Genomic DNA, 198,823 nt, shown 5'->3' on the forward strand with positions numbered 1-198,823 from the left:
GCTGTTCAAGGCGATCGGCGACAGCGGCGGGGTCTGCTCGATCAACATGGTCGGCGGCTTCGTCGATCCCTCGAACCCGGATATCGTGACGACCGACATCCTGTTCGAGCACATCGACCACATCGTCAGCCTGGTCGGTGTCGACCATGTCGGCTTCGGCTCTGACTGGATCCCGGACATCACGCAGACGGCCGTTTCGGGCATGAGCCCACTGGGCGACCTGCTGTTCCCCGATGGCGGCGTTCTGCGGGCGATGTCGGCCAAGGGCGTGCCAACGCCAGCGCCCTACCAGATCGTTGCCGCGCTGGTCGACAAGCTACTCGAGAACGGCTGGTCCGACGCGGATTGCGGCAAGTTCCTGGGCGGTAACCTCTATCGCGTGGCATCCGAGGTCTGGACATGATCCCGACGTATCAGGCGGTTGCTCAGTAAGTATAGGGTGGGCAACGCCCCCAGCCGGAAGGTTGAGACAGTGGCGAAAGCAGAGAAAGTTCTGCGACCAATCGTTTGAGCTGGTGCCTTGAAAACCGCATTCACCAAACGGCGTTTGGCGATTTTGCGTGCATCATTGTCCTTGTGGACCACGATAGCAGACCTTCGCCGCGCGTAGGGTGAAGTCTGCTAAGGGCCGTATCCGGACGTAGCTTTAATGGGCGGAAAGTGTGAATTCGCCGCTTCGCAGCATGAATCTTCGCGGAGCTTCGAAGCAGACATTGCTGGGCGTCAAGTACGACATAGAATTCACATGTCTGGCGCTGCCGTACTTCACGCTCTAGAGTTTAGGTCTCCAAAAATTCTCAACCGCACACTTTGGCGTTCGCGTCGAGTGTGATCGAGCGTATAAGCCACGCGAACAGTATTCGGTAGCGTTGGCGGGAGCTAAGATGAGATGGATTTCAGCACTTGAGCTTGAACGTTGGGCTCGAACCAAAAATTCTGAGGTTGACCTTCCAGGAGTGGTTTCAGATCTGATACGTGCTTCTGTAAACGATATTTCGGACATACGCTTTCCAAGTGGGGACAAAGGGCAGGTCCGAGGATTTGACGGAGTATTGGTTTGCCAGACGGGTAAGGGCATCGTTCCTAAAGGAAAATCGATATGGGAATTCGGCACAAACCAAGACTACAAAACAAAAGCAAGTGGTGATTTTGAAAAACGATCTTGCGAAGTGCCCCCAGAGGTCCAGCGTGAAACCACTTATGTCTTTGTTTCTCCATGGACCTGGGACAGCAGCAAAAAAGACAACAAGCTTGAAGACTTCGTGGATGCACAAAAGGCAGCCCACGACTGGTTGGATGTAATCTACATAGACGGAAGCAAGCTTCAAACTTGGTTTGAGAGTTGTCCTGCGGTTGCTGCTTGGCACGCCCGGAATACGATGCAACTTGCGCCGAAGGTTGGCGTTCGATGCATTGATGAGTTTTGGGAGGATTTTGTTGGTAGATACGACCCAAAGCTTGTTGAAAGCGTATTGCTGGCTGGTCGCAAAGCGAATGCTGAAAGTCTAGTAGAGAAGTTGATGGGTAGACCTGGGCCGATTAAGTTATCTGCGGATTCTGTTGATGAAGTTGTGGCATTCGCCATAGCAGCTATTAGGGCGGCGAAGCCCGAAGTGAGACTTTTCTTGGAATCTCGAGCGATCGTGGTTGAAACTTTTGCAGCTGGTAGAGACCTCATTGCCAAAGATAACCTTATTTTTCTGCTGAATGGTGAGACCACAAAATCACCTGGTCAGTTTTATAGTGTTGCTCCCACGCTGGTCCCTTTAGGCCGGCGCCAAAAGAGTGGCCAATCTGAAACATTGAATCGCCCGACGGGCTATGATCTGGGGAAAGCTCTGGAAGAGCTTGGTATGTCTGAACCAGAAGCCAGGACACTTGCTCGAGGCTGTGGGCGAAGCCTTTCTGCCCTACAGAGAGTGAGACCTAGCGGGAGTTACAATGAACCCGATTGGTTTTCTGATCCAGAAATTTTCCCGGCAATATTGGCAGGAGCGTGGGACGGGAGCAATGATGCTGACATTGAAATAATTCGCAAGCTCACGGGAAATGCTGATTACGATAAGCTAACTGAACGCCTACGAGCTCTGTCGCGAGAAGATGATCCTCCGTTTGTTTTGACAGGAGGCATTTGGACGGTAAATGCTCCTATCGACGCCTTCATTCACACCGCTGGGAAAATGGCACCGAAGTCATTTGAACTGCTCGAAGCATCGCTTGTTTCGGCCTTCTCTTCCGTAAAGCAAAAATCGCAAGAAGAGGATCCTATTTTTGGGAACACCGCGAAGTACCAGTCGCCACACAGCGATTGGCTTCGAGAGGGATTATCCAACACTCTCCTCATGATTTCAGTTCTAGGCAAGCAGGCTGGCGTTGAGATTGGTGTCGACAGTGGCAAGGCCTTCGTTGATGGAATTGTTTCTCGGTTGCCAGGCCTCAAAGGCAACTTCGAGCTTCTCGCCTGCATGAGAGATGAACTGCCGTTGCTAGCGGAGGCATCCCCAGGCCCTTTTCTCCAAGCCCTCGAGCAATTGCTGGAGGGCGACGCTGACTCGCTTCGCGCCTTACTAACTGAGGACGAAGGAGTGTTTTCGCCAACGGCATATCATACTGGACTACTCTGGGCCTTGGAGGCCTTGGTGTGGGGACAAGAAACGTTTGCGCGGTCAATTCTCATTCTTGCGCGGCTTGTCGAAATCGACCCTGGCGGTGGTCTAGTAAATCGACCAATCAACAGCTTAAAGGAGATTTTTCTTCCTTGGTTTCCCAACACATGTGCGACAGTCGAACAGAGAAATTCAATGTTGACCTATCTGGCAAAGAAGACGCCTGATGTTGCTTGGTCATTGCTCATTGACTTACTCCCAGATCGAATAACTAGTTCAAGCGGAACTCAGCGCCCACAGCTGCGGGACGCCGGAGAAAATGGGCGGGATAGACTTACACAGAAAGAGTATCTGGATGCTGTCTTAAAAGTCATTGAGTTGGTCATCGAGCTGGCAGGAAACGAACCATCCCGTTGGATCGAAATAATGCATGATATCACGGCGTTTCCCGAGAAAGAAATGACCCATGCTGTCGCCCGCCTAAGATCGACGTTTGAGACTCTTTCTGAAGCTGACCGGTTCCCGGTATGGGCGGCCTTGAGAGATCGCATCAACGATCATAGACGCTTCCCAGATGCACCTTGGACGTTGAGTGAAGAAAAGTTGGCTCCCTTCGATGCACTGATTAAAGATTTCGAACCGGAAAGCCCTGTTTCCAGCATAATTTGGATGTTCGATTCTTGGGACTTTCCAACTGAAGATGACAAGAGCATCGAAGATGTCCGGACCGAGGCAGTCAAAGGATTACTGGATAAGTCTGGGGTGGACGCTTTGGTTGAGCTGGGACACACAGCAAAGCAACCCTACCATGTGGTAGAAGCCATCGAGCAATCTAAACTTGACTTCTCGCTTTTGGCCAAGGTTCTAGAGAAGTCTGTTGAAAACCCAAATGCTATGCAGTTTTCGGTTGGCATCTCTGGCCTACTGCGTTCTGTCGGCGGGGCTGCGAAATCAGAAACTTGGTTTGAGTCATTCAATGAGCGTCTAGAACTTGACGACCTTACAGCCGCCAAGCTCTTGCTATCTTGGCCGATGACGACCAGAACTTGGTTTCTCGCTAAGCGACTAGGAACGGCAGTCTTCGAGGGTTATTGGTCCTTTTGCAATGGTTATAGCTTGCGAGGGCGAGGAGACGGCCGATCATTTTTTAGAGGCTTACTGAACTTATTGAACGCTCGCCGTGGGTCTGCATTTCTGGAAGCTACCAACAAGAACTTGGGAGATGTTCCGACTCGCTTAATTTTGAGGGCCTTGGAGGTTCTCAATGCCGAACTGCGAGACGACAAAACTAGCGCTGACACGATGGTATCTTATTACCTAGAAAAGGTTTTTGCCGAACTGGATCTCCGCGAAGATATAGAGGCACAAGCGATAGTTGGGCAAGAATTGGCTTTCTTCCCAATCTTAGACAAGAAGAAGAGAAAATTGGTGTTGTTTGATACAATGGCCACGGATCCAGAGTTGTTCAACCAAGCCATTCAACTTGTGTTTAAGTCGTCGAAGGAGACAGAAAATGCTCAATCGACAACTGATGGCAAATCTTCCGGAAGACTAGCCTATTCTGTCTTGTCGGGTTTTAGGAAATTGCCGGGACACACGGAACAAGACGTTGATGCAGAAAAACTGTCCCTATGGGTTGATGCAGCTCGAAGACTGGGAGAAGAGTCGGGCCATTCAGTTATTACCGACATTTATGTTGGGCATCTCTTCGCCCATGCACCCGTGGATGAGGACGGTGGGTGGCCGCATCGTGTTGTACGCGACGAAATCGAACGTATAGGCTCTGACGATCTTCAGCGTGGCATTTATACCGAACGTCGGAACATGCGAGGTGTGACAACTCGGGGAGTCTACGACGGTGGCGATCAAGAAAGAGAACTTTCCGCAAAATATGAATTTTGGCAATCTAAGGCATCGTTGTGGCCTAGGACTTCGGCTTTGCTGGGCGCACTAGCTGAAAGCTGGAAAAGAGACGCAGAGGACCAGGACGTTGATGCGGAGCAGCGAAAACTCAAAAGCTAGAGGCTTGGCGGCTGGGCGTCTGGCTCCAATGACCGCTCTTGTGACGCTGCATCGCAGCGCTTACTTACGTTGGCAACGGCAGGTTAGGGCCGTTAGTCAGCTTTGGCGACCGCCCATTTCTCGGGTCATTCGCTCGAAAGCGATGAGGTTCTGGTAGCCGAGCGCCGACTCGACTAACTGGGCTCGAGCGTTCCAATCCAAACAACTCGCCCGAGGATGTTCAACTGCTCGCGGCTTGCCCTAAGTAAAACGCGTGGCTGGTCACCGGGACGGTCAGGCATCACGACGAGTGGGCCGCCTTCGTCCCAGAACAATGTCCCCGCTACAATTTTTTCATCTTCCACCCAGCACCAACGCGCCGGCCCTCCGAGTTTATTTGCGGCGGAATCGACAAGTGCCACGGTCCGGTTCTCCTCTTCCCCAAGGTCCTCGCAGAGACCTGCAAGCCGAAGACCCCGGGGATCGATACCCAGACTGATGAGCCAGTCGATGCTAAATGCTAACGGCGGCTTGCCCGCCTTCGTATTTTGCTGATGCCAGGGGACCGGCAGATAGCCATCCATCAAACTCGATGTGACTTCAGGTACAGACGTAGGTGAGTTCATCTGGTCCACCAGATCGGCAATGAACCCTTGCGTTGATCTTTCGCTGGTATCTGCGGCGCCCCAACTCAGCTCATGGCCTGTCGCACTAATCAGCTCTTGCAACTTCGACAACTGAGGATCGCGCCCGTCTAACACACTCCTGATCGCACCAATGCCGACGCCTAGATTTCGGGCATATCCGCGTAATCCGTGGGTTCTTACCCCGTCGGAAATCAGTGCTCTCAATGCGTCGATATCGAATCGTGTCACGGATCGCACAAATCATGAATCTGCATGCTTGACTAGATGTGCTGTATATTACACAGTGTGCAAAATACAGCACACCAACGGGATGCGCATGCCGAAATCAACCCAAGACCCTGCCCTCAAGCCCCTTGAGAGTTTGACGCGTCGCCTGGCAAAGGCGACGGGGCGGAGCGAGCGAACTGTGGTCCGGTGGTCGACAGGCAGCGGTGATACGCTGGACCGCCTTCGGCGTGGTCACACGATAACGACCGCGCGCGTACTCCAGATCATCATCTGGTTCTCGGAAAACTGGCCCGTAGAAGCGGATTGGCCAGATTTCGTCGAGCGCCCCGCGCTTCCCGATACGCAGGACGCCTCTCGATGACACTAGACCAATTCGAGCGCCAAATCCTGGCGATTGAGCCTTCCCAACGCTTGAACTTGGCCTGCGCCCTACTGCTCAGTTTCGCCGATCCACGCGAGAGCAGCTTCCTGTCGAGGTTGTTGGCGCGGTGGATCGCCTTCCAGATTGGCGTGCTCCATCGCGCCGGGGACGCTAGGCCGCATCGTGCCCGCCACCTCTACCCGGCGCGCCTCGGTGCAGCCTGGATCAAAGCCTGACAGATGCACGCCGCGCCTCTCACCTCACCGCGCCTTCAGAGGGTGCTGGCGGTCCTGAAGGACGGTCGGCGCCACACGACAAGGGCGATCGTTCGGAAGGCGTCCGTCTGCGCCGTGAACGCTTGCGTAGCCGAGCTGCGCGCGCATGGCGCGGAGATCAACTGTTTCAGGGAACGCGTCGGCGACGATTGGCGCTGGTTCTACCAGATGAAGAGAGCGCCCCAGGATGCGTGACGCGAAGCTTATCGAGCTCCCCCCGATTGACGTCAAGGTTCGCAAGGACCGGGTGACCCCGCTGAACGATCAGGCCGTGGCCGTAATCCGACAGTCGGTGGCCGAGACAGGAGAAATCCGCGACCCGATCCACGTCAGGGAGATGCGCAACGGCTACGAGTTGATCGACGGTCGGCACCGGCTTGAGGTCGCGCGCATCCTCGAACTTCCAACCGTCACCGCGAGGGTATGGCAGTGCACGCTGGAAGAGGCGAGGCTGATGGAAGCGGACGCCAACGTCACTTTCACGCACATGTCGCCAATCGATCTGGCGGTAAGCCTCGCTGGACGCAAATCGGCCTACGAAAGGCTACATCCAGAGACCCGCGCCGGTGCCGCATCGACCCAGGCGAGGATGCACAAACGGACAGAAATGTCCTTTTGTAACTTCGTGGCGGAGATAATTGGCGTCACGCCTCGACAGATCCGGCGAGTGATTGCCGCCGGCGAGGCGTTGCGCGCCGACGATGTGTTGAACCTGCGTGCCGCGCCCGGACGGGTCGCCATGAACGACCTGTACCAGATCGCCAAGATCGGCGACGAGGCAGAGCACCGCTTTGTGATCGACGCCATCACAGCGGGTCGGGACAGGAATGCCGCTGCCGCGCGCCGCCGTTTCAAGACCGGACAGTTGGGCATTGAACCGCCCGTTAAGACGGCCGTTGACAAGGCACATGACCGGCTTCTGGACGCGTGGACCCGTGCCAGTGCGACGGCACGCCAGCGTTTCGTCAGGGACTGCCGCGCCGAACTCGAGGACGTCCTCGCCGAGGTGCCCGAGTGACCGTTTCCCCCGACAAGGTCTGGTGGACTGCAGCCGAGATTGCCGATGCCGGGTTGCCGGACATGCCGGGTAGCCGGCAGGGCGTCGAGAAGATCGTGAAGACCGAGGGCTGGCGCTCGCAGGTGACCGCCGCCCGACGTCGGCAGGGCCGTGGGGGCGGCTGGGAGTATCATTGGCAGCTCTTTCCACGCTCCGCCAAACGGAAGCTGCTGGCCACGTCAGCTGGCGCCGCAGCCGAGCAGGCCGAGCGCGGCGAACAATGGGCCTATTTCGACGGGCTGCCGGAGAAGGCAAAGGCAACGGCGCGAGCGCGGTTGGGTGCCATTCACATGGTCGAGGCCCTCGAAGCTACCGGAACCGGTCGTGCGGTGGCCGTCGGCGAGGTCGCGCGTGTCATTGGCAAGACCGGGCGGACGCTCTGGGCATGGCTGCAGGCTGTTGAAGGTGTCCGTTCCGACGATCGCCTCGCCGCCCTCGCACCCAGACATCGGCCTACAGCCAAGGTCGAACCGACCGAGGTGCGCGCCGATCCCCGTTTCTGGGATCTCCTGAAGGCAGATTACCTTCGGTTGGAGCGCCCCACGTTCAGCGCCTGCTACCGGCGCGCCTGCACCGTCGCCCGAGAGCGCGGCTGGCCCGTGATACCTGAACGAACCGCCCGACGGCATCTCGACCAGACCGTCCCGCGTGTTGTCCAGGTGTTTGCCCGCCAGGGCGTGTCCGGACTTGAGGAGTGCTTCCCGCCACAGGTGCGGGATCGCAGCACGCTGGCGGCACTGGAGGCGGTCAATGCCGACTGCCACCGTGGCGACCTGTTCGTTCGTTGGGAGGATGGCACCGTCGCCCGACCGCAGATCGTCGCATTCCAGGACATCTACTCCGGCAAGATCCTCAGCTGGCGCGTCGACCACACGCCGAACAAGGTCGCCGTCATGGCGGCCTTCGGGGACATGGTCGAGGAGTTCGGAATTCCGCGCCGCTGCCTATTCGACAACGGCCGCGAGTTTGCCAACAAGTGGATGACCGGCGGCACGCCGACGCGCTTCCGCTTCAAGGTCCGGGAAGACGATCCGTTGGGCGTACTGCCCCAGCTGGGGATCGAGGTGAATTGGGCGCGGCCCTATTCCGGCCGGTCCAAGCCCATCGAACGGGCGTTCCGCGACTGGTGCGATACGATTTTCAAGGATCCGCGGTTCTCCGGCGCATGGACGGGCAACCGGCCGGACGCGAAGCCGGAAAACTACGCCAGCACGGCAGTGCCGATCACCGAGTTCCTGCGTGTCATGGAGTTGGGCGTCGTTGAGCACAACGCCCGCACCGGTCGCCGCTCGGAGACCGCTCAGGGCCGGAGTTTCGACCAGACCTTTGCGGAGAGCTACGCATCCGCTCCGATCCGCAAGGTCACCGAGGAGCAGCGTCGGCTCTGGCTGATGGGTCAGGAAACGAAGACGCTGCATCGCACCCACGGGCGCCTGACGTTGCACCAGAACGTCTACTGGTCCGACTGGATGGCCGAGGAGGCGGGCCGCAAGGTCATCGCACGGTTCGACCCGGAGGATCTGCACGCGGGCATCTACGTGTACGCGCTCGATGGGTCGTATCTGGGCTACGCCGCCTGCCAGCAGAAGACCGGTTTTACCGATGCAGCCGCAGCGCAGGAAGAAGCACGCCAGAAGGCGGCGTTCAAGCGCGCACACCGGCGGCTACTGGATCTGCACCGGCCCGACACGGCGGCGGAAGTTGCTGCCGCCCTGGACGCGCTGCCGACCCCCGAGACGGCGCCGCCCGACGCCAAGGTCGTGCGGCCCGCATTCGGGGCCAATCGGCCATTGGTGGAGCGTCCGGACTTCGAGCGCCGGGCGGATCCGGCTGCGGAACAACAGCACGAGACCTTCATCGCGCAATTCACCTCGCCGGCTCGTCAGAACAGCTCGGCCGAGGACGAGTACGACCGCTTCAAGCGGGCTTTGCAACTGGAACAGCTGGCTGAAGCGAACCAGCCGCTGGGGAAGGCGGAGGCAGAGTGGCTCGCCGTTTATCGGACGCAGCCCGAGTACCGCCAGATGCGCCTCCTCTACGACGACTACGGGGAGGCGATGTTCGCGAACTGAGCAAAACCTCCCGCAGGCCGAAATGGGGGCCAGACGGGGGGCGTCATGAAAAAGGAGGGCGAAGAATGGCGGAAGAGCAGATGGTCTATAACAGTGTGGCACCGCTACGAAACGTGGCGGCACTGGCCGGACTGGTGGACCGGGTCAAGAACCGCAGTTTGGGCTTGCCAGGCATGGCTTGTTACTACGGTCCATCGGGTTTCGGGAAATCCACGGCCGGGATCTGGACCACCAACAAATATCGGGCGGTCCTGGTGCAGGTGCAATCGGTCTGGACGCCGAAGTTGCTTTGCGAGGCTATCGCGCTGGAGGCGGGCGTACAGCTCCGGCGAGGCGATACGACCGGGCATCTGGTCAAGAACATTGCCGAGGCGCTGGCCATCACGGATCAGCCGTTGCTGATCGACGAGGCGGACCACCTCATCAGGCGCAAGTGCATCGAGGTGATCAGGGACATCCACGAGAGCTCCGGCGCGCCGATCATCCTGATCGGCGAAGAGGGGCTGCCTCAGAAGCTCAAGGAATGGGAGCGGGTCCACGGCCGGATGTTGGACTGGGTCGCAGCCCAGCCGGGCGACCTCTCGGACGTGAAGCATCTCGCGCCGATCTATGCCAGGGGCATCGAGATCGACGCTGACTTGCAGAGCGCAATCCTGCGCGCTTCCCACGGGTCGATCCGGCGGATATGCGTCAACCTCGACCGCGTCGCCGAGTTCGCCCGGACCCGTGGCATCACAAAGATGACGCTGGCCTTATGGCAGGGCGATCTCTTCACCGGCGAGGCTCCGACTGCGCGGAAATCGGTCGCATGAACTTCGCGCAGGAAAGCGGCGAGGCGCGCCGCGAACGCGCCATGAGGCATGCGCTCGGGCTGGACGAGTTCACGTTCTACAGCCTCCGCGACGGCGCCAGGATTTCCCTGCAGATGGCGCAGGAACTGGCGCGGTCGTGGGAGAAGGACGGGCTGGCGATAGTGGTCCGCACGGGCGAGCGCCGTCGCAAGGTCTTCAGTATGACGCCGCTCGCGCGGCGCCTCGCCAAACAGCAGCCGAAACAGCCCATCGCCGAACACGAGGCAACGCCGGCCGGTAACATGTGGCTGGTCATGCGGAAAATGGGCCTCTTCTCGCGGGTCGACGTCGCTGCGCATGCCACCACCGACACGGTCCAGGTCTCCGAGCAGGAGGCGGGCGACTATTGCCGGCTGCTGGCGCGCGGCGGCTATCTGCGGATCGCGGCGAAAGAGGTCCGGGGCAAGCGCGAAGCCATGTATCGCCTGATCCGGGACACCGGCCCGAAACCGCCCGCCGAGAAGCGGGTGACCGCGATCTTCGACCCGAATGTCAGCCGTTTGACCTACATCGCGGGGATGCCCGGATGAGCCCGCAGAAGGCCATAGCACTCGAAGCCTGGGGCGATGAGCCTCCGGACTGGATCCTCGCTCTGGCCGATGCCTGTGCAGCCAGTTCCCAGAACAAGGTTGCGAAAAGGCTCGGCATGTCGGCGACCGTGATCAGCCAGACACTGCGCCGGAAATATCCGGGCGACCTTTCTAACCTCGAGCAGCTGGTCCAGGCGCGCCTGATGGGCGCCGTCGTCGACTGCCCGGCCCTCGGCGAGCTGCCTCTCGCGGACTGCCAGGCGTGGCGCGAAAAAGCGAAGGACTTCCTCGGCACCAACAGCCTGCGGGTGCGGATGTACCGCGCATGCACGCGGTGCCCACTGAACCCGAAGGAGGACGAGAAGTGACAGTGCCGCTCGACCGTCAGACCGCCAGCAGCGCGGCCTACCGGGACGCCGTAAGGCTGGCCAAGCTCGGTCATCCGCCGGCAAAGATCGAAGCTATTACCGGGACATCTAGGACCACAATCTACAGCTATCTCTCTTATGCTCGAGCGCGCGGTGAAGCGATCCCGTTGTTCAGCACGACCGGCAACCACTCTGGTCGGCCGCGCGTCGTTCTAACGGATGCCCAGTGTGAGCAGCTGGGGCCACATGCCGACCGCCGCTCCATGGGCATTCGTGAACTGGCCAGCCTTCTGCTTTTGACAGCAGTCGAATGTGATCTGGTTGACGCAATCCTCGACGATGGAGATGCCAGTGACTGATCCCCTGGCACCCCGCCGCTTCGAACGCCTTGAGCTCCTCACCCTTGCTGCCCGTGGGCTCGGAAAGATCGAGTTCCAGGGCGGCCGGGGCGCGACGCTGGTCACCGCCGACGAGATCGAGGCGATGGCCTGCATCCTCACTCTCCTCGGCTTTCCGCCAATACGCCCCGGCCACGAGCCGGCCGACCTGGCAGCCTACTTCCGGGAGGCATTCGCAATCAGGGAGACCGGCAATGAGCAATGACCTGCAGTTCGGTCGCGGCATCGCGGCAATCGTGCTCGCGGTGTTCATCGGCCGCACGATCTACAGCCGCTTCGGCGGCAGAAAGGACAACCAGAAATGACCGACTTCACACCCGCCCCGATCCCCAGCGGTCGCCAGACGTTGAACGGAACAGACTTCATGACCGATGCGAAGGGAAGCCTGACGCCGGTGGAGCTGATCCGGCCGCAGGACGTTCTGCAGGATGAGACGGTTCGGAAGATCCTCGGCTTCGCCCAGGCGCTGAGCGAACAGGTCGCGCGGTTCAAGGAACACACCTTCGAGGACATTGGCGACTTCGAGGCGCTGCTCGCCCAAGAGTACGACGAGACCATCGGTGGCGTGAAGGGCAACAAGACCCTGATGAGCTACGACGGTCTCTTCAAGGTGGCCGTCCAGGTCGCGGACCACATCGACTTCGGGCCGGAGCTGCAGATCGCGAAGGGCCTGATCGACGAATGTCTCAACGAATGGGCTGCTGACAGCCGGCCGGAGATCCGCGCCATCGTCACCCGCGCCTTCAACACCGACAAGGTCGGTCAGATCAACCGCTCCGAGGTCTTCATGCTGCTGCGGCTCGACATCAACGACGAGCGCTGGCGGCGGGCCATGCAGGCGATCCGCGACGCCATGCGCATCGTCGGATCGAAGACCTATGTGCGCTGCTACCGCCGCGAGACTAACGACGGCGCCTGGCAGCCGATCACCATCGACCTGGCGAAGGCATAGGAGGGATCTGTGCGCACTAATCTCTTGCGCCATGCGAAGTACCACCTTCGAAACGCGAAGGCGGTAAACTTCAGAAGCGCCTTTGCAACTTCTGCGGGATTAGTGCAATCCTCGGCCACGGGTGTGACGTGTTAGAGGATCTCGACGCGTTCGCCATGAGTGACGGACTTCCGGAAATCAACAACCGGGCAAATGCCCGATTTAGAGCGCTTTGCCTGCTTCCGCGGGCAACCGCAGCCTGTTTGGTCAGGTTGATGCCATGACCGACCGGCGGTTGCAAAAGCTCATCTTTGCGGGTTGCCGCGAGCTCGGCATCGACAACGATACCCGTCGCGATCTTCAGCTGGTCACCACCGGCAAGGATAGCCTCGGCGACATGACCGAGGCAGAACAGCGAGCCGTGGTCGCGGCGCTGAAGGAGAAGGGGTTTCGGCCGGGGGGTCACGATGGCCGGAGGCCGAAGGCTGACCGGTCGGACGTGCGGTTCGCTCACGTGCTGTGGCGGCTTCTTGCGGATCACGGTGAGGTGCAGATGCGCGGCGCGGCCGGGCTCAACGCATTCATCCGCCGCCGCTTTGCCGATGCCTGGGGATCGACACCCATCGACATCGACCGGATGCAGGACGCCGCCCAGATCCGCGATGTGATCGAAGCGCTGAAGTCTTGGTGCCGTCGCTCCGGGATCGAGCTGGAGACGGGAAAGTGAAGAAGCCTCGCTTTCCCGTCACCGATCACGCTGTGCTGCGATACCTGGAGCACGCGATGGGCGTCGATGTTGAAGGGATCCGTCGTCAGATTGGGCACAAGGTCGTCATCTTGAACGACCACCCAGGAGCGAGCGGCATCCTTGTCGACGGGCTCCGCCTAAAGGTTGCCCGGGGCTGCATAGTGACGGTGCAGGAGGCAAGCCGGCCCGATCGGCACACCGGACGGCAAAGGAGGAACCGGCCGGAATGAGTGTGCCGGTCCCGGCAAACCTGCGTCCGTTCGTTCGGATCCTTGGCACCGATGGCGCCATCGACTTCCTGTTGAGCTTTGGCGGCTCGGAGGTCTATTTCGCTGTCTCGCCGAAAGGAAAGTCTCGCGTCGAACAGATGGTCGGCTATGACAAGGCGGCTGCCCTGTGCCAGGCACACCTGCCGTCGCGCATTCCAACCGGCAAGCCGTGGATCGCGGCCGTGTGGCATGCAAGAGGCTTGCCGAAGGCTGAAATCGCCCGCAGACTGCATGTTGCCGACAAGACGGTTCGCAGCTGGCTGAATAGGCCGACGCCTCCTGCCAGACCGCCGGACGATCCCCGACAGCCTCGGTTCCTCTAGCCCGCACCCGCACACCCGTGCGGGTGTTTTGCTTTTGGCCACACCGCCACTCTGTCCGTGAAACGGCATGGAGGCGGGTCATGCAAACCAGCGACGCAGGCGTTGCGGCGATCGAACTTGAAGAAGGGGTGGTTCTGAAGGCCTACCTCTGCCCGGCGGGTCATTTGACCATCGGGGCGGGGCTGACGGCGAGTTCCGGCGTTATCGTGCCGAAGCCGGGTATGACAATCACCCGGAAGGAAGCCTCCCGGCTCTTAAAGCAGGCTTTAAGCCGCAATTACGAGCCGGCCGTTGCCAAGGTGATGCCGGGTGCCAGGCAGCACGAATTCGACGGCGGCACCTCATTTCATTTCAACACCGGGGCCATCAGCCGGGCGAGCTGGGTGCAAGCCTGGCGTGCCAGGGACTGGAGCGCCGTCGCCGACAAGATCGGCCTCTGGGTTAAGGGCGGCGGCAAGGTGTTGCCCGGCCTGCAGCGCCGTCGCCAGCGTGAACTGGCTATGATCCGGGATGCCGTCTACCCGACCGCAGTCCCGGCCCGCAGCGGCCCAGGCGTCGCTCGGTTCGCCCTGAAGCTGGACGAGGCCGAGATCCGGAAGATCCGGGAGACGTTCCGGGCGCTCGGCTACGAGCCTGGTCCGTCTCCGATAGGCGTTGCGGAGATCGCCGTCCGCAACTTCCAGCGCGAGCATGACCTGACCGTCGATGGGATCCTCGGTCGCGCCACGCTGTCCACTCTCGAACGTCGCCGGGCGGCGCGGGCCAAGACCCGCGCCGCCGGCGCAGCAGGTGTTGGTGGGGGTGCTGTGACACAGGCCGACACGATTGCAACGCCCGCCGCCGACCCCCAGCCCGCCCTGGAGCCCGCACTCTCCTGGGCGGGCTGGGTTGCCCTGGCACTGGTCATCATCTGGCTGGCCGTCCTGGCCTGGCGCTATCGCGACGTGCTGGCTGTGAAACTGCAGACCCCCCTACCACGGGTGGCTGCCTGGCTGAGGAGCTTCTGACATGTCCGCCGCCCTGATCTCACTTGCCGCGTCGATCGGCGCCCCGCTGATCGAGAAGATCCTGTCCCGGAAGATCGGCGCCGACAACGCTGAGCTTGTGACCGTCGTGGGTCGCAAGGTCGCAGAAGAGCTTGGCGTCAGCCCGGATCAGCTGGACACGGTCGCGCGCGATCGGCCGGAGGAAGCCGCCGAAGCAATCCAGGCGGTCGAGCCGCAGGTGCCTGAACTGATCGACCTCTATTCCAAGGGCCTGGAATACCAGCTCGCGGTGCTGCAGGCCGAAGGGGACGGGCCAGCATGGACGTGGAAGTGGCGGCCGCTGATGATGTACCTGATCGGCTTCCTCTGGTTCTGGCACTTCATCGGCGCCTACGTCGTCACGGTTGTGTCGGGCGCGGCGCTTCCGCCGGGCGACCCGGTGCTCCTGTTCAAGCTGACGGGCATCTACATGGGCCTCTACATGGGCGGCCACACGCTCAAGGACGTGGTCGGCAAATGGGCCGGGAGGGGCAGCTGATGGCGCGGGGTTTCACCATCTTCGCCGGCTTCGTCGCGCTCCCGCTGCTGTCAACGGCCACGCTCGGGATCGTGTTCGGCCGATCGCCCGAGGCGCAGGGAGCGGCCGCTCAGGCGACAGGTTGCGATCTCCACGACGACATCGCTGCCACGCTGTCCGGCCAGTTCGGCGAGGCAGTGCGGTTCAGTGGTCGGGGTGAGCAGACAGGGCGCCTTGAGCTCTGGCTTAGCGACGCCGGCACCTGGTCGGTCTCGGTGTCCGGTTCCGACGGTATCACCTGCATGCTGGCCGCCGGCATTGACGGCTCGCTCATGCCGGCTCCGGGCAAGGCGGGGTGGCGCAAATGACCGTTGGCGAGATCAACCAATACGTCGGCCTCCTCAGCTTTCTGATCTCGACGGGCGTTGGCATCTTCGCCTTCTTCGCCACCCGCCGGAAGGACGTCGACCGCCGGTTCGACGAGGGATCGAAGCGGATGGACCGTCACGACCTGCGCATCCAGTCGCTGGAAGACAAGCAGAAGAACGCTCCGGGCCAGCTGGAGCTCCATTCCCTTCAGCTCGAGTTGGCCAAGATGACTGGGTCTATCGGGAAGATCGAGGCGATTATCGAGGGCAATGCGAAGATCATGACGCGGCTGGAGCAGATCGTGACGAGACACGAAGACCATCTCCTCGGAGGTAGCAAGTGAGTGCCTACGCCGAAACCGTCCGCGAACATGCCCGGCTCGCGATCCTCCGCTTTCTCGAGGACGCGCCGCAGTACACCTCGAACGTGTCGATGCTCGCAACGCAGCTTCCCTCGCTCGGGATCGCCTTCACCCGCGACCAAGTCGTGGCCGAGTGCGCCTGGCTCCAGGAGCAAGGGCTGGCCAACACCGAGGACCACAGCGGGTTTGTCGTGGTAACCGCGACGGTGCGCGGTGCCGAAGTCGCACGGGGCATTGCCAGGCATCCAGGCGTGCACCGGCGTGGGCCGGGCGCTTGACATGCCGTCGCCCAGAAAACTGGATCTGATACCGGTCGAGCTTCGGCAATGGCTGGCCGAGGAGCTCACGGCACGCGGCTTTGCCGATATTGTCGAGGTGACCGAGGCTCTGAACGCCCGGCTGCAGGACGAAGGGTTGGAGCTGCAGGTCGGCAAGTCCGCCGTCGGCAGCTTCTCCAAGCTCCTGAAGAACCAGCGCGAAGCCTTCGCCATGGCCGAGACGCTGCTCGAGGACATGGACATCGAGCGCGAGAGCGACATGCACCGCGTGCTGATGCAGATGATCGCGACCGCCGCCGTCCAGCTGATGCGAACCGTCAGCGAAGAAAACGGCCATCTCGACGCAAAGGATCTCATGTCCCTCGGCCGCATGCTAAAGGATCTGATGCACTCCGCCGGGATCCGCGAGAAGCTCCGCGAGGACGAGCGGAGCCGTATAGCCAGGGAAGTGCGCGAGGCTGCCGCCGAGACGGCCAGCCAGGCTGCTCACTCCGCCGGCATGACCGAGGCGACGGTCGAAAGCATCAAGGCGGCCATTCTCGGGGTTTCGAAGTGAGCGCGCCGATTACCAGGTCGCAGTGGGAGAAACTGCGCCGCGAAGCGACCGAGGCCATGCCGTTGCTCGAAGCGGAACTTGGCCTTCCGAAGGTGCTGCTGCCTTACCAGGCAAAAGCCGTCAGCCTCCTCGATAGCGTCGCCACGCGGGTGCTGTTCATCGAGAAATCCCGACGGATAGGCCTAACCTGGGGGCTGGCCGCATATGCGGTGCTGCGCGCTGGCCGCCAGAGGTCCGCGGGCGGGATGGACGTCATGTACATCTCCTATTCGCAGGAGATGACACGCGAGTTCATCGATGCCGCCGCGATGTGGGCGCGCGCCTTCAGCACCGCTGTTGTCGAGCAGGGTGAGTTTCTGTTTGCGGACGCGGATGAGGACGGTGACAAGTCCATTCAGGCCTTTCGCATTCGGTTTGCATCCGGCTTCGAAATCATTGCTCTGAGCTCTGCTCCGCGCTCCCTTCGCGGCAAGCAGGGCTGTGTGATCGTCGATGAAGCGGCTTTCGTCGACAACCTTGCGGAACTGCTAAAGGCGGCCCTGGCTTTCCTGATGTGGGGCGGTCAGGTCGTCGTCTGTTCGACCCATGACGGGACCGAGAACGTCTTCAACCAGTACATCCAGGACATCCTCGGCGGCCGCTCGAAATACCAGCATCTCCACATCGACTTTGACCAGGCGCTGCAGGACGGGCTCTATCAAAGGATCTGCCTCGTTACCGGCACGGAATGGTCGCCGGAAGCAGAAGCCGAATGGCGCCAGGAGATCATCGATTTCTACGGCGAGGGTGCAGACGAGGAATTGTTCTGCATTCCGTCCATGGGCTCGGGATCGTGGCTCGCCGGCCCGCTGATCGAGGCGCGCATGACGGAGGCGGACCGGCAGGTCCTGCGCCTGGAACTGCCTGCTGACTTCCTTCACCGACAGCAAAGCGATCGCGCGTCGCTGATGGAGCCCTTCATGGAGGAGCTCGAGGCGGAGCTCGACGATCTGGATCTCGATCCGCAATACGCGCTTGGCTTCGATTTTGGCCGGGTTTCCGATCTCTCGACAGTCAGCGTACTGGCCATCGAAGAGCGCCTCCGACGGTCCGAGCGGCTCTCAATCGAGATGCGCAATGTCCCTGGCGACGAGCAGAAGATGATCGTCAGGCGGATCCTGTCGCAGCTCAGAGAGCGCCTTGTTGGCGCTGCCTTCGATGCAACGGGCATGGGGTGGATCGTAGCGGAAGACATGGGCAGGGAATTCGGTGTGCGGGAGGCCGAGGATGGACCTGGCATCGTCTGGGCGGTGAAATTCTCCGAGAACTGGTACCGCGAGCACATGCCGCCGCTGAAGGTGGCTTTCGAGGATGATGCCCTGTCCCTGATCCGTGACGCGGAACACGTGTCGGATGCGCGTTCGGTCAAGCTGATCCGGGGCATTCCGAGAGTGCCGCCGATACGCGAGGGCGAGAAGGGCAAGAAGCGTCACGGCGACTGGATCATTGCCTTGGCATTGGCGCACTTCGCCAGCCGTATGCGCTGGGTCGAGTACGGATATCGCTCCGTCCAGCCCGAACGGCAGCCGGTCCCGGGTCGAATGACCGACCGGCCGCCGGAGGACAGGGATCGTCCCCGTCGCGGATGGTGGTCGGGACCTCTGGGCGCCCGGATTAGAGGGGGAATACTATGACCGTCGCCGCAGCAGCGGGGGCCAGGAGCTGCGCCAACAGCTCCCGACACGGGGCCACTTCGAGCGCGCCCCGCCGACCAGACGCTACTCATGGCCGCCCCGCCGGCCACCTGAGAGTGATTCGCTATCCAATGCCAACCCAACATCAGAACACAGCAAAGCCCGTCGCACCCTACCTCGGCGGAAAGAAGGTTCTCGCCGGCCGTCTCTGCCGAATTATCGACGCGCACGACCATCGCACCTATGCCGAGCCTTTCGTAGGCATGGGAGGTGTGTTCCTGCGGCGGCGCCACCGCGCCAGGGCCGAGATGATCAACGACCGTTCCCGCGAAGTCTACAATCTGTTTCGCATCCTCCAGGAGCACTACGTCGCCTTTCTCGACCTGCTCCGGTTTCAGATCACCACGCAGGCCGGCTTCGAGCGTCTGCTCTCCGTTGACCCTACCACGTTGACCGACCTGCAGCGCGCAGCCCGGTTCCTCTACCTGCAACGGGTCAGCTTTGGCGGCAAGGTGACCGGCAGGACGTTTGGCCTTGCGACGGATCGGCCCGCCCGGTTCAACCTGACTACGCTCGAGCCGGATCTGGAGGCTCTGCATGAGCGCCTGGCCGGCGTCACGGTGACTTGCATGGACTTTGCCGAGTTCATCAGCCGGGTCGACCGGCCGTCGGTCCTGTTCTACCTCGACCCGCCGTACTTCGGTCACGAGGCCGACTACGGGCACGGCGTATTTGAGAGGGCAGACTTCGAGCGACTAGCCGAGTTGCTGCAGGCGCTGAAGGGAAACTTCCTGCTTTCAATCAATGATGCGCCAGAGATCCGCGCGGCGTTTTCCTGGGCATCAATCCAAGAAGTCGAAACGACGTACTCTGCCGCAGCCAGATCCGTGAAGGCCGTCAATGAGCTCCTGATTAGCAACTTCGACTTTGAGGTCGGTGGAAGCAACACCAAGCAAGGGAGCCCCTTGAATGGCAGGTAAACCCACGCTTTACGACCGCTGGGGCAATCCTCTCCGCCGGGCTGAGCTGACTAGGGAGGTCGCTGCGCCGACCATCGGCGGTGTCCGCTCCCCCATCTCGGGACGGCCGGCCGATGGCCTGGATCCGGTTCGCCTGGCCAGCATCTTGCGGTCGGCCGATAAAGGCGATCCGGTTCGGTACCTCGAACTGGCCGAAGTCCTCGAAGAACGGGATCTGCACTACCTAGGTGTCCTCGCCACCCGGAAGCGCTCGGTAAGCCAGATTGACATCACCGTCGTTCCTGGTGGCGATGATAAGCGGTCGGCTGAGATAGCCACAGCTGTCGAGGACTGGCTGGATCGCGACGAACTTGCCTTCGAGCTCTTCGATATCCTGGATGCCATCGGCAAGGGATATTCCTTCACCGAGATCGTCTGGGACACGTCCATGGGCCAGTGGCAGCCGCAGGAGCTGGTCCGGCGGGATCAGCGCTGGTTCCGGTTCGACCGAGCCGACCTCACAACGCCTGTCCTCCTGGACGAGACCGGGCAAGAGCAGCCACTGCCGGCGTTCAAGTTCATCGACGCGCGGATCGCCGCGAAGTCCGGCCTGCCGTTGCGGTCCGGTCTGGCCCGCGTCGCCGCTTGGGCATGGATGTTCAAAGCCTATACGCAGCGGGACTGGGCGATTTTCACGCAGACTTATGGGCAACCGCTCCGGGTGGGAAAATACGGACCGGGCGCCAGCGAAACCGACCGGGACACCCTGTTCACAGCAGTTGCAAACATCGCCGGCGATTGTGCCGCGATCATCCCGGAGAGCATGTCGATCGACTTTGTGGAAGCGGCCAATGTCGCGTCGTCTAGCGACCTCTACGAGAAGCGCGCGGACTGGCTCGACAAGCAGATGTCGAAAGCCGTGCTGGGACAGACTGCCACGACGGACGCGGAAACCGGCGGTCTCGGCTCCGGCAAGGAACATCGTGAAGTTCAGGAGGATATCGAACGCGCAGATGCCAAGGCACTGTCGGCGATCCTGAACCGGGACCTGGTCCGGCCGTGGGTCCAGCTGGAGTGGGGTCCGCAGCCGGCCTATCCCCGGATCGTCATTGCCCGACCCGAGCAGGAAGACCTCCAGCTCCTGGCTGACAGCGTCGACAAACTCGTGGCACGCGGCTTGAAGGTCGGCCAGGATGAAATCCGGGGGAAATTCGGGCTCTCGAAGCCCGGTCCGGACGAGGAAATCCTCTCTGTAGGCCCTTCCGGCGGCGCCGAAGGGGACGGTACGGACCGGAATTCGTCTATTAAACACTTTTCCGGCGTTTTTAAACGGGTCAGGGGGGTTCCACGCCCGGAGACACTGCTCAGCACCCAGCGCCGCTCTACGGCCGTTTTTGAGGGGTCTTTTGATCCGGCCGAACAGGCGGATTTGATCACATCCATCGCCACGCCCGTCGTGGCGGCCATGATCGCGCATCTGGAGGAGATGATGGAGGCGGCCGGGTCGATGGAGGAGCTGCGCGAGATGTGGCTCTCGTCCTATCCCGATCTAGACGACAGCGCACTTGTCGAAACCCTGGCCGAAGCCTTCGCCGCCGCAACGCTGGGAGGCATCGCAGAGGTGGCAGAGGAGGACGGATGATGGGCAAGGACACCGCCGCCCTCGATAAGGCGATTGCGGCACTGGATCTGAACGATCGGAAAGCTCCACCGGGATCGCTCTGGCGGCACCTGAAGTCCGGCGGGCGCTACATGGTTCACGGACACGTCATTCTGGAGGCGACACTGGAGCCGGCTGTCATCTATTCGTCGTCGCTGGCCGGCACGCCCTGGTGCCGCTCGGCCGAGGAGTTCTTCGACGGCCGGTTCGAGTGCATCGACGATCGGCATGGCTGAGCCGCTCGCAAACGTCTTCCGCAAACCTTTCCCCGAGCAGATCGCGGCGCTGCGCCTGCGGCTGGGCAATCTCGTGCCGACCGCCCGCTGGACGGATCTATGGCAGGCGTCACATGATCGCGCATTCACGGTCGCCGGTGCGATGAAGGCGGATCTCCTGAAGGATCTCGCGGACGCGGTCGAGGGGGCCATATCGGAGGGCAAGGGGCTCGAGGCTTTCCGGGCCGAGTTCCGGGAGATCGTCGAACGCAACGGCTGGCATGGATGGACGGGCGAGGGGACGAAGGCCGGCGAAGCCTGGCGCACCCGCGTCATCTATCGAACCAACGCCCGGACTTCCTTCATGGCGGGCCGCTACTCCCAGCTGCGGGAGGCGGGATATCGGTACTGGGTCTATCGGCATGGCGGAAGCCTCGAGCCTCGGCTGCAGCACCTCGCCTGGGACGGGCTGATCCTGCCGGCGGACCATCCATTCTGGGCTACTCACTTCCCTCCCAATGGCTGGGGCTGTTCGTGCCGGGTTCGCGGCGCCCGCTCGATGGCGGCGGCGCGCCGTCTCGGCGGCGATCCCGACGTCGAGCTGGGCGAAGGCTGGGACAAGGCTCTTCCGAAGACCGGAGCGCCGGCGGGGATCGACAAAGGCTGGGCCTATGCGCCTGGCGCGAGCGTAACCGACGCCCTGATCGCCTTCGTCACCGGGAAGAAGGAAAACCTGCCGCCGGAGCTGGCCGAAGTCTTGGAACGTGCTGTCCGGAAGGAACTGGAGCGAGCCGATGGCTGAGATCCGAAGCAACGGGTTTCCGGCATGATCCGCGTCGAAGTCACAGATGAGGAGGTTGCCGCCGCCCTGAGCCGGATCGCGGCCAGGCTGACCGATCTAACCCCCCTGATGCAGGATCTCGGCGAGGCCCTGGTGAACAGCACCGAGGATCGGTTTCCGGAGGGCAGGGCGCCCGACGGAACGCCTTGGGCGCCGAAATCCCAAGCAACCATCGACGCCTACCGCCGCAGAGAAGGGAAGACCGCGAACGCACGCGTGGATTTCCGGCCCCTGTTCGGTCCCTCCGGCCGTCTGAGCTCCGAGATCCACTGGCAGGCCGGGCCAAACTCAGTCGAGATTGGCTCTAGCCTGATCTATGCGGCCGTGGATCAGTTCGGCGCTGCCAAGGGACAGTTCGGCACGACGTCGAAGGGGTCGCCCATTCCCTGGGGTGATATCCCGGCCCGTCCTTTCCTCGGGATCTCCGAAGGGGATCGCAGCGCCCTTACCTTGATCATCGAAGGCTATCTGAGCGGAGCCAACGGCGGGGATTGACCGAACCGGTCGATCACGTCAGCCTGAGACGCAGCTAGAGCACCCGACACACCCGCACACCCGTGCGGGTGTTTTCGTATCTGATGCCCGGCGATTGTCTCCTCATGGCAAGAGCCCTTCATATGTCAGCCGCACTGGCGGTGCAGACCCTGCCCAAGCAGCAGGGCGCTCCCGATTGGATCCAGCTGCTTCCGGCAGGACCGCAGGTGCAGACAGTCACCGGAGACAGCCGTGGCCCGTTTGAACTGATCGATCCCGCGGCGGTGATCGCGGCTTCCTTCGCACGTCTCGACCAGATCCCCGTCGACGAGAACCACGCCCTGGTAACGGCAGCCGAGGATGGGCGGCCTTCCCCGGCACGCGGCTGGATCACGGCCATGGAAGCGCGGTCGGACGGCATCTGGGGGAAAGTGGACTGGACCGAGGTCGGCCGCGAGCTGGTCGAAGGTCGAGCCTACCGCAAGCTGTCCCCGGTCGTCGGCCTCACTGCCGAAAAGAACGGCCGCATTACCCACATCTCGAGCGTCGCGCTCACCAACACCCCCGCGCTGGCCGAGATGGCTGGCCTATTCATGGAGAACCGGAACATGGGCCTGATGGAGAAACTGGCCAAGCTGACTGGCATGGAAGCCGCAGCTGGCGAAGAGGCTGTTCTGGCCAGGATCGAGAACCTGATCGAGGCTGGCCAGTCGATGGGCGAGGACAAGACAGAAGCCATGTCCGCCCAGATCACCGAGATCGCCGAGGCGCTGGGCGTCAAGGGCAGCGATCACCAGGCGATCCTGTCTGCGGCCAAGGCCGTTGCAGCGGGCGATCAGATAGAGGTCGTCGTTGCTCTCCGCGCCCAGGTCACCGAGCTCGCGACCCAGCTCAATACGCTGACCGAGAGCACCGGCCGCACTGCGGCCGAGGCTTACGTCGACGCTGAGATCAAACGCGGCCGCGTCGGGGTCAAGCCGCTGCGCGACCACTACATCGAGCGCTTTATGAAAGCGCCCGACGAGGTGAAGACCGAGCTCGAAGCGCTGCCGATCCTTGGAGGCGGCGGTCACATCATCACGCAGGCCAAGCCGGACAAGAACGGAAAGGCAGCTCTGTCGGCCGAGCATCGTCAGGCGGCCCGAATGCTTGGCCATACCGAGGAAGCCTACGCAGCAACGCTCTCCGCTGAGCGTGCAGCCCAAGAGGAGGCGCTCTGATGACCGCACTCACCAAAAATCGCAACACGCTCCAGGCCATCGGTGATAATCGCGTCGGCCTGGTCGCGGCCTCCACCCTGATCTATGCCGGCGCGTTTCTGATGCGCAACGCCGCAGGCTACCTGGTTGAGGGTCAGACAGCCACGGGCCTCGTCGGCGTCGGCCGCGCGGAGGAGCAAGTCGACAACTCCGATGGTTCGGCCGGCGACCTGAGTGCTTCGTACCGGGTCGGCATCTTCCGCTTCGCCAACTCGACCTCGACCGACGAGATCACCCAGGCCGATATCGGTGCCCTCTGCTACGCGGTTGACGATCAGACCGTCGCCAAGACCGACGGCACCGCGACACGCTCAGCCGCCGGCGTCGTTCACGACGTTGACGAAGCTGGTGTCTGGGTCCGCTTCGACGAAGCACTCACCGCCGCCGCCGTCGCCGCTGTGGCGTAATCGGTCCCTACGGAGAACTGACTGATGGAACTCACAACCCCCAACCTTGACGCCCTCCGGCTCGGTTTCAAGACCAGCTTCCAAGGCGCCTTCGACAAGGTGCCGACCATGCGCGACAAGGTCGCCGAGGTCGTGCCTTCCACCACAAGCGAAAACCTCTATGGCTGGCTCGGCGAGTTGCCAGGAATGCGGGAGTGGCTCGGCGAACGCGTCGTGCGGAACCTGGAGGAACACGACTACCGGGTCAAAAACCGCGACTGGGAAGAAACCCTCGGCGTCAACCGCAACCACATCAAGGACGATACCGTCGGTCAGTATTCCAAACGGTTCGAACTGATGGGGCGAAGCGCCGCGCGTCATCCCGAGCTGCTGGTCTGGGAAGCGCTGAAGGCCGGCTTCACGGACGAGTGCTACGACGGGCAGCCGTTCTTCGACACCGACCACCCCGTTCTGGACGAGGATGGTGAGGAAACGACCGTCGCGAACACTGACGGAGGTGCCGGCAACCCCTGGTTCCTGCTCTGCACGAACGAGGTCGTGATGCCGATCCTGTTGCAGGTGCGGGAGGCAGCGCAGTTTGTCGCGCTGGACCAGCCAACCGACCGGGACGTCTTCCTGAACAAGCTGTTCCTCTACGGGTCCGAGTGGCGCGGAGCTGTGGCCTATGCGTTCTGGCAGATGGCCTGGGGATCCAAGCAGGATCTCGATGCCGACACCTACAAGCTCGCGCGTCAGTCCCTGACCAGCATGAGGTCCGACTATGGTCATCCGATGGGTTTGATGCCGAACCTCCTGGTCGTCGGGCCGTCAAACGAGGCGGCGGGCCGCGAGTTGCTCAATTCCGAGCGCAACGCGGCCGGCGCCACCAACGTCTGGAAGGACACGGCCGAACTGCTCGTCTGTCCCTGGCTCGACTGACGGAGGCTGTTGTGACCGACAAGTCCAAAGAGCGGCAGGATCTCGAGGCGCGCGCCGAGGCGGTGGAGCTGGAGTTCCCCTGGAACCTCGGCGACGCCAAGCTCCGCGAGCGCGTCGAGGCGGCCGAGGCCGAACGGCAGACCGCCGATCAGCCGCCGGCCGACGGCACGGGCGCCGAGCTTGCCCCCGCAGGCGCGCCGGAGGCGTCCACCGAGACCGCCCCGACGTCGGTCCCCGATACGGAGGCGCCAAAAGAACCGCAGCCGGCGGAAGTAACGCCGCCGACCCCCAGCGATGCCCCCCCGACCAGCGAGGACGGGGATCCGCAATCCGGCGGATCCCCACTCCCGCCCTCCGGTCTCGTAGTGCGGGTCATTGGTCCGAAAAAGGGCCGCTGGCGCGCTGGCCGGCACTTCACCCGTGAGGCCGTCGATATCCCGCTCGAGGAGCTGAGCGAGGACGAAAAGCGGATGCTGATCGGCGACCCGAAACTCACGGTGGAGACCGTCGAGGCGGAGGCCGATTGATGCAGACGCTGGGCGAGTATCGGGTCGGCACGGGCTTCAATCCGACGGGCGATGAGCTCGTCGACCGGATCAAGGCCAAGGCCGCCGCGCTGATCGACCTGATCGGGGAGATCCCGGCGGGCGACAAGCCGCCCCATCCGCCGGCTGGAGAGATCGCACGTCTGAAGGCGCTGGCGATGACGGCGGCGGAAGAGGCGGCGGTGTGGGCCGTCAAGGCGGCGACGAAACCGGGACCGGGCAACGAGACCGGGCAGTGAGAAGCGGCCGTTAAAGGGCCGTTCAAGCACCCCGTAAAGGGGAGCCCCGTGCCGGGGCGTAACGCCCCCATGCCCCGGCACACTCAGAACCTCCCCGGCGGGATGCCGGCGGCGCGGCTCCCACTAACACCGAAGGCGCGAACATGTCCTACGCAACCCTCGACCAACTGAAGGATCGCTTTGGCGACCGCCTGCTGATCACCCTGACCGACCGGGCTACGACCGCGACGGGCGAGATCGACGAGGACGTGGTGACGCGCGCCCTGGCCGACACGGACGCGATGATCGACGGCTATCTGGCCAGCCGGTACGCGCTGCCGCTGGCGGAGACCCCGAACCTGGTCGTGGATCTCGCCCAGGCGATCGCGATCTACAAGCTGCACACGAACAGCGCGTCCGAGAAGATCGAGAAGGACTACAACGACGCGATCTCGACCCTGAAGGACATCGCCAAGGGCATCGTCAAGCTCGACGTGGCCGGCGTCGAGCCGGGCCTGTCCGGCAGCTCGGGAGCGCGGATCACCGATCGCGAGCGGCCGTTTACGGAAGCCAACCTCAAGGGCTTCATCTGATGATCGACGCGGTCGTGGCCCGGATCGAGGCCCAGGTGGCGGCGCTGAACGGCCGGACGCAACCTGTCGCGGCGTTCGCCGAGTTGCAGCGGAATAACGCGTTGCCGCAGGTGACGCCGGCGGCGCATGTCGTGCCGCTGGGGTTTCGCGGCGGCGCGGCCGAGGCGGCCACGGGCTTCTACATGCAAGCCTACGACAACGTCGTCGGGGTGCTGCTTTACGTCCGGGCGCATGACCAGACCGGCGGCCGGCATCTCGGCGATATCGAGACGCTGATCAACGCCGTGATCGGCGCGATCTGCGGCTGGGCGCCGGCCGACGAGGTTGGCGTCTTCACGCTCCTGCGGGGTGCCATGATCAACGTCGCAAGCGGTCTGATGGTCTTTCAGATCGACTTCGCAATCACCGACCAGCTGAGGATTGCCTCATGACCCAGAAACTTCCCGGCGCGGGCGGCAGCTACACCCGCGACACCAAGAGCGGAAAGCTCACCCAGGTTGCGGCGACGAAGCCGGCGCAGAGCCGCGCCGAGCGGAAGTCGGCGGAGGCCAAAGCCGCCGCCGACAGGGCCGCCGCCGCAAAGAAGAAGGAGGGCTGATCCATGGCCGAACCGCTAAAGTGGCGCTCGAAGGTCCTGCTCGCGAAGATCGAGAGCGAGTATGGGACTGATTCCACACCCACCGGCGCCGCGAATGCCATACTGGCCACGCAGGTCGAGCTGTCGCCAATGCTCGGCAACGACATCGATCGGGATCTCGAGACGCCTTTTCTCGGGCCAAGCGCGATGATCCCATCGGAGCTGCATCGCCAGCTCAAGTTCCGGGTCGAGCTGCAGACCGCCGGCACAGCGGGGGTCGCACCGGCCTGGGGACCGCTCCTGCGAGCCTGCGCCTGCGCCGAGACGATCGTCGCCGACACGTCCGTGACCTATAATCCGATTTCGGACGGCCACGAGAGTGTAGTGATCTACATCTGGGTCTCCGCCACGCGCTACCGGATGCTCGGCACCCGAGGCAACGCGATCATGATGATCGATGCCCAGGGCATTCCCTATATCGAGTTTACGTTCACTGGTCTCTACAGCCCGGCGACCGAGGTCGCGCAGGCCACGCCGGATCTGACGGCCTTCCAGAAGCCAAGTGTGGCGACCAATTCGAACACGCCGAGCTTCACCATCGACGCGACCGAACACGTGCTGCGCTCGTTCCAGCTCGATCTCGCCAACCAGGTAGAGAACCGGTTCCTGATCGGCGATGAGAGCATCATCATCACCGACAAGAAGGACATGATCCGGGCCACGATCCAGGCGGTGCCGGTGACCACGCTCGATCCCTACTCGCTCGCCGAGGCACAGACCGAGGTCGCGGTGGAGATCGTGCACGGAACGGTGGCTGGGAAGATCGCGACACTGAACGCGCCCACCTGCCAGGTCATGCGGCAGGAGGGGCTGGAGAACCGCCAGAACCTGGTCGAGTGGCCGCTGAGGTTTTCGGCGCTGCCGGCCTCCGGCAACGACCAGTGGACCCTCGCCCTCACCTGACACCCTAACGCCCTCCGGAGCAGCCAATGACCTTCAAGATCGTCACCCGTCCCGAGTTCACCCGTCCGGTCGAGGTCACCATGCCCGACGAGACCGTCCAGGTTCTGCAGACCACCTTTCGCGGCATGCCCGAGGACGAGGCGGTCGAGAAGCTCAGCGGCACCCGGCACGATATCGAGGCCCAGAAACGGTGGCTGCGCGAGGTCGTGGCGTGTTTCAGCGACGTCGAGGACCCGGAGACGGGGACGGGTGTTCCCGAGGTTGGTCCAGACGACCCGCTCTTTGAGCTGATCATCTCGCAGGCCTGCGTCCGCATCGCCGTGATGCGCGTCTATGGCGAAGGCATGGCCGGTGTGAAGGGTGTACGCCGGGGAAACTGAGATGGGCCGGTCGCGCCTGGGCAACGGGCGCGTTCGCGGCCCGGCGTGAGGACGATGGAGCCGCCTCCGATGCAAAACTCTGGGGCATCGAGCTCGACGAGAGCTGGCTTGTGCCCGTGGCTGATGATGGCCTCTGGGAGCAGCACCTGCCGGCATTTCAGGCCTTCCTGGCCGTCTGTTCGCAATGGAACGTTGTCGGGGTCGGCATGGGCGGCGTGATCTACATCGGGCTCGACTACAGCGCGGCATCGGTCTCGCTCGACCGCGCCGGCATCGAGACGAGCCCGAGTATCTGGCGCGACCTCCAGGACATCGAGCAGGGCGCACTCGAGGGACTTAACCGGAGGCACTCATGACCTTCAGTGTCAGCATGCTGCTCCAGGCTGTGGGCGGCCAGGCGGCGCGCGCAGACGTCGACAAGACATCGGCGACGGTTCGCGGCCTCGGCCGGGCGGGCGACGAGGCAACGCGCAGCCAGGGCCGGTTCTCGAATGCCCTGGCCCGCACGCGCACGGGACTGACCGGCATGGCTACCTCGGCCCGCGCCTGGGCGGCCGGAATGCGCGAGGGCACCACGCAGACCACGCTGGCGGCAGGTGGCGTCGCGAACCTGACAGCGCAGTTCAATGACGTCGGCGTGATGCTGGCGGCCGGCCAGAACCCGCTGCAGCTCGCCCTGCAGCAGGGCAGCCAGATCACCCAGGTCCTCGGCCCCCTGGGCGCGGGTGGCGCGGTGAGGGCGCTGGGGAGCGCCTTCCTGTCGCTCCTGTCGCCCATCAACCTGATCACCATCGGCTCCATCGCCGCCGGCGCCGCGATGTTCCAGTGGCTCACCTCGGCCGGAGAGGAGGCGAAGACGCTCGAGGACATCCTCGACGATCTCGACGACGCGATCGACAATGTCCGTAGCCGGGCGACGCTGTCCGCCGCCGAGATCCGGGAGGAGTTCGGCTCGATCTCGCCGGAGATCGCGCGGTTGCTGCGGGATCTGCGGGATATCGGGTTCGACGAGCTGGTCGGGCGCGCCAATGCGGCCTCGGAGCGGCTGGTGTCCACGCTGGACCTGCGGCAGCTCGCGGCCTTCACCGGCGAGACCGGGACGCGGCGGTGGTCCCGCACAGGCCGCGCGCCGGTGGCCGAAGGGCTGCTCGGAGATCTGCAGTCCGTCGGGGACGCCGAGGATCTCGACGGCCAGATCCAGGCGCTGGAGGCGTTCCAGACCAATCTCCTGGCGGCGGCCGAGGCAACCGGCGGTCTCACCACCGAGCAGCGCGAGCTATACGATCAGACCGTGCTGGTCGAGGACCGGCTGCGCCGGGCGCAGGGTGCGGCCGGTGCCACGGGTGCCGCCCTCCTCGAGCTTGGCAAGGATATCGCGAAATCGGTCAGCGACGTGGTCAGCGCCCGGGTTGAGGAACTGGTCGCCGCCGACGACATGCTGACCAACATGCGCGAGCAGAACGAGATCGCGCAGGCCATCCTCAAATACGGCGCCGACAGTGCCGAGGTCGCCGAGCTCCGCGCCGATGCAGTACTCCGTGCCAAGCTGGAAGAGATCGAGGCACTTCCGATTGCGAGGCAACATAAGGAGGAAATGCGTGAGGCGGCCGAGGAGACACACCGTCTGGCCGTGGAAGACATCGCCTCGGGCATTGGCGCTGCGGCCGACCGGGCACGCCTCCTGGCGGAGAACCTCGGAATCTCTCTCGCCACCGCGCAACGGATCGCCGCGCTGGGGCCACAGGGGACGGAGGGCGAGACGTTGACACCGGGCCGGGGCGGGGATCCCCGGTCGTTCGGCGGCACTTTCTACGACTGGAACAACCAGGAGGGCACCGCCTTCCTCGACGCCTGGAAGGAGGACAAATCCGGCGCGCGGCAGGCGGCGGCCGAACGCGAGGCCGTCGAGGACCTGATCGAAAGCCTCACCACCGAGCTCGACATTCTCCGCGAGATCGATCCGGTCCAGAAGGAGATGCTGCGCAACCGCGAGACGCTGAAGGCAGCCACGACGGCTGAGCGCGACCAGATCGAGGATCTGATCCGCACGCGCATCGACGAGGAGGATGCGCTCTCGGCCGCCACCGAGAAGGCGGAGCTTTTCTCCCGGACACTCTATGACGGTCTGCACGGCCTGACCTTCGAGGGCGAGACGCTGATCGACGTCCTGGACCAGGTGGCGCTGTCCATCGCGGATGCGGCTTTCGAGGCCGCCCTGCTGGGTTCGGGGTCGCTGGCCGGTGCGTTCGGCACCGAAGACAGTGGCGGGCTTCTGGGCATGATCTTCGGCGTCCCCGGTCAGGCCGCCGGCGGCCCGGTCTTCGGCCCAGGCACCGGGACGTCCGACGAGGTGCCGCGCATGCTGTCGAACGGCGAGTTCGTCGTGAATGCCCACGCGGCAGCGCGCCACCGGGACCTGCTCGAGCTGATCAATTCGGGGCAGGAGATCCGGGGTCTGGCGTCCGGTGGCTTCGCGGTACCGCCCCCTCCTTCATCCGCCGGCGCGGGGGCTTCCGGCGGCGTGCTGTTCCGGCCGCAGTTCTACATCGACAACCAGGGGTCCACGCCGATACAGGGCGACGTCCAGGACCTTGGCGAGAGAGACGGGCAACGGGCCTTCCGGCTTGTCTTCGCCGATCAGGTCGGCCGCGCACTGGCCGAGCGCGGTGCCGGCGGTCGTCAGACACTGCAGAACACGTTCGGTGTGCGCCAGCGCGGGACGCGGCGATGACAGTGGCGTCCTGGCCTTCCATGCTTCCCCGCCCGATGCGGAGCGGCCATCAGGCACAGCTGCAGGACGGCCGGCAGGGCCGCTCCGCCGAGACCGGACCGCCGGGCTTCAGGAAACGCTACTCCAGCGTGGCCCGCTTCGTGCAGATGACGATCGACATCAGCCGGTCCGAGAAGGCTTACTTCGACGTCTTTTTCGAGGAGACAATCAAGAAAGGAACGCTTCCCTTCACGATCCCCGATCCGACCACGGACGGCTGGCCGATCGGGACCGCCGACGGGACGCCTATTGTGACCGCCGACGGAACGCCCATCGTTCTCTCCACTACCTGGCTCTGCCTCTTTGCCGACATGCCCGCCGAGACGATCCCCGGCGGCAACCGCTTCCGCTACGCCTTCACGCTGGCGGTCATGCCATGAGAGTGCTCTCGCTCAATGCCAGGGCCGCGCGGGACGCGCAGAGCACCGACGAGGTCGAGGTGATGCTGTTCTCCTTCGACCATGACAATCTCGACGCACCTCTGCGCGTCTCGACCGATCCGACCGAGCGGATCAGCACCGAGCCCCTGCTCTACGGCACCCGTTCGAGCTGGCTCGGGGCCGATCCCGAGACCGAACCGTATCTCTTCACCGTCGCATCGGCCGGCCTGCCAGACGACACGGAGGAGGGTGGCGGCACGATCGAGCTGATCCTGTCGAACCTGTCGGTGGAGATCGCCAAAACCCTCCGCAGCTTCACCGACCGCGCGACGGTGGACATCGCCGTCGTGCTGGCTTCGTCGCCCGACGAGATCGAGGACGAACTGCGGGGGCTGAAGCTCATCGAAAGCTCCGGCGACGCCTCTGACTACCGCCTCGTGATCACCCGCGATCCGGTCGAAGAAGAGAGCGTCCCGACGGACAGTTTCAGCAAGGCGCGGTTTCCTGGAATGTACGCATGAACTGGTCCGCCCGATATCTGGGCCTGCCCCGGTCCGAGCTGCATTGTTGGGGACTGGTTTGCCGCGTCTACCAGGCCGAGCTGGGTATCGGGCTGCCGCACTACGACGGCTCGGGCGCCAGCGAGGAAGAGCGGGCCGAGGTCGAGGCGCTGGTCCGGCATGAGGAAACCGGCGGGGTGTGGGAACCGATCGCCGGGGCGTCGGAGGTCCGGCCGTTCGATGTGCTCGTGTTCCGGCGCGGCCGGTCCCGCAGTCATATCGGCCTCGCAGTGGATCCCCGGCACATGCTGCACATGGACGGCCAGGCGCAGATTGCCCGGCTGACGGACCCGTCCTGGAAGCACCGTTTGAAGGGTGTTTACCGCCATGTTGAATGCGCGGGAGCGGACCGGTGACCGGCGCGCTGATCCCCGTCACCGGTGCTCCGGTCTTCGACCCCGGCGCTGCCCGGAGAACCGCGACCATTACCGAAGAGACCACCCTGGCGGAGGCGGTCCGGCTGGTGTTCCCGTTCCTGCCCGAAGACCACTGGGACGAGGTGCGAGTGGCGCTGGTCACGTCGAAAGGCGTCATGCCCATCGATCGCAGGCTCTGGCACCGCGTCCGCCCGAATGCCGGCGTTCATGTGGTGATCCGCCTCCGGCCCGGAGATCCCGGCACCCTGACGGCGCTCCTTTCCGTCTTCGCCCAGGCGGCCAGCACCCTTGCCCAGACCTGGGCGGCGGCCATCGTGCCCACGGCCGGCGCCCTGCAAGGTGTGGTCGCCGGCCTGATCACGGCGGGCCTGACCCTCGCGGTCAGTCTGCTGATCAGCTCCCTGATCGGGCGGCCATCGCCCGATGAGGCCGAGGAGAGGCGGCGACCGACCTACCAGATCAGCGGCTGGCGCAATGAGCTCCGCCCTGGCCGGCCGGTGCCTCTCGTGTTCGGGCGGCATCGCTATGCGCCGCCCTTTGCCGCGCCGTCCTATACCGAGATCGTCGGCAACGATCAGTACATCCGGGCCTTGTTCACCTGCGGCTATGGCCGGCTCGACATCTCCGACATCCGGATCGGCGATACGCCGATTACCGATTTCGACGAGGTCGAGGTGGAGATCCGCGAGGGCCGGAGCAGCGACGATCCGGTGACCCTCTATCCGCACCAGGTGATCGAGCGGCCCGAGAACGTCGAGCTCGTCCGTCCGTACCCACGCGACGACGCCGGCAATGCACAGACGGAAGAGGCGACGATCGCAACACCGGTGATCCGCTGGTCGGCTTCGGATGCCCAACGCGCGTCCATCATCTTCTCGTTTCCGCAGGGGCTCTACTCTGTCAGTGACGACGGCGATGTTGAAAGCTCAAACGTTAGCGTGCGCATCCGCCAGCGGGCCGAGGGGGCCTCGACCTGGACCACCGTCAAGACGCTGAACTTCAGGAACCGCAAGCGCGAGCAGCACTACCGGCAATACACCTGGACGCTTCCGTCCCGTGGCCGCTGGGAAATCGAGATCACACGGATGACCGACGAGGAGCTGTCGACGCGGGTCAGCAACCGGGTGTTCTTTGCGGCGCTGCAGTCGCACCGTCCCGAGTATCCGCTGAACATCGACAAGCCGCTGGCCCTCATCGCGCTGCGTATCAAGGCGACCTACCAGCTCTCTGGCACCCTTGAGACCGTGAACTGCGTCGCGCAGCGCTACGGCCCGGTCTGGGACGGAGACAGCTGGTCCACGGGCCTGACCCGCAATCCCGCAAGTGCCTACCGCACTGCGCTTCAGTCGGACGCCAACCCCTTCTCGGAAGCCAACAGCGCCCTCGACCTCGACGAGATCGCGGACTGGTACGAGTTCTGCGACGACAAGGGCCTGAAATACGACCGGGTCCACGACTACGATGAGACCCTGGGCGAGATGCTGCCTCGGATCTGCTCGGCCGGCCGCGCGTCGCGCCGGCATGACGGCCTGAAATGGGGTGTGATCATTGACCGGCCGCAGTCGCTGGTCGTGGATCATATCAGCCCGCGCAACTCCTCGGGCGTCACCTGGCGGCGACCGTATTTCGATCCGCCGCATGCCTTCCGCGTGGCATTTGCCGACGAGACCAACGATTACGAGCCGGCGGAGCGCCTCGTGCGCTGGCCGGGCTATGACGGCGACATCACCGTGACCGAGGCGCTGGACCTCCCCGGCAAGACCGATCCGGACGAGGTCTGGACCGAGGCGCGCCGCCGCCAACTCGAGATCCTGCTACGGCCCGACGACTTCACCGCGAGCCAGGACGGGCGCGCGCTGGTGGCGACCCGTGGCGACCTCCTGATGGCGTCGATCGATCTTTTGTCGGATGTGCAGAAGGCCGGCCGGGTCCTGAAGGTTACCGGCACCCTCGTCGAGATCGACGAAGAGGTCGAGATGGAGGCCGGCACCGATTACGCGATCCGGTTCCGGGTGTTCGCCGACGCGGAGGACACAATCGGAACTTCGGAGGTGCGGCAGGTCGAGACAGTGGCCGGGACAACGACCCTGCTCAATGTCCTGGTCGACGGCACGCTGCCGGCGGTGGGCGACCTGATCCAGTTCGGGCTGCTCAGCTCCGACAGTCTGGCGGTGACCGTCACCGGAACCGAAAGCGGTGACGGCGGCAACACGATCCTACGGATGAAGGCCGCCGCGCCCGAGATCGACGATCTGATCGATGCGGAGGTGCCGCCGGTCTGGTCCAGCCGCGTCGGCTCGGAAGCGGATGTGCCGGACCTGCTGCCGGGCGTGCCGAAACTGACGGGCGTCCTTCACGGCCTCTCCGGTACCGGGGATCCCGACGGGCTCGAGATCCTGTTCGCCGCAACGAAGGGCGACGCGCCGACGACCGATATTCGGGTGGAGCATCGCCTCGAGGGAGCCGGTGCCTATACCACGTTCGACGTCCCGGCGGCGGACGGCGGGGCGGCGCTCGACGGCTACAACGCCGGCGATAGCGTCCAGATCCGGCTGGTCGGCCTGAGTGCCATCGCGCTCGAGAGCGATCCGTCGACGGCCGTGACGGTCGAGATCGGCGCCGATGACCCGGACACGCCCGGTGCTCTCAATGAGCGCTCTATCATCGTCACCGGCGGGCTCGGGCGTGCGTCGATCACCTTCGCGACCGGATCGGACGAGGCGCTGGACCGGGTGCAGATCTATCGCGTGCCCACGGGCGAAACCCTCGACAAGGAAGAGCACGCGGTCGGCAGCCCGGTCACCGTCACGACGGGCACGACGCTGACTTACGTCGACGGCGACGGCACGCGGTCCAACCTGCTGGGAAATGGCGCATTCGACGACGCGTCCGTCTGGTCTGCGGATGCGAACTGGACACTCGCTGCCGGTGAGGCGAGCCACACACCGGGCGCAGCCGACACGATCCTGCAACCGCTGAGCCTGGCGGAGAGCACCGTCTATCGCGGCCAGGTGACCGTGTCCGGTCTGACCGCCGGCGATCTCACCCCGACCCTGTTCGGCGGCACCGACCAGAGCGGCGATCCGATCTCGGCCGACGGCACCATAGGGATCGAGCTCGGCGCCGTCAGCGGCAACACGGACTTCGGGTTCGCGGCGAGCAGTGACTGCGACGCCTCCATCGACGACGTGATCCTGTTCCAGGTGACGCCATCCTGCGTCCCGGCGGGCGAGTACACCTACTACCTCGAACCTCAGAACAGCCTGGGCGCAGCCGGGCCGACAACCAGCGGCGACACCGCGACAGTGATCTAGGAGAAACATCATGGCCGGCGGCTCAATTCCCAGCTTACTTCTGCCCCTGAAGACCACCCTGGACGAGATCATCGGTAACGCCGACGATGACGCGGCCCGGCAGTCATTCGACAATCACGCGGCTCAGCTCGCGGCCACCGGGGCCATCAAGGACACCCTGGACGCCTACGGGGTGACAATCGACGACGCCCTCGCTGCCTTCGAAGAGACAGTCGCGAATTCGACCGCCTACGGCGTGATCCTGAAGGCGACCTGGAGCGATCTGTTGGCCCTCTCGGGCACCCTGGATGGTCAGCAGGCCGAGGTCGATGCGGGCGACACGGGCACGCATTCGGCTGCGACCGCAAGCGGGTACAATGGCGACAGCGTGAGCAATGCCGGGCAGTATTCGTGGAACGCATCCTGGTCGCGCTGGGAGCGGATCGGGTCTTCGGTGCGCAGCCAGGTCGCAGACGCCCTTGCCAACATCTTCTACGCACTGAGCGAGCCGACGGCGCCAGGCATCTTGTGGGCGGAAGTCGATGCCGTCGGGAAACTCCTGAATGCCCTGTTCAGCGACGGCACCTGGCAGCATCGGCATCGGGCCGGGTCGATCAAATCCACCGAACTCCTGGATGGTGCCGGCGTGCCGCAAGCCGGTGTAATGTCTACTGCCTCTCTCGTTGCCGCCTGGCTCGACGCGCAGGGAAAGCGCCTTCTGGGCGTCAGCCAGCAAGGCAAGGTCTTCGGCCCGGCCGTCACGCCCCTCGCGGACGAGGCCTTTGCCCGGCGCCGGAGCGCTCCCGATTATGCGCGCGGCGAGCTGCTTCGCTTCAAAACAGTCACGGTATCCACGGCCGAGACCGGCGAAAACGAATACGCGTCCGGATATGACGGGGATGCCGACGCGGTTGAGGGCTGTTTCCAGCGGATGCCCGATCTTCCCGTCGCCCATTTCAGCTTCACCAATCCATTGGCGGAGACGGTGGAGTTTCGTCGCGCCCTGCTCGACTTCGACGGAAACAACTACCAGGGCGAATGGGATCCCAGCGGCGGGGATGTTGACGTGCCTGGCGAAGCTTACCGGATCAAGGTCGGCTGGTGGTGGCAGGTATCGGTCGCAGATGGAGACTTCGCCGAGGGCGACCGGGTCGTGTTCGTGGGGGCCAGCTGTTCCTCGACCGCTTTCGATACAGCCGATCAGTGCTTCATCTTCCCCGATGGAACGGTCGTCGGCAATGATCGGGGCACGGTGGTATTCCGTGTCGTGCCAGCCGCCGGATCCCGGTTCTACCGTGGCGAATGGGATCCGGCGAGCGCCGCCTATCCGGCCGATGACAACCTGGCCGAAGGCGACAGCTACATCGTCAGTGCCGCCGGCACCTATGACAGTGTGACCTACGCCTATGGCGATTACCTCGTGAAGACTGAGGACGGCTGGGAACAACAGGCACAGCGCCCGATCATCGAAGTGGCGGCCGCCGGCACCTCCGAGTTCACCTGCCGCTCCGGCTCCCTGCGGGAATGGGAGCTCCGCAAGCAGACCAATTCCAATATTGCCGACTACCTTGACCTCGATGCGGACTGGATGGAGCCCCTGACGGCCCGCGTTCACGAGGTCGACGGGAAGCGCAATATCTGGCTGCATCGCGCGGATGGGTCGGTCGACAAGCTGTCGGCCGTCAACGAGGGCAACAGCTATGCGCCTTATTTCGAGGGGCCGGTGTTGCACTTCAAATCCGACCGCGACGGTGCGGATCGGTCCTATCAGGTCGCGACCGAGCGCGTTCCCGGCAAGTTCGGCATTCCCGGCATCGTCCATCCCGAGCGTTCCGACAAGCTCATGGTGATGGGCGACAGCTATGGCCTGCGCTGGGGACCTCCGTTCATCGACCAGGTCGAGTACGACGATCTGATCAACAACCGGGTGGTGAACCGGGAGGGGATCGTCGTCGCGCACGGCTCGTTGGACGAGCACTACCAGGCCAGCATGGCGACCATGCACGGCGAAGGTGCCAACAGCGGATATCTGTCCGGCATTCTCTGCTACGTGCTGGACTGGGCAAACGGGCGGGCAGAAGAGCGGGCCGCGATCCTGCGCGTTCTGGGCGCCATCCAGTCCAGAACGCCGCGTCTTCTGGTGGTGGGGAACACGACCAGCCGCAACGTGTCCTGGACCGGCTCGGCGATGGAGCTGACGGTAGCGTCCCAGTTCCTCAACGATGCGGATCGCGTGGCCGAGGAAATCGCCCTGGAAGAGATGCTAGGCGGCGATTTCTTCGAAGGCGGCACCTATGCCAACATGCGGAAGTGGTACAACTCGACCCGAAGCCCTCGGTTCGATCCGACCGACTGGGATCCCGTGCTTCAAATGAGCATCGGCGATCTTTCCGAAACCTATGGCACCTGGGGGCTCTGGACCATCGTCGGCTATGACGCGGACAACTATGCGGACCTTCGCGCGAACATCAACGAGGCCAACTTCCAGGGCTACGTGGATGACGCGGCCGATCGGGTCAGCACGACGGACTGGCACTATTATGTCGGAACGGGGGATGGCGACCTCACGGAAGCCACGACCTACTACTACAAGGACGGCGTCTACAACAGCATCGCCAATGGCGACGGCGTGCATATGCCCTACGCGGACGGCGTCGTCGTGACCGGCCCCGATGACGACACCGCCGATATGAACAACCTCATGGCCTATGACGTGGTGACAGAGCTCTCTGCACGCGGCTGGCTGGACCTCTGAAGGAGACCCCCGATGACAGTTCAACTAACCTATACAAACGTGTCCCTGCCTGACGGTGTCGGGCAAACGTTCCACGCGGCGGACGGAGCATTGGCGGAAGGGTCGATGTTCCTGGTCGACTTTTCGAACCCGAATTGTCTGCCCGAAGGCTCCCTGTCCGTTGTCGGTGCCGTCAACATGGCAGCGGATCTCCTGGTGGCGCTCGTGGGGGATGATAACGCAACACTCGAGTTCATCGGTGACCCCGATCTGACTGCCCTGAGCGCAGGCATGGGGACCTACAAGACGTCATCCGATGGAAGTACCGACCGACACCGGGTGGATTTTAGCGACGAGACCAAGGCGTACATCACAGCGAGTGAACCGGATATGGTGCTGACGCTCTGGGTCAGATACGACCCCGACGTTGCTGTCTCCCATCAACTATTTTCCTTTGGAGATGCAGATACAAATCCCGCACCCTTCCGGTTCGGCTGGGATGCTGACGGGCATCCGTATTACGGTCCTTCGGAGCCTCTGCCAGTCGGAATATTCACGGAAGACGCCACAGGTCTGGCGCAGATCGGCATGAGCCGGAATGAGGTGTTCTTCAACGGCCGAAAGCTCTGCAACACGACGACTGACTACCGCCAGCACTATGACGATTTTGTTGCCAACCTTGATGACGGCGGCGGTATCGGCACCTTCATTACCTATTTCTTCTCTGGTGCAGTGGCTGCGGACAGCATGATCTTCTACCGGATGATGCTTGAAAACTACACCGCGTCGGGAAGAACGGCCCTCGACGCTGTGCAGGCCGACTATACCTATGTGATGGAGAATGCGGGGTTCGTGGAGACGGCCTGACCACCCCGTTCAACCGCCGTTTAAGGCCCGCTAAAACGAAAATCGTTTGCTGAAACTTTAAATGGCAAACACTGAAAAAATCGTTGGCGAGCTACAACAGTAGCCGGGGATAGCCCACAACTTATTGCAGTTATCCACCAAATAGTGCTTTACAGTGCGAATCGCCTGCCCTTACCATATCTCGTATGGACGGTGACCGCAGAACGCCGTTCCTAGAGCAGGCACCTAGTTCTGGGGCACTCGCACGATCCCAGAACGACAATCAGAGAGGCCGGGGCATGTCACTTGCAGAGCAATTTCACACGGAAGAACTACACCCGATCGACATCGTGGAGCACATCGCCGAGCACCACGACTGGGATTTCGACCGTGTCGCCGACGACCAGATCGCGATGGCTGTCGAGGGGCAGTGGCGCACCTACTCGATCACCCTCGCATGGTCGGCCTTCGACGAGACCCTGCGGCTCATCTGCACCTTCGAGATGGAGCCGCCGGAAGACAAACTGCCGGGAATCTACGACGTCCTGAACCGCGCCAACGACATGTGCTGGTCCGGGGCGTTCACCTACTGGAACGAACAGCGGCTGATGGTCTACCGCTACGGACTGGTGCTGGCCGGCGGCCAGATGGCCGGTCCGGAGCAGATCGACCGGCTGATCGCCGCCGCCGTCACCTCGGCGGAACGGTTCTACCCTGCATTCCAGCTGGTCGCCTGGGGCGACCAGTCGGCCGAAGAGTCGATGCAGGTCGCAATGGCAGAAGCATACGGGCGCGCCTGAACCGGGGCGAATACCGGTTTAACATCTATCGAACAGGCTCTAGTGTCGGCCCCCGTGTAACCACGGGGGCCTTCTCATGTTCGACGACATTTCCGCGCGCGGTCTGGTGCTTCTGGGCTGCGGCAAGATGGGCTCGGCGATGCTGGCCGGCTGGCTGGAACGCGGGCTGGCGCCCGATGCTGTCTGGGTGATCGACCCGAAGCCGTCGGACTGGCTGAAGGCGCGGGGCGTGCACCTGAACGAGACGCCTCCGGAGAGCCCGGCGGTGATCCTGATAGCAGTTAAGCCGCAGATGATGGGCGAGGCGCTGCCGGATATCGCGGATTACGGCAACGGCTCGACGCTGTTCGTGTCGATCGCGGCGGGGACGACGATAGACTTCTTCGAAGACATGCTGGGCGCGGCCTCGCCGATCGTGCGGGCGATGCCGAACACGCCGGCGGCGGTGGGCCGGGGGATCACCGCGATCGTGGGCAATGGACGCGTGGCGCCGGCGCAGCTGGACCAGGCGGAGGCGCTGCTGGCCGCAGTGGGCCAGGTGCTGCGGGTGGAGGACGAGGCGCAGATGGATGCGGTGACGGCGGTGTCCGGTTCGGGACCGGCCTATGTGTTCCACCTGATCGAGACGATGGCGGCGGCGGGCGTGGCCGAGGGGCTGCCGGAGGATCTGGCGATGCGGCTGGCCAAGGCGACCGTCGCCGGGGCCGGGGCGCTGGCGGAGGCGGCGGAGGAGGATCCGGCGCAGCTGCGGGTAAATGTGACCTCGCCGGGCGGGACGACGGCGGCGGCGCTGGGCGTTCTGATGGAGGAAGAGACTGGGTTTCCGGGGCTTCTGAAGCGGGCGGTGAAGGCGGCGGCGGACCGGTCGCGGGAGCTGGCGGAATAGGCGTCCGCATGCGGACGCTTGGCAAGGCATTGGAATGGCGGCAATAAACTGTAAATGCCGCAGTAAGGATCGGGGACGGGCATGGCTGAGATCGGTTTCGACGACTTCCTGAAGGTGGACGTGCGCGTGGGCGTCGTGGTGCGGGCGGAGCCGTTTCCGGAGGCGCGCAAGCCCGCCATCAAGCTCTGGGTCGATTACGGGCCGGAGATCGGCGAGAAGAAATCCTCGGCGCAGATCACCGTGCATTACGAGCCCGAAGAACTGATCGGCCGCCGCGTGCTGGGCGTGGTGAACTTCCCGCCGCGCCAGATCGGGCCGTTCATGTCCGAGGCGCTTGTTCTGGGCGTTCCGGACGAGGACGGCGCGGTTGTGCTGATCAAGCCGGACCTCGACGTGCCGGTCGGCGGGCGGTGGTTCTGAGGCGCGCTTCCGCGCAAGCTTGTTGTCCCTTGTGGTGACGCGACGCGCCGAAAGAACGCCAGCAGGTCAGGCTGATGCATCCCCCATCGCCTTTCGCCAGTGGCGGCGGCACAGGGAGACATAGGTTTCGTTGCCGCCGATCTGCACCTGAGCGCCATCGCGCAGCGCCTTGCCGTCGGGGCCGTTGCGCACCACCATCGTCGCCTTCTTGCCGCAGTGGCAGATCGTGCGCACCTCGCGCATCTCGTCGGCCAGCGCCAGCAGCGCGGCGGAGCCTGGGAACAGCTCGCCGCGGAAATCGACGCGCAGCCCGTAGCACATGACCGGCACCTTCAGGTCGTCGACGGCGCGGGCCAGCTGCCAGACCTGGTTCTTGGACAGGAACTGCGCCTCGTCCACGAAGACGCAGGCGATGGCATCTGCCACAAGTCGCTGTTCGATCTTCGCGTAGAGGTCGTCGCTTTCGTCGAAGGTGTCCGCCTCTTCGCCGATGCCGATGCGGCTGGCGATGCGGCCCTCTCCGGCACGGCGGTCGAAGCGGGCGGTCAGCAGGTAGGTCCGCATGCCGCGTTCGCGGTAGTTGTGCGACGCTTGCAGCAGGATCGTCGATTTGCCCGCGTTCATCGTCGAATAGTGGAAGTAAAGCTTGGCCATGCCCGGCTTTTGCCCCGTGGACCCAGGGGGATCAAGCGCGGTTGTACCTGCGGCGCGATCGCGGTTTGATGCGGGCATGGTGCGGGAGGAGGAACCGGCATGATCGCGGGCGGCATCGAGTATATCGAGGCGGGCGAGGGGCCTGCCGTACTGTTCCTTCACGGGATCGGCGGCGAGGCGGAGGCCTATGCGCATCTGCTCGGTGAATTTTCAGGGTATCGCGGCGTGGCCTGGAACATGCCCGGTTACGGAGAGAGCGAACGGGGTGCGTGGCCGCCGAGTTTCGCCTCTCTCTCGCTGTCGCTCGCCGGGTTCGTTGGTGCAATGGGAGAAGAGCGCGTGCACCTCGTGGGGCATTCGGTCGGCGGCATGCTGGCGCTGGAGCACGCGGTGCGGCGACCGGAGCAGGTGGCGTCTCTGACCCTGATCGGGACCGCGCCGGCCTTTGGTGGTAAGGATGACAGCTTCAAGCGCGCCTTCCTTGAGGTGATGCTGGCGCCGCTGGAAACCGGGGGCGGCATGGTCGGCCTGGGCGAGATGACGGCGCCGGGGATGTGCGCGGAAACCGCCGATCCGGCGGTGGTGGCCGAGGTCGCAAAGGCGATCTCGCGCGTGCCGGAGGACAGCTGGCGGGGCATCCTCGACTGTCTCGTCACCTTCGACCGGCGCGGGGATCTGGAGGGGCTGGACCTGCCGGTCTGTGTGATCTCGGGCTCGGAGGACCGCAATGCGCCGGCACGGACGATGGAGCGCATGGCCGGGAAAATCCCGCGCGCCGAATATCACGCGCTGGAGGGCGTCGGCCACATGATCGCGCAAGAGGCGCCGGCGCAGGTGACGGAGATCTTGCAGGCGTTCCTGACACGGCAGATCAGATGATGCGCTCGACGAACCAGAAGGCGCCGACGGCCGCGATGACCAGCGAGGCAGGCACGGCGATGCGCGCGCGGTACCAGGGTTTCCTGCCGAACCAGTAGCCGACCGTCAGCCAGGCTACCGCGATGACGGTAAGCTGGCCGATCTCTACCCCGATATTGAAGCCGATCAGGCGGGCGAGGAAATGGCTCTGCCCGCCGCCGAGCGCGCCGAGTACGCTGGCGAAGCCGAGGCCGTGGAGCAGGCCGAAGGTGAAGACCACGGCGGAGCGGAGCGCGCCGAGCTGCGGGCGCAGCACGTTTTCCAGCGCCACGAAGACGATGGAGGCGGCGATCAGCGGTTCGACGACGCTGGCGGGGATGCTGACGATGCCAAGCGCGGCGAGGGCCAGCGTGACGGTATGGGCGACCGTGAAGGCGGTGATCTGGACCAGCAGCGGGCGCATGTGGAGCGAGAAGAAGAACAGGCCGAGGACAAAGAGGATGTGATCGAGGCCCTTGGGGATGATGTGCTGGAAGCCCTGAACGATGAAGCGGCTGAAAACCTGCAGGGCGGTTTCTGTGGCGGTGCCGGTGCGCGGCAGCGGGATCGAGACATCGCCGTTTTCCAGCAGCGCGGAATAGGCATCCGGTCCGCCCTCTCTCTGGCGGACGACAAGCGGGCCGTTCTGCGCCTCCCAGCCGACCGTGACAGGCGTATCGTCGGGCGGCAGGTCGGCGGCGATCAGCAGGCGGCTGTCGCGCGGCAGGCCGAGGTCGCCGGGTTCGGGGATTTCGAGGCGCCGGATCTCTGGTGTCAGGGGCGTGTCGCCGGCTTGAAGCAGGAAGGTCTCGCGGATCTCGGGCCAGGCGGTGCGGAAGGCCTCGTCGAGGGCCGGCGCATCGAGTGCGCGGAGGGTGTCATAGCTTTCGGCCTCGGGCGCATTGTCGGTGTTGTCCAGACCCTGCAGGTCGATGCCGGCGATCAGGGGTTCCAGGGTGAGGACGAGAAATACCTGCAGGCGGTCTTGTTCCACCAGCACATCGGAGATGGCGGGGCGGATTTCATGTGCCCGCCCGGCCTGAGCAAAGAGGCAGAGCACGGTTGACAGGAGCACGCAAAGCGCCAGCTTGAAACGCGGTTTCCGATGGGTCTGTTGCATGCGTCTCTTCACTGTCCTGCTTATCTGTCTTTGTCCGGCGCTGCCTGTCGCGGCGCATGAGTTCTGGATCTCTCCGGAAGAATACACGCTGGCGCCGGGCGAAAGTTTCAAAGCAGAGATCCGGGTCGGGCAGGATTTCAAGGGGCCGGGCTATCCCTATATTCCACAGAACTTCGCGCGCTTCGAGCTGTGGACGCAGGACGGCGTGGTGCCGGTGGAGGGACGGCTGGGCGATATGCCGGCGCTGCAGATGGCCGCGCCGGGCGAGGGGCTGGTGACCGTGGCGCACCAGACGAAGGACTACCTGCTGACCTATCAGGACTGGGAGACCTTCGAGGAATTCGTCACCGACAAGGATCTTGGGCCGGTTTTGGTGCGGCACCTGGAGCGTGGGTTTAGCCGGGACCTGGTACGGGAACGGTACAGCCGGTACGGAAAAAGCCTCGTCGCCGTGGGGAACGGAGCGGGCGAGGACCGCGAGGTCGGGCTGCTGACCGAGATCGTGGCGCTGGCCAATCCATATACGGACGACCTGTCGGGCGGGATGCCTGTGCGGGTGCTGTACGACGGTGCGCCGCGCGCGGATGTGCAGGTGGAGCTATTCGCGAAGACCGTGGACGGCACGGTCACGGAGACGAAGCACAGGACGGATGCAGAGGGTGTCGCCGTGCTGCCGGTTGCGCCGGGGGTCGAATACCTGGTGAACGCGGTGGTGATGCGCGAAGTCGTCCCGGAGGGTGAAGACGGGCCGCCATGGGAATCGCTCTGGGCATCGCTCACGTTCCGGGTGCCGGTGGAATAGAGGCATCAGGCCGGCCGGTACGTGCGGTTGGGTACGGTGCCGGCATGTTTGGCCCGACCGACGGAAATGAATCTTGCATCTGCCCGGTGAAGCGGGCGCCCCGGTACAGGGCGCCCGCCGCTGGATCAGTTCAGATATTGGTCGAAATGCGCCAGTGTCCGCTCCCAGGCGAGAGTTGCCGCCTCTTCGTCGTGGCGGGGCGTCGTGTCGTTGTGGAAGCCGTGGTTCACGTCTTCGTAGATATGGGCCGTATACGTCTTGCCATGTTCCTGCAGCGCGGCCTCGAATTCGGGCCAGCCGGCGTTGATGCGTTCGTCGAGTTCTGCGTAGTGGAGCAGTAGCGCCGCCTGGATCATCGGCACGTCGGCAATGTCGGGCTGACGGCCGTAGAACGGGACAGAGCAGGCCATGTCGGCATAGGCGACGGCCAGCGCGTTGCAGACGCCGCCGCCGTAGCAGAAGCCGACCGCGCCGACCTTGCCGGTGCTCAGCTCGTGGCCCTGCAGGTACTCGAACCCGGCGAAGAAATCGGCCATCAGCTTGGCGCCGTCGATCTGGCTTTGCATTTCGCGGCCTTCTTCATCCGTGCCGGGATAGCCGCCGAGGGGCGACAGGCCGTCGGGGCCTAGTGCGAGGTATCCGGCCTTGGCGACGCGGCGGACGACATCTTCGATATAGGGGTTCAGGCCGCGATTCTCGTGGACCACCAGCACGGCGCCAACAGGTTCTGTCGTGCCGGCGGGCATGGCGAGCAGGCCGCTGATCTCTCCGTTGCCGTTTGGGCTGTTGTAGGTGATGCGCTGCGTTTCGATGTCCGGGTCATCCGGCGCGACCTGCTGCGCCCAGGCGTAATTCGGCTGCAGGCTTTCGAGGATTGCGGCGGCCGTCACGCCGGCGGCCGCGTATTTGGTGGCATGGGCGAGGAAGTCGCGTTTGGACATCGCGCCGTGGACGTAACCGTCGAACAGCTCGAGCAGGCGCGGATCGAAATCGGAGGCACTCTTGCGGGCACTGGTATCGGGCATCTCTCACTCCCTGTGGGTTGATTGTCGCAGCCGAAGGGTACGGTTGCGGTGGAGATGCGCCAAAGATTCTCGACCGGTGCAGGTTTCTGGTCCTGCCTGTTGGCTGGGGAATATCCGCTCTGAGTCAAACGGTTAGGCCTGCGCGATGCCAGTTTCACTTGTGCGTTATGCCGCCGTGAAGAGCGTGGGCCGCGCGAGAAGACGCGTCATGCTTCGCTGCGCCGCAGCAAAACTGCCTTGCAATTGCGCCGAATCTGGCGCCTTCCTAAGCGTCAGGAGGTGCGGAATGGCTGGACATGTTCTGACCGTGGCGCAGCAGAAGGGAGGGTCGGGCAAGACCACGCTTGCGATCCACCTGGCGGTGCGCTTTGCAGAGACTGGCAAGAGCGTTGCGATCCTCGACACAGATCCACAGGGCAGTCTGGGGCGCTGGTTCATGGCGCGGCGCGAACGGACCGACGGGGCGCCGGGGCTGGAGTTCGGCACCGCCAGCGCCTGGGGCGTGTCCTACGAGTGTGAGAAGCTGTCGCGCGAGCATGATCTTGTGATCATCGACACACCACCAAAGATCGACGCCGACCTGCGTCCGGCGCTGCGCGAGGCGGATCTTGTGCTGATTCCGGTCGCCACCAGCCAGATGGACCTGTGGGCGACAGAAAGCGTGCAGGAACTTGCCCGGCGCGAAGGACGGCCCTGTCTGGTGGTGATGAACCGGGTGCCGCCACGGGCGCGGCTGACCGGTACGATCATCGCGGATATCGAGGCGGCAGGGATGGAGCGCGCCGGATCGGTGCTGGGCAACCGGGTCGCCTATGCCGAAGCACTTGGGCGGGGGCAGGCGGCCGGAGAGCTGAAGCGCACGGGCCCTGCGGCGCAGGAGGTCGCGGCGCTGGCGGACGAGATCGCGGCGCTGCTCGACTGACGGCGGATCAGAGAGCGGTGTTAACCGTTCCAGACCTCACGGCCGAAAACCTGCTTGTCGAGATAGTTCATTCCGTCGCGCACCTCGCCGGCGATCGCCTTGGTGACCGGATCGAGTTGCATCACGAAGGCCGTCGCTTGTTCCAGGATATTGCCTTCCTGCATCTGGCTAAGCCGGGCGTTGTACCCGCCGGGTCCGATCTGGGCTACGACGGCGATGCGGATGATGACTGCGAGATAGACGAAGAAGATCAGATGCCAGGTCGGCATCCAGCGGCGGTTGGAGCGGACTCGCGCAACCTCCATACCGTCGTGATTGAAGCTGACAACCACCGTCGAACCGGGAACGCTTCCGGCGACCCGGTGCCTGAGCCCCGCAATACCATTCCAAATCCGCCGCATACACGCCTCCGCGAATGTGTCCGAACATTGCTGAGTGTAGGGGGTTTTATGGCATCAGTAAGGCGCTTGCGCAGGGAAAACTTGGCCGTTGGATCAAATGCTTGCCCAGTCAGTGAACCGGAACTTGACCGGAATCGGGCGCGGTCTTTGGGTCGGTTTTTTCGTGGCCGGGGCGCGGCGTGACATCGAATGGCTCCTCTCGTTCAACAGTCTTGGGGTGTGAACGGGGATAGCGCCGGTCTGGTTCAATAATTTCCGAAACTTCTTGCGTCAGGGGCCGAAATGATGCCGCGCGACAACAGGTGTGCCGTCCGGGGCACGGGTGACGATGAAAAGATCTCCGTAGTCGAGAGGGGCCGGATCGGGCGCGCCCAGATCTTGCCAGATTGACGCAAGATTGCCTTTATTCCCGACCCAGACGATGGCCCTGCCGGCGCCGGCGGACATCAATACAGGGGCCGGACGCTCGCCCGGAATGCGCTGGACGGTCAGGTTGCGGGCGGCGGCGAGGGGGGCCGCGGTGTCGAGGTTGCGCCGAATCCCCGGAGCGTAGATCGCGTCTATCGGTATGGCATCGAGCGCGGCAACCAGAGCTTCGGCGCGCGCCTGTCCGCGAGCATTGAGGTGGTCGCCGGTGCGGTCGGCATGGCGCAGGATGATAAGTGTGGTGCCGGGCGGCATCGCGACCGGGGCGTCCGCGCGGACCGGGAGCGCCGCGAAGGCTGCGCACAGCGTCAGAAAGCGGCGGCGGTCGATCATCTGGCAGGTCCCCCGGCAAGCCGGTGGAGCTTAGCCATCGCGGGAACCCCGGTCCAGCACGCCATGCGGGCGATCGGCCGGTATGGCGTGCCGGGAAATCAGATCATTGCCCAGTCGGGGAAATGAACCGGTTTCGGGCGCGGCCTTGGCGAAGGCTTCGGGCCGGGCTGGTTTGGTTGTCGGGGCACGATTCGTGGTCCTGTCACTGCTCCCCGCTCTGCGGCGGGCGCGCGCATTTAGGACCGGATATCGGAGCCGTCAATCGGCTGTTTTTCACAGCTGCGCGACAGGGCGCCGAGGGGCGGCCCGGCAGGGCCGCCCGGTTCGTTCACTAGCCGGATCAGGCCAGGGCGATGTTGGTCGCGCTCTGGCGGCCGTCACGGCCGGATTCGAGGTCGTAGGTGACCTTCTGGTTGTCTGCGAGGCCGGTCAGGCCGGCGCGCTCGACGGCGGAGATGTGGACGAAGACGTCCTTGCCGCCCGTGTCGGGCGCGATGAAGCCGAAGCCTTTGGTCGTGTTGAACCACTTCACGGTGCCGGTAGCCATGTGAGTGTCTCCTGTTTTTTGCGTTGCTGCCCGCGGAATGCGGCAGCCTGGCGGGTCGATCCGATCGATAGAACTGACAGCCGGGTAACGGAGACAGTGGTCGATAAAGAATAACGGTCGCGGGCGGGCGTATGTCTGAAAAACGGGCATTTTGCAAGAAAATTCGGGTAAGTTTTCCCGTTGCACGAGTCCTGGGCAGTGCCGTGGCGTCATATTCGAATTTATGGGGATTCATGGCGGAGTGCCCAAAAAACGCCTGATTTGAACGGAATCAAGACCGTGTATTCCTGGGAAACAATGGGGTGACGACGCTATGACTGATTGGTTTCACGAACCGGATCCGAAAGATCCGCACAATCACTGGAAGTCCTGGAAGCTCGAGCGCGACAGCAAGAAAATCCACGTAAACAACTACTTGTCGGCTCTGGTCCTCGCACTTGCCGCGGTGGTTGTGGTGATGCACCAAGGGGTGATCTGAGGCTTCCGCGCTCTCGCGACGGTACGAGCCTGACGGGCGGGTCCTGCGACCCGCCTTTTCTTTTTCTCTGGACGCGATTCGATTCGTGGCGGGTGGAAGGCCGGGGTCGAATCGTGGCGAAACCGCGGCATGGGCCCTGGAGAGCGCCGGTACGAGCGTTTGCAGTACGAGCGCGCGCGGAAGACGCCCCGCCCGAATTTCTTTCCGATGTAACGAAGCCCGGATATCTTCCGGCCCGTGCGGGTGCGATCCGCGGGGGCTGGGCTCCTGCGCCACAGGGAAGGAACCCGAAGGACATGAGCCATTTCGTCAGGATAAGCGAGGAATCGGCGGCGCCGGAGGACAGCGCGCCGGCGCCGGAGAAGGTGATCGCGGGCGATCCGCGGCACCGGACATGGAACATTGAGGAGCGCGGCGGGCTTTACGCCGGGATCTGGGAATCGACGCCGGGGACCTGGGCGATCTCCTACGACGAATGGGAATATTGCCGGATTCTCTCGGGCCGATCCGTCATCACCGAGGAGGGCGGCGCGGCGGAAGAGGTCGGGGCGGGCGACAGCTTCATCCTCCGGCCCGGGTTCCGCGGGACCTGGGAAGTCGTGGAGACGACGCGGAAGGAATACGTGATCCTGCTATGAATGACCGTCATGGTTGCGTGACGGACGAATGGCGGGCAGACTTCCTACCCAAAGCCGATCCAATGCCGACCGGGGGGAGCGGACATCATGAGGCGCCTCGCACTACTTCTTTGCTTCGCTCTGACGGCCTGCGGTCATGTCGATTATGACGCGCTGGAGGTGGGGCGGTTCAAGGGGACGCTGTTCGTCATGTGGGTCGGCGAGGGCAGCGATGCGGCCGGGGACGGCCGGTTCGTCTTTGTGCCGCTGCCCAACGATCCGCTGACCTTCGAGCGCAATGCGCCGGGTGCCAGCGTGCAAACGATACGGCCGCAGATCATGTACACCGATGGCGGGTCGGTTCCGCGTATCGCGCAGCCGCTGAAGGGGCTGTCGCCCTGGGGCTATGCGCCCGGCTACATGGTGCATGACTGGCTGTTCGTGGCCAAGCACTGCAACACTGACGGCATCGCGAACGCGGCGGAGCGCGAGGTCGCGCGGATGACGTTCCAGGAAAGCGCCGAAGTGCTGGGCGAGGCGATCAAGACGCTGATCGCGGAGCGTCGCGTGGATGCCAACGATGTCGCGCCGATGTCGATCTCGAACGCGGTGGCGGGCCCGATCTCCCGCTCGCTCTGGGTTCGCGAGGGCGCATGCCGCGATCCGCGCGTGTCAGAGGCGCATATGCGGCAGATCCGCAATGCGCTGGGGCAGTACAACAGCAGCCCGGCAGCCGGGCTGCGCTCGCTCGCCGCGCCGCCGACCGGGGCGGTCGCCGGGATCGTCAGCGTGGTGCGGTTCGACTAGGGGCCGGCCCGCCGGAGCGGTGCCGTTCGCCGAAACCGTTTCAATCCCCCGATTTGCGCTCTAGCCTGCCCGAAACGAGGGGAGGGACGCGGAATGCACGTAATTATGACGGGGATCGTGATGGGTCTGGCCGGGACGGCGGCGATGGACCTGTGGGCGATCCTGCTGGCGCGGGTCGCCGGGCAGCCAAAGCCGAACTGGGCGATGCCGGGCCGCTGGCTGGGCCATGTGTTCCGCGGAAAGCTGTTCCACGACGATATCGCCACCGCCGAGCCGGTGGCCGGAGAGCTGCGGCTGGGCTGGGCGCTGCATTACGGGGTGGGCGTGCTCTATGGCTTGGTCTTCGCCGTGGCGGCGGGCCCGGACTGGCTCGCCGCACCGAGTTTTCTGCCGGTCTGGCTCTACTCGCTGGCGACCATCGCGGCGGGCTGGTTCCTGCTGCAGCCGGGGATGGGTCTGGGCTGGGCCGCCGCGAAGACGCCGAACCCCTGGAAGGTGCGCGGCATGGGGCTGGTGGCGCATACGGTGTTCGGGCTGGGGATGTGGGTGGGGGCGGTTTTGGTGGGATAAAGTAGGTTTGGTCGATTCCGGTTGCTCTCTCGAGGCAAAGATACCTACTCCATGGCTAAGAATGGGGAAGGCAAAAGGAGGAATCGAACAGTCAGCAGGCTCGACGAGGAGATGGAAAAAGGGTAAAGACAGGGCCATCGTTTTATTGTTGTTGCGTCACTTTTTGCAATCTCCTCCGCTTCTCAAAATTCTATTATGGGAGGCTTGTCCGATCCGTTGAATTTCCACTAAGATCGAGCATTACTATCTTCGACCTCAATGCTCTTCCCGTCTTGCTTAATCCTACCCAAAACGTACCCTGAGATTCCACCGATCAAAGCAGCCAAGGCTTCATTTTGTATTTTATTTGCCAGCCCAAGAATAAGAATTGTTACTGTCAAAACAAAAACTGTAACTAACTCTAAGAATATTGGATACGATCTAGATTTATTTAGATACTCGTTTTCATCTTTTGCGGAGGATAATCTTATTATGGAGTACATGACAGAAGTCAATATTACAGCAAACACTAATAGAGTTGCAATAATCGTGTAAACCATTTCCCGGGGAATAGTCTCGCGGGCGCTAATCTGCGCCTGTAAAATTGCGTCATCTCTGCGTTTTCGCACTTCGGTGAGATCAGATTGCATCCGTGCACTGTCGGTTTCCAATTCCTTCGATAATGTGTCAAGATCCGCGATTGCTGCATTGAGAAATGCCAATTCTTCCTCAGCAGTTTCATTTCCCTCAGCCCATGAGATAAGCGCGGCAACTTCTTCTTTACATTCAGATATCAAATCAGAAGGAAATTCAAATAAATTTCTGGATAGATCCAAGCAAAAACTGGAGCGACTTGGGCCAATCTCAAATGTTAAGTCCTGATAATCGTAAAAAGATGGGTATCCATTTGAAATTTTATTGTAAAGATCGGGATCTTGTATGTAAAGATTCTCAAACTCTGAACCGAGATTATATATAGAAACGCTGTATCTATTTCTTCCAACTGTTCGAAGAAAGTCGTTAAAGGGAGCTAGCTGCTCTCTTGTTCTAATTGCATCCAAAGAGAAAGATTTTGCCATTTCAAGATCAAAATCTTTATCAAAAATGTATTCTGTTGCTTCTTGCAAGTCCTCCTTGGCCCTACGGATCAATCGATCTACAAGAATCTTTTTTGCCGAGATGTCAGCGGAGCGCGCTCTCAATGCGGTGGCTTGTTCGTCGAGTATCTCAATCGCTCCTGAAACGGTGAGGCCAACAAACGAAGAGGCTTCACTTTCTTCGGATGTCTGTGCATTTAAATTAGTTGCAAAAATACAAAGGCTTAGAAGCGCGAAACATACCGATCGAGACACCGTAATTTACTCCGGGATTTTGATAAAAGCGTTTCACGTAGTATTTTAAATGAAAGTAATATATGGTTACGAATCAAAAGTCTAGATAATATTTTAACCCTGAACGCATAGACATTCTGAGAATTCAATTAAGATTAGAAAAGAATTTCCTAATCTCACCTCTTAAACTTCTTATACTTGATCCGCTTCGGCTCCACCGCATCCGGGCCCAGACGGCGCTTCTTGTCTTCCTCGTAATCCTCGAAGTTGCCCTCGAACCATTCGACGTGGGCCTCGCCCTCGAAGGCGAGGATGTGGGTGCAGATGCGATCGAGGAAGAAGCGGTCGTGCGAGATGACGACGGCGCAGCCGGCGAAATCCACCAGCGCGTCTTCCAGGGCCCGGAGCGTCTCTACGTCCAAATCGTTGGTCGGTTCGTCGAGCAGCAGCACGTTGCCGCCGGATTTCAGCAGGCGCGCCATGTGGACACGGTTGCGTTCACCGCCCGACAGCAGGCCGACCTTCTTCTGCTGGTCGCCACCCTTGAAGTTGAAGGCGCCGCAATAGGCGCGGGAGTTCACCTCGGCGTCGCCCAAAGCGATGATATCCTGCCCGTCGGAGATCGCCTGCCACACGGTGTCATCGGGGTTCAGCGCGTCGCGGGACTGGTCGACATAGGACAGCTTGACCGTGTCGCCGAAGTCGATGCTGCCCGCGTCGGGTTGTTCCTGGCCGGTGAGCATGCGGAACAGCGTGGTCTTGCCGGCGCCGTTGGGGCCGATTACGCCGACGATGCCGCCGGGGGGCAGCGAGAAGTCGAGGTCCTCGACGAGGAGCTTGTCGCCCATTGCCTTTTTCAGCCCTTCGACCTCGATCACCTTGGCGCCGAGGCGGGGGCCCGAGGGGATGACGATCTGGGCGCGGGTGATCTTCTCGCGCTCTGACTCGCTGGCCATCTCGTTGTAGCGGTCGATCCGCGCCTTCTGCTTGGACTGGCGGGCCTTGGCGCCCTGGCGGATCCATTCGAGTTCGCGGGTCAGCGTTTTCTGCTTGGCCTTGTCCTCGCGTGCTTCCTGTTCGAGGCGCTTGGCCTTCTGTTCCAGCCAGGCGGAATAGTTGCCCTCGTAGGGAATGCCGCGGCCGCGGTCCAACTCGAGGATCCAGCCGGTGATGTCGTCAAGGAAGTAGCGGTCGTGGGTGACGATCAGGCAGGTGCCCTTGTAGTCGATCAGGTGCTGCTGCAGCCAGGCGATGGTTTCGGCGTCGAGGTGGTTGGTCGGTTCGTCGAGGAGCAGCATGTCGGGCGCCTCAAGCAACAGCTTGCACAGCGCGACGCGGCGCTTTTCGCCGCCCGAGAGGCTGTCGACGGAGGCGTCGTCGGGCGGACAGCGCAGAGCTTCCATGGCGATGTCGATCTGGGCGTCGAGATCCCAGAGGTTCTGGCTGTCGATCTCGTCCTGAAGCTGCGCCATCTCGTCGGCGGTCTCGTCGGAATAGTTCATCGCCAGCTCGTTGAAGCGGTCAAGCTTGGCCTTTTTCGCGGCGACGCCCTCCATCACGTTGCCGCGCACGTCGAGAGCGGGATCAAGCTCCGGCTCCTGCGGCAGGTAGCCGACCTTGGCGCCTTCGGCGGCCCAGGCCTCGCCCGAGAAATCCTTGTCGAGGCCAGCCATGATCTTGAGCAGCGTCGACTTACCGGCGCCGTTGACGCCCACGACGCCGATCTTGACGCCCGGCAGGAAGGAAAGGCGGATGTTCTCGAAGGTCTTCTTGCCGCCCGGATAGGTCTTGGAGACACCATCCATGTGATAGACGTACTGGTAGCTGGCCATGCGATTCCTCGTCCTTTCCGTGTGTGCCCCCATCTAGGTGAGGCAAACGGAAAGGGCAATCGGGGGCGCGGTCAGCGGGCGCGGGGCGGCCAGCGGATGGGGTCGTATTCAGCGTTGGGTTCAAAGGGCGCGTGGATTTCGCCTTTGGCGTCGACCGTCCACCAGCCGATCACTGCGGCCATAGGATAGTTGGTAGGGTCCGCGCCCTGACCGAGGCGATAGATATAACCGCCGGGGAACCTGGCGGCCTCCTTCAGCTCTCCCTCAGTCGGGTGAGACGGCAGGGCCGGCGGCCCGGGGCGGCGGCGGACGGTGTCGAGCAGGCGTTTCATCGGCGGGCCTCGGGCGCTTCGTTTCGTGAGTCCTAGTCGGTCGAAGTTAAGGCCGGGTTCAAGTGAAATCGCTGTGAGCAGCCGTAGGATGGGCGGAAAAGTGCTGTGGCGTTTCCGGCCCGGCGTTCAGGTGCCGCTGGCGCGTGACATGGCTGTTGCAGGGGCCGGCATGGCCGCAATGCGCATAAAGCGGCCAGGCGGCATGCCGACATGGCGGCTGAAGGCGGTGCTGAAGGTGCTGGCAGAGCCGTAGCCGACCCGCCGCGCGACATCGTCCAGCGCGATGCTTCCGGCGCGCAGCAGGTCCTTCGCCACGGCCATCCGCCATGTCAGCAGGTATTCCATTGGCCTGAGGCCGACCGTGCGCAAAAACCGGTCGAAGAAGGCAGAGCGCGACATACCCGCCTCGCGCGCGAGGCTCTCGACCGTCCAGGACCGTTCCGTGTCGGCGTGTACTTGGCGCAGGGCGACCGCAATCCGTGGATCGGCGAGGCCGCGCAGCAAACCCTGTTCTGCCGCCTTGCCGGGAACCGAGCGGAGTGCCTCGATCAGCAGGATCTCGACCAGGCGCGCCAGGATCAGATCGCGCCCCACGTTTTCGGCGGCGGCTTCCTCCCCCACCATGCGCACCAGCCGGGTCAGGCGCGCCACGCCGCGGATATGGATCATCCGGGGCAGAAGCGACACGAGCAGGTCTGCGTCGGGCGACTCGAACAGGAAGTAGCCGCCGAACTGGCGGAGGTCGGGCGGACCGTCGCGGCGGCCGTAGCGGACCTCTTCATTCGTGGCCGACGCAACCGCGGAATCGATGAGTTGCGGTTGCGCCGGCTCGAAACCGGACATGGTGAAAGCGGGTGTCGCCGGCAGCAGGACGAAATCGCCGGCCTCAAGCACGACCGGTGCCTCGCCATCGACCGCGAGTCGGCAGCTTCCCTCGGTCACCGCGCAGAACCCCGGCTGGCCGAACTCGGTATAGCGCACCGCCCAACGGCCTGCGCCGCTGATGCCCTTGGAGAACACCGCGCGCGGACGCAGGAGCTGGATGACCTGTGACAGGGGGTCGGGTAATCTGGACTGTTGCAAACTAATTCCGGACTTCGCGTTGATGATAGTCCTGATACTGGCAGGTATCTCTGTGGCGTCAACATCGAACGCAGGAGACAGAGATGAACACCGTCATGATCACCGGAAGCTCTTCCGGCTACGGGCTGGAGACGGCCTGCTACTTCCACGCGCAGGGCTGGACCGTCATCGCCACAATGCGGGATCCGCGGGCGAGCAGCCTACCGGTGTCCGAGCGGATCCAGGTGCTGCCGCTGGACGTCACCGACGCCAACAGCATCGCCGCGGCGGTCGAGGCGGCGGGGCCGATCGACGCGCTGGTCAACAATGCCGGGATCGGGCTGATCGGCGCCGTCGAGGCGACGCCGATGCCGCTGATCCGGCAGATCTTCGACACCAATACCTTCGGCACCATCGCCATGTGTCAGGCCGTGATCCCGCAGATGCGGGAGCGGCAGTCGGGCACGATAATCAATGTCACCTCCAGCGCCACGCTGACGCCGATGCCCTTGGCCGCGCTTTACACCGCCAGCAAGCAGGCCATCGAGGGGTTCACCGGCTCTCTGGCGCATGAGCTGGGCTATTTCGGGGTGCGGGCACGGCTGGTCGAGCCAGGCTATGGCCCGACGACCCGCTTTGCCGCAAACAGCCAGTTCCGCATCGCGGATCTGATCCCCGACGCCTATGCCGGGTTCGCCGGACCGATCTTCGAGGCTTTCGCAGGGGCAGAGGTGACGACGCGGGAAAGCGACGTGGCCGAGGCGGTCTGGCTGGCGGCCCAGGACCGGACCGATCGGCTGCGATATGCGGCGGGCGCCGACGCGGTCGCGCTGGCGTTGGCCGGGTGAGGGCGCGGCACGCGTCATTGCTGTACCGGCGGCGCGGGACGGCGCCCTGTCTGCTGCCGGTCGAGCCGCCTGCGCGGATGGCTCCCATTGCTACCGCCCAGGCTTTTCCGCGGCGTAGCCGCTACAGTAGGAAGTCGTCGGCGGTCAGATCGATAAGGCCCTTGAGACGAAACATCCCTTCGTGCGCAGCGTCGCCGTCATTGTCCAGGTAGACGACTGTAAGGTCATTGGCGGTGCCCGGCCGGTTCAAGTGTTCAAACCAGACCTCGCCATCGCCGTCGCCGTTGTCCGCGCCGCTCATGCCCTCGAATTCGAACGCGTTGTTTCCGGCCAGAAACTTGCTGGCATCGATGGGCCGCAGGTTCAGCCTGTCCGTGCCATGTTTGAAGTCGAGGATGATGTCGCTTTGCGAAAGCGAATTGGCCGTCTGACTGACTTTGTTGAAGACGAAGGTGTCCGACCCGCCAGCGCCCGCCATGAGGTCCTTGCCGTTTCCCCCGACAACCACATCGTTTCCGTTACCGCCTTTCACGACGTCATTGCCATCGCCGCCGTAGACCCGGTCATTTCCGCTTCCGCCGAAGACCTTATCGCTTCCATCGTCGCCGCGAACGGTGTCGTTCGCCTTGTCGCCCGACAGATAGTCGCTGCCGGACTGCCCGCGGATATTGTCGTGGCCCTTGTTGCCGTAGACCGTGTCGTTACCGGAACCGCCGCGCATTTCATCGGCGCCGCTGCCACCTTCCAACGTGTCCGTGCCACTGCCACCGTACATCTTGTCGTTTCCGTCGTTTCCGGAGAGATAATCGGCGCCGTTGCCGCCTTTCTCCACGTCCCGGCCGCCGCCGCCACCGATCACGTCGGCGCCGTCGCCGCCGGTGATCGTGTCGGCCCCGAGCCGCCCGCGCAATTCATCGGCAAGATCGGTTCCGGTGATCTTGTCCGCGGAGTTCGAGCCGAAAACCGGTCCGGCGTAAGAAGCGAAGTTTGTCTGTTCCGGCCGATAGTCCGCCGCGTCGATCGGGTTTCCGCGCCAGATCGAGGACTGCATCTCTCCCTGTTCCTGCCAGGCGAACAGGATGCGCCCGTCGGCGCTGACGCCGACATCGGTGTCCGAGGCACTGCCCTCGGCAAAGTCGAACACGGCCCCGTCCGGCGTTGCATCGGCAAGATATGCCCGCGCCCGTAGGCCAAAGCTTTCGTCGTCCCAGGCTACTACGAATCCACCGTCAGGCAGCGCCTGCACGTCGGGCTCATTTTCGGACGAGGCGGTACCCGCGATGGTGAATGTCGTCTGGACCACGTTCCCCGCCGGATCGTAGATACGGCCCAGGATGTCGCCGTTGTTCGAGTTGGTTTGGTTCCAGACCAGCACGAAATTGCCGTTGGCGAGCCCGGTAACGCGCGGTGTGGTGTTGGTTCCGGGTGCGAAGTTCTCAACGAGGCGTATCAAGGTGCCGTCCGGCTGAAAGATAGTGATATCTATCCCCGCCGTGGCGTCGAACTCCCGGTTGACACCGACATAATTGCCGTCCGACAGGATCGCGACATCGCCCATATCGTCTATGTCGCTGCTGTTCTGGGCGGCCGAGAACTCAGTGCTCTGGTCGTAGGTCGTTCCTGCGGCATTGGTGAACTCAACCGAAACCGCATTGATGTCCGTGTTGCCACCGGCCAGGTCGGTAAAGGTGACGACAAAGCTGTTGTCGGTCAGGTTCAGCGCGATCTGCGGGTTGCTGAGATCGTCCGCGGCAACGTTTTCGTCTGCAACGACACTGCCGCTAACCGGGAAGCCGTCGGAATCGAACCGTTCCCAGATTATTGTCGTATGGTTGGGACTGGATATGTCGTTATCGACATAGGTAACCACGAAGCCGCCGTCATTGGTGGCGGCGATGTCGAAGTCCCCCTCGTTGTCGATGGCGCGAAGCGCGTTGATCTGAAAGCTGTCGCGAACAACGTTGCCCTGATCATCGAAGATCTTGCCGACCAAGTCGCTGCCAGCGCTGCCGCCGACGCCTTCGCTCAATTCATCCCAGGCGACGAGAATGTTGCCGTTCGATAAGCCTATGATTTGTGGCTGATTTTGAGTGCCGGTCGCTGCCGTGCCGGTATTGACCTGAAACTCAGATAGGAACTCTGCTGGTATTGTCATCGGTACCCCCTCTCTTTCTGCTAATCAGATGGCAGATCCCGGGCACGCGGATGAATACAGTTCGCGGTGCACCTGATGTCTGCCGCCACCAAGTGGCCGGGCTCAAGCGATAGAGTATAATTGCGCACCGAGGGCCAAGATAGCAAAGGGAAAATTCTTTTCTGCCGCGGTAAGTCGTTGGCGAGCGCCCGCAATTCGGTGAGGTGCTTTCCTCATCGTCGGGACCGAGGGGCCGACACACCCAGATGGGCTGCGGCAGGCGGTCGCACTTTTTTCTTGCCCGAACGTTGCCGGCTGGGCTAAAGGAAGCGCACTGAAACCACCGCGCCGCGGTGAGAAAGGAGACGCAGATGAAGATGATCCGTACCGCATACCTTTGCTGGGTAGCCCCCTAGCACGCGGCCGGCGTACATCTGATCTGTACCGGAAGGCCGCCCCGTGACGCGGCCTTTTTTCTTGTCCTGAGAACCGGAGTCATTGGGCGGCTTTCCATGAAAATGGAGAGCGTTATGACTGTTGTAAGAAATGACATAGTTTATCTGCCTTTGCAGCGCCGGACCCGCCTGGTCCGGGCCTTCGCCGCGCTGGTGCGCGCCCTGCCTGACCGGCCGGGCAACACCCGCCTGGTCTACGATCTGAACGATCACCTGCGGCAGGATCTGGGCATGCCGCGCCTGCCTGCCGGCCACGGCGCGTTGTGGCCGCCGCCTGGTGCGATCGGGAAGACGCTGATGTAGGGCATGGCCCCGTTCCCGCGGATCGCGGGGGCGGGGCCTTTCGCATCGGGGCGTATCTTCGCCTGATCAGAGACGTTTCTCGAAGAAGAAATCAGGATAGGGATCGTCGTTGAAACGGTCGATCTCGGTCCAGCCGGTCTTGCGATACAGCGCGATGGCCTCGGGTAGCGCACGGTTGGTGTCGAGCCGGAGAACCCCTATGCCGAGGTTGCGGGCGGCGTCCTCGGCAGCCGTCATAAGGCGTCGGGCGAGGCCGAGGCCACGGGCGAAAGGGGCGATCCATAGCCGCTTGATCTCGGCATAGTCTTCGCCGCCTTTCAGGCCGACGCAGCCGATCGGCAGACCATCGGACATTGCCAGAAGGAAGCTGCCATGCGGCGGCTGCATCAGCGCGGCGTCGGGGTCGCGTGACAGCGAGACGTCGAAGCCTTCCTCGAAGCGGCGGGCGAGTTCGGCGTAATACTCGCCAAGGCAATAGCGGGCGTCGTCGCCGCGCGGGTCGGCTTCGACAATCGCGATGCGGTGCTGACCCAGGGCGCTGGCGACAAGATCCATCGCCGCAAGCAGCGCCTCGGATTTCGGATGCGCGGCGAGGAGGCGCTCGGCGCAGTCGTCGGACAGCTCTTCGTAGCGCGCGTATTCGGCGGCGCCTCTCACGGTGTGGCGGGCAATACGCTTGCGGCCGTCCTGCGGATCCGGCGCGAGGGTGACGAGACCTTCCTCCTCCAGCCCCTTCAGCAGGCGTGACAACAGGCCCTTGTCGAGGTTCAGGTAGTCGCGGATCGCCGCAACGTCCGTTCCGTCGGGACCGATGGCGTTCAGAACCCGGGCGGCACCGAGCGGACGGCCGCGGCCGAGGAAGGACGCGTCGAGCACACCGATTTCGGTTGTGACGGCGCGGTTGAAGCGGCGGATGCGGGAGATCGGCGAAGGTGCTGTCATGGTCGTTGACATATGTCAACGAAATCACCCCTGTCAATCGATGCTACCGGTAACGCAGGTGTTTGCGGGCGGCGGGCGCGCCGTTATGGTGCCCCGGCCCGATCTGATCTATCAGACCGGCAAGGAATGGAGTGGCGGCACGCGTGCTGGCGGAACGAAATCAACGGATTGCACGGCAAGGGCCGGGGACGCGCTAAGCGGATGGCGGGCGGAACGGGTGCGGCCCCGATGCGATGCGAGCTGCCGGTAGCCGCAGCTGGGCAGACGGTGGGGCTTCTGGGCGGATCCTTCGACCCGCCGCACGAGGGCCACGTGCGGATCACCCGCGAGGCGCTGCGGCGGTTCGGGCTGGACCGGATCTGGTGGCTGGTGTCTCCCGGCAACCCGCTGAAGTCGCAGGGCCCGGCGCCGATGGACCGGCGGATGGGAGCGGCGCAGGAGATGATGCGGCATCCGCGGGTGACGGTGACGGATATCGAGGCGCGGATCGGCACCCGCTATACCGCGCAGACCATCGCGAAACTGCAACACCTTTACCCCGGCGTGCGCTTCGTCTGGCTGATGGGCGCGGACAATCTGGCCACATTCCACCACTGGGACCGGTGGCAGGAAATCTTCGAGACGGTGCCCATCGGGGTGCTGGCGCGGCCGGGCGGACATGTCTCCGCCCGTTGCTCGGTTGCCGCAGAGCGCTATGGTAAGTTCCTGCTAAGAGGTCGTAAGGGAAGACTTTTGCCGCGGAAAAAGGCACCATGCTGGTGTTTTCTTAACGTGCCCATGGTAAATCTCTCTTCGACCGAGATCCGGGCACGCGGCGACTGGGTGCGCTGATGGGTGTGTAGATTTGAGAAGGTCATAGACGTGGGCAACGGCAGAGTCCCGGTACAATTGACGCGCCGCCTGGTGCTTGGCGGCATAATGGGCAGCGCGGCAGGCGCCGCGCTGGCAGGCGCGCCGGAACGGTCGCTGGTGCCGCTGCCGCGCGATCCGGACCTTGCCCGCGCGGCGCGGGCGCCGGTGGAGCGGCTGATCAACGCCTCGGGCGTGACCGGGCGCATCGGCTTCATGGTGGCGGATGCAAAGACAGGCGCGGTGCTGGAGGCGAAGAGCCCGCTGCTGGGCCTGCCGCCGGCGAGCGTGACGAAGGCGATCACGGCGAGCTATGCGCTGGACGCGCTGGGGGCGGACTACCGGTTCACCACGCGGCTGATCGCGACCGGTCCGGTGCAGGACGGCACGGTAAAGGGCGACCTTGTACTAGTGGGCGGCGGCGATCCCGGTCTGGACACCGACGCGCTGGCCGAGATGGCGGCGCAACTCAAGACGGCCGGCATTCACGCGGTGGAGGGCGATTTCAAGGTCTGCTCGGCGACGCTGCCGACGATCCCCGCGATCGACCCGGAACAGCCGGAGCATGTGGGGTACAACCCGGCGGTTTCCGGCCTCAACCTGAACTACAACCGGGTGCATTTCGAATGGAAGCGGGAGGGCGGCAGCTATTCCGTGGCCATGGACGCGCGTGCGCGGAAATACAGCCCACGGGTGCAAATCGCACGGATGCAGGTCGTGGACCGCAAGGGCCCGATCTATACCTATCTCGACGCCGGCGGCGCCGATGAATGGACTGTTGCCAGGCCGGCGCTGGGCACGGGCGGCAGCCGCTGGCTGCCGGTCCGCAAGCCCGAGGCCTATGCGGCAGAGGTGTTTCAGACGCTGGCCCGGAGTCACGGCATCGTGCTGTCGGCGCCGGTCTTCCTGGGCGCGGTGCCGGAGGGCACGACCCTGGTGGCGCGCGAAAGCGAGCCGCTGAAGGAAATCCTGCGCGAAATGCTGAAATACTCCACCAACCTGACGGCGGAGGTCGCGGGGCTGACCGCTTCGGAAGCGCGCGGCGTCCATCCCGAGACGCTGATGGAAAGCGCCGGGGAGATGAGCCTGTGGGCGCGGCGTGCATTGGGTGCGCGGCACGCGGCGCTGGTCGACCATTCGGGGCTTGGCGACGCGTCCCGCCTGTCGGCGCGCGACATGGTGCAGGCGCTGCTGGCGGCGCGCAGGAACGGTGTGCTGCCGGGACTGATGAAGGAAATTCCGCTGCGCAACGACAACGGTGATGTGGTCGCGAACCATCCGGTGAAGGTGCGCGCCAAGACCGGAACGCTGAATTTCGTAAGCGCGCTGGCGGGGTACATATCTACCTCGAGCGGGCGCGAACTGGTCTTCGCCTATTTCAGCGCGGATCTGGAACAGCGAGCCGACGCGCCGGACGAGGAGGAGATCCCGGAAGGCGCGCGCCCATGGAAGAACCGCTCGCGCAACCTGCAGCAGGCGCTGATCGAGCGCTGGGGGAACGAGTTCGCGGTGTAGGGCCGCGATACTGCAACCGGGTCACCAACGCGGACCGGATGGCTCGGCTGCGTCAGATCTGCAGGTGACGGGCCCGGGCGCCGCGTTCAATGGCGGCGGCGTGCAGTCGGTCGATGCGCAGCTCGTAACGAATCTCGGCCAGGAACTGTAGCTCGCTTTCGCCAAGCAGCCCGTCGGACGCGGCAACGTCGCAGGCCAGTGCATAGGCCGTTTCCCACAGCTTGTCGGGCAGGTTTTCCCGGACGAGGCCGAACAGGGCGTCCAGCCCGTCTTCTTCGCTGAACAGGTCGAATACGGTTTCCGACACGTTCTTCAGCCGGTCCTTGTCGTATTCGGCGAAGACCGGCAGGTGGTCGAGAATCGATTCGATCGACACCAGCTCCGCTGTGCGGATGTTCTGATCCGACGCGGAGATCGCAATCATCACGGCGACGAGGCAGTCCTGGGGCGACAGGGTATGTTCGGACTCGGACACTGGATAAGCCTTTTGCTGCAGTGCGGATGGCCGTGTAAATATTGACCTAGGCAGGGCGGGGCAATAGGGAGTGACGTCCCGGGGACAGAGGGTTTGCCCCGACTTCAGATGAGAGAATGACATGTCCGATCTGCGCGAAGCCGCAATGACGTCCAAGGCCTGGCCCTTCGAAGAAGCGCGCCGGGTGTTGAAACGTTATGAAAAGGCGCCGCCGGAGAAGGGACATGTGCTGTTCGAGACCGGATACGGGCCGTCTGGCCTGCCGCATATCGGGACATTCGGCGAGGTCCTGCGCACCACGATGATCCGGCGCGCGTTCGAGGTGATCTCGGACATTCCGACGCGGCTGATCTGCTTTTCCGACGATCTCGACGGGATGCGGAAGGTGCCGGGCAACGTGCCGAACCAGGACATGCTGCGCGAGCATCTGCAGAAGCCGCTGACCTCGGTGCCGGATCCGTTCGAAGAATTCCCCAGCTTCGGCGACCACAACAACGCTATGCTGCGCCGGTTCCTCGACACTTTCGGCTTCGAGTACGAGTTCTACTCGGCGACCGAGTTCTACAGGTCCGGCCAGTTCGACGAGGTGCTGCTGCGCGCCTGCGAACGCTATGACGCCATCATGAAAGTGATGCTGAAGTCGTTGCGCGAGGAGCGGCAGCAGACCTATTCGATCTTCCTGCCGATCCACCCGGAGACGGGGCGCGTGCTGTATGTTCCGCTGAAGAACGTGGACGCGGTGCGGGGCGAGATCACCTTTGACGACGAGACGGGCCGCGAATGGACGCTGCCGGTCACCGGCGGTCAGGTAAAGCTGCAATGGAAGCCGGATTTCGGCGCGCGCTGGGCGGCGCTGGGCGTTGATTTCGAGATGTACGGCAAGGATCATTCGACCAACACGCCGATCTACGACTCGATCTGCGAGATCCTGGGCCAGAAAGCGCCGGAGCACTTCACGTATGAGCTGTTCCTCGACGACAAGGGGCAGAAGATCTCCAAATCCTCGGGCAACGGCATCTCGATCGACGAGTGGCTGACCTATGCCGCGACCGAGTCGCTGGCCTACTTCATGTATCAGAAGCCGAAGACGGCGAAGCGGCTCTATTTCGACGTGATCCCGAAGGCGGTGGACGAATACCACCAGCAGCTGCGCGCCTATGCCGATCAGGATGCGGCCCAGAAGCTGGCGAACCCGGTCTACCACATCCACGGCCACAACGTTCCCGCCTCGACCATGATCGTGCCCTTCGCGATGCTCCTGAACCTCGCCTCGGTCAGCCATGCCGAGGACAAAGAGACGCTGTGGGGCTTCATCATGCGTTACGCGCCCGAGGCCACGCCCGAAACGCATCCGGATCTGGACGCGGCGGCGGGGTTCGCGGTGCGCTATTACAACGACTTCGTGAAGCCGACGAAGGTGTTCCGCGAGCCCGACGCGAAGGAGCGCGCCGCGCTGGAGGACCTGAAGGCGCGGCTGGTGGCCTGGGACGGAGGGCTGGACCCGGAAGAGCTGCAGTCGATGGTCTTCGCCGTCGGCAAGGAGCACGGGTTCGAACCGCTGCGCGACTGGTTCAAGGCGCTCTACGAGGTGCTGCTGGGCGCCAGCCAGGGGCCGCGCTTCGGAGGGTTCATCGCGCTTTACGGCGTCGACGAGACCATCGCGCTGATCGGCGCCGGTCTGGAAGGCAAACTCGCCGCCTGAGCTATTGCCGGAGCCGCCACCACGCGGCCCAGCGTTTTGACAGAGCCTTCGGCTTTTCGGCGTAAAGATGCGCGCCGAGGCCGAGGGCCTTCTTCTCCAGCATCTCCATCTGTTCGGCGGCCGGTCCGGCCAGCGCGTGGCGCGACTGGCCCGGCAGGGACGGGTCCTGCAGCAGTACCTGAAACACGGCGTAGTTGTGGTGGGTGCCAAGCAGGTCGCCCAGGTCGCCGGCGGCCTTGATGTGTGGCTTCGTCTTGCGCGGCCACGCCCTGCGCAGCAAACGGGCGTGATGGCCGTGATCCTTCACCCGCTTGCGCCATTCGTGCATGTCCTCTGCATGACCGGTCTCGCGCGCGTGTTTCATCGCGTCGCGGCCACGGCGATAGTAATCCTCAAACCCCGCGCGCAGGACGTCGAAGCTGTCCTCCTCAAGCTCCCACCCAAGCGCACGGTCCCGGCATGCGGCGATTTCCCTGCGGAAATCGGCGAGGCGGTCGGTCAGATCCGGGTCGTGTTCCGCGCGGTGGCGACGGTCGAGCAGCGCCTCGCGCAGCGGCTCCAGAGCGTGGCGGTCCAGACCGGGGCCGATCGCGTCGGCAAGATGGTCGCAGGTATCCAGCGCCGAGGTCTTGTCGCGGAAGTCCGACAGCAGGCGCGCAGCATCGCGGATCGCGGCGTTCTCCTCGGCATAGGCGGGGAAGCTGGGGCGCACCAGCCGGATCAGCCCGCGCAGCTGCTTGCCGCGCTTGCGCATGTCGTGCACGCGCACGTGGATATCGCCGTCATGGTCGTCGGCATCCCTCAGCGCGCGGTCGAACTGGTCGACGGCGATCCGGCGCAGCCCGTGCTGGATGGACGACTCGGACGGTTTGAAGTGGTAGGTCATGCCGTCTTCTAACACTCCGGGAGGGGCGGGCGTTCCAACGCAAAGTGAAACCTTTCGCCGCAGGGCTACGTGTCTATCGCAGCGGCATACGGAGGTTGGAATGACACGGATACTGCTGGCGATGGTTCTGGCGTTTGGGCTGGCGGGGCCGGTGATGGCGCAGTCGGACGAAATACAGGGGGTGATCGGCGCGCAGCTTGAGGCGTTCCTGGCGGATGATTTCGCGACCGCCTTCACCTATGCCTCGCCGACGATCCGGCAGATCTTTCGCACGCCCGAGAATTTCGGGTCGATGGTGCGGCAGGGATATCCGATGGTCTGGCGGCCGGCGGAGGTAGATTACCTCGGCCTGGAGGAACGCGACGGGCGCGTGCTGCAGCGGGTCGAGATCGCCGACGGAAACGGCACGCTGCACGTGCTGGAATACGAAATGGTCGAGACGGCGGAGGGCTGGCAGATCAACGGGGTGCGGATCCTGCCGGCGCCGGAGATCGGGGTCTAGGGAATGCCCATACCAGCCGATACCCTGCCGCGCGGCAGGCTCGGGACGTTCGCGGCGAAACTTGCGTCGGGTATCCGGTAAGACGCGGTGGGCTGCCCGTTGTGCCGAAAGATGGCGCCACGGACAGCCGGCTGATAGAGATACGCCGATCGGGTCGGATGCTTACTTTTTGCCGCAATCAGACAATGCGGCGTGGTGCGTGTTTCCGCCCAAGTTGTGAGCTCCTTTGTACCAAACAGCGACACCCGCGTTTTCTATTCCGCTATAACCGCTAGAGTCTGGGTTCCGCTGGTAGTGTTTTCCCCAAGATGTTTCGGATTGCAATCGGCATCCTTCCTTCCAGGGAATTTCCCACACCGCCGCAGTACTTACATCGTTAACGCTGGCATTTGCAGAAAGGTCCGTGTTATTATGTTTCTTTATGGTCAAGTCATCACAGAAAAGTATAAGTTGGACCTTTTCGATGGGGGAATCATAATCGGTGTTCACGAGCCAAAAATCTACAATTTCGTAACCCGTTTTGTCGTCCAGAGCGTCGCTGACGCTTGTATCTCTGTATTCTATGTAGCCGTCGACGTCGTCGTCGCCGTCGTTGCATTTAAAATCCTTGCCATGCCAATCGTCAGCCAAAGCCGGCGCAACGGCGGTGGCGATTGCCGGAATCGCCAGAGCGGCGATCCGGAGTGCTTTCCTCGGGTCGATCATTGTCATTCTCCTTTACGCGGGTAGGGGCGCAGGCATCTGCCACGACACTCTCCTATCGCTGCCCGGCAGCCAAAGCTGGGAGGTCTCCGGTAGAAAGTCTGGATTTTCGTGGAGTTCCCGGTTCAGTCATTCGCAACCGTCGGTTGGGGAAATTCCGGTAATCGTTCTCTACCGCCACGGGCGGCATAAGGCAGTCGGATTGGGAAATGGTCGTGACGAGTTGGGGGAAACCTGGATCGTAAGTGTCCTTTCCGCACATAGCACGCCTGGCACATTGGCGGTCGGACAGGCGTCAGGTTTCTTACGAAACGCCGTCGCGAGGGCCGAGATCCCCGGGCGTCAGCCGGTATGCCTTGCCGAAGCCGCCGTTGAGCAGGGCGGCAACCGGGCGCAGGCGAACGAGGACGAAATCGCCGAAATCAATGTAGAGCGTCGCCTTGGGCTGCTGCTGCAGGTAGAGCGCGCGCAGGGCGTCGTGATCGGCGCCGGGGCGCGGCACGAATTGGGCGGCACATTGCAGGGTCAGGCGCGGATGAGTCAGGGGATCGCCCTTGTCGCCCGGTTCGCCCACCATCAGCGAACAGGCGGTGTTCGCCTGCAGGGCGGTGGTGTGCTGGGACAGTGACGAGATCAGCGTCATCGGATCCCCGGTTTCATCGCGGGCGATGGCGACGCGGGTCACCATCGGGGCACCGGTAGCCGGGTCGATCACCCCGAGCGCGCCAAAGCTGGCCCCGTCGATCAGGTCACGGCCAAGGCGGCGGGCCTCGTCGTCGGTGGGGCGGATCGGGTTGATCTTGTCGTTCATGGATCGAAGTAAGCGCGGCAGCAGGGGGCGTGCAACAGGTTGACGATTTTACGTGACCTGAATCAAGGTGTGTAACCCGCTAACCGCATAGACTGTCTGCGGGAAGGGAGATCGGAGGACCTGATGTACAAGCACATACTCATCCCTGTCGCACTGGATCACGAGCACACGCCGGAAGAAGCCGTAGGCGTTGCCAAGAGCCTGCTGAGCGAGGGCGGAAAGATCACCGCCCTGCACGTGATGGAACCCTTGCCGGGCTATGCGGCGCAATACCTGCCGGCCGAAAGTCACGACACCCGCGTCGCCAATCAGCGCAAGCGGATGCAGGAGGCGTTCGGCGAGGGAACCGAGGTAGAGATGGCGGTGCTGTCCGGGCAGCCCGGGCGGTCCATCGTGGAATATGCGGCCGAAAAGGGCGTGGACCTGATCGTCATCGCCTCGCACCGTCCGGGTCTGCAGGATTATTTCCTGGGCTCGACCGCGGGCCGCGTGGTGCGCCATGCGCAATGCTGCGTTCATGTGCTAAGGTAGCCCCGACCAGCCAGCCGGTTCCGACCGGCGCAGCCAGACAGGGAGGCCAGGCGCGATGGTGACGATTGCGAAAGGGCAGGATCTTCAGACGGTTCTGACGACATTCGACGTGCATCCGGGAACCTGCCAGGACCTGCTCGACGCACTGACAGAGGCATATGAGAGCTTCATCTCTAAACAGCCCGGCTTTATCTCGGCCGGGCTGCACGTGAACGACGCACAGACCCGGATCGCGAATTACAGCCAGTGGGAACGGCGCGAGGATTTCAAGGCGATGCTGCGCAGCGAAGAAATGCGCGAGCGGAACCGGGTCTTCGGCGAGATGGCCAAAAGCTTCGAACCGGTGATGTACGAGGTCGCGGCGAGTTTCGGCACCTAGAACTCCAGCCACGTGCCGAGTTTCATTCCGACATCGCGCTCGCCGGAAATACCGATCTGCACGCCGACTTCCACGTGCCGGCCAGGCGCGAGTTCCACCACCAGCGACGGAACGGCGCGCAGGTAGGGGTCGCTGTCGGGGTATTTTCCGGCCTGCAGCTGCAGCAGAAGCTTGCGCCCCTCCTGCGCGGTGATGCCAAAGGTCACGTCGGCCTTGGTGACGATATCCTGCGAGGAAACGCGGTAATAGGCGTAGAGATCGGCGGCGATCCAGCCCGGGCCGAGCGGCGTCTCCATCCCCCGCCCGAAGGAGGCGCCGAGATAGGCGATGGGCTCGCTGACATCGCCGTAGCGGGTGCTGCCGGCGCCGGCGTGGAACGCGTAGCGGTTCCGCGCGTCCTGCGGGCCGATGGCGTAGCTGCCGAAGAGCACCGCCTTGTAATCGCCGCTGTCGCCATAGCCGGCGTCGAGGCCGAAGGTCAGTCGCGGCGTCCAGCCGCGTTCGACCAGCAACGTCAGGTACCCGGCCGGGTCGAATTCCGGCGTGCGCAATGTCTGCGGATCGCCGGTGCCAGCGTAACTGAGTGCTACGAAGGTATTCCCCTCGCCACGCGGCCACGTGCCAGCCGCCGCCTGCCCGGCGGTAAGGCACAGAACCAGGAACAGCCTGACGATACCCATCGCACCTCCTTGGTTAATTCTGCCGAAACCGTGGTTAAGGAACCGTGAATGCCATCGCCGGGTCTTGGCGCTCCGGTAACCGGGTATTAGGTCAGGGGCTGGGGCAAACTGGCAGGACCACCGGAATGGACAGCTACGACCTGATGCAGCGCGACGGGCTGCCGGAGGCTTTGCGCGTCCTGCGCGACGCCTATCCGCGCGAGGTCTGGGAAGGGCACGAGAACTTCGGCCAGCTTGTCCGGTTCTGGATGGAGCGGCACATGATGTTCCGCGAGCTGATCGGCAAGATGGGCGAGGAAGCCGAGGCGTTCCTCGACCGGAAGATGCCGGTGGAGACCTATGCCCCCCACCTGTCGCGCTATGGCGGGTTCTTCCTGCAGCAGCTGCACGGTCATCACCAGATCGAGGACATGCACTACTTCCCACAGCTCGTCGGGCTGGACAGCCGCATCGACGGCGGGTTCGAGATGCTGGAGGCCGACCACCAGCCGATCGACGGCCTCCTGCGGCGCTTCGCCGAGGGCGCGAACGGCGTCTTGGGCAAGGCGGAGGATGAAGCAGCGGCCTATGAGGCGGCCGGGGCCTTCCGGGAGGAACTGAACTCGATGGGCCAGCTGCTGGAGCGGCACCTGACCGACGAGGAAGACCTCGTCGTGCCGGTAATCCTCAAGTCGGGTTTCGACGGGTAGGTCATAGGCGCGCGCCCCGCCCTGTGGTACGATGGGGCATTGGATGGGCCCGCCGATAGCGGTTCGGCGCGTCTGGACGGGCAGTTCCAGACGGGAGGGTCTTACTCATGCACATCAAAGAAATACTCCATCGCAAGGGCCACGAGATCACCAGTGTCGGGCCGGATGAGCCGCTCGAACATTGCGCGGCGCACATGAAGCTGAAGCGCATCGGCGCGCTGGTGGTCTGCGGGCCCGACAAGCGGCTGAAGGGCGTGATTTCCGAACGGAACATCGTGAATGCGCTGGTGGATTACGGCCCGCGCGCGCTGCAGATGAAGGCGATGCAGGCGATGGATACTGATCCGGTCACCTGCAAGCCCGGCGACACCGTCGCGGCGGTGGCACGGCGGATGACCTCGGCGCGGGTGCGGCACGTGCCGGTCTGCGAGGGCAACGACCTCGTCGGCCTGATCTCCATAGGCGATATCGTCAAGGAGCGGCTGGAAGAGGTGGAGCTGGAACGCGACACGCTCCGCGACCTCGCGGGTGCGCATCTGTCGGCGGTCTGATCACCGCTTTGGCGACCTGAACGCTTTACTCTGCCGCCACCTCGCGCGGCTCCGCCAGTTCGACGATGTCGAACATGATGCGGGTCAGCTCGAAATCCTTGGGCGTATAGACCTTAGCCACGCCCATGGCGCGCAGGCGCTGCGCATCCTCGTCGGGTATGATGCCGCCGACGATGACCGGGATGTGGGCAAGCCCGTCCTCGCAAAGGTGATCCAGCAGTGCGCCGATCAGCGGCAGGTGGCTGCCCGACAGGATCGACAGGCCGATGACATGCGGCTCCTGTTCCCGCGCGGCAGCGGCGATTTCGGCAGGCGTCAGGCGGATGCCGTCATAGGTGATCTCCATCCCGCAGTCGCGGGCACGGGCGGCGATCTGCTCGGCGCCGTTGGAATGGCCGTCGAGGCCGGGCTTGGCGACAAGAAAGCTCAGGCGACGGCCAAGGCGGGCGGAAACCGCGTCGACGGCGCTGCGGATCTCGTCCAGCCCTTCGGTGCGGTTCGACGGCGCTTGGGATACGCCGGTTGGCGCGCGGTACTGGCCGAACACGGCGCGCACGGCATCCCCCCATTCGCCGGTGGTGGCGCCGGCCTTCGCGGCGGCGATAGAGGGCGGCATCAGGTTGCGGCCCTCGCGCGCGGCGTCGCTCAGGTCCGCCAGTGCAGCCTTCACGGCGCGGGCATCACGAGTCGCGCGCCAGGCGTCGAGCCGCGCGATCTGATCGGATTCGGCCTGCGGGTCGGCCACCATGATCGCCTCGGGTCCGGAGGTGAGCGGAGAGGGTTCGCCCGTCTGATAGCGGTTCACGCCGATAACGGTGGTTTCGCCACCCTCGATCCGGGCGATGCGCGCGGCGTTGGCCTCGACAAGCTGGCGTTTCATGTGCGCGATGGCCTCGACCGCGCCACCCATGGCGTCGATCTGCACCAGTTCGGCCCGCGCGCCATCCTTCAGCGCCTCGACCTTGGCGGTGACGGCGGGGTTGCCGTCGAACAGATCGCCGTATTCCAGCAGGTCGGTCTCGAATGCCAGGATCTGCTGCATCCGCAGCGACCATTGCTGATCCCATGGGCGCGGCAGTCCCAGCGCCTCGTTCCAGGCAGGCAGTTGGACGGCGCGGGCGCGGGCGTTCTTCGACAGCGTGACGGCCAGCATTTCCAGCAGGATGCGATAGACGTTGTTTTCCGGCTGCTGCTCGGTCAAGCCAAGCGAATTGACCTGCACGCCATAACGGAAGCGGCGGTATTTCGGGTCCTCGACGCCGTAGCGTTCCAGTGTGACCTCGTCCCACAGCTCGACGAAAGCGCGCATCTTGCACATCTCGGTGACGAACCGGATGCCGGCGTTCACGAAGAAGGAAATCCGACCGACCATCGCCGGGAAATCTTCCTCGGACACCTTGCCCTTAAGATCGTCCAGCACCGCGACGGCGGTGGCGAGCGCGAAGGCCAGTTCCTGTTCCGGCGTCGCGCCGGCCTCCTGCAAATGGTAGGAACAGACGTTCATCGGGTTCCATTTCGGCAGGTGCGCCTGCGTATAGGCGGCGACGTCTGTGATCATGCGCAGTGACGGCGCGGGCGGGCAGATATAGGTGCCGCGCGACAGGTACTCCTTGATGATGTCGTTCTGAACGGTGCCCTGAAGCTGCGCGATGTCCGCGCCCTGTTCCTCCGCCACCGCGATGTACAGCGCCAGAAGCCACGGGGCCGTGGCGTTGATCGTCATCGAGGTGTTCATGCGGTCGAGGGGAATATCGTCGAACAGCGTGCGCATGTCGCCGAGATGCGAAACCGGGACGCCGACCTTGCCGACCTCACCGCGGGCAAGCTCATGGTCGGAATCGTAACCGGTCTGCGTCGGCAGGTCGAAGGCGACCGACAGACCGGTCTGTCCCTTTTCAAGATTAGAACGGTAAAGCGCGTTGGAGGCCGCGGCGGTGGAATGGCCCGCATAGGTACGGAACAGCCAGGGGCGGTCTTTCTGATCGGCGGTCATGGAGCGGCCTCGCGAATCCGGTGCGCAACTTTATTTCGTCGCGATACGGATACGCGGAACAATCATGCCCTGTCAATCCGCCGCGCTGCGGCGAAGGCAATGGGCCGCCAGATCAGTTCAGAGTAGGCAACTCGATGCCGGCAGAACCCTCGAACGGGTCGGGCTCCTGACCCGCGACTTCGCCGGCCGGTTCGGCGGGCGGAAGGATGTCCGTTTCGGCGACCAGTTCTTCGGCGGGTTGCACGCTGCCATTTTCGTCGAGATTCATCGGGCTGAGCGGCTCGGAGACAAGGCCGGCCGACACGATTTCCGTATCTTCGGAAGTCTGCGGGACGAGGGCCACGGATTCGAGCGTGACCGAAATGACCTCCTCGCCCGGCTGCACCTCCTGCGCCAGCGCAGGCGCGGCGATCAGGGCGGCAGACAGGGCGGACAGCAAGCGGGCAGCAGACATGAATCGATTCCTTTTTCGTAAAACAGGATTCATCCTGTCATATCCGGCACTTTCCGCAAAGCTGTCCGAAAGTTTGACCGGCGCGTGCTTTCCTGCCAATTCAAAGCATGTTTCGTACCGTCGAGTTACCGCTCTGGCTTCTTGTTCTGATCCTGCTGTTCGCGGCGGTCACTTTCCTGAGCCATTTCCTGTTCCCCTCGGTGCGCTGGTTCTTCCGGCGGCGGATGGAGCGTGCGGTGGCGGAACTGAACAAGCGGCTGCAGCGGCCCATCGAACCGTTCAAGCTGGCGCGGCGGCACGACACGATTCAGCGCATCGTCTATGATCGCAGCGTCCTGGAAGCGGTGACCGAGCACGCGCGGGAAGAGGGCGTGCCCGAGACTGTGGCGCTGGAACGGGCGCGGCGCTATGCGCGGGAAATCGTGCCGTCATTCTCGGCGATGCTGTATTTCAGCTTTGCGACGCGGGCCGCGCGGTGGCTGAGCGAGAAGCTTTACACCGTGCGCGTGGACGAGGAGAGCGGGCAGGCGATCCGGGAGATCGACCCGGAAGCAACGGTGATCTTCGTCATGAACCACCGCTCGAATATGGATTACGTGCTGGTGACCTACCTGACGGCGGAACGTTCGGCGCTCAGCTACGCGGTGGGCGAATGGGCGCGGGTCTGGCCGCTGTCGTGGCTGATCCGTTCCATCGGCGGCTACTTCATCCGGCGCAAATCGCGCAACGCGCTCTATCGCCGGGTGCTGGCGCGCTACGTGCAGATGGCGACGGATGGCGGCGTGACGCAGGGCATGTTCCCCGAGGGCGGGCTGTCGCTGGACGGGCGCATGGCGCAACCCAAGCTCGGCCTGCTGAGCTACATCCTGGCGGAGTTCAATCCGGAAGAGGGGCGCGACGTGGTCTTCGTGCCGGTGGCGCTGAACTACGACAGGGTGATCGAGGATCGGGTACTGACCGAAGCAGCGGCAAGCGGCGAACGGCGGTTCCGCGCCTCGGTCCTGCAGTCGATCTGGTTCCCGATCCGCTATGCCTGGCGGCGCTGGCGGAAAAAGGCGGTGCGATTCGGCCAGGCCGGTGTGCGTTTCGGCGAGCCGATGTCGCTGCGCGCCTATTCCGAGGATCACGTCCATGTGGAGGTGAAGGGCGTCGCGCGGGAGCTTCTGGCGCGGGTGCAGGCGGCAATCCCCGTGCTTCCCGTGCCACTGATCGCGTGGCTGGTACTGCGGGCCGGCGGCGCGGTCTCCCGCGCGGAACTGGAGCGGCAGGTGGCCGGCATCCAGCAGCACCGCCAATCCTCGCTGATGGGGCAGGACGCGGCGGCCATTGTCGACACCGGTATCGCCGGCCTGACCACGCGCCGCGTGCTGGTCGAGGGGCCGGAGGGCGTGTCGCTGGCACCCGGACAGGACGCGCTGGCGGCCTATTACGCCAACTCGGTTGCCCACCATTTCAAGGCAGAGCCCCCTGAAATCCCAGCGAAAGAAAATTTCGCTACGACATAAAATTACAAAAAACTTAAATTCAGCATTGCAAAGTTGCGCAGCCAATTTTATCTCATGGGCTGCCCGCCTCGCGATTCTGCGGCGCGGCACCACGTGAGGAGATCGCATGATGGCCCTGGACCAGAGCCCGGCAACCGCCGGCTACAGCGCGCCCGAGAAGGACCTCTACGAGATCGGGGAAATCCCGCCGATGGGATACGTGCCGCCGAAGATGTACGCCTGGGCGATCCGCCGCGAGCGGCATGGAGAGCCCGACAAGTCGATGCAGGTCGAGGTGGTGGACACGCCGGTGCTCGACAGCCACGAGGTGCTGGTCCTGGTGATGGCCGCGGGCGTCAACTACAACGGCGTCTGGGCCGGCCTCGGCGTTCCGATCTCCCCCTTCGACGTCCACAGGGCCGAGTATCACATCGCCGGATCCGACGCGTCCGGCATCGTCTGGGCCGTCGGCGACAAGGTGAAGCGGTGGAAGGTCGGCGACGAAGTCGTCATCCACTGCAACCAGGATGACGGCGACGACGAGGAGTGCAACGGCGGCGACCCGATGTTCTCGCCCTCACAGCGGATCTGGGGCTACGAGACCCCCGACGGCTCCTTCGCGCAGTTCACCCGCGTGCAGGCGCAGCAGCTCATGCCGCGCCCGAAGCACCTGACGTGGGAGGAGTCGGCCTGTTACACGCTGACCCTCGCCACCGCCTACCGGATGCTCTTCGGCCACCATCCGCACGAGCTGAAGCCTGGTCAGAACGTCCTTGTCTGGGGCGCGTCCGGGGGGCTCGGCAGCTTCGCCATCCAGCTGATCAACACCGCGGGCGGCAACGCCATCGGCGTGATCAGCGAAGAGGACAAGCGCGACTTCGTCATGTCGCTGGGCGCCAAGGGCGTCATCAACCGCAAGGATTTCAGTTGCTGGGGGCAGCTGCCCACGGTGAACACCGACGCCTACAAGGACTGGTTCGCCGAGGTGCGCCGCTTCGGCAAGGCGATCTGGGAGATCACCGGCAAGGGCGTGAACGTCGACATGGTGTTCGAGCATCCCGGCGAGGCGACGTTCCCGGTGTCGACCTTCGTGGTCAAGAAGGGCGGCATGGTCGTGATCTGCGCCGGCACCACCGGCTATAACCTGACGATGGACGCGCGCTATGTCTGGATGCACCAGAAGCGCATTCAGGGCTCGCATTTCGCGCATCTGAAGCAGGCGGCGGCCGCGAACAAGCTGATGGTGGAGCGGCGGCTCGATCCCTGCATGTCAGAGGTGTTTCCCTGGGCCGAAATCCCCGCGGCCCACGTCAAGATGCGCCGCAACGAGCACAAGCCGGGCAACATGGCGGTGCTGGTGCAGGCGCCGAAGACCGGGCTTCGTACGCTGGAGGATGTGCTGGAGGCGGGTCTGTACCGCTAGAGTTTAACGAGTGAGGCGAGTGGCCGGCGCGGACGTTCTGCGCCGGCTAAATTCTTCATAATTTACGAAAATCCGCTTTCTCAAACGCTTGTTAACCATCGCCTCCCCATTTTCGGGGAGTACCAAAACGCGAATGGAACGGCGTATCCGTACCCGGGTACACTTGTCTTAAGCTCCCGTTAACCTTTCCTGTGGAGAGTTTGCGATGGCAAATGACTGGATACTCGACGTGATCGCGGACCTGAAAGCCTTTGCCAATGAGAATGGGCTGAGCAGAACGGCCGATCAGCTGGACGATGTGTCGCTGATCGCCGCCGTCGAGATCGCGTCGGAGAAGAGGGGGCAGCCGGGCACGGCGCGGGATGAGAGGACGCCTGGATTCGTTTATTGAGGTCATCCAGGGGGCGCAGACCCTCGATGAGCTGCAGGGACATATCAAGGGGCTTCGCGCGCTGTTCGATGTCGAGCATGTCACCTATCACTCGGTGAACAGCACCGGTGAGCAATACGCCGTCACCAGTTATTCGATGGACTGGTCTGACCAGTATTTCGGCGAGGATTACGCGCGGATCGATCCGGTCGTGCAGGGGTGTTTTCGCCGGTTCCACCCGGTGGACTGGCGGCGGCTGGACTGGTCAGGCAAGGCCGCGCGCGATTTCATGGGAGAGGCACGGTCTGCCGGGGTCGGAAACCAGGGCTTCTCGGTTCCGATTCGGGGACCGTCGGGACAGTTCGCCCTGTTTACGATTTCCGATGCGCGCGCGGATACGGCCTGGGAACGGTACACCGACGAGCATACGACAGACCTGATCCTGGCGGCGCATTTCGTGAACCAGAAGGCGCTCGAGATCGAGCGCGGATCGGACGAGGCGCGGCTACAGAATCTCAGCCCCCGAGAGATCGACGTCTGCACCCTGCTGGCCATGGGATACAGCCGCGCGCAGGCGGCCGACCTGTTGTCGATCAGCGAGCATACGCTGCGGGTCTATGTCGAAAGCGCCCGCTTCAAGCTGGGCGCGACGAACACGATCCACGCCATCGCCAAGGCTCTGATGATGGGGCTGCTGGTGGTCTGAGCAGGTGGAGCGCGCGCCGGGTTAAGCGCGGCTTAACGGCGCCGGACCAGCCTTTTTCGCGGACTTCCTGCGAAGAGGCGAAACATGCTCCGGTACATTTATGCCGAGGATCTGAAACGGTATCCGGCCCTTGACGAAACGATGTTCAGCCACCGCGCGGCACAGTTCCGCGACCGGCTGGGCTGGGATGTGGCGGTAGACGGCAAGGGCCACGAGCGGGACGGCTATGACGCGATGAACCCGCTTTACGCGGTCTGGGAACGCGCCGACGGCAGCCATGGCGGCTCGATGCGGTTCCTGCCGACGGTGGCGGAGACGATGGTGAACGACCATTTCGCGCATCTTGCCGGTGCCGAGATCCGGCATCCGCTGATCTGGGAATGCACCCGGTTCTGCCTTGCACCGGATGCCCAGCCGCGCACGGCGGCGCTGCTGATGCTGGCGGCGCTCGAGGTGGGCCTGCGGTTTCACCTGACCGACCTGGTCGGCGTGTTCGACGCGCGGATGGTGCGGGTCTACCGGCGCCTGGGCTGGGAGCCGACTGTGCTGGGCCGCGATGGCGCGGGCCGCGAGTCGATCAGCGTCGGGCTCTGGACCTGCACGGAAAACGTTCGGCCGGTCCTGCTCGACCGCGCGGGCGTCACGGCGGCACAGGCGGACGGCTGGTTCGACGCGTCCTTCGGCGCGATACGCCCGGGTCTTTCGGCAACCGGCTAAGCCGTACGCCGCCGCGCAGGTCAGGATCGCCATGTGCCCGGGCGGCGCGTCTGCCGGTCGCGATCAGCGCGTCCCGCGCCCGGCTCGGGTATTTCCGGCCAGAAGACCTCCCGGAAATCCGGTCTCCTTCTTCTGGTTGGAAATATCCCCGCCGGAGGCCGAAAGTTCTTTCGGCCCGCCGTCGCCACAGGCGCGAATTGCAGTTCAATCGCCCAGCCGCCTGACATAGTGTCGGCGCATGGCGCTGCCCGCATTGCAATTCTCCGAGGATCAGGCCGAGGCCTATGACAGCGTCACCGAGATGCTGCGCGGCGCCGGCGTGGATCTTGTCGAGAGCACGCTGACGCCGATGGCCGAAGGCCGGCAAAGCGTGATGGCGGTCGTCGGCAAGGCCGGTTCGGGAAAGACGATGCTGCTGTCGCAGCTGACCGACGCGCTGGAGACGGCGGGGGTCGAGATCGTCTCGGGCGACTGGGAAGGGCGGCGTCGCAAGGACAGGCGGACGCTGGCGGTCCTCGCGCCGACCAACAAGGCGGCAAGCGTCCTGCGGACCCGCGGCGTTCCGGCGACGACGATCCACCGGATCCTCTACACCCCGGTCTATGACCCCGAATACGAGAAGATCGCGGAATGGCTCGCCGGGAACGGCGACCGCCCGGTGATCGAGGAACTGACCGACGCGGCGCTGGACCGGGCGCGCGACAGCTACGCGCTGCACAAGTCGATCCCGGCGGCGCTTGCCGCGGCGGGGCTGCGCGGGTCGGATTTCATCCAGGGCTGGAAGCGCCGCGACGATCCGCTCGACATCGGCTTCGTCGACGAGGCGTCGATGTTGGACGACCGGCTCTACGAGGACCTGCAGGAGATCTTTCCGACGCTCCTGCTGTTCGGCGACCCGGCACAGCTGGCCCCCGTCGGCCAGTCCGGCGAGATGGTGTTCGACCGGTTCGAGGGCAAGCGCAGGCTGGAGCTGCACCGCATCCACCGGCAGGCCGATGACAGCCCGATCCTCGATCTCGCGCACGCCCTGTCCGACGACAACCTGCGCTTCGAGGATTTCGAGCGGCTGATCGAGGACGCCGCGAAAAAGGACGACCGCGTCGTCGTGGCACAGCGGGTCGAGGCCAGCCTGATGGCGCGCTCGCCGGTGCTGGTCTGGCGCAACAAGACGCGGGTACGCCTGATCACCGCCTTCCGCGGCGCCTATCACGCTCCGCCCGACGAATTGCTGCCGGGCGAACCCCTGATCTGCGACGGCATCGAACTGCCGCTGAAGCACCGCAAGAAACGCATCGACCTCGAGGCGCGCGGCTTGATCAAGGGCGCGCAGGTGATCTTCCTCGGCGCGGGCCGCAAACCCGGCTTCTCGCGCCTGCACGTGATCGGCGCGGAGGACCCGCGCATTTCCGCCGCCTCGATCATCAAGATCGAGATGCCGGACGAGGAAGAGCCGTTCATCGCCTCCGCCGCGCGGATGGGCGCGGCCTTCCTGCACGGCGCGGCGGTGACCATCCACAAGGCGCAAGGCAGCCAGTGGCCCGAGGTGCAGGTCTTCGCGCCCGACATCTGGGCCGCGGCGCAGTCGGGTCGCATCGAGGCCGGAATCCCGCTGTGGAAGCGGCTGGCCTATGTCGCGATCACCCGCGCGCAGGAGCGTCTGTACTGGGTCACGCGTTACCGGCTGGGGCGGCCGACCGAACCGCTCTCGACCGACGATCTTCCGGCGCCCGCGGCGCCACTGGAATTACAGGGAGAAGGGGAGGAAACATGAGCGGAACGATCATCATCACCGGGGCGAGTTCGGGTATCGGCCGGGCCACGGCGGAGGCATTCCTCGAGGCCGGCTGGGTCGTCGGCGCGCTGGCGCGGCGGGCCGAGGCGCTGGACGAGCTGGCGACGAAATACGACCACGTCGTTCCGCTGCCGGCCGACGTGTCAGACCCCGACGCGGTGGAAAAGGCGGTGGCGCGTTTCGCCGAGACGGCGGGGCGGCTCGACGTCCTGTTCAACAACGCCGGCATGTTCGGCGTGGCCGAGTACATCGACGAGGTGCCGCTCGACGTCTGGAACAAGGTCGTCAACGTGAACCTGCACGGCATGTTCCTGATGGCGCGCGCCGCCTTCGGTCAGATGCGCGGGCAAAGCCCGCGCGGCGGCCGGATCATCAACAACGGCTCGATCTCGGCCCATGTGCCGCGCGAAAAGTCGGTGGCCTACACGATGACCAAGCACGCCGTGACCGGGCTGACCAAGGCGCTCAGCCTCGACGGCCGGGATATCGATATCGCCTGCGGCCAGATCGACATCGGCAATGCGCGCACGCCGATGGTCGAGGCGCAGATCGAACGGGCACATGCGGCAGGCAAGGAGCCGGACCCGTCGATGGACGTGAAACACGTGGTCGATGCGGTAAAGTACATGGCCGACCTGCCGCTGGAGGCCAACGTGCAGTTCATGACGGTGATGGCACGGCAGATGCCCTATATCGGGCGCGGCTAAAGCGTTTCGATTTCAATCCGAAGCAGGGCGCACCACGCGGCGTCGCGTGGTGCTGATCAGCTTGGCGACGCCCTAAGGCTCAGCCCCGCCGGAACACCGGTGCGCCGCCTTCGGCGGTTTCGGCGGGCTGGTTCATGCGCTCGATATAGGCGCGCAGTTCCTCGGCTTCCTGCCGGGCGTCGCGCAGGCCCTCCATCGCGGCGCGCAACTCCGCCTCCGTCTGATGCAGGTTGTTGGTCAGCTGCGACTCGCGTTTCTGATAGTAGTCCACCGCCTGGTCGCGCTGTTCCTCGGCGTCGTGCAGCTGCTGGGCCATGCTGTCCAGCTCGTTCATGTCGCTGCCCTTGACGCGGACAAAGCGGTGCACCAGCCAGTGGCCGAACCAGCCCAGGACGAAGGCCACGAACAGGATCACCGCCGTCAGGGCTATGAACTCGGTTCTATTCATTCGCTGCTCTCCGTCTCGCCTTCGCCGGCGTCGTCATCCCCGTCGCCGGACCCGGCGCTATCTTCGTCTTCGGCCGCAGCCTCGTCTTCGCCGCTTTCGCCTTCCGCCGCAACCTCGGGACCGTCGACCTCTTCGGCGGCCGCATCATCGTCACCTTCGCGCAAACGAAGCGTAAACTCGATGCGGCGGTTGGCCTCGCGGCCTTCCTCGGTATCGTTGTCGGCAATCGGGTTCTCTTCGCCATAGCCCTTGGCGGTCAGGTTGGCCACAAGAACCCGCCGCGCCATCAGCGCCTCAAGCACCGCTTCGGCGCGGCGCTGGGACAGGCCAAGGTTCATCGACTCGCGGCCCTGGCTGTCGGTGTAGCCGGCGATTTCCATCGGCACCGCGGTGCAGTCTTTCATCACGTCGGCGATGCGCTCGATCGTGCCGCGCGTGCCGCTGTCGATATCGGCGGAGCCGGGCTCGAAGGAGATCTTGCGCTCGGCCAGAATTGCCTGAATCGCGGCGACGCATTCCTCGGGCGTCGGCAACGTTTCAACCTCTTCGACGACCTCGTGGTAGACGACCTTGATGTTGAAGTTTTCGGCACTGCCAAGATGGGCGGAGAGGATGCGCGAGATCTCGGCCTTGGCGTCGGGATCGCTGGTGTCGCCGCGGATCTCGATGAAATCGGGCTGTACGACGAGGACGCCGTTGGACAGGTTCGACAGTGCTTCGAGCCCGGAAAAGACGCGGCCGGCCCAGCCGGCGGGCAGACCCTCGACAACGCGTGTCGCTGCGTCGACCTCGGCAGAGGAAAAGCGGGCACGGGCAAAGCCGTTGACGGCATCGCGCTGGCGTTCGTCGGCCATCCGGCCACGCAACTGCAGCAGTCCTTCGGGCGACAGGGTGGCGACGAATTCCGGTGCGGCGTCTGGTGCCTCGGCGCCGGAGCCGTCGATCTTGACCGGTTCGGGCAGGACCGCGTGCAGTGAAAAGACATCCGGCAGCGCCGCCTCCAGTTCGCCGACGATGCGGTCGAACTTGGATTGCGGAGTGTTCTCGGGAGCGACGAAGGTGACGTCGGCATCGGAAAAGGTGATCGAGCCGCCGCCAAGACGGGACAGTGCCGAAATGCCCTCGGTCACGGCATCGGGCCAGCGCGGGCTGGGCACGCCGAGACCCAGCGTGCAGCCGGCGGTGCCCTGAAGCCCGGCTTCGGCCGCGGCGGCGAGGATCCGGGCGCGGCCGTCCTCGGTATCCGCCGAGCAGGCGTCGAAGCGTCCGCCGCTTTCGTCCAGCAGAAAGCGCAGCGTGAAGGGGGTTATGACCGGGCGCGGCGCGCTGATGTCGAGCACGACCTCGATCCCATCGGGCTGTTCGCTCTTGAGGCTCGCCATCAGCTTGCGCCGCTGCTCTGCGCTGTCGGAGATCGCCGTAACCTCGACTTCGCCCGGAGAGACGGAGATCTTGGAGCGGGGCAGCTGTGCCAGTGCATCAAGCGCGAAATCAAGCGCGGGGGCCCAGCCGCCGGGCACCGGGTAATCGGCGGATTCAAGAAGATCCGCGACCTCGCCGCTGCCGGCAATCCCCTCGAGGATCCCGGTCAGTTCCTCGCGGTCGAGGGCCAGCGGCACCAACCCTATAAGCGACACGCCCTCGTCATTGCGCAGGATCTCGATGGAGAAATCGGGCGGGGCGACGACCTTGCCCTCCTTGACGTCCATCTCGTCGATGACGCGTGTGGCGTCGACCACGGTGCCGGCGAGCGTCAGAGCCCGGAAGCGCGTGGCCTCATTGGGAGCGGTGCCGGTCAGGTGTACCTGCAGGCCGTCGACATCGACCGAGACCCAGTCGATCTGTTCTTCAAGGAACAGCGTGTCGATCTCGCGTTCCGACGTCTTCTCGATGCGTCCGACCATCAGGGCGGCGGCACCCACCGCCGCGAACGCGGCTACCAGAAAGGCCGCGACGGCGGGAATTGCGGATAGGATGCGCATGGCAACGTTGGGATTTTCCGTGCAAACAGTCTGGCGGACGTCTTAGGGGGTTGGGCGGAGAGCTGCAATCAAACGAACTGTGAGATGGCAAGAAACAGCGCAGGGATCAGCCCGGCGTCGCGGTTCGAGCGGAACAGCATCAGGCAGAGATCCGGATTGTCGATATCCAGCCGTCGCATCTGCCACGCCATGTGCCAGCCCATCGCCCAGACGCCGCAGAGCCCGAGGACCAGGACCAGCAGGTTGCTCGACTGCGGCACCAGCGCGGCGATCACACCGATACCGATCAGCAGCAGCGTCGCCATCATGAAATACTGCAGGTATTGCGCAGTGCGGTCGCCGAACAGCCGTGCGGTGGACTTCACCCCGATCAGCGCGTCGTCTTCCTTGTCCTGATGCGCGTAGATCGTGTCGTAAAAGACCGTCCAGGCAATGCCGCCGAGGTAAAGCGGGATCGTCGCCCAGTGGAACGTGCCAGTCACCGCCACCCAGCCCAGCAGCGCACCCCAGTTGAACGCGAGGCCAAGGAAGATCTGCGGCCACCACGTGAATCGCTTGGCGAAGGGGTAGATGCACACCAGCCCCAACGACGCGATGCCGAATACGATGGCGAGCGGCGGGAATGTCAGCAGGATCGCGAAGGCAAGCAGCGCCTGAACGCACATCCACACCGCTGCCTGTTTCGCCGTGACCTGCCCCGACGGGATCGGCCGCGAGGCCGTCCGGGCAACGCGCCCGTCGAAATCGCGGTCGGTTATATCGTTCCAGGTACAGCCAGCCCCGCGCATCAGCCACGCCCCAAGCGCGCAGCCCAGCATCACCCAGCCCTCGTGCCAGCCGAAGCTGCCCTGCCACAGCGCCGCCAGCAGCGCCGACCACCAGCAGGGTATCAGCAAAAGCCATGTCCCGATCGGCCGGTCCGCCCGCGACAGCCGCAGATACGGACGCGTCGCCGCCGGCGCCAGCCGGTCCACCCAGTTGTCGTCCACCGCATCCGCGACGCGACCGTTCGTCTCTGGCACTTCCTTCACGGTACAAATATCCTGTGGCCCATGATCAGGCTCTTTGTAGATCACCCGCTTGCGCCCGAACACCCTGTCCCGATCTTTCGGGACCAGGCCCATTACCTCAACATCGTGATGCGGATGGAGGACGGCGCCAGGCTGCTGATCTTCAACGGCCGCGACGGCGAGTTCGAAGCAACAATAGAAGAAATCGGCCGCCGCGACGGCACGCTCCGCGTGATCCGCCAGACCCGGCCGTTGCAGATGCCGCCCGACCTGTGGCTGTTGTTCGCGCCGATCAAGAAACAGCGCACCGATTTCATCGTCGAGAAGGCCACCGAATTGGGCGTGGCGCGGATCCTGCCGGTGCAGACGGAGTTCACGAATTCCGAGAGAATTCGCAAGGATAGGTTGCAGGCCCACGCCATGGAAGCGGCCGAGCAATGCGGCGGCACATATGTGCCCGAGGTCGAGGACCTGCAGAAGCTCGACCACCTGCTGGACGAGTGGCCCGAGGACCGGAACCTGCTGTTCTGCGACGAGTCGCTTCTGGGCGCGGCCGACCCGCTGGAAGGCGAGCCCGGCAAATGGGCGATCCTGATCGGGCCCGAGGGCGGCTTTTCGGACACCGAGCGCGCGCGGTTGCGCGACCTGCCTTTCGCCAGGCCGGTCAGCCTGGGCCCCCGCATCCTGCGCGCCGACACGGCGGCGGTTGCGGCAATCACGCTCTGGCAGTCGCGGCTCGGCGATTGGGCCTGAGACTCAACATCCATCAGTAGAATTGTTCTGACTGTGGAAACGGCGCAGTTGATCCGTTATTATTAAAGCCGGATCGTGTCCAACTTTGTTTTACAAACCCGGGGAGGCCATAAATCGGTCCCGATTGATCGGAAAGAAACCGGGGCCCGACGACGGCAATTGAAGGCAAAGTCGAGATGAGTTTTATCCGCCCGGCAGCGAAGCAGGCCATTTGGCGATGGCGCGAGGTTCTCCTCGGCCTCGGTCTGGCCTGCCTCGGCATGTACTGGGCGGTGTCGCAGCAGGGGCTGATGGCGGCCGTGGGGACCGGTCTGGTGATCCTCGGCGCGCTGTTCCTCTTCGCCGGGTTTCAGCGCACGCGATTCAGGGTCGGCACCGGCGGCCCCGGGGTGGTCCAGGTCGACGAGCGCGAGATCACCTATTTCGGGCCGTTCGAAGGCGGCACGATCTCGACCGACGCGCTGGTGCGGGTAGAGCTCGACCCCGCCGCCAAACCGCATGCGGTCTGGGTGCTGACCGATGCCTCCGGAATTACACTGTCGATCCCGACGCAGGCGGAAAACGCCGAGGCGCTGTTCGACGTCTTCGCCTCGCTGGACGGGATCCGGACCGAGAACATGCTGGCGAAGTTGCGCGAGCGGCCGCATGAGAAGGTCAATATCTGGTCACAGCCGGAACGCCGCCTGCATTGACTTCGCGGTGAAAAGCCCCCAGTTCTGCGCTTCGATGCGAAGTCAGATCCGGGAGCCCGCGCCACATGTCCATCCCTCAATCCGGCGGCGGCCCGATCGAACGTCACGAACAGCTCGCAGAGTATCTCGAAGCCGGCTGCAAGCCCAAAGACGACTGGCGCATCGGGACAGAGCACGAGAAATTCGGCTACTGCAAGGACACGCTGAATCCCCTGCCCTATGAAGGCGAGAGGTCGATTCTGGCGGTTCTGGAAGGGCTGCGCGACCGCTACGGCTGGGACGAACTGCGCGAGGGCGGGCACCTGATCGGCCTGACAAAGGACGGCGCCAATGTCAGCCTGGAACCGGGCGGGGCACTGGAACTGTCGGGCGCGCCGCTGGAAACGATCCACCAGACCTGCGACGAGGTGAACGAACATCTGGCCGAGGTGAAGAGCATCGCCGACGAGATAGGCGTGGGGTTCATCGGGCTGGGCGCGGCGCCGGAATGGATGCACGAGCAGATGCCGCTGATGCCCAAGGGGCGGTACAAGCTGATGGACGCCTACATGCAGAAGGTGGGCAGCACCGGCACCACGATGATGCGGCGGACCTGCACGGTGCAGGTGAACCTCGACTTCGGGTCAGAGGCCGACATGGTGCAGAAGATGCGCGTGGCTCTGGCGCTGCAGCCGGTGGCGACCGCACTGTTCGCCAATTCGCCGTTCTTCGAGGGCAAGCCGAACGGCATGAAAAGCTATCGGTCCTGGGTGTGGCGGCATCTCGACAAGGACCGCACCGGCATGCTGCCCTTCGTTTTCGAGGACGGGTTCGGCTTCGAGTCCTGGGTCGACTACGCGCTCGATGTGCCGATGTACTTCGTTTATCGCGACGGGAAATACATCGACGCGCTGGGCCAGTCGTTCCGCGATTTCATGAAGGGCAAGCTGCCGGCGCTGCCGGGCGAAACGCCGACACTGTCGGACTGGGCCGATCACCTGACCACGATCTTCCCCGAAGCGCGGGTGAAGAAGTTCATCGAAATGCGCGGCGCCGATGGCGGACCGTGGCGGCGGCTGTGCGCGCTGCCGGCGCTGTGGGTCGGGTTGCTCTATGACCAGGGCGCGCAGGACGCGGCCTGGGACCTGGTGAAGGGCTGGGATGCCGAGACGCGCGAAGCGTGGCGGGTCGGCGCCTCGGAACAGGCACTTCAGGCCGAGGTGGGCGGCCGCAAGATGCAGGACCTCGCCCGCGAGGTGCTGGATATCGCGCGGTCCGGCCTGAAGGCGCGGGCGCGTCCGGGCCTTGGCGGCATGGTGCAGGACGAGCGGCATTTCCTCCACGCGCTCGAGGACAGCATCGAAAGCGGCAAGGTGCCGGCCGACGAGTTGCTGGACAAGTACCACGGCGAGTGGGACGGCGATCTCAGCCGCATCTACGCCGAATACAGCTACTGACACGCCCGGTTCTTCCGGGCCGTTACCTTAGTTTCATGCAGGTCTTTTTGCTGAGCGTGATACAACTTTTGCGTGCTATTAGGGTGGTGGCGTAAAGGTGGTCACCTTTTGGGAGGATTTTTGGATGACTCCGCGGTTTCTCTTGCCTTGCCTGTTCCTCGCGCCGCTCGCCGTTCAGGCAGAGCAGCTTGAAATGTCCTACGAGGCGGTGATGCACACCGCCGAGGTGCAGACTATCGAGATCCTTGACGACCCGGCGCACCATGTCGGCATCGCGAAGTTCCGCGGCATCGCGCTGTTCGAGGCCGAAAAGCCCATCGTGCACCGCTACGAGGGCTGGTTCGATCTTGTCGACGGCTCCGGCGCCTTTCATGGCCACGCGCTGTGGGACTTCGGCGACGGGTCCGAGATCCGGGCGGCCTATGAGGGGCATGCCGAAGCCACCAGCGACGGCGGCGTGACGGTGTCGGCGGAGATCCACGATTTCTCCGGCACGGGCCGGTTCGAAGGCGCGACCGGCGAGGGCAGCTTTGCCGGAGAGCGTATCGACACGCTCGAGGCGGGTGGCGGCACCTACATCACCGGCGTACTGAACCTGACGACGCCCTGAAAACAGGTGTGTTCCCGGGCGAAGGCGGTCATGTGACAATAGCCATGAACGGGACCGACCGGCGGGCGTCTGCCGGAGCGTCCCCACCATAGGTTAGCGCTAACACGCCTGAAATCAATGGCTTGACCCCCCGTCCCCATGGGGACGCCTTGTCTGTGGGGGGCTTTCCCTATCCCTTCGGCTTCATTTTGGTGACCTTGTAGGGCATCCCGTCCCGGTCATAGGTGGTCCATTCCCCCACCTGCGCGCCCATATCGAAGGACCCAGACCGCATGATGGTCCCGTCCTTTCGATAGAACTCGAAGGGCCCATGCTCCTTGCCGTCCTTGCGATGCCCCTTGACCCAGAGCGATCCATCCTTGTGAAGCTTCTCGAAGGGTCCGTCCGTCATGGTTTCCTCCCTGCCGACGTCAGCTCTTCTGCCCGATCCGCGGCTCCGTCCCCGCCCTCAGCCGGGCAATGTTCTCCGAATGCCGGAAGATCACCAGCCCGCTCATCAACGCGATCACCACCGCCCCATGCCAGTGATAGAAGATCAGCGCCCAGACCGGCGCCAGCACCGCCGCCATCAGCCCCGACAGCGAAGAGATCCGGAAGATCAGCGCCACCACCAGCCACGTGGCGCAGGACAACAGCCCCACCGGCCAGCTGAGCGCGATGAGGGTGCCGAGGAAGGTCGCCACCGCCTTGCCGCCCTTGAAGCCCAGGAAGACCGGCCAGATATGCCCGGCCATCGCGAAGAGCCCGGCAACCCCCGCCGCATCCTCCCCTACCAGCCACCGCGCCAGCAGCACCGCCGCCGCCCCCTTGCCCGCGTCGCCGATCAGGGTGATCAGCGCCGCCGCCTTGTTGCCGGTCCGAAGCACATTGGTCGCGCCGATATTCCCCGAGCCGATGCTGCGCAGATCGCCCAGCCCGAAAAGCTTCGCCGTCAGCCAGCCGAAGGAAACGGAGCCGAGCAGGTAGGCGAGAATGGCGGTCAGGATCAGGGGCAGCATGGGCATCGGCCGATCTGTTTCAGGTCGTGCCCATCCTGTCGGGAAACGCGGCCGGGCGGAAGCCCTCTACTCCACCCGGTCGATCAGTTCCAGAACCGACGGGCCGAGACCCTCGACGATCACCTTCACCCCTTCCGCGTTGGGATGCAGGTGATCCGCCTGCAAATAGGCCTCAATATTGCTGCCCTGCGCCTTCTCCAGCAGCGGTGCCAGGAAGTCCGGCCCATGGAGCGCGCCATATTCCTCGACGAGGTCCGGGTAGATGGCGTTGAACTCGGTCTGGTAGTCGGCCCCGTAATTGGCCGGAGCGGCGATCCCGATCACCAGAACTTCGACGCCGGCCTCCTGCGCGGCGCTGAGGATGCCGTCGAGATTGCCCCGCGCGACGGAGGGATCTATGCCGCGCAGCATGTCGTTGGCGCCGAGTGCCAGGACCATCGCGTCGACGTCGTCCGCCAGGACCCAGCCGATGCGGGAAAGGCCGCCCTGCGTGGTATCACCGGAGACGCCGGCATTGCGCAGTTCCACGTCGGCGCCGTGGCCAGTCAGCCATGCCTGTAGCTGTGGTACGAAGCCGTTCTCGGGAGGCAGACCGTAGCCCGCGGTCAGGCTGTCACCGAGCGCCGCGATGACCACCGGCTCCGCCGCGGCCGGGCCGGCAAGCAGCACGAGCGCGAGACCGAGGTTGCGAACCTCTCGTCCGGCCCCATATGCCATGGAACTGAATCGCCGCAGGAGCTTGCCAATGAAGGACCCCGTCGTCGCGCTCTCGGACGCCCGCCTGTCACTGGCGGGGAATGCGGGGCGGGTGGATATCCTGAAGGGCATCACGCTACAGGTCTCGCGCGGCGAGACGTTGGGACTGGTTGGGCCTTCGGGCAGCGGCAAGAGCTCCCTCCTTATGCTGATGGGCGGGCTGGAGCGGGCCACCGGCGGCAAGGTCGAGGTTCTGGGCCACGACCTGACCGCGATGGGAGAAGACGCGCTCGCCCGGTTCAGGCGTAATCATATGGGTGTGGTTTTCCAATCCTTCCACCTGATTCCGACGATGACCGCGCTGGAGAATGTCGCGACGCCGCTGGAACTGGCGGGCGTGACGGATGCGTTCGAGCGGGCGGAGGCGGAACTGGAGGCGATGGGGTTGGGGCATCGCGCCGGCCACTACCCCTCGCAGATGTCGGGGGGCGAGCAGCAGCGGGTAGCTTTGGCACGGGCCGCCGCGCCGCGGCCCGATATCTTGCTGGCGGATGAACCGACAGGGAACCTCGACGGCACCACGGGCGCCACGATCATGGATCTGCTGTTCGGGCTACGCGACCGGCACGGCGCGACGCTGATCCTGGTGACACATGCGCCGGAATTGGCGGCGCGCTGTGACCGGGTGATCGAGCTGGTCGACGGGGAGCTGGCGGAGCCGCAGAAGGCGGCCGCCGAATGAGTTTCCGCAATGCCGCCCGCATCGCCCGGCGCGAGTTGCGCGGCGGGCTGGCGGGGTTTCGGGTGTTTCTGGCCTGTCTGACGCTGGGCGTGGCGGCGATTGCCGCCGTGGGCTCGGTGCGGGAATCGGTGGAGCAGGGGCTGGCGCGGGATGCGGCGGTGATCCTTGGCGGCGATGCGGAGATCGAGCTGACCTATCGCTTCGCGACCGAGGCGGAGCGGGCCTGGATGGAGGAGATCTCGGACGAGGTGTCCGAGACGGTGGATTTCCGGTCGATGGTCGTGGTGCCGGCTGAGGGCGGAGACGAGCGCGGGCTGACGCAGGTACGCGGGGTGGACGGGGCCTATCCCTTGTACGGCGCCGTTGGTCTGGCGCCGGTGATGCCTTTGGAGACCGCGTTCGACGGGAAGGAAGGTTTGCCCGGCGCGGTTATGGACCCGGTGCTAACGGCGCGGCTGGGGATCGAGCCGGGCGACGTGTTTCGCCTGGGCACGCGGGATTTCGTGCTGATGGCCGAACTGGTGCGCGAGCCGGACAATGCGGCGGGCGGCTTCACGCTGGGGCCTCGGACGCTGGTGCGGCTGGCGGATCTGGAGGGGACCGGGCTGATCCAGCCGGGTACCTTGTACGAGACGGACTACCGGCTGCGGCTGCCCGATGGGGCGGATGTGGTTGCGCTGGAGGTGCATGCGGACTCGGCGCTGGAGGGTGCTGGGCAGCGCTGGCGCGATACGCGGAACGCGGCGCCGGGGACGGCGGAATTCGTCGATCGGCTGGCGAGTTTTCTTGTGATTGTCGGATTGGCGGGGCTGGCCGTGGGCGGCGTCGGCGTGTCTGCGGCGGTGCGATCCTATCTGGAGCGCAAGACATCCGTCATCGCGACGCTGAAGACACTGGGCGCGGAGACGGGGACGATCTTTCTGGCCTACGCGTTCCAGATTGGTGGGCTGACCTTGCTCGGGCTGGTACTCGGGCTGGCGTTAGGCGCGGCCCTGCCGCTGGTGCTGCGGCCGCTGATCGAGGCGCAGCTGCCGATCCCGGCGGTGTTCGGGGTGCATGTCGAGCCTCTGGCGGAGGCCGCACTTTACGGTGCTCTGGCGGCGGCGTTGTTCACTTTATGGCCGCTGGCGCGGACCGAGCAGGTGCGGGCAGCGGCGCTCTACCGCGACGGGGCGCAGGGCGGCGCGGTGTGGCCGCGCTGGCCGTACATCGTGGCGACGGGTGCCTTGCTGGCGGCGTTGGTGGCGGCGGCGGCGGAACTGTCGGGGCTGGAGCGGCTGACACTGTGGTCGGCGGCGGGTATTTTCGGTGCGTTCCTGACCCTGCTGGGCGTGGCCTGGCTGACGCGGCAAATGTCGCGGCGGCTGGCACGGTCACAGGCGGTGCGGGGGAGGAGCGCCTTGCGGATGGCGCTTGGGTCCGCTGGCGGGCCCGGGAGCGAGGCGGCGTCGGTTGTGCTGTCGCTGGGGCTAGGGCTGACGGTGCTGGCCGCGGTGGGGCAGATCGATTCCAACCTGCGCGGCGCGATTGCGCGGGATCTGCCCGATGTCGCGCCGAGTTATTTCGTAGTTGATATCCAGACCGATCAGCTGGACGGATTTCTTGAGAAGGCGAATGGCGATCCGGGGGTGACGCGGGTTCAGACGGCGCCGATGCTTCGTGGGGTAATTACCCAGATCAACGGGCGGCCCGCCGCCGAGGTTGCGGGGGATCACTGGGTCATCCAGGGCGACCGGGGCATCACTTATTCCGCCGCGCCGCCGCCGGGGACGGAGATCACAGCGGGCGAATGGTGGCCGGAGGATTACGACGGCCCGCCGCTGGTCAGCTTCGCCGCGGATGAGGCGGCGGAAATGGGGCTGTCGCTGGGCGACGAGATCACCATCAACGTGCTGGGACGGGACATTACCGCCGAGATCACCAGCTTCCGGAACGTGGATTTCTCGAATGCCGGGATGGGGTTCATCCTGTCGATGAACCCCGCCGCTCTGCAGGGCGCGCCGCATAGTCACATCGCGACGATTTACGCCGACGAGGAGGCCGAGGCGCGGCTGCTGCGAGAGATCGGCGGCGCGTGGCCGAACATCACCATGATCAGCGTGCGGAACGCCATCGGTCGGGCGGCGGAGATCCTTGCGGGGATCGCCGCGGCAACGACATATGGCGCGCTGGCGACGCTGGTGACGGGGTTCATCGTGCTGATCGGCGCTGCGGCGGCGGGAGAGCGTGCGCGCACCTACGAGGCGGCGGTGCTGAAGACGCTGGGGGCGACGCGCGGATCGGTTCTGGCGAATTTCGCGATCCGCAGCGCGGTGTTCGGTCTGGCGGCGGGACTGGTGGCGATCCTGGCGGGCGGCTTGGCCGGCTGGGCGGTGACGTGGTTCGTGATGGACACAGAATACGCGTTCGAACCGGTTTCTGCGGTGGCCATCGTGGCGGGGGGTGTCGTGATCACATTGCTCGCCGGGCTGGCCTTTGCATGGCGGCCGCTGGCGGCGCGACCGGCACGGGTGCTGCGCGCGCGGGAATAAGGCGCGGTCAGCCCAGCCAGATCGGGTTCGACCAGGCGCGGCGGCCGGCGGCGTCGATCACCGAGACGCGGATCCAGGGCGAGGCGCTGAACTTGTCGAGGTCCATTTCCGAGCGCGTCATCGAAAGGCCATGTGTCGCCTTGGCGAGGCAGCCGCGGCCCTGCACGATCATCGAGACGATGGCGGAACTTTCGACGACGATCTTGTCGTCTTCGATGACGATGTTGCGCAGATCCGGGCCCTGGCTGGAATAGAAGGTCCCGGCCTTCAGCGCAGCAAGCAGCGCGTCGGGATCGTTTTCTTCTGCCTTCACCATCACCCAGCCGCCGAAATGGTCGGGCTCGGTGAAATGGGCGTCGTCGGTGGCGATCAGGTTCAGTTCCCGCCCCTCGGTCAGCATCAGGTCCAGTGTGTGAAATCCGTCGGGACGGTCGGCGCCCATTGCGCAGCCGTGGTTGTAGGTCTCGACCGCATGGGCGGCCTCCAGCGACAGCGCATCGTTCAGGGTCAGGCCGGACCATTGCGGGTGGGCGACGGCGACATAGGCCCCGGCAGCGGCGGCGCGGGCGGCGAGCTGAGGGCCGGTTTCCTGATCATCGGTGGCGAAGAATTCCTGCGTTTTCGGCGGTTCAAAATCAGCCGGCAGTCCGACTGCGAGGATGTGCCAGAGATCGCCATTCTCCTGCGCACCGGAATGCAGTTCGGCGCCGAGAATGGTGGTGTAGCCGGGGGTGCGGAAGCCTGTGGTTTCGGCAATGGGAAAGCCGTAACGACCGAGGAAGTGATCGGTCAGCGACATGAAGTCATAGCCTTCGTCGCGGTAGCGGCGGCAGACCTCGGCCGGTTCAAGTGCGCCGTCGGACAGTGTCGAATGGGTGTGAAGGTTGCCGCGAAAAAAGCGCCCCGGTGCGGTGAAGAAATCGGTCATTTCGGCCCCTTGCAGTCGATGTGCTCCGGGCTGTTACACAGACAGCTTTACAGGGCCGTGACAAGAGGCGGCGGGCCGCTTGGCCCGCCGAGATGGTGCTTATTCCGCCGGGCCGTGACCAGCGAGGCCGCCCGAGATTTCCTCGGTGGATTCCTCGGACAGCGGTGTCGGCAGCAAGAGGTTCAGCACGATTGCGATCAGAGCCGCTGGCAAGATGCCGGAAACCAGCAGGACCTTGAGCCAGTCGGGCAGGTATTGTACCGCTTCCGGTTCCAGCTGAAGGCCAAGACCGACAGACAGAGCCACGGCAAAGATCACCATGTTGCGCTTGTCCCAATTCACGTCGGATAGCATCGACACGCCGGAAGCGACAACCATGCCGAACATCACGATGACGCCGCCGCCGAGAACCTCGATCGGCACGGTCCGGATGACGCCGCCGATCTTGGGCACCAGACCGCAGATGATCAGGAAGATCGCGCCAAAGGTCACCACGTGACGGCTCATCACGCCGGTCATGGCGATCAGGCCGACATTCTGGCTGAACGAGGTGTTGGGCAGGCCGCCGAAGATGCCGGCAATGGCTGTCCCGGTACCGTCGGCGAAGGTCGCTCCCTGGATTTCCTTGTCGGTCGCCTCGCGCCCGGCGCCGCCTTTCACGATGCCCGAGACGTCGCCGACGGTTTCCACCGCCGAGACGAAGGCCATCAGGCAGAAGCCGATGACGGCGGCGAGCGAGAACTCGAAGCCGTATTTGAATGGAACCGGCAGGGCGAATGCGGCGGCGTTGTTCCAGGAACTGGCGATGGAACTGACCGGCAGCATGCCGACGATGATGGCGTAGATGTAACCGGCGATCAGGCCGATCAGGACGGCGGAAACGCTGAGCATTCCCTTGGCGAAGAACTTGAAGCCGAGGGTGACGAAGATCACGATCAGAGCTGCGGACCAGTTCAGCAGCGAACCATATTCCTCGGTTCCCTTGGCCGGGACGCCGCCCGCCGCGTATTGGATGCCGACCTGCACCAGCGCGAGGCCGATCATGGTTACGACGAGGCCGGTGACCAGTGGTGGCAGCGCGAAGCGGATCTTGCCGATGAAAAAGCCGATGCAGGCATGGAACAGGCCACCGATCAGTACCCCACCGAACAGCGCGGCAAGGGCGTCGACGCCCTTGCCCGCGACGAGCGGAATCATGATCGGGATGAAGGCAAAGGACGTGCCCTGTACGATCGGGAGCGCCGCGCCGATGGGGCCGACAGTGATCGTCTGCAGCAGCGTCGCCAGACCGGCGAAGAGCATCGACATCTGGATGAGGTAAAGCAGTTCCGGGAAGTCCGGCGAGTTCGAGCCGAAGCCGAAGCCGGCCGCGCCCGCGACGATGATCGCCGGAGTCACGTTGGCGATGAACATCGCCATCACGTGCTGGATGCCCAGCGGAATCGCCTGCCAGATCGGCGGCGTATAGTTCGGATCTTTCAGTTGCTCGGGAGTCCCGATGCTTGTGTCAGTCATAGCCCCTGTCCCTCTGTGACTCGGAAAACGCCCTGAAATTGGACGCTTCACACAGATGTTACACGGTATGGCTGTTCAAACCAAAACTCCTGAAGATTGGGCGTGTCGCCAATTCTGTCGATCACACCGAACAATCCATTTCCTGCCAAAGGCGTGAGCACTCCGTGCCAAGTATTGCGCAGAAAGTTCACACCCTGCCCGGGTGCGGTGAGGAAGGTACGGGGTATGCCGGGCTGGCCGCCTTCGTCGGGGGCGGTGATGACGAGGAACGGCTCACGGTCCAGCGGCAGGAAGGCCTGGCTGCCTTCGGGGTGTCGTTCGACCATTGCGAGCTCGAGGGGCAGGCTGCGCAGCTCTGCCTTGAAGACCGAAATTCCGGCGCGGCCGCCGGGGCCGAAATCGAGCCGCGCGCGGTCGTGGTATCGGCCGCAGAGGCCCTGATTGATGATCTTGTCCGGATCGCCGGCGGCCTCCAGCACATCGCCGAAGGGGGCGAAGGCGTCGGCCGTCAGCGGCTCGGTTCGGAGGATCACGTCAGCGGTCCCAGCGACGGATGCCTGTTCACGTCCTTGTAGAGCAGGTAGCGGAACGGTTCGGTCCCGGTGGCGATGCAGGCCTGCGGGCAGAAGGCGCGGAGCCACATGAAATCGCCGGGCCCGACCTCTACCCAGTCCTGGTTCAGCAGGTAGCGGGCGGTGCCCTGCAGGACGAAGAGGCCGTGTTCCATCACGTGGGTCTCGGCGAAGGGGATGCGACCGCCGGGCTGGAAGGTGACGATGTTGACGTGAAAGTCGTAGGCGAGATCCAGCGGGTCGAGAAAACGCTGCGTGCCCCAGGCATCGCCGCATTCGGGCATCGGCACGACCGGGACCCTGCTTTCATGGGTGATCATAGGTTCGGGGACGGTCAGCCCCTGGGCGTGAACGTAGCGTTTGCGGATCCAATGAAAACCGCAGGGTTCGTCGTAGATGTTCCACAGCTCCCACGGCGCGGCGGGCGGCAGATAGACATAGGAGCCTGGCTCCAATTCGTGATGCTCGGCGCCGAGCGTCAGACGGGCCCTGCCCTTGGCGACGAAGAGCACGGCCTGTGCGTCGCGGTCGGGTTCGGGATCGGAGCTCCCGCCGCCGGGGTAAATCTCGACGGCATATTGCGCGAAGGTTTCGGCAAAGCCGGTCATCGGCCGGGCGAAGATCCAGGCACGGTGGCTGTGCCAGGTGGGCAGGAAGGACGTTACGATATCGCGGTGGGTAACCGCCGGCAGGACTGCGTAGGCGGTGGTAAAGACCGCCGCGCCATCGGCATTGACTGACTGGTCCGGCAGACCGCCGGACGGAAAGGCGTAGTTCACGCCAGTAGCTCCTTAAGCCGCAGTTCCGCGATGCGTTCCACCTGACGGCAGGCCTCGGCGAATTCCGTGGCCCGGTCGTTGCCGATCCGGCGCTCGAAGGCGGCCAGGATGCCCGGCTTGTCATGGTCTCGCACGGCGATGATGAACGGAAAACCGTGCTTGTCCGTATACTCGGTATTGAGCCGCGTAAAGGTCTCGCGCTCTTGATCTGTCAGAGCGTCGAGCCCGGCACTGGCCTGTTCCCCGGTGCTTTCCGCGGTGAGCTGCTTTGCGGCCGCGAGCTTTCCGGCGAGGTCCGGGTGCGCGGTGAGGACGCCAAGGCGTTCGTTCTCAGAGGCGCTGCGGAACATGCGGCAGAGAGCACTGTGGACCCCCGTGGCGGTGTCATGGGCGGGACCGAGTTCGAGGTTCCAGGCGCGCTCCGCGATCCAGGGCGAATGCTCGAAAACGCCGCCGTAGAGTTCGACGAAGCGGTCCTTCGTCATCTGCGATGGGCGTTCGACGCGTTTGGCCGGGTGATGTTCGGCCCAGTGATGGGCGATCTCGATGCGGCGCGGGGTCCAGACGCCGTCGAACCCCTGGATGTAATCGAGAAACTGCTTCAGGCCCGCGATTTTTCCGGGGCGGCCGATCAGCCGGCAGTGCAGGCCGACGGACATCATCTTGGGGCTGTCCGAGCCTTCGGCATAAAGCATGTCGAAAGCGTCCTTGAGGTATTGGTAGAAATCCTGCCCAGTCACCCAGCCGGGCGACACGGCAAAGCGCATGTCGTTGGCTTCCAGTGTGTAGGGAATGATCAACTGGTCGCGGTCGCCGACCTCCAGCCAGTAGGGCAGGTCGTCGTCATAGGTGTCGGAGATGTAATCGAAGCCGCCCTCCTCGGCCACAAGGCGGACGGTGTTGGCAGAGCAGCGCCCGGTGTACCAGCCGCGGGGACGTTCGCCGACCACCTCGGTATGTAGGCGGATTGCCTCGGCGATCGCCGCTCGTTCCTCGTTTTCCGGCATGTCCTTGTGCTCGACCCATTTCAGGCCGTGGCTGGCGATCTCCCAGCCGGCCTCTTTCATCGCTTTCACCTGTTCGGGAGCGCGGGCGAGTGCTGTGGCGACGCCGTAGATGGTCAGCGGGATGCCCATGCCGGTGAACAGCCGGTGCAACCGCCAGAACCCGGCGCGGGCGCCGTATTCGTAGATCGATTCCATGTTCCAGTGGCGCTGGCCCGGCCACATGGCGGCACCGGCGATGTCGGACAGGAAGGCTTCGGAGGCGGCGTCGCCGTGCAGGATGTTGTTCTCTCCCCCCTCTTCGTAGTTGAGGACGAACTGGACCGCGACCCTGGCGCCGCCCGGCCAGTTCGCCTGCGGCGGGTTGGGGCCGTAGCCGATCATGTTTCTGGGATAGCGCTGCACGGGCCGGTCTCCTGCACCTGCGATTTCGGGGCCGGCCTTAGAAAGGCGGATTAGCGGAGAAAGCGCAAGCGTGGCGGATGCACGTGGGGACTTGTCCTTTTGCCGCGGCTTCGCGCAGGTTGCGAGGAGACCGGGCGCGAGATGGAGGCGGAGATGGGCTATCTGACGACACATGTACTGGACACGGCGAAGGGTGTGCCCGCGGAAGGGTTGAAAATCCTTCTTTATCGCGTGTCGGGGAACAGCCACCGCAAGCTGGTCGAGATGATCACCAATGCCGACGGCCGCACCGACGCGCCGATCCTGCCGGAGGGCAAGTTCCAGCCGGGGAGTTACGAGCTGATCTTCTTCGCGGGTGATTACCTGCGGGCATCGGGACAGGCGGGGGAGGAGCCGCTGTTCCTTGACCAGGTGCCGATCCGTTTCGGGATGAGTGACCCGGACGCGCATTACCACGTGCCGCTGTTGCTGTCGCCATACGGGTATTCGACCTATCGGGGCAGCTAGGTCCGGCTGGAACCGGCAAAACTGGTCAAAGATTGTTCAATGCCGGATTTCTGTGCGAATCCGGTTCGAACGGGCGTTGCATTGGCCCGCGCTTTCCGGAGGATAGGACGGCAGGCGCCCCGGTGCAGAGGGCGCGGAACCGAAGGGACTGGCGATGTACGATTATGCCGTGCTGGGCGAATGGCTGGAATTCGCGGTGCGCTGGACGCATGTGATCACGGCAATCGCGTGGATCGGGTCGTCGTTCTATTTCATCGCCCTGGACCTTGGGCTGCGGCGGGACAGGGACCTTGGCCTTGCGGATGGCGAGGAATGGCAGGTCCATGGCGGCGGATTCTATCACATCCAGAAATTCCTGGTCGCGCCCGAGGCGATGCCGGAGCACCTGACATGGTTCAAGTGGGAGAGCTATTCGACCTGGCTCTCCGGCGCGGCGATGCTGATCCTTGTCTACTGGATGGGGGCGGAGCTGTACCTGATCGACGCCGAGAAGGCGGATCTGGCGGTCTGGCAGGGCGTCCTGATCTCCGCCGCTTCGCTGACGGTGGGCTGGCTGATCTATGACTTCCTGTGCAAGTCGGGGCTGGGGGAGCGGCCGACGCTGCTGATGGTGCTGCTGTTCGTGCTGCTGGTGGCGATGGGGTGGGGCTACAACCAGATCTTCACCGGGCGGGCGATGATGCTGCATCTGGGTGCGTTCACGGCGACGATCATGACGGCGAACGTGTTCTTCATCATCATCCCGAACCAGCGGATCGTGGTGGACGATCTGAAGGCGGGGCGGAAGCCGGACGCAAAGTACGGGAAGATCGCGAAGCTGCGGTCGACGCATAACAATTACCTGACGCTGCCGGTGATCTTTCTGATGCTGTCGAACCATTACCCGCTGGCTTTTGCGACCCAGTACAACTGGATCATCGCGGCGCTGGTGTTTCTGATGGGGGTGTCGATCCGGCATTATTTCAACTCGCTCCACGCCCGGAAGGGGAACCCGCACTGGACGTGGATCGTGACGGCGCTGCTGTTCGTGGCGATCGCTTGGCTGTCGGTGGCACCGATGTATCAGCTGTCGGACGAGGAAGAGGAGGAGGCGGCGCTGCATGGGGCTGCGGCGCGGTTCGCGGCGGCGGAGGGGTTCGACGAGGTCTATGACATCGTGATGGGGCGCTGCTCGATGTGCCATAATGCCGAGCCGTTCTATGATGGGATCCACTGGCCGCCGAAGGGGGTGCGGTTCGAGACGGTCCAGCAGGTGGCCGGGCAGGCGCGGCTGATCTACGTGCAATCGGGGCTGAGCCATGCGATGCCGCCGGCGAATGTGTCCTTCATGGAGCCGGAGGAGCGGGCGAAGATCGTTGAGTGGTACAGGGGTGCCGCAGGCGGGTGAATTGGAAGCGTCCCCATGGGGACGGGGGGTCAAGTCATTGATTTCAGGCATGTTAGCGCAAACGTCGAGGTGAGGACACCGGTCGGAAACACCTTGCCGCGACGCCCGAGTCCGCAGCGGGTTCCTGCCCAATATCGCTGTCAACGCCATTTCCGGGGTTGATCCGGAGCCGCAATCCAATACGCAGGTAGGCCAAACAAGAAACCGGCGCGGGGTGAGTCGCGACCGGTCACGAGAGCAGGAGCACAGTTCACCGTGCAACAACGCGCAACCGAACGCCGGGGCGGTCGGTCCCTGGTGGCGCCACGGTCCTTTCAGGTCCGGGGGCGGTTCCTGACCGCGATCGCGCTGCGGCTGGAAAACGAGACGCCGGACGAGGCGTTCTTCGATGCGCTCGATTCCCATGTGCAGCTTACGCCCAAGTTCTTCTACGAGGCGCCGCTGGTGGTGGATTTCGAGAAGGTGCCGGGGCTGGTCGACGAGGCGGCGCTGCGCGACCTGATCGGAGAGCTACGCAAGCGAAAGCTGATGGTCTTTGCCGCGCAGAACGCCAATGCGGCGCAACGCGAGGTGGCGCTGGCCATGGGGCTGGTCGCCATCGGCGGCGGGCGCGAGGCGCCGCTGCCGAGCGAGAAATCAGACCGCGGGCGTCGTGTCGACGCGCCAGGCAAGGCGCCGAAGACGGAAAATCTGGTCATCACCGAACCGGTGCGGTCGGGGCAGATGATCGTGGCGGAGCGCGGCGATCTGACGGTGATCGGGTCGGTCGCCTCGGGCGCGGAACTGGTGGCCGCGGGCAGCATCCATGTCTACGGCACGCTGCGCGGCCGGGCGATGGCGGGCGTGCACGGCGACGAGACGGCGCGGATCTTCTGCCAGAAGCTTGATGCCGAACTGGTGGCCATCGCCGGGTTGTACCGGACCAACGAGAACATAGAGGACGCGCACCGGAACGCCCGGGTGCAGGTGTTCCTCGACAAGGAAAGACTGCGGATGGAGACGCTCGGATGACGCAAACCAACGACAACGCGCCGATGGGGCGGATCATCGTGATCACCTCGGGCAAGGGCGGCGTGGGCAAGACCACCTCTGCCGCCGCGATCTCGGCCGGGCTGGCCAAGCAGGGCTACAAGACCGTCGTGATCGACTTTGACGTGGGTCTGCGAAACCTCGACATGATCATGGGCTGCGAACGCCGGGTCGTGTTCGACTTCATCAACGTGATCCAGGGCGACGCCAAGCTGAAGCAGGCGCTGATCAAAGACAAGCGGCTGGAGAACCTTGCGGTGCTGCCGACGTCGCAGACGCGGGACAAGGACGCGCTGACGCGGGAAGGCGTCGAGGCGGTCCTGAACGAGCTGAAGCAGGATTACGATTACATCGTCTGCGACAGCCCGGCGGGGATCGAGCGCGGCGCGCATCTGGCGATGTATTTCGCCGACGAGGCGGTCGTGGTGACGAACCCCGAAGTATCCTCTGTTCGCGACAGCGACCGGGTACTGGGCCTGTTGAGCAGCAAAACCAAGCGGGCGGAGACCGAAGGCGCCGAGCCGATCAAGGCGCAGGTCCTGCTGACCCGGCACGATCAGGGCCGGATCGACAAGGGCGAGATGATGACCGTCGAGGACGTGCTGGAGATCCTTGCCGTGCCGCTTCTGGGGATCATCCCGGAAAGCCAGGCGGTGCTGCGCGCATCGAATACCGGCACGCCGGTGACGCTGGACGATCCGTCGGCGGCCGGCCGTGCCTATGAGGACGCGGTGGCGCGCCTGACCGGGGAAGATGTCGAGATGCGGGTCGCGAGCGACCGGCGCCCCGGCCTGCTGCAGCGGATGTTCGGGCGGACGGCATGAGCCTGTTTGGTTTCAGCCTAAAGCCCCGCCGCCCGAAATCGGCGCAGACGGCCAAGGACCGGTTGCAGATCCTGCTGGCGCATGAGCGCGGCGCGGGGACTGCGACGCCGGACTACCTGCCGGCGCTGCAGCGCGACATCATCGAGGCGATCCGGCGACACGTGAAGATCGAGCCGGACGACATCGATATCCGCATGGAGCGCGGCGAAGAGGTGTCGAGCCTTGAGATCAACATCGAGGTACCGGACGCGAGCCCCCGGGCGCGCGCCTAGCCGGTTCACGAGAGCGCCGCTTAGCCTGGTCGACGCGCGATGAGCGCCGAGTGACGGTGCAGTGACGTCCACGGGCCCGGCCCGAACGGTTCCAGAGCCGACCGGAGCGCGGCCTTCATCTCTGCGCTGCGGGCGCCAAGCCGCGCCTCTGTCGTACCGGAGCGTGACAGGAAGAAGGCGAGGAGGCGCGGGAAATCCCATGTCTCGGTTTCATGGACCGCGATCTGGCGCAGGTCCGAGAATGCCGAGGCGGACAGCACCTCTTCATGCGGCTGCCAGTCGTCGGATACGCGGAATTCGTCGTACTCGTCGCGCTGGGCAAACCCCCGGCCGACCTCGTTCGCGGCCGCAAGCCAGCGGGTGGCCGGCCCCTTGACCGGGCTGTCGCCCAGGAGTGCGATGGCGCCGCCGGGCGCCAGCAGTCGATCGAGGTCGCGGAGGGTCTGCGGCCGATCCATCCAGTGGAACGAGCGGCCCATGGTGACGAGTTGCAGGGGTGTTTCGAGCTGGTCGAGGGTTTCGGACGAACCGACCGCGAATTTCGCGTTGGGCGCAGCGTCCGCCGTAGCGGCCGCGATCATGTTCGGGCTGGGGTCGAAGCCGATCACCTTTGCCGCGAAGGGCGCGATGGCATTCGCGATGAAGCCCGGCCCGCAGCCGAGATCGAGCACGGTCTGGCCGGCCGTTCCGGTGTCTTCGGCAAGCCAGCGGATCAGGGCGGGCGCATAGCGCACGCGCCCGGTGATGTAGTTGTCGACGGTCGTATCGAAGCGCTCGGGCTTCAGTTCCACGGTGTCCATTGCCTGTCCTTTCGGGGTCACCGCTTCTGTGCCACCGGGCTGTGACAGGCGTGCGACCGTTGCGGCCCCGGGTGACGTGATTCTGGCCGGAATGACCGCCGGATTCCAGGGCGTGGGTCGGATCCGGTCTTTGACGGTGCTCGCATCCGGCGTAGCATCACGGGCAAGGTTCGAGCGCTTTTCTCGTTCCGATTGTGACATGGATTGGCAGGAGGTTTCCCATGCGCGTTTATTTCAGACATGTCTTCATTCCGGTTGCCCTTGGTGCCGCCCTTGGCGGCGCCGCCCTTGCACAGGACAGCGACGAGGAGCTGGAGGCTGTGCGGACCAAGGTGGCCGAGGCGGTGGAGGCGATACAGGCCTATTCGGCCTCGCAGCGGGAGCAGGCGCTGGAAGACGCGCGGGAGGCTCTGGAGGAGCTGGACGAGGCGCTGACAGAGCGGCAGGAGGAGATGCGCGAGAACTGGGCCGAGATGAGCGAGGCGGCGCAGATAAAGGCTGGCGAGAAGCTTGCGGAGCTGAACACGCGGCGGATCGAGCTGGCCGAGCAGATGGGTGTGCTTCAGGCGGGCGCGGACAGCGCGTGGGGCGAGCTGAAGACCGGCTTTGCCTCTGCGTGGGACAAGATGTCGGACGCGATCGACGAAAGCGGCGTGATGGAGTCCGAGTAGGGTGGGACGGGCGGGGCGCTGATGCGCCCCGCGTCTTGCGTCAGATCTTGAAGAGGCGCCGCGCGTTGTCTTCGAAGAACGCCTTCTTGGCCTCGTCGGTGATGCTCATCGCGTCGAGCGCGCCGACTTCTTCAGGGACGAACTGCCACGGGTAGTCCATGGCGTACATCATCCGGTCCTCGCCGATGACGTCCATCACGTACTTGATCGGCGGCTCCCAGCCCACGCCCGAGGAGGTGTAGTAGAAGTTGTCGATCAGGTAGTCCCAGGCGCGGCGCTTGAGCGGCTTCACGTTGGGGTGGCGGCCGGTCGAGGAGATGCGGCCGTGCATGAAGTCGATGCGGTAGAGCCAGTAGGGCAGCGCCTCGCCGCAATGGCCGAGGATGATCTGCAGCCTGGGGAAGCGGTCGAACAGGCCGGCGACCATCAGGCGCAGGGCGTGCAGGCCGGTTTCGCAGGCGAAGCCGTAGACCGCCGCGTCGAGCGCGCGGTTCAGGAACGGCTCGATCATCTGCGGCGAGGGCGTGTTGGGGTGGAGGTAGATGGGAACGTCCAGCGCTTCGGCGGCCTCGAAGACGGACCAGTATTTTTCGTCGTCGAGATAGGTGCCGAGAGTGTGTGAGTTCAGGATACCGCCCTTGAGGCCGAGCTTGGTCACGCCGCGCTCCAGCTCCTTGGCGGAGTTTTCGGGGTCGAGCGGCGAGAAGGCGGCGAGGCCGGCGTAGCGGTCGGGGTATTTCGCGATGCCCTCGGCGAGCTGGTCGTTGGCGCTGACCGCGAGCGAGGCGGCGGTGGCCGGATCGAAGAGCTGAACGCCGGGGGAGGAGAGTGACAGGACGGCGATGTCGATGCCGGAATTGTCCATGTCGGCGATGCGCCCCTCGCCAAGCGACTGGATGCGGCGGCGGTGGTTCTGCGCCAGTTCGCTGTCGCCCGCGAAGAAGCCCCAGAGCTGGTTGAAGCCCGGCTCGTTGATGTTCTTTTCGCGGATTTCCTTGAGGTAGAGCTCCATCATGTCCGGGGGCAGCCATGCTTCCTCGGTCGCGATCCGCTTGTAGGGCGGGTTCGGATTCCGGGGGGGCATGGCGGGGTAGCGTTCGCTCATGAAGTTCGCTCCTTGGCTGTTGGGATCGCAGGCGCGACGAAGCGCGTCAGAAGGTAGGCGGCAGGCACGGAGGCCAGCGCGAGGATGATGGCCGGGACGCTGCCGGGAGCGAGCACGGCGGTGCTGGCGCCGACGATCAGCGAGAAGGCCAGAGCCCCCCAGCGCATCGCACCGCCGCCGAATGCGCGCTTGTTGGCGAGGATTTCCGCCAGCACGTGGCCCGAGGCGGCGATGGTCAGGCAGGAGACGGCAATCTCCAGCCAGGTCCCCTGCATCAGCAACGCCGGATTGAAGGCGAAGACGAAGGGCAGGAGATAGGCGACAATGGCGAGGCGAACGCCGGTGACGCCTGTCTGCCACATGTTCGACTGCGCGATAGAGGCAGCGGAATAGCTGGCGACGGCGACGGGCGGCGTCAGCATCGACAGCAGGCCGAAGTAGAAGATGAACAGATGCGCCGACATCATCGGGATGCCGTGGCGGACCAGTGCCGGGGCGAGCAGGACGGAGACGATCACGTAGACGCCGGTGGTCGGCATGCCGACACCGAGAATGATGGCGATGGCGGCAGTTGCGACGAGCAGCGCGGTGACACCGCCGAGCGCCGCGATCTTGCCGAGCGCGAGGGTCAGGGCGAAGCCTAGGCCGGTGACATTGATCGTGCCGATGACGATACCGGCGATGGCGCAGACCAGAAGGATCGGGATCAGCGTGGCGCCGGCGCCCTTCAGGATGAAGGGAATGACGGCGATCACCTCTCGCAGGTTCCGCAGGTTGCGGACGACGTGCAGCGCATAGGCGGCACCGGCCGAATAGAGCGCGGACTTGCCGGGGGAATAGCCGAGGAAGAACAGGAACCAGATCAGCACGCCGAGGGGGGCGAGAAGCGGCCAGCTTTTCAGCAGGGCGTCACGCAGCGAGGGAAGTTCTTCGCGGGCGACGCCCTCGATCCCCTGCGCGGCGGCAAAACGGTCCACCTGGCGGTAGAGCAGGTAGTAATAGAAGACGGCGGGCAGCAGGGCGGCGCCGACGACCTCGGTATAGGGTACCTGAAGGAATTCGGCGATGACGAAGGCGGTGGCGCCCATGACGGGCGGCGCGATCTGGCCGCCATTGCTGGCCACCGCCTCGATGGCGGCCGCGTAGCGCGGCGGGAAGCCGGTGCGCTTCATCATCGGAATGGTGACGACGCCGGTGGACATGACGTTGGCGACGGTCGAACCCGACAGGGTGCCGAACAGTGACGAGGCGATGATTGCCACCTTGGCCGGGCCGCCACGGCGATGGCCCATCGTGGCCATGGCAAGGTCGGTCAGGATACCGCTGCCGCCCACGGCGTTCAGGGTCGCGCCGAAGACGATGAAGCCGAGGATCTGCGTCGCACCGACATTCATCACCAGGCCGGGAATGCCGTTGGTGTCGTTGTAGATGTAGAGAATGTAGCGGTTCGGGGCCATGTAGGCGGCCTCGAAGATGCCCGGCGCCAGCCAGCCGATGAAGCCGTAGGCGAGGAAGATCAGCCCCAGCACCGCCAGCACGTTGCCGCATTGGCGGCGGGTCGCCTCTATCACGCCGGCGATGCCGATGATCGCCGGGATCCATTTTTCCGGCCCGCGGTTAAGTGCGTCGAGCAGCCAGGCTTCGTAGTTCCAAGAGAGCCAGAACCACGAAGCCATCGCCGCGAGGCCGAGCGCCCAGTCGAGTACGACCAGGCGCCCGCGCAGCGGTTCGGTCAAAAGCCCCGCAAGCGTCGCGAGTCCGATCATCACCCCCAGGTATTGTTCGGTGATGAAGACAAGGTCGAACCAGCCCGGTGCGTCGAGCATCCAGAGGATGCCCAGCACCGGAAGGCTCGCGGAAAGGAACGCGCGCGTCATCGGGATCTCGGGGCCTGTGGTCAGTGTTTATTCGGACAGGGATGCGTCATGCATATCGTTGTCCTCGCTCCACATGCCCTTGTCCTTGTAGAACGCGACCGCGGCCGGGTGGAACGGAACCGTGTTGGACGGGTTCGCGAAGGCTTCGCGGTCGCCGCCACGGATCGGCGGATAGTCTTCCTGCAGCGCCGGGAACGCTTCGTAGAGCGCTTCCAGGATCGAGGTCGCTTCCTCGTCCGACAATTTGGCGGAGGTGGTCAGGAAGACGTCGTATGCGACGGTCGTGAAGGGTTCGGTCACCTCGGGCAGGTTCGGCGCCGGGTTGACCGTGACCAGATAGGTGCCGGGATAGACGCCGTCGATGTATTCGGTCGTCGCACTGTCGCCGGTGATCGAGAGATAACGGATGCCGCCGGGGATCGTGGCGTGTGCCTGCTGGGTCAGCGGGATTCCGATAGCGATGCCGGTGGCGTCGAGGTTGCCTTCGGTCAGGCCCTCCATGCCCGGGCCGAGGCCGGAAACGGTGACATTGTCGACCTGGTCGAGCTCGATGCCGCCGGCCTTGAGGATCGCCTGGTTCACCAGACCCACGGATTTCAGCGCCGAGAAATCGGTGACCACACGCTTGCCGGCGAGATCGGAGACCTCGTGCAGGTCGTCATTGGCACGGGTGACCATCGAGACGCGGAGCGGCCAGAGGCGGGCGAGCATGCGCAGGTCGGTCTGCGGGTCGGTGCCGTAGTCGCCGCGATAGATCGCGCCGGTGTCGAGGCTGGAGTTGATGCCGACGGTGGCTTCCCCGGCCGCGACGAGCGGCAGGTAGACGGTGGAACCGGCGTAGGGCTGTACGGTGACCTGACGCTGCAGCGCTTCCTGCAGTGCGGCCGCCATGCCGCCGCCGACGGAGTAGTAGAGCGAGCCCTGCGGGTTGGTCGCGATGGTGACGCGGCCCTGGGCCGAGGCGCCGGTGGCGGCGGTTACGGACAGCAGCGCGGCCGCCGCGAGAGCGGCGAGCTTTCTGGTATTCATCTGATTTCCTCCCATTCGTCGGGCGCCGCTAGCGGGCGCCATGGCGAGACGTTAGCGCGAATTGTATGCATGAATAAATCGAATTCTTTTGAGGTATTCATGAAGTTATTATATGAATGGTGCCATGTCCCTGTCTCGCCTGACCCTGAAGCAGCTGCACGCGATCTCTGCCGTATACAGAACCGGCAAGGTTTCCGCGGCCGCTGAACAGTTGTTCATCACGCAATCCGCCGTGTCCGTGCTGATCCGGCAGGCGGAAGAGGCGCTGGGCCTGACGCTGTTCGACCGGACCACGCGGTCGCTGGTGCCGACGGCGGCGACGGAGCAATCCATCGGGGTGATCGAGCGGATTCTCGGGGACGTGGATTCATTGAGCCTGACCATGGGCGAGTTGCGCGACCTGCGGCACGGTATGGTGCGGCTGACGGCGACGCCGGCGACGGGGCAGGCGATCCTGCCGCAGACGGTGAAGCGGTTTCGCGAGGCCTATCCGGGGATCGGGCTGGTGCTGGACGATTGTGCGCCGAACCAGTTCCTGCCGAACATCCGGCAGGAGCGGGCCGAGTTCGGGGTCGGCATGCCGCCGGCGGATCATGGCGAGTTCGACTGGGAGGTGCTGCACCACGATCCGCTGTACCTGATCTGCCCGCGCGACAACGCCTTTGCTGGGCGGGAGGCGGTGGCCTGGGGCGAGCTGAGCGACGTGCCGCTGCTGCTGTCGCGGCAGGATTACGGGGTGCGCGATCTGGTGGAGGAAACGCTGTTGCAGATCGGCATCCGGGCGCGGCTGGGGTCGGAGATCGGGTTCCTGAGCAGCGCGTTCTGGATGACGTCCGCCGGGATCGGGCTGTGCATCCTGCCGAAGCGGCTGACGGAGGCGTTCATCATCGACAGCCTCGTCATGATACCGCTGGTGGAGCCGCTGGTGACGCGGCCCATCGCGATCGTGACGCGGAAGGGCCGGTCGCTGTCGCCGTCCTGCGAGAGTTTTGTCGACATGCTGGTCGCGGATCAGGGTGAGTAGCGGCGTCAGAAGATCCCTGTGAGTTGCTGTCGCAGGCTGGCCGCGTGCCGCTGGCGATGACGGCGTCCGATGCCGAACAAGCCGTGCGCGGCGGCGCTGCGGACATTTCGACATTCGTTGAGATAATGACCGGTGTCGATCGAGCCGTCGCGGCGGCGGCGGATGTCGCTGTCGTGGGGCATGGTGCTCTCCGTTGATTGGGCCTCCCGGCCGGGACCGGGAGGGGGTGTGTCAGGCGGCTTCCGCGGAGGCGGCGCCGATCAGCATGTTTTCGACGATGAAGCCGTATGCGCGGGTCCATGCCTCGCGGGTGTCCGGGGTCCAGTCGGGGCCGAGGCCGTTCTCCAGCGTCCAGAGCAGGGCGAGACCGACCTTGTCGTAGGCGCCGACATCGGCGCCGTAGCCGGCATGGGTTTCGCCCAGCTTGCGCAGGATCGGGACCAGCGTTGCCGGGTCGTCGAGATTGGCGACGGCGGCGCCGAGGGTCTGGGCGAGGCGCACATGCTGTGCGGCCATGTCGGTGCTTGCGAAATGCTCGCGAAGCTCCGGCGCGATGTCGAAGAGGCGCTGGTAGAAGCTGCTGACGGCGGTTTCGGCGATGGGCTCGACCCTCGCCCAGCTGTCGCGGATCAGGCAAATATCTTGCGGTGTCATGTGGTGTCCTCCCTGTTCAGGTGCGGTTGGCGTTGCGGTGGCGGGCGCCCTGATGCGGTGGCGGATCGGTCGGCCGTGCGCCGACGCGGCGGTTCGGGGTGGAAAATGGAGCGAGGCCCAGAGCCTCGCGCAGAAGAATGCGTTCGATGAACATGACGTGTCCTCTCGGCCGGTCGCCGGCGGGCGGGACCGTTCTGGATTGATTGCTTTTCCTGGGTTTCGGGATGTCCCGACCGGCCAATTGCCGGATGTGCCGGGTTTACGGCATCCAATCATTCTAATAAAATGAATAGTATCGAATGAATCGTTCGAAATTGAAGAATGGATATCCGTGATCTCGAAACCTTCCTGGCCGTCGTCAACGAAGGAGGCATCACGCGCGCGTCGGAAAAGCTGGGGCGCGTGCAGTCCAGCATCACCGCGCGGGTAAAGCAGCTGGAAGCGGAGCTGGGCCAGCCGCTGTTCATTCGCGAGGGGCGGGGGATGCATGTCGCGCCCGCGGGCAAGACGCTGATGCGTTACGCCGAGCGGCTGCTGGCGCTGGCCGACGAGGCCCGCGGCGCGGTGCAGTCGCCGGGGCTGGCCGGGCCGTTCCGGCTGGGCGCGATGGAGAGTACGGCGGCGGTGCGGCTGCCGCCGGTGATCACCGAACTGCACCGGCTGTATCCCGAGATCGACCTGACCCTGACGACGGGTAACCCGGTTCAGCTGAGCCAGGCGATCCTGCAGGACGAGATTGACGCCGCCTTTTTCGCCGGGCCGCTGGCGGATACGCGGCTGGCCGGGGAGCCGGCCTTCGAAGAGCCGCTGGTGCTGATCGGGCCAGCGGACGGCGCGGATATTTCCGCCGTCACGCCGCCGAGCGAGCCGATCATCGTGTTCGAGAACGGATGCCCGCATCGCCGCCAGCTGGAAGGCTGGTTCGCGGCGACCGGGGTTCTGCCGCGGAAGGTGATCGAACTGGGATCCTATCACGCCATGTTCGGCACGGTCGTGGCCGGGATGGGTCTGGCGCTGATGCCGGAGAGCGTGCTGGCGGCGTTTCCGGACAGGTCCGGCATCAAGGTGCACCGGCTGGACGGGCTGACCGCGTCGCTGACGACCTACCTTGTCTGGCGGCGGGGCGGGGAAACCCCGGCGCTGCGGCGGCTGTCGGAGCTGATCGCCGCGCGGCGCGGGTGAGCGCGGATCAGCGGGTCAAGTCGGACCGGCGCTGGCGGTTCTCGAACCACGAGAAGAACCGCGACAGGGCGAAGCAGAGGACGAAGTAGAACAGCGCGACGGTGATGTATGTCTCGAACCGGCGGTTGGAGGACACCGCGATTTCGGTGCCGACGAAGGTGAGTTCCGTTACCGAGATCAGCGAGACGATCGAGCTGTCCTTGACCAGCATGATGAACTGGTTCGCCAGCGGCGGCGTCACGGCGCGCAGGGCCTGCGGGAAGACGACCAGCCGGAATATCTGGAAAGGCCGCAGCCCGAGGCTTTCGGCCGCCTCTATCTGGGCGCGGGGGACGGATTCAATACCGGTGCGGACGATGACGGCGATATAGGCCGCCTCGAACATCGCGAGGCTGATGACGCCGGCGATGAAATTTTCCAGCCGTTGCGGTGATCCGGCAAGGAAGCCGACCACGTTTTCGCCGCTGGGGCCGAGATTTCGGGCCCAGGCGTCGATTCCGAGGAGCGGAATGATCTGCGACGAAACGAAGAAGTAGAAGACGAACAGGAAGACCAGCGGCGGCACGTTCCGGATCAGCCCGACATAGGCGGTGCTGGTGAGCCGTGGCAGCAGCCGTTGCCTGCTGGCGAGGATGCCAAGGACGAGGCCAAGCGTGCTGGCGATCAGCATGGCCCAGACCGACAGGCGGATCGTGGTCAGCAGCCCTTCGAGCAGAAGGTTCGGCTCCCAGCGGCCGGTTTCGGCGTTCGGGCGGACGAGGGCGCGGGGCAGGTAGGACCAGTCCCACTTGTAGACCAGCACGTCCGACACCCGGTGCGAGATGTAGAAGACAAAGGCCAGCACGGCACCGATGATCAGCAGATCGAGGATGCCGAAGCGGGTCTTGCGGTCTGGATCCGGGTACATGCCGTGCCTTGTCCGGGTTGGGGGACGGGGCGCGAGACGCCCCGTCCGGCGGCCTTACTCGGGGACCTGATCGGCCCAGGGGCGGCCGTCGAACCAGAAGCTGTGACGCTCCTGCAGCCAGCCGTCATTGGTGCGGTACCGGATCCAGTTGTTGAAGAAGTTCAGCGCGTCCGGGTCGCCCTTGCGCACGGCGAAGGCGGAATCGGCCGGCGAAATCAACTCGTCGGTCGGGGAATATACGACTTCGGGGTTGTCATAGATCGTGAAGGCCGGAAGCGGCTGTGACGACAGCATGACCTCGGCATTGCCGTTCAGGACTTCCTGCACGGTCTGGGCCTGGTCGTCGAACAGGCGCAGGGTCGCTTTCGGGAAGTGCACCTTGATGTAGTCGCAGGGCGTCGCGCCGCGGCGGCAGGAGAAGGTGACGTCGGTCGAATTGTAGTCGTCGGGCCAGACCATGCCTTCTGTCAGCTCGATATGCGACATGACTCCGAAGGAGGATTTCGCGTAGGGCTCGGTGAAGTTGACGGTCAGGTTGCGCTGCATGGTGATCGACATGCCGCCGATGATGACGTCGAAGTTGCCGGCGATCAGCGCTGGGATGATGCCGTCCCACGCGGTGGGAATGAATTCGACTTCGACGCCCATGTCCTCGGCCAGTTTCTTGGCGACGTCGATCTCGAAGCCGATGAGGTCGCCGTCCTTGTCGCGCATCGCCCAGGGCACGAAGGTGGCCATGCCGACCTTCAGCGCGCCGCGGCGCTTGATGGTCTCGATCACGCTGTCCTGCGCGATGGCCTGTTGCGTGTCCTGCGCCTGCACGCGCTGGGCGCCGACGACGCTCAGCGCCGCGGCGGCGGCGAGGATCATGTTTCTGAGGTATTTCATCTGGTGTCTCCTGTTGGGTTCGTTCTGTTTTTTGGTGTCAGTTGCGCCACGACCGGCGCACGCGCCGTTCCATCCAGGAAGCGACGGCGGAGAGGCTGATCGTCAGGACGAGGTACATCGCCGCGACGGTCAGCCAGACCTCGAATGTCATGAAGGTGTCGGCGATCACGTTCCGGCCCTCGTTGGTCAGGTCGAAGACCGCGATGGTCGAGACGATGGCGGACGCCTTCACGAGATTGACGAGTGAGGAGGTAAGCGGCGGCAGCATCAGGGGGACGGCCTGGGGCAGCACGACCTTCTGGTAGGTCGCGCGCGCGCCGAGACCGAGGGAGGAGGCCGCCTCCCACTGCGGTTTCGGCACCGACAGGATGCCGCCGCGGATGATTTCCGAGATGAAGGATGCCTCGAAGAAGGCGAGGCAGAGGACGCCGGTCCAGAACCGTTCGATCCCGAGGATCGGGGAGAGGACGAAATAGAACAGGTACATCTGCACCAGAAGCGGCGTGTTGCGGATCGCTTCGAGATAGATGGTGGAGAGCCAGCGGCCGGAGAACGAGCGCGACAGGCGCAGCAGCGCGACCGTGAGGCCGATGGTGAAGGCAAGGATGGCGGCCCAGAGGGTGACCTGCAGGGTGACGATCAGGCCGCGCACCAGCGGACCCCAGATCAGTTCACCGTCGATGACGCGGTAGAAATACTGCGGGATGCGATACCATTGCCAATTGTAGTGCATCGCATCGGCACCGCGCAGGACGCCCCAGAGGATGACCGCCGCGCCGAAGAGAAAGACCGCCCAGTCCGACAGGTTGCGGCGCCTGAGGTGCAGGCGCGCCTTCGTTTCATAGAGCGCAAGGGCGCTGTCCCTGTCAGTGCCGATCTCGGTCATGGCATCCCCGACTTTCTGGCTCTTGGATAGGCCCGGCCGAATCCGTTTCCCAGAGGAAGGCACAAATTCTCCTGTAGAGAAATTAATTTCCTCTCAGGATGCATCTTTTTTATGCGTTTCGCCCCTTCAACGGTGCCGGGCGAAAGGGTGGAAGGGTATCAGGCGCTGGGCGGCGGGTCGGTCTGGTTGTTATGAGGGACGGGTAACCAGGAATTTCGTATCCGTTTCGGAATGAACATTTCAGATACCCACTGCGGCGCGGCCACGGTGATTTGCCCGGATGCGAGGCAAAAGCGCATGGCTGTCATATCACGGAATGCCGTTCGCCGACGTGACCTTGTATTTGCCCCGCCGATCGGTACTGACCTTTGAGATGCAGATAACGGACAATTCAGACATGCACGAAGACGCCCCGGCCAATACGCAGAAGCACAGCCTCGACATGCTGGTCGGGCTCGCGGTGCGCAACGCGCGCGCCCAGGCCGGGATGACCCTTGCCGAGCTTTCCGCGAAATCCGGGATCTCAACCCCGATGATCTCTAAGATCGAGCGCGGTCAGGTTTCCGCGTCGCTGAGTACGCTGAACGCCCTTGCGAGCGCGATGAACGTGCCGATCATCAATTTCTTCGCCGAAACGGTCGAGATCAACGAGGTCACGCTGGTCAAGGCCGGCGAAGGGGTCACGGTGCGACGGGCCGGGTCGACCTATGGCCACAGCTACAAGCAGCTTGGCCACGTTTCCAACGACAGTCAGGATCTGGAGAGCTACCTGATAACGCTGGAAGCGCCGGTGACCGGTACGCCGATCTTTCAGCATTCCGGCGTGGAACTGATGCATTTCATCGAGGGCGAACTGTCCTACCGCATCGGCGACGAGGTCTACGACCTGACTGCCGGGGACACATTGTCCTTTGATGCAAGCGTTCCGCACGGACCGGTGCATATCAATTCAGCACGCGCCCGGTTTCTGACGGTAATTTCCCGGCCGAGATAGAATTTTCCCTTGAGGATAAAAATTTCCTGACGGTATATGCGAGGAGACACGACGGAGGATCTCCTCATGGCCGCACCCGTTCTGACACCGATCACACAGGCTCTGAATGACGGTGCCCTGACACGCAAAGAGCTGAAGGCGCTGATGCGTCGGTCTGACTGGCCGGCGGCGCGCCGGCTGGTGATATGGATCGCGGCGCTGTTGGTGACCGGCTCGATGATCTGGCTGAGCATGGGCACGTGGCTGGTCTGGCCGGCAATGTTCGTGCACGGGATCCTGATGGTGCACCATTTCTCGCTGCAGCACGAATGCGTCCACTATACCCCGTTCAAGACGCGATGGCTGAACGACGTGGCCGGAAATATCTGCGGCTTCATCATCGCGCTGCCGCACCAGTATTTCCGCTATGAGCATTGCGATCACCACACCCACACGCAGCTGAAGGGGTATGACCCGGAACTGATCGAGCTTCCGATCTCTGTGTGGAAATACCTGTGGTACATCTCTTCGGTTCCGTACTGGTGGGCGAAGATCAAGGAGTTCTCGCGCCACATCGCCGGGCACATGTCGGAGGGCGACAAGGTGTTCGTGCCGAAAGAGGCGTATCAGGCGGTGTTCTGGGAGGCGCGGATCATGGCCGGGCTTTACGCCGCGATCCTGATCTTCTGCATCGCGACGGGGTGGTGGGCGCCGCTGTGGTACTGGTGGCTGCCGGTGCTGCTGGGCGAACCGGTGATGCGCTGGATCCGCCTGACCGAGCATGTGGGCCGCCCGAACGTGCGCGACATGCGGGAGAACACGCGCACCAACCTGATTTCCGCGCCGCTCGCCTTTCTGAGCTGGAACATGAACTATCATGCGGAGCACCACTATGCCGCGTCGGTGCCGTTCCATGCGCTGCCCAAGCTGCACGAGAAGCTTGACGGCTACGTCTATGTCGAGCCGCGCGGATATCTGGGCGCACATATCGACATCATCTCGCAACTGATCGGCCGCAAGCCGCGCAGCGACATGCAGGGCGAGAGCGCCAAGGCATGAATGCGCAGGGCCGGCAGAAGACCTGGCAGGACCTGATCGCGGTGGCGGATCTGGAACAGGGCGACGCCACGCCGGTCATGCTGGGACGCCGGGAACTGGCGGTCTTCGATACGGTCGACGGCATCTTCGTCAGCCTCGCGCGCTGTACCCACGGGGCGGCAAACCTGTGCGACGGCTATTTCGATGGCAGGCATATCGAGTGCCCGCTGCATCAGGGCCTGTTCGACGCCCGTACCGGCCAGCCCAAGGCGGCGCCGGCGCGGGTGCCGCTAAGGATGGTCGAGTCGCGCGTCGTCGACGGACGCGTTCAGGTTTTGCTTTAGGAGACGAGTGCCATGTCCGCCTGGATCCGGATGATCCCCGATGAAGAGGCCGACCCGGCCCTGAAGGACGTGCTGGACCTTGCCCGCACGCCGCACGGAACCGTCGACAATGTGATGCGGGTGCATTCGCTGCGGCCGAACACGATGAAGGGCCATGTGATCCTGTACCGCGCGGCGCTGCACGACGAGGCGAACACGATCCCGATGTGGCTGCAGGAGACGATCAGCTCTTACGTGTCGATCCTGAACAACTGCCCCTATTCACTGGCCAATCACTGGAAGAACGCGCGCCACCTGATCGGCGACGAGGAGCGCGCCGACGAGATCGGCGCGGCGCTGCAGGACGGGACGCCCGAGACGGTGTTCGAGGGGGCGGAGCTGGCGCTGATGCGCTATGCGGAGCAGCTGACCTGCAAGCCGGGGAAGATGCGGAAGGCGGATGTGGACGCGCTGCGCGAGGCGGGGCTGGACGATGGCCAGATCCTCGAGGCGAACCAGATCATCGGGTATTTCAACTACGTGAACCGGCTGCTGAACGGGCTGGGCGTCACCACGGACGGCGATGTCGTGGGCTATTATGCCGAGGCCGAGGAATGACGGCGGCCCCGCTGTTCCAGGCGCCGGATTTCTCTGCCACGCGGATCCAGCCGGAGATCGACCTGGCTGCGCCGGGCAAGCGCAGCGGGCATCTGGGGCTTCTGTGGTCGGACAATGCCAATCCGCTGGGCGTCTACCGGATTCCGGCGATGTGCATTGTCGGCGGGCCGGGGCCGACCGTGCTGCTGCTGGCCGGTGTGCACGGGGATGAATACGAGGGGCCGGTGGCGCTGACCCGGATGTATCAGGAGCTGGCGCCGGAAAAGGTTGCCGGGCGGCTGATCTTCCTGCCGATGCTGAACGGGCCCGCCTGCCAGGCGGGGACCCGGGTTTCGCCGCTGGACGGCGGCAACCTGAACCGCGCCTTTCCCGGCGATCCGGAGGGGCCGCCGACCCAGCAGATCGCGCATATGGTGTCGGCCTGCCTGCTGCCCGTGGCGGATGCGGTGATCGATCTGCATTCCGGCGGGCAGGCATCGTGGTTCGTGCCCTGCGCGCTGGCGGCGCGGGGGCGGGACGGGGCGCTGGACCCGGACAACATCAAGATGGCGCGCGCCTTCGGGACCGAGGTGGTCTGGGTGCTGGGCGCAGCGAACGACAGCCGGTCGGTGAACGGCGCGGCGACGGCGGCGGGCGTGCCCTGCATCGCGGCAGAGCTGGGCGGCGGCGGCGCGGTGGGCATCGACCCGCTGGACGCGGCCGAGACCGGCCTGTGCCGCACGCTGATCGAACTTGGCGTGGTGGAGGGCGAGCGGATCGCCCTGCCCGAGCCGCGGCTGGTCGAGCTGGCGCGGCCCGGGCATCGCGTGACCGCGCCGGAGACCGGGCTTTACCAGCCCGCGAAACAGGCCGGCGAGTCGGTGGGCGAGGGCGAGTGCCTGGGCTGGATCCTGTCGCCCGAGCGGCCGGAGGCGCCGCCGGTCGAGATCCTCGCCCGGACCTCGGGGCTTGTCCTTGCGGAGACGCGCCGCGCCAGGGTCGTGCCCGGAAGTTTCCTTGCATTCATCGCGTCGGACGTGGGCTGACCCCGCCCGCCCACAGAAGGAGTAGAGCAGATGAACTATGCCACCGCCCGCAAGACCGACGCCGATGAGATACCGGTCATCGACATCACGGCGCTTCGCGACGGATCGGACCCGATGACGGTTGCCAAGGCGCTGCATGCGGCGTCGAAGGGGTTGGGTTTCATCTATGTTCGAGGCCACGGCATTCCGGATGCGGTGATCGACGGGGCGCGGGCCGCGGCTTACGAATTCTTCCATGCCGATCCGGACCTGAAGGAGAGCGTGCGCGTGTCGTCCAGCCATCGCGGCTGGCTGGGGCAGGGCGGCGCGAAGATGCAGGACGACGCCAAGGCCGACCTGAAGGAAAGCTTCATCTGGGGGTTCCAGGATGCGGACGGAGTGACGCCGGACGATCACCCGCTGCGCGGCGGCAACCGGTGGCCGGCGTTTCAGCCGGGTCTGGAAGAGGCCGCGATGGCCTATTTCACCCATGCCCACGAGGTGGCGCATCACCTGATGCGCGGCTTTGCGATGGGGCTGGACCTGCCGGAGGATTTCTTTCTGAAGAGCGCCGACAAGCCGCTGTCACGCTGCTCCTTCGTCTATTACCCGCCGCAGGATGCCTCGCTGGGCGAGGATCAGTTCGGCGTCGGGCCGCATACGGATTTCGGCGTGCTGACCGTGCTGTGCCAGGACGATGTGGGCGGCCTGCAGGTCGAGGATGTGAACGGCGAGTGGATCGAGGCGCCTCCGATCGCGGGCACGCTGCTGGTCAATGTCGCCGATCTGCTGGCGCGGTGGACGGACGGGGAATACAAGTCCACGCCGCACCGGGTGGTGAACGCGTCGGGACGCGAGCGGATGTCGCTGGTTCTGGCCTTCGATCCCAACCCGGAAACCATGATCGACGCCAGCGAGGTCTTCGGCGACGGGTATCGGCCGGCCAACGAGCCGATCACCTGCGGGGATTACCTGATATGGCGCTTCGGCAAGGCGTTCGCCTACCGGAAGGCGTGATGCATGTTCGGTGAATCCGGGTCAGACGCCAAGCTGCTGTCGGAAGCAGCGCGCAACCTGCTGTTCGATTGCGCCGGGCTGAGTGCCGGGGACGAGGTCGTGATCTGCCACGAGGCGGCGGAGCACGGGTGGTACGATTTCGAAGCGGCCGAGAGCGTTGCGACCGAAGCGGAGGCGTTGGGTCTGCGGGTACGCAGGTGCGAGGCGTTGCCGCCGGACCGGGAGCAGCCGGCGGAGGTGGCGGAGCTGCTGACCTCGCCGGGCAACATCATCTTTTTCGCGCGTATCGGCGATCAGGGGCGGTTCGACGGGCTGGCGAAAGGGCGGCGGGTGATGGTCTATGCACGGAACGCCAACGATCTTGCGTCCGAGTTCGGACGTGTCCCGCATCAGGCAATGCTGGGCCTGAAGAAGGCCGTGGACGAAGTTCTGTTCACGGCCCGGACCATCGAGATCACCTGCCCGAACGGCACACGCGTTACAGGCCGTGCGCCCGTCGCCAGCGACACCGGCGAGACGCCCGCCGACGTCACCACGCGGCGGTTTCCGCTGGGCGTGCCTGCACCGGTGCCCGCGAACGGGTTCAGCGGACGCGTGGCGCTGACCGGCGCGCTGACGCCCACCGGGAACCGGTGTTACGAGCCTGCCGTGCTGCCGCTGGAACATCCCGTGTTCGGGCTGGTGGAGAATGGTCGGATTGCCGGGTTCGAGGGTGATGCCGCCGAAATCGTGCGGATCAGGGCGCATTACCAGGCGGTTGCGGATGCATTCGGGATCGAGCCGTTCGTGGTCCATAGCTGGCATGCGGGGATTCATCCCGGCTGCCGCTATTTCGACGCCACCGGGCAGGACCTCGACTATTGGTCGAACACGGTCTTTTCCAGTCCGCGCCTGCTGCATTTTCATACCTGCGGCACGTCGGCGCCGGGGGAGATCAGCTGGAACCTTCCTGATGCGACCGTTCTGGTCGACGGTGTAGCGCTTTGGGACAAGGGCCGGTTGATGCCGCAGGCGTTTCCGGCGCTTTCCGAGAGCCTGTCGAAGGCACCGTCGCTGGCACGGCTCTTCTGACGCTTCAGAGGTCGAAGATCTTTCCCGGATTCATGATGCCGGCCGGATCGAGCGCTCGCTTGACCGCCCGCATCGCCGGCAGCGTGTCCGGATGCTCGGCCCGAAGGTAGCGCTTTTTTCCCATCCCGATGCCATGCTCGCCGCTGCAGGTTCCGCCAAGCTCCAGTGACAGCGCGACCATCCGGTCGTGGATTTCGGTGGCCGCCTGCAGTTCCCCGGGCTGTGCGGGATCGCAGAGAAACATGGCGTGGAAATTGCCGTCGCCGACATGGCCGCAGATATGCGCGTCGAGCCCCGCCGCGTCGATCCAGGCACGGGTCCGGTCGATCGCCTCGGCGAGTTTCGAGATCGGCACGCAGAGGTCGGTGGACAGGGTTTCGCATCCCGGATTTGACCGGCGCGAGGCATGCACCGCGCCATGGCGCATCCGCCAGAGCGCGGCGGCCTCTCCGGGCAGGTCGCAGGGCTTTTCGGCTACGGCACCGTTCGCGCGGGCGACTTCGGCGAGAACCGCGATCTCTTCGGTGACGGCGGCGTCGGTACCGGCGATCTCGATCAGCAGCGATGGCGCTATGGGCAGATCGAGGTCGGATTCCGCAAGGCAGGCAGCCATCTGCGCCGTGTCCATAAGCTCGATGCGGGTCGGTTGCGCCCCACATTGCAGCGCCTCGATCACGGTTGTGACCGCGCTGGCGATGTCGGGAAAGCTGACCTGATAGGAGCGGCTGATTTCCGGGCGCGGCTGCAGCCGAAGGGTCAGGGCGGTGATTACCGCGAGCGTGCCTTCGGACCCGACCAGAAGATGCGTCAGGTCGTAGCCCGCGGCGCTTTTCCGGGCGCGGTTTCCGGTGCGGAGGATCGAGCCGTCCGGCAGCACCGCCTCGACCGACAGCACCGCGTCCCGCATCGTGCCGTAGCGGATGGTCGTGGTACCGGAGGCACGGGTCGAGGCCATGCCGCCGAGCGTCGCGTTGGCGCCGGGATCTACCGGGAAGAACAGGCCGGTATCGCGCAGGTGGTCGTTCAGGGCCTCGCGGGTGACGCCGGCCTGCACCTCGGCGATCATGTCGCCGGGAGACACGTCGAGGATCGCGGCCATGCGGGTCATGTCGAGGGCGATGCCGCCCTCGACGGCGAGCACCTGCCCCTCGACCGAGCTGCCCGCGCCGAAGGGGATGACCGGGCAGCGCGCCCCGGCGCAGCGGGGGAGCAGTTCGGCGATTTCCTGTGCCGTCTCCGGCCAGAGAACGGCATCGGGCAGGGCCGGCGGGAAATGCCCGGATTCGTCGCGGCCATGCAGTTCGCGCACCGATGTGCCGGTGCCGAACCGCGCGCCGAAGCGGGTCTGGCACCAGCCGAATAGCTCTTCGCGGGTCATCGGGTCAGGTCAGCGCGTCCAGCACCAGATCCATCTGCGCATCGGTGCCGATGCTGATCCGGATGCAGGGCTCGTCCCCGTGAACGCGCGACGGGCGGATGAGCAGGCCCCTGGCGATCAGCGCCGCGACGGCGTCGTCATAGCTCATCGGCGCGCCCTCGCTTCGCAGCAGGAAGAAATTGCCGGCTGGCTCCGGGACGCGCCAGCCGGCTGCGCGCAACGCCGTCACCACCCGGCTACGGGTCGCGCGGATGGTAGCCACGCTGGCGCGCATGGTGTCGCCGTCTTCCAGCGCCGCGATGCCGCCGGCGATGCCGGGCACGGACAGCGGGAAGGTCGGGCGGATCTTGAGGAGGGCTTCCATGATGGGTGGCGCGCCGATGCACCAGCCGATGCGCAGGCCGGCGAGGCCGAAGGCTTTGGAGAACGTGCGCTGGACGACGACGTTTTCCTTTTCCGCCGCCAGCCGCAGGCCGGTGTCGCCGATGTCGCTGAACTCGGCATAGGCCTCGTCCAGCACCAGCAGCGCGTCGGGGGGCACGACTTTGTAGAGCTCGCGCACGACTTCGGGCGGGGTCATGACGCCGGTCGGGTTGCCGGGATTGTCGAGATAGACCATGCGCGTGCGCGGTGTGATCGCGCGGGCGAGCGCGGCGGGGTCGACGGCGAAGTCGTTTTCCTTGTGGCGCGGCACCTCGACGGGGACGGATCCCTGCCCGATGGCGTAGGTGCGGAATTTCGGGAAGGAGTCGGTGAAATAGAGGCCCTCCTCTCCACGCCCGAGATAGGCGCGCATCAGGAAGGGCAGCAGCGAATCCGAGCCGGTGGAGGTGACGATCCGGTCGGCAGGAAGGTTCCAGAATTTCGCCAGCGCGTCGCCCAGGGCGGTGGCGTTGCTTTCGGGGTAAAGGTGGATGTCGTCCACCGCGTCGCGGATCGCTTTCTTGACCTTTTCGCCGGGGCCGTAGGGGTTCTCGTTCGAGGACAGCTTGATGGGGTTTTCCACCCCATCGGCCTGCGATGCGCCCTGAATGTAGGGCGGGACATCCATGATGCCCGCGACCGGAACCGGGCGTGCCGGTTCCGGACGGAGATCGTCTGCGGGGCTCACAGCTTCCACTTCGCTTTCAGGTCTTCGAAGAAGCCGCGGCGTTTCTTCAGTTCGATCCAGGTGTTGATGTAGTTGATCCAGACCTGATCGTCCTGGGCCATCAGCATGGCGATCTGCGACGGCTGGCGCGGATCGGTGTTGGGGACGCGCACGACGGGGAAGTTTTCCATCAGTGTGGAGCCCTCGATGTTCGAGGTCACGAAGACGTCGGCACGGCCGGACAGAACTTCCTGATAGCCGCGGGCGGGTGCTTCGATGACGGTGATCTCGGCTTCGGGGAACCACTGCTTGACCAGCGGCTCGAAGGAGGTACCGAGCGTCGTGGCGACCTTCACGCCGGACTTGTTGATCGAGTCCCAGCCGTCGAAGTCCGCTTCCTTGTCCTCGGTGGTGAAGGGGTACATCACCGCTTCGAGATAGACGTTGGAGAAGGCGGCCACCTTCATCCGGGCCGGCAGGATCGAGGCGGAGCCTGTCAGGTTGTAGTTTCCGGCGACGACGCCGTTGACCAGCGTCTTCCAGTCGGTCGGGACGAATTCGACCTCGACGCCGAGATCGCTGGCCAGTTCGTTCATCACGTCGATGTCGAATCCCTTGTAGGAATTCGTCGCCGGGTCGCGCACGCTCATCGGGTTCCAGTCGCCCGTGGTGCCGACCTTCAGCACGCCGGAATCGAGTATTTCGTTCAGCGCCGATTGCGCGCTGACGGGTCCGACGAGCCCGAGGAGGACCGCGGCGGAAATCAAAACTGCATATAATTTGCGCATTTCGTTTCTTCCTCTCTGTTGAAGAGCCTGGAGCACCCGAATTGCCGGTCTGGCGTGACTTCCGAGGCGGTATGGGATTGATCAAACGGCCTAGCCCCGTAAATTCCAAGGAAAAAATTCTACTGACAGTTAAAATCGGGAACAGGGTGCCAGCCAATGCAGCAAGCTGCGATAGAATTAGTCGGCGTGAATAAGTGGTTCGACAGCTTCCACGTGCTGAAGGACATCGACCTGACGGTCGCGCCGGGGGAAAAGATCGTGGTTTGCGGTCCGTCGGGGTCTGGAAAGTCGACGATGGTGCGCTGCATCAACCGGCTGGAGCGGCATCAGTCCGGGACCATTCGGATCGACGGCATCGAGCTGGAGGGCGAGGGGCGCAACGTGCGCACCGCACTGGCCGAGATCGGCATGGTGTTCCAGCAGTTCAACCTGTTTCCGCACCTGTCGGTTCTGGAAAACCTGATGCTCGGCCCGCTGAAGGTGCGCGGCAAGTCGCGGGCGGAGGCGGAGCAGATCGCGCGCCGCTACCTCGATCGCGTTCATATTCCCGAGCAGGCAGACAAGTATCCCGGCCAGCTGTCCGGGGGGCAGCAGCAGCGGGTCGCCATAGCGCGGTCGCTATGCATGGAGCCGCGGATCATGCTGTTCGACGAGCCGACCTCGGCGCTGGACCCCGAGATGATCTCGGAGGTGCTGGATGTCATGGTGGAGCTTGCCGCCGAGGGGATGACGATGATCGTCGTCACCCACGAGATGGGCTTTGCCCGGAAGGTGGCGGACCGGATGATATTCATGGACCGCGGCGAGATCGTGGAGAGCAACCCGCCCGGCCCGTTCTTCAGCGCCCCGGAATCCGAGCGCTGCCGCGCCTTCCTCGACCGCATCCTGCAACACTGAGATCCTCATGAAACGCTTCCTTGTCGCCGCCGGCCTGCTGCTTTTGCTGTCTGGCTGTTCCTCTTCCACGGCCTGGGGCTGGTACGTGATCGATCCCAGCACCGAACGTGGCCGCATCAACCTGCAGTTCCTGATCAGCGGTTTCGGCAACACGATTCTGCTGTCGGTCATCGCCGCGGTGATGTCGATGTTCCTCGGCCTGATCGTGGCGCTGCCGGGATTGTCGGATCAGCGGGGCTGGCGCTGGGCGAACCGGGTCTACGTGGAATTCATCCGCGCGATCCCGCTGCTGCCGATGCTGTTCTGGGTGTTCTATGGGCTGCCCGTGGTGCTGAAATCGATGGGCATCAAGGTGTCCATCGATCCGTTCTGGGGCGCGATCATCACGCTGGCGCTGGCGGACAGCGCCTTTACCGCCGAGATCTACCGCGCCGGCATCCAGTCCATTGCGCGCGGTCAGCGCGAGGCGGCGCAGACTATCGGGCTGAACCGGGCGCAGACCATGCGTTACGTGATCCTGCCGCAGGCGATCCGGCGGATCCTGCCGCCGCTGGCGAACCAGTTCATCTATATCGTGAAGATGTCCGCCTTTGCCTCTGTCATCGGGATGCAGGAACTGACGCGGCGCGCCAATGAACTGGTGGTGACGGAATACCGGCCGCTGGAGATCTACACCTTCCTGATCCTCGAATACCTTGTGCTGGTGCTGGTGATCAGCCAGGCGGTGCGCTGGCTGGAAAACCGGATGCGGGTGGACGAGCGGTAGTCGTCGCCTAAGCGCTTTCGGGTAACTGCGGGTGGCCTGTCGGCGGCGGCGCATCGGGACAGGCGGAGATTTCGACCCGCACGAGCTGCCCGGCGCAGCCCTGCGTCAGGCTGGAAGACGGGATATCGGGCGTCAGCGCGTTCGGGTTGCCGTTCACGCAGACTGTGCCGATGCCGGGGATCTCTGCCGGCGAGTACCATGCGCCGGTCGAAAGCTGCGCCACGCCGGGGCGGATATCCTCTGACAGGCGGACCCCGGCAAGGCAGGCGCCGTGGGGCGAGCGAAGGAGCGCCGTGTCGCCATCCTGCAGGCCGCGCGACGCGGCATCCTGCGGATGCATGCGAACTGTCTCGCGCCCGCCGGTCTTGCCCTCCTGGCTGTAGGGGCCGAAATCGAGCTGGCTGTGCAGCCTGCGGGCCGGCTGGTTGGCGACGAGGACGATGGGGCAGGCTTTGTCTTCGGCCACCGGCGGCAGCCATGTGGGATGGCCCTTGCAGTCGGACAGGTTGAAACCCGCCAGCGTCTGCGAAGTGATCTCTATTTTTCCGCTGGGCGTTGTCAGCGGGTTCGCCTGTGGATCGGCGCGAAAGCGCATCAGAAAGTCCGGGCTGTCGGACAGGGGCAACGCGATTTCGCCACCATCCATCAGGGCGTCGAACTCCGGCGCGGGAAGGTCCGCCTTTGCCAGCGCGTGGCGTGTGCGCTCGTAGAGACAGCTGAGCCAGCCGCACGCGTCGCGGCCCTCGGTGTAATCGTCTTCGCGGCCCAGGGCCCGGGCGAGGCGTGCGAAGATCTCGTAATCGTCCAGGGCTTCGCCCGGCGGTGCCGCCAGTGCCCGCATCGGGACAAGGTTCGGATCGTTGGCCCCCGCACCGATATCGTCGCGTTCCAGCGTCACGGTGGCAGGCAGAACGATGTCCGCGTGATGCGCCGTTGCGGTGGCCACCGAGTCGTTGACGACAACCGTGTCGGGCCGCGCGAAGGCGCGCGCCAGCCGCGAGAGATCCTGATGGTGGTGGAACGGGTTGCCGCCGGCCCAGTAGACCAGCCGGATATCGGGATAGGTCCGGGTTTCCCCGTCAAAGGAATAGGAATCGCCCGGGGACAGCAGCATGTCGGCGATCCGCGCGACCGGGATGAAATCCGACACTCGGTTGCGGCCCTGCGGAAGCGTCGGCAGCGGCACCGCGAGCGGCGGTTTGCCGACATTGCCGATGGAGCCGAGCCCGAAGGTCACGCCGCCGCCGGGCAGCCCGATGTATCCCAGCATCGCGGCCAGCGTGATGCCCATCCAGATCGGCTGTTCGCCGTGGCGGGACCGCTGCAGCGAATAGCTGAGGGTGATCATGGTGCGCGTCGCCGCCATCCGCTCGGCCAGCTTGGTGATCGTGTCCACCGGGATGCCGCAGATTTCCGCCGCCCACGCGGGGGTCTTCGGAATGCCGTCTGAGTGTCCGAGGAGGTATTGTTCGAATTCCGGGTAGCCGGTGGTGTAGCGGTCGAGGAAGTCGCGATCGTGCAGGCCCCTGTCGACGAGGTGATAGGCGAGGCCCAGCATAAGCGCGGTGTCGGTGCCGGGGGCCACCGGCAGCCATTCGGCATCTGCTTCGACAGGCAGGTCGTCTCGAATGGGCGAGGCCAAGACGAATCCCGCACCGCGCTCCGCCGCGCGGGCGATGGCGCCGCGGGCGACGTGGCGGCTGTTGCCGCCGCCGGAGATGGCGGCGTTGCGCACCGGGAGACCGCCGAAGCAGACGACGAGGCCGGACTGTTCGGCCAGCCCCGCCCAGCTGTCCATGCTGCGCGTAAAATGATGCAATGCCCCGATGATATGCGGCAGCAGGACCTCGGCGGCGCCGTTGGAATAGGTGGTGCGCGAGGCGACGTAGCCGCCCATCACGGTATTCATGAAGCGGTGGACATGCCCCTGCGCGTGGTGAAATCGCCCGGCGCTGGACCAGCCGTAGGACCCTGCGAAGATCGCTTTCGGCCCGTGGCGGTCGCCGATGCGGCGCAGCTCGTCCGACAGCAGCCGGATCGCCTCGGGCCAGTCGACCGGCACGAAAACGTCACGGCCGCGCCGGTCGTCGGGACCGGGGCCGTCCTCCAGCCAGCCGCGGCGGATCATCGGGCGGGTCAGGCGGGCAGGATGCGACAGCACGTTGGCGAAGTTGTCGATGATCCGAGAGGGGTCGGGATCGTCTGGGCTATGGCGCAACTCGACCGTTCCGCCGGATAGGCGGGCGGAGAAGGAACCCCAATGCGAGGAATGCGGGAGGAATCTTTGCGGTGCGGTCACTGTGCTCTTTCCGATATGCCGACCCGCGCCAGGGGACAGAGGGCGGAACGACCTTTCCACATTGTGCCGCGCCGCGCGGGCGGATGCCAGCGGATGAGCGTGGGATGTTCTGGTTTCTCTGCGGCCCGCAAAGGACTTGCGCGCGAGTGATTAATTCAACGCCGCCAATGCGTTCCCTTCGCGCCCGCCGGAACGAGATCGGGATTGTAAATCAGGCTGAAACCGCCGCTCCCGGAAGGCTTGCCTGCCCCGGGAGGGCTGGTGCCGGTGATAGGACTCGAACCTACGACCCCATCATTACGAATGACGTGCTCTACCAGCTGAGCTACACCGGCCATTGGCGGGCCGTTTAGCACCCGCCGTGGCCAGAGGGTAGCCCCAAAATCACGGTTTTTTCGCGTCCGTCTCCTCTACGGTTTCCGCTTCGGCGATCTCGTAATCGGCGGGCGGGGCATGGGGTTCTTCGTCCGGCGCGGCGTCGGGTTTGGGCGTGGCGGCCTTCGGGGCGGGCGCGGGTTCCGGCATCGGCGCCGCCTGCGTCTCCACCGGGGCGGGCACGGGGTCGGGCTCGGGCTTTTTCGGTTCGCCGACAATCATCGGCAGCATGCCGGTGGCGCCGGGCATCGCAACCTCGCCCTCGGCCGGGACGCGCCAGGACAGCGTGTCGAAGCCGGAACAGTTGGAGCAGATCGGCGCCCAGTGGGCGTGGATGCTCTGGCAGTTGTCGCAGACCCATTGTGGCCCGCGCGACGCGGTAAGCGCACGGGTCAGGTAGGCGCGGACGATGGTGTCGTCGGAGCCTTCGCCGCGCTCGATGGCGGCCATGATGGCGAGCGAGCGCGCGGTCGGCTGCGATTGCGCCAGGTCGCCGAGAGCGCGGCGAGCGGCCGGAAAGTCCTCGGCGGCAATCAGGAGTTCGGCCGCAAGCATCTTCGTTTCCGGGTTTTCCGGGTGCTGTTTCGTCAGCACCGAGAAGCGCTTCACCCGTTCGGCCGGCGTTTCGTCGGGCGCGATTTCGGCGAAGGCGGCGGCGAGGTCGGGATGCGGCTGCACCTCCCACGCCTTGCGGATGACGCGGGTTGCGTAGCGGGGTTTGCCCTGCTCGATATAGCCGCGCGCGGCCATGACGGCGGCTGGGATCAGGTCGGGCGACAGGCGGTTCGCTTCGATGGCGGCTTCGCGCGCCTCGATGCTGCTGTCGGCGCTGAACACCGCCTCGGCCTCGGAGAGGGCCAGCACCGCATCGCGGCGACGGTAGACGTCGCGCGGCAGTGAGCCTTGCTTGAGCTTGGCGCCCAGCGTGTGGCGGGCGCCCTTCCAGTCGCCGTGCTCCGCCTGCAGGCGCAGCAGGATGTCCTGGGTTTCCTCGTGCCGCGGCTTCAGGGCATAGGCCTTTTCGGCCAGCTTCATCGCGGTGTCGGTGTCCCCCTCGGCCAGCTTCTGTTTCATGATGCCGCGGATGCCGACAAAGCGGGTGCGGTCATCGGCCAGCAGCTGCTTGTAGGTCGCTTCCGCCTTGGCGCGGTCGCCCTCGATCTCGGCGGCCTGCGCGATCAGCAGGTTCGTCAATTCGGGCCGGTTGAGGTACTTGTCCGCTTTCTGCGCCTTGGTCATGGCCAGCCGCCCCTCGCCCGAGGCCAGCGCCATCATGCCGTCAGCCAGGGCCTGGAAGCCCTTGCGCTCGCGGTTGCGGGCGAAGTAGCGGGAGATCGCGGTTTCGTCGCCATTCAGGAAGCGGAAGATCGCGACCAGCAGGCCGACGAGCTTCAGGAACAGCCAGACCGCCAGTACCAGCAGGATCAGGGCGATCACCGCCTGCAGCGGGCCGAGCACGAATTCGGTATAGCCAATCGCGATGCGTATGCTGCCGTCGGTTTCCAGCAGGTAGGCCGCACCATAGGTGGCCGCCGCGATGAGGGCGACGAACAGGATGACCTTTATCAAAGACCAGAGCATGCAGGCGTCCTCAATTCTGTTCCAGTTGCGCAGCGAGATTGTCGGCAGCGGCGAGGGCCGTGCGCCGGGACTCGGCCTGCGCCGCCCAGTCCGCCAGTGCCTGCCGCCCGACCTCGGGCAGGGCGTCGATTTCCGTCAGCGCGGTTTCAAGGTCGCCGCGGGACAGTGCCGCCTCGGCCCGCGACAAGACGGCATCGGGATCGTTGCCGTCACGCGGGGCGAGCGAGCGGGCGCCAAGCTGGGTGCGCACGAAAGCCTGGAAGGGGCTGATCTCACCCTCGTCCGCGGCAGCTTCGGTCGACAGGGCCAGCGCGCGGCGGGCGTATTCGGGGAAGCTTTCGCGCAGGGCGCCGAGCGTGGGAATGCCGGTCTCGGCGGCATCGGATAAAGGCGCCGGAACATCGGCACCGGAGAGTGTGCCGACTTCTTGTAGCGGCTCGGCAAAGGATCCGCCGGAGGCGAGCGCGGCGGTCACCTCGGTCATCGCGGCGCGCGCCTCGGCCAGCTGCGCGGCGCGCTGGGCGGCGGATTCGGCTTCGGCCGCGGTAGCCCGAACGCTTTCCAGCTCCGCCAGCTTCGCATTCAGCTCTTCCTGCAGCGTGGCAAAGCGGCCATCTAGACCGGCCTGCAACTCGCTGAACTTTTCGTCATAGGCATCCGAGATCGCCTGCGGCAGTTCTGCCTCGGGGATCTGTTGCACGGCGAGGTCTTGCAGACGCGCATCGGTGCCGTCGAGACGGTTTGCGAGGGCGGTCAGGGCATCGGATGTCGCCTCGGTCGCGGATCGCTGTTGGTCGAGCGCCTCGGTTACGGCGCTGAGGTCCGGTTCGGCCTCTTCCAGCGCATCGATCTCGGATTGCGCGGCCTGCAGCGCCTCGCGCGCTTCGGTCAGTTCGGTCTGCAGGGTGTCGACGCGGGCCACCAGTTCCTTGTCGGTGCCGCCCAGGTCGACGATCCCCTGCTGCTGCACGAGATAGAGGATTCCGGCGCCGACGACTGCGGCGATCACGCCGCCGAGCAGCATCGGAAAGAGGCCGGAACCGCCGGACGGCGGCGGCGTGGTCGCGATCTCGGTCGCGGGTGGCGGCGATTCGCTGTGCTGGAAGGTGGCGGTGGGTTCGGAATCGGTTGAGGCTTCTTCGCCGGGCGTCGGCGCTGCGCTGTCGTCGGCTGCGGCGAGCGGGGTATCGGTTTCGTCGACCGACGGTTCGCCCGCGATGACAGCGCCGCCGGTGTCCTCGGGGGTTTCGGAAGTCTCGTCCGGCTTTGGTGCCTCAGGTTCGCCCGCTTCTGCCGCAGTGGCGTCCGTCGACTCCGCGTTCGTATCTTCCAAGTCCTTCTTGGGCTCGGACGTGTAGATCGGGGTATCCGTCGTATCGGGGGACGCATCCGTGATGGCTTCGTCGCCGGTTTCCGGATCTGTCTTATCACCGGCTGGCAGGCTGTCCTCGGCGGGAAGCGGATCGACCGGATTGTCCGGCTTCTCCGTCTCGGCTTCGGTCTTGTCGCTCTTCGGTTTTCTCGCCAAGGACTGGACCCCTTAATCGGACTGCGACCGGATTGCCTGTCGCGGGACAACGAGTCAAACCTAGTCCGCTACGGGCACGGCCTCAAGCGCGGCGCGTGCCGTAGGCTTCTGAGAGTTTGCCCAGAATTCCGGCAGCCTCCGGCTTCTCTGCGACAAGGAGCCGCGCCGGAGTGGGGCCGGTCCATGCCTCCGCGACCGCCTGGCTGAGCGCGATCAGGGTTAACGGCGCGCTCGCGGATGCGCCAGCATCGCCGAGGATCCGGGCGCTGCGGGGCGAGAAGAGCGGGGCGATGACGGGGGTGTCGGAGGCGAGCAGGGCCTGCGCCTTTGGGGTCAGCGGTTGCCGTAGCTGCCGGTAGAGTGTGACGTCTTCGATGTCGAAGCCGGCGGCGGTGAGGCGTTCGCGTACTTCGCCCCGCGTTTCGGCGCCGTGGGCGAAGAGGAGGCGGCCCTGCGGCGCCTCGGCCCGGATCAGGGTGACAAGATCGTCGGCGCTTCCCCCGGCGGAGATGGCGGTCATCCCTGCGGCATCGGCAGTCGCGGCGGTGCGGTCGCCGACGCAATAGGCAGTGAGCCCGCTGACGTCGGCGGCTTCGGCGAGGGCGCGTGCGCCGTTCTCGGACGTCAGGATGACTGCGGCGATGGCTTTGAGCGAGACGGCGGCGCCGGTGGGCTCGATCTGCAGTACAGGCGAGATGACCACGGGCACCTCTGCTCCGAGCCGCGCGCGCGCTTCGGTGGCGAAGCGTTCGCTCTGCGCCTGTGGGCGGGTCAGCAGAAGGGTCGGTGTCACGTTGCGGCCGCCGGGATTGCCTGAGGATGGGGCGGGTGTTACCTGCCGGAAGAAATCCACGCAATGGGCGGGACCATGGCCGCGACGCTTACGATACTGGGGCTGGAGAGCAGCTGCGACGATACAGGGGCCGCTGTGGTGCGGCAGCGCGACGATGCCGCGCCCGAGATCCTTGCGAATGTCGTGGCCGGGCAGGGCGACCTGCACGCGGCTTTCGGCGGCGTCGTGCCCGAGATCGCGGCGCGGGCGCATGTGGAAAAGCTGGACCTCTGTGTGGAGCGTGCGCTGGAGGAAGCCGGGCTGCGGCTGTCCGACATGGATGCGGTCGCGGTAACGGCGGGACCGGGGCTGATCGGCGGAGTGCTGGCTGGGGTGATGTGCGCCAAGGGGCTGTCCGCCGGGGCGGGGCTGCCGCTGATCGGGGTGAACCACCTGGCCGGTCACGCGCTGACGCCGCGGCTGACGGACGATCTGGCCTATCCCTACCTGATGCTGCTGGTGTCCGGCGGGCATTGCCAGTTCCTGACCGTGGGCGGGGCGGAGGATTTCTCGCGCCTTGGCGGCACCATCGACGATGCGCCGGGCGAGGCTTTCGACAAGACGGCGAAGCTGCTGGGGCTGCCGCAGCCGGGCGGGCCTGCGGTGGAGGCGGAGGCGGAGAAGGGCGATGCGACGCGGTTCGCGTTCCCGCGGCCGCTGCTGGACCGGCCGGGATGCGACATGTCCTTTTCCGGGCTGAAGACGGCGCTGTTGCGGGCGCGCGACGCTGTAGTCGTGGAGAAGGCCGGGCTGACGGAACAGGACCGCGCAGACCTGTGCGCCGGGTTCCAGCAGGCCGTCTGCGACGTACTGGCGGAGAAGACGCGGCGCGCGCTGGCCGAGTACATGGCAGAGGAACCCGAGGCGCCGGCGCTGGCTGTCGCGGGCGGTGTCGCCGCGAACAAGGCAATCCGCTCGGCGCTGGAAGCCGTGGCGGAGGAGGCGGGCGTTGCGTTCACCGCGCCGCCGCTAGCGCTTTGCACCGATAACGCGGCGATGATCGCCTGGGCCGGGATGGAACGCTACCGGCTGGGGCTATTCGACGACCTCGATCTGGCCGCGCATCCGCGCTGGCCGCTCGACCAATCCAGCCAGCCGATGCTAGGCAGCGGCAAGCGGGGGGCCAAGGCATGAGTGTCGCGGTCTTTGGCGCGGGCGCATTCGGAACTGCGCTGGCGGTGGCGCTGGCGCGGGACGGGCAGGCAGTGACGCTTTGGGCGCATGACGCCGATCATGTCGCGGCGATGGCCGAGGCGCGGGAGAACGCAAAGCGGCTGCCGGGTGTCTCCCTGCCAGCGATGCTGAGTGTGACGGCGGAGGCAGACCGTGCGGCCCGCGCCGACGTGATCCTGATGGCCGTGCCGATGCAGACTCTGGCAGGTGTTCTGGAAGCCCATGCCGGGCTGTGGCAGGGCAAGCGCATCCTCGCCTGCTGCAAGGGCGTGGAGCTGGCGACCGGGCGGTTCCCGTCGCAGGTGATCGGCGATTGCGCAGCGGGCGCGGTGCCTGCGCTGCTGTCCGGCCCCAGCTTTGCCGTGGATATCGCCGCCGGGCTGCCGACCGCGCTGACCCTTGCCGCCGCTGACGAGGACGAGGCACAGGCGCTGCAGGAGCAGCTGTCGACGCCGGTCCTGCGGCTTTACCGCAGCACGGACATGGCCGGGGTGGAACTGGGTGGCGCCCTGAAGAACGTGATCGCCATCGCCTGCGGCATGGCGATTGGCGCAGGGCTTGGCGAAAGCGCGCGCGCGGCCCTGATCACGCGCGGTTACGCCGAGATCCAGCGGCTCGCGGTGACGCGCGGCGCGAAGCCGGAGACTCTGGCCGGGCTGTCTGGCATTGGCGATCTGGTGCTGACCTGCACATCGGAAAAGTCCCGGAACTACGCGTTCGGGTTGCGGCTGGGCCAGGAGGGCCACGCCGAAACGATTGCCACGACCGAGGGTATCGCGACGGCCCGCGCCGTCACTGCCGTGGCGGGGCGCGAAGGGCTGGAGATGCCGATTACGGCGGCCATCGCCGCGGTGCTCGACGGGAAATGGACGGTGCATCAGGCCGCCGAAGCACTGATGACGCGGCCGCTGAGATCCGAGTGAGCTTGTGGCGCGCCGGCGGATTTCCTAGACATTCGGCAACCACAAGAAGGAGCGTCGCCATGGCCTACTGGCTGTTCAAGTCTGAACCCTCGACCTGGTCCTGGGACGATCAGGTGGCCAAGGGAGAGGCGGGCGAAGAGTGGGACGGCGTCCGCAACTATCAGGCGCGTAACCATATGCGCGAGATGAAGCTGGGCGATCTGGGGTTCTTCTACCACTCGCAAAGCGAAAAGGCCGTGGTCGGTATCGTCGAAGTCTGCGCCGAGATCCATCCGGACAGCACGACCGATGACGAACGCTGGGAATGCGTGGACATCATGGCGGTGAAGCCGGTCAGAACGCCGGTAACGCTGGCCGAGATCAAGCAGAACCCGAAGCTTTCCGACATGGTGCTGGCCAACAACACGCGGCTGTCGGTGCAGCCGGTGACCGAGGCCGAATGGAAAGAGGTCTGCGCGATGGCGGGCGTCGACCCCTGAGCCATTCCTGTGGCCCGGTGGGAAATCCTGCGGCATAGTTCCCGGCATCGTGGACAGCGCGCAGGACAGGGTACATTGCCATGGACATCTTTGCCATCATAGGCGCCGCGGCGGCGGCTTGGATTTTTGGCGCGATCTGGTACGGGTTTCTGGGCGCGCGCTGGATGGCGGCCTCTGGCCTGACCGAGGATAGCATCGACCGCAAGAACGCGGTCCCCTATGTCGGCAGCTTCGTCTGTGCGCTGCTGGTGTCGACCATGTTCTGGCACGTGCTCAAGACGGCGGAGATCGTCGGGATCGGGGAATCGGCACTGACAGGGCTTGGTCTGGGCCTGTTCGTTGCGGCGCCATGGATCGCGACCAACGTGCTGTTCAGCCAGCGCGACAAGAACCTGATCTGGATGGATTGCGCCTATCCCGCGGGCGGCATGACACTGATGGGCATCGTGCACGCGCTGATCTGATACGCACCTGACATTCTGGCAAAGAAAGGAGGGCCGCGACCCCGGTCGTGACCCTCCAAACTCCCCACGCGCCTCACGGCCCACCGGGCTCCCCACGCGTTCGGTTTAAGGTCTGACCTTCTGGTCGAGTTGGATTTACTATGGCCCGATCAAGGCGACCGTGCAAGGAAAGCCTGTCTAAAACTCTTTCTATCGCAACAGGTTAGTCGTAACGGATCGTTAACTAGCGGATCTGCTGGCGGTAGGCCGTATCCTTGTCAGCCGTAGACGGATTCTTTTCCGAACCGCTTCACCAGCATGTAGTAGACAACGGGGCGATACTTGTTCCGCTCGGACGTCCCGTAGGTCTCGATTACCGCCTGAACGGCATCCATCAGCTCGGGGCCATCGGGCAGGGCCAGTTTCTTGATGAGGAAGTTGTTCTTCACCGTCTCCAGTTCCGACGGCTGGCTGGCGGTGACGGTGGCGCCGTCGTCATCGTAGATCGAGGGGCCGCAGCCGATTGCGACCTTGGTCAGGAGGTCCAGATCCGGCGTTACGCCGCATTTGGTGCGCAAATCCTCGGCGTATCGCGTGATCAGGTCGTCTCGTCGGCCCATCCGATTCCCTTGCTGGTCTGTCCTGACACCCGGCGGATCGCATGCCGCCCGCCGCCGGGCGTGCCGATCAGGTTAATCAGCAATCTGCGGCGGACCAAGGCAAAAGCAGCTGCCAGCGGGCACCCGCCGGTCACGCGGCCAGCCGCGCCTCGAGTTCGGCAAGGCTCATCGACCCGGGCCCCTTGCCGCTCGCCAGGAGCTCTGTCGAGAGAAACGTCAGCGCGTCGTTCAGCGGAGTCGGAACGCCGTGCAGCCGGCCCAGAAGGGAAATCTCGCCGTTCAGATAGTCCGTCTCGATGCTGCCCGCACCACGCGCCAGGCTTTGAGAGGTGGAGCCTCCGATGCGCGGTGCGTCGGGAAGCTTGGCCTGCCTGATCGCTTCGCGCCGTCCGTCGTCGAAGCCGACATTGCGCCACGCGATTCCGGCCGCGTCGTACACGGCGCTCGCCTCTGCCCGCACCCGGTCGCGCAGATCGTCCTTACTGGTCCCGTGGCCAAGTGCTGCCTCCAGGATGTTGTTCGTGTTGAGCAGCAGCTTTCCGTATTTGCTGGCCATCACGTCCTCCATGACGAAACACGCGATATTCGCGGCTTCCAGCGCCTCTGCCAGTGCCGCGTCGTCAGAGTCTGTCCCGTGCGGATATCGTCCGATATCGTACATGCCAAAGCGCGGCTCCACCGTCACGCTGACCTTTCCGGGTTCGAGATAGGTTGCCGGCATCATGACAGTCACGCCGTGGACATTCGGAAACACCCGCAAAGCAGCGCGCTCGTTCGCGACGCCGTTCTGGCAACAGAAGATCGCCTGTTCGCGTACACCGGCCAGGCGCAGGGCATCCAGCGCCGCCGCAGTGTCCTGCCCCTTCATCGTCAGCAGGATGCAGTCGTCGGGGCGGAACTCGATTTCGGCGGGGCTGGAAACACAGGGAAACTCTGCCCTCTCGCTGCCACGATAGCTGATCAGCGTCAGACCGTCGCTGCGGATGGCGTCCAGCATGCGGCCACGGGCGATGCCGACCACGTCGCGGCCGGCAATTGTCAGGGCTGCTGCCAGGGTCCCACCGATGGCCCCGACGCCGTAAATGATGAATCGCATGCTGCCCTCCTGTTCGTTTTCGGCGCAAGAAGGACGGAAGCCGCCCCGACATGCAAGAGGCGCGCCGGGGTTCCGGCGCGCCTTCGTTGTTTCGGACCGGCTTCAGCAGCCGGATTGCCCGAAAATTACCCAGACGTTTCGTCAGTCTCGGTTTCAGCTTCGGTTTCCGTTTCCATCTCGGTCTCTGCAGCGCCGTCCGTTTCGGTCTCGGCAGCAGCGTCGGCCTCGGTATCGGTCTCGGTTGAGCTGTCCATTTCGGTTTCGGCGGCGGCGTCCGCCTCGCCTTCGGTCGCGGCCGGTTCTTCCGTGGCTTCATCCGCGGTCTCTTCGGTGGCCGGTTCCTCCATTGCAGAGTCGTCCGACGCAGAGCCCTCGGACGCATCCGCGGCAGGTTCTTCCGGCGCGGTCTCGTCCATTTCCGATTGGATCAGCTCGGCGATGGGCGTTTCGTCCGGCAGACCTTCAACGCCGGATTCGTCGAATTCCGGTTGCGCCTTGAGCGTTTCCTTGTCGGTGCTCAGGGTGAAGCCGGTGCCGTCTTCGTTCAGCTGGAAATCCTCCAGCGGAAGGGCGACGGTGTATTCGCCCAGACCGATGAAGCCGCCGATGCCGAGCACGGCCTTGGCGCCATCCGGAGGGCTAACGACATAGTCGATCTCTGCGATGCGGTTGCCTTCGGGATCGTAGGCAATCATGCCGACAACGTCACCAACCGTCATCTCTTCGATGCTGGTAAAGGCCGGCGCCGCGGGTTCGGCGGTTTCAGCCATGGTGCTGTCGGTCATCGTATCCGTAGCAGCCGGATCGGTGGCCGTGGTGGTGTCCTGGGCAAGTGCGCCGCCGGCAAGCAGGGCCGAGAGAGCCGCACCAGTCATGAGGGTCTTCAGTTGCGTCAGTTTCATCTGTGCCTCCTTGAGTCACTGTATGACCCAAGAATGCGGTACCGGATGGTTTCGTTCCGGTTCTGACGCGGAATTAGGCGGGAATCACAGGAAATGGGCAGGAATGGCGACAGCCCGCCCAAAAGCGGAGTCGCGATTGGCCGGTTCCCGCCAATGGAGAATTTCTGCGGGAACCGGCCGAATTGCGCGCTATTTAGTAGCGATAGTGCTCGGGCTTGAAGGGGCCTTCGGGTTTGACGCCGATGTAAGACGCCTGGTCCGTGGACAGCTCTGTCAGCTTCGCGCCGATCTTGGCGAGGTGCAGCCGCGCGACCTTTTCGTCCAGGTGCTTCGGCAGGACGTAGACCTCGTTCTTGTACTGGTCACCCTTGGTGAACAGTTCGATCTGCGCCAGCGTCTGGTTGGTGAAGGACGCGGACATCACGAAGGATGGGTGCCCGGTGGCGTTGCCTAGGTTCAGCAGACGGCCTTCGGACAGCAGGATGATACGAGAGCCCGAGGGCATCTCGATCATGTCCACCTGGTCCTTGATGTTGGTCCACTTGTGGTTCTTCAGCGCGGCAACCTGGATCTCGTTGTCGAAGTGGCCGATGTTGCCGACGATCGCCATGTCCTTCATCTCGCGCATGTGCTCGATGCGGATGACGTCCTTGTTTCCGGTGGTGGTGATGAAGATGTCGGCGGAGGCCACTTCATCTTCCAGCGTGGTCACCTCGAAACCGTCCATTGCGGCCTGCAGGGCGCAGATCGGATCGACTTCGGTCACCTTAACGCGGGCGCCTGCACCGCGCAGCGAAGCGGCCGAGCCCTTGCCCACATCGCCATAGCCGCAGACCAGGGCGACCTTGCCGGCCATCATCGTGTCGGTGGCGCGGCGGATACCGTCGACCAGCGATTCCTTGCAGCCGTACTTGTTGTCGAATTTCGACTTGGTGACGCTGTCGTTCACGTTGATCGCCGGGAAGGGCAGATGGCCCTTTTCCATCATCTGGTACAGGCGATGCACGCCGGTGGTGGTTTCCTCGGTCACGCCCTGAATCATGTGGCGCTGCTTGGTGAACCAGCCGGGGCTTTCCTTCATGCGCTTCTTGATCTGGGCGAACAGCGCCTCTTCCTCTTCCGAGGTCGGTACTTCGATAAGGTCGGTTTCACCTTCCTCGACCCGCGCGCCCATCAGGACGTAAAGCGTAGCATCGCCGCCGTCGTCGAGGATCATGTTGCAGCCGCCTTCCTCGAAATTGAAGATGCGGTCGCAGTAATCCCAGTATTCCGGCAGCGTCTCGCCCTTGACGGCAAAAACCGGCACGCCCGCGGCGGCGATTGCGGCGGCGGCGTGGTCCTGGGTCGAGAAGATGTTGCACGAGGCCCAGCGCACGTCGGCTCCGAGGGCGACGAGCGTTTCGATCAGAACCGCCGTCTGTATGGTCATGTGCAGCGAACCCGCGATGCGCGCGCCTTTCAGCGGCTTCGATTCGCCATATTCTTCACGCAGGGCCATCAGGCCCGGCATCTCGGTCTCTGCAATGTCTAGTTCCTTGCGGCCAAAGGCTGCAAGGTTGATATCCTTAACAATGTAGTCCTGTGCCATACAGTCGGGCTCCACAAGCAATTCCACGATCGCAGTCGCCTTAGCATCAAGCCTCAGAACCAGCAACGTCCGTTCCCGAACTTACCCCCCGATGGCGTCGTTTACAGGGTCAGTGGCTTGTTCTAGTGGGTGAAAGATGAGCATCGGAAACAGTCCTGATCGGGAGTCGCGCATGGCGTGTACGGATCGCGCTACGATGGCATGCGTGCTGCCGCCGGCCCGCATGGCTGCGGCGTACGCCGCGCGGAGCGCCTGTGACCTCGAGGCAGTGCGTCGCCGGAACGAATGGGCCAGGATCGCATGACGAAAGCGCCGCGCGCCTGGCAGAGGATGCTATCTGGCCGCAGGCTGGACCTGCTTGACCCCACACCGATGGATATCGAGATCGAGGATATCGCCCATGGTCTTGCCTTCGTCGCGCGGTGGAACGGCCAGACGCGGGGCGATTATCCGTACTCGGTGGCCGAGCATTCACTGCTGGTCGAGGAGATCTTTGGCCGGATGCGCCCGGATGCTCCGGCGAAATGGCGGCTGGCGGCGCTGCTTCATGACGGGCCGGAATATGTGATCGGCGACATGATCTCGCCGGTGAAGGCGGCGGTGGGGCCGGAATACGGCGCGCTGGACGAGCGGCTGGCGGCGGCGATCCACCTGCGCTTCGGCCTGCCGGCGGCAATTCCGAAGGCGGTGAAGAAACAGATCAAGCAGGCCGACAAGGTATCCGCCTGGCTGGAGGCGACGCAGCTTGCCGGGTTCTCCGAGGCTGAGGCGACGAAGTTCTTCGGCCGGCAGGCGGCGGAGGTCATCGATGGGCTGCGCCTGCACCTGCGGCCACCGATAGAGGTGCGGGCGGCCTTCACGGCGCGGCACGCCGAGTTGCTGGAGGCGATGGGATGATCCATGTGAGGCGGGCGGGGACGGCGGATGCCGGAGCGATGGCGGAGCTGTTGAACGAGATCATCGCGATCGGGGGGATGACGGCGATCACCGAGCCGGTGGACGGGGCGACGCTGACCGAATGGATGCGGTCCGATGAAAGGTCCATTTGGCACGTGGCGGAGGACGAGGGCGGCGAGGTGCTGGGGTTCCAGTGGGTCGATCCGCATCCGAAAATGGGGCCCGAGGTCGCCCAGATCGCGACCTTCGCCAGGGTCGGGAGGACCGGGCTGGGGATCGGGTCGAAGCTGTTCGAGGCGACGAAGGCGGCGGCGAAACAGGCGGGCTATGGCTGGATCAATGCCGAGATCCGGGCGGACAATCCCAGCGGGCTGACCTATTACCAGAGCCGGGGCTTCGAGGATTACGGGCGGATCGAGGGCTACCGGATGGGCAACGGGCAGGTCGTCGACAAGGTGCTGAAACGCTACGATTTCTGAGGCGTCCCCATGGGGACGGGGGGTCAAGTCATTGATTTCAGGCGTGGTAGCGCTAACCTCTGTATGCGGACAGCCCCGCGCCAGGCCGTCCCCGGCGCGCGGCCGGGGCCAGCAAGCGGCCAACGCGGCGAAGCGCGGCCATCAGCGATCCAAGGCGGCGTTTCCTGCGGGCGCGGCGTGCCTCGCGCTGCCGCAGGCGCCAGGCGATGCGGTGTTCGTACTGCGGGCAGCGTGGCGGTCCGGCAGGGTCCAAGGGACCCGTGCCACGAAGCAGGTCGTGGTTTAGCTGTGTCATAGGGTTTGTCCGGTTGCAGGGTGACGTGATTACGGATTATCTACTGCAAATGCTGCGAAACCCGCAGTCAGGAAAAATGACCTTCTTAAAGCAGAGCTAATAGATGCCGGATATCGACTGGCGCCGCCTTCCGCCGCTTGCCTCGCTTCGGGCCTTCGAGGCCACGGCGCGGCTGGAAACCTTCAGCGCCGCCGCCCGCGCGCTGAACGTGACGCCGGCAGCCGTGGCGCAGCAGGTGCGCGCGCTGGAGGAGGAACTGGGCGTGTCGCTGGTGCGTCGCGCCGGGCGCGGGCTGTCGCTGACGCCGGGCGGCGCGCGGCTGGGAGCGTCGCTGACCGACGCGTTTTCGCAGGTCGCAGGCGCCGTCGAAACGGCGCGCAACGCGGATCGCGAACGCGGGATACGGGTCGCCTCGACCCCGACCTTCGGCAGTATGGTGCTGATGCCCAGGTTGCAGGAATTCTGGCGGGAGCATCCGGGTACCCCGTTGTCGCTGTCGCCAAATGAAAAGATCAGCGACCTGCGGCGCGGCCAGTACGACCTAGCGATCCGCAGCGGCACCGGCGACTGGCCCGACGGGCAGGCGGAACTGCTCTTTGCGTCCCGCTATGTTCTGGTCGGCGCGCCCGGTCTTGTGGGCGATGACCCCGATATCCGGGCGCTGCCGTGGATCGGCCCGGTGTCCGGCCTTGACCATCGGGCGATGGAGTCGCTGGATATCGACCCCGGTAAGGTGACACTGCACGGGTTGGAATCGCAGGCGCTTTTCGTGCCGGCGGCGGTGCAGGGCGTCGGGCTCCTGCTGGCGGCGGAGGCGGTGGTGAGGTCGGAAATCGAGACCGGCCAACTGGTCGAGATTCCGATGCCGGAAACGCCGCCAATGAACCTCTGGATCGTCACCCCGCAAGGCCCGGTCCGTCCCGCCGTTCGCGATTTCATTGACTGGCTGAGAAAGACATTCGGCGACAAGCGCAAGACCGTGGAGTAGGTCGCGATCCCCTGCTTCTTCTGGTCGCAAATATCCTGGGGGGTCTGGGGGGCAAAGCCCCCCGGCCGGTCGGATCGCGAAGCGATCCGAAACCAGCAGCGTTGTCGATTTGACCTGAATCGCGCAACGCTGCCTGAAATCAGAGATTTCAACGCAGTGCGTGATGCGGTCTGTTTCAGGCCAAGATCGAAACGCTTTACCGGAAGAAGCAGCTCGTCCCGGCCCAGAGCAGCTGTAACTCGGCATCCTGGGTACCGTCCGGCAACAGCCCGAATACACCGCCCGTCTCGAATTCCACGCCCAGCGTTGTAGCCTCGAACGGCCCGGCGCCGGATGCTTCCAGCGCGGTCCGGGTCGTGCCCGGCCGCAGCCCGTTGGCGGTGACGATGCCGGCGCCGTCCGCGACCCAGCCGCGGAAGGCGTCCTGCTGGAACAGCAGGTCCAGCCCGTCATACTCGACGATCAGCGTCGGGCCCGCGCCGCATTCCGGGTTGCTCACCTGCGAGGACGGCGCCGCGCCCATCAGCCTCGTCACGGCGGCGAGAGTGCTGTCCCGTGTCCGGCCGAAATCGATCCGCAGCGGGCTGCCCTCGATGGCAAGGCCACTGGCGTCGGGGCGGATCGTGCCGCCGGACGGTGCGGACGGGTCAGGCGTGCCGGAACAGGCCGCCAGCAGCAGTGCGGCGGCGACGAAGAGAAGACGGGCAATCATGGCGTTACCTCGGGCTTCGTTTCGCGAGTATTCGCTGCAGCGTCCGGCGGTGCATGTTCAGCCGCCGCGCAGTTTCAGAGACGTTGCGGTCGCAGAGTTCGTAGACGCGCTGGATGTGTTCCCAGCGCACGCGGTCCGCGCTCATCGGGTTTTCCGGCGGCGGCGGCAGGGTATCGCCCTTTGCCAGCAGCGCGTTGGTGACGTCGTTGGCGTCGGCGGGCTTGGAAAGGTAGTCGGTGGCGCCGATCTTGACCGCGGCGACGGCGGTGGCGATGGCGCCGTAGCCGGTCAGCACAACGATGCGGCTGTCGGGGCGGCGTTCGCGCAGGACCTCGACCACGTCGAGGCCGTTGCCATCCTCGAGCCGCAGGTCGACGACGGCATAGGCGGGCGGGCGGGCGGTGGCGATCGCCTTGCCGCCGGCGACGGAATCCGCCGTCTCTACCTCGAAGCCGCGCTTTTCCATCGCGCGGGCGAGCCGGCGCAGGAACGGCTCGTCGTCATCGACCAGCAGAAGCGACCTGTCGGGTCCCAGTTCCTCCACGTCGCGATCCGGCATATGGCTGTCCTCTCCCGCATTTTCCCGTTTCGGGACATTAAGATGCCCGGAGTCGCGGGTCAATTTGTCTCAGTTCGTGGGGGTATCGGGCGCGGCGTCGATGAAACAGGAGGTCCGGTTTGCGATGTCCTCGGCGGTGTCGTCGCGGTTGAAGAACTCGACAAACCCGGTCTCTGGCAGGACCAGATAGGTCTGGGTCGAGTGGTTCACGAGGTAGTAGTCCGGGTCGCCTTCCTGCTTGGAATAGAAGGTACGGTAGGCCTGCGACGCTGCCTTTACCTGCTCCGGCGTGCCGGTCAGGCCGATCATGTCGTCATGCATCCAGCCGGTCCAGTCCCTGACCACCTCGGGCGTGTCGCGTTCGGGGTCGATGGAGATGAAGACAGGCTGCACGTCATAGCCCTTTTCGATCAGCAGATCGGTCGCCTCGGCGTTGCGGGCGTTGTCCGCGGGGCAGATATCGGGGCAGAAGGTGTAGCCGAAATAGATCAGGCTGGGCTTGGTGATGACGTCCCTGTCGGTCACCGTCTCGCCATCGCCGTTGACCAGGGTGAACGGCCCGCCGATCTGGCCCGCGCCGCCGGCGACCGCACTTTCGCGGCAGGGGGCAAAGGGATCGTCGGAGCTGGGCCGCATCATCGTCGCCCAGAACGTTCCGCCCAGCAGCCCGGCCAGGGCAACCGCCCCCAGGATCGCGTAGGTCTTCACCGTCATGTCGCCCCGCCTCATACGTTGATCGCTGCCGCCGCGCGGCTTAACAAGGATTTACGGCACGATCTAGGGGCGCCGATGTCCGATCCCAACCCCGGCCTGCTGGCCACGGAAATCCGCAACCGCTGGGTCCGCCTGCGGACCCTGGTGGTATTGCGCTGGATCGCCATCGCGGGCCAGCTTGCCGCGATCATCGTCGGGCAGCGGTTTTTTCACCTGAGTCTGGAGCTTGGCTGGTGTTTCGTCGCCATCGGCGCGGCCGTCATCGCCAATCTGGTGATGATCTACATCTACCCCGAGAACAAGCGGCTGAGCGAAGGCGAAGTGACGGCGATGCTGCTGTTCGACCTCGCGCAGTTGTGTTTCCTGCTGTTCCTGACCGGCGGGCTGAACAACCCCTTCGCGCTGCTGGTTCTGGTGCCGGTGACGATTTCCGCGACGGCGCTGAACCTGCGCGCGACGATGCTGCTGGGCGCGGTGGCGATCGTGCTGATCTCTGTCGTCGGCTGGGTGCATCTGCCGCTGCGCACGGCGGAAGGGTTCGTCATGCGGATGCCGCTGGTGTTCCTGTTCGGGATGTGGGTGGCGATCACGACGGGGATCGTGTTCATCGCGGTCTATGCGCGCTGGGTGACGTCGGAGATCCATTCGATGTCCGAGGCGCTGCTGGCGACGCAGATGGCACTGGCGCGGGAGCAGAAGCTGACGGATCTGGGCGGCGTGGTGGCGGCGGCGGCGCATGAGCTGGGCACGCCGCTGGCGACGATCAAGCTGGTGAGCCGCGAGCTGGCGGAGGAGCTGGAGGACCGGCCGGAGCTGAAGGAGGACGCGGAGCTGATCAGCGGGCAGGCGGACCGCTGCCGCGATATCCTGCGGTCGATGGGGCGGGCGGGGAAGGACGACCTGCACATGCGGCACGCGCCGCTGGGCGAGGTGATCCGCGAGGCGGCGGAGCCGCACCGGAAGCGCGGCAAGGAGCTGGTGATCGACCTGGCGCCGGGCGAGGGCGGCGAGCTGGCGCAGCCGCAGATCGCGCGGCGGCCGGAGATCATCCACGGGCTGCGGAACCTGATCCAGAACGCGGTGGATTTCGCGGAAACCACGGTGTGGATCGACGCGGTCTGGACCGACAGCGCCATCGAGCTGCGGATCATCGACGACGGCCGCGGGTTCCCGCCGCACCTGCTGGGCCGGATCGGGGACCCGTTCGTGCGCAACAGGCGGGGGGCGGACGAGGACCGCGCGCGGCGGCCGGAATACGAGGGGATGGGGCTGGGGCTGTTCATCGCCAAGACGCTGCTGGAACGGTCGGGCGCCGAATTGAGCTTTGCGAATGGCCGCGACCCCCTGATGCCGCGCGGCGGGCCCGGAACGCGGTCCGGTGCGATCGTCGAACTGGTCTGGCCCCGCCAGCGTATTTCCCCGGCTGAAGAGGCCAGCGAAGGCGGGCTTGGTGAAAACCAGCCAATCCAGGTTTGATGCAAATACTATTCAACAATTACATTACGATACGTAACCCGAATTGACGATTTTGGCTTAACTATATTTTAACATTTGCTTGAATAGCGTGCCGGTGGGACAAGGGTAGCACTGGACGTAATAATGGAACTCGCGGGCCTCGTTCAGGCGGCGGTACTGGTATTCACGGCATTTCTGACGGCGGCCGCCGCATTATTTGCGGTTCATTCAAGTATTGGGCGGCGCAACAGAAACGGAGCCTGTTGCAGGCCCGAGGTCGCCTTTCTTTTCGATGGTAATTCACTGGTCGACGCAACCCCGGCCGGCCGGCGTCTGCTGCAATACGCGGGCGGGCGGGGCTGCGACATGACCCGACTCGTGGCCTTCCTGGCGCCGCGGTTTCCCGGTCTCTCCGCGCGCGTCCGCGCCTGCGGAGAAGAGGACCGCATGCTCTTGCTGTCCGCCGATTCACGTACACGGCTGGAGCTGAAGACGACGGGCGGGCGGCTTCGGATTTCGCTGCAGGATATTGTCGAGGATCATTCGGATCACCCTGACTGGCACAGCCTGAACGCGCTTGTGGCCGAGCTGGAGCTGCATCGCTCTGTGTCGGAACATGTTCCCGTGGCAATCTGGCGGCAGGAGCCGGATGGCCGCGTCGTCTGGGGCAACGCCGCATACTGGTCGCTGGCCGAACGGATGGAAACGGTGGCGGACCTCTCCCCCGGGCAGTTTCCGCAGGTGTTCAAGGACCTGACAAACACGCTGGTTGCGTCCGAGAGTGCGCACCGGCTGCAATTGAAACTGCCGGGTGAATCGGAGAGGCTGTGGTTCGAGGTATCCGCCTGTACCCTGGGCGCCGACAGCGTATTCACCGCCGTGCCGGCCGATACCGTCATCTCGGCTGAACGCAAACTGCGCGAATTCACGCAGACCCTGACCCAGACCTTTGCGCATCTCAGCGTCGGGCTCGCGATTTTTGACCGCAAGCGGCAACTGACGCTGTTCAATCCGGCACTGGGCGATCTGTTGGGATTCGACGCGGAATTCCTGGTGGCGCGGCCGAACCTGATGCGGTTCCTCGACCAGCTGCGCGAGCGTCACATGATGCCGGAGCCGAAGGACTACAAGACCTGGCGGCAGCAGATGTCCGACCTGGAGGCCGCGGCGGCGGAGCGCAGCCATTCCGAAACCTGGCCATTGCCCGACGGGCGCACCTTTCGCATCACCGGCCGGCCCCATCCTGACGGCGCCGTCGCCTTCCTGTTCGAGGATATCAGCGCCGAGATCACACTAAGCCGCGAGTTCCGGGTCGAGCTGGAGACGGGGCAGGCGGTCATCGACACGATGGACGAGGCGATCGCCGTGTTCTCGGCGGACGGGCGCATGACTTTTGCCAACCGCGCCTATGCGCGGCTGTGGAATCTGGAGAACGAGAGCAAGACGGACATAGTGACGTTCATAGACGCGTCGCGCCGCTGGCAGCAGGCGTGCATGCCGTCGCCCGTCTGGGGCGATGCGCGCGACTTCGCCTCGGAAATGTCGGGCCGCACGACCTGGCATGCAGAAGTCCGGCTGGCGAACGGCCGCAAGGTCGCCTGCCGCTTCGAACCATTGCCGGGCGGCGGCACCATGGCGGGTTTCACCCAGGCTCAGCTGCAGTTGTTCAAGGCAAATGGCACCGACCAGGGCGATGCGGTCACCACGGCGGTCGGTCACGTATGAGCCGGTGACTCTGCGGTATTCCGCAGCGTAATTTCTGATTGGGCGGCCATACGCCTGCCTTTATTTTGCGCCAGCAATCCTATATCAGCCCGGACACCCCACTCCGGAGACCAAACCGATGACCGCGCCGTCCGCACCGATCACGCAGGATGTCCTGACGATTCCGCGCAAGGAAACTGCGTCGGAACGGCGGAATCTCGTCGGTCTGACCCGCGAGAAGTTGCGTGACGCCCTGATCGAGGCGGGAACGCCCGAGAAGCAGGCGAAGATGCGGGTCGATCAGCTGTGGCAGTGGATCTACCAGAAGGGCGTGCGCGACTTCGACTCGATGACCAACCTGGCGAAGGCCTATCGCGCCACACTGGCGGAGGCGTTCGAGATCGTCGTACCAGAGGTGGTGCAGCGTCATGTATCGGCGGATGGCACGCGGAAATACCTGGTGCGGATCGCCGGCGGCCACGAGGTGGAAACCGTCTATATCCCCGAGGACAGCCGCGGCACCCTGTGCATTTCGAGCCAGGTCGGCTGTACCCTGACATGCAGCTTCTGCCACACCGGCACCCAGAAACTGGTGCGCAACCTGACCGCCGGAGAGATCGTCGGCCAGATCATGCTGGCCCGCGACGACCTTGGCGAATGGCCCGAGCCGGGGCGCGCCCCGAAGGACGAGACGCGGCTGATTTCCAACATCGTGCTGATGGGGATGGGCGAACCGCTATACAACTTCGAGGCGGTGCGCGACGCGATGAAGATCGCGATGGATGGCGAAGGTATTTCCCTTTCGCGCCGGCGCATTACGTTGTCCACGAGCGGCGTGGTGCCCGAGATCGCGCGCACGGCCGAGGAAATCGGCTGTATGCTCGCAGTATCGTTCCACGCGACTACGGATGACGTGCGGGACAAGCTGGTGCCGATCAACAGGAAGTGGAACATCGTCGAACTGCTGGACGCCTTGCGCGCCTATCCGAAGCTGTCGAATTCGGAGCGGATCACCTTTGAATACGTGATGCTGAAAGGGATCAACGACAGCGACGCGGATGCGCGGCGGCTGGTGAAGCTGATCCGCGGCATTCCGGCCAAGATCAACCTGATCCCGTTCAACGAATGGCCCGGCGCGCCTTATGAACGGTCTGACTGGGAGCGGATCGAGGCGTTCGCCGACATCGTCTACAAGGCGGGCTATGCCTCGCCTGTCCGGACTCCGAGGGGAGAGGACATCATGGCTGCCTGCGGGCAGCTGAAATCAGCAACGGAACGCGGCCGCAAGAGTCGCGCACAAATCGCTGCGGAGGCAGGCGCAGCTGGAGCAGGAGCCTGAAACCTTGACCAAGCTAGTACGACCGATTGCCGCCCTTATTGTGTTCATTACGCTGGCTTTGCCGGTGCAGGCCGCGTGCTCACGCCCCGGCGGATCCGAAGCCGCCGCGCAGCAGGTCGTCGCGGAGACGAATGCGCTGCGGCGCCAGAAGGGCCTGCCGCCGCTGCGGATCTCGCCCGCGCTGATGAAGGCGGCGCAGGATCAGGCCTGCCACATGGCCGCGACGAAGAACATGACCCATACCGGACAGAACGGATCGTCCATCGCCGACCGCGTGAATGGCGTCGGCTATCGCTGGACCTTCGTGGCCGAGAACGTGGCCTTTGGCCAGCGTTCCGCGGGGCAGGTGATGGAAAGCTGGGCCAAATCCTCCGGCCACCGCCGCAACATGCTGAGCGGCGCGCGCGAGATCGGCGTGGCGCTGGCAGTCAATGGCGGCCGTCCGTACTGGGCGATGGTGCTGGCGTCGCCTCTGTAAGGCTATTGCCGCGCGCCGCCGGGCGCGGCGCGCGGATCTTCCCAATTGTCGATGGCTTCGATGGCCTCTTCCGCCGTTTCGACGAAGCGGAAGAGCTGCAGGTCGCTTTCCGCGATGGTGCCCGCTTCGGCCAGCGCCTGCCAGTTCACGATCTTCTCCCAGAACGCCCGCCCGAACAGCAGCAGCGGGATCGGGTCCATCTTTTTCGTCTGGATCAGGCAGAGCGTCTCGAACAGTTCGTCCATCGTGCCGAAGCCGCCGGGGAAGATGCAGACCGCTTTGGCGCGCAGGAGGAAGTGCATCTTGCGGATCGCGAAGTAGTGGAAGTTGAAGCACAGGTCTGGGGTGACGTAGCTGTTCGGCGCCTGCTCGTGCGGGAGGACGATGTTGAGGCCGATGGAGACGCCGCCGGCCTCTTCGGCGCCGCGATTGCCGGCCTCCATCACGCCGGGGCCGCCTCCGGTGACGATGACGTTCTCGCGCCCGCCTGCGCCGCATTGCCCGCGCTCGGTCATCAGGCGGGAGAACTTGCGCGCTTCCTCGTAGTATATGGACAGGTCGGCCAGCGTCTCGGTCCGCGCCTCGGCCCTGCGGGAGGGTTCGGGCACGCGGGCGCCGCCGAACAGGACGATGGTGGATTCGACGCCGTATTCTGACAGCAGCAGTTCCGGCTTCATCAGTTCGAGCTGCAGCCGCACGGGGCGCAGTTCGTCCCGGCACAGGAAATCGTCATCCTCGAAGGCCAGCCGGTAGGCCGGGGCGCGGGTCTGCGGCGTATCAGGGGTCTGCCGCGCGTTTTCCCTGTCCTGATGTGCGTCGGGGAACCTGTGCTTGCCGAAATCCTTCATCGCTGCCTCCTGCCTTGCATTGCACCGCCTACATCGAGCCTCTATAGCCACAACCCGACAAAGACCCAACGGAATGCGGAGCGCCCCGATGTCCAACGCCCAGCTTGAAACCGCCATCGAAGCCGCCTGGGAGGCGCGCGATACGATCACCCCCGCGACCACGGGCGAGACCCGCGAGGCCATCGAGGACACGCTGAACGCGCTGGATTCCGGCGAGCTGCGGGTGGCGGAAAGGCAGGCGGACGGCAACTGGCAGGTCAACCAGTGGGCCAAGAAGGCCGTGCTGCTGGGCTTTCGCATCAAGGACATGGAACAGCAGGACGGCGGCCCGCAGGGCGGCGGCTGGTGGGACAAGGTCGACTCGAAGTTCAAGGGCTGGGGCGACAACCAGTGGAAGGCCGCGGGCTTCCGCGCCGTGCCGAACTGCGTCGTTCGCAAGTCGGCCTATATCGCGCCCGGCGTCGTGCTGATGCCGTCCTTCGTGAACCTCGGCGCTTATGTCGACAGCGGCACGATGGTGGACACCTGGGCCACGGTCGGATCCTGCGCGCAGATCGGCAAGGGCGTGCACCTGTCCGGCGGCGTGGGCATCGGCGGCGTGCTGGAACCGCTGCAGGCGGGCCCGGTCATCATCGAGGATAACTGCTTTATCGGCGCCCGGTCCGAAGTGGTCGAAGGCGTGATCGTCCGCGAGGGAGCGGTCCTGGGGATGGGCGTGTTCCTTGGCCAGTCGACCAAGATTCTGGATCGCGAGACCGGCGAGGTCATGTATGGTGAGGTACCGCCCTATTCGGTGGTCGTCGCGGGCTCGATGCCGTCGAAGGGCGGCGTGCATCTGTACTGCGCGGTGATCGTGAAGCGGGTGGACGAGAAGACAAGGTCGAAGACCGGGATCAACGAACTGCTTCGGGACTAGGAGGGTGCCATGGGACTGGGACTGATCGGATCCATCATTGTCGGCGGGCTGGCCGGCTGGATCGCCAGCATAATCATGAAGGCGAACACCGGGATCATCGTGAACATCATTCTTGGGATCGTGGGCGCCTTCGTCCTGAACCTGATCCTGAACCTTCTCGGCTTTTACGCCGAGAACGCCCTTGTCCCGCAGCTGATCGTCGGTCTGCTCGGCGCCTGCCTGCTGATCTGGGGCTACAGGCAGATGAACAAGTAGAAGGGACCGTCCTGCCGGGACGGCCCGCCACGGCGTATCGCGGAACAAAACGCGGTTGCCCGGCGTTTCCTTTGCGTCAGCCCGCCGGGAAGCGGGCATTCGTAACGAGAGGGAGACGTCATGACCGGCATCGGCTGGCTGGCTGCCATCATTATCGGCGGCATCGCGGGGTGGCTCGCGGAACAATTCATGAAATCGAACATGGGCATCCTGATGAACATCATCCTCGGCATCGTCGGGGCGATCGTTCTGAACGCCATTCTTATGGCGATCGTCGGCGGAACGCTCGGCGGCTGGATCGGACAGCTGATCATCGGCTTCATCGGGGCCTGCCTGCTGATCTGGATCGCACGGATGATCCGGCGCACGACCTGACGCGCCCTGCTGGCGTTTGAATTCCGGCCCGTCGCTGCCTGCGGCGGGCCTTTTCTTTGCGGTCAAAGCGCTGGTGCGGCCCGGATACGGGTGGTATCGGGCGGCCATGAAAAAGGAAAAGAAACCGCAACAGGTCTACACCCTGCTGGTCGAGGTCGGCCGCAAGGCCGGTGACGGGCTGCCAGATGGATCAACGGGCGCGGCGCTTATGTGCTACGCCTCTGGCGTGGACGAGGCGGAGGCGGTGCGCGAGACGGTGGCTATCCTGAAGCAGGCGGACATGAACCCGCTGGACGTGACGGGTTACGGAACGCTGGAGGAGCGGCTGGAGGAAGGCCACGAGATTTCCGACGAGGAACGCGGGCTGATGGACCGGGCGCTGCAGGAAAACTCGGTGATCGTGGCGCAGATGACGCCGTTCTACGACAAGGAGGGCGAGGCGTGAGCGCGGTCTTCCTGGATCTCGACGGGACGCTGACCGATCCGAAGCCGGGGATCACCGGGTCTGCCGCCTATGCGCTGAAGGCTGTCGGCCTGCCGGAGCAGGACCCGGAAGAGCTGACCTGGATGATCGGGCCGGCGCTGATCGACAGTTTCGCCAAGCTTGGCGCCGCGGACCCGGCGGCGGCGCTGGCCGCTTATCGAGAAGCCTATTCCGGCGGCGGCATGTTCGATTGCGCGGTCTATGACGGGATAGCGGAGGCTCTGGCGGCGCTGCGGGCCGCCGGGCACCGGCTGTTCCTGGCGACCGCAAAGCCGCATGTCTACGCGGTGCAGATCACCGAACGGTTCGGGCTGGACGGGTATCTGGAGGCGCAGTTCGGGCCGGAGATGGACGGCACCCGGAACGACAAGGCAGAGTTGCTGGTACATGCGCTGGGCCAGACCGGAGTGATGGCGGAGACGGCCGTGATGGTGGGCGACCGGGTGCACGACATCGTGGCCGGGCAGAAGAACGGGATGGCGACGGTGGGTGTCCGCTGGGGCTATGGTACGGATGACGAACTGGACCAGGCGGATGCGATCTGCGAGGCGCCTTCGGATCTGCCGCGCGTCATCGAAACGCTGCTGTCGGGGCGCGCCGCCGGATAGCGGCGGCGCCTAGGCGCAGAGGTTCGCGACCAGCACGCTTGCCTCGTAGGGCTCCAGCACCGTTCCGGCGATTTCCTCGTGTACCGGAAGGCGGCCCGCCGGGATGCCGGCGAAGAGCGAGCAGGTCTGCCGCGCGGGCTGCCGGGCGAGATCGCCCAGATACAGGCTTTCCGCCCAGCCGCCGGCCACGTTCACGCAGTCATGGTGATCGAGGACCATCTGGTAGTAGCGGGCGGTCGCGCCGGACCCGGCATGCGCCGGTCCGATCATCGGGCCGAGGTGTCGCGCCTCGACCAGCGCATTCTCGTTTCCAAACAGGTATTCCGTGTCGGTGCCGTTGACCCGGATCCGGTGATGCGGCGCGACACAGAGATCGGTGCGCAGTCCGAGGAAGGGCGCGCGCAGGCGGACGGGGCGGAAGCTGCCGGTGGCAGGCATTTCATGCGACACCAGATGACGGATCGGCTGGGCGCCGTTGCGGGCGGTCAGAACCTCGTCGCCTTCCGCAAGATCCTCGATGCGGCGGGGGCCGTCGGGGGTGCCGATCCAGCTGCCTTCAAGGAAGCCGGGCATCGGGCCGGAGGGTTCGATCCGGTCGGACACGGCGAAGAGCGACACGGCCGGGTCGATGAAGGCCTGCCCGTTGACGAGATCGTGGATGTCCTCGCCCAGCAGCGGCTGCGGTTCCTCGAAGAACGCATGGACGGCGGTGCCGGAGGTGGTGTTTTCCGCGGTCAGCACGCCGCGCCGCGCGGGTGCGTCCCAGGAATAGGTCAGGCGCAGGGTATCGTGCGAGGTGGTGCGCGGCTTTTTCAGGATCGCCTGGGTGATCGTGTCGGCCTGCCGGTGCTCGACGGAGATATGCGCGTTCTTCGCCAGCGTCACCGAGAAGCGGCGGAACCAGCCGTTGGTGCGCTCCATCTCGATCATGTTCAGCTTCTGCGGCCGGTCGCCGTAAAGCTGGACCTCGATCATCACGCTGCCGCGCGTGATCAGGTCATCGAGGTCCTTGCCCTGCGGTGCGCGCAGGCAGTGGCGGCCGTCCGAGATTGCAAGCCAGGTCATGCGGCGACTCCTTCGATCAGGACGCGCGCCTCGTACCCCTTCAGCGTCCGGCGCGCGGCGGGGCCGTAGCCTTCGCCGGTGGTCGGGTCGAGCTGGGGGAACAGCGCGCGGATTTCGTTGAGCACATCGGGTTCGAACAGCCCGCTGGTCTGCGGGCCGGGCAGGAAGCTTTCGCTGGGCAGCCCTTCGGAGATCACCACCTGATGCGCGTCGAACAGCAGGTGGACGTAGTCGACGGTGCCGCCTTCTACCCGGGTGACGGTGCGGCCGTTCAGCAGGTGAAGGGCGGGCACGAGCACCTCGCCCTCGCCGAAGAGAAGCTCGGCCATCGTGTCGCGGATCAGGATGCGGTGCTGCGGCGAGACCATCAGGGTGCGATGGGTGCCGAAGGTGTGGGCGGCGATGCGGATCGGGGCGAATTTGCCAATGGCGGCGACACGGCGCCTGCCGATCCAGCGCAGGGGCTGCGGGCCGTTGTCCTGGGTCAGGACAAGGTCGCCGGGGCGCAGGGTTTCTGCCGGAACCTCGCCCGCGGGCGTGCGGATCAGCGTGCCGGCGACGAAGCAGGGCACCGTGCTGACGGTGACGTAGCCGGTGTCGGTATGGCCCAGGTCGTCGGCGATCGCGTAGGTGAAATTCGCGATCTCCTCGTCGCTGTCGACGTGGATCGTGAAGGTGCCGTCGGCGTTCAGGGTCACTTCCTGCCCGTTCGGCAGCGTGACCTGATCGCCCGCATTTACCGCGACCCCGTTGATGTGGGTGACGTGAAGCGTGCCGCCGGTGGAGCTGTGATCGTTCGCCAGAACGTCGATGGTCTTGCTTTCGCCGGGGTCGATGCGGACCTCGTCCTCGTTGGCGATCAGGACGGTCTGCACGCTGTTGCCGGCGATCAGAAGGTTGGAGTCGTAGTTCGCGTCCGACACGTCGGCGATGCCGATGCGGATCGAGTTCACCACGCCCGCGTTGACCGGGATGGTCAGAGTCATGGTGACGGTGAACCCGTCCATCTCGGTATTGTACTGGTCGGACGTGTTGTCGTTGTAGAGGTTGATATTGTTGATCTGGTTGACGTTTCCGACGCTGGTGGAGCCGTCGCCCACGGTGATCTGCGCCGGTACGCCGTTGATCCAGACGCCGACCGCGTCGTTGTAGATGGAGTTGGCGTATTCGGGATATTCGTCGGAGGAGAAGACGAACTGCATCGTCAGGGTGTCGCCCTGCGGGATGAAGTCGGCCTCGATCCAGGCGGCGTCGTAGGTGTTGGTGCCGACGAGGTCGTTGAAGTCGTCGTCGTTGTTAACGCCGTTCGACGAGGTTGTCTGGTTTGTATCCTGGTTCGACTGACCGCGGCTGTTGGTGAATCCGCTGGCCTGTCCGGTGGACAGGATCACGCCTGTGTCGGAGGGCGTCGCGTCGGGCGAGATGCTGTCGCCATTCGAATAGATGCCAGAAGAACGGTCGTCGCCGGTATAGGTCGCAGCGACAACTTCCACGCCGTCGCCGAAGATGGCCTCGGCCATCTCCATCGCGGACGCGTTGGTGTCGATGGGCAACGTGCGTGCTCTGACCATCCCGACTCTCCTGCCTCGAAGAGGCTGGACGGCACCCACGAGTCCCAGCGCCGCGCCTGAACGCAACGCCGATCACCATTCCCGCAAGCTGACTGCCCGTGCCGCTTGTGCGGCGTTCTACTGCCTCTTTTACTGGTGTTTTGCCCAAGCGCGGCCCGTCTTGGCGAGGAAAATCCGGCGGGCGGCGCGTATCGGGGCGCGTCGTGAGTCGAAATGGTCACAGGTGTTTCCGCTGCGCGTCCGATTGCGCGCGGCGGGGCGGGATAGTAGCAATCCTGGAATCGAAGGAGCCCTTGCATGACCGACCCCGTCGATCCCGTCGACCTGACCGCCCGCCTGATCCGCTGCCCGTCCGTGACGCCAGAGGAAGGTGGCGCACTGCGGCTGCTGGAGGCGGAGCTGACCTCTGCAGGTTTCCAGTGCTGGCGCCTGGACCGGGGCGAAGTGTCGAACTTGTACGCGCGCTGGGGCGCGAAGGGGAACGTGAGGACCTTCGGGTTCAACGGGCACACCGACGTCGTGCCGGTGGGGGACGAGGCAGCCTGGACACGTGATCCGTTCGGCGGCGCGGTGGAAGATGGCATCCTGTGGGGGCGTGGGGCGACGGACATGAAATCCGGCGTGGCGGCCTTCGCCGCGGCGGCGATGGATTTCGTGCGCGAGACGCCGCCCGAGGGCGCGGTGGTGCTTGCGATCACCGGCGACGAGGAAGGCGACGCGGTGGACGGGACGACGGCGCTGCTGGACTGGATGGCGGAGCAGGGCGAGCGGATGTCGGTCTGCGTGGTCGGAGAGCCGACCTGCCCAGAGAATATGGGCGAGATGATCAAGATCGGGCGGCGCGGGTCGATGTCGGCCTTCTTCGTGGCGAAGGGCGTGCAGGGGCATTCGGCCTATCCGCACCGGGCAAAGAACCCGGTCTCGGCCATGGCGCGGTTGTGCGACAGACTGGCGTCGCACGAGCTGGACTCGGGGACGGAGTTTTTTGACGCCACGACGCTGGCGGTGACCACGATCGACACCGGCAACCCGGCCAATAACGTGATCCCGGCGGCCTGCCGGGCGACGGTGAACATCCGTTTCAACGATGCGCATGACTCGGATGGCCTGGCAGCATGGCTGCGGGCGACGGCGGATCAGGTCACGGCGGAGACCGGGGTGGAATTCGCGGTGACCGTGAAGGTGTCGGGCGAGAGCTTTCTGACGCCGCCGGGGGACCTGTCGGCGCTGGTGGCGGGCGTGGTCGAGGCAGAGACGGGTATCGCGCCGGAGCTGTCGACCACGGGAGGGACCTCGGACGCGCGGTTCATCAAGGATCACTGCCCGGTGGTGGAATTCGGGCTGGTCGGGAAGACAATGCACAAGGTGGACGAGAACGTGCCGGTGGAGCAGATCGTTCAACTGAAGGGCATATACCGCAAGATCCTTGAGGCATATTTTGCCTGACCGCCCGGGTCGGGGCTGATGCGCCGCAGGCCTACGCTTGTCATCATGGTGAAGGAGCCGCGGCCGGGGCGGGTGAAGACCCGTCTGGGGCGCGGGATCGGCATGGTCGCGGCGGCCTGGTGGTTCCGGCGGCAAAGCCTGTCGCTGATCCGGCGGCTGCAGGACCCGCGCTGGCGGCTGGTGCTGGCGGTTTCCCCGGATGCCGAGGGGATGGCCAGCCGGGTCTGGCCCGCGCATCTGCCGCGCGTTCCGCAGGGGGCGGGCGACCTGGGAGACCGGATGGCGCGGCTGCTGCGGTCGATGCCGCCGGGACCGGTGGCGGTGATCGGGGCGGATATTCCAGGGATCACGACGGCGCATATCGCCGGGGCCTTTCGGCTGATACAGCGCCATGATGCGGTCTTTGGACCGGCAGAGGATGGCGGCTACTGGCTTGTCGGGCTGAAGCGGACGGCGGCGGTGCCAGCGGGGATCTTCGGCGATGTCCGATGGTCCACGGAACATGCGCTGGCGGACAGCGTTGCCTCGCTTGAAGGCATCCGCATCGGTTACGCGGCGGTGCTTCGCGACGTGGACGAGGCCGCTGACCTTTCCGCATGACGTCCGGCGCGCTCCGTGATACCGCAAACGCATGAGCAGCCTTCCCACGAAACAGCAGATACTCGACTGGATTTCGGCGCATCCGACGCAGACCTCGAAGCGCGATATCGCGCGTGCCTTCGGCATCAAGGGGCAGCAGCGGATCGACCTGAAGCGGATGCTGAAGGAGCTGGAATCCGAGGGACATCTGGAGAAGCGGCGCAAGACCTACCGCGACCCTGACAAGCTGCCACCCGTCTCGGTGCTGGAGGTGCAGGCGCCGGATGCCGATGGCGACCTGTTCGCGAAACCGCTGGAATGGCAGGGCGACGGGCCGGAACCGAAGATCCTGCTGATGCCGCGCGCCTCCGATCCGGCGATGGGCGGCGGCGACCGTATCCTTGCCCGGCTGACCGAGGTGAAGGGCGAAGGCCACGCCTACGAAGCGCGGCTGATCCGCAAGATCGGATCGAACCCGCGCCGGGTGCTGGGCATTTTCCGCAAGGGCGCCGAGGGCGGCCGCATCGTGCCCATCGACAAGGGCAGCGACAAGGAATGGCGGGTGAACGCGGGCGCCACCCACGGCGCCAAGGACGGCGAACTGGTCGAGGCAGAAAGTGCAGGGCCGCGCGGGCGCATGGGCCTGCCGATGGCGCGCATCGTGACACGGCTGGGCGATCCGACGGCGCCGAGGGCGGTGTCGCTGATCGCGATCCATCAGCACGGCATACCCGACGATTTCCCGGACGACGCCATTGCCGAAGCGGATCGCGCGAAGCCCGAGGGTCTTGGCAAACGCGAGGATCTGCGCGACCTGCCGCTGGTCACCATCGACCCGGCCGATGCGCGCGACCACGACGATGCGGTCCATGCCCGTGCCGACGAGGACCCGAAGAACGCGGGCGGCTTCCGCGTCTGGGTCGCCATCGCGGATGTCGCGGCCTACGTGACGCCCGGTTCCGCGCTGGACCGCGAGGCGCGGAAGCGCGGCAACTCCACCTATTTCCCCGATCGGGTGGTGCCGATGCTGCCCGACCGCTTGTCCGGCGACCTGTGTTCGCTGCACGAGGGCGTGCCGCGCGCCTGCATCGCCGTCGAAATGGTGCTGAACGCCGCCGGCGAGAAGATCCGCCACCGGTTTACCCGCGGGCTGATGAAATCCGTGGCCTCGCTGAATTACGGCGAGGTGCAGGCCGCGCGCGACGGGACGCCGAACGAAAAATGCGAGCCGCTGATGGACGATGTCATCGGTCCGCTCTACGCCGCCTACGAGGCCGCCGCGAAGGCGCGCGAGGCACGGCAGCCGCTGGACCTGGACCTGCCGGAGCGGCGGATCGAGCTGACCGAGGAGGGGCAGGTGAAATCCGTGGCCTTCCGCGACCGGCTGGATGCGCACAGGCTGATCGAGGAATTCATGATCCTCGCCAATGTCGCCGCCGCCGAGGAGCTGTTCGCGCGCCGCCGCCCGCTGCTGTATCGCGTGCACGAAGAGCCGGACCCGATGCGGCTGGATGCGCTGCGCGAGGTGGCGCAGGCCAGCGGGTTCAACCTTGCGAAGGGGCAGGTGCTGCATACGCGGCACCTGAACACGCTGCTGGACCAGGCCGAGGGCACCGAGTTCGACGAGCTGATCAACATGTCGACCCTGCGCTCGATGCAGCAGGCCTATTACGCGCCGGAGAACTTCGGGCATTTCGGGCTGGCGCTGAAGGCCTACGCGCATTTCACCTCGCCGATCCGGCGCTATGCCGACCTGATCGTGCACCGGGCGCAGATCACCGGGCATAGCTGGGGCAAAGACGGTCTGAGCCCCGAGGATATCGACCATCTGGAGCAGACGGCGGAGCATATCTCGGAAACCGAGCGCCGCTCGATGGCCGCCGAGCGCGACACCAACGACCGGTATCTTGCGGCCTATCTCGCCGACCGCGTCGGCAACGAGTTCGCCGGCCGCATTTCCGGGATCCAGCGCTTCGGCGCCTTCGTGCGGCTGGACGAGACCGGCGCCGACGGGCTGATCCCGATCCGCACGATGGGGCGCGAGTTCTTCCATTACGACGGACAGGCGCAGACGCTTATGGGCGCAGACAGCGGGCTGGTGCTGGGGGTCGGCGACGAGGTGACGGTGCGCCTGACCGAGGCCGAGCCGGTGAGCGGCGGGCTGATGCTGGAACTGCTGGAGGTGCGCGGCAACGCGATGCCGCGCGGGCCGCAGCCCGGCCGGTCGAAGCTCAAGCGGCCTAAAGCGGTGCGGGCGAAACGGAAGGGCGAGAAGACCGCCCGCAAGGTGCGCCGGACCCGCCGTTAGCAACCTCTTGCCCATTTGTCAGATCTCCGGTTCCACCGTCGATTCGGGGCTGATACACTGTGCGCGACCTGGGGGAGGACGAAAGGACGATGAATGCGCATCCCGCATTGCGTGATCATGGCCTGCGCCCTCTGGGCAGTGCCTGTTGTGGTTTCGGCCGACCCGCTCGGCCCGGCGGTATCGCGGCTGCCTGAGCCGCGGCCCGTGATTGAGCTCGTGGCGGCCACCCGCAATCCCCCCGACGCCGTCAGCTTTCCGGCCTGGATCGAGGAATTCCGCAAGCGCGCCCTGGCGCTGGGCATCCGGGCGGATGTCTACGACACGGCGATGCGCGGCATCGTCTTCAATGCCAAGGTGGTGGAGCGCGACCGGCATCAGGCGGAGTTCACCAAGCAGATCTGGGAATACCTGGATACCGCGGTGTCCGACCTGCGGGTGACGAACGGGCGCGCGGCGGTGCGCGACAACGGCAAATTGCTGGATGGGATCGAGGCGCGCTATGGCGTCGAGAAAGAGATCGTCGCGGCGATCTGGGGGCTGGAAACGGCCTATGGCACTTTCCTTGGCGACACGCCGATCGTCGCCGCGATGGCGTCGCTTGCCTATGACGCGCGCCGCGCGGATTTCTTCGAGGAACAGCTGATCGCGGCGCTGAAGATCATCCAGTCAGGCGACGTGGACAGCGCGCACATGGTCGGCAGCTGGGCCGGCGCGATGGGGCATACGCAGTTCATGCCCGGCTCCTACCTCGCGCACGCGGTGGACTATACCGGCGACGGCAGGCGCAACATCTGGGGCGACGACCCGTCGGATGCGCTGGCCTCGACGGCGGCCTACCTGCAGCACCACGGCTGGAAGAAGGGCCAGCCCTGGGGGATCGAGGTGAAGCTGCCGGACGGGTTCGACTATGCCGAGACCAGCGAGCGGATCAAGAAGCCGGCGGGCTACTGGAACGGGCTGGGCGTGCGCGATCTGCAGGGGCGCGAATTGCCCTCGAACGGGCCGACCTCGGTGCTGCTGCCTGCGGGCCACAAGGGCGCGGCCTTTGTGATCTACGAGAATTTCCACGTTCTGGAGAAATATAACACGGCGGACGCCTACGTGATCGGCGTCGGCCACCTCGCCGACCGCATCGCCGGCGGCCCGGCCATCGCGGCCAGCTGGCCACGCGGCGACCGCGCCCTGTCCTTTGACGAAAAACAGGAACTGCAGCGGCGTCTGCTGGCCGAAGGCTTCGACCCGGACGGGGTGGACGGGATCATCGGCCCGAACACCATCGCCGCGGTGAAGGCGTTCCAGGCCTCGGTCGGCATGGTGCCCGACGGCTATGCCTCGCTGGAGATCCTGACGCGGCTCAGATGAGCGCTTCCGCGCACGCCGATTTTCGCCCGTGGCGGCGCGACGTGTCTGCCCGGCGTGGCAATGCTTGCGGGTTCGGGAGCCTCCGGCGGAAGTATTTCTGACCAGAAGAAGCATGGTCCAGCCCCCCACTCCGTTGCCGGTAGCGGGGGGCCTTCTCCTGGTACGGTCATCGGCGCTTCCGCCTGTACCGCCGGGTCAGCCTGTCCGATTTTGGTTAATAGTCCGTTGCTTCTTCTGGTCGAAAATACTTCCGCCGGAGGCAAAAAGTTCTTTTGGCCCGCCGTAGCCGCCTCACGCGAAGTGCCGCGCGTTGCGGGGGTGCCAGTGCATCGGCACTGATTTTGCGCGCTTGCCGGGCAGGGGGACCACGACATGCGCCTGTGGTGTCAGGCGGTCGCGCAGCAGCGCCAGCGGGTGCGCGCGCAGGCTGAGGCGCATGGCGACGAAATCCTCGACCACCTGTTCGCCAAGGGTCATGTCGGGCAGGAACACCTGCGGCTCGACGATCCCCTCGCCGTCGAGGTCGCCCCTGAACAGAGGCAGGTCCTCTGCCTCGGGCAGGGCGCGCGCGTTCCAGAGGGCGTGGCGGCGGGGCAGCGAGAGGCTGGCGAAGGCGTCGGCCTCTGCCAGCTTGCGGATCATCTTCGGCGCCAGCCCGGCACGGCGGCGGATATCCTCGACCGAGCGGTAGCCGTTGCCGCGGGCGGCCATCAGCCAGTCGCCGTCCTCCTCGGACATGCCGTTTATCTGGCGGAAGCCCAGCCGCAGGGCCAGCTCGTTCTCGTCGGTCAGCTCTACCGTGTTGTCCCAGTTGCTGGCGTTGATGTCGACGGGGCGCACCTCCACCCCGTGCTCGCGGGCGTCGCGGACGATCTGGGCCGGCGCGTAGAAGCCCATCGGCTGCGCGTTCAGCAGGGCACAGGCGAAGATCGCCGGGTGGTGGTATTTCAGCCAGGCGGAGGCGTAGACCAGCAGCGCGAAGCTTGCGGCGTGGGATTCCGGGAAACCGTAGGAGCCGAAGCCCTCGATCTGGGAAAAGCAGCGCTGGGCGAAGTCCTCGTCATAGCCGTTCCCCCGCATGCCGTTCAGGAAGCGGGCGCGGAAATCCGACACGTTGCCGTGCTTCTTGAAGGTGGCGAGCGACCGGCGCAGGCGGTCGGCCTCTTCCGGGGTGAAGCCGGCGCCGGTGATCGCGATCTGCATCGCCTGTTCCTGGAACAGCGGCACGCCCAGCGTCTTGCTGAGCACCTTGCCCAGCTCGTCGGAGGGGAATTTCACCTGCTCCTCGCCGTTGCGGCGGCGGATATAGGGGTGGACCATGTCGCCCTGGATCGGGCCGGGGCGGATGATCGCCACCTCGATCACCAGATCGTAGAAGGTGCGCGGCTTCATCCGCGGCAGGAAGTTCATCTGCGCCCGGCTTTCCACCTGGAAGACGCCCAGCGAATCCGCCCTGCAGAGCATGTCGTAGACCTGCGGATCGTCGGAGGGGATGCCGGCGAGATCGTAGGTGACCTGGTGATGGTCGCGGATCAGGTCGAAGGCCTTGCGGATGCAGGTCAGCATCCCCAGTGCCAGCACGTCGACCTTGAGGATCCCCAGCGCGTCGATGTCGTCCTTGTCCCAGGGGATGACGGTGCGGTTTTCCATCGTCGCGTTCTCGATCGGGCAGAGTTCGTCGAGCCGTCCCTCGGTCATGATGAAGCCGCCGACATGCTGGCTGAGGTGCCGGGGGAAGCCGATGATCTCGTAGATCAGCGCCATGGTCTGCTGCAGGCGCAGGTCCTGCGGGTCCAGCCCGATCTCGCGCATGCGGTGCGCCTCCAGCCCCTTTGCCGAGAAGAAGCCCCAGAGCTGGGAGGAGAGCGCCGAGATCGTGTCCTCGGTCAGGCCCATTGCGCGGCCGACCTCGCGGATGGCGCGCTTGCCGCGATAGTGGATCACAGTGGCGCAGAGCCCGGCGCGGTGACGGCCGTAGCGTTCGTAGATGTGCTGGATCACCTCTTCGCGGCGCTCATGCTCGAAATCGACGTCGATATCGGGGGGCTCGTCGCGGGCCTCGGATACGAAGCGTTCGAAGACCATGGTGCCGACCTCGGGCGAGACCGAGGTGACGCCAAGGCAATAGCAGGTGACCGAATTCGCCGCCGAGCCGCGCCCCTGGCAGAGGATGTTGCGGGAGCGGGCGTAGTGCACGACGTCGCGGACGGTCAGGAAATAGGGTTCGTATTTCAACCTGGCGATCAGGTCGAGTTCGTGCTGCAGCAGCGCCCGCACCTTTTCCGGCGCACCGTTGGGATAGCGCCAGTCCAGCCCCTCCCAGGCGAGGCGCGACAGGCGCTCGGAGGGGGCCTCGCCCTCGGCGATCTCGGACGGGTATTCGTAGCGGAGCTGGGCAAGGTCGAAGCCGCAGCGTCCGGCGACCTCTGCGCTGCGGTGGACGGCGTCCTCGTGGCCTTCGAAAAGGATCAGCATCTCTTCTTCCGAGCGCAGGCGCTGCTCGGAATTGGCCAGCGCGGCACGGCCAAGCTGATCAACGCGCACGCCTTCGCGGATCGCGGTCAGCACGTCGGTCAGCTTGCGCCTTTGCCCGTGATGCATCACCGGTGCGCCGGAGGCGACGGTGGGCAGACCGAGATCGGCGGCCAGCGCGGCAAGCCGGTCGAAGCGCGCGCCGTCCTGGCCGTCGTAGAGCGGCGCCATCAGCAGGGAGACCTGTCCGGGGAAGCTGCGCGCCAGCCGTGCCGCCCGTGACTGCCAGTCGCCCGCGCCGCCCTTTGCCGTGGGCGCCCCTGGCGGGTGGAGCAGCATCTCCTGCCCCTCCGCCCATGCCATCAGGTCGTTGAAGTTTAGCAGGCAATTGCCCTTTTCCGCCGTGAGACGGCCCTTGGAGATCAGGCGGGACAGCCGCCCCCAGGCGGCGCGGTCGCGGGGCAGGACGGTCACGGTAAACCCGTCCTCCAGCACGATGCGGGCGGCGGGGATCAGACGCGGGACGGTGTCGATGGGAGCCGAGGGCGGTTTCGGGATATGCGCCGGGCGCGGCGGGCCGATGAGGCCTGCCTCCTGCCGCAGGCGGACGTCGCGGGCGATTTCCTTCATTTTGGTATGGGCGCGGACGATGCCGGCGACGGAATTCACATCGGCGACGGCCAGCGCCGGGATGCCGAGGATGGCGGCGCGGCTCATGTATTCCTCGGGGTGCGAACCGCCGGTGAGGAAGGTGAAATTCGAGGTTATGTCGAGTTCCGCAAAGGGCATGCGGAGAGTATATTCACGTTTTGTTCTCGTGTGGAGTCGAACGTTTCGTCAGCGGATCAAATCCGTCTTTCTTAAGTGAAACGGAGCGTCAGCTTGCCGTGCAGCTGTTGGCGAAGCAGTCCCTGATGACCTCGAGCGTCTCTTCGGTCGGCTGGGGGAAAACGTTGCTATAGCACGCGTCGATCGCCAGCACCGGCACCGCCTCGGGCGAGTCGACCCGCAGGAAGGTCAGCGTTTCCACGTCGGTTTGCAGTTCGGCGCACCAGGGGCCGATGCAGGATTCGACGACGTGCACGGTCTGGCTCAGCGGTTCGGTTGGGCCGCCCTGGCTGACCGTGTGGCCCTCGAAGGTGACCTCGTATTCGCGACTATCGCCATTTGTGGTGCCGTCTGGCCGCGGGCCCGGTCCACCGGAAAACGTCCCCAGCACAATCATGTAGACCTCTTCGGCCGCGGAGGCGTCGGAAAAGGCCTTCATCGCGTCAGGGGCCATGCAGGAGAGCGCGGCGGCCTGGGTGCCGGCCAGGCAGGCGGCGGCGAGCGGAATGGTGAATCGCAGGGTCATCGGAGTGCCTCCCGGAAAGCGTTCATGACCTCGATATAGGTCGCGCGCTTGAACGGGACGATGGCGTCGATCAGATCGTCGGCGGATATCCACCGCCAGCGGGAGAATTCGGGATGCGCCGTGTCGATCACGATGCGTTCATCGGTGCCGTAGTAGCGCATCAGGAACCAGCGCTGCTTCTGTCCGCGATAGCGGCCTTTCCAGACCTTGCCGATCAGCTCGTCCGGCAGGTCGTATTGCACCCAGTCGGGAGCCTCCGCCTCGACCGTCACGAGATCGGCGGTCACGCCGGTTTCCTCGTAGAGCTCGCGCAGAGCGGCGTCCTGCGGCTGCTCTCCGTCGTCGATGCCGCCCTGGGGCATCTGCCAGGCGCCGGGCGTGTCGATGCGCTCTCCGGCGAAGATCAGGCCCTGCGGGTTAGCGAGGACGACGCCGACGCAGGGGCGGTAGGGGAGTGTCAGTTTCTCTTCGGGGGTCATGGCAGGCTCCGGTCCGGTTGGCGGGACCGTAGGGCAGGCGGCCGCGAAGGGAAAGCGGGCGCCTTGCGCGCGAGGCGCCGGATCGCATAGGACCGATGGAAGGCAACGAGGGATCCTGAAATGACGGATGCGGTGGCAGAGGCGAAACGGATCGTGGAGACCTATCTGGAGCTGTCGATGGTGCCCGATCCCGAGGGTGCGGCGGCATACCTGTCCGACGATTTCGAGATGACCTTTACCGGCGGGCGGAAGCTGGGCGGTCCTGCGGGAAGTGCGGCGTTCAACGCGAAACGCTACGCCTGGGTGAAGAAGCGGTTCCTGCGGACCGATGTGGCGCTGGACCAGGAGACGGGCGAGGTGCGGGTCTACAATACCGGCCACCTCTACGGTGAATGGCCGGACGGGACGCCATTTGACGGCAACCGCTATATCGACATCTTCACCGTGCGCGATGGCCGGATCGTCAGCACGGATGTGTGGAACGACAGTGCCGAGATCCTGCTGGACCGTGCCGGGCTGGCCGAGGCGCCGCTGTGAGCCTGCCGGGCAACGGACGCTACGACTATGTACCGATCACGCGGCGGCCGGATTTCACCTGGCCGGGCGGAAAGCGGCTGGCGGTGTATCTGGGCGTGAACCTTGAGCATTTTGCCTTTGGCGAGGGGCTGGGCGCGGAGCTGGCGCCGGGCGGGCCGCAGCCGGACGTGCTGAACTATGCCTGGCGGGATTACGGCAACCGCGTTGGGGCGTGGCGGCTGCTGGATCTGCTGGACGCGCTGGACCTGCCGGCGACGGTGCTGGCGAACAGCGCGATGTACGACTATGCGCCCGAGCTGATGGCGGCGCACCGGGCGCGCGGCGACGAGATCGCCGGGCACGGCCGTACGAACAGCGAGCGGCAGAGCGTGCTGGACGAGGCGGCGGAACGGGCGCTGATCGCCGAGGCGACGGGGGTGCTGACTCGAGCCGAAGGGCGAGCGCCGAAGGGCTGGCTGAGCCCGTGGATCGCGGAGAGCCGTGCCACGCCCGACCTGCTGGCAGAGGCGGGCTATGCCTATACTCTGAACTGGTGCATGGACGATCAGCCTGTGCGGATGCGGACGGCGCATGGCGACCTGCTGGCGGTGCCTTATCCGCAGGAAGTCAACGATATCCCGGCGATTGTGGCGCGCAAGGACGGGGCGGCGCAGTTCGCCGACATGATCATCGACACCTTCGACGAGATGCTGGAGCAGTCGGAGAGCCAATCTCTGGTGATGGGCATCGCGCTGCATCCCTACATCGTCGGACAGCCCTATCGCCTTCGGCATCTGCGCCGGGCGCTGACGCATATTGCCGGGCATCGCCACGCTGTCTGGATCGCGCGGGCGGAGGACATCTGCGACGCATTCCTTGCGGCCACTGGCGATTGACCGCTCCTGAATGAAAAACGGCCCCGGATGGGGCCGCTTCTCTGCTTCGCATGGCCGTTGCCGGCCAGGATGAGATCCTTATTCCGCCGAGGCGATTGCCGACAGGCCGTGCAGCAGGTCGACGGCGTAGCTCAGCTGGAAGTCCTCATCGCGGAGCTTCGCGGCTTCCTCGGCCTCGGCCTGTTCTTCCTCGATCTGGCGGCGTTCGTCCTCGGTCAGCGAGTCGTTGTTCAGCGCGCCGCGCAGGTCGGCTTCGGACCGTGTGCGGACCGGAGAGTCGTCCTCTTCCTCGAGCGGATGCGGCGTCGGCTGTTCCACGACGATATCGGGCGAGACGCCGAGCGCCTGGATCGAGCGGCCGGACGGGGTGTAGTAGCGCGCGGTGGTCAGGCGCATGGCGCCGTCGCCCCGCAGCGGCATGACCGTCTGGACCGAGCCCTTGCCGAAGGACTTGGTGCCGACGACGATGGCGCGGCGGTGGTCCTGCAGCGCGCCGGCGACGATCTCGGACGCCGAGGCGGAACCGCCGTTGATCAGCACGACCATCGGCTTGCCATCGGCCAGGTCGCCAGGCGTGGCGTTGTAGCGTTCGCCATCCTGCGGATCGCGGCCGCGGGTCGACACGACCTCGCCCGCATCGAGGAAAGCGTCGGACACCTTGATCGCCTGGGTCAGCAGGCCGCCCGGGTTGTTGCGCAGGTCGAGGACGAAGCCGTCGATGTTCTGCATGCCGCCGAGTTCGTCGACCGCTTCCTTCAGGCCCTCTTCGAGGTTCGGATAGGTCTGGTCGTTGAAAGTGGACACGCGCATGACGACGGTCCGCCCCTCTGTCCGGGTGCGCACGGCGGTCAGCTTGATGGTGTCGCGGATGATCGAAACGTCGAAGGGTTCGTCGATGCCCTCGCGGACCACGGTGATGACGATCTCGGACCCGACCGGGCCGCGCATCAGTTCCACCGCTTCGTCGAGGTTCAGGCCGAGCACGGATTCGCCATCGACGTGGGTGATGAAATCTCCGGCCTCCATCCCGGCCTCATCCGCCGGGGTATCGTCCATCGGCGAGACGACCTTGACGAAGCCGTCCTCCTGCGTGACCTCGATGCCGAGGCCGCCGAATTCGCCGCGGGTCTGAACCCGCATGTCATCGGCGTCGTCGGGCGAGAGATAGCTGGAATGCGGATCGAGTGAGGTCAGCATGCCGTTGATCGCGGCTTCGATCAGTTCGCCTTCGTCGACCTCCTCGACATACTGGGCGCGGATGCGCTCGAAGATGTCGCCGAACAGGTCGAGCTGTTCATAGACCGATGTCTTGCGCTCGCTTTCCTGCGCCAGAAGCGGGCCGGCGATCTGCGTCGTCGCGATGGCGCCTGCAACGGTCCCGGCCAAAGCGGCCATTACGAATTTCTTCATACGCGTCCTCGTCATCTTTCAATGGCGAACCATCTGCCCGGGTCAATCGGACTGTCGCCTTGCCTTGCCTCTATATAAAGCGTTTCGGTGCGGTTAACGCCACCACCATCCGTGGCGTCCGCGAGAAACGCTGCGCGATCCGGTGCATTTCCGCCCATCAGCCCAACTGGCGTGCTGGCCGGCAGAACTTCGCCAATGTCACCGTATACCTCATCGAGCCCGGCCAACACCAAAAGATATCCGCCGCCAGGCTCCAGAATCATCACATTTCCGTAGTCCAAAAGGGGCCCGCGGTAACGGATCGTTGCGGGCCAGGGCGTGGTGACCAGCGCGCGGGGCTCTGTCGCGATGACGATGCCGGGGCGGGAGATGCCGGCAGCGTCGGCCTCTCCGGCACGGCGCAGCACGGTTCCGGAGACCGGCAGCGGCAGACCGCCGCGATCCGGGTCGAAATCGGGGAGGTCCTCGCCGGTGTCGTCGAGGCCGGTCAATCCGGCCGCGAATGCCTGTAATGTTTCCGCCCCTTCGATCAACCGGCTCAGCGCCTCGGGGTCGCTCAGCAGGCGTTTTGGCAGGTCGACGCGGTTGGAGATCGCCTGGCTCAGGGCAGTGCGCGCTTCCTGTACGCCTTCGAGGCCCTGTTGCAGGGTCTCGGCTGCGTTTTCCTGAATGGCGCGGAGCGTCGCGATTTCCTCTAGGTCGCGGCGCAGCTTTTCGGCTTCCTCCTGCAGTGCCGGGGTGATCTGGCTGACGATCATGCCGGAGCGGGCGGTGCCGATGGGGCCGTCGGGATGAAGCATCAGCAGAGGCGCGGGCGAGGCTTCGATGGATTGCAGCACGCCCAGAAGCTGCATCACCTCTTCGCGCTTGGCTTCGAACCTGCGGCTCAGCGCGGCTTCGCGGATCGCGGCGCGGCGCAATCCTTCGCGTAACGCGGTCAGGCCGTTCTCGTAGGCGCGGATCGTCATGGTCAGGGCGCGCACCCGGTCCGAGGCGCGCTCTGCCGCGGAAAGAGCGTTCTGCGCGGCTTCGAGCTGCCCGGCCGCGCGGCGCGCGATGACGCCGGGGTCTTCCTGCGCATGCGCAGGAAAGGCCAGAAGCAGGGCAAGAACCGTCGCAAGCCTCATATGTCGAGCAGGCTCTTCCCGGTCATTTCCTCTGGCTGTTCCAGCCCCATCAGTTGCAGAAGCGTCGGCGCAAGGTCGGCAAGGCGGCCATCGTGCAGCTTTGCCCCGTCCGGCGCACCGTAGACGATGACCGGCACGAGGTTCGTCGTGTGAGATGTGTGGGGACCGCCGGTTTCGGGGTCGACCATGGTTTCGCAGTTACCGTGATCGGCGGTGACAATCATCGCGCCACCAGCCTTGTCGAGCGCCTCCAGCACCTTGCCGAGCCCCTGATCCACCGTCTCGCAGGCCTTGATCGCGGCCTCGAGGATGCCCGTGTGCCCGACCATGTCGGGGTTGGCGTAGTTGGTGACGATCAGGTCATAGCCCTTCCTGATAGCCTCGACGAATTTCTCCGTCACCTGCGGAGCGCTCATTTCCGGCTGCAGGTCGTAGGTCGCGACCTTGGGCGAGGGCGGCATGAAGCGGTCCTCACCCTTTTCCGGCTCTTCCTTGCCGCCGTTCAGGAAGAACGTGACATGCGGGTACTTTTCCGTTTCGGCCAGGCGGAATTGCTTCAGCCCGTGCTTGGCGACCCATTCCCCGATCGTGTCGACGATCTTCCGCTTCGGATAGGCGGTCGTCATGTACTTGTTGTGGCGGTCGGAATACTCGACCATCCCCAGCAGCGCGGACAGGTGCGGGCGGGTGCCAACGTCGAAGTCGGAAAAATCCGGTTCGCCGATGGCGCGCAGGATTTCGCGGGCGCGGTCGGCGCGGAAATTGATGAAGAAGATGCCGTCGCCATCCTCGATCCCGTCATGGCCGGACAGAACGGTCGGCGTTATGAATTCGTCGGTCTCGCTGCGGTCGTAGGCGCGGGCGATCGCGTCGTCGGCGCTTTCGGCGATTTCGCCGTCGCCCTTGACCATCGCGTCATAGGCCTTCTCGACCCGTTCCCAGCGGTTGTCGCGGTCCATCGCGTAGTATCGGCCGGAGACAGAGGCGATCTCGACGCCATCGGGAAGGTCGGAGATGAACCTGGCGACCGTATCGCGGGCGGATTTCGGCGGCACGTCGCGACCGTCGGTGATGACGTGAATGGCGACCGGCACATCCCTGTCGCGCAGGATCTTTGCGGCGGCGACGATATGGTCCTGATGGGCATGGACGCCGCCGGGGGAGGTCAGCCCCATCAGATGCGCGGTGCCGCCCGCCGCTTTCACCTTGTCGGCAAAGGCAAGGATGGCCTTATTCCTGAAGAAGGATCCATCCTCGATTGCAAGGTCGATCTGGCCCAGGTCCATCGCCACGACGCGACCGGCGCCGATATTCGTGTGGCCAACTTCCGAGTTGCCCATCTGCCCCGTCGGCAATCCGACGTCGGGTCCGAAAGTGGTGAGGAACGCGTGCGGGCAGGTTTCCCAGAGCCGGTCGAAGTTCGGTGTGTCAGCGAGAACGGGAGCATTGGCCTCTCGCTCCTCACGATAGCCCCAGCCATCGAGAATACACAGAACCACGGGTTTCGGATGGGTCATCGGAATGCTCCTGCCTGTCAGCGTTTGTCTACCCCCGTGGCCACCGGGATTGAACCGGATTTTTTTCCTGCGATTCCCGAATGCCAAGGCTGACCCGACGTCGCGCTTTTCTGCTGCGCGCCCCGGTTGGCGGCGTTAAAGTTTCGCGACCACTCGAGGAACCCATGCCACCGATCCGTACTACCCGCCTGGTCGTGACCGTGGCCGCAGTCGCGGACGCGACCGCGCTTGCGCGCTACTCGGCGCGCAATGCGGCGCACCTGGCGCCGTGGGAACCGGCGAGGCCGCAGGGCTATCACAGCGAGAGCGCCTGGGTCGACCGGCTGGCCCTGAACGTGGCAGAGGCTGCGGCGGGGCGTTACATGCCCTTCGTGGCGCGGTTGCACAACGACGAAGAGATCGTGGCCACGGCCAACCTGTCTAACATCGCGCGGGGCGTGTTTCAGGCCTGCACACTGGGGTATTCGGTGGACGCCGCGCTGCAGGGGAAGGGCGTGATGGCCGAAATGCTGGAAGCGGTGCTGGACCATGCCTTCGGGGAAATGGGGTTGAACCGGGTGATGGCGAATTACCTGCCGGAGAACGCACGCTCCGCCGCGCTGCTTGAAAGGCTGGGGTTCGAGCGCGAGGGGTATGCCAAGCGTTATCTGAAGATCGGCGGCGAATGGCGCGACCATGTGCTCACCTCCCGACTGGCGCCGGAACCGCCTAGGATCTGACCCCGGCTATTCCCGGTGATAGGGTGTGCCGGCGAGGATAGAGGCGGCGCGGTAGAGTTGCTCGGACAGCATCACGCGCACCAGCATATGCGGCCAGACCATCGCGCCGAAGCACAGCGCGAAATCGGCTTCGCTTCGGAGAGACGGGTCGAGCCCGTCAGCGCCGCCGATCAGGAATGCCGCATCCTGGACGCCCTCGTCACGCCAACGTCCAAGCAGTTCAGAGAATTCGGGGGAAGTGAGGCGCTTGCCGCGCTCGTCCAGCACCGCCAGCTTCGCGCCCTTGGGCACCGAGCGGCGCAACAGATCCGCCTCGGCCACCATGCCGCCACCCTTGCGGTCTTCGACCTCGGTCAGCGTTGCGGGACCCAATCCAAGACCGCGCCCGGTCCGGTCGAACCGGGTAAGATAGTCGTCTACCAGTGCGCGCTCGGGTCCGGACCTTAGCCGCCCGACCGCGCATATGTTCAGACGCATCAGACCTTCGCGACGACCGCTTCGCCGGGGCTCATCCACATCTTCTCTAGCTGGTAGAACTCGCGCACCTCGGGGCGGAACACGTGGACGATGATATCGCCCGCGTCGATCAGCACCCAGTCGCCCTGGTCCTTCCCCTCGGTCTTGCAGACCAGGCCGAAGCGCTCTTTCAGCCGCTCGGCCAGCTTGTCCGAAATCGACGCGACCTGGCGCGACGACCGCCCGGAAGCGATCACCATGAAGTCCGCCATTTCCGACTTGCCCTGCAAGTTGATGGAAACCACGTCTTCGGCCTTGTCGTCTTCGAGAGAGGAAAGGATTTGCTCAAGCAGTTGCTCGCTTGAAGCTTGCGCCGAGACATCCGTCATCGGTGCACCGGTAACGGCCTCACCCTTGGCCGTCGTTGCCATGTAAGACAGGACATTGTCCTCCTTCGCTACGCGCCGCACTAAGCCCCGGCGCAGGGCATGCCTATTAATTAGCATCGACCCCCTGATTTCTCAATGATCGGGGCGGGTTTGTTCGCCCACAGGCTGGGAATCGCACAGAATTGCGGCAAATAGGTAACCTGTGGGAACGAAGCGCGAGAATTTGCCGAACCACTGCAGGGGAGCGGACCACTGATCAACTCGATGCAAAAAGCGGTGCGGCCGACCTGGCGTGTCATTTCAGGAGTGTTCAGCGCCATCGGCGAGCGAAATCTGGACCTGATTTCGGCAGGTGTCGCATTCTGGGGTGTCCTGGCGATTTTTCCAGCGGTGGCAGCCGTTATCGCGCTGTGGGGCTTCTGGTTCGATCCGCATGTAATCGAAGAACAGATGGGCCTGCTTGAAACCTTCATCCCCAACGAGGCGTATAAACTGCTGAACGATCAGGTCACTGCTCTGATCGCCACCAACAATAGCACGCTTGGCTGGACCACGATCATCTCCACCGGTTTCGCGATCTGGTCGACTCGCGCTGGCGTGGGCGCTTTGCTGCGCGGGCTGAATGCGGCCTACGGGGTGGAATCGCGCAAGGGGTTCTGGCCGATGCTCTGGGCCGTCCTGATGACGATCATCCTGGTCGCCGTGGCGTTCTTCGCCTTGGCCAGCGTGGTTGTTGTGCCAATTGTCCTGCAGTTCCTGCCACTGGGCGACTCGACCCAGTCTGTCCTCTCGCTTGCGCGCTGGCTTCTCACCGGCACCGTGATGCTGCTTACGCTGTCGCTGGTCTATCGCTACGGACCGAACCACCGCGGACGTCGCCCCCGCTGGCTGAGCGCGGGTGCGGTACTTGCACTGGCGATCTGGGCCATCGCTTCGGCGGGCTTCACGATCTATCTGTCCAACTTCGGAAACTACAATCAGGTATACGGGTCGATCGGCGCCGTTATCGCCCTGCTGATGTGGTTCTGGATCAGCGCCTATACCGTGCTTTTCGGCGCCGCGGTGAATGCCGAGATCGACATGGTGCAGCCGGCCGGTTCGACGTGATCCTTCTCAGTCGGGAACCGAGGGGCGGGCCGGACGAGTTGTCAGCTCGCTGCCTTCCAGCACCCGAACCTCGCGCTGCGGGAATGGAATCGACACGCCGTTTTCCTGAAACGCGTCCCATAGCGCCAGGTAGACGTTGCCGCGAATGTTGGTGAGGCCCTGCGTCGGGTCGGTGATCCAGAAACGCAGGATGTAATCGACGGAGGAATCTCCGAATCCGACGATGTGACAGACAGGGGGACGATGCGATAGCACGCGGTCAACGTTCAAGGCCGCGGCTATCGCGAGTTTTCTGACCTTATGCGGATCGTCGTTGTAAGAGGTCCCGAAGAAGATATCGAGCCGCACAAAGTCATTCGAGTGGGACCAGTTGACCACCTGACCGGTGATGAGGTCCTCGTTTGGGATTAGGTATTCTTTCCCGTCCCTCGTTGTGATGGACACATAACGCGCTCCGAGCGCATTAATCCAACCAAAGGTCTCACCCAGTGAGATGACGTCTCCGGGTTTGATTGACTTGTCCAGAAGGATGATCACGCCGGAGACGAGGTTGGACACCACTTTCTGCAGGCCGAAGCCCAGGCCGACGCCGATTGCGCCCGAGAGAACGGCCAGCCCGGTCAGGTCGAAACCCACCGCCTTGAGCCCGATGAAGAAGGCAGCGGAGTACAGGGTGATCTGCACGACCTTGACCAGCAGCACGCGCATCGAGGGCGAAATATCCTCGTTGTCGCGGATGCGCGTGGCGGAGGTGTTGGCGATTATCCGGGCCGCGGTGAACAGGATCGCCGTAACTACCGCTGCCTTCAGGATCGCAAGGGCAGACAGGCGGAAGCTGCCGAACTCGATGGCCAGGCCGTCGAGTATGTCTGTCGCCTCGTCGGTCAGTCCGAGGAAATAGGCGGTGACGTAGATCCAGAGCGCCCAGCTTACCAGCCGCCGCAGGAACGGGTTGCGCACCAGCCTTGCTGTCAGGCTGACCACCAGCCAAGCGGTGGCAATGGAGGCCGCGAGGGCGAGGATGTAGCGCCTTGACGGGAAGACGGTGATCAACTCCATCACGAACACGGAGGACCACGCAAGCAGGCAGAAGTAGATCAGGGTCAGCCGCCGCTGGAGCAGGACCAACGCCCGCAGGCGCCATTTCGGCCAGCCTTCCAACTGGCGCATCCATTCCCGTATCGGTGGCGTGGTCCAGCGGTCCAGCAGCCATGCGATGCCGAAACAGCCGATCAGGATCGCGATCTGGGTCAGTCGGGACGGCATCAGCAGAAGCGACGCCTGCATCTGGAACACCGCCCAGAACTCGCTCAGTGTCGCGACATAGCTGTCAATGTCCGGTTCCATCGCGCCTCCCTCGGGGTGATATGGTTGCACGGGGGTGCAATTCCAGCAAGCAACGGGCCATCAAGGATTTTCGTAGGGTTCGAGCGGCGCTGCGTGTTGCCGCCCCGGATGTATCGTATGCGAGGCGTGAGAATTGCATCGGCTGGCGCAATCCGACATTTCGATTTCGGGCTCAGGCACGCCGGATGCCAGGCTTCTCGATACAACTTAAAAGCTATGACCTTCGGGCCAGAAGTTTGCGGCCGGCCTGCTTCCTGCGCTGGTTGGCGCTGTCCCCGTGATCCCATAGACTGCCCCCATGCGCCTGAGTCTGATCGCCCTTCTGGTTCCGGACTACGATGAAGCCATCGCCTTTTTCACGGCGCTTGGTTTCGACCTGATCGAAGATACGGATCAGGGGGAAAAGCGCTGGGTCGTGATACGCCCGCCCGGCGGCGGCTCGGATATCCTGTTGGCCCGCGCCGTGGACGATCAGGCCGAGGCCATCGGCTTTCAGACAGGAGGCCGGGTAGGTTTTTTCCTGACCACAACCGATTTTGCAGGCGATGCCGCTCGCATACGCGCCGCCGGCGGATTTTTCGAGGAAAGACCCAGAGAAGAGCCTTACGGTACGGTTGCCGTATTCCGCGATCCGTGGGGCAATCGCTGGGACCTGATCCAGCCGGCGATCTGACGGCTGCGGCATTAACCTTAAACGTTCAACGTGTTGGACGGATTCATCATGAATCCTGTAATTACTGATCGAGAGGCTTTCGGTCTCTGGCGGGTACGTTTCCTGACGAAACTCGCGACGGTTCCTGGGGGGTAATCGCTGGAGGAACACATCTTGCCGCTGGATCAGATTTACCAACCGGAAAGCGGGATACTGTCAATTGCCGTGTGGGGCTACGTGAGTGACGTCGAACTGGACGAAGCGCGGGATGCTTCGGCACAGCTATTCGTCAAGATGCTACCGACGGTCGTGTATTTCGATCTGCGACTGGTTATCGACTATCCGGAGATCTATCCCCGGTGCGTCCGGTTCCTGAACTTCGCCAACGGTGCGGCCGAGGTGGCGGGGCGGACACTTCCTATCCTTATCAGCGCGCCTTTCGGTTCGCTCGGCCACTCGATCGGTCGTGTCTACCTGTCGCAGTCGGTCGTCAGTCCGTTCATTAGCGTCGAACTCGTGGAAGACGTGGTCACAGCCTGCGACCGGTTGCGCCGACTGACCGGTTCCGGTGGGTGTTGCCCCGTGCATCATGTTACCGGGGAAGGCACGGCGCCGGCCGCTTCCTGTCTTTGTGCGGTTTGTCCGATCGCCGGCGGCCGCGTTATCTCTCGGGTGCGGGCTGAGCCAGGTGGCCGGCCGTCGACTGGCGAACGCTGACGGCAGATACCGTGGATTTGCCTTACCCGAGTGTATTGCCTTGAATAGCGGCCCGATGCGGCGTATCTGGGCGTGCATGAATCTTGTGTTCGATCTCGGCGACCGCGTGCGCCTGCGCGAACGGTTCCACGGTGCGACCCGGACGGTGCTCGCCCGCCTATAAGGCTGCGCCACTCCCCGAAATCCCCGAGACAAGAACCATCCACGGAGAGAGGAACCATGACCGCTCCGAAGACACTCTATGACAAGATCTGGGACGCCCATCTGGTGCATGAAGCGGAAGACGGCACGTCCCTGCTATATATCGACCGCCATCTGGTACATGAAGTGACAAGCCCGCAGGCTTTTGAAGGTCTGCGCATGTCGGGCCGCAGCGTGCGTGCGCCCGATAAGACCATCGCGGTGCCGGATCACAACGTGCCGACCACGCTGGACCGCGCGAATGGCGGCATGAACGAGGAAAGCCGTATCCAGGTCGATGCGCTGGACAAGAACGCCAAGGATTTCGGGATCCACTATTATCCCGTGTCCGACGTCCGTCAGGGCATCGTTCACATCGTCGGGCCCGAAAACGGTTGGACCCTGCCGGGCATGACCGTGGTTTGCGGCGACTCGCATACGGCTACGCATGGCGCCTTCGGCGCGCTGGCGCATGGGATCGGTACGTCGGAGGTGGAGCATGTGCTCGCCACACAGACGCTGATCCAGAAGAAATCCAAGAACATGAAGGTAGAGATCACCGGCAAGCTGAACCCCGGTGTGACCGCCAAGGACATCACCCTTTCGGTGATAGGCGCGACCGGCACCGCCGGCGGCACCGGGTATGTCATCGAATATTGCGGCGAGGCGATCCGCGATCTGTCGATGGAAGGCCGGATGACCGTCTGCAACATGGCGATCGAGGGCGGCGCCCGCGCCGGCCTGATCGCACCGGACGAGAAGACCTTCGACTACGTCAAGGGCCGGGCCCATGCTCCGAAAGGCGCGCAGTGGGAAGCGGCGATGAACTGGTGGAAGACGCTTTATTCCGATGACGACGCGCATTGGGACAAGGTCGTGACCATCAAGGGCGAGGATATCGCCCCGGTCGTGACATGGGGCACCTCTCCCGAGGACGTGCTGCCGATCACCGCGGTCGTACCGGCGCCCGAGGATTTCAAGGGCGGCAAGGTCGAAGCGGCCAAACGGTCCATCGAATACATGGGCCTGACGCCCGGACAAAAGCTTTCGGATGTCGAGATCGACACCGTCTTTATCGGCTCGTGCACCAATGGCCGGATCGAGGACCTGCGCGCCGCGGCCGCGATCCTGAAGGGCAAGAAGATCAAGGAAGGTCTTCGCGCCATGGTCGTTCCGGGTTCCGGCCTTGTCCGTGCCCAGGCCGAAGAAGAGGGCCTGGCCGAGATCTTCATCGATGCCGGGTTCGAATGGCGGCTTGCGGGCTGTTCCATGTGCCTGGCGATGAACCCGGACCAGCTGGCCCCGGGCGAGCGCTGTGCGTCCACGTCGAACCGGAACTTCGAGGGAAGGCAGGGCTACAAGGGCCGCACCCACCTGATGTCCCCCGCCATGGCCGCCGCTGCGGCGGTGACGGGGAAACTGACGGATGTGCGGGATCTGCAGTGATGTGGCCGCCCTTCGGGGCGGCGGCGTCAGTGGATTCGGAGCGCTCGGCTGACATCGGCCAGCGCGCCGCACTGCCGGTCGTTCAGCGTTTCGCCCTCGGGCGCAAGCGTGTTGCGGACGATGGTCAGCAGCGGCGTGACGGCGGCCGAGCCCGACAGCTTGAAGAGCTTGCGGGACAGCCGTGCGATCGCCGAATCCACCGTGCCGCATTGCCCGACCAGCCAGCGGCCCAGTACCAGAAGCTCGACCGCCTCGGGGCCGGTGACGTCCAGCACGTAACGGATCTCGCGGGTCAGCCGTTCCTGCTTTTCCTTCGTCGGCAGCATGTCGAGTTCGAGGAAGGCTGCGGCCAGGCCGGCAATGGCGATGCGCTCATCCTCGATGCTTTCTACGGGATGGGTGTTGGCCTTTTGCCGGAACCGGAAGCGGTGGGCCGCAAGGCCGACATCGGTGGCGGCGCCCAGAAGGTCCGACGCCAGATGTGCCGCGCTGCTGGCACGCAGGAAGAAGTAGTAAAGGGCGATCAGGGCACCGAGACCGGCAATCACGAACGGCATGAACCTTGCTCCTTGGCAGCGTCTGAACGTCAGACGGCGCTGCCGGGGGCAGAGTTCAAAAAACATCGTGGCGGGCTGCGGTCAGGTCTTGGTGATCATGCAGATGAACGGCTGCTCGCTGTTGCCATCGAAGATCAGGTTGCCAAGCGCCGTCACGGTCTTGCCGTCTTTGCTCTTCATCGCGGCGTTCAGCTCGAAGTCGATGTGATCGAGGCCGGAATGCGCGTCGACCCAGTCCATGAAAGCCCGCATCACGCGGACGGGCGACTGGCTCATCAGGTCCTCGGGCCCCTCGAAGGTTCGCACGCCTTCGGCGTCGCGATTGCCGTGCATCAGGCTGGCTGTGTAGTTGGCCATTTGGCGGGTCCTTCCCGGGTCCGTTCCGTGTCGGACCCTCTTAGGGCTGCCGCATGACAGTTATACGACATATCGGCGCGGAGGCCGCGCCGTGTTATCTGCAATTCAGGGTCCAGTCGGGCCGGGAGTAAACAAGATGGACAAATTCACCACGCTGACCGGGATTGCCGCGCCGCTGCCGCTGATCAATGTCGACACCGACATGATCATCCCGAAACAGTTCCTGAAGACGATCAAGCGCGAAGGCCTTGGCGTTAACCTGTTCGACGAGATGCGGTATGACCGAGAAGGAAACGAGGTTCCCGATTTCGTGCTGAACAAGCCGCAGTACCGCGAGGCGGAGATCCTTGTGGGTGGCGACAACTTTGGCTGCGGTTCGTCGCGCGAGCATGCGCCCTGGGCGATCAAGGACTTTGGAATCCGCTGTGTGATCGCGCCGAGCTTCGCCGATATCTTCTTCAACAACTGCTTCAAGAACGGGATTCTTCCGATCCCGCTGCCGCAGGAGCAGGTCGATATCCTGATGAAGGACGCCGAGAAGGGAGCCAATGCGCGGATGACGATCGACCTTGAAAATCAGGAGATCACGACTTCTGACGGTGAGGTGATCAAGTTCGAAATCGACCCGTTCCGGAAGCATTGCCTATTGAATGGTCTCGACGATATTGGCCTGACTTTGGAAAAAGCGGCGGCAATTGACGCATACGAGACTGGAATGGAACAAAGTCGGCCTTGGGTCTGAAATTCGCCAAAACCACTATATCTGGGGCCACCTTTCGCCGGGGGCCCCAGCCCGCTGCTAAATTGATGCAATAGCGCACCACTTGTTCCACGAAAAGGCCCGATTCTTTTTGTTACCTTTTCCAGACACTTGCTGGCTAAATTGAAAGTAGGCAGAAATTGGGCGAGTTTGAGGCGAACCGTCACAATCGACGGGATCAAGTTGGAACAAGGAGGTGGCAAGGCACCGCCTCCGTCCAGTTCGAGGGTGCACAGCGGTGATTTCACGGCTAGCAGGCGCATTGTTGCGCGCGATCCTGGTAGTGTTGCTTGTCGCAACGCCTTCGCTGCTTCTTCCGGATGTCAGCTCGGATGTGACGCAGATCGTGGCGCTCCTTTCGATCTTTGCCGCCGCCCTGACCATCTTTGAATACGCCTCCGTCTATCCCGGCATCGTCGAATTCCGGAACGCACCGCCATTCAATCGCCTGCGCTTCATCTCTCTGTTCCTGATCGTGTTCCTGATCTCTATGGTCGTGCGGGGCGAAACCAACCCGTCCGCAGTGACCGACGCGATCACCGATTTCGGAACCGGAATCGGAGAGGCGATCGACTTCCCCTACAGCCCTGTGCGCCAGATCCTGCTGCTGCTGCCCGACGACACGATCTCTGAACATGTCGGTCGTGTGCGCATGGCCGCCGGTATCAGCTATTTCATCTCGATGCTGACGCTGGCGGTGTTCTATTTCTTCGTCCGGATCCGCAACTGGCCGCTGAACCGCGGACCGTTCAATGTCTGGGTGAACCTGCCCACTTTCGACCCCACCACCGGCGGCGACGTGGTCGCCCGCCTGGAGCGCGATGCGCGCTTTAACATTGTGGTAGGATTTACCATGCCATTCATGATCCCGGCGGCGTTGAAGGCGTCTGAGTCCCTGTTTGGACCGGTGACGCTCGACAACCCGCAGTCGATGGTCTGGATCGTGGCGGCATGGGCGTTTCTTCCTGCAAGTCTTCTGATGCGCGGTCTGGCGATGGCGCGGATCGCGGAGATGATCGAACGCAAGCGCGCAAAGACCGCGCAGGCGCGTCAGGCGTTGCAGCCGGCCTGATCCTTCTTTTCCTAGGTGTATGTAGCGCCTCAGCGGAAACGCTGCGGATCGCGACTTGGCATGTCGAGATGCAGCGGCGCGGCCCGGGGCTGCTGCTGCGTGACCTGCTTCAGGGAGAAGCCGAAGATGTGGCAAGCGTTGTCGGGACGGTGGCCGAGATGTCGCCAGACATCCTGCTTCTGACCGGGTTTGACTGGGACGCGGGACTGACGGCGGCCGGCGCGCTGGTAGGGCGGCTGGCCGAAGCGGGCGCAGCCTATCCATATCGGTTTGCGATGCGGCCAAACAGCGGCATGGCGACCGGCCTGGACATGGACGGCGACGGACGTCTGGGCGGTCCGCGCGATGCGCAGGGATACGGTAATTTCGCCGGGCAGGGTGGGATGCTGCTTTTATCGCGTCTGCAGGTTCAGGAGGATCGGGTGCGCGATTTCTCTACTCTGCTTTGGACGGAGCTTCCCGGTGCGTTGCTGCCCGAAGCGGACGGTAAGCCGTTTCCCTCGATAGAGGCGCTTGAGGTGCAGCGCCTGTCGCAGACCGGGCATTGGGATGTCCCCGTCGTTCTGCCGTCCGGAGCGATCCTGAACCTGCTTTGCTTCGCCGCCGGCCCGCCGGTTTTCGACGGGCCAGAGGACAGGAACGGCAAGCGAAACCACGACGAAGCGACGCTGTGGGTGCATTACTTGGATGGCTCACTGGACGATCAGCCGCCTGAAACCCCGGTCGTCGTCATGGGCAATGCCAATCTCGACCCGGAAGACGGCGACGGTCTGCATGAAGGCGTGGGCGGTTTGTTGAGGCATGACCGGCTGCGCGATCCCGGGCCGGTGAGCGCAGGCGGTGCCGAGGCGGCCGCGCTTCAGGGCGGCGCGAATGCCGGGCATCGCGGCGATCCGGCGCTGGATACGGCGGACTGGAGCGACGAGAGCGGGCCGGGCAACCTGCGTGTCAGTTACGTGTTGCCCGACGCCGCGCTGAAGGTGGCGGCGTCGGGCGTGTTCTGGCCGGTGACGGATGACCCGCTGCGGCCCTTGGTCGAGGGCGAGGACGTGCCCCGTCACAGGATGGTCTGGGTCGACCTGGCCTTCTAGGCTGCAACGCGCAGCGCAGGCTTGGCCGTTTGGAGGCCGAGCTTGGCGCTCAACGCGTCGTCGAGCGGCGTATACTGGAAGCCCGGCAGCAACGTCTTCATCCGCCGGTCCGACAGACTGTGGTCGAGATCGAAGAGATAGCGCATCTCTAGCAGTTCGCGCGCCATTTCCCAGACTGGCGACAAGAGCTGCATGATAACCCAGGGAAACTGCACCGTCTTGAGGCGCCGGCCGGTCAGGGCCTCGATCTTCGCTTTCAACTCGGTGCCGGACAGGCTGTAACCGGGGAATGGCACATCCACGAACTGTGCCAGTTCATGCCGTTTGTCCGAAAGCGCCGCGGCGGCACGGGCCCAGTCGGGCAGGTAGCACCAGTTCTGCACTGCATCCGGTTTACCGGCGGTGGTGAATTTGCCCTTGGACTGCGCCCGCAGGGTCACCTCGCTCATCACGTCATCCTCGCTTTTCGGGTCGATGTAGTTCCCGGCCCGCAGGATGATCGTTTGCACACCGCTTTCGCGATAGGCCTGCTCCATCTCTTCGCGGATGCGGCCCTTGCGGGTGATCGGCGTATGTGGCGTGGTCTCAGACCACTCGCCGTCGCGGTTGTCGCCGAAATTGTAGAGATTGCCGGGGATAATTACCGTGCAGCCGTTGGCTTTGGCGGCCTCCAGCACCTGTTTGGTGATCTTGGGAATGATGTTGGCCCAGTCGTGGTACTTCGGCGGGTTCATCCCGTTGACGATCACGTCCACGCCCCTTGCGGCGACGGTCATGTCGGTTCCCCGCTTGAACCGGCGTACGGTCCAGCCAGCGGCCTTGAAGGCTCTTTCAGAGTTGCGCCCGATCTTGCCCGATGCGCCGGCGAGTAGAACTATCTTGGTCATGTCGAATATCCTTGATTGGTGTGGTGGGTCTGTTTCGATGGGAGAAATCTGGCGCATTCTCCGGTGAATGAGAATTGCGAGAATTTGCAGGTATGCTATTCATTATTGAATGGATGAGTTGCACCGCATCGACTGGTCCCTGGTCCAGGCTTTCCTGGCTGTGGCCGAAACAGGCAGCCTGTCCGCCGCCGCGCGAGAACTGGGGACAAGCCAGCCGACCGTCGGCCGTCAGATCCGTGCGCTGGAGGAACAGCTTGGCGCAGAACTGGTGCAGCGGCGACCGCGCGGACTGGCGCTGACCTCGCTGGCAGAGTCGATGTTGCCGCCCGCCCGGGCGATGCGCGAGGCCACGCGCGAGATGGCGATGACGGCGGCCGGTCAGGAACAGGATATCCGCGGTACCGTGCGGATAACCGCAAGCGTTGCCATGTCGGTGCACCACCTGCCGGCGATCCTTGCGGGGGTGCGGTCAGATCACCCCGAGATTTCGGTCGAACTGGTGGCGACGGACAGCAGCCGCAACCTTCTTTACCGCGAGGCAGATATCGCGGTGCGCATGTACCGGCCGACGCAGCTTGATCTGGTGGCCCGGCACTTGGGGGAGATACCGCTCGCCGCATTTGCCGCGAAAAGCTACATCGCGCGGCGGGGGCGGCCGACGGCGGACACGCTGATGGAACACGACGTGGTCGGGTTCGACACCGACCCGCTGATCCTGGAAGGGTTCCGCGAGGCTGGGCGCGATGTCGACAGGGAATGGTTTTCGACCCGCTGTGACGACCACATCGCCCAATGGCAGCTGGTGCGCATGGGTGCGGGCGTCGGTTTCGCGCAGCAGGCCGTTGGCCGGGCCGACCCATTGGTCGAGGAGCTGGATCTGGACTTTCCCTTTCCCGAGCTGCCGGTCTGGCTGACCGCGCACGAGGCGATGCGACATACACCGCGGATCCGGCTGGTCTGGGATCGGTTGGCGGAGGGTCTGATGCCGTTGGTTTCTTGACCCTCCGGCGGTGCCGGGATAGGCGATTGCCGGAAAAGAAACCCATGCACGGAAGGGAACCCGCCATGTCCAACCCCTCGCTTCTGATCCTGCCCGGTGATGGCATCGGCCCCGAGGTCATGGCCGAGGTGCGCAAGGTCATCGACTGGTTCGCCGAGAACCGCGGCATGGCCTTCGATGTCAGCGAGGATCTGGTGGGCGGCTGCGCTTATGACGCGCATGGCACGCCGCTGACCGACGAGACGATGGCGAAGGCGCAGGAGGTGGATGCCGTCCTGCTGGGCGCCGTTGGCGGGCCGAAATACGACAGCCTGGACTTCAGCGTGAAGCCGGAGCGGGGCCTGCTTCGGCTGCGGAAGGAGATGGACCTCTATGCCAACCTGCGGCCGGCGCAGTGCTTTGACGCCCTCGCCGATTTCTCTTCGCTGAAGGCGGATGTGGTCGGCGGGCTCGACATCATGATCGTGCGGGAACTGACTTCCGGCGTCTATTTCGGCGAGCCGCGGGGCGTGTTCAAGGAAGGCAACGAGCGGGTGGGGATCAACACCCAGCGCTATACCGAGAGCGAGATCGCGCGGGTGGCGCGGTCGGCGTTTGAACTGGCGCGGAAGCGGGACAACAAGGTCTGCTCGATGGAGAAGGCCAACGTGATGGAATCGGGCGTGCTGTGGCGCGATGTCGTGACCGAGGTGCATGCCGCCGAGTATCCGGACGTCGAGCTGTCGCACATGTATGCCGATGCGGGGGCGATGCAGCTGACGCGCTGGCCCAAGCAGTTCGACGTGATCGTGACGGACAACCTGTTCGGCGACCTTTTGTCGGATCTGGCGGCGATGCTGACGGGGTCGCTGGGGATGCTGCCGTCGGCCTCGCTGGGGGCGCCGATGGCGAACGGGCGGCCGAAGGCACTCTATGAGCCGGTGCATGGCTCGGCGCCGGACATCGCGGGGCAGGGCAAGGCGAACCCGATCGCCTGCATCCTGAGCTTCGCCATGGCGCTGCGGTATTCCTTCGACAAGGGCGACGAGGCCACGCGGGTGGAGAAGGCGGTCGAGAAGGTGCTGGCGGACGGGCTGCGGACGGCGGACCTGCTGGGGCAGGAGGGCGTCGCGCCGGTGTCGACCGGAGAGATGGGCGATGCCATCGTGAAGGCGCTGGGAGAGGTCTGAATCGGGGCCGGAAAAGGGGCGTCCCCATGGGGACGCCTTTCAAGTCATTGATTTCAGGCATGTTAGCGCAAACGTCTGTTTGGGGACGTTGTCGCGGCGCCGGGGCCAAGGGGCGGGTCCACTTCGCGCCGATGGAGTTTGCGACAACCGTGTCAAATACCAATGAGAGGGCTGACCGAGCGGCACGATATTCCAATTGAGCGGCGCGAAACGGGTCCGCTGGGACATTGGTGACTGCCGTATGATCACCACATTCAATGCTTAAACCGTTCCCACCGACATTGAGCGGAACGGTAGATGTTCACAAGTCTAGTTCTTTGCCTGTTGGCGGTCTTTGCCGTCCCGATGGGGTGGAGGCTTGTGGCCCCGCTGCGCGGTGAGGAGCCGCAGATACGTGGTATCGCCCCGATCATCCTGAGCGTATTGCTGGTATTCGTCGTCGTTGGATTGGCAAATCGGCCGGGCGGCCTTGCTCCATACGAAATGGTACTGCCTGTAGGCTTCGCATTTTTCCTGTTCCTGGCCAGTTTGAGCTCTTTCGCCGGATCAATGCTCAGGCGGTTCGTGCCTCGCAGACGCTGGCAATTTTCGATTGCTCTCCTTTTGCTGGTGCTGCCGACCGGTCTGGCAGTTTTTGCGAAACACCTTGTCGATGCAAGGAAGGCGGCGGATGAGGCGCAGGCAGCAAGAGACTTTGCGGAATTTCAGCTAACCACTGTAGAGGGAATGTTCGGCGATCACCTCATCCGGCTTCCAGCCAGTCCGCAGATCGAACTTTTCTATCAGTGCGTGAGACCAGATTCGAAGGACATCACGCGCTGCAAGTCGAAATTCTCGGAGTTTCCGGGGCTGACAGATTTGGGGGCTGCGGACGCCGAGTTCGAGGAGATAGACCTGTCCGGCAAGGCGGTCGAGTGTGATCGCGGCTGTCTGACTCACGACAGGATCGCGGCCTGGTGCGATGTGCGGCAGGATCTGTGGGGTAGCGTGTGGTGCGAGGCGAGCGATGCCACCAAGCTGCGTTTTTCCAGTAAATCGAGCGAGCGAGCTGATAGATCGGATTCCGACAAGTGGTCCTACCTGGAAACGGGTGAAGAAGGCCTTTCGCTCCACTGCATGGACGTCTGGGGTGGTAAACATTGCCAAGCGCATTTTGAGTTGGCCCCCGGTGTGCATGGCACGGCACTATTTAGCTACCCGAACATGGATGAGCTGTCGGAAAGGTCATCCGACATGCGCATTGTCGCCGAGCGTTACTGGGCTGCCATGACTGACTCGTAGAGCGCAGAGCGCGCACGGAACCGCGTTATGCCTCGCCATCCGTTCAGAACACCAGCGACCTGTGCGCCATGACGCCGGCGAGCGCGCCGGCGCCGATGGCGAGGGAGACGGAGTGCATCCCCGATGACAGGTCGCCGCAGGCGAAGACGCCGGGAAGGCTGGTCTGCTTCATCTCGTCCACCCGGACCTGTGTGCCCATCGGCGCTTCGTCCATGGCGCAGCCGAGCGTTTCGGCGATGCCGGACGAAGGTTGCGTCCGGGTGGCGGTGAAGAGGCCGGCGAAGGAGAGCGTGCGGCCATCGGCAAGGCGCACGTCGGCGCTGCCTTCGAGGGCGGCGATGGGGGTGGGCTCTACCGTGATGCCGCGCGCCTCGAAGGTGCGGCGCTGGTCGGCGTCGGGGGTGAAGACGTCGTTGGTCAGAAGGGTGACGGTTCCCCAGTCGGTCAGCAGTTCGGCCTGATGCACCGCCATCGGGCCGGTGGCGATGATGCCGATGGCGCCGCCACCCTGTTCGTAGCCGTGGCAGTACGGGCAGTGGAAGATGTGGCGGCCCCAGCGTTCGGCGAGGCCGGGAATGTCGGGCAGCGTGTCGGTCACGCCGGTGGCGAGGACGAGCCGTCTGGCGGTGGCTTCGCTGCCGTCGGGCAGCCTCACTGCATAGCCGTCACCGGTGGCGCGGGCATTGGTGGCCGAACCGTCGGCCCAGGCGAGGGTGGGGTAGGCGAGGAGCTGCGCCTTGGCGGTCTCTGCGATCTGCGCGGGATCGGCGCCGTCCTGCCCGAGGAAGCCGTGGGAATGGGCGGCGAAGCGGTTCCGGCGCTGTCCGGCGTCGATGACGAGGACGTTGCGGCGGGCACGGGCGATCTGCAGGGCGGCTGCCATTCCGGCGTAGCTGCCCCCGATGACGATCACGTCATGGGTCATTCTGTCTATCCTTCTCGGTACCGCTTGTGACGGCTTGTGAACTCGCGGGCCAGATCGGCCAGCGTGATGGCGGCGAAACGGTTCAGCAGCAGCGCCTCTGCCTCGGCGAAGGTCTCGTCGAGGATGGCGTTCACCGATTGCTCTACCAGGCAGTCCGGCGTCTCTGTCCGGTTGCCGATGGCGAAGACGGCGGGTTCCCCCAGCGCTTCGTGCAGCTGGCGGAGCGTCAGCTTTTCGAGGTCGCAGGAGATCGTCCAGCCCCCGGCATGGCCCTTGGCGGAGGACACGTAGCCGGCCTTGCGCAACAGGCCCATGGTGCGGCGGACCACGACTGGGTTGGTGCGCATGCAGTCGGCCAGAACCTCTGACGTGACCGGGCCGTCCTGTTCGGACATATGAAGCAGGGCATGGAGAACGGAAGAAAGTCGGCTGTCGCGTTTCATGTAACTTTAGATATTACGATTCCGATCAGATGGGAAGCGTCAAATTGCTGGCGGAAAAAAGACCGGCCGGTGTGCCTTGACGGTATCCCGGAATACGCCATTGTTCGCGATAACACCCCGGGACGTAACTTCATGCATGACGCGGCAAAATCGAACTTGCGCGGCGCGGCCTTCGCCTTGGCGGGCTTTGCGCTATTCGCCACCCACGACGTGGTGGTCAAATCGCTCGGCGCGCAGTTCGCGACGTTTCAGATCATCTTTTTCAGTGTGCTGCTGAGCTTCCCGCTGGTGATGCTGATGCTGATGCGGGACACGAACGCGGGCACGCTGATTCCGGTGCATCCGTGGTGGACAGCCTTGAGGACGGCGTCGGCGGTGGTGACTGGGCTGTGCATTTTCTACGCCTTCGCGACGCTGCCGCTGGCCGAGGTTTACGCGATCATCTTCGCGATGCCGCTGCTGATCACGGTGCTGTCGATCCCGATCCTCGGGGAACATGTGGGTCGGCACCGCTGGGCGGCGGTGGCGGTCGGGCTGGTGGGCGTTCTGGTGGTTCTGCGGCCGGGCGCGTCGGAGTTCACGCTTGGGCATATCGCGGCGCTGACCGGGGCCTGTACCGGGTCCCTCGTGTCGATCATCGTGCGCAAGATCGGGCAGGACGAGCGCAACGCGGTGCTGCTTCTGTACCCGATGATGGCGAACTTTCTGGTGATGGCGTCGGTCCTGCCCTTCGTCTACCGGCCGATGGAAGTGCATCACCTGGGACTTGTCGGCCTGATGGCGGTGCTGGCCTTTGTCGCGGGGCTGCTGATGATCCAGGCCTACAAGGCCGGCGACGCCGCCATCGTCGCCCCGATGCAGTATTCGCAGATGGTCTGGGCGGCGATCTACGGGTTCTATTTCTTCGGTGAATCCGTCGACACGATGACCTGGATCGGTGCCGGGATCATCATCGCAAGCGGCCTGTATATCGTGCTGCGCGAGAGCCTTGGCGGGATGTCGCGGGTCACCCCGGTTCTGCGCGCGCGTTCGCGCGTAGAGACCGGCACGACACCGCGAATGTCGGTCCTTCACCGGATCGGCCGGCGCAGCGTTCAGAGCACGCATTGAGGGTATTGCAAAAGGCCGCGCGACTCGGTACTGCACCCGCCACGGTCGGAGTGTAGCTCAGCCTGGTAGAGCACTGTCTTCGGGAGGCAGGGGTCGTGAGTTCGAATCTCGCCACTCCGACCAATTTAATCGCGCGCCTCCGCTTCCAATATTTCCGCCTTCGCACCGGAAGCGCCGAGATACCCTTCGTCGCCCGTCGATGGCCGCTGCTGTTTCCACTTGAAAACAAGGGTGATGGCGCAGTTGCTTCGATTGCCGTTTGGCCACGGTCGTTCCGAAGACGCGTGCGCCATCGGCCAAGGGGACGTCGCGGTGCGTTGCCCAAGGAATCGCCGTATTTTCTAGGACGCGAGGCGTCACGCCCGTCATGTTCGCGCCAGCCGCGAGCATGCGCCACGTCGTTTTGATCGGCCTGCAGCAGGATCCCCGGGGCCGGACAACCCGTTCGCGTAGCATTTCTCAGCAGCGCGCGTGAGATAGCGGCATGCGAGGCAGCCGCGAGGGTTGCCACTTCCCCTTTGTCTTTTTCGCCGCGCAGGATCCTGGCCTTCCGGAAGACGATGCCGCGGTCGGTGCCGATCCATCCATCTTTGGGGGGAATGCCGAGGCGATTGTTCTGCAAGTTGTTCGGCCACGATCTGTAGTGAATGGGTACAGAAAAAGACCGCGACATTGTTAACGGGACCAAGTGTCGCCGTTGCGGTTTCGTCCTACAAACAGCCTAAGTTTGAAAAGGGAGGCATTCGCCTTGCGTCTGGCGACGGAAAGCGTTTCAAGGGTGATCTGTGGCCAGTAGGCAGAAGGGGCGGCAGGAATGCTGGTATCGCATACGAACAAGTTCATCTACCTAAAGACCAGAAAGACTGCCAGCACGACGATCGAGGGCGCACTAGAGCGCTTCTGCGCACCGCCTGGTCATAAGATCGAGCACTATAGACCTTTTCTATCGACGGAATACGGCGTCATCGCCGCGCGCGCTGGTGGTGGAAAGTCTGATGATCTGTTGTGGGCCCATTCATCGGCACAGGCAGTGAAGGACTATCTGGGTGCCGGCACATTCCGCCGCTACGAGAAGATCTATGCGGTGCGGAATCCGTTCGACAAGGTGGTTTCCTGGTTCTGGCATGTCATGCCCAAGCATGTCCGGGAGGGCTTGGAAGACGACTTCGATCAAGCGCAGTGGCTGTTCCGGCGTTGGATCCTGATGCGACCGCAGTTGCCGACAGACCTCCAGTTCTACCGAGTTCGCGCAGGCAAGTTTAAGGCTTTCGTCATTCGCTATGAAACCATGACTGACGACCTCAGCCGCCTGTTCGAATCGTGGGGCGAGACCTTCGATCCGGCCGGCCTGCACGATTGGAAGACCCAGCAGCGCCGCCATAAAGGCATTCCACTTTCCGAGTATTACGACGACGACGCAATCTCCCAGGTTCGAAACCAGTTCAAGAGCGACTTCGAGAGCTTTGGGTATTCGATGGATGTACCGTCGTAGTGGAGGGTCCACAAAGTCACTGAAAGGCGTGCCGGGGTCTGAGTGCCGACGAACCGTGCCGGAATCATTCCCTCAAGACGGGCCAAGTGCGTTAGGGCTGTCTTCGGGAGGCAGGGGCGTGAGTTCGAATCTCGCCAGCCCAACCATTTCACCACTGATTACGGATGATCTGATTGGGGGTTCCGCCTCCGATCCGGGCCCCCCGCATCACAAGCCGTTTGTCTTGAGGGGCCGTCGTCCGGCACTCCGCTAGATCACGGCGGTCTGCTGCACACCGGCGGCATCGAGGAAGATCGCTTCCACCTGATCGGGAATCCCGGCCGCAGGGGTCGTCAGTTGCGCCACGGCGGTTCCGTCGACCTCGAGCGTGCCGCCGACGTTGTCGTAGCCAATGCGGTCTGCCGCGACTTCGCCGGCCAGGAGCTGAACGAGGGTGGTCAGGTCCACCTGGTCGTATTCGGCGGGTGACGCGCTGGGCGAGACATAGTCGCTGATGACATCGGCAGCTGTGAGGTCGGTGAGCGAAAACACGTCGGCCCCGCCGCCGCCTTCCAGTTCATCGGCGCCGGTGCCGCCAATGAGGATATCCGCCTGAGCGGTGCCGATCAGCGTGTCTGCCCCGGCCCCCCCGTCGATCGTGAAGCCGGTTGTTGCGCCGGACAGGTCGACAAGGTCGTCGCCGGCCAGCATCGAGAATCCTTCGACTTCTGCATATGGCCGTGTCGCATCGTAGATCACCGCATCGTCCAATGCCGTCGCGGTGGCGATATCGCTGACGCCAGCCCCGCCGGTGACGTCGGACATCAGTTGCTGACCGCCCGGCGCCGTGCCGATCACGGTCATCTGCATCGTATCTATGTCGAGGCTGGCCGACGTGAGCGTGCTGGCGGCCGGCGTGCCGTCGTCGACGATGTCGTAGGTCAGAGAGGTGACGCCGACATACCCGGCCGGAACGGAAATCTGCACGCTGCTGGCAAGCAGGGTCACAGTCACATCCGGATCGGCCGAGGCCGGGTTCGCGATGGTCATCGTATCGCCCTCGGGATCGCTGGCGTTTGCCAGCAGGTCGGCAAAAGTGATTTCGAAAACCGTCTCGTTGGTTTCGACGGATACCTGCGCGCTGACGGTCGGGGCCTGGTTCAGCGTGATGGCGAAGGGCAGGTCAGTTCCGGTCCCATGGTTCGTCGAGACGCTGATGACACCGTCCAGGGCCTCTGCCGACCCTGCCGGAAATGTCAGCGCGAGGCCGGCGACCATCGCCGCGAATGTCGCCGTGTCGGTGGCGCCCCGGGTTAGCGTCAGAACCGTGCGCGTCGCGTCGAAGGTGCCGTCGGAGGCAGCGGCCGCTGCCGGAACCGCGGAGCCGAACGTTATGACCACTTCCTCGAGCGTCTCGGAAGGCGTTGCCTGCGTGTCGGTCACGAGCGCGCTGATACCGAAATCGACAACGATCGAGGTGCCGGCCTCCGCCACGGCTATCGGCGTCGTGTTGGTCGCGGTCAGATCGAGCTCTCCGTCGATGGATATACTGAAGGTCCCGGTTTCATCGCCGCCTTCGTTGGTCGTGACATTCAGGCTGCCGGTAAGATCGGTGCCGTTCGTCGCGTAATCGGCGGGAAACTGAATTTCGAGCGTATCGAATTCCGCCTGCGTTCCGGTGAATACGAGCGTGCCGGATGTTGCCACCGGCGTGCCGCCGCCCACGGTATAGGTGGTTCCGTCTGGGACGGTATCGATGGTGTATGTGACCGTTTCCACGACTTCGGACCCGTCGGTGTCCGTCACGGAGATGTCGAAATCGGCCGACGGCGAATAGGTGACCGTGGCATCGGTTTCCTGCAGGTCCACGTCGGGCACCAGCACGGTCAGATCGAGATCCTCCGTCGGCGTGATTGCAAGGGGCAGATCCGCGGGCAGAGACCGCTGCTCGTCCACGAAGCTGGACGCGATATCGGCGTCCGAGGATACGGCGAAGACCTCTAGCGACACGTCGCCTCCGAAATCCGCGCCGGGGATGAAGGTCACGGTCCCGTCGGGCACAAAGCTTGTCCCGCCACCGGCGGTCGTGCCGGGAATCGTGACCACGCCGCCGGACGGCACTAGCGCGGTGCCATCCAGATAGATGGCGCCGCTGGACGGCTCGCTGATCTCGAAATAGATCGTCTCGTGGGGGTCCGGGGTCGTCGCTTCGATGGTCAGTTCGTAGGGTGTCGGCTGATCTTCGGTGCCTGTGGTCGGCGCAACGCTGACGGTCACGGTCGGGAGGTCGGCGTCAGGACGGACCTTGATCGCGAAATCCATCGTGGTCGAAGCGGTATCCGAGTTCGAAAGTTCGAGAGTCGTGACGGTGATCTGCAGCGGTATCTCGCTGGGCAGCGTCGCATCGAGCGCATCCGGGGTCCGCGCGTGCTCGTCGGCAAGCTGGAACTGCACCTGCGAAAACGCGCCGCGCGAAATCGTGTAGCTTCCGTCGCCATTATCGATGAAGCCGCTGCCGCTTGGGCCGGTGATATCCAGGTAATCCGGAACGCCGGAAATGACGATGGAAATCGTCTCGGACCCGTCGAGATCGGGCGTGTCGGCACTTACGATATCCGCGAGCGTGAATGCCTGATCCTCGACGATGGTGACCACCGGGATCGTGCCGCTGTTATCGACATAGGCGACACCCGTATCGGGGTCGATAACGGTGTCGTCGAAGGTGATCACCGGCTGGTCGGCCACGGCCTCCACATTCACCACGCGCGTTGCCTGGGCTGTCAGCGTGTCGCCGTTGATGTCCTGCGATGTCGCGGAAACCTCTATCGTGACCGAACCGCTGTAATGCTCGGTCGGGCGCAGAGTGATTCCCGCAATATCCGCGGGCGCCACGGTGTAGACGCCGGACGCGTCCGGAGTCAGAAGGTTGCCGCCCGCGTCGCGCAGGGTGACGCCGGAGGTGCCTCCGCCGGTCACCGTGATCTCGACATCCCCGATCAGTCTTTCGCCGCCGTCGATCTCGCCGATCTGCAGGTCGAGGTCGTAGTCGGTATCCTCGTCGAAGCTGCCGGAGGACCCGATGGTGATATCGGGCCCGTCGACGACCGGGTTGATGACGATCGGGAAGACCTGCGTGCCGGAGTCGGTCTGGACGTTGCAGTTGTAGTTTTTGAGCGTCAACGTGTACTCGATGCCGTCCAGGCCGTCATAGGGATCGTCGGGCCCAAGGGTTTCGGCGGTCGTGAAGGGGTTGTCGGGACTCGACTGATGCTCGGGCGGCGTGAACAGGAGGCTCCCCTCCGTCTGCGTCGGATCGGTCGGATCGACGCCCAGTGCGGCGAAATCCACCAGCCAGGTTCCATTCACGGGGTCGATCAGGACCGCACCGGGCGGATCGCTGGACAGTGTTGCGCCATCCGGCAGATCGAGCGTCAGCGTGAGGTCTCCCACCACGAAATTCGGCAGGTTGGAGAGGTCGGAGATGGTGTTGTAGGTGCCGTCCGGCGTGAGCTGGAGCTTGAAGGCGATGACGGTGTCTTCGTCGCCGCTGCCGACCAGCGAGATCGTCGGCAGGCCGATTTCCTGCTCTGGCGTACAGGGCAGGCCACCACGGGCAGGATCGGGAATGACCACGACCGAGAAATCGGCGGTTGTCACGGACCCTCCCGGCAAACCGTCAAGATATGCAAGGTTGTCTGCCGTCGAGGTGTTGGGCAGCGTTCCAATCGGCTGGTCGTCTTCCAGCACCACGGCGTGGATCTGAAGGTTGTAATAGGTCACTTCGACGACGGCGTCGGGTACGAAACGCAGCGATCCAAGCTGATCCGCGGTGACGATGTAGCTGTCGCCTTCCGTCGGCGACGTGCCGGCGAGGTTCGCGCCGACAAGGGCCGTGTCGGGATCTACCCCGGTGATGAAGTAATAGAGCGTCTCCGATCCGTCGAAATTGCCGGACCCGTCGGTGACTTCTGTCATGTACCCGTCAAGGGACGTGGCGCTTTCGAATAGCGTGGTCGTCAGGTCGGCGCCGTTCTGCAACGCGTCGTCGGTCAGTCGCCAGCGAAGCAGGAAAGGCACATCGTCCACGCCGGCGTAACCGTAGACATGCTCGTATTCCGTGGCCGGGAAGAAGTCGGGGTGGATATCGCCTTGCGCGATCCCGCCGGCGGTCGCGGAGGGGTCGTCTTCCTGCACGATCACAACTGCCGGATCGGCGATGCCCTGGACGTTGACGGTTATGGTGCCGGTAACCACGACATTCTCGGTCGTATCCGTGGTTTCGTAGTACAGCACGCGGACGTCGAACACCGCGTCCTCGTTGCTGTCCTCGCCGGGGAGAACCCAGAGATTCGCGGCCTGATCCGGGGTCAGCAGGACTTCGCCTCCAGCGCTGACGGAAATTTCCGTTCCGCCGGATGCCGGGTCCCCGACAAAGAACCGTGGCAGCCGGCCGAAGGAATCCGCCTGCACGTTCTCCAGCACGACGAAGTCGAGCAGAGCTTCTGGCGAGCCGGGCGAATTCGTGGCGTTGTCGATGATGTTGCCGTCGATGACGACCTGAACCGCGGTGTCTTCCTGGGTCGACACCGTTTCCGACGGATCGCCGCCGTCGACCACGGGATCGATGTTGAGAGGAACGTCTCCGTCCGTGACGCGGGTGCCGCCGCCGTCCGACTCTGTGGTGACCACGTCAATCGCTTCGACGAACGTGCCGGACCAGTGGGTGGGAATGCCGCGAACCTCGATATCCTGCCACTGGTAAACCCCCGCTGCTGTATTCGCTTCCAGGCTCCAGGTGCTGAAGCCGGCCGGGGAATTCAGCTGGGTAATCAATGCCGGCACTTTCGGGCCGGTCGGATCGTTCACGTCGGTGACGTAGATGGTGATCGAGCTGGGCACGTTGCGGAAGACGACTGCCGTCACCTGCTCGGATCCGTCCATATCCGGAAGGAACGGATCGAGCGAGAACGCCCAGATGCCGCCTGCGTCGTCAATGACCTGTTCGTTGCCGTTCGGCGGGCTGACGATCGGGGCGAAGTTGTTGACGGGGTCCGTATCGACGTCAAGCTCGGCCGCAACGGTCTTGTCGTCGGTCGTTGCGGTGTTCGTGTCCGTGGTCTGAAGCGAGATCGTCAGGTCATCGCCGAAGAACGCGCCGGCGGAGGTGAACGGATCCGTATCGGACCTGTCGACGTCATAATCCTCGTAGAGTGTCGGCGTCAGCTGCAGCGCGGCATCGAACGCCAACACGTCGTCCGCCATGGTGATCAGGACTGTGCCGGTCGTGGCATCGTAGGTCGCGCTTTGAATTTTCGCGTATTCGGCGTCGGAAATCGCGGCCGTGCCCGTCGCGTCGAAGAACGCGCCGCGTTCGATGTCGCTTCCGGTGACGTAGGCCGCGATCCAGTCTTCCGGCACATTCTCGATGGTGAAGGACTGCAGCTGCTCTGACCCGTCCAGATCGGGTGTCGACCCGGAAAGGCCGACGAACAGTTCCACCTGGCCGGGCCCGGAGCCATCGGCGGTGCTTTCGAGAAGTGTCAGGATTTCCGCGCCCGAAACGGTTCCATCCTCGACTGTCGGCGCATCGACCCGGATCGCGCTGCCGGTTGCGACCTCGTCCGAGGTCAGAACGAAGACTCCGGCGTCAAGCTGCGCTTCGGCAACGGGACTGATGACGATGGTCTGTTGCGCGCTGCCGCTGATGAAGTTGTCGGAGGTGTCGGTTTCGACGTCGCCTGTTGTCGTCTCGTTCCAGGAAAGGCCCACGTCCACCGTGGTCACGCCGCTGAAGTGTTCAGGATAGGTCACCTGCAGGGCTTCGATGGCGCTGGTGAATTCGGCATTGGTCGTGCCCGCAGTCGGAATGAACGAATAGCTCACGCTGTCCGTGGTGCTGCCTGTCTGCGTGATCTGGATGTATCCGGCGACGCCGGTCGGGACCGAGACCAGCAACTGCGACGTGTCGGAGGGATCGAACCCATCCGACGCCGTGGCAATGGTGAAGGTCGCGGTGGCCGAACTGATGGTCTCTGACCCGTCGGTATCCTGAAGGGACAGGTTGGACAGGTTCAGATCGACGGTGCGCGTGCCCGTCGTGTTTTCGTTCGCGGTCACGCTGTTGATCACCGCGCTGGCATTGTCCACGACGGCATCGACATCGACATCCACCTCGTCTGTCGCGGTCGCGGTGTCGGTTGCGAGCCCGGTCGCGGTATCCTCTGAGGTAACGGTCGCGATCAGGTCTCCGCCAACGATGGTCGCGACATCGCGGTCGTCGTTTTCCAGCGGAGTGACAAGAAGCGTTACCTGGAAGGTAGTTACATCCGGGGCCAGCTGGATCGTCAGCGTCGTTCCGGACATCACCGCACTGTCGATCAAGCCGGTACCCGCGCCGGAAAAGAGCCCCGGATCGACGGTGCCTGCCGGAATCCAGCCGGTCGGAACGTTTTCGATGACGATCTGCGTAAGGCTTTCGGACCCGTCGGTGTCGGGCGTTTGTGCGTCGATCTGCAGGCTGAAGCTGTTGTCTTCCTTAACGACATACTGATCCGCGGATGGCGAGGTAACAGGCGCCGGCGTCGTATCGACGGAAAGTGCGATGGTCGGTTCCGCAACTGGCGTGATGTTCAGCTGGAACGCTTCGGAGGTGCCGGCCGGATCGCCCTCGTCCGTAACCACGGTGACAGTCGCATCGATGACGCCCGAGAAATGCTCGGGGAAGCTTTCGACCGTCAGGTTCTGCAGTTGCGCCAGTGTGACCGTGATCGTCTGGCTCGGGCCGGTGAGGATAACGGGTGTGCCGGTGCCGTCGGAAAGAATGGTCTGCCCGTTCGTGGGAAGTCCGGCGAAGGCGACGGTAATTTCCGTGATCGATTCCGAGCCGTCGATATCGGTCACCGCTGCGCCCAGATCCAGCGGAATGGGGCTGCCGTAATCCTCTATCTCGGTGATGTCGGCTGCGGTGATCTGAACATCCGCCTCGGACGCGACCGTGACCGTAAATGCGCGCGTGGCAATCCCGTCGGTTGCGTCGACATCCGTCTCGCCGTTCAGGATCGCCTCGTCGGTGGTGAATGTCACGGTGCCGGTGATGCCGGTCTCGGATGAGAAATCGTCCGGCAGAAGGATCACGAGGTCGGCGTATTCTGCCGCCGTCAGAACCGGCAAACCACCGACCGGGAAGGTCAGGAACGTCGCGCCGCCATCGATGGAATACTCAGTTCCCGTAGGCAGTGCGTTGAATACGACGACCACTTCGGCCACGGATTCGGAACCATCCGCATCGCTTGCGGCACCCTGGATGGCATCGACGAGCGCAAAGGTCACGGGAACCTGGGTCGTCGCATCCTCGTCCGTGTCGCCTGGTGTGTCGTTTTCGCTTAGCGCGATGATGCCCGTGCCGGACATCGCCAGGTCGCCTTCCGCATCCACGGTGATCGTCAGAGTGCCGAAATCCACCCCGCCCTCATCCGTGGCGCCGCCGACGGTCGCGGTGATTGTCGAGCCCGGACTTTCCGTCGAGAAATCGGCGGGAAGGCGGATTACCAGGGCGGCGTACTGGGCGGGTGTACCGGTCAGGTTCAGATCGGCCGTCGCCGCGGTGAAGGCGATACCATCCAGCGAGTATTCCGTGCCCGCCGGCAGGCCCGTGAACGCGATGCCGATGACCGTCACGCTTTCCGAGCCGTCGATATCCGTCGCCACCGGCAAGATCTGGTCGGAGGGCTTGAACTCCAGCACGGCATCGGTCTCTTGCAGCGCGAGCGTCGCGTCCGGAACGTCGATATCGCCTTCCGGCGTGATCGTTATGGGTCCGACGATCGTTCTTTGCGTTGTCGTCCCTGCCTGCTCCACATCCAGGACCGCCTCGAACACCGGCTGCGGCGCGCTTGCGGGGCTTTCCGTGGAATAGTCCTGCGGGAACACCATCGTCAGGTCCAGAAGCGAGGTCAGATCCGGGGGCGTCCAGGTGAACGTGGTGCCGGTGACGGTGCCGACCTGTGTCCCGTACAGGGTCGCGAAGAAGCCTGTGGGCACGTTGGTGATCTCGACCGAAACGGGTGTCAGGGTCTCGCTTGGATCGCTGTCGTCGATCGTGCCGTAGTCTCCGAGCCGCATCGCAAGGGCGGCGTCGGTTTCCTGATCGAGGATCTCGCCATCGACGATCACGTCCGGCACCGGCTCGACATTGATGACCTGCAACAGGGCCTCGTTGCCTTCCAGAGTGGTAACCTGCGTGGTCGCGAAGATGGTGCCGGCGTAGTCCCCGGGCAGGATGAGGGCGAGATCGTTGATCTCGGCCACGCTGCCGGTCCAGGTGTCGCCGGTGAGCATTCCGGTGTTCACGGCCGCCCCGACCGGAAGATCGGTAAAGGTCACCGAGACCGTGGGGGCGAAAACGGGATCGGTCGGGTCTTCGGTTTCGGAGCCGTCGGCGTCGTCGATCGTCAGCTGGATGTCGAGATCCACGGTGACACCGGGCGGCGGCACGGTGGTGGTGTCGCCGTCATCCTCGACCGCGTCGATGACGGCCGGTCCGGTCAGTTCGATGTCTTCCTCGAAATCGATATCGACGACGCGCACGGCGGTTGCCTGGCCGTCGATTCCGGTGTCCGTCGAAATGTCCGCGTCCTCATCCGTCTGGACCGTCAGCGTGAAAGTCAGCGGAAGCGCCGTCGCACCGGTCAGGTCTGACCGGTTGGCGGTGGAGAAATCTCCGGGCAAGGTGAAGTCCAGTGCCGCGTAGGCGGTCTCGACGTCCCCGACCGTCGCTGCGTCCAGGGTGATGGTCAGCGTCGTCGATCCGTCAGCAGCGGTGGCGAACGAATAGGTGCCAGCGGGCGCGTTCAGTAGAATGTCCGCCGCGTCGGTGCCGCCGGTAAATGTCGGCAGCCCCGCGATCTGCAGGACCAGTTCCTCAAGGCTTTCGGAGCCGTCGGCATCCGTCACCTGTGGCAGCAACAGCTCCACCGGCCGGATCAGGGTTGCGGCATCGGTTTCGTCGGGAACGGTATCCGTCAGGCTGTCATCTATCGTGACGTCGCCTTCGGCGGTGATCTGCAGCGTGACGGGCGTGGTCTGGCCGGTGGGATCCTCGTTCGAGGTCGCGAAGAGCGTGCCGGTGAGGATGCCGGTGCCGTTGGCGAGCGGGCTCTCGGTGGAGTAGTCGGCGGGGAAGACGAGCTGCAGGGCCGCGTATTCGGCGGCGGTGCCGGTGAACTGCAGCGTCCCACCCGCGACAGCGTCGTAGGTGATCGTGCCCGCCGGCACGCCGGTCGCCAGCATGCCCGGCGGCAGGCCGTCGAGCGTGAGGGTGACGGTTTCGAGCACCTCCAGCGGCAGCGACGGATCGAAGTCGCTGACCGAGACCTGCCACGAGGCCGACGGATTGACCGTGACCGCGGCGTCGGTTTCGGCGGTCACCAGCGGATCGATGTCGAAGTCGATGTCGCCGGCCGGATCGATGACGATGGATTGCGACACCGCCCCGGTGACGCCTTCCGGGCTGATCGCGGTGATCGACGAGGTGATGGTACCGGAATAGTCCCCCGGCAGGGTCAGCGTCAGCGCGTTCGCCTGTGCCATGCTGCCGAGCCAGAGGCCGCTGACCGAGCCGTAGACGCCGGTGGAAAAGACGCCGCCGGGCGGAACCCCGGTGAACTGGATCGCGACGAGAGTGCCGTCTTCCGATCCGTCCTGATCCGTGGCTTCGACGAAGATGCCGAGATCCACGACCACGCCGGAGCCATCGCCACCGGCGCTGTCCTCGGTATCCGAGATCAGCGCCGGAGCGGTCACGGTCACGTCCAGTTCGTAGGCGACGTTCACCTCGAACGTTTCCGTGGCGGTGCCGCCCTCGTCGGTGGTCGCGGTCACCGTGCCCACCAGATCCGTCAGCGGGTTCTGGGTGGAGAAATCGGTGGGCAGGCGGATGACGATGCTGTCGTATTCGGCCAGCGTGCCCGAGAAGCTGTAGGTCCCGGCACTGGCGGTGAACGTCGCGCCGTTATCCGTCGACACCAGCGTGCCCGGCGGCAGGCCCGGCATGGTGAAGACGACGTTCACAATGCTTTCCGACCCGTCGATATCGGTCGCCTGAGGCTCAAGCGCATCCGACGGGCGCCAGTCGACCGGCGCGTCCGTCTCGGTCAGATCGATCACGCCGGGGCCGTCGATTGTCACGTCGCCTTCGGCGGTGATCTGCAGCGTGACGGGCGTGGTCTGGCCGACGGGATCCTCGTTCGAGGTGGCGAAGAGCGTGCCGGTGAGGATGCCGGTGCCGTTGGCGAGCGGGCTCTCGGTGGAGTAGTCGGCGGGGAAGACAAGCTGCAGGGCCGCGTATTCGGCGGCGGTGCCGGTGAACTGCAACGTCCCACCCGCGACAGCGTCGTAGGTGATCGTGCCCGCCGGCACGCCGGTCGCCAGCATGCCCGGCGGCAGGCCGTCGAGCGTGAGGGTGACGGTTTCGAGCACCTCCAGCGGCAGCGACGGATCGAAGTCGCTGACCGAGACCTGCCACGAGGCCGACGGATTGACCGTGACCGCGGCGTCGGTTTCGGCGGTCACCAGCGGATCGATGTCGAAGTCGATGTCGCCGGCCGGATCGATGACGATGGATTGCGACACCGCCCCGGTGACGCCTTCCGGGCTGATCGCGGTGATCGACGAGGTGATGGTACCGGAATAGTCCCCCGGCAGGGTCAGCGTCAGCGCGTTCGCCTGTGCCATGCTGCCGAGCCAGAGGCCGCTGACCGAGCCGTAGACGCCGGTGGAAAAGACGCCGCCGGGCGGAACCCCGGTGAACTGGATCGCGACGAGAGTGCCGTCTTCCGATCCGTCCTGATCCGTGGCTTCGACGAAGATGCCGAGATCCACGACCACGCCGGAGCCATCGCCACCGGCGCTGTCCTCGGTATCCGAGATCAGCGCCGGAGCGGTCACGGTCACGTCCAGTTCGTAGGCGACGTTCACCTCGAACGTTTCCGTGGCGGTGCCGCCCTCGTCGGTGGTCGCGGTCACCGTGCCCACCAGATCCGTCAGCGGGTTCTGGGTGGAGAAATCGGTGGGCAGGCGGATGACGATGCTGTCGTATTCGGCCAGCGTGCCCGAGAAGCTGTAGGTCCCGGCACTGGCGGTGAACGTCGCGCCGTTATCCGTCGACACCAGCGTGCCCGGCGGCAGGCCCGGCATGGTGAAGACGACGTTCACAATGCTTTCCGACCCGTCGATATCGGTCGCCTGAGGCTCAAGCGCATCCGACGGGCGCCAGTCGACCGGCGCGTCCGTCTCGGTCAGATCGATCACGCCGGGGCCGTC

200 protein-coding genes and 2 tRNA genes are annotated in these 198,823 nt (G+C 64.5%); 128 read left to right on the forward strand and 74 right to left on the reverse strand.

The features are described 5' to 3' along the window. Positions 1–403 (forward strand): membrane dipeptidase (locus tag HCO70_RS16765; protein ID WP_172298294.1); only part of this gene is annotated, 403 nt, incomplete at its 5' end. A gap of 481 nt (positions 404–884) precedes the next feature. Beyond that, positions 885–4,628, forward strand: a complete 3,744-nt coding sequence (locus tag HCO70_RS16770) for a hypothetical protein (RefSeq protein WP_172298296.1) — start codon at positions 885–887, stop codon at positions 4,626–4,628. Between the two features lie 173 nt (positions 4,629–4,801). Here the strand turns inward: HCO70_RS16770 and HCO70_RS16775 are convergent, their stop codons facing one another. Next, positions 4,802–5,482 carry a hypothetical protein gene (locus HCO70_RS16775; protein ID WP_172298298.1) on the reverse strand — a complete coding sequence of 227 codons (681 nt, stop codon included), beginning with the start codon at positions 5,480–5,482 and terminating at the stop codon, positions 4,802–4,804. 823 nt (positions 5,483–6,305) lie between these two features. Between HCO70_RS16775 and HCO70_RS16780 the strand changes: the two genes are divergently transcribed. The 43 genes from HCO70_RS16780 (at position 6,306) to HCO70_RS16990 (ending at position 41,480) form a co-directional block, all read left to right on the forward strand. Then, positions 6,306–7,136, forward strand: a complete 831-nt coding sequence (locus HCO70_RS16780) for a ParB N-terminal domain-containing protein (protein ID WP_172298300.1) — start codon at positions 6,306–6,308, stop codon at positions 7,134–7,136. Further along, positions 7,133–9,247 (forward strand): transposase domain-containing protein, encoded by a 2,115-nt coding sequence (locus HCO70_RS16785; RefSeq protein WP_172298302.1) that lies wholly within the window; start codon positions 7,133–7,135, stop codon positions 9,245–9,247. The genes HCO70_RS16780 and HCO70_RS16785 overlap by 4 nt, the downstream gene beginning before the upstream one ends. Before the next feature lie 65 nt (positions 9,248–9,312). Then, positions 9,313–10,059, forward strand: a complete 747-nt coding sequence (locus HCO70_RS16790) for an AAA family ATPase (RefSeq protein ID WP_172298304.1) — start codon at positions 9,313–9,315, stop codon at positions 10,057–10,059. Next, positions 10,056–10,628, forward strand: a complete 573-nt coding sequence (locus tag HCO70_RS16795) for a hypothetical protein (protein ID WP_172298306.1) — start codon at positions 10,056–10,058, stop codon at positions 10,626–10,628. The genes HCO70_RS16790 and HCO70_RS16795 overlap by 4 nt, the downstream gene beginning before the upstream one ends. After that, positions 10,625–10,996, forward strand: coding sequence for a hypothetical protein (locus HCO70_RS16800; protein ID WP_172298308.1), 372 nt, complete (start codon positions 10,625–10,627; stop codon positions 10,994–10,996). The genes HCO70_RS16795 and HCO70_RS16800 overlap by 4 nt, the downstream gene beginning before the upstream one ends. Beyond that, the gene (locus tag HCO70_RS16805) at positions 10,993–11,355 is read left to right on the forward strand and encodes a hypothetical protein (RefSeq protein WP_172298310.1); all 363 of its coding nucleotides are present in this window, start codon (positions 10,993–10,995) and stop codon (positions 11,353–11,355) included. Before HCO70_RS16800 ends, HCO70_RS16805 begins: the two co-directional genes overlap by 4 nt. Continuing rightward, on the forward strand, positions 11,348–11,599 hold the full coding sequence (locus HCO70_RS16810) for a hypothetical protein (RefSeq protein WP_216665493.1): 252 nt from the start codon (positions 11,348–11,350) through the stop codon (positions 11,597–11,599). Before HCO70_RS16805 ends, HCO70_RS16810 begins: the two co-directional genes overlap by 8 nt. A 96-nt stretch (positions 11,600–11,695) precedes the next feature. Continuing rightward, positions 11,696–12,346 carry a DUF3164 family protein gene (locus HCO70_RS16815; RefSeq protein ID WP_172298312.1) on the forward strand — a complete coding sequence of 217 codons (651 nt, stop codon included), beginning with the start codon at positions 11,696–11,698 and terminating at the stop codon, positions 12,344–12,346. A gap of 259 nt (positions 12,347–12,605) precedes the next feature. Then, complete coding sequence (locus HCO70_RS16820) at positions 12,606–13,052, forward strand: regulatory protein GemA (RefSeq protein ID WP_172298314.1); 447 nt, start codon at positions 12,606–12,608, stop codon at positions 13,050–13,052. 247 nt (positions 13,053–13,299) lie between these two features. Then, positions 13,300–13,665, forward strand: a complete 366-nt coding sequence (locus HCO70_RS16825; RefSeq protein ID WP_172298315.1) for a helix-turn-helix domain-containing protein — start codon at positions 13,300–13,302, stop codon at positions 13,663–13,665. Positions 13,666–13,745: 80 nt separating this feature from the next. Next, positions 13,746–14,672, forward strand: a complete 927-nt coding sequence (locus tag HCO70_RS16830) for a glycoside hydrolase family protein (protein WP_172298317.1) — start codon at positions 13,746–13,748, stop codon at positions 14,670–14,672. Position 14,673: 1 nt separating this feature from the next. Then, positions 14,674–15,189, forward strand: coding sequence for a hypothetical protein (locus tag HCO70_RS16835; protein WP_172298319.1), 516 nt, complete (start codon positions 14,674–14,676; stop codon positions 15,187–15,189). Then, positions 15,189–15,536 (forward strand): hypothetical protein, encoded by a 348-nt coding sequence (locus HCO70_RS16840; RefSeq protein ID WP_172298321.1) that lies wholly within the window; start codon positions 15,189–15,191, stop codon positions 15,534–15,536. Before HCO70_RS16835 ends, HCO70_RS16840 begins: the two co-directional genes overlap by 1 nt. Continuing rightward, the gene (locus HCO70_RS16845) at positions 15,533–15,880 is read left to right on the forward strand and encodes a DUF2730 domain-containing protein (protein WP_172298323.1); all 348 of its coding nucleotides are present in this window, start codon (positions 15,533–15,535) and stop codon (positions 15,878–15,880) included. Before HCO70_RS16840 ends, HCO70_RS16845 begins: the two co-directional genes overlap by 4 nt. Further along, complete coding sequence (locus HCO70_RS16850; RefSeq protein WP_172298325.1) at positions 15,877–16,176, forward strand: hypothetical protein; 300 nt, start codon at positions 15,877–15,879, stop codon at positions 16,174–16,176. Before HCO70_RS16845 ends, HCO70_RS16850 begins: the two co-directional genes overlap by 4 nt. A 1-nt stretch (position 16,177) precedes the next feature. Next, entirely contained in the window at positions 16,178–16,732 is a 555-nt protein-coding gene (locus HCO70_RS16855; protein ID WP_172298327.1) for a phage protein Gp27 family protein, read from the forward strand. Further along, positions 16,729–18,405 carry a terminase large subunit domain-containing protein gene (locus HCO70_RS16860; protein ID WP_172298329.1) on the forward strand — a complete coding sequence of 559 codons (1,677 nt, stop codon included), beginning with the start codon at positions 16,729–16,731 and terminating at the stop codon, positions 18,403–18,405. The genes HCO70_RS16855 and HCO70_RS16860 overlap by 4 nt, the downstream gene beginning before the upstream one ends. Positions 18,406–18,536: 131 nt before the next feature. Further along, positions 18,537–19,385, forward strand: coding sequence for a DNA adenine methylase (locus HCO70_RS16865; protein WP_172298954.1), 849 nt, complete (start codon positions 18,537–18,539; stop codon positions 19,383–19,385). Continuing rightward, positions 19,375–21,006: a DUF935 domain-containing protein gene (locus HCO70_RS16870; protein ID WP_172298331.1), complete on the forward strand. Its 1,632-nt coding sequence runs from the start codon at positions 19,375–19,377 to the stop codon at positions 21,004–21,006. Before HCO70_RS16865 ends, HCO70_RS16870 begins: the two co-directional genes overlap by 11 nt. Beyond that, positions 21,006–21,260: a hypothetical protein gene (locus HCO70_RS16875; RefSeq protein WP_172298333.1), complete on the forward strand. Its 255-nt coding sequence runs from the start codon at positions 21,006–21,008 to the stop codon at positions 21,258–21,260. The genes HCO70_RS16870 and HCO70_RS16875 overlap by 1 nt, the downstream gene beginning before the upstream one ends. Beyond that, positions 21,253–22,041, forward strand: a complete 789-nt coding sequence (locus tag HCO70_RS16880) for a phage minor head protein (RefSeq protein ID WP_172298335.1) — start codon at positions 21,253–21,255, stop codon at positions 22,039–22,041. The genes HCO70_RS16875 and HCO70_RS16880 overlap by 8 nt, the downstream gene beginning before the upstream one ends. Positions 22,042–22,065: 24 nt before the next feature. Next, positions 22,066–22,575 carry a phage virion morphogenesis protein gene (locus HCO70_RS16885; RefSeq protein WP_172298337.1) on the forward strand — a complete coding sequence of 170 codons (510 nt, stop codon included), beginning with the start codon at positions 22,066–22,068 and terminating at the stop codon, positions 22,573–22,575. A 104-nt stretch (positions 22,576–22,679) separates the two neighbouring features. Continuing rightward, on the forward strand, positions 22,680–23,774 hold the full coding sequence (locus HCO70_RS16890; protein ID WP_216665494.1) for a phage protease: 1,095 nt from the start codon (positions 22,680–22,682) through the stop codon (positions 23,772–23,774). Further along, complete coding sequence (locus HCO70_RS16895; protein ID WP_172298341.1) at positions 23,774–24,220, forward strand: hypothetical protein; 447 nt, start codon at positions 23,774–23,776, stop codon at positions 24,218–24,220. The genes HCO70_RS16890 and HCO70_RS16895 overlap by 1 nt, the downstream gene beginning before the upstream one ends. 24 nt (positions 24,221–24,244) lie before the next feature. After that, positions 24,245–25,138 (forward strand): Mu-like prophage major head subunit gpT family protein, encoded by an 894-nt coding sequence (locus tag HCO70_RS16900; RefSeq protein ID WP_172298343.1) that lies wholly within the window; start codon positions 24,245–24,247, stop codon positions 25,136–25,138. Between the two features lie 11 nt (positions 25,139–25,149). Beyond that, positions 25,150–25,665: a hypothetical protein gene (locus HCO70_RS16905; RefSeq protein WP_172298345.1), complete on the forward strand. Its 516-nt coding sequence runs from the start codon at positions 25,150–25,152 to the stop codon at positions 25,663–25,665. Further along, positions 25,665–25,922, forward strand: coding sequence for a hypothetical protein (locus tag HCO70_RS16910; protein WP_172298347.1), 258 nt, complete (start codon positions 25,665–25,667; stop codon positions 25,920–25,922). Before HCO70_RS16905 ends, HCO70_RS16910 begins: the two co-directional genes overlap by 1 nt. 143 nt (positions 25,923–26,065) lie before the next feature. Further along, on the forward strand, positions 26,066–26,494 hold the full coding sequence (locus HCO70_RS16915; RefSeq protein ID WP_172298349.1) for a gp436 family protein: 429 nt from the start codon (positions 26,066–26,068) through the stop codon (positions 26,492–26,494). Continuing rightward, complete coding sequence (locus HCO70_RS16920) at positions 26,494–26,925, forward strand: hypothetical protein (protein WP_172298351.1); 432 nt, start codon at positions 26,494–26,496, stop codon at positions 26,923–26,925. Before HCO70_RS16915 ends, HCO70_RS16920 begins: the two co-directional genes overlap by 1 nt. Further along, on the forward strand, positions 26,922–27,092 hold the full coding sequence (locus HCO70_RS16925; protein WP_172298353.1) for a hypothetical protein: 171 nt from the start codon (positions 26,922–26,924) through the stop codon (positions 27,090–27,092). The genes HCO70_RS16920 and HCO70_RS16925 overlap by 4 nt, the downstream gene beginning before the upstream one ends. A 3-nt stretch (positions 27,093–27,095) precedes the next feature. Then, the gene (locus tag HCO70_RS16930; protein WP_172298355.1) at positions 27,096–28,034 is read left to right on the forward strand and encodes a phage tail tube protein; all 939 of its coding nucleotides are present in this window, start codon (positions 27,096–27,098) and stop codon (positions 28,032–28,034) included. Positions 28,035–28,060: 26 nt separating this feature from the next. Then, positions 28,061–28,414: a phage tail assembly chaperone gene (locus HCO70_RS16935; protein ID WP_172298357.1), complete on the forward strand. Its 354-nt coding sequence runs from the start codon at positions 28,061–28,063 to the stop codon at positions 28,412–28,414. A 116-nt stretch (positions 28,415–28,530) separates the two neighbouring features. Continuing rightward, the gene (locus HCO70_RS25015) at positions 28,531–28,770 is read left to right on the forward strand and encodes a DUF1799 domain-containing protein (protein WP_172298359.1); all 240 of its coding nucleotides are present in this window, start codon (positions 28,531–28,533) and stop codon (positions 28,768–28,770) included. Continuing rightward, a complete protein-coding gene (locus HCO70_RS16945) occupies positions 28,767–31,145 on the forward strand; it encodes a phage tail length tape measure family protein (RefSeq protein WP_172298361.1) in 2,379 nt (792 codons plus the stop codon). The genes HCO70_RS25015 and HCO70_RS16945 overlap by 4 nt, the downstream gene beginning before the upstream one ends. Positions 31,146–31,180: 35 nt before the next feature. Continuing rightward, on the forward strand, positions 31,181–31,564 hold the full coding sequence (locus HCO70_RS16950) for a hypothetical protein (protein ID WP_253913351.1): 384 nt from the start codon (positions 31,181–31,183) through the stop codon (positions 31,562–31,564). Next, positions 31,561–32,085 carry a hypothetical protein gene (locus HCO70_RS16955; RefSeq protein ID WP_172298365.1) on the forward strand — a complete coding sequence of 175 codons (525 nt, stop codon included), beginning with the start codon at positions 31,561–31,563 and terminating at the stop codon, positions 32,083–32,085. The genes HCO70_RS16950 and HCO70_RS16955 overlap by 4 nt, the downstream gene beginning before the upstream one ends. Then, positions 32,082–32,480, forward strand: a complete 399-nt coding sequence (locus HCO70_RS16960; RefSeq protein ID WP_172298367.1) for an NlpC/P60 family protein — start codon at positions 32,082–32,084, stop codon at positions 32,478–32,480. The genes HCO70_RS16955 and HCO70_RS16960 overlap by 4 nt, the downstream gene beginning before the upstream one ends. After that, positions 32,477–35,815 carry a phage tail protein gene (locus HCO70_RS16965; RefSeq protein ID WP_172298369.1) on the forward strand — a complete coding sequence of 1,113 codons (3,339 nt, stop codon included), beginning with the start codon at positions 32,477–32,479 and terminating at the stop codon, positions 35,813–35,815. Before HCO70_RS16960 ends, HCO70_RS16965 begins: the two co-directional genes overlap by 4 nt. A 10-nt stretch (positions 35,816–35,825) precedes the next feature. Further along, a complete protein-coding gene (locus HCO70_RS16970; RefSeq protein ID WP_172298371.1) occupies positions 35,826–38,549 on the forward strand; it encodes a hypothetical protein in 2,724 nt (907 codons plus the stop codon). Positions 38,550–38,654: 105 nt separating this feature from the next. Continuing rightward, the gene (locus tag HCO70_RS16975; protein WP_172298373.1) at positions 38,655–39,395 is read left to right on the forward strand and encodes a hypothetical protein; all 741 of its coding nucleotides are present in this window, start codon (positions 38,655–38,657) and stop codon (positions 39,393–39,395) included. Positions 39,396–39,673: 278 nt separating this feature from the next. Further along, positions 39,674–40,174: a YbjN domain-containing protein gene (locus tag HCO70_RS16980; RefSeq protein ID WP_172298375.1), complete on the forward strand. Its 501-nt coding sequence runs from the start codon at positions 39,674–39,676 to the stop codon at positions 40,172–40,174. A gap of 76 nt (positions 40,175–40,250) precedes the next feature. Continuing rightward, complete coding sequence (gene proC / locus HCO70_RS16985) at positions 40,251–41,060, forward strand: pyrroline-5-carboxylate reductase (protein ID WP_172298377.1); 810 nt, start codon at positions 40,251–40,253, stop codon at positions 41,058–41,060. A gap of 81 nt (positions 41,061–41,141) precedes the next feature. Further along, the gene (locus HCO70_RS16990; RefSeq protein WP_172298379.1) at positions 41,142–41,480 is read left to right on the forward strand and encodes a tRNA-binding protein; all 339 of its coding nucleotides are present in this window, start codon (positions 41,142–41,144) and stop codon (positions 41,478–41,480) included. A 66-nt stretch (positions 41,481–41,546) separates the two neighbouring features. On the opposite strand, the gene HCO70_RS16995 is transcribed toward HCO70_RS16990, so the two are convergent. Beyond that, positions 41,547–42,134 (reverse strand): thymidine kinase, encoded by a 588-nt coding sequence (locus HCO70_RS16995; RefSeq protein ID WP_172298381.1) that lies wholly within the window; start codon positions 42,132–42,134, stop codon positions 41,547–41,549. Between the two features lie 99 nt (positions 42,135–42,233). Here HCO70_RS16995 and HCO70_RS17000 point away from each other — a divergent pair, with 99 nt between their 5' ends. Continuing rightward, the gene (locus tag HCO70_RS17000) at positions 42,234–43,013 is read left to right on the forward strand and encodes an alpha/beta fold hydrolase (RefSeq protein ID WP_172298383.1); all 780 of its coding nucleotides are present in this window, start codon (positions 42,234–42,236) and stop codon (positions 43,011–43,013) included. Here HCO70_RS17000 and HCO70_RS17005 read toward each other — a convergent pair. Further along, positions 43,006–44,151: a HupE/UreJ family protein gene (locus HCO70_RS17005; RefSeq protein ID WP_172298385.1), complete on the reverse strand. Its 1,146-nt coding sequence runs from the start codon at positions 44,149–44,151 to the stop codon at positions 43,006–43,008. The genes HCO70_RS17000 and HCO70_RS17005 overlap by 8 nt on opposite strands. Between HCO70_RS17005 and HCO70_RS17010 the strand changes: the two genes are divergently transcribed. Then, positions 44,150–44,953: a DUF4198 domain-containing protein gene (locus tag HCO70_RS17010; protein ID WP_172298387.1), complete on the forward strand. Its 804-nt coding sequence runs from the start codon at positions 44,150–44,152 to the stop codon at positions 44,951–44,953. The two genes, HCO70_RS17005 and HCO70_RS17010, sit on opposite strands and share 2 nt — an antisense overlap. Positions 44,954–45,078: 125 nt before the next feature. On the opposite strand, the gene yghX is transcribed toward HCO70_RS17010, so the two are convergent. Further along, the gene (yghX, locus tag HCO70_RS17015) at positions 45,079–45,978 is read right to left on the reverse strand and encodes a YghX family hydrolase (RefSeq protein WP_172298389.1); all 900 of its coding nucleotides are present in this window, start codon (positions 45,976–45,978) and stop codon (positions 45,079–45,081) included. A gap of 286 nt (positions 45,979–46,264) precedes the next feature. Between yghX and parA the strand changes: the two genes are divergently transcribed. Next, positions 46,265–46,900: a ParA family partition ATPase gene (gene parA / locus HCO70_RS17020; RefSeq protein WP_172298391.1), complete on the forward strand. Its 636-nt coding sequence runs from the start codon at positions 46,265–46,267 to the stop codon at positions 46,898–46,900. A gap of 20 nt (positions 46,901–46,920) precedes the next feature. Here the strand turns inward: parA and HCO70_RS17025 are convergent, their stop codons facing one another. The 3 genes from HCO70_RS17025 to HCO70_RS17035 all read right to left on the reverse strand — a co-directional run bounded on the left by HCO70_RS17025 (position 46,921) and on the right by HCO70_RS17035 (position 48,607). Next, positions 46,921–47,301: a hypothetical protein gene (locus HCO70_RS17025; RefSeq protein WP_172298393.1), complete on the reverse strand. Its 381-nt coding sequence runs from the start codon at positions 47,299–47,301 to the stop codon at positions 46,921–46,923. Between the two features lie 270 nt (positions 47,302–47,571). After that, positions 47,572–48,060, reverse strand: a complete 489-nt coding sequence (locus tag HCO70_RS17030; RefSeq protein WP_172298395.1) for a histidine phosphatase family protein — start codon at positions 48,058–48,060, stop codon at positions 47,572–47,574. Between the two features lie 340 nt (positions 48,061–48,400). Continuing rightward, positions 48,401–48,607, reverse strand: coding sequence for a cold-shock protein (locus tag HCO70_RS17035; protein WP_172298397.1), 207 nt, complete (start codon positions 48,605–48,607; stop codon positions 48,401–48,403). A 313-nt stretch (positions 48,608–48,920) separates the two neighbouring features. Between HCO70_RS17035 and HCO70_RS17040 the strand changes: the two genes are divergently transcribed. The 4 genes from HCO70_RS17040 to HCO70_RS17055 all read left to right on the forward strand — a co-directional run bounded on the left by HCO70_RS17040 (position 48,921) and on the right by HCO70_RS17055 (position 51,079). Then, the gene (locus HCO70_RS17040; RefSeq protein ID WP_172298399.1) at positions 48,921–49,085 is read left to right on the forward strand and encodes a hypothetical protein; all 165 of its coding nucleotides are present in this window, start codon (positions 48,921–48,923) and stop codon (positions 49,083–49,085) included. Between the two features lie 296 nt (positions 49,086–49,381). Next, the gene (locus tag HCO70_RS17045) at positions 49,382–49,723 is read left to right on the forward strand and encodes a cupin domain-containing protein (RefSeq protein ID WP_172298401.1); all 342 of its coding nucleotides are present in this window, start codon (positions 49,382–49,384) and stop codon (positions 49,721–49,723) included. An 87-nt stretch (positions 49,724–49,810) separates the two neighbouring features. Beyond that, positions 49,811–50,509 carry a hypothetical protein gene (locus HCO70_RS17050; RefSeq protein WP_172298403.1) on the forward strand — a complete coding sequence of 233 codons (699 nt, stop codon included), beginning with the start codon at positions 49,811–49,813 and terminating at the stop codon, positions 50,507–50,509. A 93-nt stretch (positions 50,510–50,602) separates the two neighbouring features. Beyond that, positions 50,603–51,079, forward strand: coding sequence for a DUF2938 domain-containing protein (locus HCO70_RS17055; protein WP_172298405.1), 477 nt, complete (start codon positions 50,603–50,605; stop codon positions 51,077–51,079). Positions 51,080–51,306: 227 nt separating this feature from the next. On the opposite strand, the gene HCO70_RS17060 is transcribed toward HCO70_RS17055, so the two are convergent. From HCO70_RS17060 to HCO70_RS17075, 4 genes are all read right to left on the reverse strand, one after another. Further along, entirely contained in the window at positions 51,307–52,410 is a 1,104-nt protein-coding gene (locus HCO70_RS17060) for a hypothetical protein (protein ID WP_172298407.1), read from the reverse strand. 155 nt (positions 52,411–52,565) lie between these two features. Next, positions 52,566–54,221 carry an energy-dependent translational throttle protein EttA gene (gene ettA, locus HCO70_RS17065; protein WP_172298409.1) on the reverse strand — a complete coding sequence of 552 codons (1,656 nt, stop codon included), beginning with the start codon at positions 54,219–54,221 and terminating at the stop codon, positions 52,566–52,568. Positions 54,222–54,292: 71 nt separating this feature from the next. Further along, on the reverse strand, positions 54,293–54,553 hold the full coding sequence (locus HCO70_RS17070) for a hypothetical protein (RefSeq protein ID WP_172298411.1): 261 nt from the start codon (positions 54,551–54,553) through the stop codon (positions 54,293–54,295). 126 nt (positions 54,554–54,679) lie between these two features. Next, the gene (locus HCO70_RS17075; RefSeq protein ID WP_172298413.1) at positions 54,680–55,636 is read right to left on the reverse strand and encodes an AraC family transcriptional regulator; all 957 of its coding nucleotides are present in this window, start codon (positions 55,634–55,636) and stop codon (positions 54,680–54,682) included. Between the two features lie 83 nt (positions 55,637–55,719). Between HCO70_RS17075 and HCO70_RS17080 the strand changes: the two genes are divergently transcribed. After that, a complete protein-coding gene (locus tag HCO70_RS17080; protein WP_172298415.1) occupies positions 55,720–56,463 on the forward strand; it encodes an SDR family oxidoreductase in 744 nt (247 codons plus the stop codon). Positions 56,464–56,584: 121 nt separating this feature from the next. On the opposite strand, the gene HCO70_RS17085 is transcribed toward HCO70_RS17080, so the two are convergent. Then, positions 56,585–58,618, reverse strand: a complete 2,034-nt coding sequence (locus HCO70_RS17085; RefSeq protein WP_172298417.1) for a hypothetical protein — start codon at positions 58,616–58,618, stop codon at positions 56,585–56,587. A gap of 509 nt (positions 58,619–59,127) precedes the next feature. Between HCO70_RS17085 and HCO70_RS17090 the strand changes: the two genes are divergently transcribed. Beyond that, positions 59,128–59,355: a hypothetical protein gene (locus tag HCO70_RS17090; protein WP_172298419.1), complete on the forward strand. Its 228-nt coding sequence runs from the start codon at positions 59,128–59,130 to the stop codon at positions 59,353–59,355. A gap of 66 nt (positions 59,356–59,421) precedes the next feature. On the opposite strand, the gene HCO70_RS17095 is transcribed toward HCO70_RS17090, so the two are convergent. Beyond that, a complete protein-coding gene (locus HCO70_RS17095; RefSeq protein WP_172298421.1) occupies positions 59,422–60,297 on the reverse strand; it encodes a helix-turn-helix domain-containing GNAT family N-acetyltransferase in 876 nt (291 codons plus the stop codon). A 228-nt stretch (positions 60,298–60,525) separates the two neighbouring features. On the opposite strand from HCO70_RS17095, the gene HCO70_RS17100 reads away from it, so the two are divergent. Together HCO70_RS17100 and dacB are read left to right on the forward strand one after the other, a co-directional pair. Then, on the forward strand, positions 60,526–61,128 hold the full coding sequence (locus HCO70_RS17100; RefSeq protein WP_172298423.1) for a nicotinate-nucleotide adenylyltransferase: 603 nt from the start codon (positions 60,526–60,528) through the stop codon (positions 61,126–61,128). Between the two features lie 87 nt (positions 61,129–61,215). Next, on the forward strand, positions 61,216–62,661 hold the full coding sequence (gene dacB / locus HCO70_RS17105; protein ID WP_172298956.1) for a D-alanyl-D-alanine carboxypeptidase/D-alanyl-D-alanine-endopeptidase: 1,446 nt from the start codon (positions 61,216–61,218) through the stop codon (positions 62,659–62,661). Between the two features lie 52 nt (positions 62,662–62,713). On the opposite strand, the gene HCO70_RS17110 is transcribed toward dacB, so the two are convergent. Continuing rightward, the gene (locus HCO70_RS17110) at positions 62,714–63,085 is read right to left on the reverse strand and encodes a tellurite resistance TerB family protein (RefSeq protein WP_253913365.1); all 372 of its coding nucleotides are present in this window, start codon (positions 63,083–63,085) and stop codon (positions 62,714–62,716) included. 172 nt (positions 63,086–63,257) lie between these two features. Here HCO70_RS17110 and HCO70_RS17115 point away from each other — a divergent pair, with 172 nt between their 5' ends. Continuing rightward, positions 63,258–64,838 carry a lysine--tRNA ligase gene (locus HCO70_RS17115; protein WP_172298427.1) on the forward strand — a complete coding sequence of 527 codons (1,581 nt, stop codon included), beginning with the start codon at positions 63,258–63,260 and terminating at the stop codon, positions 64,836–64,838. A 1-nt stretch (position 64,839) separates the two neighbouring features. On the opposite strand, the gene HCO70_RS17120 is transcribed toward HCO70_RS17115, so the two are convergent. After that, positions 64,840–65,724, reverse strand: coding sequence for a CHAD domain-containing protein (locus HCO70_RS17120; protein WP_172298429.1), 885 nt, complete (start codon positions 65,722–65,724; stop codon positions 64,840–64,842). A gap of 100 nt (positions 65,725–65,824) precedes the next feature. Between HCO70_RS17120 and HCO70_RS17125 the strand changes: the two genes are divergently transcribed. Continuing rightward, positions 65,825–66,226: a DUF4864 domain-containing protein gene (locus HCO70_RS17125; RefSeq protein WP_172298431.1), complete on the forward strand. Its 402-nt coding sequence runs from the start codon at positions 65,825–65,827 to the stop codon at positions 66,224–66,226. 162 nt (positions 66,227–66,388) lie between these two features. On the opposite strand, the gene HCO70_RS17130 is transcribed toward HCO70_RS17125, so the two are convergent. Beyond that, complete coding sequence (locus tag HCO70_RS17130) at positions 66,389–66,931, reverse strand: hypothetical protein (protein WP_172298433.1); 543 nt, start codon at positions 66,929–66,931, stop codon at positions 66,389–66,391. Positions 66,932–67,232: 301 nt separating this feature from the next. Then, entirely contained in the window at positions 67,233–67,739 is a 507-nt protein-coding gene (locus HCO70_RS17135) for a HugZ family protein (RefSeq protein ID WP_172298435.1), read from the reverse strand. A 123-nt stretch (positions 67,740–67,862) separates the two neighbouring features. Here HCO70_RS17135 and HCO70_RS17140 point away from each other — a divergent pair, with 123 nt between their 5' ends. Next, positions 67,863–68,270 carry a universal stress protein gene (locus tag HCO70_RS17140; protein WP_172298437.1) on the forward strand — a complete coding sequence of 136 codons (408 nt, stop codon included), beginning with the start codon at positions 67,863–67,865 and terminating at the stop codon, positions 68,268–68,270. 55 nt (positions 68,271–68,325) lie between these two features. Further along, positions 68,326–68,649 (forward strand): antibiotic biosynthesis monooxygenase, encoded by a 324-nt coding sequence (locus HCO70_RS17145; RefSeq protein WP_172298439.1) that lies wholly within the window; start codon positions 68,326–68,328, stop codon positions 68,647–68,649. Here HCO70_RS17145 and HCO70_RS17150 read toward each other — a convergent pair. Beyond that, positions 68,646–69,329 carry a hypothetical protein gene (locus HCO70_RS17150; RefSeq protein ID WP_172298440.1) on the reverse strand — a complete coding sequence of 228 codons (684 nt, stop codon included), beginning with the start codon at positions 69,327–69,329 and terminating at the stop codon, positions 68,646–68,648. The genes HCO70_RS17145 and HCO70_RS17150 overlap by 4 nt on opposite strands. Positions 69,330–69,454: 125 nt before the next feature. Between HCO70_RS17150 and HCO70_RS17155 the strand changes: the two genes are divergently transcribed. Next, complete coding sequence (locus HCO70_RS17155) at positions 69,455–70,018, forward strand: hemerythrin domain-containing protein (RefSeq protein WP_172298441.1); 564 nt, start codon at positions 69,455–69,457, stop codon at positions 70,016–70,018. A 107-nt stretch (positions 70,019–70,125) separates the two neighbouring features. After that, on the forward strand, positions 70,126–70,569 hold the full coding sequence (locus tag HCO70_RS17160) for a CBS domain-containing protein (protein ID WP_172298442.1): 444 nt from the start codon (positions 70,126–70,128) through the stop codon (positions 70,567–70,569). A 25-nt stretch (positions 70,570–70,594) separates the two neighbouring features. On the opposite strand, the gene HCO70_RS17165 is transcribed toward HCO70_RS17160, so the two are convergent. Together HCO70_RS17165 and HCO70_RS17170 are read right to left on the reverse strand one after the other, a co-directional pair. Beyond that, complete coding sequence (locus HCO70_RS17165; RefSeq protein ID WP_172298443.1) at positions 70,595–72,562, reverse strand: protein meaA; 1,968 nt, start codon at positions 72,560–72,562, stop codon at positions 70,595–70,597. 112 nt (positions 72,563–72,674) lie between these two features. Then, positions 72,675–73,016, reverse strand: a complete 342-nt coding sequence (locus HCO70_RS17170; protein WP_172298444.1) for a hypothetical protein — start codon at positions 73,014–73,016, stop codon at positions 72,675–72,677. A gap of 107 nt (positions 73,017–73,123) precedes the next feature. Here HCO70_RS17170 and HCO70_RS17175 point away from each other — a divergent pair, with 107 nt between their 5' ends. The 7 genes from HCO70_RS17175 (at position 73,124) to HCO70_RS17205 (ending at position 80,215) form a co-directional block, all read left to right on the forward strand. Beyond that, entirely contained in the window at positions 73,124–74,521 is a 1,398-nt protein-coding gene (locus tag HCO70_RS17175) for a 1-acyl-sn-glycerol-3-phosphate acyltransferase (protein WP_172298445.1), read from the forward strand. Between the two features lie 109 nt (positions 74,522–74,630). Beyond that, positions 74,631–75,923: a crotonyl-CoA carboxylase/reductase gene (gene ccrA / locus HCO70_RS17180; protein WP_172298958.1), complete on the forward strand. Its 1,293-nt coding sequence runs from the start codon at positions 74,631–74,633 to the stop codon at positions 75,921–75,923. 205 nt (positions 75,924–76,128) lie between these two features. Beyond that, a complete protein-coding gene (locus HCO70_RS17185; protein WP_172298446.1) occupies positions 76,129–76,314 on the forward strand; it encodes a hypothetical protein in 186 nt (61 codons plus the stop codon). Further along, positions 76,286–76,999 carry a LuxR family transcriptional regulator gene (locus HCO70_RS17190; protein ID WP_172298447.1) on the forward strand — a complete coding sequence of 238 codons (714 nt, stop codon included), beginning with the start codon at positions 76,286–76,288 and terminating at the stop codon, positions 76,997–76,999. The genes HCO70_RS17185 and HCO70_RS17190 overlap by 29 nt, the downstream gene beginning before the upstream one ends. Positions 77,000–77,083: 84 nt before the next feature. Next, positions 77,084–77,716 carry an acyl-homoserine-lactone synthase gene (locus HCO70_RS17195; RefSeq protein ID WP_172298448.1) on the forward strand — a complete coding sequence of 211 codons (633 nt, stop codon included), beginning with the start codon at positions 77,084–77,086 and terminating at the stop codon, positions 77,714–77,716. A 238-nt stretch (positions 77,717–77,954) separates the two neighbouring features. Then, positions 77,955–79,487, forward strand: a complete 1,533-nt coding sequence (locus HCO70_RS17200; RefSeq protein WP_172298449.1) for an ATP-dependent RecD-like DNA helicase — start codon at positions 77,955–77,957, stop codon at positions 79,485–79,487. Next, positions 79,484–80,215 carry an SDR family oxidoreductase gene (locus tag HCO70_RS17205; protein ID WP_172298450.1) on the forward strand — a complete coding sequence of 244 codons (732 nt, stop codon included), beginning with the start codon at positions 79,484–79,486 and terminating at the stop codon, positions 80,213–80,215. The genes HCO70_RS17200 and HCO70_RS17205 overlap by 4 nt, the downstream gene beginning before the upstream one ends. Before the next feature lie 79 nt (positions 80,216–80,294). On the opposite strand, the gene HCO70_RS17210 is transcribed toward HCO70_RS17205, so the two are convergent. The 3 genes from HCO70_RS17210 to ubiA all read right to left on the reverse strand — a co-directional run bounded on the left by HCO70_RS17210 (position 80,295) and on the right by ubiA (position 83,685). After that, entirely contained in the window at positions 80,295–80,663 is a 369-nt protein-coding gene (locus tag HCO70_RS17210) for a hypothetical protein (RefSeq protein ID WP_172298451.1), read from the reverse strand. Then, entirely contained in the window at positions 80,660–82,645 is a 1,986-nt protein-coding gene (locus tag HCO70_RS17215) for an OmpA family protein (RefSeq protein WP_172298452.1), read from the reverse strand. The genes HCO70_RS17210 and HCO70_RS17215 overlap by 4 nt, the downstream gene beginning before the upstream one ends. 68 nt (positions 82,646–82,713) lie before the next feature. After that, the gene (ubiA, locus tag HCO70_RS17220) at positions 82,714–83,685 is read right to left on the reverse strand and encodes a 4-hydroxybenzoate octaprenyltransferase (protein WP_371742265.1); all 972 of its coding nucleotides are present in this window, start codon (positions 83,683–83,685) and stop codon (positions 82,714–82,716) included. Positions 83,686–83,697: 12 nt separating this feature from the next. Here ubiA and HCO70_RS17225 point away from each other — a divergent pair, with 12 nt between their 5' ends. From HCO70_RS17225 to HCO70_RS17240, 4 genes are all read left to right on the forward strand, one after another. After that, positions 83,698–84,408 carry a 16S rRNA (uracil(1498)-N(3))-methyltransferase gene (locus tag HCO70_RS17225; protein ID WP_371742256.1) on the forward strand — a complete coding sequence of 237 codons (711 nt, stop codon included), beginning with the start codon at positions 83,698–83,700 and terminating at the stop codon, positions 84,406–84,408. A gap of 176 nt (positions 84,409–84,584) precedes the next feature. Next, positions 84,585–85,100 carry a hypothetical protein gene (locus tag HCO70_RS17230; RefSeq protein WP_172298454.1) on the forward strand — a complete coding sequence of 172 codons (516 nt, stop codon included), beginning with the start codon at positions 84,585–84,587 and terminating at the stop codon, positions 85,098–85,100. A gap of 65 nt (positions 85,101–85,165) precedes the next feature. Beyond that, positions 85,166–86,536 carry a glutamate--cysteine ligase gene (locus tag HCO70_RS17235; protein WP_172298455.1) on the forward strand — a complete coding sequence of 457 codons (1,371 nt, stop codon included), beginning with the start codon at positions 85,166–85,168 and terminating at the stop codon, positions 86,534–86,536. Between the two features lie 124 nt (positions 86,537–86,660). Then, entirely contained in the window at positions 86,661–87,146 is a 486-nt protein-coding gene (locus HCO70_RS17240; protein ID WP_172298456.1) for a hypothetical protein, read from the forward strand. Positions 87,147–87,315: 169 nt separating this feature from the next. Here the strand turns inward: HCO70_RS17240 and HCO70_RS17245 are convergent, their stop codons facing one another. The 3 genes from HCO70_RS17245 to HCO70_RS17255 all read right to left on the reverse strand — a co-directional run bounded on the left by HCO70_RS17245 (position 87,316) and on the right by HCO70_RS17255 (position 88,861). Next, on the reverse strand, positions 87,316–87,537 hold the full coding sequence (locus HCO70_RS17245; protein ID WP_172298457.1) for a toxin-antitoxin system YwqK family antitoxin: 222 nt from the start codon (positions 87,535–87,537) through the stop codon (positions 87,316–87,318). A gap of 19 nt (positions 87,538–87,556) precedes the next feature. Further along, complete coding sequence (gene plsY / locus HCO70_RS17250; protein ID WP_371742266.1) at positions 87,557–88,144, reverse strand: glycerol-3-phosphate 1-O-acyltransferase PlsY; 588 nt, start codon at positions 88,142–88,144, stop codon at positions 87,557–87,559. A 66-nt stretch (positions 88,145–88,210) separates the two neighbouring features. Then, positions 88,211–88,861 carry an arylesterase gene (locus HCO70_RS17255; RefSeq protein WP_172298459.1) on the reverse strand — a complete coding sequence of 217 codons (651 nt, stop codon included), beginning with the start codon at positions 88,859–88,861 and terminating at the stop codon, positions 88,211–88,213. Positions 88,862–88,889: 28 nt separating this feature from the next. On the opposite strand from HCO70_RS17255, the gene HCO70_RS17260 reads away from it, so the two are divergent. Both HCO70_RS17260 and HCO70_RS17265 read left to right on the forward strand, forming a co-directional pair. Beyond that, a complete protein-coding gene (locus HCO70_RS17260) occupies positions 88,890–89,582 on the forward strand; it encodes an ABC transporter ATP-binding protein (protein ID WP_172298460.1) in 693 nt (230 codons plus the stop codon). Next, on the forward strand, positions 89,579–92,113 hold the full coding sequence (locus HCO70_RS17265; protein WP_172298461.1) for an ABC transporter permease: 2,535 nt from the start codon (positions 89,579–89,581) through the stop codon (positions 92,111–92,113). Before HCO70_RS17260 ends, HCO70_RS17265 begins: the two co-directional genes overlap by 4 nt. Before the next feature lie 7 nt (positions 92,114–92,120). Here HCO70_RS17265 and HCO70_RS17270 read toward each other — a convergent pair whose 3' ends face one another. The 5 genes from HCO70_RS17270 to puuE form a co-directional block, all read right to left on the reverse strand. Next, positions 92,121–93,041 (reverse strand): PHP domain-containing protein, encoded by a 921-nt coding sequence (locus tag HCO70_RS17270; protein ID WP_172298463.1) that lies wholly within the window; start codon positions 93,039–93,041, stop codon positions 92,121–92,123. A gap of 99 nt (positions 93,042–93,140) precedes the next feature. Beyond that, positions 93,141–94,556, reverse strand: coding sequence for a uracil-xanthine permease family protein (locus HCO70_RS17275; protein ID WP_172298465.1), 1,416 nt, complete (start codon positions 94,554–94,556; stop codon positions 93,141–93,143). A gap of 47 nt (positions 94,557–94,603) precedes the next feature. Beyond that, positions 94,604–95,086, reverse strand: coding sequence for an ureidoglycolate lyase (locus HCO70_RS17280; protein WP_172298962.1), 483 nt, complete (start codon positions 95,084–95,086; stop codon positions 94,604–94,606). Then, complete coding sequence (locus HCO70_RS17285) at positions 95,086–95,907, reverse strand: bifunctional allantoicase/(S)-ureidoglycine aminohydrolase (protein WP_172298467.1); 822 nt, start codon at positions 95,905–95,907, stop codon at positions 95,086–95,088. Before HCO70_RS17285 ends, HCO70_RS17280 begins: the two co-directional genes overlap by 1 nt. Then, entirely contained in the window at positions 95,904–97,316 is a 1,413-nt protein-coding gene (puuE, locus tag HCO70_RS17290) for an allantoinase PuuE (protein ID WP_172298469.1), read from the reverse strand. The genes HCO70_RS17285 and puuE overlap by 4 nt, the downstream gene beginning before the upstream one ends. Positions 97,317–97,469: 153 nt before the next feature. Between puuE and uraH the strand changes: the two genes are divergently transcribed. From uraH to minE, 5 genes are all read left to right on the forward strand, one after another. Next, on the forward strand, positions 97,470–97,823 hold the full coding sequence (gene uraH, locus HCO70_RS17295) for a hydroxyisourate hydrolase (protein ID WP_172298964.1): 354 nt from the start codon (positions 97,470–97,472) through the stop codon (positions 97,821–97,823). 154 nt (positions 97,824–97,977) lie between these two features. Beyond that, positions 97,978–99,210 carry a urate hydroxylase PuuD gene (locus tag HCO70_RS17300; RefSeq protein WP_172298471.1) on the forward strand — a complete coding sequence of 411 codons (1,233 nt, stop codon included), beginning with the start codon at positions 97,978–97,980 and terminating at the stop codon, positions 99,208–99,210. Between the two features lie 255 nt (positions 99,211–99,465). Beyond that, a complete protein-coding gene (gene minC, locus HCO70_RS17305) occupies positions 99,466–100,221 on the forward strand; it encodes a septum site-determining protein MinC (protein ID WP_172298473.1) in 756 nt (251 codons plus the stop codon). Positions 100,222–100,244: 23 nt separating this feature from the next. Beyond that, positions 100,245–101,063 carry a septum site-determining protein MinD gene (gene minD, locus HCO70_RS17310; RefSeq protein WP_172298966.1) on the forward strand — a complete coding sequence of 273 codons (819 nt, stop codon included), beginning with the start codon at positions 100,245–100,247 and terminating at the stop codon, positions 101,061–101,063. Further along, on the forward strand, positions 101,060–101,335 hold the full coding sequence (gene minE / locus HCO70_RS17315; protein WP_172298475.1) for a cell division topological specificity factor MinE: 276 nt from the start codon (positions 101,060–101,062) through the stop codon (positions 101,333–101,335). The genes minD and minE overlap by 4 nt, the downstream gene beginning before the upstream one ends. A gap of 20 nt (positions 101,336–101,355) precedes the next feature. Here the strand turns inward: minE and HCO70_RS17320 are convergent, their stop codons facing one another. Continuing rightward, positions 101,356–102,135 (reverse strand): class I SAM-dependent methyltransferase, encoded by a 780-nt coding sequence (locus HCO70_RS17320; RefSeq protein ID WP_172298477.1) that lies wholly within the window; start codon positions 102,133–102,135, stop codon positions 101,356–101,358. A 221-nt stretch (positions 102,136–102,356) separates the two neighbouring features. On the opposite strand from HCO70_RS17320, the gene HCO70_RS17325 reads away from it, so the two are divergent. Beyond that, positions 102,357–102,806, forward strand: coding sequence for a hypothetical protein (locus HCO70_RS17325; protein WP_172298479.1), 450 nt, complete (start codon positions 102,357–102,359; stop codon positions 102,804–102,806). A gap of 40 nt (positions 102,807–102,846) precedes the next feature. Here HCO70_RS17325 and HCO70_RS17330 read toward each other — a convergent pair whose 3' ends face one another. From HCO70_RS17330 to HCO70_RS17340, 3 genes are read right to left on the reverse strand one after another with little or no spacing between them, the layout of a single operon-like run. Beyond that, positions 102,847–103,911 (reverse strand): amidohydrolase family protein, encoded by a 1,065-nt coding sequence (locus HCO70_RS17330; RefSeq protein ID WP_253913353.1) that lies wholly within the window; start codon positions 103,909–103,911, stop codon positions 102,847–102,849. Next, complete coding sequence (locus HCO70_RS17335) at positions 103,908–105,788, reverse strand: TRAP transporter fused permease subunit (protein WP_172298481.1); 1,881 nt, start codon at positions 105,786–105,788, stop codon at positions 103,908–103,910. The genes HCO70_RS17330 and HCO70_RS17335 overlap by 4 nt, the downstream gene beginning before the upstream one ends. 27 nt (positions 105,789–105,815) lie before the next feature. Beyond that, complete coding sequence (locus tag HCO70_RS17340) at positions 105,816–106,817, reverse strand: TAXI family TRAP transporter solute-binding subunit (protein ID WP_172298483.1); 1,002 nt, start codon at positions 106,815–106,817, stop codon at positions 105,816–105,818. A gap of 124 nt (positions 106,818–106,941) precedes the next feature. Here HCO70_RS17340 and HCO70_RS17345 point away from each other — a divergent pair, with 124 nt between their 5' ends. Further along, positions 106,942–107,841, forward strand: coding sequence for a LysR family transcriptional regulator (locus HCO70_RS17345; protein WP_172298485.1), 900 nt, complete (start codon positions 106,942–106,944; stop codon positions 107,839–107,841). 5 nt (positions 107,842–107,846) lie between these two features. Here the strand turns inward: HCO70_RS17345 and HCO70_RS17350 are convergent, their stop codons facing one another. From HCO70_RS17350 to HCO70_RS17360, 3 genes are read right to left on the reverse strand one after another with little or no spacing between them, the layout of a single operon-like run. Next, the gene (locus HCO70_RS17350; protein ID WP_172298487.1) at positions 107,847–108,023 is read right to left on the reverse strand and encodes a hypothetical protein; all 177 of its coding nucleotides are present in this window, start codon (positions 108,021–108,023) and stop codon (positions 107,847–107,849) included. A gap of 49 nt (positions 108,024–108,072) precedes the next feature. Beyond that, positions 108,073–108,495 (reverse strand): globin family protein, encoded by a 423-nt coding sequence (locus HCO70_RS17355; RefSeq protein WP_172298489.1) that lies wholly within the window; start codon positions 108,493–108,495, stop codon positions 108,073–108,075. A 16-nt stretch (positions 108,496–108,511) separates the two neighbouring features. Continuing rightward, entirely contained in the window at positions 108,512–108,649 is a 138-nt protein-coding gene (locus tag HCO70_RS17360) for a hypothetical protein (protein WP_172298491.1), read from the reverse strand. A 167-nt stretch (positions 108,650–108,816) separates the two neighbouring features. On the opposite strand from HCO70_RS17360, the gene HCO70_RS17365 reads away from it, so the two are divergent. Further along, a complete protein-coding gene (locus tag HCO70_RS17365; protein ID WP_172298493.1) occupies positions 108,817–109,677 on the forward strand; it encodes a LysR family transcriptional regulator in 861 nt (286 codons plus the stop codon). 7 nt (positions 109,678–109,684) lie between these two features. Here the strand turns inward: HCO70_RS17365 and HCO70_RS17370 are convergent, their stop codons facing one another. Genes HCO70_RS17370 through HCO70_RS17380 form a run of 3 tightly spaced genes read right to left on the reverse strand, consistent with a single transcriptional unit; the run spans position 109,685 to position 112,358 of the window. Next, the gene (locus tag HCO70_RS17370; RefSeq protein ID WP_172298495.1) at positions 109,685–110,584 is read right to left on the reverse strand and encodes an amino acid ABC transporter permease; all 900 of its coding nucleotides are present in this window, start codon (positions 110,582–110,584) and stop codon (positions 109,685–109,687) included. Between the two features lie 54 nt (positions 110,585–110,638). Then, positions 110,639–111,472, reverse strand: a complete 834-nt coding sequence (locus HCO70_RS17375; RefSeq protein WP_172298497.1) for a transporter substrate-binding domain-containing protein — start codon at positions 111,470–111,472, stop codon at positions 110,639–110,641. Positions 111,473–111,509: 37 nt separating this feature from the next. Continuing rightward, complete coding sequence (locus HCO70_RS17380) at positions 111,510–112,358, reverse strand: amino acid ABC transporter permease (protein ID WP_172298499.1); 849 nt, start codon at positions 112,356–112,358, stop codon at positions 111,510–111,512. Positions 112,359–112,731: 373 nt separating this feature from the next. On the opposite strand from HCO70_RS17380, the gene HCO70_RS17385 reads away from it, so the two are divergent. The 7 genes from HCO70_RS17385 to HCO70_RS17415 all read left to right on the forward strand — a co-directional run bounded on the left by HCO70_RS17385 (position 112,732) and on the right by HCO70_RS17415 (position 118,402). Beyond that, complete coding sequence (locus HCO70_RS17385) at positions 112,732–113,352, forward strand: XRE family transcriptional regulator (protein ID WP_216665495.1); 621 nt, start codon at positions 112,732–112,734, stop codon at positions 113,350–113,352. Positions 113,353–113,418: 66 nt separating this feature from the next. After that, the gene (locus HCO70_RS17390; RefSeq protein WP_172298503.1) at positions 113,419–114,390 is read left to right on the forward strand and encodes a fatty acid desaturase family protein; all 972 of its coding nucleotides are present in this window, start codon (positions 113,419–113,421) and stop codon (positions 114,388–114,390) included. Further along, positions 114,387–114,713 (forward strand): non-heme iron oxygenase ferredoxin subunit, encoded by a 327-nt coding sequence (locus HCO70_RS17395; protein WP_172298505.1) that lies wholly within the window; start codon positions 114,387–114,389, stop codon positions 114,711–114,713. Before HCO70_RS17390 ends, HCO70_RS17395 begins: the two co-directional genes overlap by 4 nt. A 12-nt stretch (positions 114,714–114,725) precedes the next feature. Then, positions 114,726–115,310: a carboxymuconolactone decarboxylase family protein gene (locus tag HCO70_RS17400; RefSeq protein ID WP_172298507.1), complete on the forward strand. Its 585-nt coding sequence runs from the start codon at positions 114,726–114,728 to the stop codon at positions 115,308–115,310. Continuing rightward, the gene (locus HCO70_RS17405) at positions 115,307–116,335 is read left to right on the forward strand and encodes a succinylglutamate desuccinylase/aspartoacylase family protein (RefSeq protein WP_172298509.1); all 1,029 of its coding nucleotides are present in this window, start codon (positions 115,307–115,309) and stop codon (positions 116,333–116,335) included. The genes HCO70_RS17400 and HCO70_RS17405 overlap by 4 nt, the downstream gene beginning before the upstream one ends. 30 nt (positions 116,336–116,365) lie before the next feature. Next, on the forward strand, positions 116,366–117,331 hold the full coding sequence (locus HCO70_RS17410; protein ID WP_172298511.1) for an isopenicillin N synthase family oxygenase: 966 nt from the start codon (positions 116,366–116,368) through the stop codon (positions 117,329–117,331). Positions 117,332–117,334: 3 nt separating this feature from the next. Continuing rightward, positions 117,335–118,402 carry a hypothetical protein gene (locus tag HCO70_RS17415; protein WP_172298513.1) on the forward strand — a complete coding sequence of 356 codons (1,068 nt, stop codon included), beginning with the start codon at positions 117,335–117,337 and terminating at the stop codon, positions 118,400–118,402. Between the two features lie 4 nt (positions 118,403–118,406). On the opposite strand, the gene HCO70_RS17420 is transcribed toward HCO70_RS17415, so the two are convergent. The 3 genes from HCO70_RS17420 to HCO70_RS17430 are packed head-to-tail and all read right to left on the reverse strand — an operon-like array spanning position 118,407 to position 121,658. After that, positions 118,407–119,780, reverse strand: a complete 1,374-nt coding sequence (locus HCO70_RS17420; protein ID WP_172298515.1) for an FAD-binding oxidoreductase — start codon at positions 119,778–119,780, stop codon at positions 118,407–118,409. A gap of 4 nt (positions 119,781–119,784) precedes the next feature. Continuing rightward, on the reverse strand, positions 119,785–120,891 hold the full coding sequence (locus HCO70_RS17425; RefSeq protein ID WP_172298517.1) for a histidinol-phosphate transaminase: 1,107 nt from the start codon (positions 120,889–120,891) through the stop codon (positions 119,785–119,787). Then, a complete protein-coding gene (locus HCO70_RS17430; protein ID WP_172298519.1) occupies positions 120,888–121,658 on the reverse strand; it encodes a transporter substrate-binding domain-containing protein in 771 nt (256 codons plus the stop codon). Before HCO70_RS17430 ends, HCO70_RS17425 begins: the two co-directional genes overlap by 4 nt. Positions 121,659–121,814: 156 nt before the next feature. Between HCO70_RS17430 and HCO70_RS17435 the strand changes: the two genes are divergently transcribed. Both HCO70_RS17435 and HCO70_RS17440 read left to right on the forward strand, forming a co-directional pair. Next, the gene (locus tag HCO70_RS17435; protein ID WP_172298521.1) at positions 121,815–122,555 is read left to right on the forward strand and encodes an amino acid ABC transporter ATP-binding protein; all 741 of its coding nucleotides are present in this window, start codon (positions 121,815–121,817) and stop codon (positions 122,553–122,555) included. 7 nt (positions 122,556–122,562) lie between these two features. Next, on the forward strand, positions 122,563–123,321 hold the full coding sequence (locus HCO70_RS17440; protein WP_172298523.1) for an amino acid ABC transporter permease: 759 nt from the start codon (positions 122,563–122,565) through the stop codon (positions 123,319–123,321). A 7-nt stretch (positions 123,322–123,328) separates the two neighbouring features. Here HCO70_RS17440 and HCO70_RS17445 read toward each other — a convergent pair whose 3' ends face one another. From HCO70_RS17445 to HCO70_RS17465, 5 genes are all read right to left on the reverse strand, one after another. Next, positions 123,329–125,620: a molybdopterin-dependent oxidoreductase gene (locus HCO70_RS17445; protein WP_371742257.1), complete on the reverse strand. Its 2,292-nt coding sequence runs from the start codon at positions 125,618–125,620 to the stop codon at positions 123,329–123,331. 259 nt (positions 125,621–125,879) lie between these two features. Next, a tRNA-Thr gene (locus tag HCO70_RS17450) sits at positions 125,880–125,955 on the reverse strand. Between the two features lie 49 nt (positions 125,956–126,004). Then, positions 126,005–127,576, reverse strand: a complete 1,572-nt coding sequence (locus tag HCO70_RS17455) for a heme biosynthesis protein HemY (RefSeq protein WP_172298525.1) — start codon at positions 127,574–127,576, stop codon at positions 126,005–126,007. Positions 127,577–127,586: 10 nt separating this feature from the next. Continuing rightward, positions 127,587–129,104: a hypothetical protein gene (locus HCO70_RS17460; RefSeq protein ID WP_172298527.1), complete on the reverse strand. Its 1,518-nt coding sequence runs from the start codon at positions 129,102–129,104 to the stop codon at positions 127,587–127,589. 82 nt (positions 129,105–129,186) lie between these two features. Further along, entirely contained in the window at positions 129,187–129,897 is a 711-nt protein-coding gene (locus HCO70_RS17465) for a uroporphyrinogen-III synthase (protein ID WP_172298529.1), read from the reverse strand. Positions 129,898–129,972: 75 nt separating this feature from the next. Here HCO70_RS17465 and tsaD point away from each other — a divergent pair, with 75 nt between their 5' ends. The 4 genes from tsaD (at position 129,973) to HCO70_RS17485 (ending at position 132,975) form a co-directional block, all read left to right on the forward strand. Continuing rightward, positions 129,973–131,070, forward strand: coding sequence for a tRNA (adenosine(37)-N6)-threonylcarbamoyltransferase complex transferase subunit TsaD (tsaD, locus tag HCO70_RS17470; protein WP_172298531.1), 1,098 nt, complete (start codon positions 129,973–129,975; stop codon positions 131,068–131,070). Next, complete coding sequence (locus HCO70_RS17475) at positions 131,067–132,032, forward strand: NAD(P)H-dependent glycerol-3-phosphate dehydrogenase (protein WP_172298533.1); 966 nt, start codon at positions 131,067–131,069, stop codon at positions 132,030–132,032. The genes tsaD and HCO70_RS17475 overlap by 4 nt, the downstream gene beginning before the upstream one ends. Before the next feature lie 59 nt (positions 132,033–132,091). Continuing rightward, complete coding sequence (locus HCO70_RS17480) at positions 132,092–132,511, forward strand: EVE domain-containing protein (protein WP_172298535.1); 420 nt, start codon at positions 132,092–132,094, stop codon at positions 132,509–132,511. An 80-nt stretch (positions 132,512–132,591) separates the two neighbouring features. Further along, positions 132,592–132,975 carry a DUF1761 domain-containing protein gene (locus HCO70_RS17485; protein WP_172298537.1) on the forward strand — a complete coding sequence of 128 codons (384 nt, stop codon included), beginning with the start codon at positions 132,592–132,594 and terminating at the stop codon, positions 132,973–132,975. A gap of 257 nt (positions 132,976–133,232) precedes the next feature. On the opposite strand, the gene HCO70_RS17490 is transcribed toward HCO70_RS17485, so the two are convergent. The 4 genes from HCO70_RS17490 to ahcY form a co-directional block, all read right to left on the reverse strand. Beyond that, on the reverse strand, positions 133,233–133,574 hold the full coding sequence (locus HCO70_RS17490; RefSeq protein ID WP_172298539.1) for a DUF2853 family protein: 342 nt from the start codon (positions 133,572–133,574) through the stop codon (positions 133,233–133,235). Positions 133,575–133,704: 130 nt separating this feature from the next. After that, positions 133,705–134,670 carry a ketopantoate reductase family protein gene (locus tag HCO70_RS17495; RefSeq protein WP_172298541.1) on the reverse strand — a complete coding sequence of 322 codons (966 nt, stop codon included), beginning with the start codon at positions 134,668–134,670 and terminating at the stop codon, positions 133,705–133,707. Between the two features lie 125 nt (positions 134,671–134,795). Next, positions 134,796–135,572: a hypothetical protein gene (locus tag HCO70_RS17500; protein ID WP_172298543.1), complete on the reverse strand. Its 777-nt coding sequence runs from the start codon at positions 135,570–135,572 to the stop codon at positions 134,796–134,798. Positions 135,573–135,765: 193 nt separating this feature from the next. Then, positions 135,766–137,160 carry an adenosylhomocysteinase gene (gene ahcY / locus HCO70_RS17505; RefSeq protein WP_172298545.1) on the reverse strand — a complete coding sequence of 465 codons (1,395 nt, stop codon included), beginning with the start codon at positions 137,158–137,160 and terminating at the stop codon, positions 135,766–135,768. A gap of 300 nt (positions 137,161–137,460) precedes the next feature. Between ahcY and HCO70_RS17510 the strand changes: the two genes are divergently transcribed. From HCO70_RS17510 to HCO70_RS17520, 3 genes are all read left to right on the forward strand, one after another. Continuing rightward, entirely contained in the window at positions 137,461–138,057 is a 597-nt protein-coding gene (locus HCO70_RS17510; protein ID WP_172298547.1) for an HD domain-containing protein, read from the forward strand. After that, on the forward strand, positions 138,054–138,536 hold the full coding sequence (locus HCO70_RS17515; protein ID WP_172298549.1) for a GNAT family N-acetyltransferase: 483 nt from the start codon (positions 138,054–138,056) through the stop codon (positions 138,534–138,536). The genes HCO70_RS17510 and HCO70_RS17515 overlap by 4 nt, the downstream gene beginning before the upstream one ends. A 398-nt stretch (positions 138,537–138,934) precedes the next feature. Next, positions 138,935–139,819, forward strand: coding sequence for a LysR substrate-binding domain-containing protein (locus tag HCO70_RS17520; protein WP_172298551.1), 885 nt, complete (start codon positions 138,935–138,937; stop codon positions 139,817–139,819). A gap of 196 nt (positions 139,820–140,015) precedes the next feature. On the opposite strand, the gene HCO70_RS17525 is transcribed toward HCO70_RS17520, so the two are convergent. From HCO70_RS17525 to HCO70_RS17535, 3 genes are all read right to left on the reverse strand, one after another. Next, a complete protein-coding gene (locus tag HCO70_RS17525; RefSeq protein WP_172298553.1) occupies positions 140,016–140,531 on the reverse strand; it encodes a hypothetical protein in 516 nt (171 codons plus the stop codon). Between the two features lie 4 nt (positions 140,532–140,535). Then, positions 140,536–141,090: an ActR/PrrA/RegA family redox response regulator transcription factor gene (locus tag HCO70_RS17530; protein ID WP_172298555.1), complete on the reverse strand. Its 555-nt coding sequence runs from the start codon at positions 141,088–141,090 to the stop codon at positions 140,536–140,538. A 69-nt stretch (positions 141,091–141,159) separates the two neighbouring features. Further along, positions 141,160–141,804: an SCO family protein gene (locus tag HCO70_RS17535; RefSeq protein WP_172298557.1), complete on the reverse strand. Its 645-nt coding sequence runs from the start codon at positions 141,802–141,804 to the stop codon at positions 141,160–141,162. A 75-nt stretch (positions 141,805–141,879) separates the two neighbouring features. Between HCO70_RS17535 and regB the strand changes: the two genes are divergently transcribed. From regB to HCO70_RS17555, 4 genes are all read left to right on the forward strand, one after another. Next, positions 141,880–143,280 (forward strand): sensor histidine kinase RegB, encoded by a 1,401-nt coding sequence (gene regB / locus HCO70_RS17540; protein WP_172298559.1) that lies wholly within the window; start codon positions 141,880–141,882, stop codon positions 143,278–143,280. A 345-nt stretch (positions 143,281–143,625) separates the two neighbouring features. Beyond that, positions 143,626–144,984: a PAS-domain containing protein gene (locus HCO70_RS17545; protein ID WP_172298561.1), complete on the forward strand. Its 1,359-nt coding sequence runs from the start codon at positions 143,626–143,628 to the stop codon at positions 144,982–144,984. A 118-nt stretch (positions 144,985–145,102) separates the two neighbouring features. Continuing rightward, positions 145,103–146,302, forward strand: a complete 1,200-nt coding sequence (rlmN, locus tag HCO70_RS17550) for a 23S rRNA (adenine(2503)-C(2))-methyltransferase RlmN (protein WP_172298563.1) — start codon at positions 145,103–145,105, stop codon at positions 146,300–146,302. A 4-nt stretch (positions 146,303–146,306) separates the two neighbouring features. Then, positions 146,307–146,780, forward strand: a complete 474-nt coding sequence (locus tag HCO70_RS17555) for a CAP domain-containing protein (protein ID WP_172298565.1) — start codon at positions 146,307–146,309, stop codon at positions 146,778–146,780. 2 nt (positions 146,781–146,782) lie between these two features. Here HCO70_RS17555 and HCO70_RS17560 read toward each other — a convergent pair whose 3' ends face one another. Then, the gene (locus HCO70_RS17560) at positions 146,783–147,628 is read right to left on the reverse strand and encodes a TIGR00730 family Rossman fold protein (protein ID WP_172298567.1); all 846 of its coding nucleotides are present in this window, start codon (positions 147,626–147,628) and stop codon (positions 146,783–146,785) included. Positions 147,629–147,716: 88 nt separating this feature from the next. Between HCO70_RS17560 and dapD the strand changes: the two genes are divergently transcribed. From dapD to HCO70_RS17585, 5 genes are all read left to right on the forward strand, one after another. Next, the gene (gene dapD / locus HCO70_RS17565) at positions 147,717–148,544 is read left to right on the forward strand and encodes a 2,3,4,5-tetrahydropyridine-2,6-dicarboxylate N-succinyltransferase (RefSeq protein ID WP_172298569.1); all 828 of its coding nucleotides are present in this window, start codon (positions 147,717–147,719) and stop codon (positions 148,542–148,544) included. Positions 148,545–148,553: 9 nt separating this feature from the next. After that, the gene (locus HCO70_RS17570; RefSeq protein WP_172298571.1) at positions 148,554–148,799 is read left to right on the forward strand and encodes a GlsB/YeaQ/YmgE family stress response membrane protein; all 246 of its coding nucleotides are present in this window, start codon (positions 148,554–148,556) and stop codon (positions 148,797–148,799) included. 120 nt (positions 148,800–148,919) lie between these two features. Further along, positions 148,920–149,174 carry a GlsB/YeaQ/YmgE family stress response membrane protein gene (locus HCO70_RS17575; protein WP_172298573.1) on the forward strand — a complete coding sequence of 85 codons (255 nt, stop codon included), beginning with the start codon at positions 148,920–148,922 and terminating at the stop codon, positions 149,172–149,174. A gap of 106 nt (positions 149,175–149,280) precedes the next feature. Beyond that, a complete protein-coding gene (locus tag HCO70_RS17580; protein ID WP_172298575.1) occupies positions 149,281–149,619 on the forward strand; it encodes a hypothetical protein in 339 nt (112 codons plus the stop codon). Then, complete coding sequence (locus tag HCO70_RS17585; protein ID WP_172298577.1) at positions 149,616–150,266, forward strand: HAD hydrolase-like protein; 651 nt, start codon at positions 149,616–149,618, stop codon at positions 150,264–150,266. Before HCO70_RS17580 ends, HCO70_RS17585 begins: the two co-directional genes overlap by 4 nt. Positions 150,267–150,275: 9 nt before the next feature. Here HCO70_RS17585 and HCO70_RS17590 read toward each other — a convergent pair whose 3' ends face one another. Both HCO70_RS17590 and HCO70_RS17595 read right to left on the reverse strand, forming a co-directional pair. Then, positions 150,276–151,331 carry a Hint domain-containing protein gene (locus HCO70_RS17590; RefSeq protein WP_172298579.1) on the reverse strand — a complete coding sequence of 352 codons (1,056 nt, stop codon included), beginning with the start codon at positions 151,329–151,331 and terminating at the stop codon, positions 150,276–150,278. After that, positions 151,328–152,902 carry a Hint domain-containing protein gene (locus HCO70_RS17595; protein WP_172298581.1) on the reverse strand — a complete coding sequence of 525 codons (1,575 nt, stop codon included), beginning with the start codon at positions 152,900–152,902 and terminating at the stop codon, positions 151,328–151,330. The genes HCO70_RS17590 and HCO70_RS17595 overlap by 4 nt, the downstream gene beginning before the upstream one ends. Positions 152,903–153,199: 297 nt before the next feature. On the opposite strand from HCO70_RS17595, the gene dapE reads away from it, so the two are divergent. The 4 genes from dapE to HCO70_RS17615 all read left to right on the forward strand — a co-directional run bounded on the left by dapE (position 153,200) and on the right by HCO70_RS17615 (position 158,597). Further along, a complete protein-coding gene (dapE, locus tag HCO70_RS17600; protein ID WP_172298583.1) occupies positions 153,200–154,348 on the forward strand; it encodes a succinyl-diaminopimelate desuccinylase in 1,149 nt (382 codons plus the stop codon). Between the two features lie 18 nt (positions 154,349–154,366). Next, positions 154,367–154,948, forward strand: coding sequence for a TIGR04282 family arsenosugar biosynthesis glycosyltransferase (locus tag HCO70_RS17605; protein ID WP_172298585.1), 582 nt, complete (start codon positions 154,367–154,369; stop codon positions 154,946–154,948). A gap of 31 nt (positions 154,949–154,979) precedes the next feature. Next, positions 154,980–157,235 (forward strand): ribonuclease R, encoded by a 2,256-nt coding sequence (rnr, locus tag HCO70_RS17610; protein ID WP_172298587.1) that lies wholly within the window; start codon positions 154,980–154,982, stop codon positions 157,233–157,235. A gap of 93 nt (positions 157,236–157,328) precedes the next feature. Further along, positions 157,329–158,597 carry a lytic murein transglycosylase gene (locus HCO70_RS17615; RefSeq protein WP_253913354.1) on the forward strand — a complete coding sequence of 423 codons (1,269 nt, stop codon included), beginning with the start codon at positions 157,329–157,331 and terminating at the stop codon, positions 158,595–158,597. A 291-nt stretch (positions 158,598–158,888) separates the two neighbouring features. Here the strand turns inward: HCO70_RS17615 and HCO70_RS17620 are convergent, their stop codons facing one another. The 3 genes from HCO70_RS17620 to HCO70_RS17630 form a co-directional block, all read right to left on the reverse strand. Then, entirely contained in the window at positions 158,889–161,858 is a 2,970-nt protein-coding gene (locus tag HCO70_RS17620) for an error-prone DNA polymerase (protein WP_172298589.1), read from the reverse strand. Positions 161,859–161,946: 88 nt separating this feature from the next. After that, the gene (locus HCO70_RS17625) at positions 161,947–162,423 is read right to left on the reverse strand and encodes a hypothetical protein (protein ID WP_172298591.1); all 477 of its coding nucleotides are present in this window, start codon (positions 162,421–162,423) and stop codon (positions 161,947–161,949) included. Beyond that, a complete protein-coding gene (locus tag HCO70_RS17630) occupies positions 162,420–162,902 on the reverse strand; it encodes an RNA pyrophosphohydrolase (protein WP_172298593.1) in 483 nt (160 codons plus the stop codon). The genes HCO70_RS17625 and HCO70_RS17630 overlap by 4 nt, the downstream gene beginning before the upstream one ends. Before the next feature lie 120 nt (positions 162,903–163,022). On the opposite strand from HCO70_RS17630, the gene HCO70_RS17635 reads away from it, so the two are divergent. Beyond that, positions 163,023–163,439, forward strand: a complete 417-nt coding sequence (locus HCO70_RS17635) for a nuclear transport factor 2 family protein (RefSeq protein ID WP_172298595.1) — start codon at positions 163,023–163,025, stop codon at positions 163,437–163,439. Then, positions 163,436–164,314 carry a polysaccharide deacetylase family protein gene (locus HCO70_RS17640; protein ID WP_172298597.1) on the forward strand — a complete coding sequence of 293 codons (879 nt, stop codon included), beginning with the start codon at positions 163,436–163,438 and terminating at the stop codon, positions 164,312–164,314. The genes HCO70_RS17635 and HCO70_RS17640 overlap by 4 nt, the downstream gene beginning before the upstream one ends. A gap of 78 nt (positions 164,315–164,392) precedes the next feature. Here HCO70_RS17640 and HCO70_RS17645 read toward each other — a convergent pair whose 3' ends face one another. From HCO70_RS17645 to gpmI, 3 genes are read right to left on the reverse strand one after another with little or no spacing between them, the layout of a single operon-like run. After that, the gene (locus HCO70_RS17645) at positions 164,393–165,724 is read right to left on the reverse strand and encodes a S41 family peptidase (RefSeq protein ID WP_172298599.1); all 1,332 of its coding nucleotides are present in this window, start codon (positions 165,722–165,724) and stop codon (positions 164,393–164,395) included. An 11-nt stretch (positions 165,725–165,735) separates the two neighbouring features. Further along, positions 165,736–166,851, reverse strand: coding sequence for a murein hydrolase activator EnvC (locus tag HCO70_RS17650; RefSeq protein WP_172298601.1), 1,116 nt, complete (start codon positions 166,849–166,851; stop codon positions 165,736–165,738). Continuing rightward, positions 166,848–168,368, reverse strand: a complete 1,521-nt coding sequence (gene gpmI / locus HCO70_RS17655) for a 2,3-bisphosphoglycerate-independent phosphoglycerate mutase (protein WP_172298603.1) — start codon at positions 168,366–168,368, stop codon at positions 166,848–166,850. The genes HCO70_RS17650 and gpmI overlap by 4 nt, the downstream gene beginning before the upstream one ends. A gap of 164 nt (positions 168,369–168,532) precedes the next feature. Between gpmI and HCO70_RS17660 the strand changes: the two genes are divergently transcribed. Next, on the forward strand, positions 168,533–169,087 hold the full coding sequence (locus HCO70_RS17660) for a GNAT family N-acetyltransferase (RefSeq protein WP_172298605.1): 555 nt from the start codon (positions 168,533–168,535) through the stop codon (positions 169,085–169,087). 6 nt (positions 169,088–169,093) lie between these two features. Here HCO70_RS17660 and rlmH read toward each other — a convergent pair whose 3' ends face one another. Together rlmH and rsfS are read right to left on the reverse strand one after the other, a co-directional pair. Then, entirely contained in the window at positions 169,094–169,564 is a 471-nt protein-coding gene (gene rlmH / locus HCO70_RS17665; RefSeq protein ID WP_172298607.1) for a 23S rRNA (pseudouridine(1915)-N(3))-methyltransferase RlmH, read from the reverse strand. Then, entirely contained in the window at positions 169,564–169,974 is a 411-nt protein-coding gene (gene rsfS, locus HCO70_RS17670; RefSeq protein ID WP_172298609.1) for a ribosome silencing factor, read from the reverse strand. Before rsfS ends, rlmH begins: the two co-directional genes overlap by 1 nt. A gap of 222 nt (positions 169,975–170,196) precedes the next feature. Between rsfS and HCO70_RS17675 the strand changes: the two genes are divergently transcribed. Beyond that, a complete protein-coding gene (locus HCO70_RS17675; RefSeq protein ID WP_172298611.1) occupies positions 170,197–171,039 on the forward strand; it encodes a YihY/virulence factor BrkB family protein in 843 nt (280 codons plus the stop codon). Between the two features lie 6 nt (positions 171,040–171,045). On the opposite strand, the gene HCO70_RS17680 is transcribed toward HCO70_RS17675, so the two are convergent. Continuing rightward, complete coding sequence (locus HCO70_RS17680) at positions 171,046–172,386, reverse strand: mechanosensitive ion channel domain-containing protein (RefSeq protein ID WP_172298613.1); 1,341 nt, start codon at positions 172,384–172,386, stop codon at positions 171,046–171,048. Positions 172,387–172,684: 298 nt separating this feature from the next. On the opposite strand from HCO70_RS17680, the gene HCO70_RS17685 reads away from it, so the two are divergent. The 3 genes from HCO70_RS17685 to leuC all read left to right on the forward strand — a co-directional run bounded on the left by HCO70_RS17685 (position 172,685) and on the right by leuC (position 175,381). Continuing rightward, positions 172,685–173,059, forward strand: a complete 375-nt coding sequence (locus HCO70_RS17685; RefSeq protein ID WP_172298615.1) for a VOC family protein — start codon at positions 172,685–172,687, stop codon at positions 173,057–173,059. Positions 173,060–173,212: 153 nt separating this feature from the next. Beyond that, positions 173,213–173,755 carry a hypothetical protein gene (locus HCO70_RS17690; protein WP_172298617.1) on the forward strand — a complete coding sequence of 181 codons (543 nt, stop codon included), beginning with the start codon at positions 173,213–173,215 and terminating at the stop codon, positions 173,753–173,755. A gap of 219 nt (positions 173,756–173,974) precedes the next feature. After that, positions 173,975–175,381 (forward strand): 3-isopropylmalate dehydratase large subunit, encoded by a 1,407-nt coding sequence (gene leuC / locus HCO70_RS17695; RefSeq protein WP_172298619.1) that lies wholly within the window; start codon positions 173,975–173,977, stop codon positions 175,379–175,381. 26 nt (positions 175,382–175,407) lie between these two features. Here leuC and HCO70_RS17700 read toward each other — a convergent pair whose 3' ends face one another. Together HCO70_RS17700 and HCO70_RS17705 are read right to left on the reverse strand one after the other, a co-directional pair. Further along, positions 175,408–175,938 carry a hypothetical protein gene (locus HCO70_RS17700; protein ID WP_172298621.1) on the reverse strand — a complete coding sequence of 177 codons (531 nt, stop codon included), beginning with the start codon at positions 175,936–175,938 and terminating at the stop codon, positions 175,408–175,410. Positions 175,939–176,019: 81 nt separating this feature from the next. Next, entirely contained in the window at positions 176,020–176,295 is a 276-nt protein-coding gene (locus tag HCO70_RS17705; RefSeq protein ID WP_172298623.1) for a hypothetical protein, read from the reverse strand. Positions 176,296–176,431: 136 nt separating this feature from the next. On the opposite strand from HCO70_RS17705, the gene leuD reads away from it, so the two are divergent. The 3 genes from leuD to HCO70_RS17720 all read left to right on the forward strand — a co-directional run bounded on the left by leuD (position 176,432) and on the right by HCO70_RS17720 (position 179,218). Continuing rightward, the gene (gene leuD / locus HCO70_RS17710; RefSeq protein ID WP_172298625.1) at positions 176,432–177,037 is read left to right on the forward strand and encodes a 3-isopropylmalate dehydratase small subunit; all 606 of its coding nucleotides are present in this window, start codon (positions 176,432–176,434) and stop codon (positions 177,035–177,037) included. Between the two features lie 283 nt (positions 177,038–177,320). Next, positions 177,321–178,127 carry a hypothetical protein gene (locus tag HCO70_RS17715; protein ID WP_253913355.1) on the forward strand — a complete coding sequence of 269 codons (807 nt, stop codon included), beginning with the start codon at positions 177,321–177,323 and terminating at the stop codon, positions 178,125–178,127. 68 nt (positions 178,128–178,195) lie between these two features. After that, positions 178,196–179,218: an endonuclease/exonuclease/phosphatase family protein gene (locus tag HCO70_RS17720; protein WP_172298629.1), complete on the forward strand. Its 1,023-nt coding sequence runs from the start codon at positions 178,196–178,198 to the stop codon at positions 179,216–179,218. On the opposite strand, the gene HCO70_RS17725 is transcribed toward HCO70_RS17720, so the two are convergent. Continuing rightward, positions 179,215–180,105 carry an NAD-dependent epimerase/dehydratase family protein gene (locus HCO70_RS17725; protein ID WP_172298631.1) on the reverse strand — a complete coding sequence of 297 codons (891 nt, stop codon included), beginning with the start codon at positions 180,103–180,105 and terminating at the stop codon, positions 179,215–179,217. The genes HCO70_RS17720 and HCO70_RS17725 overlap by 4 nt on opposite strands. A gap of 109 nt (positions 180,106–180,214) precedes the next feature. Between HCO70_RS17725 and HCO70_RS17730 the strand changes: the two genes are divergently transcribed. The 3 genes from HCO70_RS17730 (at position 180,215) to HCO70_RS17740 (ending at position 183,555) form a co-directional block, all read left to right on the forward strand. Continuing rightward, the gene (locus HCO70_RS17730; protein ID WP_172298633.1) at positions 180,215–181,105 is read left to right on the forward strand and encodes a LysR family transcriptional regulator; all 891 of its coding nucleotides are present in this window, start codon (positions 180,215–180,217) and stop codon (positions 181,103–181,105) included. A gap of 65 nt (positions 181,106–181,170) precedes the next feature. Beyond that, positions 181,171–182,274 carry a 3-isopropylmalate dehydrogenase gene (gene leuB / locus HCO70_RS17735; protein WP_172298635.1) on the forward strand — a complete coding sequence of 368 codons (1,104 nt, stop codon included), beginning with the start codon at positions 181,171–181,173 and terminating at the stop codon, positions 182,272–182,274. 297 nt (positions 182,275–182,571) lie between these two features. Then, positions 182,572–183,555, forward strand: a complete 984-nt coding sequence (locus HCO70_RS17740) for a hypothetical protein (RefSeq protein ID WP_172298637.1) — start codon at positions 182,572–182,574, stop codon at positions 183,553–183,555. Between the two features lie 43 nt (positions 183,556–183,598). Here the strand turns inward: HCO70_RS17740 and HCO70_RS17745 are convergent, their stop codons facing one another. Both HCO70_RS17745 and HCO70_RS17750 read right to left on the reverse strand, forming a co-directional pair. Then, positions 183,599–184,480, reverse strand: a complete 882-nt coding sequence (locus HCO70_RS17745) for an NAD(P)/FAD-dependent oxidoreductase (RefSeq protein ID WP_172298639.1) — start codon at positions 184,478–184,480, stop codon at positions 183,599–183,601. Positions 184,481–184,485: 5 nt separating this feature from the next. Beyond that, complete coding sequence (locus HCO70_RS17750; RefSeq protein ID WP_172298641.1) at positions 184,486–184,923, reverse strand: Rrf2 family transcriptional regulator; 438 nt, start codon at positions 184,921–184,923, stop codon at positions 184,486–184,488. A 132-nt stretch (positions 184,924–185,055) separates the two neighbouring features. Between HCO70_RS17750 and HCO70_RS17755 the strand changes: the two genes are divergently transcribed. The 3 genes from HCO70_RS17755 to HCO70_RS17765 all read left to right on the forward strand — a co-directional run bounded on the left by HCO70_RS17755 (position 185,056) and on the right by HCO70_RS17765 (position 187,525). After that, positions 185,056–186,033, forward strand: a complete 978-nt coding sequence (locus tag HCO70_RS17755) for a DMT family transporter (protein WP_172298643.1) — start codon at positions 185,056–185,058, stop codon at positions 186,031–186,033. Between the two features lie 46 nt (positions 186,034–186,079). Further along, a tRNA-Pro gene (locus HCO70_RS17760) sits at positions 186,080–186,156 on the forward strand. A gap of 691 nt (positions 186,157–186,847) precedes the next feature. Further along, entirely contained in the window at positions 186,848–187,525 is a 678-nt protein-coding gene (locus HCO70_RS17765) for a sulfotransferase family 2 domain-containing protein (protein WP_172298645.1), read from the forward strand. Positions 187,526–187,774: 249 nt separating this feature from the next. Here the strand turns inward: HCO70_RS17765 and HCO70_RS17770 are convergent, their stop codons facing one another. Further along, on the reverse strand, positions 187,775–198,811 hold the full coding sequence (locus HCO70_RS17770; RefSeq protein WP_216665497.1) for a cadherin-like domain-containing protein: 11,037 nt from the start codon (positions 198,809–198,811) through the stop codon (positions 187,775–187,777). Positions 198,812–198,823: the final 12 nt, after the last annotated feature.

This window comes from Pseudoruegeria sp. HB172150 (genome assembly GCF_013184805.1).
Lineage (GTDB): Bacteria > Pseudomonadota > Alphaproteobacteria > Rhodobacterales > Rhodobacteraceae > Psychromarinibacter.

Excerpts from the sequence above, each read along its gene's own strand:
- HCO70_RS16910 (WP_172298347.1), top strand. The coding sequence starts at position 25,665 with ATGCAGACGCTGGGCGAGTATCGGGTCGGCACGGGCTTCAATCCGACG.
- HCO70_RS16840 (WP_172298321.1), top strand. The coding sequence starts at position 15,189 with ATGGCGCGGGGTTTCACCATCTTCGCCGGCTTCGTCGCGCTCCCGCTG.
- HCO70_RS17120 (WP_172298429.1), bottom strand. The coding sequence starts at position 65,724 with ATGACCTACCACTTCAAACCGTCCGAGTCGTCCATCCAGCACGGGCTG.
- HCO70_RS17745 (WP_172298639.1), bottom strand. The coding sequence starts at position 184,480 with ATGACCCATGACGTGATCGTCATCGGGGGCAGCTACGCCGGAATGGCA.
- ettA (WP_172298409.1), bottom strand. The coding sequence starts at position 54,221 with ATGGCCAGCTACCAGTACGTCTATCACATGGATGGTGTCTCCAAGACC.
- HCO70_RS16935 (WP_172298357.1), top strand. The coding sequence starts at position 28,061 with ATGACCTTCAAGATCGTCACCCGTCCCGAGTTCACCCGTCCGGTCGAG.
- HCO70_RS17520 (WP_172298551.1), top strand. The coding sequence starts at position 138,935 with ATGCCGGATATCGACTGGCGCCGCCTTCCGCCGCTTGCCTCGCTTCGG.
- HCO70_RS17205 (WP_172298450.1), top strand. The coding sequence starts at position 79,484 with ATGAGCGGAACGATCATCATCACCGGGGCGAGTTCGGGTATCGGCCGG.
- HCO70_RS17645 (WP_172298599.1), bottom strand. The coding sequence starts at position 165,724 with ATGAAGAAATTCGTAATGGCCGCTTTGGCCGGGACCGTTGCAGGCGCC.
- HCO70_RS17475 (WP_172298533.1), top strand. The coding sequence starts at position 131,067 with ATGAGTGTCGCGGTCTTTGGCGCGGGCGCATTCGGAACTGCGCTGGCG.
- HCO70_RS16960 (WP_172298367.1), top strand. The coding sequence starts at position 32,082 with ATGAACTGGTCCGCCCGATATCTGGGCCTGCCCCGGTCCGAGCTGCAT.
- HCO70_RS16925 (WP_172298353.1), top strand. The coding sequence starts at position 26,922 with ATGACCCAGAAACTTCCCGGCGCGGGCGGCAGCTACACCCGCGACACC.
- rlmN (WP_172298563.1), top strand. The coding sequence starts at position 145,103 with ATGACCGCGCCGTCCGCACCGATCACGCAGGATGTCCTGACGATTCCG.
- HCO70_RS16815 (WP_172298312.1), top strand. The coding sequence starts at position 11,696 with ATGACCGACTTCACACCCGCCCCGATCCCCAGCGGTCGCCAGACGTTG.
- HCO70_RS17685 (WP_172298615.1), top strand. The coding sequence starts at position 172,685 with ATGCGCCTGAGTCTGATCGCCCTTCTGGTTCCGGACTACGATGAAGCC.
- HCO70_RS16900 (WP_172298343.1), top strand. The coding sequence starts at position 24,245 with ATGGAACTCACAACCCCCAACCTTGACGCCCTCCGGCTCGGTTTCAAG.
- leuB (WP_172298635.1), top strand. The coding sequence starts at position 181,171 with ATGTCCAACCCCTCGCTTCTGATCCTGCCCGGTGATGGCATCGGCCCC.
- HCO70_RS17490 (WP_172298539.1), bottom strand. The coding sequence starts at position 133,574 with ATGGGCCGACGAGACGACCTGATCACGCGATACGCCGAGGATTTGCGC.
- HCO70_RS17530 (WP_172298555.1), bottom strand. The coding sequence starts at position 141,090 with ATGCCGGATCGCGACGTGGAGGAACTGGGACCCGACAGGTCGCTTCTG.
- HCO70_RS17235 (WP_172298455.1), top strand. The coding sequence starts at position 85,166 with ATGTCCATCCCTCAATCCGGCGGCGGCCCGATCGAACGTCACGAACAG.
- HCO70_RS17595 (WP_172298581.1), bottom strand. The coding sequence starts at position 152,902 with ATGGTCAGAGCACGCACGTTGCCCATCGACACCAACGCGTCCGCGATG.
- HCO70_RS16820 (WP_172298314.1), top strand. The coding sequence starts at position 12,606 with ATGACCGACCGGCGGTTGCAAAAGCTCATCTTTGCGGGTTGCCGCGAG.
- minE (WP_172298475.1), top strand. The coding sequence starts at position 101,060 with ATGAGCCTGTTTGGTTTCAGCCTAAAGCCCCGCCGCCCGAAATCGGCG.
- HCO70_RS17350 (WP_172298487.1), bottom strand. The coding sequence starts at position 108,023 with ATGCCCCACGACAGCGACATCCGCCGCCGCCGCGACGGCTCGATCGAC.
- HCO70_RS17215 (WP_172298452.1), bottom strand. The coding sequence starts at position 82,645 with ATGCGCATCCTATCCGCAATTCCCGCCGTCGCGGCCTTTCTGGTAGCC.
- HCO70_RS17340 (WP_172298483.1), bottom strand. The coding sequence starts at position 106,817 with ATGAATACCAGAAAGCTCGCCGCTCTCGCGGCGGCCGCGCTGCTGTCC.
- HCO70_RS17590 (WP_172298579.1), bottom strand. The coding sequence starts at position 151,331 with ATGACCTGGCTTGCAATCTCGGACGGCCGCCACTGCCTGCGCGCACCG.
- regB (WP_172298559.1), top strand. The coding sequence starts at position 141,880 with ATGTCCGATCCCAACCCCGGCCTGCTGGCCACGGAAATCCGCAACCGC.
- HCO70_RS17150 (WP_172298440.1), bottom strand. The coding sequence starts at position 69,329 with ATGGGTATCGTCAGGCTGTTCCTGGTTCTGTGCCTTACCGCCGGGCAG.
- HCO70_RS17145 (WP_172298439.1), top strand. The coding sequence starts at position 68,326 with ATGGTGACGATTGCGAAAGGGCAGGATCTTCAGACGGTTCTGACGACA.
- HCO70_RS17400 (WP_172298507.1), top strand. The coding sequence starts at position 114,726 with ATGTCCGCCTGGATCCGGATGATCCCCGATGAAGAGGCCGACCCGGCC.
- dapE (WP_172298583.1), top strand. The coding sequence starts at position 153,200 with ATGACCGACCCCGTCGATCCCGTCGACCTGACCGCCCGCCTGATCCGC.
- dacB (WP_172298956.1), top strand. The coding sequence starts at position 61,216 with ATGGGCAGCGCGGCAGGCGCCGCGCTGGCAGGCGCGCCGGAACGGTCG.
- HCO70_RS17605 (WP_172298585.1), top strand. The coding sequence starts at position 154,367 with ATGCGCCGCAGGCCTACGCTTGTCATCATGGTGAAGGAGCCGCGGCCG.
- HCO70_RS16975 (WP_172298373.1), top strand. The coding sequence starts at position 38,655 with ATGTTCCTGGTCGACTTTTCGAACCCGAATTGTCTGCCCGAAGGCTCC.
- HCO70_RS17200 (WP_172298449.1), top strand. The coding sequence starts at position 77,955 with ATGGCGCTGCCCGCATTGCAATTCTCCGAGGATCAGGCCGAGGCCTAT.
- HCO70_RS17335 (WP_172298481.1), bottom strand. The coding sequence starts at position 105,788 with ATGACGCGCGCGTTCCTTTCCGCGAGCCTTCCGGTGCTGGGCATCCTC.
- HCO70_RS16915 (WP_172298349.1), top strand. The coding sequence starts at position 26,066 with ATGTCCTACGCAACCCTCGACCAACTGAAGGATCGCTTTGGCGACCGC.
- HCO70_RS16995 (WP_172298381.1), bottom strand. The coding sequence starts at position 42,134 with ATGGCCAAGCTTTACTTCCACTATTCGACGATGAACGCGGGCAAATCG.
- HCO70_RS17260 (WP_172298460.1), top strand. The coding sequence starts at position 88,890 with ATGAAGGACCCCGTCGTCGCGCTCTCGGACGCCCGCCTGTCACTGGCG.
- HCO70_RS17085 (WP_172298417.1), bottom strand. The coding sequence starts at position 58,618 with ATGACAATACCAGCAGAGTTCCTATCTGAGTTTCAGGTCAATACCGGC.
- HCO70_RS17625 (WP_172298591.1), bottom strand. The coding sequence starts at position 162,423 with ATGACCCTGCGATTCACCATTCCGCTCGCCGCCGCCTGCCTGGCCGGC.
- HCO70_RS16950 (WP_253913351.1), top strand. The coding sequence starts at position 31,181 with ATGCGGAGCGGCCATCAGGCACAGCTGCAGGACGGCCGGCAGGGCCGC.
- HCO70_RS17380 (WP_172298499.1), bottom strand. The coding sequence starts at position 112,358 with ATGACCGAGATCGGCACTGACAGGGACAGCGCCCTTGCGCTCTATGAA.
- HCO70_RS16980 (WP_172298375.1), top strand. The coding sequence starts at position 39,674 with ATGTCACTTGCAGAGCAATTTCACACGGAAGAACTACACCCGATCGAC.
- HCO70_RS17535 (WP_172298557.1), bottom strand. The coding sequence starts at position 141,804 with ATGACGGTGAAGACCTACGCGATCCTGGGGGCGGTTGCCCTGGCCGGG.
- HCO70_RS17190 (WP_172298447.1), top strand. The coding sequence starts at position 76,286 with ATGAGAGGACGCCTGGATTCGTTTATTGAGGTCATCCAGGGGGCGCAG.
- HCO70_RS17230 (WP_172298454.1), top strand. The coding sequence starts at position 84,585 with ATGAGTTTTATCCGCCCGGCAGCGAAGCAGGCCATTTGGCGATGGCGC.
- HCO70_RS17300 (WP_172298471.1), top strand. The coding sequence starts at position 97,978 with ATGTACGATTATGCCGTGCTGGGCGAATGGCTGGAATTCGCGGTGCGC.
- HCO70_RS17700 (WP_172298621.1), bottom strand. The coding sequence starts at position 175,938 with ATGCCGTTCGTGATTGCCGGTCTCGGTGCCCTGATCGCCCTTTACTAC.
- plsY (WP_371742266.1), bottom strand. The coding sequence starts at position 88,144 with ATGCTGCCCCTGATCCTGACCGCCATTCTCGCCTACCTGCTCGGCTCC.
- HCO70_RS17330 (WP_253913353.1), bottom strand. The coding sequence starts at position 103,911 with ATGAGCGAACGCTACCCCGCCATGCCCCCCCGGAATCCGAACCCGCCC.
- HCO70_RS17435 (WP_172298521.1), top strand. The coding sequence starts at position 121,815 with ATGCAGCAAGCTGCGATAGAATTAGTCGGCGTGAATAAGTGGTTCGAC.
- HCO70_RS17140 (WP_172298437.1), top strand. The coding sequence starts at position 67,863 with ATGTACAAGCACATACTCATCCCTGTCGCACTGGATCACGAGCACACG.
- minD (WP_172298966.1), top strand. The coding sequence starts at position 100,245 with ATGGGGCGGATCATCGTGATCACCTCGGGCAAGGGCGGCGTGGGCAAG.
- leuD (WP_172298625.1), top strand. The coding sequence starts at position 176,432 with ATGGACAAATTCACCACGCTGACCGGGATTGCCGCGCCGCTGCCGCTG.
- HCO70_RS16880 (WP_172298335.1), top strand. The coding sequence starts at position 21,253 with ATGGCTGAGCCGCTCGCAAACGTCTTCCGCAAACCTTTCCCCGAGCAG.
- ccrA (WP_172298958.1), top strand. The coding sequence starts at position 74,631 with ATGGCCCTGGACCAGAGCCCGGCAACCGCCGGCTACAGCGCGCCCGAG.
- HCO70_RS17255 (WP_172298459.1), bottom strand. The coding sequence starts at position 88,861 with ATGGCATATGGGGCCGGACGAGAGGTTCGCAACCTCGGTCTCGCGCTC.
- HCO70_RS17030 (WP_172298395.1), bottom strand. The coding sequence starts at position 48,060 with ATGATCGACCGCCGCCGCTTTCTGACGCTGTGCGCAGCCTTCGCGGCG.
- HCO70_RS17385 (WP_216665495.1), top strand. The coding sequence starts at position 112,732 with ATGCAGATAACGGACAATTCAGACATGCACGAAGACGCCCCGGCCAAT.
- HCO70_RS17580 (WP_172298575.1), top strand. The coding sequence starts at position 149,281 with ATGAAAAAGGAAAAGAAACCGCAACAGGTCTACACCCTGCTGGTCGAG.
- HCO70_RS17125 (WP_172298431.1), top strand. The coding sequence starts at position 65,825 with ATGACACGGATACTGCTGGCGATGGTTCTGGCGTTTGGGCTGGCGGGG.
- HCO70_RS16920 (WP_172298351.1), top strand. The coding sequence starts at position 26,494 with ATGATCGACGCGGTCGTGGCCCGGATCGAGGCCCAGGTGGCGGCGCTG.
- uraH (WP_172298964.1), top strand. The coding sequence starts at position 97,470 with ATGGGCTATCTGACGACACATGTACTGGACACGGCGAAGGGTGTGCCC.
- HCO70_RS17005 (WP_172298385.1), bottom strand. The coding sequence starts at position 44,151 with ATGCAACAGACCCATCGGAAACCGCGTTTCAAGCTGGCGCTTTGCGTG.
- HCO70_RS16790 (WP_172298304.1), top strand. The coding sequence starts at position 9,313 with ATGGCGGAAGAGCAGATGGTCTATAACAGTGTGGCACCGCTACGAAAC.
- HCO70_RS17370 (WP_172298495.1), bottom strand. The coding sequence starts at position 110,584 with ATGTACCCGGATCCAGACCGCAAGACCCGCTTCGGCATCCTCGATCTG.
- HCO70_RS17090 (WP_172298419.1), top strand. The coding sequence starts at position 59,128 with ATGACTGTTGTAAGAAATGACATAGTTTATCTGCCTTTGCAGCGCCGG.
- HCO70_RS17130 (WP_172298433.1), bottom strand. The coding sequence starts at position 66,931 with ATGATCGACCCGAGGAAAGCACTCCGGATCGCCGCTCTGGCGATTCCG.
- HCO70_RS17455 (WP_172298525.1), bottom strand. The coding sequence starts at position 127,576 with ATGCTCTGGTCTTTGATAAAGGTCATCCTGTTCGTCGCCCTCATCGCG.
- HCO70_RS16865 (WP_172298954.1), top strand. The coding sequence starts at position 18,537 with ATGCCAACCCAACATCAGAACACAGCAAAGCCCGTCGCACCCTACCTC.
- HCO70_RS17390 (WP_172298503.1), top strand. The coding sequence starts at position 113,419 with ATGGCCGCACCCGTTCTGACACCGATCACACAGGCTCTGAATGACGGT.
- HCO70_RS17720 (WP_172298629.1), top strand. The coding sequence starts at position 178,196 with ATGCAGCGGCGCGGCCCGGGGCTGCTGCTGCGTGACCTGCTTCAGGGA.
- HCO70_RS17240 (WP_172298456.1), top strand. The coding sequence starts at position 86,661 with ATGACTCCGCGGTTTCTCTTGCCTTGCCTGTTCCTCGCGCCGCTCGCC.
- HCO70_RS17750 (WP_172298641.1), bottom strand. The coding sequence starts at position 184,923 with ATGAAACGCGACAGCCGACTTTCTTCCGTTCTCCATGCCCTGCTTCAT.
- HCO70_RS17095 (WP_172298421.1), bottom strand. The coding sequence starts at position 60,297 with ATGACAGCACCTTCGCCGATCTCCCGCATCCGCCGCTTCAACCGCGCC.
- HCO70_RS17010 (WP_172298387.1), top strand. The coding sequence starts at position 44,150 with ATGCGTCTCTTCACTGTCCTGCTTATCTGTCTTTGTCCGGCGCTGCCT.
- HCO70_RS17480 (WP_172298535.1), top strand. The coding sequence starts at position 132,092 with ATGGCCTACTGGCTGTTCAAGTCTGAACCCTCGACCTGGTCCTGGGAC.
- HCO70_RS17630 (WP_172298593.1), bottom strand. The coding sequence starts at position 162,902 with ATGACCCCCGAAGAGAAACTGACACTCCCCTACCGCCCCTGCGTCGGC.
- HCO70_RS17275 (WP_172298465.1), bottom strand. The coding sequence starts at position 94,556 with ATGACTGACACAAGCATCGGGACTCCCGAGCAACTGAAAGATCCGAAC.
- HCO70_RS17050 (WP_172298403.1), top strand. The coding sequence starts at position 49,811 with ATGAGGCGCCTCGCACTACTTCTTTGCTTCGCTCTGACGGCCTGCGGT.
- gpmI (WP_172298603.1), bottom strand. The coding sequence starts at position 168,368 with ATGACCCATCCGAAACCCGTGGTTCTGTGTATTCTCGATGGCTGGGGC.
- HCO70_RS17345 (WP_172298485.1), top strand. The coding sequence starts at position 106,942 with ATGTCCCTGTCTCGCCTGACCCTGAAGCAGCTGCACGCGATCTCTGCC.
- HCO70_RS17570 (WP_172298571.1), top strand. The coding sequence starts at position 148,554 with ATGGGACTGGGACTGATCGGATCCATCATTGTCGGCGGGCTGGCCGGC.
- HCO70_RS17365 (WP_172298493.1), top strand. The coding sequence starts at position 108,817 with ATGGATATCCGTGATCTCGAAACCTTCCTGGCCGTCGTCAACGAAGGA.
- HCO70_RS17635 (WP_172298595.1), top strand. The coding sequence starts at position 163,023 with ATGACGGATGCGGTGGCAGAGGCGAAACGGATCGTGGAGACCTATCTG.
- HCO70_RS16795 (WP_172298306.1), top strand. The coding sequence starts at position 10,056 with ATGAACTTCGCGCAGGAAAGCGGCGAGGCGCGCCGCGAACGCGCCATG.
- HCO70_RS17675 (WP_172298611.1), top strand. The coding sequence starts at position 170,197 with ATGCAAAAAGCGGTGCGGCCGACCTGGCGTGTCATTTCAGGAGTGTTC.
- HCO70_RS17440 (WP_172298523.1), top strand. The coding sequence starts at position 122,563 with ATGAAACGCTTCCTTGTCGCCGCCGGCCTGCTGCTTTTGCTGTCTGGC.
- HCO70_RS17510 (WP_172298547.1), top strand. The coding sequence starts at position 137,461 with ATGACGAAAGCGCCGCGCGCCTGGCAGAGGATGCTATCTGGCCGCAGG.
- parA (WP_172298391.1), top strand. The coding sequence starts at position 46,265 with ATGGCTGGACATGTTCTGACCGTGGCGCAGCAGAAGGGAGGGTCGGGC.
- tsaD (WP_172298531.1), top strand. The coding sequence starts at position 129,973 with ATGGCCGCGACGCTTACGATACTGGGGCTGGAGAGCAGCTGCGACGAT.
- HCO70_RS17135 (WP_172298435.1), bottom strand. The coding sequence starts at position 67,739 with ATGAACGACAAGATCAACCCGATCCGCCCCACCGACGACGAGGCCCGC.
- rlmH (WP_172298607.1), bottom strand. The coding sequence starts at position 169,564 with ATGCGTCTGAACATATGCGCGGTCGGGCGGCTAAGGTCCGGACCCGAG.
- HCO70_RS17270 (WP_172298463.1), bottom strand. The coding sequence starts at position 93,041 with ATGACCGATTTCTTCACCGCACCGGGGCGCTTTTTTCGCGGCAACCTT.
- HCO70_RS17320 (WP_172298477.1), bottom strand. The coding sequence starts at position 102,135 with ATGGACACCGTGGAACTGAAGCCCGAGCGCTTCGATACGACCGTCGAC.
- HCO70_RS16875 (WP_172298333.1), top strand. The coding sequence starts at position 21,006 with ATGGGCAAGGACACCGCCGCCCTCGATAAGGCGATTGCGGCACTGGAT.
- HCO70_RS17755 (WP_172298643.1), top strand. The coding sequence starts at position 185,056 with ATGCATGACGCGGCAAAATCGAACTTGCGCGGCGCGGCCTTCGCCTTG.
- HCO70_RS16955 (WP_172298365.1), top strand. The coding sequence starts at position 31,561 with ATGAGAGTGCTCTCGCTCAATGCCAGGGCCGCGCGGGACGCGCAGAGC.
- HCO70_RS17765 (WP_172298645.1), top strand. The coding sequence starts at position 186,848 with ATGCTGGTATCGCATACGAACAAGTTCATCTACCTAAAGACCAGAAAG.
- HCO70_RS17725 (WP_172298631.1), bottom strand. The coding sequence starts at position 180,105 with ATGACCAAGATAGTTCTACTCGCCGGCGCATCGGGCAAGATCGGGCGC.
- HCO70_RS16770 (WP_172298296.1), top strand. The coding sequence starts at position 885 with ATGAGATGGATTTCAGCACTTGAGCTTGAACGTTGGGCTCGAACCAAA.
- dapD (WP_172298569.1), top strand. The coding sequence starts at position 147,717 with ATGTCCAACGCCCAGCTTGAAACCGCCATCGAAGCCGCCTGGGAGGCG.
- HCO70_RS17410 (WP_172298511.1), top strand. The coding sequence starts at position 116,366 with ATGAACTATGCCACCGCCCGCAAGACCGACGCCGATGAGATACCGGTC.
- HCO70_RS17680 (WP_172298613.1), bottom strand. The coding sequence starts at position 172,386 with ATGGAACCGGACATTGACAGCTATGTCGCGACACTGAGCGAGTTCTGG.
- proC (WP_172298377.1), top strand. The coding sequence starts at position 40,251 with ATGTTCGACGACATTTCCGCGCGCGGTCTGGTGCTTCTGGGCTGCGGC.
- HCO70_RS17420 (WP_172298515.1), bottom strand. The coding sequence starts at position 119,780 with ATGACCCGCGAAGAGCTATTCGGCTGGTGCCAGACCCGCTTCGGCGCG.
- HCO70_RS16825 (WP_172298315.1), top strand. The coding sequence starts at position 13,300 with ATGAGTGTGCCGGTCCCGGCAAACCTGCGTCCGTTCGTTCGGATCCTT.
- HCO70_RS17395 (WP_172298505.1), top strand. The coding sequence starts at position 114,387 with ATGAATGCGCAGGGCCGGCAGAAGACCTGGCAGGACCTGATCGCGGTG.
- rnr (WP_172298587.1), top strand. The coding sequence starts at position 154,980 with ATGAGCAGCCTTCCCACGAAACAGCAGATACTCGACTGGATTTCGGCG.
- HCO70_RS17195 (WP_172298448.1), top strand. The coding sequence starts at position 77,084 with ATGCTCCGGTACATTTATGCCGAGGATCTGAAACGGTATCCGGCCCTT.
- HCO70_RS17660 (WP_172298605.1), top strand. The coding sequence starts at position 168,533 with ATGCCACCGATCCGTACTACCCGCCTGGTCGTGACCGTGGCCGCAGTC.
- HCO70_RS17175 (WP_172298445.1), top strand. The coding sequence starts at position 73,124 with ATGTTTCGTACCGTCGAGTTACCGCTCTGGCTTCTTGTTCTGATCCTG.
- HCO70_RS17650 (WP_172298601.1), bottom strand. The coding sequence starts at position 166,851 with ATGAGGCTTGCGACGGTTCTTGCCCTGCTTCTGGCCTTTCCTGCGCAT.
- HCO70_RS16780 (WP_172298300.1), top strand. The coding sequence starts at position 6,306 with ATGCGTGACGCGAAGCTTATCGAGCTCCCCCCGATTGACGTCAAGGTT.
- HCO70_RS17740 (WP_172298637.1), top strand. The coding sequence starts at position 182,572 with ATGTTCACAAGTCTAGTTCTTTGCCTGTTGGCGGTCTTTGCCGTCCCG.
- HCO70_RS16855 (WP_172298327.1), top strand. The coding sequence starts at position 16,178 with ATGCCGTCGCCCAGAAAACTGGATCTGATACCGGTCGAGCTTCGGCAA.
- HCO70_RS17415 (WP_172298513.1), top strand. The coding sequence starts at position 117,335 with ATGTTCGGTGAATCCGGGTCAGACGCCAAGCTGCTGTCGGAAGCAGCG.
- HCO70_RS16990 (WP_172298379.1), top strand. The coding sequence starts at position 41,142 with ATGGCTGAGATCGGTTTCGACGACTTCCTGAAGGTGGACGTGCGCGTG.
- leuC (WP_172298619.1), top strand. The coding sequence starts at position 173,975 with ATGACCGCTCCGAAGACACTCTATGACAAGATCTGGGACGCCCATCTG.
- HCO70_RS17430 (WP_172298519.1), bottom strand. The coding sequence starts at position 121,658 with ATGCGCAAATTATATGCAGTTTTGATTTCCGCCGCGGTCCTCCTCGGG.
- HCO70_RS17110 (WP_253913365.1), bottom strand. The coding sequence starts at position 63,085 with ATGATTGCGATCTCCGCGTCGGATCAGAACATCCGCACAGCGGAGCTG.
- HCO70_RS16835 (WP_172298319.1), top strand. The coding sequence starts at position 14,674 with ATGTCCGCCGCCCTGATCTCACTTGCCGCGTCGATCGGCGCCCCGCTG.
- HCO70_RS16890 (WP_216665494.1), top strand. The coding sequence starts at position 22,680 with ATGGCAAGAGCCCTTCATATGTCAGCCGCACTGGCGGTGCAGACCCTG.
- HCO70_RS17495 (WP_172298541.1), bottom strand. The coding sequence starts at position 134,670 with ATGCGATTCATCATTTACGGCGTCGGGGCCATCGGTGGGACCCTGGCA.
- HCO70_RS17035 (WP_172298397.1), bottom strand. The coding sequence starts at position 48,607 with ATGGCTACCGGCACCGTGAAGTGGTTCAACACGACCAAAGGCTTCGGC.
- HCO70_RS16845 (WP_172298323.1), top strand. The coding sequence starts at position 15,533 with ATGACCGTTGGCGAGATCAACCAATACGTCGGCCTCCTCAGCTTTCTG.
- HCO70_RS17360 (WP_172298491.1), bottom strand. The coding sequence starts at position 108,649 with ATGTTCATCGAACGCATTCTTCTGCGCGAGGCTCTGGGCCTCGCTCCA.
- HCO70_RS17115 (WP_172298427.1), top strand. The coding sequence starts at position 63,258 with ATGTCCGATCTGCGCGAAGCCGCAATGACGTCCAAGGCCTGGCCCTTC.
- HCO70_RS17575 (WP_172298573.1), top strand. The coding sequence starts at position 148,920 with ATGACCGGCATCGGCTGGCTGGCTGCCATCATTATCGGCGGCATCGCG.
- HCO70_RS16885 (WP_172298337.1), top strand. The coding sequence starts at position 22,066 with ATGATCCGCGTCGAAGTCACAGATGAGGAGGTTGCCGCCGCCCTGAGC.
- HCO70_RS17165 (WP_172298443.1), bottom strand. The coding sequence starts at position 72,562 with ATGACCGCCGATCAGAAAGACCGCCCCTGGCTGTTCCGTACCTATGCG.
- HCO70_RS16830 (WP_172298317.1), top strand. The coding sequence starts at position 13,746 with ATGCAAACCAGCGACGCAGGCGTTGCGGCGATCGAACTTGAAGAAGGG.
- HCO70_RS17515 (WP_172298549.1), top strand. The coding sequence starts at position 138,054 with ATGATCCATGTGAGGCGGGCGGGGACGGCGGATGCCGGAGCGATGGCG.
- HCO70_RS17055 (WP_172298405.1), top strand. The coding sequence starts at position 50,603 with ATGCACGTAATTATGACGGGGATCGTGATGGGTCTGGCCGGGACGGCG.
- HCO70_RS17265 (WP_172298461.1), top strand. The coding sequence starts at position 89,579 with ATGAGTTTCCGCAATGCCGCCCGCATCGCCCGGCGCGAGTTGCGCGGC.
- HCO70_RS17620 (WP_172298589.1), bottom strand. The coding sequence starts at position 161,858 with ATGCCCTTTGCGGAACTCGACATAACCTCGAATTTCACCTTCCTCACC.
- HCO70_RS17040 (WP_172298399.1), top strand. The coding sequence starts at position 48,921 with ATGACTGATTGGTTTCACGAACCGGATCCGAAAGATCCGCACAATCAC.
- HCO70_RS17525 (WP_172298553.1), bottom strand. The coding sequence starts at position 140,531 with ATGATTGCCCGTCTTCTCTTCGTCGCCGCCGCACTGCTGCTGGCGGCC.
- HCO70_RS17730 (WP_172298633.1), top strand. The coding sequence starts at position 180,215 with ATGGATGAGTTGCACCGCATCGACTGGTCCCTGGTCCAGGCTTTCCTG.
- HCO70_RS17025 (WP_172298393.1), bottom strand. The coding sequence starts at position 47,301 with ATGCGGCGGATTTGGAATGGTATTGCGGGGCTCAGGCACCGGGTCGCC.
- HCO70_RS17245 (WP_172298457.1), bottom strand. The coding sequence starts at position 87,537 with ATGACGGACGGACCCTTCGAGAAGCTTCACAAGGATGGATCGCTCTGG.
- HCO70_RS17615 (WP_253913354.1), top strand. The coding sequence starts at position 157,329 with ATGCGCATCCCGCATTGCGTGATCATGGCCTGCGCCCTCTGGGCAGTG.
- HCO70_RS17100 (WP_172298423.1), top strand. The coding sequence starts at position 60,526 with ATGCGATGCGAGCTGCCGGTAGCCGCAGCTGGGCAGACGGTGGGGCTT.
- HCO70_RS17185 (WP_172298446.1), top strand. The coding sequence starts at position 76,129 with ATGGCAAATGACTGGATACTCGACGTGATCGCGGACCTGAAAGCCTTT.
- HCO70_RS17325 (WP_172298479.1), top strand. The coding sequence starts at position 102,357 with ATGCGCGTTTATTTCAGACATGTCTTCATTCCGGTTGCCCTTGGTGCC.
- rsfS (WP_172298609.1), bottom strand. The coding sequence starts at position 169,974 with ATGGCAACGACGGCCAAGGGTGAGGCCGTTACCGGTGCACCGATGACG.
- HCO70_RS16970 (WP_172298371.1), top strand. The coding sequence starts at position 35,826 with ATGGCCGGCGGCTCAATTCCCAGCTTACTTCTGCCCCTGAAGACCACC.
- HCO70_RS17070 (WP_172298411.1), bottom strand. The coding sequence starts at position 54,553 with ATGAAACGCCTGCTCGACACCGTCCGCCGCCGCCCCGGGCCGCCGGCC.
- HCO70_RS17160 (WP_172298442.1), top strand. The coding sequence starts at position 70,126 with ATGCACATCAAAGAAATACTCCATCGCAAGGGCCACGAGATCACCAGT.
- HCO70_RS17500 (WP_172298543.1), bottom strand. The coding sequence starts at position 135,572 with ATGAAACTGACGCAACTGAAGACCCTCATGACTGGTGCGGCTCTCTCG.
- HCO70_RS17210 (WP_172298451.1), bottom strand. The coding sequence starts at position 80,663 with ATGAATAGAACCGAGTTCATAGCCCTGACGGCGGTGATCCTGTTCGTG.
- HCO70_RS17405 (WP_172298509.1), top strand. The coding sequence starts at position 115,307 with ATGACGGCGGCCCCGCTGTTCCAGGCGCCGGATTTCTCTGCCACGCGG.
- HCO70_RS17560 (WP_172298567.1), bottom strand. The coding sequence starts at position 147,628 with ATGAAGGATTTCGGCAAGCACAGGTTCCCCGACGCACATCAGGACAGG.
- HCO70_RS17080 (WP_172298415.1), top strand. The coding sequence starts at position 55,720 with ATGAACACCGTCATGATCACCGGAAGCTCTTCCGGCTACGGGCTGGAG.
- ahcY (WP_172298545.1), bottom strand. The coding sequence starts at position 137,160 with ATGGCACAGGACTACATTGTTAAGGATATCAACCTTGCAGCCTTTGGC.
- HCO70_RS16800 (WP_172298308.1), top strand. The coding sequence starts at position 10,625 with ATGAGCCCGCAGAAGGCCATAGCACTCGAAGCCTGGGGCGATGAGCCT.
- HCO70_RS16895 (WP_172298341.1), top strand. The coding sequence starts at position 23,774 with ATGACCGCACTCACCAAAAATCGCAACACGCTCCAGGCCATCGGTGAT.
- HCO70_RS17155 (WP_172298441.1), top strand. The coding sequence starts at position 69,455 with ATGGACAGCTACGACCTGATGCAGCGCGACGGGCTGCCGGAGGCTTTG.
- HCO70_RS17485 (WP_172298537.1), top strand. The coding sequence starts at position 132,592 with ATGGACATCTTTGCCATCATAGGCGCCGCGGCGGCGGCTTGGATTTTT.
- HCO70_RS17225 (WP_371742256.1), top strand. The coding sequence starts at position 83,698 with ATGATCAGGCTCTTTGTAGATCACCCGCTTGCGCCCGAACACCCTGTC.
- HCO70_RS17045 (WP_172298401.1), top strand. The coding sequence starts at position 49,382 with ATGAGCCATTTCGTCAGGATAAGCGAGGAATCGGCGGCGCCGGAGGAC.
- HCO70_RS17705 (WP_172298623.1), bottom strand. The coding sequence starts at position 176,295 with ATGGCCAACTACACAGCCAGCCTGATGCACGGCAATCGCGACGCCGAA.
- HCO70_RS17170 (WP_172298444.1), bottom strand. The coding sequence starts at position 73,016 with ATGTCTGCTGCCCGCTTGCTGTCCGCCCTGTCTGCCGCCCTGATCGCC.
- HCO70_RS16930 (WP_172298355.1), top strand. The coding sequence starts at position 27,096 with ATGGCCGAACCGCTAAAGTGGCGCTCGAAGGTCCTGCTCGCGAAGATC.
- HCO70_RS17000 (WP_172298383.1), top strand. The coding sequence starts at position 42,234 with ATGATCGCGGGCGGCATCGAGTATATCGAGGCGGGCGAGGGGCCTGCC.
- HCO70_RS17375 (WP_172298497.1), bottom strand. The coding sequence starts at position 111,472 with ATGAAATACCTCAGAAACATGATCCTCGCCGCCGCCGCGGCGCTGAGC.
- yghX (WP_172298389.1), bottom strand. The coding sequence starts at position 45,978 with ATGCCCGATACCAGTGCCCGCAAGAGTGCCTCCGATTTCGATCCGCGC.
- HCO70_RS16870 (WP_172298331.1), top strand. The coding sequence starts at position 19,375 with ATGGCAGGTAAACCCACGCTTTACGACCGCTGGGGCAATCCTCTCCGC.
- HCO70_RS16945 (WP_172298361.1), top strand. The coding sequence starts at position 28,767 with ATGACCTTCAGTGTCAGCATGCTGCTCCAGGCTGTGGGCGGCCAGGCG.
- HCO70_RS17545 (WP_172298561.1), top strand. The coding sequence starts at position 143,626 with ATGACCCGACTCGTGGCCTTCCTGGCGCCGCGGTTTCCCGGTCTCTCC.
- HCO70_RS17355 (WP_172298489.1), bottom strand. The coding sequence starts at position 108,495 with ATGACACCGCAAGATATTTGCCTGATCCGCGACAGCTGGGCGAGGGTC.